General features: G+C 72.2%; 194 protein-coding genes, 1 tRNA gene and 1 riboswitch (2 of these 196 only partly in view). Of the genes, 84 read left to right on the top strand and 111 right to left on the bottom strand.

The features are described from left to right. The 9 genes from AOA12_RS05015 to AOA12_RS04975 form a co-directional block, all read left to right on the top strand. Positions 1–817, top strand: partial view of an ABC transporter substrate-binding protein gene (locus AOA12_RS05015; RefSeq protein WP_054680925.1) — the 3' portion only. The gene continues 806 nt to the left of window position 1, outside the view; 817 of the gene's 1,623 nt are visible here — the last part of the coding sequence; its start codon lies off the left edge, out of view; the stop codon is at positions 815–817. An 85-nt stretch (positions 818–902) separates the two neighbouring features. Beyond that, positions 903–2,120, top strand: coding sequence for a M20 metallopeptidase family protein (locus AOA12_RS05010; RefSeq protein ID WP_054680924.1), 1,218 nt, complete (start codon positions 903–905; stop codon positions 2,118–2,120). 62 nt (positions 2,121–2,182) lie between these two features. After that, positions 2,183–3,151: an ABC transporter permease gene (locus AOA12_RS05005; RefSeq protein ID WP_054680923.1), complete on the top strand. Its 969-nt coding sequence runs from the start codon at positions 2,183–2,185 to the stop codon at positions 3,149–3,151. Next, the gene (locus AOA12_RS05000) at positions 3,148–4,035 is read left to right on the top strand and encodes an ABC transporter permease (RefSeq protein ID WP_054680922.1); all 888 of its coding nucleotides are present in this window, start codon (positions 3,148–3,150) and stop codon (positions 4,033–4,035) included. The genes AOA12_RS05005 and AOA12_RS05000 overlap by 4 nt, the downstream gene beginning before the upstream one ends. A 1-nt stretch (position 4,036) precedes the next feature. Then, positions 4,037–5,695 carry a dipeptide ABC transporter ATP-binding protein gene (locus AOA12_RS04995; protein WP_054680921.1) on the top strand — a complete coding sequence of 553 codons (1,659 nt, stop codon included), beginning with the start codon at positions 4,037–4,039 and terminating at the stop codon, positions 5,693–5,695. 247 nt (positions 5,696–5,942) lie between these two features. Further along, positions 5,943–7,094, top strand: coding sequence for an acyl-CoA dehydrogenase family protein (locus AOA12_RS04990; protein WP_054680920.1), 1,152 nt, complete (start codon positions 5,943–5,945; stop codon positions 7,092–7,094). Positions 7,095–7,108: 14 nt separating this feature from the next. Beyond that, positions 7,109–7,570: a MaoC family dehydratase gene (locus AOA12_RS04985; protein ID WP_054680919.1), complete on the top strand. Its 462-nt coding sequence runs from the start codon at positions 7,109–7,111 to the stop codon at positions 7,568–7,570. 90 nt (positions 7,571–7,660) lie between these two features. Beyond that, entirely contained in the window at positions 7,661–8,758 is a 1,098-nt protein-coding gene (locus AOA12_RS04980) for a Zn-dependent alcohol dehydrogenase (RefSeq protein ID WP_054680918.1), read from the top strand. Positions 8,759–8,800: 42 nt separating this feature from the next. After that, the gene (locus AOA12_RS04975) at positions 8,801–10,270 is read left to right on the top strand and encodes an aldehyde dehydrogenase (protein ID WP_054680917.1); all 1,470 of its coding nucleotides are present in this window, start codon (positions 8,801–8,803) and stop codon (positions 10,268–10,270) included. Positions 10,271–10,349: 79 nt separating this feature from the next. On the opposite strand, the gene AOA12_RS04970 is transcribed toward AOA12_RS04975, so the two are convergent. The 8 genes from AOA12_RS04970 to AOA12_RS04935 all read right to left on the bottom strand — a co-directional run bounded on the left by AOA12_RS04970 (position 10,350) and on the right by AOA12_RS04935 (position 19,574). Then, positions 10,350–11,585: a CaiB/BaiF CoA transferase family protein gene (locus AOA12_RS04970; RefSeq protein WP_054686790.1), complete on the bottom strand. Its 1,236-nt coding sequence runs from the start codon at positions 11,583–11,585 to the stop codon at positions 10,350–10,352. Between the two features lie 5 nt (positions 11,586–11,590). Next, positions 11,591–13,072: an aldehyde dehydrogenase family protein gene (locus tag AOA12_RS04965; protein WP_054680916.1), complete on the bottom strand. Its 1,482-nt coding sequence runs from the start codon at positions 13,070–13,072 to the stop codon at positions 11,591–11,593. Positions 13,073–13,122: 50 nt separating this feature from the next. Next, the gene (locus AOA12_RS04960) at positions 13,123–15,054 is read right to left on the bottom strand and encodes an AMP-binding protein (RefSeq protein WP_054680915.1); all 1,932 of its coding nucleotides are present in this window, start codon (positions 15,052–15,054) and stop codon (positions 13,123–13,125) included. A gap of 56 nt (positions 15,055–15,110) precedes the next feature. Next, positions 15,111–15,587: a MaoC family dehydratase gene (locus tag AOA12_RS04955; protein ID WP_054680914.1), complete on the bottom strand. Its 477-nt coding sequence runs from the start codon at positions 15,585–15,587 to the stop codon at positions 15,111–15,113. A 33-nt stretch (positions 15,588–15,620) separates the two neighbouring features. After that, positions 15,621–16,706 (bottom strand): NAD(P)H-dependent flavin oxidoreductase, encoded by a 1,086-nt coding sequence (locus tag AOA12_RS04950; protein WP_054680913.1) that lies wholly within the window; start codon positions 16,704–16,706, stop codon positions 15,621–15,623. A gap of 275 nt (positions 16,707–16,981) precedes the next feature. Then, positions 16,982–17,968: an NAD-dependent epimerase/dehydratase family protein gene (locus AOA12_RS04945; protein WP_054680912.1), complete on the bottom strand. Its 987-nt coding sequence runs from the start codon at positions 17,966–17,968 to the stop codon at positions 16,982–16,984. Further along, positions 17,968–18,309: a DUF4286 family protein gene (locus AOA12_RS04940; protein ID WP_054680911.1), complete on the bottom strand. Its 342-nt coding sequence runs from the start codon at positions 18,307–18,309 to the stop codon at positions 17,968–17,970. The genes AOA12_RS04945 and AOA12_RS04940 overlap by 1 nt, the downstream gene beginning before the upstream one ends. Before the next feature lie 83 nt (positions 18,310–18,392). Further along, complete coding sequence (locus tag AOA12_RS04935) at positions 18,393–19,574, bottom strand: CaiB/BaiF CoA transferase family protein (RefSeq protein WP_054680910.1); 1,182 nt, start codon at positions 19,572–19,574, stop codon at positions 18,393–18,395. Between the two features lie 150 nt (positions 19,575–19,724). On the opposite strand from AOA12_RS04935, the gene AOA12_RS04930 reads away from it, so the two are divergent. Together AOA12_RS04930 and AOA12_RS04925 are read left to right on the top strand one after the other, a co-directional pair. Then, a complete protein-coding gene (locus tag AOA12_RS04930; RefSeq protein ID WP_054680909.1) occupies positions 19,725–20,363 on the top strand; it encodes a TetR/AcrR family transcriptional regulator in 639 nt (212 codons plus the stop codon). 69 nt (positions 20,364–20,432) lie between these two features. Then, positions 20,433–21,599 (top strand): acyl-CoA dehydrogenase family protein, encoded by a 1,167-nt coding sequence (locus AOA12_RS04925; RefSeq protein ID WP_054680908.1) that lies wholly within the window; start codon positions 20,433–20,435, stop codon positions 21,597–21,599. 157 nt (positions 21,600–21,756) lie between these two features. Here AOA12_RS04925 and AOA12_RS04920 read toward each other — a convergent pair whose 3' ends face one another. After that, positions 21,757–22,218 carry a MaoC family dehydratase gene (locus AOA12_RS04920; protein ID WP_231637184.1) on the bottom strand — a complete coding sequence of 154 codons (462 nt, stop codon included), beginning with the start codon at positions 22,216–22,218 and terminating at the stop codon, positions 21,757–21,759. 178 nt (positions 22,219–22,396) lie between these two features. Between AOA12_RS04920 and AOA12_RS04915 the strand changes: the two genes are divergently transcribed. The 3 genes from AOA12_RS04915 to AOA12_RS04905 are packed head-to-tail and all read left to right on the top strand — an operon-like array spanning position 22,397 to position 25,592. Further along, positions 22,397–23,092: a GntR family transcriptional regulator gene (locus AOA12_RS04915; protein ID WP_054680906.1), complete on the top strand. Its 696-nt coding sequence runs from the start codon at positions 22,397–22,399 to the stop codon at positions 23,090–23,092. Between the two features lie 46 nt (positions 23,093–23,138). After that, positions 23,139–24,353, top strand: a complete 1,215-nt coding sequence (locus tag AOA12_RS04910; RefSeq protein WP_054680903.1) for an acetyl-CoA C-acetyltransferase — start codon at positions 23,139–23,141, stop codon at positions 24,351–24,353. A gap of 42 nt (positions 24,354–24,395) precedes the next feature. Then, complete coding sequence (locus AOA12_RS04905) at positions 24,396–25,592, top strand: acyl-CoA dehydrogenase family protein (RefSeq protein WP_054680902.1); 1,197 nt, start codon at positions 24,396–24,398, stop codon at positions 25,590–25,592. 22 nt (positions 25,593–25,614) lie between these two features. On the opposite strand, the gene AOA12_RS04900 is transcribed toward AOA12_RS04905, so the two are convergent. From AOA12_RS04900 to AOA12_RS04875, 6 genes are all read right to left on the bottom strand, one after another. Then, positions 25,615–26,844 (bottom strand): CaiB/BaiF CoA transferase family protein, encoded by a 1,230-nt coding sequence (locus tag AOA12_RS04900; RefSeq protein WP_054680900.1) that lies wholly within the window; start codon positions 26,842–26,844, stop codon positions 25,615–25,617. A gap of 205 nt (positions 26,845–27,049) precedes the next feature. Then, on the bottom strand, positions 27,050–27,811 hold the full coding sequence (locus AOA12_RS04895; protein ID WP_054680898.1) for an SDR family NAD(P)-dependent oxidoreductase: 762 nt from the start codon (positions 27,809–27,811) through the stop codon (positions 27,050–27,052). Positions 27,812–27,930: 119 nt separating this feature from the next. Next, positions 27,931–28,704: an SDR family NAD(P)-dependent oxidoreductase gene (locus AOA12_RS04890; RefSeq protein ID WP_054680896.1), complete on the bottom strand. Its 774-nt coding sequence runs from the start codon at positions 28,702–28,704 to the stop codon at positions 27,931–27,933. A gap of 44 nt (positions 28,705–28,748) precedes the next feature. Continuing rightward, positions 28,749–30,698: a hydantoinase B/oxoprolinase family protein gene (locus AOA12_RS04885; RefSeq protein ID WP_054680894.1), complete on the bottom strand. Its 1,950-nt coding sequence runs from the start codon at positions 30,696–30,698 to the stop codon at positions 28,749–28,751. Further along, on the bottom strand, positions 30,698–32,746 hold the full coding sequence (locus AOA12_RS04880; protein ID WP_054680891.1) for a hydantoinase/oxoprolinase family protein: 2,049 nt from the start codon (positions 32,744–32,746) through the stop codon (positions 30,698–30,700). Before AOA12_RS04880 ends, AOA12_RS04885 begins: the two co-directional genes overlap by 1 nt. Continuing rightward, a complete protein-coding gene (locus AOA12_RS04875) occupies positions 32,743–32,976 on the bottom strand; it encodes a hypothetical protein (RefSeq protein ID WP_054680889.1) in 234 nt (77 codons plus the stop codon). The genes AOA12_RS04880 and AOA12_RS04875 overlap by 4 nt, the downstream gene beginning before the upstream one ends. Positions 32,977–33,161: 185 nt before the next feature. Here AOA12_RS04875 and AOA12_RS04870 point away from each other — a divergent pair, with 185 nt between their 5' ends. After that, positions 33,162–34,163 (top strand): AraC family transcriptional regulator, encoded by a 1,002-nt coding sequence (locus AOA12_RS04870; RefSeq protein ID WP_197281055.1) that lies wholly within the window; start codon positions 33,162–33,164, stop codon positions 34,161–34,163. 25 nt (positions 34,164–34,188) lie between these two features. Here the strand turns inward: AOA12_RS04870 and AOA12_RS04865 are convergent, their stop codons facing one another. Next, a complete protein-coding gene (locus AOA12_RS04865; RefSeq protein WP_054680888.1) occupies positions 34,189–35,664 on the bottom strand; it encodes an aldehyde dehydrogenase family protein in 1,476 nt (491 codons plus the stop codon). 102 nt (positions 35,665–35,766) lie between these two features. Here AOA12_RS04865 and AOA12_RS04860 point away from each other — a divergent pair, with 102 nt between their 5' ends. Then, the gene (locus AOA12_RS04860; protein WP_156366395.1) at positions 35,767–36,906 is read left to right on the top strand and encodes an epimerase; all 1,140 of its coding nucleotides are present in this window, start codon (positions 35,767–35,769) and stop codon (positions 36,904–36,906) included. A 93-nt stretch (positions 36,907–36,999) separates the two neighbouring features. Here the strand turns inward: AOA12_RS04860 and AOA12_RS04855 are convergent, their stop codons facing one another. From AOA12_RS04855 to dctP, 5 genes are all read right to left on the bottom strand, one after another. Continuing rightward, complete coding sequence (locus AOA12_RS04855) at positions 37,000–38,460, bottom strand: aldehyde dehydrogenase family protein (RefSeq protein WP_054680884.1); 1,461 nt, start codon at positions 38,458–38,460, stop codon at positions 37,000–37,002. Positions 38,461–38,493: 33 nt separating this feature from the next. Further along, the gene (locus tag AOA12_RS04850; protein ID WP_054680881.1) at positions 38,494–39,273 is read right to left on the bottom strand and encodes an SDR family NAD(P)-dependent oxidoreductase; all 780 of its coding nucleotides are present in this window, start codon (positions 39,271–39,273) and stop codon (positions 38,494–38,496) included. Positions 39,274–39,318: 45 nt separating this feature from the next. Further along, the gene (locus AOA12_RS04845) at positions 39,319–40,677 is read right to left on the bottom strand and encodes a TRAP transporter large permease (protein WP_054680880.1); all 1,359 of its coding nucleotides are present in this window, start codon (positions 40,675–40,677) and stop codon (positions 39,319–39,321) included. Between the two features lie 30 nt (positions 40,678–40,707). Continuing rightward, the gene (locus AOA12_RS04840; protein ID WP_054680878.1) at positions 40,708–41,238 is read right to left on the bottom strand and encodes a TRAP transporter small permease subunit; all 531 of its coding nucleotides are present in this window, start codon (positions 41,236–41,238) and stop codon (positions 40,708–40,710) included. 132 nt (positions 41,239–41,370) lie between these two features. After that, positions 41,371–42,519: a TRAP transporter substrate-binding protein DctP gene (gene dctP / locus AOA12_RS04835; RefSeq protein ID WP_082405944.1), complete on the bottom strand. Its 1,149-nt coding sequence runs from the start codon at positions 42,517–42,519 to the stop codon at positions 41,371–41,373. Positions 42,520–42,962: 443 nt separating this feature from the next. Between dctP and AOA12_RS04830 the strand changes: the two genes are divergently transcribed. Continuing rightward, the gene (locus AOA12_RS04830) at positions 42,963–43,973 is read left to right on the top strand and encodes an NADPH:quinone oxidoreductase family protein (protein WP_231637183.1); all 1,011 of its coding nucleotides are present in this window, start codon (positions 42,963–42,965) and stop codon (positions 43,971–43,973) included. Between the two features lie 25 nt (positions 43,974–43,998). On the opposite strand, the gene AOA12_RS04825 is transcribed toward AOA12_RS04830, so the two are convergent. After that, on the bottom strand, positions 43,999–44,796 hold the full coding sequence (locus AOA12_RS04825; RefSeq protein ID WP_054680874.1) for an acyl-CoA thioesterase domain-containing protein: 798 nt from the start codon (positions 44,794–44,796) through the stop codon (positions 43,999–44,001). After that, positions 44,793–45,458, bottom strand: coding sequence for a GntR family transcriptional regulator (locus AOA12_RS04820; protein WP_054680871.1), 666 nt, complete (start codon positions 45,456–45,458; stop codon positions 44,793–44,795). Before AOA12_RS04820 ends, AOA12_RS04825 begins: the two co-directional genes overlap by 4 nt. A gap of 143 nt (positions 45,459–45,601) precedes the next feature. Here AOA12_RS04820 and AOA12_RS04815 point away from each other — a divergent pair, with 143 nt between their 5' ends. Further along, positions 45,602–46,696: a Zn-dependent alcohol dehydrogenase gene (locus AOA12_RS04815; RefSeq protein WP_054680868.1), complete on the top strand. Its 1,095-nt coding sequence runs from the start codon at positions 45,602–45,604 to the stop codon at positions 46,694–46,696. A 150-nt stretch (positions 46,697–46,846) separates the two neighbouring features. Here the strand turns inward: AOA12_RS04815 and AOA12_RS04810 are convergent, their stop codons facing one another. Continuing rightward, positions 46,847–47,704: an HpcH/HpaI aldolase/citrate lyase family protein gene (locus AOA12_RS04810; protein ID WP_054680866.1), complete on the bottom strand. Its 858-nt coding sequence runs from the start codon at positions 47,702–47,704 to the stop codon at positions 46,847–46,849. Positions 47,705–47,888: 184 nt separating this feature from the next. Here AOA12_RS04810 and AOA12_RS04805 point away from each other — a divergent pair, with 184 nt between their 5' ends. The 3 genes from AOA12_RS04805 (at position 47,889) to AOA12_RS04795 (ending at position 52,812) form a co-directional block, all read left to right on the top strand. Next, complete coding sequence (locus AOA12_RS04805) at positions 47,889–49,124, top strand: ABC transporter substrate-binding protein (RefSeq protein ID WP_054680864.1); 1,236 nt, start codon at positions 47,889–47,891, stop codon at positions 49,122–49,124. Between the two features lie 119 nt (positions 49,125–49,243). Further along, positions 49,244–52,063, top strand: a complete 2,820-nt coding sequence (locus tag AOA12_RS04800) for an ABC transporter permease subunit (RefSeq protein WP_054680862.1) — start codon at positions 49,244–49,246, stop codon at positions 52,061–52,063. Continuing rightward, positions 52,060–52,812, top strand: coding sequence for an ABC transporter ATP-binding protein (locus AOA12_RS04795; RefSeq protein ID WP_054680860.1), 753 nt, complete (start codon positions 52,060–52,062; stop codon positions 52,810–52,812). The genes AOA12_RS04800 and AOA12_RS04795 overlap by 4 nt, the downstream gene beginning before the upstream one ends. A 93-nt stretch (positions 52,813–52,905) precedes the next feature. On the opposite strand, the gene AOA12_RS04790 is transcribed toward AOA12_RS04795, so the two are convergent. The 7 genes from AOA12_RS04790 to AOA12_RS04760 form a co-directional block, all read right to left on the bottom strand. Then, positions 52,906–54,288 carry an MFS transporter gene (locus AOA12_RS04790; RefSeq protein ID WP_054680859.1) on the bottom strand — a complete coding sequence of 461 codons (1,383 nt, stop codon included), beginning with the start codon at positions 54,286–54,288 and terminating at the stop codon, positions 52,906–52,908. Positions 54,289–54,472: 184 nt separating this feature from the next. Next, positions 54,473–55,939, bottom strand: coding sequence for an aldehyde dehydrogenase (locus AOA12_RS04785; protein WP_054680856.1), 1,467 nt, complete (start codon positions 55,937–55,939; stop codon positions 54,473–54,475). Next, positions 55,936–57,078, bottom strand: a complete 1,143-nt coding sequence (locus AOA12_RS04780; protein WP_054680855.1) for a CaiB/BaiF CoA transferase family protein — start codon at positions 57,076–57,078, stop codon at positions 55,936–55,938. Before AOA12_RS04780 ends, AOA12_RS04785 begins: the two co-directional genes overlap by 4 nt. Before the next feature lie 16 nt (positions 57,079–57,094). Further along, positions 57,095–58,303 (bottom strand): CaiB/BaiF CoA transferase family protein, encoded by a 1,209-nt coding sequence (locus tag AOA12_RS04775; protein WP_054680854.1) that lies wholly within the window; start codon positions 58,301–58,303, stop codon positions 57,095–57,097. Further along, the gene (locus tag AOA12_RS04770) at positions 58,300–59,517 is read right to left on the bottom strand and encodes a CaiB/BaiF CoA transferase family protein (protein ID WP_054680853.1); all 1,218 of its coding nucleotides are present in this window, start codon (positions 59,515–59,517) and stop codon (positions 58,300–58,302) included. The genes AOA12_RS04775 and AOA12_RS04770 overlap by 4 nt, the downstream gene beginning before the upstream one ends. An 88-nt stretch (positions 59,518–59,605) precedes the next feature. Next, positions 59,606–60,118 (bottom strand): MaoC family dehydratase, encoded by a 513-nt coding sequence (locus tag AOA12_RS04765; protein ID WP_054680852.1) that lies wholly within the window; start codon positions 60,116–60,118, stop codon positions 59,606–59,608. A gap of 41 nt (positions 60,119–60,159) precedes the next feature. Next, entirely contained in the window at positions 60,160–61,311 is a 1,152-nt protein-coding gene (locus AOA12_RS04760; protein ID WP_054680851.1) for an acyl-CoA dehydrogenase family protein, read from the bottom strand. A gap of 154 nt (positions 61,312–61,465) precedes the next feature. Between AOA12_RS04760 and AOA12_RS04755 the strand changes: the two genes are divergently transcribed. After that, a complete protein-coding gene (locus AOA12_RS04755; protein WP_054680849.1) occupies positions 61,466–62,167 on the top strand; it encodes a GntR family transcriptional regulator in 702 nt (233 codons plus the stop codon). 4 nt (positions 62,168–62,171) lie between these two features. Here AOA12_RS04755 and AOA12_RS04750 read toward each other — a convergent pair whose 3' ends face one another. The 5 genes from AOA12_RS04750 to AOA12_RS04730 all read right to left on the bottom strand — a co-directional run bounded on the left by AOA12_RS04750 (position 62,172) and on the right by AOA12_RS04730 (position 66,348). After that, positions 62,172–62,822 carry a GntR family transcriptional regulator gene (locus AOA12_RS04750; protein ID WP_054680847.1) on the bottom strand — a complete coding sequence of 217 codons (651 nt, stop codon included), beginning with the start codon at positions 62,820–62,822 and terminating at the stop codon, positions 62,172–62,174. 39 nt (positions 62,823–62,861) lie between these two features. Further along, on the bottom strand, positions 62,862–63,563 hold the full coding sequence (locus AOA12_RS04745) for a GntR family transcriptional regulator (RefSeq protein ID WP_054680845.1): 702 nt from the start codon (positions 63,561–63,563) through the stop codon (positions 62,862–62,864). 106 nt (positions 63,564–63,669) lie between these two features. Next, positions 63,670–64,341: a TetR/AcrR family transcriptional regulator gene (locus AOA12_RS04740; RefSeq protein WP_054680843.1), complete on the bottom strand. Its 672-nt coding sequence runs from the start codon at positions 64,339–64,341 to the stop codon at positions 63,670–63,672. Positions 64,342–64,396: 55 nt separating this feature from the next. Further along, a complete protein-coding gene (locus AOA12_RS04735; RefSeq protein WP_054680841.1) occupies positions 64,397–65,557 on the bottom strand; it encodes a CaiB/BaiF CoA transferase family protein in 1,161 nt (386 codons plus the stop codon). Continuing rightward, positions 65,554–66,348 (bottom strand): enoyl-CoA hydratase/isomerase family protein, encoded by a 795-nt coding sequence (locus AOA12_RS04730; RefSeq protein ID WP_054680839.1) that lies wholly within the window; start codon positions 66,346–66,348, stop codon positions 65,554–65,556. The genes AOA12_RS04735 and AOA12_RS04730 overlap by 4 nt, the downstream gene beginning before the upstream one ends. A 191-nt stretch (positions 66,349–66,539) precedes the next feature. On the opposite strand from AOA12_RS04730, the gene AOA12_RS04725 reads away from it, so the two are divergent. Beyond that, a complete protein-coding gene (locus AOA12_RS04725; protein ID WP_054680837.1) occupies positions 66,540–67,643 on the top strand; it encodes a lactonase family protein in 1,104 nt (367 codons plus the stop codon). Between the two features lie 74 nt (positions 67,644–67,717). On the opposite strand, the gene AOA12_RS04720 is transcribed toward AOA12_RS04725, so the two are convergent. From AOA12_RS04720 to AOA12_RS04695, 6 genes are read right to left on the bottom strand one after another with little or no spacing between them, the layout of a single operon-like run. After that, positions 67,718–68,503: an SDR family NAD(P)-dependent oxidoreductase gene (locus tag AOA12_RS04720; RefSeq protein WP_054680836.1), complete on the bottom strand. Its 786-nt coding sequence runs from the start codon at positions 68,501–68,503 to the stop codon at positions 67,718–67,720. A gap of 44 nt (positions 68,504–68,547) precedes the next feature. Continuing rightward, positions 68,548–69,414 carry a branched-chain amino acid ABC transporter permease gene (locus AOA12_RS04715; protein ID WP_054680834.1) on the bottom strand — a complete coding sequence of 289 codons (867 nt, stop codon included), beginning with the start codon at positions 69,412–69,414 and terminating at the stop codon, positions 68,548–68,550. Positions 69,415–69,416: 2 nt separating this feature from the next. Further along, positions 69,417–70,295, bottom strand: a complete 879-nt coding sequence (locus tag AOA12_RS04710; RefSeq protein ID WP_054680832.1) for a branched-chain amino acid ABC transporter permease — start codon at positions 70,293–70,295, stop codon at positions 69,417–69,419. Next, positions 70,295–71,011, bottom strand: coding sequence for an ABC transporter ATP-binding protein (locus AOA12_RS04705; RefSeq protein WP_054680830.1), 717 nt, complete (start codon positions 71,009–71,011; stop codon positions 70,295–70,297). Before AOA12_RS04705 ends, AOA12_RS04710 begins: the two co-directional genes overlap by 1 nt. Further along, positions 71,008–71,817, bottom strand: a complete 810-nt coding sequence (locus AOA12_RS04700) for an ABC transporter ATP-binding protein (RefSeq protein ID WP_054680828.1) — start codon at positions 71,815–71,817, stop codon at positions 71,008–71,010. The genes AOA12_RS04705 and AOA12_RS04700 overlap by 4 nt, the downstream gene beginning before the upstream one ends. Positions 71,818–71,824: 7 nt before the next feature. Further along, the gene (locus tag AOA12_RS04695) at positions 71,825–73,018 is read right to left on the bottom strand and encodes an ABC transporter substrate-binding protein (protein WP_231637182.1); all 1,194 of its coding nucleotides are present in this window, start codon (positions 73,016–73,018) and stop codon (positions 71,825–71,827) included. 295 nt (positions 73,019–73,313) lie between these two features. Between AOA12_RS04695 and AOA12_RS04690 the strand changes: the two genes are divergently transcribed. The 5 genes from AOA12_RS04690 to AOA12_RS04670 all read left to right on the top strand — a co-directional run bounded on the left by AOA12_RS04690 (position 73,314) and on the right by AOA12_RS04670 (position 78,181). Continuing rightward, positions 73,314–74,189 (top strand): FAS1-like dehydratase domain-containing protein, encoded by an 876-nt coding sequence (locus AOA12_RS04690; RefSeq protein WP_054680824.1) that lies wholly within the window; start codon positions 73,314–73,316, stop codon positions 74,187–74,189. A gap of 28 nt (positions 74,190–74,217) precedes the next feature. Further along, the gene (locus tag AOA12_RS04685) at positions 74,218–75,414 is read left to right on the top strand and encodes an acetyl-CoA C-acetyltransferase (RefSeq protein ID WP_054680822.1); all 1,197 of its coding nucleotides are present in this window, start codon (positions 74,218–74,220) and stop codon (positions 75,412–75,414) included. Continuing rightward, entirely contained in the window at positions 75,414–76,622 is a 1,209-nt protein-coding gene (locus AOA12_RS04680; protein WP_054680819.1) for a CoA transferase, read from the top strand. Before AOA12_RS04685 ends, AOA12_RS04680 begins: the two co-directional genes overlap by 1 nt. Positions 76,623–76,673: 51 nt before the next feature. Further along, a complete protein-coding gene (gene fabG / locus AOA12_RS04675; RefSeq protein ID WP_054680817.1) occupies positions 76,674–77,417 on the top strand; it encodes a 3-oxoacyl-ACP reductase FabG in 744 nt (247 codons plus the stop codon). Positions 77,418–77,533: 116 nt separating this feature from the next. Beyond that, complete coding sequence (locus AOA12_RS04670; RefSeq protein ID WP_054680815.1) at positions 77,534–78,181, top strand: PaaI family thioesterase; 648 nt, start codon at positions 77,534–77,536, stop codon at positions 78,179–78,181. Between the two features lie 21 nt (positions 78,182–78,202). On the opposite strand, the gene AOA12_RS04665 is transcribed toward AOA12_RS04670, so the two are convergent. Together AOA12_RS04665 and AOA12_RS04660 are read right to left on the bottom strand one after the other, a co-directional pair. After that, on the bottom strand, positions 78,203–79,030 hold the full coding sequence (locus AOA12_RS04665; protein ID WP_054680813.1) for an SDR family NAD(P)-dependent oxidoreductase: 828 nt from the start codon (positions 79,028–79,030) through the stop codon (positions 78,203–78,205). Positions 79,031–79,159: 129 nt separating this feature from the next. Next, positions 79,160–80,014, bottom strand: a complete 855-nt coding sequence (locus AOA12_RS04660) for an acyl-CoA thioesterase domain-containing protein (RefSeq protein WP_054680811.1) — start codon at positions 80,012–80,014, stop codon at positions 79,160–79,162. Positions 80,015–80,067: 53 nt separating this feature from the next. On the opposite strand from AOA12_RS04660, the gene AOA12_RS04655 reads away from it, so the two are divergent. Further along, a complete protein-coding gene (locus AOA12_RS04655) occupies positions 80,068–81,099 on the top strand; it encodes an alpha/beta hydrolase (protein ID WP_054680809.1) in 1,032 nt (343 codons plus the stop codon). A 94-nt stretch (positions 81,100–81,193) separates the two neighbouring features. On the opposite strand, the gene AOA12_RS04650 is transcribed toward AOA12_RS04655, so the two are convergent. The 3 genes from AOA12_RS04650 to AOA12_RS04640 form a co-directional block, all read right to left on the bottom strand. After that, positions 81,194–82,066, bottom strand: coding sequence for an HpcH/HpaI aldolase/citrate lyase family protein (locus AOA12_RS04650; RefSeq protein ID WP_054686787.1), 873 nt, complete (start codon positions 82,064–82,066; stop codon positions 81,194–81,196). Positions 82,067–82,169: 103 nt separating this feature from the next. Further along, a complete protein-coding gene (locus AOA12_RS04645; RefSeq protein ID WP_054680807.1) occupies positions 82,170–83,615 on the bottom strand; it encodes an aldehyde dehydrogenase in 1,446 nt (481 codons plus the stop codon). Positions 83,616–83,657: 42 nt separating this feature from the next. After that, complete coding sequence (locus AOA12_RS04640) at positions 83,658–85,085, bottom strand: MmgE/PrpD family protein (protein ID WP_054680806.1); 1,428 nt, start codon at positions 85,083–85,085, stop codon at positions 83,658–83,660. Positions 85,086–85,304: 219 nt separating this feature from the next. Between AOA12_RS04640 and AOA12_RS04635 the strand changes: the two genes are divergently transcribed. Beyond that, entirely contained in the window at positions 85,305–86,207 is a 903-nt protein-coding gene (locus AOA12_RS04635) for an SDR family NAD(P)-dependent oxidoreductase (protein WP_082406466.1), read from the top strand. A gap of 226 nt (positions 86,208–86,433) precedes the next feature. Here AOA12_RS04635 and AOA12_RS04630 read toward each other — a convergent pair whose 3' ends face one another. Genes AOA12_RS04630 through AOA12_RS04620 form a run of 3 tightly spaced genes read right to left on the bottom strand, consistent with a single transcriptional unit; the run spans position 86,434 to position 89,086 of the window. Beyond that, positions 86,434–87,279, bottom strand: coding sequence for an ABC transporter permease (locus tag AOA12_RS04630; RefSeq protein ID WP_054680802.1), 846 nt, complete (start codon positions 87,277–87,279; stop codon positions 86,434–86,436). After that, entirely contained in the window at positions 87,276–88,148 is an 873-nt protein-coding gene (locus AOA12_RS04625; RefSeq protein WP_054680801.1) for an ABC transporter permease, read from the bottom strand. Before AOA12_RS04625 ends, AOA12_RS04630 begins: the two co-directional genes overlap by 4 nt. Continuing rightward, positions 88,145–89,086, bottom strand: coding sequence for an ABC transporter ATP-binding protein (locus AOA12_RS04620; RefSeq protein ID WP_156366394.1), 942 nt, complete (start codon positions 89,084–89,086; stop codon positions 88,145–88,147). Before AOA12_RS04620 ends, AOA12_RS04625 begins: the two co-directional genes overlap by 4 nt. 352 nt (positions 89,087–89,438) lie before the next feature. On the opposite strand from AOA12_RS04620, the gene AOA12_RS04615 reads away from it, so the two are divergent. Both AOA12_RS04615 and AOA12_RS04610 read left to right on the top strand, forming a co-directional pair. Continuing rightward, the gene (locus AOA12_RS04615; RefSeq protein WP_156366393.1) at positions 89,439–89,648 is read left to right on the top strand and encodes an AsnC family protein; all 210 of its coding nucleotides are present in this window, start codon (positions 89,439–89,441) and stop codon (positions 89,646–89,648) included. Between the two features lie 27 nt (positions 89,649–89,675). Further along, positions 89,676–91,571: an ABC transporter ATP-binding protein gene (locus AOA12_RS04610; protein ID WP_054680795.1), complete on the top strand. Its 1,896-nt coding sequence runs from the start codon at positions 89,676–89,678 to the stop codon at positions 91,569–91,571. A 117-nt stretch (positions 91,572–91,688) separates the two neighbouring features. Here AOA12_RS04610 and AOA12_RS04605 read toward each other — a convergent pair whose 3' ends face one another. Then, a complete protein-coding gene (locus AOA12_RS04605; RefSeq protein WP_054680793.1) occupies positions 91,689–93,584 on the bottom strand; it encodes a phosphoenolpyruvate carboxykinase (GTP) in 1,896 nt (631 codons plus the stop codon). A gap of 144 nt (positions 93,585–93,728) precedes the next feature. Here AOA12_RS04605 and AOA12_RS04600 point away from each other — a divergent pair, with 144 nt between their 5' ends. Together AOA12_RS04600 and AOA12_RS04595 are read left to right on the top strand one after the other, a co-directional pair. Continuing rightward, positions 93,729–95,198, top strand: a complete 1,470-nt coding sequence (locus tag AOA12_RS04600; protein ID WP_054686786.1) for an XRE family transcriptional regulator — start codon at positions 93,729–93,731, stop codon at positions 95,196–95,198. 20 nt (positions 95,199–95,218) lie between these two features. After that, positions 95,219–96,643, top strand: coding sequence for a carboxylesterase/lipase family protein (locus tag AOA12_RS04595; protein ID WP_054680791.1), 1,425 nt, complete (start codon positions 95,219–95,221; stop codon positions 96,641–96,643). A gap of 164 nt (positions 96,644–96,807) precedes the next feature. On the opposite strand, the gene AOA12_RS04590 is transcribed toward AOA12_RS04595, so the two are convergent. The 8 genes from AOA12_RS04590 to AOA12_RS04555 all read right to left on the bottom strand — a co-directional run bounded on the left by AOA12_RS04590 (position 96,808) and on the right by AOA12_RS04555 (position 108,106). Then, complete coding sequence (locus tag AOA12_RS04590; protein ID WP_054680788.1) at positions 96,808–97,356, bottom strand: hypothetical protein; 549 nt, start codon at positions 97,354–97,356, stop codon at positions 96,808–96,810. Continuing rightward, positions 97,353–98,105 carry a hypothetical protein gene (locus AOA12_RS04585; RefSeq protein WP_054680786.1) on the bottom strand — a complete coding sequence of 251 codons (753 nt, stop codon included), beginning with the start codon at positions 98,103–98,105 and terminating at the stop codon, positions 97,353–97,355. The genes AOA12_RS04590 and AOA12_RS04585 overlap by 4 nt, the downstream gene beginning before the upstream one ends. Positions 98,106–99,002: 897 nt before the next feature. Next, complete coding sequence (locus AOA12_RS04580) at positions 99,003–99,662, bottom strand: response regulator transcription factor (RefSeq protein WP_054680784.1); 660 nt, start codon at positions 99,660–99,662, stop codon at positions 99,003–99,005. Further along, the gene (locus tag AOA12_RS04575; RefSeq protein WP_054680782.1) at positions 99,659–101,884 is read right to left on the bottom strand and encodes a sensor histidine kinase; all 2,226 of its coding nucleotides are present in this window, start codon (positions 101,882–101,884) and stop codon (positions 99,659–99,661) included. The genes AOA12_RS04580 and AOA12_RS04575 overlap by 4 nt, the downstream gene beginning before the upstream one ends. Then, entirely contained in the window at positions 101,881–103,926 is a 2,046-nt protein-coding gene (locus AOA12_RS04570; RefSeq protein WP_054680780.1) for a histidine kinase, read from the bottom strand. The genes AOA12_RS04575 and AOA12_RS04570 overlap by 4 nt, the downstream gene beginning before the upstream one ends. Continuing rightward, positions 103,923–104,816 carry a hypothetical protein gene (locus tag AOA12_RS04565; protein WP_054680778.1) on the bottom strand — a complete coding sequence of 298 codons (894 nt, stop codon included), beginning with the start codon at positions 104,814–104,816 and terminating at the stop codon, positions 103,923–103,925. Before AOA12_RS04565 ends, AOA12_RS04570 begins: the two co-directional genes overlap by 4 nt. Before the next feature lie 20 nt (positions 104,817–104,836). Then, on the bottom strand, positions 104,837–106,420 hold the full coding sequence (locus tag AOA12_RS04560; protein ID WP_054680777.1) for a S1C family serine protease: 1,584 nt from the start codon (positions 106,418–106,420) through the stop codon (positions 104,837–104,839). Between the two features lie 303 nt (positions 106,421–106,723). Further along, a complete protein-coding gene (locus tag AOA12_RS04555) occupies positions 106,724–108,106 on the bottom strand; it encodes an MBL fold metallo-hydrolase RNA specificity domain-containing protein (RefSeq protein WP_054680775.1) in 1,383 nt (460 codons plus the stop codon). Positions 108,107–108,257: 151 nt separating this feature from the next. Between AOA12_RS04555 and AOA12_RS04550 the strand changes: the two genes are divergently transcribed. Beyond that, the gene (locus AOA12_RS04550) at positions 108,258–109,730 is read left to right on the top strand and encodes an aldehyde dehydrogenase family protein (protein WP_054680773.1); all 1,473 of its coding nucleotides are present in this window, start codon (positions 108,258–108,260) and stop codon (positions 109,728–109,730) included. 333 nt (positions 109,731–110,063) lie between these two features. On the opposite strand, the gene AOA12_RS04545 is transcribed toward AOA12_RS04550, so the two are convergent. Both AOA12_RS04545 and AOA12_RS04540 read right to left on the bottom strand, forming a co-directional pair. Then, entirely contained in the window at positions 110,064–110,978 is a 915-nt protein-coding gene (locus AOA12_RS04545; RefSeq protein WP_054680771.1) for a hydroxymethylglutaryl-CoA lyase, read from the bottom strand. After that, on the bottom strand, positions 110,975–112,198 hold the full coding sequence (locus tag AOA12_RS04540) for a CaiB/BaiF CoA transferase family protein (RefSeq protein WP_054680770.1): 1,224 nt from the start codon (positions 112,196–112,198) through the stop codon (positions 110,975–110,977). Before AOA12_RS04540 ends, AOA12_RS04545 begins: the two co-directional genes overlap by 4 nt. Before the next feature lie 246 nt (positions 112,199–112,444). Between AOA12_RS04540 and AOA12_RS04535 the strand changes: the two genes are divergently transcribed. The 7 genes from AOA12_RS04535 (at position 112,445) to AOA12_RS04505 (ending at position 120,331) form a co-directional block, all read left to right on the top strand. After that, positions 112,445–112,906, top strand: coding sequence for a flavodoxin family protein (locus tag AOA12_RS04535; RefSeq protein ID WP_231637181.1), 462 nt, complete (start codon positions 112,445–112,447; stop codon positions 112,904–112,906). A 77-nt stretch (positions 112,907–112,983) separates the two neighbouring features. Continuing rightward, positions 112,984–113,535, top strand: a complete 552-nt coding sequence (locus tag AOA12_RS04530; protein WP_054680767.1) for an SND2/TMEM208 family protein — start codon at positions 112,984–112,986, stop codon at positions 113,533–113,535. Between the two features lie 157 nt (positions 113,536–113,692). Then, on the top strand, positions 113,693–114,568 hold the full coding sequence (locus AOA12_RS04525; RefSeq protein WP_054680764.1) for an ABC transporter substrate-binding protein: 876 nt from the start codon (positions 113,693–113,695) through the stop codon (positions 114,566–114,568). 225 nt (positions 114,569–114,793) lie between these two features. Continuing rightward, the gene (locus tag AOA12_RS04520) at positions 114,794–115,639 is read left to right on the top strand and encodes an amino acid ABC transporter permease (RefSeq protein WP_054686785.1); all 846 of its coding nucleotides are present in this window, start codon (positions 114,794–114,796) and stop codon (positions 115,637–115,639) included. Then, entirely contained in the window at positions 115,636–116,370 is a 735-nt protein-coding gene (locus AOA12_RS04515) for an amino acid ABC transporter ATP-binding protein (protein WP_054680762.1), read from the top strand. Before AOA12_RS04520 ends, AOA12_RS04515 begins: the two co-directional genes overlap by 4 nt. A gap of 275 nt (positions 116,371–116,645) precedes the next feature. Beyond that, positions 116,646–118,583 (top strand): ATP-binding cassette domain-containing protein, encoded by a 1,938-nt coding sequence (locus tag AOA12_RS04510; RefSeq protein ID WP_054680760.1) that lies wholly within the window; start codon positions 116,646–116,648, stop codon positions 118,581–118,583. Beyond that, positions 118,580–120,331: an ABC transporter ATP-binding protein gene (locus AOA12_RS04505; protein ID WP_054680756.1), complete on the top strand. Its 1,752-nt coding sequence runs from the start codon at positions 118,580–118,582 to the stop codon at positions 120,329–120,331. The genes AOA12_RS04510 and AOA12_RS04505 overlap by 4 nt, the downstream gene beginning before the upstream one ends. Before the next feature lie 12 nt (positions 120,332–120,343). On the opposite strand, the gene AOA12_RS04500 is transcribed toward AOA12_RS04505, so the two are convergent. Then, on the bottom strand, positions 120,344–120,973 hold the full coding sequence (locus tag AOA12_RS04500; RefSeq protein WP_054680751.1) for a LuxR C-terminal-related transcriptional regulator: 630 nt from the start codon (positions 120,971–120,973) through the stop codon (positions 120,344–120,346). A 224-nt stretch (positions 120,974–121,197) separates the two neighbouring features. Between AOA12_RS04500 and AOA12_RS24075 the strand changes: the two genes are divergently transcribed. Further along, the gene (locus AOA12_RS24075; protein ID WP_054680750.1) at positions 121,198–123,690 is read left to right on the top strand and encodes a helix-turn-helix transcriptional regulator; all 2,493 of its coding nucleotides are present in this window, start codon (positions 121,198–121,200) and stop codon (positions 123,688–123,690) included. A gap of 58 nt (positions 123,691–123,748) precedes the next feature. Here the strand turns inward: AOA12_RS24075 and AOA12_RS04490 are convergent, their stop codons facing one another. Continuing rightward, positions 123,749–124,435: a hypothetical protein gene (locus tag AOA12_RS04490; protein WP_156366391.1), complete on the bottom strand. Its 687-nt coding sequence runs from the start codon at positions 124,433–124,435 to the stop codon at positions 123,749–123,751. A 312-nt stretch (positions 124,436–124,747) separates the two neighbouring features. On the opposite strand from AOA12_RS04490, the gene AOA12_RS04485 reads away from it, so the two are divergent. The 3 genes from AOA12_RS04485 (at position 124,748) to trpS (ending at position 127,167) form a co-directional block, all read left to right on the top strand. Then, positions 124,748–125,419, top strand: a complete 672-nt coding sequence (locus AOA12_RS04485; protein WP_054680745.1) for a response regulator transcription factor — start codon at positions 124,748–124,750, stop codon at positions 125,417–125,419. Positions 125,420–125,563: 144 nt separating this feature from the next. After that, on the top strand, positions 125,564–125,941 hold the full coding sequence (locus tag AOA12_RS04480) for a lipocalin family protein (protein WP_054680743.1): 378 nt from the start codon (positions 125,564–125,566) through the stop codon (positions 125,939–125,941). Between the two features lie 185 nt (positions 125,942–126,126). Beyond that, positions 126,127–127,167: a tryptophan--tRNA ligase gene (gene trpS / locus AOA12_RS04475; RefSeq protein WP_054679560.1), complete on the top strand. Its 1,041-nt coding sequence runs from the start codon at positions 126,127–126,129 to the stop codon at positions 127,165–127,167. Positions 127,168–127,175: 8 nt separating this feature from the next. On the opposite strand, the gene istB is transcribed toward trpS, so the two are convergent. Both istB and istA read right to left on the bottom strand, forming a co-directional pair. Then, positions 127,176–127,988: an IS21-like element helper ATPase IstB gene (istB, locus tag AOA12_RS04470; protein WP_054679557.1), complete on the bottom strand. Its 813-nt coding sequence runs from the start codon at positions 127,986–127,988 to the stop codon at positions 127,176–127,178. Next, positions 127,985–129,664 (bottom strand): IS21 family transposase, encoded by a 1,680-nt coding sequence (gene istA, locus AOA12_RS04465; RefSeq protein WP_054679554.1) that lies wholly within the window; start codon positions 129,662–129,664, stop codon positions 127,985–127,987. The genes istB and istA overlap by 4 nt, the downstream gene beginning before the upstream one ends. A 119-nt stretch (positions 129,665–129,783) precedes the next feature. Here istA and AOA12_RS04460 point away from each other — a divergent pair, with 119 nt between their 5' ends. Continuing rightward, entirely contained in the window at positions 129,784–129,999 is a 216-nt protein-coding gene (locus AOA12_RS04460) for a lipocalin family protein (protein WP_054680739.1), read from the top strand. A gap of 141 nt (positions 130,000–130,140) precedes the next feature. Here AOA12_RS04460 and AOA12_RS04455 read toward each other — a convergent pair whose 3' ends face one another. Together AOA12_RS04455 and glyA are read right to left on the bottom strand one after the other, a co-directional pair. Continuing rightward, positions 130,141–131,022: a bifunctional methylenetetrahydrofolate dehydrogenase/methenyltetrahydrofolate cyclohydrolase gene (locus AOA12_RS04455; RefSeq protein ID WP_054680735.1), complete on the bottom strand. Its 882-nt coding sequence runs from the start codon at positions 131,020–131,022 to the stop codon at positions 130,141–130,143. Positions 131,023–131,257: 235 nt separating this feature from the next. After that, on the bottom strand, positions 131,258–132,532 hold the full coding sequence (glyA, locus tag AOA12_RS04450) for a serine hydroxymethyltransferase (protein WP_054680731.1): 1,275 nt from the start codon (positions 132,530–132,532) through the stop codon (positions 131,258–131,260). Between the two features lie 82 nt (positions 132,533–132,614). Then, positions 132,615–132,697: riboswitch (ZMP/ZTP riboswitch) on the bottom strand. Between the two features lie 109 nt (positions 132,698–132,806). Between glyA and AOA12_RS04445 the strand changes: the two genes are divergently transcribed. Continuing rightward, positions 132,807–134,483: a family 20 glycosylhydrolase gene (locus AOA12_RS04445; protein ID WP_082406465.1), complete on the top strand. Its 1,677-nt coding sequence runs from the start codon at positions 132,807–132,809 to the stop codon at positions 134,481–134,483. After that, on the top strand, positions 134,480–135,613 hold the full coding sequence (nagA, locus tag AOA12_RS04440; RefSeq protein WP_054680728.1) for an N-acetylglucosamine-6-phosphate deacetylase: 1,134 nt from the start codon (positions 134,480–134,482) through the stop codon (positions 135,611–135,613). Before AOA12_RS04445 ends, nagA begins: the two co-directional genes overlap by 4 nt. 42 nt (positions 135,614–135,655) lie before the next feature. Here nagA and AOA12_RS04435 read toward each other — a convergent pair whose 3' ends face one another. From AOA12_RS04435 to AOA12_RS04425, 3 genes are read right to left on the bottom strand one after another with little or no spacing between them, the layout of a single operon-like run. Further along, positions 135,656–137,041, bottom strand: a complete 1,386-nt coding sequence (locus AOA12_RS04435; RefSeq protein WP_054680724.1) for an amidase family protein — start codon at positions 137,039–137,041, stop codon at positions 135,656–135,658. Between the two features lies 1 nt (position 137,042). Further along, positions 137,043–138,251 (bottom strand): M20 metallopeptidase family protein, encoded by a 1,209-nt coding sequence (locus AOA12_RS04430; protein WP_231637180.1) that lies wholly within the window; start codon positions 138,249–138,251, stop codon positions 137,043–137,045. Positions 138,252–138,301: 50 nt separating this feature from the next. Beyond that, positions 138,302–139,924: an ABC transporter substrate-binding protein gene (locus AOA12_RS04425; protein ID WP_054680718.1), complete on the bottom strand. Its 1,623-nt coding sequence runs from the start codon at positions 139,922–139,924 to the stop codon at positions 138,302–138,304. 126 nt (positions 139,925–140,050) lie between these two features. Here AOA12_RS04425 and AOA12_RS04420 point away from each other — a divergent pair, with 126 nt between their 5' ends. From AOA12_RS04420 to AOA12_RS04400, 5 genes are all read left to right on the top strand, one after another. Further along, the gene (locus AOA12_RS04420) at positions 140,051–141,061 is read left to right on the top strand and encodes an Lrp/AsnC family transcriptional regulator (RefSeq protein WP_054680715.1); all 1,011 of its coding nucleotides are present in this window, start codon (positions 140,051–140,053) and stop codon (positions 141,059–141,061) included. A 343-nt stretch (positions 141,062–141,404) separates the two neighbouring features. Beyond that, entirely contained in the window at positions 141,405–143,840 is a 2,436-nt protein-coding gene (locus AOA12_RS04415; protein WP_054680712.1) for a sigma-70 family RNA polymerase sigma factor, read from the top strand. Between the two features lie 80 nt (positions 143,841–143,920). Then, complete coding sequence (locus AOA12_RS04410; protein WP_054680709.1) at positions 143,921–144,316, top strand: YrdB family protein; 396 nt, start codon at positions 143,921–143,923, stop codon at positions 144,314–144,316. Positions 144,317–144,326: 10 nt separating this feature from the next. Continuing rightward, complete coding sequence (locus AOA12_RS04405) at positions 144,327–145,718, top strand: FAD-binding oxidoreductase (RefSeq protein ID WP_054680706.1); 1,392 nt, start codon at positions 144,327–144,329, stop codon at positions 145,716–145,718. Then, entirely contained in the window at positions 145,715–146,110 is a 396-nt protein-coding gene (locus AOA12_RS04400) for an NUDIX hydrolase (RefSeq protein WP_054680703.1), read from the top strand. Before AOA12_RS04405 ends, AOA12_RS04400 begins: the two co-directional genes overlap by 4 nt. Before the next feature lie 275 nt (positions 146,111–146,385). Here the strand turns inward: AOA12_RS04400 and nagB are convergent, their stop codons facing one another. From nagB to AOA12_RS04370, 6 genes are all read right to left on the bottom strand, one after another. Continuing rightward, positions 146,386–147,165: a glucosamine-6-phosphate deaminase gene (nagB, locus tag AOA12_RS04395; protein ID WP_054680700.1), complete on the bottom strand. Its 780-nt coding sequence runs from the start codon at positions 147,163–147,165 to the stop codon at positions 146,386–146,388. Next, positions 147,158–148,186, bottom strand: coding sequence for an ROK family protein (locus tag AOA12_RS04390; protein ID WP_054680695.1), 1,029 nt, complete (start codon positions 148,184–148,186; stop codon positions 147,158–147,160). The genes nagB and AOA12_RS04390 overlap by 8 nt, the downstream gene beginning before the upstream one ends. Before the next feature lies 1 nt (position 148,187). Further along, a complete protein-coding gene (locus tag AOA12_RS04385) occupies positions 148,188–149,030 on the bottom strand; it encodes a carbohydrate ABC transporter permease (protein ID WP_054680692.1) in 843 nt (280 codons plus the stop codon). Further along, positions 149,027–149,983 (bottom strand): carbohydrate ABC transporter permease, encoded by a 957-nt coding sequence (locus tag AOA12_RS04380; RefSeq protein ID WP_054680689.1) that lies wholly within the window; start codon positions 149,981–149,983, stop codon positions 149,027–149,029. Before AOA12_RS04380 ends, AOA12_RS04385 begins: the two co-directional genes overlap by 4 nt. A 77-nt stretch (positions 149,984–150,060) precedes the next feature. After that, complete coding sequence (locus tag AOA12_RS04375) at positions 150,061–151,353, bottom strand: extracellular solute-binding protein (RefSeq protein WP_054680686.1); 1,293 nt, start codon at positions 151,351–151,353, stop codon at positions 150,061–150,063. Between the two features lie 51 nt (positions 151,354–151,404). Beyond that, a complete protein-coding gene (locus AOA12_RS04370) occupies positions 151,405–152,541 on the bottom strand; it encodes an ROK family transcriptional regulator (protein WP_054680683.1) in 1,137 nt (378 codons plus the stop codon). 183 nt (positions 152,542–152,724) lie between these two features. On the opposite strand from AOA12_RS04370, the gene AOA12_RS04365 reads away from it, so the two are divergent. Beyond that, on the top strand, positions 152,725–154,191 hold the full coding sequence (locus AOA12_RS04365; RefSeq protein ID WP_054680679.1) for a L,D-transpeptidase family protein: 1,467 nt from the start codon (positions 152,725–152,727) through the stop codon (positions 154,189–154,191). A gap of 447 nt (positions 154,192–154,638) precedes the next feature. On the opposite strand, the gene AOA12_RS04360 is transcribed toward AOA12_RS04365, so the two are convergent. Continuing rightward, a complete protein-coding gene (locus tag AOA12_RS04360; RefSeq protein ID WP_054680675.1) occupies positions 154,639–156,858 on the bottom strand; it encodes an NADP-dependent isocitrate dehydrogenase in 2,220 nt (739 codons plus the stop codon). A 147-nt stretch (positions 156,859–157,005) separates the two neighbouring features. Here AOA12_RS04360 and AOA12_RS04355 point away from each other — a divergent pair, with 147 nt between their 5' ends. After that, positions 157,006–157,458 (top strand): GNAT family N-acetyltransferase, encoded by a 453-nt coding sequence (locus tag AOA12_RS04355; protein WP_054680671.1) that lies wholly within the window; start codon positions 157,006–157,008, stop codon positions 157,456–157,458. A 113-nt stretch (positions 157,459–157,571) separates the two neighbouring features. On the opposite strand, the gene AOA12_RS04350 is transcribed toward AOA12_RS04355, so the two are convergent. The 7 genes from AOA12_RS04350 to AOA12_RS04320 all read right to left on the bottom strand — a co-directional run bounded on the left by AOA12_RS04350 (position 157,572) and on the right by AOA12_RS04320 (position 167,818). Then, complete coding sequence (locus tag AOA12_RS04350; protein WP_054680669.1) at positions 157,572–159,389, bottom strand: ABC transporter ATP-binding protein; 1,818 nt, start codon at positions 159,387–159,389, stop codon at positions 157,572–157,574. Beyond that, complete coding sequence (locus AOA12_RS04345) at positions 159,386–161,269, bottom strand: ABC transporter ATP-binding protein (protein WP_054680666.1); 1,884 nt, start codon at positions 161,267–161,269, stop codon at positions 159,386–159,388. The genes AOA12_RS04350 and AOA12_RS04345 overlap by 4 nt, the downstream gene beginning before the upstream one ends. Positions 161,270–161,728: 459 nt before the next feature. Beyond that, positions 161,729–162,220, bottom strand: a complete 492-nt coding sequence (locus AOA12_RS04340) for a methylated-DNA--[protein]-cysteine S-methyltransferase (protein WP_054680663.1) — start codon at positions 162,218–162,220, stop codon at positions 161,729–161,731. Continuing rightward, entirely contained in the window at positions 162,217–163,791 is a 1,575-nt protein-coding gene (locus AOA12_RS04335) for an AlkA N-terminal domain-containing protein (protein ID WP_082406463.1), read from the bottom strand. The genes AOA12_RS04340 and AOA12_RS04335 overlap by 4 nt, the downstream gene beginning before the upstream one ends. Positions 163,792–164,213: 422 nt before the next feature. Then, positions 164,214–165,821 carry a bifunctional phosphoribosylaminoimidazolecarboxamide formyltransferase/IMP cyclohydrolase gene (purH, locus tag AOA12_RS04330; protein WP_054680661.1) on the bottom strand — a complete coding sequence of 536 codons (1,608 nt, stop codon included), beginning with the start codon at positions 165,819–165,821 and terminating at the stop codon, positions 164,214–164,216. 30 nt (positions 165,822–165,851) lie between these two features. Beyond that, a complete protein-coding gene (gene purN, locus AOA12_RS04325; protein ID WP_054686784.1) occupies positions 165,852–166,451 on the bottom strand; it encodes a phosphoribosylglycinamide formyltransferase in 600 nt (199 codons plus the stop codon). 125 nt (positions 166,452–166,576) lie between these two features. Next, positions 166,577–167,818 carry a cell division protein PerM gene (locus tag AOA12_RS04320; protein WP_054680659.1) on the bottom strand — a complete coding sequence of 414 codons (1,242 nt, stop codon included), beginning with the start codon at positions 167,816–167,818 and terminating at the stop codon, positions 166,577–166,579. A 113-nt stretch (positions 167,819–167,931) separates the two neighbouring features. Here AOA12_RS04320 and AOA12_RS04315 point away from each other — a divergent pair, with 113 nt between their 5' ends. Together AOA12_RS04315 and AOA12_RS04310 are read left to right on the top strand one after the other, a co-directional pair. After that, a complete protein-coding gene (locus AOA12_RS04315; RefSeq protein ID WP_231637179.1) occupies positions 167,932–169,371 on the top strand; it encodes an NCS2 family permease in 1,440 nt (479 codons plus the stop codon). A 39-nt stretch (positions 169,372–169,410) separates the two neighbouring features. Continuing rightward, the gene (locus tag AOA12_RS04310) at positions 169,411–171,906 is read left to right on the top strand and encodes a hypothetical protein (protein ID WP_054680656.1); all 2,496 of its coding nucleotides are present in this window, start codon (positions 169,411–169,413) and stop codon (positions 171,904–171,906) included. Here the strand turns inward: AOA12_RS04310 and AOA12_RS04305 are convergent. After that, on the bottom strand, positions 171,870–173,378 hold the full coding sequence (locus AOA12_RS04305; RefSeq protein ID WP_054680653.1) for a helix-turn-helix domain-containing protein: 1,509 nt from the start codon (positions 173,376–173,378) through the stop codon (positions 171,870–171,872). The two genes, AOA12_RS04310 and AOA12_RS04305, sit on opposite strands and share 37 nt — an antisense overlap. A gap of 209 nt (positions 173,379–173,587) precedes the next feature. Here AOA12_RS04305 and fepB point away from each other — a divergent pair, with 209 nt between their 5' ends. From fepB to AOA12_RS04280, 5 genes are read left to right on the top strand one after another with little or no spacing between them, the layout of a single operon-like run. Further along, positions 173,588–174,610 (top strand): Fe2+-enterobactin ABC transporter substrate-binding protein, encoded by a 1,023-nt coding sequence (fepB, locus tag AOA12_RS04300; RefSeq protein ID WP_054680650.1) that lies wholly within the window; start codon positions 173,588–173,590, stop codon positions 174,608–174,610. Beyond that, positions 174,607–175,665: a FecCD family ABC transporter permease gene (locus tag AOA12_RS04295; protein ID WP_054680647.1), complete on the top strand. Its 1,059-nt coding sequence runs from the start codon at positions 174,607–174,609 to the stop codon at positions 175,663–175,665. Before fepB ends, AOA12_RS04295 begins: the two co-directional genes overlap by 4 nt. Then, positions 175,662–176,714, top strand: a complete 1,053-nt coding sequence (locus AOA12_RS04290; protein ID WP_231637178.1) for a FecCD family ABC transporter permease — start codon at positions 175,662–175,664, stop codon at positions 176,712–176,714. Before AOA12_RS04295 ends, AOA12_RS04290 begins: the two co-directional genes overlap by 4 nt. Positions 176,715–176,747: 33 nt before the next feature. Continuing rightward, entirely contained in the window at positions 176,748–177,698 is a 951-nt protein-coding gene (locus tag AOA12_RS04285) for an ABC transporter ATP-binding protein (protein WP_082405924.1), read from the top strand. After that, the gene (locus tag AOA12_RS04280) at positions 177,695–178,519 is read left to right on the top strand and encodes a siderophore-interacting protein (protein ID WP_054680645.1); all 825 of its coding nucleotides are present in this window, start codon (positions 177,695–177,697) and stop codon (positions 178,517–178,519) included. The genes AOA12_RS04285 and AOA12_RS04280 overlap by 4 nt, the downstream gene beginning before the upstream one ends. A gap of 225 nt (positions 178,520–178,744) precedes the next feature. Here the strand turns inward: AOA12_RS04280 and sucD are convergent, their stop codons facing one another. Both sucD and sucC read right to left on the bottom strand, forming a co-directional pair. Beyond that, positions 178,745–179,647, bottom strand: coding sequence for a succinate--CoA ligase subunit alpha (sucD, locus tag AOA12_RS04275; RefSeq protein WP_054680641.1), 903 nt, complete (start codon positions 179,645–179,647; stop codon positions 178,745–178,747). A 30-nt stretch (positions 179,648–179,677) separates the two neighbouring features. Further along, positions 179,678–180,844, bottom strand: a complete 1,167-nt coding sequence (gene sucC, locus AOA12_RS04270) for an ADP-forming succinate--CoA ligase subunit beta (protein ID WP_054680638.1) — start codon at positions 180,842–180,844, stop codon at positions 179,678–179,680. Between the two features lie 136 nt (positions 180,845–180,980). Between sucC and AOA12_RS04265 the strand changes: the two genes are divergently transcribed. Then, entirely contained in the window at positions 180,981–181,649 is a 669-nt protein-coding gene (locus AOA12_RS04265) for a TetR/AcrR family transcriptional regulator (protein WP_054680635.1), read from the top strand. A 258-nt stretch (positions 181,650–181,907) separates the two neighbouring features. Here the strand turns inward: AOA12_RS04265 and AOA12_RS04260 are convergent, their stop codons facing one another. Next, a complete protein-coding gene (locus AOA12_RS04260; RefSeq protein ID WP_054680632.1) occupies positions 181,908–183,614 on the bottom strand; it encodes an acyl-CoA dehydrogenase in 1,707 nt (568 codons plus the stop codon). Between the two features lie 148 nt (positions 183,615–183,762). Then, entirely contained in the window at positions 183,763–184,785 is a 1,023-nt protein-coding gene (locus tag AOA12_RS04255; protein WP_054680629.1) for an SseB family protein, read from the bottom strand. A 236-nt stretch (positions 184,786–185,021) separates the two neighbouring features. Between AOA12_RS04255 and AOA12_RS04250 the strand changes: the two genes are divergently transcribed. Further along, positions 185,022–185,726, top strand: coding sequence for a GNAT family N-acetyltransferase (locus tag AOA12_RS04250; protein ID WP_054680624.1), 705 nt, complete (start codon positions 185,022–185,024; stop codon positions 185,724–185,726). A gap of 33 nt (positions 185,727–185,759) precedes the next feature. Here the strand turns inward: AOA12_RS04250 and AOA12_RS04245 are convergent, their stop codons facing one another. Beyond that, positions 185,760–186,179, bottom strand: coding sequence for a hypothetical protein (locus AOA12_RS04245; RefSeq protein ID WP_054680622.1), 420 nt, complete (start codon positions 186,177–186,179; stop codon positions 185,760–185,762). 72 nt (positions 186,180–186,251) lie between these two features. Here AOA12_RS04245 and AOA12_RS04240 point away from each other — a divergent pair, with 72 nt between their 5' ends. Beyond that, a complete protein-coding gene (locus AOA12_RS04240; RefSeq protein WP_082405921.1) occupies positions 186,252–186,977 on the top strand; it encodes a MerR family transcriptional regulator in 726 nt (241 codons plus the stop codon). 156 nt (positions 186,978–187,133) lie between these two features. Here the strand turns inward: AOA12_RS04240 and AOA12_RS04235 are convergent, their stop codons facing one another. From AOA12_RS04235 to AOA12_RS04210, 6 genes are all read right to left on the bottom strand, one after another. Further along, positions 187,134–187,529 (bottom strand): type II toxin-antitoxin system VapC family toxin, encoded by a 396-nt coding sequence (locus tag AOA12_RS04235; RefSeq protein ID WP_054680619.1) that lies wholly within the window; start codon positions 187,527–187,529, stop codon positions 187,134–187,136. Further along, the gene (locus tag AOA12_RS04230; RefSeq protein WP_054680616.1) at positions 187,526–187,777 is read right to left on the bottom strand and encodes a type II toxin-antitoxin system VapB family antitoxin; all 252 of its coding nucleotides are present in this window, start codon (positions 187,775–187,777) and stop codon (positions 187,526–187,528) included. Before AOA12_RS04230 ends, AOA12_RS04235 begins: the two co-directional genes overlap by 4 nt. Before the next feature lie 85 nt (positions 187,778–187,862). After that, positions 187,863–190,298 (bottom strand): ATP-dependent helicase, encoded by a 2,436-nt coding sequence (locus tag AOA12_RS04225; protein WP_054680613.1) that lies wholly within the window; start codon positions 190,296–190,298, stop codon positions 187,863–187,865. A gap of 65 nt (positions 190,299–190,363) precedes the next feature. Further along, complete coding sequence (gene ligD, locus AOA12_RS04220) at positions 190,364–191,392, bottom strand: non-homologous end-joining DNA ligase (protein WP_054680610.1); 1,029 nt, start codon at positions 191,390–191,392, stop codon at positions 190,364–190,366. 373 nt (positions 191,393–191,765) lie between these two features. After that, complete coding sequence (locus AOA12_RS04215; RefSeq protein WP_054680606.1) at positions 191,766–192,428, bottom strand: LuxR C-terminal-related transcriptional regulator; 663 nt, start codon at positions 192,426–192,428, stop codon at positions 191,766–191,768. Next, positions 192,425–193,786, bottom strand: a complete 1,362-nt coding sequence (locus tag AOA12_RS04210) for an ATP-binding protein (protein WP_054680603.1) — start codon at positions 193,784–193,786, stop codon at positions 192,425–192,427. The genes AOA12_RS04215 and AOA12_RS04210 overlap by 4 nt, the downstream gene beginning before the upstream one ends. Before the next feature lie 114 nt (positions 193,787–193,900). Between AOA12_RS04210 and AOA12_RS04205 the strand changes: the two genes are divergently transcribed. The 4 genes from AOA12_RS04205 to AOA12_RS22975 all read left to right on the top strand — a co-directional run bounded on the left by AOA12_RS04205 (position 193,901) and on the right by AOA12_RS22975 (position 197,070). Continuing rightward, positions 193,901–195,592, top strand: a complete 1,692-nt coding sequence (locus AOA12_RS04205; protein ID WP_054680600.1) for a PspC domain-containing protein — start codon at positions 193,901–193,903, stop codon at positions 195,590–195,592. Further along, positions 195,589–196,182, top strand: coding sequence for a hypothetical protein (locus AOA12_RS23815; protein WP_082405919.1), 594 nt, complete (start codon positions 195,589–195,591; stop codon positions 196,180–196,182). Before AOA12_RS04205 ends, AOA12_RS23815 begins: the two co-directional genes overlap by 4 nt. A 335-nt stretch (positions 196,183–196,517) precedes the next feature. After that, on the top strand, positions 196,518–196,910 hold the full coding sequence (locus AOA12_RS04195) for a YccF domain-containing protein (RefSeq protein ID WP_054680597.1): 393 nt from the start codon (positions 196,518–196,520) through the stop codon (positions 196,908–196,910). A gap of 84 nt (positions 196,911–196,994) precedes the next feature. Beyond that, positions 196,995–197,070: transfer RNA gene (locus AOA12_RS22975), tRNA-Met, on the top strand. A 197-nt stretch (positions 197,071–197,267) separates the two neighbouring features. Here AOA12_RS22975 and AOA12_RS04190 read toward each other — a convergent pair. Both AOA12_RS04190 and AOA12_RS04185 read right to left on the bottom strand, forming a co-directional pair. Further along, positions 197,268–198,371: an LLM class flavin-dependent oxidoreductase gene (locus tag AOA12_RS04190; protein WP_054680593.1), complete on the bottom strand. Its 1,104-nt coding sequence runs from the start codon at positions 198,369–198,371 to the stop codon at positions 197,268–197,270. Beyond that, positions 198,368–198,919 (bottom strand): GNAT family N-acetyltransferase, encoded by a 552-nt coding sequence (locus AOA12_RS04185; RefSeq protein ID WP_082405917.1) that lies wholly within the window; start codon positions 198,917–198,919, stop codon positions 198,368–198,370. Before AOA12_RS04185 ends, AOA12_RS04190 begins: the two co-directional genes overlap by 4 nt. 271 nt (positions 198,920–199,190) lie before the next feature. Between AOA12_RS04185 and AOA12_RS04180 the strand changes: the two genes are divergently transcribed. Both AOA12_RS04180 and AOA12_RS04175 read left to right on the top strand, forming a co-directional pair. Continuing rightward, positions 199,191–200,252 (top strand): LLM class flavin-dependent oxidoreductase, encoded by a 1,062-nt coding sequence (locus AOA12_RS04180; RefSeq protein ID WP_054686780.1) that lies wholly within the window; start codon positions 199,191–199,193, stop codon positions 200,250–200,252. Continuing rightward, positions 200,249–201,553 carry an NtaA/DmoA family FMN-dependent monooxygenase gene (locus AOA12_RS04175; protein ID WP_054680590.1) on the top strand — a complete coding sequence of 435 codons (1,305 nt, stop codon included), beginning with the start codon at positions 200,249–200,251 and terminating at the stop codon, positions 201,551–201,553. The genes AOA12_RS04180 and AOA12_RS04175 overlap by 4 nt, the downstream gene beginning before the upstream one ends. A gap of 141 nt (positions 201,554–201,694) precedes the next feature. On the opposite strand, the gene AOA12_RS04170 is transcribed toward AOA12_RS04175, so the two are convergent. Beyond that, a complete protein-coding gene (locus tag AOA12_RS04170) occupies positions 201,695–202,687 on the bottom strand; it encodes a PLP-dependent cysteine synthase family protein (protein WP_054680587.1) in 993 nt (330 codons plus the stop codon). A 280-nt stretch (positions 202,688–202,967) separates the two neighbouring features. Here AOA12_RS04170 and AOA12_RS04165 point away from each other — a divergent pair, with 280 nt between their 5' ends. The 5 genes from AOA12_RS04165 (at position 202,968) to AOA12_RS04145 (ending at position 209,118) form a co-directional block, all read left to right on the top strand. Then, the gene (locus AOA12_RS04165) at positions 202,968–204,173 is read left to right on the top strand and encodes an ABC transporter substrate-binding protein (RefSeq protein WP_082405916.1); all 1,206 of its coding nucleotides are present in this window, start codon (positions 202,968–202,970) and stop codon (positions 204,171–204,173) included. 48 nt (positions 204,174–204,221) lie between these two features. Continuing rightward, positions 204,222–205,334: an ABC transporter permease gene (locus AOA12_RS04160; protein ID WP_054680580.1), complete on the top strand. Its 1,113-nt coding sequence runs from the start codon at positions 204,222–204,224 to the stop codon at positions 205,332–205,334. Further along, positions 205,328–206,176: an ABC transporter ATP-binding protein gene (locus AOA12_RS04155; protein WP_054680577.1), complete on the top strand. Its 849-nt coding sequence runs from the start codon at positions 205,328–205,330 to the stop codon at positions 206,174–206,176. The genes AOA12_RS04160 and AOA12_RS04155 overlap by 7 nt, the downstream gene beginning before the upstream one ends. Then, entirely contained in the window at positions 206,173–206,931 is a 759-nt protein-coding gene (locus AOA12_RS04150) for a YcnI family copper-binding membrane protein (RefSeq protein ID WP_054680574.1), read from the top strand. Before AOA12_RS04155 ends, AOA12_RS04150 begins: the two co-directional genes overlap by 4 nt. A 285-nt stretch (positions 206,932–207,216) precedes the next feature. After that, the gene (locus AOA12_RS04145) at positions 207,217–209,118 is read left to right on the top strand and encodes a copper resistance CopC/CopD family protein (RefSeq protein ID WP_054680571.1); all 1,902 of its coding nucleotides are present in this window, start codon (positions 207,217–207,219) and stop codon (positions 209,116–209,118) included. 166 nt (positions 209,119–209,284) lie between these two features. Here AOA12_RS04145 and AOA12_RS04140 read toward each other — a convergent pair whose 3' ends face one another. Beyond that, a complete protein-coding gene (locus AOA12_RS04140) occupies positions 209,285–210,295 on the bottom strand; it encodes an aldo/keto reductase (RefSeq protein WP_054680568.1) in 1,011 nt (336 codons plus the stop codon). Positions 210,296–210,641: 346 nt separating this feature from the next. On the opposite strand from AOA12_RS04140, the gene AOA12_RS04135 reads away from it, so the two are divergent. Continuing rightward, positions 210,642–211,679, top strand: a complete 1,038-nt coding sequence (locus AOA12_RS04135) for a D-cysteine desulfhydrase family protein (protein ID WP_082405914.1) — start codon at positions 210,642–210,644, stop codon at positions 211,677–211,679. 182 nt (positions 211,680–211,861) lie between these two features. Here AOA12_RS04135 and AOA12_RS04130 read toward each other — a convergent pair whose 3' ends face one another. From AOA12_RS04130 to AOA12_RS04115, 4 genes are all read right to left on the bottom strand, one after another. Further along, the gene (locus AOA12_RS04130) at positions 211,862–213,184 is read right to left on the bottom strand and encodes a M20/M25/M40 family metallo-hydrolase (RefSeq protein ID WP_054680565.1); all 1,323 of its coding nucleotides are present in this window, start codon (positions 213,182–213,184) and stop codon (positions 211,862–211,864) included. A gap of 310 nt (positions 213,185–213,494) precedes the next feature. Further along, on the bottom strand, positions 213,495–214,316 hold the full coding sequence (locus AOA12_RS04125; RefSeq protein ID WP_054680562.1) for an NADPH-dependent oxidoreductase: 822 nt from the start codon (positions 214,314–214,316) through the stop codon (positions 213,495–213,497). Next, on the bottom strand, positions 214,313–215,287 hold the full coding sequence (locus AOA12_RS04120; RefSeq protein ID WP_054680559.1) for an ATP-grasp domain-containing protein: 975 nt from the start codon (positions 215,285–215,287) through the stop codon (positions 214,313–214,315). Before AOA12_RS04120 ends, AOA12_RS04125 begins: the two co-directional genes overlap by 4 nt. Further along, the gene (locus AOA12_RS04115) at positions 215,284–216,729 is read right to left on the bottom strand and encodes a M20 family metallopeptidase (protein ID WP_231637176.1); all 1,446 of its coding nucleotides are present in this window, start codon (positions 216,727–216,729) and stop codon (positions 215,284–215,286) included. Before AOA12_RS04115 ends, AOA12_RS04120 begins: the two co-directional genes overlap by 4 nt. 155 nt (positions 216,730–216,884) lie before the next feature. Between AOA12_RS04115 and AOA12_RS04110 the strand changes: the two genes are divergently transcribed. Continuing rightward, on the top strand, positions 216,885–217,739 hold the full coding sequence (locus AOA12_RS04110) for a sulfurtransferase (protein WP_054680554.1): 855 nt from the start codon (positions 216,885–216,887) through the stop codon (positions 217,737–217,739). Positions 217,740–217,849: 110 nt separating this feature from the next. Then, complete coding sequence (locus AOA12_RS04105; protein WP_054680551.1) at positions 217,850–218,200, top strand: carboxymuconolactone decarboxylase family protein; 351 nt, start codon at positions 217,850–217,852, stop codon at positions 218,198–218,200. 417 nt (positions 218,201–218,617) lie between these two features. On the opposite strand, the gene AOA12_RS04100 is transcribed toward AOA12_RS04105, so the two are convergent. Further along, positions 218,618–219,595 carry a glycerophosphodiester phosphodiesterase family protein gene (locus AOA12_RS04100; protein ID WP_054680548.1) on the bottom strand — a complete coding sequence of 326 codons (978 nt, stop codon included), beginning with the start codon at positions 219,593–219,595 and terminating at the stop codon, positions 218,618–218,620. A 172-nt stretch (positions 219,596–219,767) separates the two neighbouring features. Between AOA12_RS04100 and AOA12_RS04095 the strand changes: the two genes are divergently transcribed. Continuing rightward, entirely contained in the window at positions 219,768–220,682 is a 915-nt protein-coding gene (locus AOA12_RS04095) for a Bax inhibitor-1/YccA family protein (RefSeq protein ID WP_054680545.1), read from the top strand. Positions 220,683–220,779: 97 nt separating this feature from the next. Here the strand turns inward: AOA12_RS04095 and AOA12_RS04090 are convergent, their stop codons facing one another. The 4 genes from AOA12_RS04090 to AOA12_RS04075 all read right to left on the bottom strand — a co-directional run bounded on the left by AOA12_RS04090 (position 220,780) and on the right by AOA12_RS04075 (position 225,167). Further along, positions 220,780–221,349, bottom strand: coding sequence for a DUF3558 domain-containing protein (locus AOA12_RS04090; protein WP_054680541.1), 570 nt, complete (start codon positions 221,347–221,349; stop codon positions 220,780–220,782). A gap of 54 nt (positions 221,350–221,403) precedes the next feature. Beyond that, positions 221,404–222,831, bottom strand: coding sequence for a hypothetical protein (locus AOA12_RS04085; RefSeq protein WP_156366390.1), 1,428 nt, complete (start codon positions 222,829–222,831; stop codon positions 221,404–221,406). A 228-nt stretch (positions 222,832–223,059) separates the two neighbouring features. Then, positions 223,060–224,643: a glutamine-hydrolyzing GMP synthase gene (gene guaA / locus AOA12_RS04080; RefSeq protein ID WP_054680534.1), complete on the bottom strand. Its 1,584-nt coding sequence runs from the start codon at positions 224,641–224,643 to the stop codon at positions 223,060–223,062. Then, positions 224,640–225,167: a DUF3817 domain-containing protein gene (locus AOA12_RS04075; protein WP_054680531.1), complete on the bottom strand. Its 528-nt coding sequence runs from the start codon at positions 225,165–225,167 to the stop codon at positions 224,640–224,642. Before AOA12_RS04075 ends, guaA begins: the two co-directional genes overlap by 4 nt. Positions 225,168–225,272: 105 nt before the next feature. On the opposite strand from AOA12_RS04075, the gene AOA12_RS04070 reads away from it, so the two are divergent. Further along, the gene (locus tag AOA12_RS04070) at positions 225,273–225,767 is read left to right on the top strand and encodes an RNA polymerase sigma factor (RefSeq protein ID WP_054680528.1); all 495 of its coding nucleotides are present in this window, start codon (positions 225,273–225,275) and stop codon (positions 225,765–225,767) included. Between the two features lie 120 nt (positions 225,768–225,887). Continuing rightward, the gene (locus AOA12_RS04065) at positions 225,888–227,219 is read left to right on the top strand and encodes a hypothetical protein (protein WP_054680525.1); all 1,332 of its coding nucleotides are present in this window, start codon (positions 225,888–225,890) and stop codon (positions 227,217–227,219) included. Between the two features lie 425 nt (positions 227,220–227,644). Here the strand turns inward: AOA12_RS04065 and AOA12_RS04060 are convergent, their stop codons facing one another. Both AOA12_RS04060 and AOA12_RS04055 read right to left on the bottom strand, forming a co-directional pair. Beyond that, a complete protein-coding gene (locus tag AOA12_RS04060; protein ID WP_231637175.1) occupies positions 227,645–228,514 on the bottom strand; it encodes an SURF1 family cytochrome oxidase biogenesis protein in 870 nt (289 codons plus the stop codon). After that, positions 228,514–229,632, bottom strand: coding sequence for a GuaB3 family IMP dehydrogenase-related protein (locus AOA12_RS04055; protein ID WP_054680522.1), 1,119 nt, complete (start codon positions 229,630–229,632; stop codon positions 228,514–228,516). Before AOA12_RS04055 ends, AOA12_RS04060 begins: the two co-directional genes overlap by 1 nt. Positions 229,633–229,870: 238 nt before the next feature. Here AOA12_RS04055 and AOA12_RS04050 point away from each other — a divergent pair, with 238 nt between their 5' ends. Beyond that, a protein-coding gene (locus tag AOA12_RS04050; RefSeq protein ID WP_156366389.1) for a hypothetical protein crosses the window boundary here: on the top strand, positions 229,871–230,686 show its 5' portion. 123 nt of this gene lie beyond the right edge of the window; the window shows 816 of its 939 coding nt (coding positions 1–816); it begins with the start codon at positions 229,871–229,873; its stop codon lies off the right edge, out of view.

The raw sequence follows: 230,686 nt of genomic DNA, 5'->3' as shown, positions 1-230,686 counted from the left end.
CGTCGTGCCCGCCACCGCGATCACCGCGCTCACGCAGCAGCCGAGCATCTCGACGATCGAGACCGAGAACGCCGGCAACTACAGCCGCCTCGTCTTCAACACGGCCGTCCCGCCGCTCGACGACCCCGAGGTGCGCCGGGCGATCTCGGGCCTCATCGACACGCAGGCGATCATCGACACGGTGCTGCAGGGCCGGGGCACGGCGCTGCGCGGACCGCTCTTCGAGCTGCTCGCGACCGATCTGCCCGACCTGCCGATCACGCCCACGACGCCCGAGGACGTCAAGAAGGTGCTCGCGGATGCCGGATACGCCGACCTGTCGCTCGACCTGTCGTGCGACCAGGGCAACGCGAACCACCTGAAGAGCGCCCAGCTCATCCACGACGACCTCGCCGCGGCCGGCATCACCGTCAACCTGACGTGCGCCGAGCGCGCGACCGCGATGGCGGCCGCGAACGAGGGCAAGTTCGACATGTACATCGCGAAGATCTCGCCGGCGCTGTCGGCGGCCACGACGCTGCAGGCGATCTTCGGCACCGACAACATCGTGCGCGTCAACTACGGCGCCGCGGGCGACGCGCAGTCGGACACGCTGATCGCCGACGCGATGGCCGCGACCGACGATGCGAGCTACATCGCCGCGCTCACCGCGGCCAGCGCCTACATCCACGACCAGGCGTGGGTCGTCCCGCTCTACACCGAGACGCTCACCAACGCCTACAACAACAGCAGGTTCGAGGGCTACGTCGCCTCGCCGTACGAGCAGTGGCGACTCGTGAACTCCTACTCGCTGTCGCAGGTCGTTCCCGCGAAGTGACCGTGCGGGGTGGCGGCGGCGCGCCGCCACCCCCACCATCCGCTCCCCGCCCCGCCCTACCCCGCTCTGCACAGGAGGCTTCGACATGACCATTCTCGATGAGGCGAAAGCCCTCGGCGACGACCTGACCGGCATCCGCGCCCGGCTGCACGCCACCCCCGAGGTCGGGCTCGTGCTGCCCGAGACCCAGCGGATCGTGCTCGAGGAGCTCGAGGGCCTGGGCCTGGAGATCACGACGGGCACCGACACGACCTCGGTCGTCGGCGTGCTCCGCGGCGGCCGCCGACGCGAGGGCGACCCCCGCTCGATCCTGCTGCGCGGTGACATGGACGCGCTCCCCGTCGTCGAGGAGACCGGCCTCCCGTACGCGTCGACCAACGGCGCGATGCACGCGTGCGGCCACGACTTCCACACCACGGCGCTCATCGGCGCCGCCCGGCTCCTCGCGGCGCACCGGGACGAGATCGCCGGCGACGTCGTCTTCATGTTCCAGCCCGGCGAGGAGGGCTTCGACGGCGCGGGCGTCATGATCCGCGAGGGCGTGCTCGACGTGCTCGGCCGCCGTCCCGACGCCGCCTACGCCCTGCACGTGATCTCGGGCATCGTCCCGCACGGCGTGTTCGAGGGCCGCGCGGGGACGATGATGTCCGCCTCGCACCGCCTCGTCGTCGAGGTCACGGGCAAGGCCGGTCACGGCTCGCTCCCCTACCTCGCGAAGGACCCCATCCTCGCCGCGGTGCAGATGATCAACGCGCTGCAGTCGATGCTGACGCGCAGCTTCGAGACGTTCGACCCCGCCGTGCTCACCGTCGGCCTGTTCCACGCCGGCAGCAAGGCGAACGTCATCCCCGACGACGCGCGGTTCGAGGCGACCGTGCGCCGGTTCAGCGAGGGCACCCGCGAGACCCTCGAGAAGCGCATCGGCGATGTCCTCGAAGGCGTCGCCCGGGCGATGGACGTCGAGGTCGACTACGAGTTCATCACCGAGTACCCGACCACGGTCAACGATCCCGCCGAGATCGCCTTCGCGGAGGAGACGCTCGCCGAGATGTTCGGGGAGGGCAGCTTCCGGCACCGCCCGCATCCCATCGCGGGCTCGGAGGACTTCTCGCGCGTGCTGGCCGAGGTGCCCGGCGTCTTCATGAACCTCGGCGCGCACCTCCCCGAGCACACGCTCGAGACCGCGCCGTTCAACCACTCCCCGCGCGCCGACTTCGACCCCGCGGTGCTGCCCGTCATGAGCGCGACGTACGCGCAGTTCGCGCTCAAGCGCCTCGACCTGCTGGCGGGGTCGCCCGCATGACGGCGGCCGCCCTGCCGGGCCGGACCATGCGCCCCGAGAAACCCACGATCTAGGAGCCGGTTATGGTGCAGTACATAGCGTCGCGGATCGGCCGCGCCGTGTTCGCGGTGTTCGTCGCCGTGACGTTGACGTTCTTCATCCTCCGGCTGCTTCCGGGCGGCCCGGTGGCGCTGATGCTGGAGGGGGTGAACGATCCGGAGATCGCGGCGAAGCTGATGTCGGACTACGGTCTCGACCGGCCGCTGATCGTGCAGTACGGGCTGTTCCTGTGGCAGCTGCTGCAGGGCAACCTCGGCACCTCGTTCTATCAGGTGTCGCCGGTGATCGACATCCTGCTGGCCCGCCTGCCGTGGACCCTGCTGCTGGCGGGGTCGGCGTTCGTGCTGACGGCGCTGATCGGCATCCCGCTCGGCGTGTACGCGGCGGTGCGGGCGGGCGGATGGCCGGATCATCTGCTGCGCTACCTCGGCCTGGGCGGGCAGGCGATGTTCGTCCCGAGCGTCGCGGTGCTGCTGCTGGTCGTCTTCGCCCTCAACCTCGGGTGGTTCCCGGTGGGCGGCGCGGTCAGCTCGTCGGCGGTGGGCACGCCGGGCGAGTTGGGCAGCATCCTGCTGCATCTCGTGCTGCCGCTGCTGTCCCTGATCATCATCCAGATGGGCCCGTACGCGCTGACGGTGCGCACGAACATGGCGCAGATCCTGGGCGCCGACTACATCCGCAGCGCGCGCAGCCACGGCATCCCGCGCCAGCGCATCATCTGGAAGCACGGCCTGCGCAACGCGATCATCCCCGCCGTCACCCTCATGGGCGTGCAGCTGGGCACCCTCGTGGGCGGCGCGGTGCTCACCGAGACGGTGTTCGCGTACCCGGGCATCGGCGCGCTGATCTACGAGTCGGTGCTGCGGCAGGACTATCCGGTGCTGCAGGGCGCGTTCATCCTCCTGGCCATCACGGTCGTGCTGGCCAATCTCCTCACGGATCTGATCTGCATCGGTCTCGATCCGAAGCTGCGAACGGGGGTCCGCTCATGAGCGACACGTCCACCTCTGCGGCGCCGGTGGTGCCGGCGGCCAAGCCGGTCTCGCCGCAGGCGCGCACCTGGCGGCGGTTCTTCTCGAAGCCGGTCGGGTGGGTCACGATGGGCATCCTCGCCCTGTTCTTCCTGCTCGGCGCGATCGGTCCCCTCTTCGTGCCGTATCCGAGCGGGTCGGGCCCGGACGTGCTGCAGCCCCCGTCGGGCGCGCACTGGTTCGGCACCGACGGACTCGGGCTGGACGTGTTCGCGCAGGTGGTCTGGGGCACGCGGATGAGCCTGCTGATCGCGGTGTGCGCGGGGCTGATCGCGACCGTGCTGGGCGCCCTCCTGGGCATCATGGCCGCGTACTTCCGCCGCCTGGACCCCCTCATCTCCGCCGTCACCGACGTCATGCTGTCGCTGCCGATCCTGCCGCTGATGATCGTGGTCGCCGCGCTCCTGGGGCCGAGCGTCCTCACCCTGACGCTGGTCATCGGGCTCTTCTCGTGGCCCGAGATCACCCGCCTGATCCGCTCGAACGCGCTCACCGTCGTGCACCAGCCGTTCGTCGACGGCGCGCGGGCGGTCGGCGCGTCGTCGCTGCGCATCATGTGGAAGGACGTGCTGCCGATGGTCAGCCCGCTGCTGATCGTCAACGGCCTGCTCACCGGGGCGCGGGCGGTGATCTCCGAGGCGGGCCTGAGCTTCCTCGGGCTGGGCGACCCGAACACGTGGTCGTGGGGCCGCATCCTGCAGAGCGCGCAGCGCGACGGCGTGCTCGTCTACGCCTGGTGGCAGACCCTGTTCCCCTCGATCATGATCCTGCTGCTGGTCCTGTCCGCCACCATCGCCGGCCTGCGCTTCAACGACTCGCGCGCCGTCAAGCTCTCGGGGGTCTGAGATGACACACACCGCCAACACCGCCGCGACGGGCGAGGTCGTCCTCACCGTCAAGGACCTCGCCGTCGACTTCGAGACCGAGATGGGCGTCGTGCACGCGATCGAGGACGTCTCGTTCGAGCTGCGGCGCGGAGAGAAGCTCGCGATCGTGGGCGAGTCGGGATCGGGCAAGTCCACGACGATGAACGCGGTGCTGGGCCTGATGGCCGGCAACGGGCGCATCGCCCAGGGCGAGATCCGCTTCAACGGGCGCGACCTGAGCCGGCTCGGCCAGCGCGAGCTGCAGAAGATCCGCGGCGCCGAGATCGGCTACATCCCCCAGGATCCGCTCTCCAGCCTCAACCCCGTGCTGTCGATCGGCGACCAGCTGGGCGAGGTCATGCTCGTGCACGGCAAGGCCACCCGGCGCAACGTCGCCGAGCGCTCGGTCGCCGCGCTGGAGGCCGCCGGCCTGTCCGACGCGCGGGCCCGCCTGAAGCAGTATCCGCACGAGTTCTCCGGCGGCATGCGCCAGCGCGTGCTCATCGGCATCGGCCTGTCGTGCGACCCGCAGCTGCTCGTCGCCGACGAGCCCACGTCGGCCCTCGACGTGACCGTGCAGCGCCAGATCCTCGACCACCTCGACCGGATGACCGAGAGCCTGGGCACGAGCATGATCCTCATCACCCACGACCTCGGCCTGGCCGCCGAGCGCTGCGAACGGGTGATCGTGATGTATCGCGGCCGCATCGTCGAGCAGGGCGACGCCCGCCAGATCCTCACGGACCCGCAGCACGAGTACACCCGCCGCCTCGTCCGGGCCGCGCCGTCGGTCGCCGCCTCCCGCGCGGAGGCGGCCGGCGAGCCCGGCGGGGCGCACGCCGATGCCGCCGCCGAGGGCGACGACGTGCTGCTGCGCGTCGAGAGCCTGTGCAAGTCGTTCGGACGCGGCGCGAAGAGGTTCGACGCCGTCAAGGACGTCTCCTTCACCCTGCCCCGCGCCCGCACGCTCGCGATCGTCGGCGAGTCGGGCTCGGGCAAGTCGACGACGGCACGCATGGTGCTGCGCCTGGACCACCCCGACACGGGGCGCATCAGCTTCAGCGGCAAGAACATCGCCTCCCTCAGCGGACGCGAGCTCAAGGCCGCGCGCCGGCGCATGCAGCCCGTCTTCCAGGACCCGTACTCGTCGATCAATCCGATGGCCTCGGTCGCCGACGTGCTCATGGAGCCCCTCAACGTGCACGGCGTCGGCACCCGCAAGCAGCGCCAGCAGCGCGCCCGAGACCTGCTCGAGATGGTGTCGCTGCCCGACGGCTACCTCAGCCGCTACTCCTCCGAGCTGTCCGGCGGCCAGCGTCAGCGCATCGCGATCGCCCGGTCGCTCGCCCTGCATCCCGAGCTCATCATCTGCGACGAGCCCGTCTCGGCCCTCGACGTCCTCGTCCAGGCGCAGATCCTCGACCTCCTCATGGAACTGCAGCGAGAGCTCGGGCTCAGCTACCTGTTCATCTCCCACGACCTCGCCGTCGTGCGCCTCATCGCCGACGACGTCATCGTCATGCGCCGCGGCGAGATCGTCGAGCAGGGTCCCACCGTCGCCCTGTTCGACGACCCGCAGCACGAGTACACTCGCAACCTCATCGACTCCATCCCCGGACTCGGCCTCGGCATCGGCTGACCGCACGCCGACGCACCAGCACCGTCCCCGGGGGCGGCGGACTCCCCCCGTCCGCCGCCCCCGGTCCTTCCCGGATGCCGCGAGGGGACGCCGGGCGCCGGCGGCATGCGGGTCGGAACGGGCTCGGAGGACGCGGCACGGAATGCGGGAAAATGGTGCACATACCTCACCTATCAATATAGAATATTGTCACCATGGATCGATTCGAGCTCCCGAGCGATCCCCGAGCTTCAGGAAGATGCCAACGATGACACACCTCAACGAAGAAGAGCAGTTCCTCGTCGAGACGGTGCGCGCGTTCGTCGACCGCGACGTCAAGCCGACGGTTCGCGACGTCGAGCACGCCAACGAATACCCCGAGCGATGGATCGAGCAGATGAAGGAGCTCGGCATCTACGGGCTCGCCGTGCCCGAGGAGTACGGGGGCATGCCGGTCTCGATGCCCTGCTACGCGCGCGTCGCCGAGGAGCTCGCCCGCGGATGGATGTCGCTCACCGGCGCCATGGGCGGCCACACCGTCGTGGCCAAGCTCCTCACCGAGTTCGGCACCGAGGAGCAGAAGCAGGCCTACCTCCCCCGCATGGCCACGGGCGAGCTGCGCGCGACGATGGCGCTCACCGAGCCCGGCGGCGGCTCCGACCTGCAGGCGATGAAGACGGTCGCCCGCGAGGACGGCGACGACCTCGTCATCAACGGCTCGAAGACCTGGATCTCGAACGCGCGCAAGTCGGACCTCATCGCCCTGCTGTGCAAGACCGACCCGAACGCCGAGCCCAAGCACCGCGGCATCTCCGTCGTGCTCGTCGAGAAGGTGCCCGGCGTCGAGGTCTCCCGCGACCTCCCCAAGCTCGGCTACAAGGGCGTCGAGAGCTGCGAGATCATCTTCACCGACGCGCGCGTCCCCAGGACGCAGATCCTCGGCGACGTCCCCGGCAAGGGCTTCGGCCAGATGATGCGCGGTCTCGAGACCGGCCGCATCAACGTCGCCGCCCGAGCGCTCGGGGTCGGCTCGGCGGCCCTCGAGGACGCGCTCAAGTACGCGCAGGAGCGCGAGAGCTTCGGCGTGCCGATCTGGAAGCACCAGGCGATCGGCCACTACCTCGCCGACATGGCGACCAAGCTCACCGCTGCGCGCCAGCTCACCCGCCTCGCCGCCGAGAAGTACGACAGCGGCGAGCGCGCCGACCTCGAGGCCGGCATGGCGAAGCTCTTCTCGTCGGAGATCGCGATGGAGATCGCCCTCAACGCCGTGCGCATCCACGGCGGCTACGGCTACTCGACCGAGTTCGACGTCGAGCGCTACTTCCGCGACGCCCCGCTCATGATCGTGGGCGAGGGCACCAACGAGATCCAGCGGAACGTCATCGCGCAGCAGCTCGTGCAGCGCGGCGGCATCTGACCCGGGGGCACGGCATGGCTGAGAAGCGGATCCTGAAGGGCGCCGAAGGACTGGCGGAGGTCGCGGGCCAGGAGCTCGGCGTCAGCGACTGGCTCACGGTCGACCAGGAGATGATCGACACGTTCGGCCGCACGACGGGCGACGAGCAGTGGATCCACATGGATCCCGAGCGCGCCGCGAGCGGACCCTTCGGGGGCACCGTCGCGCACGGCCTGCTCGCGCTCTCCCTCGTCTCGGGGCTGGCCAACCAGATCTACGAGGTCGAGGGGTTCTCGGCCCGTGTGTTCTACGGGCTGGAGAAGGTGCGCTTCCCCCAGGCGCTGCGCTCGGGCGAGCGGGTGCACAACCGGCTGAGCGTGCTGAGCGTCGAGACGATCCCCGCGGGGACGCGCGTCACGTTCGAGCACAAGATCGAGTCGGAGTCGGGCGGGCGCCCCGTGTGCGTCGCCCAGACAGTGATCGTGTTCACGCAGTGACAGACGTGCCGGCGGGGCGAGACCCGCCGGCACGTTCGTGCACGGACCGCGATCAGCACGTCATCAGGAACATTCAAAGGAGAACGATCCATGAAAGCTGCCGTCATGCGCGCCGTGGGCGCGCCGCTCGACATCATCGACGACCTCGAGCTCGGCGAGGTCGGCCCCCGCGAGGTGCGCGTCAAGGTCAAGGCCGCGGGCCTGTGCCACAGCGACCTCACCGTGCTGAACAACGACTACGGCTGGCCCTACCCCGCCGTGCTCGGCCACGAGCTCGCCGGCATCGTCGAAGAGATCGGCAGCCAGGTGACGGCCGTGAAGGTGGGCGACCACGTCGTGGGCAACCTCGTCACGAGCTGCGGCGTGTGCGTCGACTGCCGCCGCGGGCGCTACTCCACGTGCACCGACCCGGGCTCTGTGCGCCGCCCCGCCGGCTCCCCCGCACGCCTGTTCGAGAACGGTGAGCCCATCGCGCAGCTCGCCGACCTCGGCGCGTTCCTGGAAGAGACCATCCTGCACGAGCGCAATCTGGTCGTCGTCGACAAGGCGGTGCCGTTCGACCGTGCCGCGCTGCTGGGCTGCGGCGTGCTGACCGGCATCGGCGCCGTGAAGAACGTCGCCCGCGTGCAGCTCGGCGAGACGGTCGCCGTGCTCGGGTGCGGCGGTGTCGGCCTCAACGTCATCCAGGGCGCCGCCCTCGTCGGCGCCCGGCGCATCATCGCGATCGACCTGCAGCCCGGCAAGCTCGAGCTCGCGAAGAGGTTCGGCGCGACCGACACGATCAACCCCGCCGAGGTCGACGACCTCGCGGCGCGCGTGCGCGAGATCACGGGCGAGCGCGGCGTCGACCACTCGTTCGAGGTCATCGGCCTGCCCGTCACGGCTCAGCAGGCGATCGACATCACGACGGTCGGCGGCACGATGTACCAGGTCGGCATGCACAAGCCCGGCACGGTCGTGGGTCTCGGACAGTTCGACCTGCTGCGCGGGCAGAAGGCGATCCAGGGCCTGCACATGGGCAAGCCGATCCCCGAATACGACATCCCGCTCTACGCCGACCTCTACCGGCAGGGACGCCTGAACCTCGACGACCTCGTCTCGCAGACGATCCCGCTGGAGAGGATCAACGAGGCCTACGCCGACCTGGAGCGCGGCGAGATCGCGCGCAGCGTCGTCGTCTTCGACTGAGGCGACCCGCCTCGACACACCATCAGAGAGGATGCCACGAACATGACACTCGAAGACCTGTACCCGAAGCTGTTCATCGGCGGGGAGTGGGTGACCCCGGCATCCACCCGGCGCCACACCGTCATCTCCCCGCTCACCGAGGAGCCCATCGCCGAGGTCGCCCTCGCCTCGAACGAGGACATGGATGCCGCGGTCGCCGCCGCGCGCGCCGCGTTCGACGAGGGCCCCTGGCCGCGCATGCCGATCGAGGAGCGCATCGCCGTGATGGAGCGCTGGCTGGAGCTCATCACGGCACGCAAGGACGAGTTCGCGAACCTCATCACGAGCGAGATGGGCATGCCCATCACGGTCGCGACGGGCGGCCAGGCCGGCATCGGCCTCATGCTGCTGCAGGACGCCATTCGCATCGCCCGGGAGTTCACGTGGATGGAGACGCGCATCGCGCCCATCGGCAACGCGATCGTCTCGCGCGAGCCGGTCGGCGTCGTGGCATCCGTCGTGCCGTGGAACGGCCCGCTGTCGGTCGCGCTGCTCAAGCTGCCGCCCGCGCTGCTGGCCGGCTGCACGGTCGTCTACAAGACGTCGCCCGAGTCGACGCTCGACGGCTACCTGCTCATCGACCTGCTCAAGCAGGCGGGCCTGCCCGACGGCGTGCTCAACCTGGTGCCCGCCGCGCGCGAGGAGAGCGCCTACCTCGTGACGCATCCCGGCGTCGACAAGGTCTCGTTCACGGGCTCGACGGTCGCGGGCGCGACGATCGGCTCCGAGATCGCGAAGGACTTCAAGCGCCTCACGCTGGAGCTCGGCGGCAAGTCCGCCGCGATCGTGCTCGACGACGCCGACGTCGATCAGTTCGTCGCGGCGACCAAGGGCCTCTCGTTCGGCTACAGCGGGCAGCGGTGCACGAACAAGACGCGCCTCATCGTCCCCCGTTCCCGCGCCGAGGAGATCACCGCGAAGCTCGCCGAGATGATCTCGGCGCTCAAGGTCGGCGACCCGTTCGACCCCGCCACCGAGGTGGGCCCGATGACCACGTCGCAGCATCGCGACCGGGTCGAGGGGTACATCCAGGCGGGCATCGACGAGGGCGCGCGTCTCGTGGTCGGCGGACTCGGGCGCCCCGAGGGCCTGGACAAGGGCTGGTTCGTGAAGCCGACGCTGTTCGCCGACGCGACCAACGACATGAGGATCTGCCAGGAGGAGATCTTCGGTCCCGTCGTCGCGGTGATCGCCTACGACACGGTCGAGGAGGCGATCGCGATCGCCAACGACTCGAAGTACGGCCTGTCGGGCTCGGTGTTCTCCGCCGACCCGAAGCGCGCCTTCGACGTCGCCCGCCGGATCCGCACCGGCACGGTCGAGATCAACGGCTGCACGCCCGGCTTCCACGTGCCCCTCGGCGGCTTCAAGTCGTCGGGCATCGGGCGCGAGGCCGGCCCCGAGGGCTTCAGCGCCTTCACGGAGCTGAAGACCTACGGCCTCCCCGACGGCGTCGCCGAGACGCTCGTCTGACGACACGCAAACACGCGAGGGTGCCAGTTGTCTCGTCGAGATAACTGGCACCCTCGCGGTGTGTGATGGCAGGGGCGGCTCAGATGACGCCCGTGTCGCGGAGCTGCTGGATGCGGTCGGGCGAGTAGCCCAGGTCGGCGGTCAGCACGGCGTCGGTCTGCGCCCCCAGCGGCGGTGCCGGCGTGCTCAGGTCGACGCCGCTCTGCGAGAAGCGGATCGGCACGCCCGGTCCCCAGAAGTCGTCGAGCGTCCCGAACACGGGGTGCGTGATCGGCACGACCTCCTCGCGCTCGCGCACCTCGGCCGTGCGCACGGCCTCGGCGGGCGTGCGCACCGGCTCCGCGGGCGCGCCGTGCGCCTTGAGCCGGGCGAGCGCGTCGTCGAGGTCGAGCTCGGCCGCCCAGCCGGCGACGATCGCGTTGAGCCGGTCGGCGTTGCGCACGCGCGCGTCGCGCCTGCCGAAGTCGGGCGACGTGATGAGGTCGTCACGCCCCATCGCGCGGAAGAGGTTGGCCGCGAGCGGGTCGGTCGGGGCGCAGATGGTGAACCATCCGTCGCGGGTCTCGAACGAGCCGAAGGGCGCGAGCCGCTTCATGTGCAGGCCCGTGCGCGCGGGGATGCCGACGGCTGCCATCGCGTCGAGACCCTCGGCGGCCACGAGCGAGGTGAGCGAGCCGAGCATGCCGACGTCGACGTGCTGGCCCTCGGCGCCGCGATCGACCTGGCCGAGCGCCGCGAGCGTGCCGATCACGCCGAACAGCGGCGTGATGAGGTCGGCGATGGGGATGCCCAGGCGCACGGGCGGATCGCCCTCCTCCCCCGCCGTCATCATCAGGCCACTGAGGCCCTGGATGATGGCATCCATCGCCTTGCGATCGGGGTCGCCCGTCGCGCCGAACCCGCTGATCGACGTGTACACGAGCCGGGGGTTCAGGTGCCGCACCGACGCGTAGTCGACCCCCAGCCGCTTCGTCACTCCCGAGCTGAAGTTCTCGACCAGCACGTCGGCCCGCCGCACGAGGTCGAAGAGCACCGCGCGCGCCTCGGGCTTCTTGAGGTCGAGCGTGACGCTCTCCTTGCCGCGGTTGCGGATGAGGTTCGAGACCGACATGTCCTCGTCGGACTCGCGGGTCATGCTGAAGCCCTCGGCGGTGACATACGGCGAGTTGTTGCGCGCCATGTCACCGCCGTGCGGATTCTCGACCTTGATCACCCGCGCGCCCAGGCCCGCCATGATCAACGTCGCATAGGGACCGGCGAGCGCGACCGAGAGATCGAGGACGACCTTTCCGTGCAGCGGACCAGTGTTCGCCATGCCGGTCAGTTCCACATGCGGGTGACGACCGACTTCGTCTCCAGGTACTCCTCCAGGCCTTCGGGGCCGCACTCACGACCCCAGCCCGACTGCTTGTACCCGCCGATGGGCAGCTGCACGCCGCCGGCCCGGTGGATGTTGATGTTCACGCGGCCGGCCCGCAGCTGACGCGCCACGGTCAGCGCGTTGTTGATGTCGCGCGACCACACGCTCGACGCGAGGCCGAACTCGGTGTCGTTCGCGACGCGCACCGCGTCGTCGACCGACGAGAACGGCATGACGCCGAGCACGGGTCCGAAGATCTCCTCCTTGACCACGCGCATGTCAGGCGTGACGTCGGTCAGCACGGTCGGCGGGTAGTAGTACCCGTCGCCCTCCAGGCGGGCACCGCCGCTGATCACGCGCGCGCCCTCCTCCCGGCCGGCCGCGACGTAGCTCTCCACGCGATCGAGCTGACGCTTCGAGACGAGCGCGCCGAGCTCCACGCCCTCGTCGAACCCGTACCCGATCTTCATCGCACGGCCGGCCTCGGCGACGCCCTGGGCGACGTCCTCGGCGATCGAGTCGTGCACGAACAGGCGCGTGCCCGCCGTGCAGATCTGGCCGTTGTTCCAGAACATGCCCACCGCCAGCGCCGGGATCGCCGCCTCGAGATCGGCGTCGGCGAGCACGATCATCGGCGACTTGCCGCCGAGCTCGAGCGTGACCTTCTTGAGGTTGCCCGTCGCGGCCCGCGCGATCGTCTTGCCGACCGGCACCGATCCCGTGAACGAGATCATGTCGACGGCCGGGTGCTCGGTCAGGGCTGCGCCGGTGACCGTGCCCACGCCCGTCACGACGTTCACGACGCCCGCGGGGATGCCCGCCTCGACCGCCAGCCGGCCGATCGCGAGCGTCGTCAGCGACGCCTCCTCCGAAGGCTTGAGCACGGCGGTGCAGCCCGCGGCGAGCGCGGCGGGCAGCTTCATGCCCAGGCCGACGAGCGGTGCGTTCCACGACGTGATGAGGCCGACGACGCCGATCGGCTCCTTGCGCGAGAAGCCCTGGAAGCGCATGGCCGACGGGCCGATCTCGACGCTCTCGCCGTAGACCTTGTCGGCCCATCCCGCGTAGTAGCGGAACATCTTGACGGCCTCGCCGATCATGGCGCGCGCCTGCGTCACGGGCATGCCCACGTCGAGGGCCTCGAGGCGGGCGAGCTCCTCGACGTTCTGCTCGATCAGGTCGCTCAGGCGCCAGATCAGCACCGAACGGTCCTGACCCGACAGCCCCGTCCACCGTCCCTCGTCGAACGCCCGGCGCGCGGCCGCGACGGCGCGGTCGACGTCCGCCGGCGACGCGGCGCCGATCCGGCCGATCGTGACGGCACGACCCGGATCCTCGACGTCGAGGGTCGCGCCGTCGAGCGGTGCGACCCACTCGCCGTCGATGAAGAAGGAGCCCTCCTGTACGAGGCTGCTCAGTGCGGTTTCGGTTCCATCAGACATCTTCGTCTCCCTAGGTGAGGTGTTGGTTGCGAAGGCTCCGGATGCCGGGCTCAGGCGTCCAGGACGGGAATGTCCTCGATCGGCGTCGAGGGGTCGAGGGCCGAGGTGTCGCCGGTCTCCTGTCCGAGGAAGCGGGCACGGATGATGCGGCGCATGACCTTGCCGTTCTTCGTCTTCGGCAGGCTCGCGACCGCGTACACGGTCGGCGCGAAGCCCTTGCCCGCGTTCGCGGTCGCCGTCGCCTGCAGGTCGGCCGGATCGACCTCTTCGCGCAGCACCGCGAACGCGACGGCGCGCTGCCCCCGCGCGGGATCGGGAACGCCGATCACCGCGACGTCGGCGATGCGCTCGTCGCGCATGAGCGCGGCCTCGATCTCGGCGGGGCCGACGCGACGGCCCGAGAGCTTGAGGGTGTCGTCGGAGCGCCCGTGCAGGACCCACACCCCGTTCTCGTCGACGCTCGCGAGATCGCCGTGCACCCAGGTGCCGGCCCAGCGGCTCCAGTAGGTGTCGAGATAGCGTGCGTCGTCGCCCCAGAACGAGTGGGTCTGGCCGGGGAAGGTGTTGCGGATGACCAGCTCGCCGATCGAGCCGACCACCGGCTCGCCCGACTCGTCGAACACCGCGGCGTCCACGCCCGGCAGCACGCCCGTGAACGACGCCGCCGGCGCGGCGAGGAACGGGTAGCCGATGAGGATGCCGCCGCCCACCTCGGTGCCGCCGGTGAAGTTGATGATGGGGCGCGTGCCGCGTCCCACGGTCTCGAAGAGCCACCACCAGGTCGACTCGTCCCACGCCTCGCCCGTGGAGACGAACGACAGCAGCGACGGCATCTCGGGCACCTCTCCCCCGGCTGTGCGCAGGGCACGGGCTCCCGTGGGCGCGATGCCCTGCACGGTGATGCCGTTGCGCTCGATGACGCGCCACAGGCGGTTGTCCTCGGGGTGGGTGGGCAGGCCCTCGATCATGACCGACGTCGCGCCGAACTGCAGCGGTCCCGTGGCCATCATGGGCCCGACGAGCCAGCCGAGGTCGCTGATCCAGCCGACGACGTCCTTCTCGGACACGTCGAAGCCGTAGCCGAAGTCGACCGCGGTCTTGGTGAGGAAGCCGCCGTGCGAGTGCACGATGCCCTTGGGGCGGCCGGTCGTGCCCGAGGTGTAGACGATGATGTAGGGGTCGTTGGCGTCGACCTCGACGAGCTCGACCGGGGCCGGATCGGCGGGCAGCTCGTCGTAGTAGACGTCGCGGCCCTCCTGCATCGGCACGTCGGTGCCGAGGTGACGCACGACGATGACGTTCTTGACGGTGGGCGCGTCGGCGAGCGCCTCGTCGGCCGTCTTCTTGAGGTTCACGACACCACCGCGACGCGTCGTTCCGTCGGCGGTGATGAGCGCCACGGCGCCGGAGTCCTGCAGGCGCGTGGCGAGGGCGTCGGGCGCATAGCCCGAGAACGTCGGCACCGCGACGGCGCCGATGTAGGCGAGGGCGAGGAACGAGACGGTCGCCTCGGGCGTGACGGGCATGAACTGCACGACGCGGTCGCCCTTCTTCACGCCCAGCGCCGAGAGGTTCGCGGCGAAGCGCTCGACCTCGGCCGCGAGCTGGGCATAGGTGAGGGAGCGGCGCAGACCCGAGTCGCCCTCGTAGACGATCGCCTCCTTGTCGGCGAGCGGCCCGTCGGCGTGGCGCAGCGCGGTGAGCGTGGCGACGTTGATGCGCCCGTCCACGAACCAGCGCGGGTGCTCCTTGCCGGCGGAATCGTCGCGCACCTGCGTGAACGGGGCCGAGAACTCCACGCCGAGGTCTTCCAGCGCGGCGCGCCAGAACCACTCGGGGTCCTGGGCGGCGCGCTGGAGGACCTCGTTCACCGCAGCCGTGTCGTCGCCGTATCCCCAGCTCTTCATCGCCGCGAGCAGCCGCGAACGGTCGCGGACCTCCTGCGACGGCTGCCATGCGAGCGATGCTCCAGACTCAGACATGCGTATCCTCCTTGAAACGGTTGCGGTGTGCGGGTGTCGGTTCAGCGCATCGGCGCTTACTCGGCGGCCTTCTGCGCCTCGACCCAGCTCTTGCGGAGCATGAGGCCGGCACGCGTGCAGTCGCAGACGATCTCGTCGCGCTGGTTGATGCCGAGGTGGCGGAACGTCACGATGCCCGAGTCCTCGCGCTTCCTCGACTCGCGCACCTCGAGGATCTCCGTGCGCACGCGGATGGTGTCGCCGTGGAAGGTCGGCTTCGGGAACTTGACCTCGCTGAAGCCGAGGTTCCCGAGCGTGGTTCCGTACGTCGTCTGCTGCATCGAGATGCCCGCGACGAGGGCGAGCAGGAACATGCTGTTCACCAGACGCTGGCCGAACATCTGGCCCTTGCTGTACTCGGCATCGAGGTGCAGCGGCGCCATGTTGAGCGTCATCGTGCTGAAGAGCACGTTGTCGGTCTCGGTGACGGTTCGACGCACTTCGTGCTCGATGACCATCCCGACTTCGAACTCTTCGAGATACAGACCTGGCATGGGGTTTCCTTTCGTTCTTCGCTGATCGCGCGATCAGCGGGAGTAGCTGAAGCGGGCCTTGGCCTCGTCGAGCGCGGCGACGGTCTCCTCGACCAGGCGCACGAGCACCTCGCCGGCGGGCAGCACGTCCTTGATGAGACCCGAGCCCTGACCGGCGGGGAGCGCCTGCTGGTCCTTGAGATCGGCCTCCGCGGCGGCGAAGCGCACGGGGCTCTGCACGACGCGCTGCAGCGGGTAGCCGAGCATCTGGTCCTCGCGGCCCTCCCACACCTCGGTGAAGCGGTTCTGCAGCTGACGCACATACAGGCCGTCGAACAGCAGCGAGCGGATCGTGGTGTCGTGGTCGGCCTCGACGATCGACTGCTTGTAGTTCGGGCCGACGCTCGACTCGAGGGTGTTGATGAAGCGGGTGCCCACCCATGCGCCCGCGGCGCCCTGGGTCAGCACGCCGGCGATCTGGGCGCCCGTCACGAGACCGCCCGCGGCGACCACGGGGACCGTGGCGAACTCGAGCACCTCCTGCAGGAGCGTGATCAGGCCGACGTCGCCCGTGTGACCGCCGCCCTCGGTGCCCTGCACGACGATGACATCGGTGCCCTTCTGCATCGCCGACTTGGCGTGCGAGGCGCGGCCCACCATCGAGATCGTCTTGGCGCCCCAGCTGTGCGCCTGCTCGACGGCCCACTCGGCCGTGCCGAGCGCGCAGGCGATGACCTCGACGCCGTACTTCTCGCAGATGTCCATCTTGCGGTGCGCGTCCTCGATGCCCATCGCCTTGTCGTCGACGTCCTTGACCTCGACGCCGAGCGCCTCGACCTCGGCCGCGAGCTCCTTGATCGGGTCGGGCCAGTTGGCGCGGTCGACGGGCGGCGGGTTCTGCGGGGCGCGGGCCGGGAAGCCGATGTCGACGCAGAGCGGCTTGTCGGTGAGGCTGCGGACGAGCTTGATCTCCTCCTCGACACGCTCGGGGCTCGGCGAGATCGCGGCGATGGTGCCGAGACCGCCCGCGGCCGAGACCGCCGCGGCGAGCGGGCCGAAGGCGACGCCGCCCATGCCTGCCTGCAGAATCGGGTACTCGATGCCGAGGAGATCACACAGAGGTGTCTTCAGAGTGGCCATTCGCTCCTCCTTCAGGAGTTGTCAGGGTGTGGGGTGAGGTGGTCGATGTCGGGGTCGTACGCGCTCGAGGACCGCGGTCGGGCTCTGCCCGCCGCCGATGCACGGGGAGACCGCCGACCGCGACATGAGCCTTTCCCAGCCGCAGCCGGATTCACAGGATGAAACACGACCATGTATTTTCTAACAGAATATTAGAAGAAGTTCGACGCCCCCACAAGCCCTGTGATGCGGACCGCCGCGATGAGCGGGGGCCCGCATCGGCGCGGGCGCCCGCGTCAGTGCGCGTCCTCGCGGTCGAACCACTCGACCGTGCGGCGCAGCCCCTCCTCGACGGAGACCTGCGCCTCCCAGCCGATGAGGCGCTTGGCCTTCTCGCCCGTGAAGCCGATGGCCGGGACACGAGGCAGCTCCCCCTTCGTCGGGTCGATGGCGTGCTCGGCGACCAGGTCGGACCCGCACGCCTCCGTGATGATCTCGACGACGCGGTTGGTCGTCGTGTCGACGCCCGAGACGATGTTCAGCGCCTCGCCCGACGCCTCGCTCTCCATCGCGAGGATGTTCGCCCGAGCCACGTCGGACGCGTAGACGTAGTCCTGCACCTGCTCGCCGTTGCCCTGGATGACGGGCGCGGTGCCGGCGCGGATGCTGTCGTACGCCTTGGCCATGTCGGATCCCGCGAGCGAGCGGCGGTGCGCCGGGTCGCCGTACAGCTGGCCGTAGCGCAGCGCGAGGTAGTCGAGCCCGTAGGCGTCCTTGTAGAACGCGCAGAGCCCCTCGCCGATGATCTTCGAGCCCGCGTACAGCTGCACGAAGTGCGGGAGCTTCTGCCAGTGCGACGGCGCGTCCTCCTCGGGACCGCCCGCGAACGTGCCGTAGATGCCGATCGACGAGCTGAAGACGACCTTGGCCGCCTTCGCCTGGCGCGCCGCCTCCAGCACGTTCTGCGTGCCGCGCACGTTGACGTCGAGGCCCATCCAGGGGTTGGCGAGCATCGGCTCGCCCAGCACGGCCGCGACGAGGAAGACGCCGTCGGCGCCCTCGAACGGGTCGTGCAGCTCGTTGAGCCGCATCATGTCCGCGCGCACGAAGCGGGCGCGCGGGTCGGTCAGGACGTCCTGCAGGTTCGACGCGACGCCGAGCGCGAGGTTGTCCATGAGGACGACCTCGCGCGCACCGGCGTCGAGCAGCTGCCGCCCGAGGTGCGTGCCGAGCAGTCCGGCGGCACCGACGACGACGTACTTCCCGTCGGCGATCCGCGGCATCACTCGCTCCGGGAGACGATCTCGGTGATCGGCTCGAAGTAGTTCGCGTAGCGGTCCGCGTGCAGCGCGGGGCTGATCGGCATGTCGGGCGTGTTGTAGCGCTCCTGGATGCCGTTCGTGACGACGTCGGGCTCCGCCGCGTCACAGCTGTAGAGGGCGAGGTACTTGTACGGGTAGGGACCCGCGCCGCGCTGCTGCTCGGTGAGGCGGAAGCGCTGGGCGCTCTCCACGCCCGGCACGCGCAGCACGTCGGGGATGTGCTGCTCCTCGTACCAGCGGTTGTACTCGTCCTCCACCTCAGGGGAGGTGGGATTGGTCAGGACCACATAGGTGAACTTCATCGTCTTCCCTTCGCCGAGCGGGGCTTCGCTGCAACGAGGGAAACATTACTATGGAATATATGATGCTTCAACAGGTCGCGGAGTCAGCCGCGGGCGACGCCCTCCGGCAGGGTCGCGACCGCCCCGGCGTCCTGCAGCGCCGCGATCTCGGCATCCGTGAAGCCCCAGCGCGAGAGCACGTCGACCGAGTGCTCGCCCGGGAAGGCCGCGGGCCCCTGGATGCGGCCGGGCGTGCGCGCGAAGTGCGGGGCGGGTGCCGGCTGGACGATGCCGTCGTGCGGCACGAACGCGCCGCGCGCGACGTTGTGCTCGTGCTCGCGCGCCTCGGCGAGTGTCAGCACGGGCGAGAAGCACGTCTCCACGCCCGCCATGAGCGCGACCCACTCGTCGCGCGTGCGCTCCTTGAACGCCGCGGCGAACCGCTGGCGCATCTGCGGCCACGCGTCCTGGTCGTACTGCGGCGGCAGCTCGTCGAGCGACCAGCCGAGGGCCTCGACGAGCGCCCGGTAGAACTGGGGCTCGTTCGCGGCCACCGCGACGAACCCGCCGTCCGCGGTCTCGTAGACGTTGTAGTGCGGCGAGCCGCCGTCGTGGCGGTTCGCCTCCCGCTGGTCCTTCCACATGCCGATCTGGTGCATGCCGTGCAGCAGGCCGCCCAGCAGCGACGCCCCCTCGGTCATGGCGGCGTCGATGACCTGGCCCTCGCCCGTCGCACGGGCCGAGAGGACGCCCGCCAGCACGCCGAACGCGAGCAGCAGGCCGCCGCCGCCGAAGTCGCCGACGAGGTTGAGCGGCGGCACGGGACGCTCGGCGGGCCCGATCGTCGACAGGATGCCGGTGAGCGCGAGGTAGTTGAGATCGTGGCCGGGGACCTGGGCGAGGGGGCCGTCCTGGCCCCAGCCCGTCATGCGGCCGTAGACGAGCCGCGGGTTGCGCGCGAGGCAGGCGTCGGGCCCGATGCCGAGGCGCTCCGCGACGCCGGGGCGGAAGCCCTCGATGAGCGCGTCGGCCGACTCGACCAGACGCAGCAGGGCCTCGACGCCCTCGGGCCTCTTGAGGTCGAGCGCCACCGACTTGCGCCCGCGGCGGGTGACGAGCTCGATGGGCGGCGGTCCGTCGGCGCGGTGCGCCCGCGCCTCGGCCGCGCGATCGACGCGGATGACCTCCGCGCCCATGTCGCTCAGCATCATCGCGCACCACGGCCCCGGGCCGATCGCGCCGACCTCGATGACTCTCAGTCCGTTCAGGGGTCCCGTGCTCGTCATGGCTCCTCCAGTCGGCCGCGCCGTCGAGGCGGTCGGCTGCGCCGGCGTCGGCGCGAAATTAATCTAACAATACGTTCGATTTTCGTCAAGATTGCGATATCCTTCAGGGGCACGGACACCGGCAGCACGGTGAGAAGCAGAGGAGCCCCCGTGACCCCCACGACCAGCGAGAAGCCCGCGAGCCGCCGCGGCGGCTCGAAGTCGGACGCGACCCGCGCCCGCATCTTCGCCGCCGCGGGACAGGTGCTCGCCGAGCAAGGCTACGAGAACGCGAGCCTCTCGGCGATCGCCCACGCCGCGGGGCTGCAGGCCGGCAGCCTGTACTACTACGTCGACTCCAAGGACCAGCTCGTCGAGCAGACGCTCAACGGCGGCGTCGCGCGCGCGCACGCGGACGTGCGCACCGCCCTCGATGCCCTCGATCCGTCCGCGACGCCCGGCGAGCGCCTGGCCGCCGCGCTGCACGCGTTCATCCTCGTGCGGCTGGAGATCGGCGCGATCTCGACGGCGCACCACCGCAGCTACCGCCAGCTCCCCGAGGAGATCCGCGAGCGTCTGCGCCCCGAGATGGAGAGGTTCTCCCGGCTGTGGGACGAGCTCGTGCGCGCCGCCGTCGACTCGGGCGAGGTGCGCGACGACATCGACCCCTTCGTCCTCCACCTGTTCGTGGTGCACACCTCCGAGCAGATCCCCAAGTGGCCCAAGTCGGCACGGTCGTCGACGGAGCAGACCGTGCGGACGATGGTGTCGCTCATCCTCAACGGCGTCGCGACCCGCGACGAGCGATGACAGACCCGTCGCCCCGCGACGGCGAGAGATCGCACACATCCCCGCGCACATATCGAAGAAAGGTGCAGCATGTCTGAAGTAAGCCCCGACGAGTTCTCCGAGGTGCTGGCGCAGGTCCGCCAGTTCATCCGCACGCGCGTGATCCCGCGCGAGCAGGAGATCATGGACACCAACGCCATCCCGGAGGACATCCGCACCGCGGCCGCCGAGATGGGCCTCTTCGGGTATGCGATCCCGCAGGAGTGGGGCGGCCTGGGCCTCGACCTGACGCAGGACGTCGAGCTGGCGTTCGAGTTCGGCTACACGTCGCTCGCCCTGCGCTCGATGTTCGGCACCAACAACGGCATCGCGGGCCAGGTGCTCGTGAAGTTCGGCACCGACGAGCAGAAGGAGACCTGGCTGGAGCGCATCGCCTCGGGCGAGGTCGTCGCCTCGTTCGCGCTCACCGAGCCGGGTGCCGGGTCGAACCCCGCGGGCCTGCGCACCAAGGCCGTCCGCGACGGCGACGACTGGGTCATCTCGGGCCAGAAGCGCTTCATCACGAACGCGCCGTCGGCCGACCTCTTCGTGACGTTCGCGCGCACGCGCCCGAAGGACGAGAACGGCGAGGGCATCGCCGTCTTCCTGGTCCCCGCCGGCACCCCCGGCGTCACCGTGGGCCCGAAGGACCGCAAGATGGGCCAGGAGGGCGCGGCGACCGCCGAGGTCTTCTTCGAGGACGTGCGCGTGCCCGCCTCGGCCCTCGTCGGCGGCTCGGAGGACGTCGGCTACACGGCCGCGATGACCTCGCTCGCCCGCGGCCGCGTGCACATCGCCGCCCTCGCGGTCGGCCAGGCGCAGCGCGCGCTCGACGAGTCGGTCGCCTACGCCGCCTCGGCGACGCAGGGCGGCACCGCGATCGGCGACTTCCAGCTGGTGCAGGCCCACCTCGCCGACATGCAGGTCGGCGTCTCGACGGGCCGCGCGATCGTGCGCGACGCCGCACCCAAGTACGTCAGCGGCGAGGACACCCGCGTGGGCCCGTCGGTCGCGAAGCTGTACTGCACCGAGATGGCCGGACGCGTCGCCGACCTCGCCGTGCAGATCCACGGCGGCACCGGCTACATGCGCGACGTCGTCGTCGAGCGCATCTACCGCGACATCCGCCTGCTGCGCCTGTACGAAGGCACGAGCGAGATCCAGCGCCTCATCATCGGCGGCAGCCTGGTGCGCGCCGCCAAGAAGCGCCAGGGCTGAGCCCCTCCGCACGATGGCCCCTCCCGGACGGGAGGGGCCATCGTCGCATCCGGGTGACGGCGAGCGGGGTCGCGACCTCCTGCTCAGCGGGGAAGTGGGCCTGATCGGGGTCGAACGCCGCGGCTGCGCCGGTGGGGCCCCGCCCCGGCGTCCGAGCTCACGGCGTGAACAACGTGAGAGTCTGGGCGAAGCAGACCGGCCGCTCACCGTCCTCCACCTCGACACGATGCTGGAAGGCGACCCTGACGCCCGCCGGGAGCTCGTCGACGCTCAGAACCGTCACGCGATCGCGCACCCGCTCGCCGGAGAGCAGCGGCCGCGGGTATCGCACCTTGTCGACGCCGTAGTTGACGCGCGCGGAGAAGCCCGTCACCTCGTAGACGCTGTTCGCGAGCACGGGGATCAACGACAGCATGAGGAACCCGTGGGCCACGGTGGAGCCGAACGGCCCTGCCGCGGCCCGCTCGACGTCCGTGTGGATCCATTGCTCATCACCCGTCGTGCGTGCGAAGGAACCGATCATCTCCTGGTCGACCAGCAGCCAGTCGCTGACGCCGAGCTCCTCACCGACGACCGATCTCAGTCCCCGCACACCCTCGAGCACCCGTTTCGAGACCACGATGCATTCCTCGCTTCAGATTCCGCCACGCTGCAGGTGTCCGATCGACGATGATGGCCGCAGATCAGATTTTTGATAAATGATATCTTATTGCCCAGTGATGAGGTCACCGTCCCGACCTCCCACGGAGACACGTGCGCGTGACCTTGCGAGATCCGCAACCGTGCAAAGGAGACCCATGAGCCGCACCGCCGCATCCGACGGCGACGAGCGCCGCCCCCGCCGCACCTACAAGGCAGAAGCCGCCGCCCATCTCCGCAGCCAGATCCTCTCGGGCGCGCTCCCGCCCGGCAGCCGGATCGACCAGGACGCGGTCTCCGACGCCCTGGGCATCAGCAAGCTCCCCGTGCGAGAGGCGCTCATCCAGCTGGAGTCGGAGGGGCTCATCGTCAACGTCGCGCACCGCGGCGCCTTCGTCGGCCTCACCTCGCCCGAAGACATCCTCGACTCCTTCGAGGTCTACGGACTCGCCTCCGGCCTTGCCGCCTCGCGCGCCGTGGACCGCATCACCCCCGAGCAGCTCGCGAGGCTGGAATCGATATGCGATCAGATGGATGCCAGCCACGACATGGCGGAGCTGCAGGAGCTGAACCGGCAGTTCCACCGGCTGGTCAGCCAGGTCGGCGGATCGGGCCGGCTCCGCGCGATCCTGCGCTACCTCACGTCGAGCCTGCCCGCCAACTTCTACGAGTTCGCGCCGCACTGGCGCGAGACGGCGAACCGCGAGCATCGCGAGATCTTCGAGGCCATCAGAGACAGAGACAAGGAACGGGCGGACCACGCGATGGCCCAGCACACCTGGCACGGCGGCGAGCACGCCGTGGAGGTGCTGAAGCAGCGTGGTTTCTGGGCATCCGTCGAGACCCCCACCTGATCCCGGCTGCGTGCCGGCACCGGACCCCAACGAAACCGAGGTAGTCATGGAGAACATCGTCATCTGCGAACCGCTGCGCAGCCCCGTGGGCCGCTTCGGCGGGCAGTTCAAGGATCTTCGCGTGCAGCAGCTGGGGTCACAGGTGCTCGCCGAGCTCGTGCGTCGCACCGGCATCGCGGCCGAGGACGTCGATGACGTCATCCTGGGCAACTGCTACCCGACCATGGACACGCCGGCGCTGGGCCGGGTCGTCGCGCTCGACGCGGGGCTGCCGATCGAGACGCCGGGCTACCAGATCGACCGCCGCTGCGGATCGGGCCTGCAGGCCGTGCTCAACGCGGCGATGCAGATCAGCGCGGGTGCGAGCGATCTCATCATCGCGGGCGGCGCCGAGAGCATGAGCAACGCGGCGTTCTACTCCACCGACATGCGGTGGGGCGTGACGGGACTCGCGCTTCCCCTGCACGACAGCCTCGCCCGGGGTCGTGTGACGGCGGGCGGAGAGAACTTCCCCGTGCCCGGCGGCATGATCGAGACCGCTGAATGCCTGCGCTCCGACTACTCGATCCCACGCGAGGAGCAGGACCGGCTCGCCTATGAATCGCACCGCCGCGCGGTCGCGGCGCAGGAGAACGGCATCTTCGCGGAAGAGATCGTGCCGATCTCGGTACCCGGGCGCAAGGGCGCGGTGACCGTGGTCGACAAGGACGAGCACCCCCGGCCCGACATCTCGCTGGAGACCCTCGCCGGGCTGCGTCCCATCCGGCACGCGGCCGATCCGGATGCCACGGTCACGGCCGGCAACGCCAGCGGGCAGAACGACGGCGCCGCGCTCTGCATCGTCGCGACCGCGGCGGAGGCGGAGAGACTCGGCCTCCGTCCCCTCGTCCGGCTCGTCTCGTGGGCCGTCGCGGGCGTGCCCCCGAAGACGATGGGCATCGGTCCCGTGCCCTCGACGTCCGCCGCGCTCGAGCGCGCGGGCCTCACGCTGGCCGACATCGACCTCATCGAGCTCAACGAAGCGTTCGCCGCCCAGGTGCTCGCCTGCACGCGCGAATGGGGCTTCGTGGAATCCGACTTCGCGCGCATGAACGTTCACGGCTCCGGCATCTCCCTCGGTCACCCCGTCGGCGCGACCGGCGTGCGCATCCTCTCGACCCTCGCTCGCGAGATGCGGCGTCGCGATGCCCGCTACGGGCTCGAGACCATGTGCATCGGAGGCGGCCAGGGTCTCACCGCGATCTTCGAGCGCGTCGCCTGACGTCGCGCGGAACCCGACCCCGAAGCATCAACAGGAGACCACATGAACCAGCGCCTCGCGCAGACCGAAGGCCTCACCGATGTGCAGCAGGAGATCCTCGCCGCCGTCCGCGAGTTCGTCGACAAGCAGATCATCCCGAACGCCGCCGAGCTCGACCGGAAGGACGAGTACCCGACGCAGATCGTCGAAGGGCTGAAGTCCCTCGGCATCTTCGGCCTCACGATCCCGGAGGAGTTCGGAGGGCTCGGCGAATCGCTGCTGACCTACACGCTGGTCGTGGAGGAGCTCTCCCGCGGCTGGATGAGCATCTCCGGCATCGTCAACACGCACTTCATCATCGCGTACATGGTGATGCAGCACGGCACCGACGAGCAGAAGCGACGCTACCTGCCGCGCCTGGCCACCGGCGAGCTGCGCGGCGCGTTCTCGATGTCCGAGCCCGCCCTCGGCAGCGACGTCGCGGCGATCAGCACGAAGGCGACCAGGATCAGCGACGACGAGTACTCGATCACGGGCGCGAAGATGTGGCTGACCAACGGCGGATCCTCGAGCCTCGTCGCCGTCCTCGTGAAGACCGACGAGGGCCAGGACAAGCCGCATCGCAACCTCACGACGTTCCTCATCGAGAAGACCCCTGGCTTCGGCGAGGTCAAGCCCGGCATCACGATCCCGGGCAAGATCGACAAGATGGGCTACAAGGGCGTCGACACGACCGAGCTCCTCTTCGACGACCACCGCCTTCCCGCCTCCGACATCCTCGGCGGCGTGCCCGGCAAGGGCTTCTACCACATGATGGACGGCGTCGAGGTGGGCCGGGTGAACGTCGCCGCCCGTGGCGTGGGGGTCTCGGTGCGGGCCTTCGAGCTGGCGGTCGACTACGCGCAGCAGCGCACGGCCTTCGGCAAGCCGATCGCGCAGCACCAGGCGGTGCTGTTCCGTCTCGCCGAGATGGGCACCAAGATCGAGGCCGCGCACGGCCTCGTCGTCGCGGCGGCACGCAAGAAGGACTCGGGCCAGCGCAACGACATGGAGTCGGGCATGGCCAAGTACCTCGCCGCCGAGTACTGCAAAGAGGTCGTCGAGGATGCCATGCGCATCCACGGGGGGTACGGGTACGCGAAGGAGTACGAGATCGAGCGCATCTACCGGGATGCGCCGATGCTCCTCATCGGCGAGGGAACGGCCGACATCCAGCGTATGATCGTCGGTCAGCGGCTGCTGGAGCGCTACGCCCGCTGAGATCCGCGAGGACGCCCTCCGCCTACCGCGAGGACGACGGCTCGAACGCGATGCCCTCGCTCAGGTAGCGCTCGATCTCGCTCCCGTCGACGCCCGCCTCCTCGGCCAGCACCTCGCGCGTCTGCTCCCCCACCGTCGGCGCGTCCCCGAACCGCGCCGCGCCGACGCCATCGAGCCGGAAGGGCGTGTCGACGGCCGGCAGCCCGCCCTCGAGCCGGCGCACGCTGCCCGCGTGCACGACCTGGGGATCCCTGAGGAGCGCCTCGTAGTCCTGGATCGGCCCGCACACGATGCCCGCGGCGCGCAGCGCGTCGATCCACTCCGCCACGGGTCGCGTGGGGAACACCTCGTCGAGCACCTTCCAGAGCTCCGCCTGGTGGGCCAGCCGGTCGACGCCGGTCGCGAACCGCTCCTCGCGCAGGGCATCGGCGTCGAGGATCTCGACGAACGGCTGCCAGTAGTGATCGAAGACGCCGATCGTGAACCAGCCGTCGCTGCCGCGCGCGACGCCCGAGGCGCCGATGAGCGGATGCCGGTTGCCCGGCGCCTGCGGAACGGTTCCGCTCACGAGCATGTCAACGATGCCCGTGCTCTGGAACGCGAGCAGCGAGTCGAGCAGGCTGACCTCGACACGCGTGCCGACGCCCTGGCGATCGCGGCGCAGCAGCGCCAGCAGCACGCCGGAGAACGCGTTGGCGCCCGCGAGCATGTCGGAGACGACCGTGCCGACGCGCATGGGCGCGCCGCCGGGCTCGCCCACGATGCTCATGAGGCCGCCGTAGGCCTGCATCATCGAGTCGCTCGCGGGGGCGCCGGCCATCGGGCCCGTCGCGCCGAAGCCCGTCACCGAGCAGTAGATGAGCCGCGGGTCCTTCTGCGAGAGCACGTCGTAGCCGAGGCCCAGGCGGTCCATGACCCCGGGGCGGAAGCTCTCGACGACGACGTCGCTGCGGTCGACGAGCCGGTGCACGACCTCGCGCGCCTCGGGCTTGGTGAGGTCGAGGCAGAGGCTGCGCTTGTTGCGGTTGACGGCGACGAACGTGCTGCCGAGGCCCGTCGCGCCGTCCTTGTTGCCCAGGGTGCGCGCCCAGTCGCCGCGCGGCGGCTCGACCTTGACCACCTCGGCGCCCGCGTCGGCGAGCAGCTGCGCGGCGTAGGGGCCCGCGACGCCCTGTCCGAGGTCGAGCACGCGCAGTCCCGCGAGGGGGGCGTCGGCTCGCGGCGGCGTGGGCGATTGCGCTTCAGATGACATGGGTCCTCCATCGGGCCGGTCGGCGCGGCCGGGCGACCGCGGTGCCTCACGTCCAGGATATACGAACGAAATAGAATATAGAGGATGGGCGGAGTGTGGATCCGGGCATCGGGATCGCCGCCGCGATGACGTCGGAAAGCCCCTCCGGCACCGTGGAGGGGCTTTCCTCGCCCGCCCCGGGAAGGCCCGGGCGGGCGGTGCGACGTCAGACGCTGGTGTACCCGCCGTCGACGACGAGCTCCGCGCCCGTGATGTACGACGCGTCGTCGCTGGCGAGGAAGAGCACGGCCTTGGCGACCTCGGCGGCCTGGCCGACGCGGCCCATCGGGATCGCGTTGACGAACGGCGCGATGCTCTCGGGGTTCTCCATGAGCTCGCGGTTCTGCTCCGTGGCATCGATGACCCCGGGGTAGACGGAGTTGACCCGGATGCCGCTCGCGGCGAGGTCGGCCGCGGCCATCTTCGCCATCAGGCGGTTGGCACCCTTGGAGGGGCTGTAGAACGGGTTGATCCCCGGCAGGGCGACGATGCCGGCGATCGACGACATGTTGACGATCGATCCCCCACCCTGCGCCTTCATCGACGGAAGCACCGACTGGATGCCGCGGAACTGGCTGAGCGTGTTGATCTCCAGCATCTTCCGGACGTCGTCGAGCGTCGTCGTCTCCCAGCTCGTCATCTCGCCGGGAAGGCCCGTGTTGTTGACGAGGATGTCGATGCGGCCGTAGCTGTCGAGCGTCGCGGCGATCGCGTTCGCCCAGTCGTCGTCGCTCGTCACGTCGAGCTTGAGCCCGATCGCCTCGTAGCCCTGTGCGCGCAGCTCCTCCGCGATCGCCTCCACGCGCTCGGCGATGATGTCGGTCGCGACGACCTTCGCCCCCTCCGCGGCGAACAGGCGCGCATCCGCGGCTCCCATGCCGTCGCCCGCTCCCGTGATGATCGCGACCTTGTCGTCCAGACGTCCCATGTCTCTCCCTTTCTCCCGCTGTCTCGCGGCCGGTCGTCATCGACCGATAGCCACACGATACACCGAATACCTAACAGCCAATCAGCTTTGACCGTCGCCGTCCGGCCAGTCCCCCGGATTCAGACGGCGGTCATGCCGCCGTCGACTGGCAGCGTGACGCCCGTGATGAACGACGCCTCGTCGGAGACGAGGAACAGCGCCGCGGCGGCGAGCTCCGCCGGCTCCGCGAACCGCCGCATGGGCGTCATCCCCGTGACCGCCGCCGCGAACGCCTCCGTCTCGACCTCCTGGCCCGGCCGCGAGGCGAACCCGGCGATCATGGGCGTCGAGGTGGGCCCCGGGGCGATCGCGTTGACGCGGATGCCCTCCGCGGCGTATCGGGCGCCGAGGGAGCGCACGAGACCCACGAGCGCCGTCTTCGCGGCCCCGTACAGGGGGCTGCTCACCGACGCGACGACCCCGGCCGTCGACGAGGTGAACAGGATGCTGCCGCCGCCGCGCTCCTGCAGATGCGGGATGGCGTACTTGGCCGCGAAGAAGGCGCCCTTCACGTTGATGTCCATGCCGCGCTCGTAGTCGGCGTCCTCCGTCGCCTCGATGGCCCCCGCGCACGGGAACCCGGCGTTGTTGAAGAGGATGTCGAGGCCGCCGTACGCCTCGACGGCGGCCTCGATCATCCCCCTCACCTGGTCGAGGTCGGACACGTCGGCGCGCACGGCGCGCGCCCGTCCCCCCTGCGCCTCGATCTCGGCGGCCACGGCGTCGGCCGCGGCCGCGTCGAGGTCGGCCACGACGACGCACGCCCCCTCGGCGGCGAACCGGAGGGCCGAGGCCCGCCCGATCCCCGATCCGCCGCCCGTGACGATCGCGACCTTGTTCTCCAGCTGTCCCATCGTCATCCTCGCCTCTCTGCGGAGCGTGCCATCGCCCGGTGGCCTCAGCGACCGGCGCGCAGGGCGGCGGTCGCCTCCTCGTCGACGCGGAGGCCCTCGGGGTCGAAGTGCGGATCTCCGACCACGACGACGCCGTAGTCCCGCGCGGCGCCCTCGATGCTCACGTACTCGTCGCGCACGTCGGCGAGCACGTGCTGCGGGTCGCGGGCGAACGGGTCGCCCCATCCGCCGCCGCCGTTGGTGATGACGCGCAGAACGGTGCCCGCCCTCGTCGGCCACACGGGCTTCGAGGCGAAGTGGTGGTACTCGCCGTCGGGGTCGAGGAGCTTGGTCGCGGTGTCGACGACGCCCGCGATCACCTCGCTGCTCGCGTACTCCTCGTCGGAGAAGCCCACGAGGCTGTCGCGCTGCACCTTCTCCTGCGGCGGGAAGAACCACATGCCCCCGTTGGGCCCCGGCCGGCCCCCGTGCGCGGCGACGCCCGAGGGCTCCTTGTAGCGGAACGGGTTGAGGATCTGGTTGGCGTCGTAGAGCCACAGGCTGTCGCGCAGGTGCGCGGCACCCCCGCGGAACGTGCCCGGACCGCCCATGTCGATCGCGTGCTCCTTGCGCAGCAGCACGACCGGCGAGTCGTTCTCGATCGTCTCGGTCGCCGGGTCGATGTTGTTGAGGTTGTACATGACCGTGTAGCTGTCGCCGTCGCCGACGCGCGTCGCGCCCCAGGGCCCGTGCTCGCCGCCGCACTGCGTGGCGCTCGACCAGAACTGGCCCTCGCCGTTCACGCCGAACGCGTTGTGCAGGTTGACCGAGCCGTAGTCGCCGCCGGCCGCCTTCTCCCCCAGCACGGGGTTGAGGGCGTCGAAGACGGCGCCGATGAGCGCGCCCGAGCTCTCCCAGTACATCATCGTCGGCCCGTCGGGCGGCTCGGCCGACACGATCGTGCGCCGCGGCACCGCGACGTCGATGTTGCGCCACGTGCCCGAGGTGAACGGCGTGTGCGGGTCGAGCAGCATCGTCAGGGCGACGCCCACCGCGGTCTTCGCGTCGAGCGCGCCGGCGTTGATGCTGCCGCGCGCCTGCTCCGAGGTGCCCGACAGGTCGGCCTCGATGTGATCGCCGCGCTTGCGGATGTTCACGTGCAGGCGGTACTCGCGACCCCCGTCGAGACCGTCGGCGTCGAAGAGCGACGAGCCGGGGTAGTCGCCGTCGGGGATCGAGCGGATCGCCTCGCGCATGCGCTCGGCCGAGACGTCGACGGAGTAGCGCATCGTGCCCACGACCGCGTCGATGCCGTAGCGCTCGATGTCCTCGTGGATGAGCCGCTCGCCCAGCTTGAGCTGCTCGAAGGTCGCCATGAAGTCGGGCAGCAGCATGCCGCCCCAGCGCGTGTTGTCGAAGATCAGGCTGAACACGGCGTGCACCGGCTGATCCCTCTCCCACAGCAGCATCGGCGGGATGACGAGGCCGTTCTCGTAGACGTTCTGCTTCGTCGCGGTGAAGCCGCCCGGCACCGTGCCGCCCATGTCGGCCTGGTGCGCGACGAGGTTGACGAAGGCGACGATCCTGCCGTCGTGGAACACCGGACGGGTGAACAGCACGTCGTTGACGTGACGGCCGCCCCGGTACGGGTCGTTGGTGATGAGCACGTCACCGGGCTGCAGCCTGTCGACGCCGTACTCGATGATCGCGTTGCGGGGCGCGTCGGCCATCGTGCCGAGGAACGGCGTGAGGCCGTTGCTCGTGGCCACCATCGGGTAGTCGAGCTCGGGCCCGCCGCTGATCGTGCAGACGAAGTCGTACCAGTCCCGGATGATCGGCGAGAACGCCTGCCGCATGAACGCCGTCGCCATGTGCTCGACGGCGTAGCGCAGCCGGTTGAGCACGACGACCGACGTGAAGCGGTCGGCCCGGTAGGTCTGGTGGAACTCCTGCTCAGAGAGGGCGCGCACGCTCTCGGGAGCGAGATCGGCCGGGATCGGTCGGTCGTCGGTCATCATGCACCTCCGTGCTTGCGGATGATCAGTTCGGCGTGCGCACCGACGATGAGCCGGTAGTCGGCGGGCACGAAAGTGGTGGACAGCTCTTCGCGCACGATCGCGGGGCCGACGATCTCGTCGCCCGCGCGCAGGTCGTCGCGACGGTAGACGAGGGCCGCGACGTCGCCGACGTCCTCGATGTCGCCGAGGTAGCGCAGCGTGGTCGCCTTGAGCGGCCGCAGCGGCACGCCCGCGGCCTCGCGCGTCTCGAGCAGCGGGTAGTCGACCTTCTCGGTCTCCAGCACCGCCTGCAGGCGGAACGTCACGCCCTGCACGGGGTAGGCGTCGAAGCGGTTGCCGGCGCGCTGGAAGTACGTGTCGTGGAACGACGCGATCATCGCGCCCACGGCATCCGCGTCGATCGTGCCCGGCGGGACGTCGACGAACGGCGTGTCCCAGCTCTGCCCCACGAGGTGACCGTCGAAGGTGCGCTGGAAGGTCACGTTCGCGCCCTCCGGGATCTGCTCACGCAGCTCGCGCTCCAGCTCGGCGAAGACGCCGTCGATCGTGCCGGCCGCGTCGGGCGAGAGCACCGTGTAGACGCTGCGGCTCGCGGCGTAGACGCGGTCGGCCGAGAGCAGGCCGAGCGCCGAGAACAGGCCCGGGTGCGGAGGGACGATGACCTCCTTGCACTTGATGGTCTCCAGCGCGGCGGGCAGCAGCATGGGGCCCGCGGCGCCGTAGGCGATGAGGCTGTAGTCGCGCGGGTCGACGCCGTCCTTGATCGCGACGCTGAACAGGCCCTCGGCGATGTTCTCGACGGCCACCTGGAAGGCGTACCGCACGCGCTGCGCGAGCGAGAAGTCGCTGTCGAGTCCCTCGAAGGCCTGCTTGGCGAGCTCGCGGTCGAGGGTGAACTGACCGCCCGCGAAGTCGTCGCCGTCGATGATGCCGATCATGATGAACGTGTCGGTCGTGGTGGGCTGCGTGCCGCCGTTGCCGTAGCACGCGGGTCCGGGGGTCGATCCGGCGCTGCCGGGGCCGACGAGGACCTCCCCCGACTTGCCGATGCTCACGATGCTGCCGCCGCCCGCGCCGATCGCCGTGATGTCGGTGGCGAGGGCGTTGACGATGAGATCGTGCTCCAGCTCGAACGTGGTCTTGACGAAGGGCTGGCCGTCGGTCACCACGCTGATGTCGCACGAGGTGCCGCCCACGTCGGCGCACAGCAGCTTGCTCTCGCCGATGATCTCGCCGAAGTGCGCGGATGCCACGGTGCCGGCCGAGGGCCCCGAGAACACCACGCGGTACGGCGCCTCCATCGCCCGCTCGACGGGAACGAGCGTCGCGGCGCAGTCGGCGAAGTTGAGCTGGCCTTCGAAGCCGGCACCGCGCAGGCCGTCGTCGAGGCGCTTCGTGTAGTCGCGGTAGATGATCTTCATGCACACGTCGATGACGGTCGTCGAGGCGCGCGCGTACTCCTTCGCGAGCGGTGACACCTCGCTCGACACCGAGCACGGCACGTCGCCGAGCACCTCGGTGACGAGCTCGCGCAGGCGCAGCTCGTGCGCCGGCTGGTGGTAGCCGTGCAGCAGGCAGATCGCGACCCCCTCGACGCCGACGCGCTTCAGCACCTCCAGCTCGGCACGGGCCTGGGCCTCGTCGAGCTCGATGAGCACCTCGCCCGACGCCATGATGCGCTCGCGGATGCCGCGCCGCAGATAGCGCGGCACGAGCGGGCGCGCGGCGTCTCCGAAGCTGCGACGCCAGTGCGGGTCGAGCATGGCGGTCGCGGGCCGCCAGACACGGCCCATGTCGAGGATGTCGCGGTGGCCCTCGGTGGTGAGGAACCCGATCTTGGGCAGGTTGCGCGTGATGACGGCGTTGAGGCCGTGCGTCGACGCGTGGTTGAACGCCGTCGACCGACGCGGGTCGAGGGCGCGCGCGCCCTCGATGACGCTCTCGGCGACGTCGGCGTAGTTGGTGGAGACCTTGGCCGTCTCGATCCTGCCGTCGCGCAGCGCGACGACGTCGGTGAACGTGCCTCCCACATCGACCCCGATCATGCGGAGCCTCCCTTCATGACATCGATGAGCAGGACGATCGGTCCGAGCAGCGGTCCGCGCTCGCGCGACACGGAGTGCAGGCACTCCTGGCACTTGACCACGTCGAACCAGCCGCCCTCGGTGCAGACCGGGTAGGCGGCCAGCGCCTCCGCTCCGCACGCGGGACACGTGCCCTCCACTGCTCGGCGCTCCACCTGCTGGGGTGTCGCGACCTCGAAGCTCCCCTTCATCCGGTGCCTCCTCGCACTCCTGATGACCTGTGACGGCCCCGCCTCTGCACGGTGCCGGAATGAGAGTAGGCAGGGCGCACGGGCCCGCGACATCCGGTAAACGCACGTCTCCGTCCGATTCGCGCAGCCCCCTGTGCGCGCAGGGACAGGCATGCTATTTTGTGCATTATCAGGCTTGGCAGTCGGTGTCGACCGCCGCGGAGGTGATCATCGTGCGAGGGATCTTCGAGACCGTCACGCGGCTGGAGAACCACACGTCCGACCGGGACACGGCGCACGTGCGCGCCACCGAGGCGTTCGTTCCGCACGAGGTGCAGCTGAGCGACTCGCACGCCCTCGACTTCCACCTCAACGTCGCGGCGACCGACACGCTCGCCACCGGCGTGATGTCCTACGGCACCGCGGTGACGATCATGGCCGCGCCGATGGAGCGCCGCTATCACCTGAACTTCCCCGTGCGCGGCGACAGCGTCGTGTCGCAGGGCGGCGTGCGCCGCAGCTTCTCGGGGGCGAGCCGGGGCGCCGCCTTCAGCCCGCACGCGCCGCTCCTGCTGCACTGGACCGCGGAGTCGGAGCAGTATCACCTGAGCCTGTCGAAGGCGCGGCTCGAGGCGCACGCCGCCCGGCTGGTCGGTGCGCCCGTCGACGGCGACATCGGCTTCGACCTCACCTTCGATCTGAGCAGCCCGCGCGGCCAGACCGTGCTGTCGATGACGCGCTTCCTGCACGCCGAGCTGTCACGCGAGGACGGCATCGCGAGCATCCCCGTCGCCCTGCACGAGTTCGAGTCGTCCCTCATGACCCAGGTGCTCATGACCGTGCCCAACCGGCTCTCGGGCCTGCTGGAGGCCCCGGCCGGCCGCACGGCGCGGGAGCGGGTCAAGGACGCCGTCGCCTACCTCGACGAGCACGCGGGCGACGACATCGCCCTCGCCGACCTGTCGGCCGCGACGGGCATGAGCGTGCGTGCGCTGCAGGTGGGCTTCCGCCGCGAGATGGGCGTCTCGCCGACCGAGTACCTGCGCGGCGTGCGGCTCGACCGCGCGCACCGCGACCTCGTCCTGCGCGCGGGCACGGTCAGCGAGATCGCGGTGCGCTGGCACTTCTATCACCTCGGGCGCTTCGCCGCGCAGTATCGCGCGCGGTTCGGAGTGTCCCCGTCGGAGACGCTCCGAACCCGCGCGTGATCCCGCCTCGGGGTGCGCGCAGCGGCTATCGATCCAGCATCGTGACGATCGCCTTGGTCTCCAGGTAGTCCTCGACCGCCTCGACGCCGTTCTCGCGGCCCCAGCCGGAGAGCTTGTACCCGCCGGACGGCACCATCACGCCACCGCCGCGGTGCACGTTGATGCCGACCGATCCGGCGCGCAGCCGGCGCGCCACGCGGCTGCCGAGGCCGATGTCGCGGGTCCAGACCGTGGCCGCCAGCCCGTACTCGGTGTCGTTGGCCAGGGCGATGCCCTCTTCCACGTCGTCGAAGGGCACGATCCCGAGCACGGGCCCGAAGATCTCCTCCTGCATCATCGGGTCGGAGTTCTTGATCCCCGTGATCACCGTCGGGGCGAAGAAGTAGCCCTCGTCGCCGAGGCGCTGACCGCCCGCGACGATCTCGCCGCCGCTCCGGATGCCGCTCTCGACGTATCCCGTCACGCGCGTGAGCTGCTTCTGCGAGATGAGCGGGCCGATCTCGGCCACCGGATCGGTGCGATAGCCCACGTGGATGCCGTTCGCGATGTCGGCGATGCCGCTGACGACCCGGTCGTAGACCGACCGCTGCACGAAGAGCCGGGTGCCGGCGCTGCAGATCTGACCGGCGTTGCGGAAGCCCGCCTTCGCGAGCGCGGGAATGGCCTCGTCGAGGTTCGCGCTGTCCAGCACGACCTGCGGCGACTTGCCGCCGAGCTCGAGCTGCAGCTTCTTCAGGTTCGACTTCGCGGAGGCCTCCACGAGCAGGCGGCCCACCTCGGACGACCCCGTGAACCCGACCATGTCGAGGTCGGGGTGGCTCGAGATCGACGACCCGACGGGCACGCCGTAGCCGGTGACGATGTTCACGACGCCGTCCGGCACCCCGGCCTCCTGCAGGATCTCGCCGAGCAGGAGCGTGGTGAGCGGCGTCTCCTCCGAGGGCTTGAGCACGAGCGTGCATCCGGCGGCCAGGGCCGGGGCCACCTTCTGGGCGGCGGCCAGCAGCGGCGCGTTCCAGGGGACGATGAGACCGACCGCGCCGACCGGCTCCTTGACGGTGTACGCCGCGAGCCTGCCCGCGTCGGGCCCGATGTCGATCGTGCGGCCGTGGATCTTGTCGGCGATGCCGGCGATGTACTTGAACTGCGCCGCGACCTGCCCCACGAAGGCGCGGATCTCGGGGACGGGCCCGCCCTGGTTCAGGCTCTCCAGCTCTGCGAGCTCGTCGAGGTTCTCCTCGATCAGCGTGCCCACCCGCCACAGCACGTCGCGGCGGGTCGTGTTGGCGAGGCCGTACCAGCGACGCTCGTCGAACGCCCGGCGCGCGGCCTGCACCGCGGCATCCACGTCTTCGGGGGCGCCGAGGGCGGCCTGGCCCAGCACGGTGCCCTTGCCGGGGTCGTAGACGTCGAAGACCTCGCCCGATGCGGCCGGCACCCATTGGCCGTCGATGAGCAGCTTTCCGGGCTCGTTCAGCAGATTCAGTCTTGAGTGCGTCATTGCAGTCCTCACCTCGTGTTCGTCGGCGGATCGACACGAACCGTCTATTATTTAGTATAACAAATAGGCCGTTCCTCATCCCTACGACGAAGGAGTCCCCACGTGTCCCGCAACGATCGGACGACGGACATACAACGCACCGCTCTGGTGGTCGGAGGGACCGGCCCCAGCGGCCCTCACGTCATCCGGGGCCTGGTGGAGCGCGGATACCGCGTGTCGATGATGCACACCGGCCGGCACGAGGAGCCGTCCAATCCCGCGGACATCGAGCACATCCACACCGACCCCTTCGATCGCGAGCGCGTGCTCGAAGCGCTCGGCGACCGCGAGTTCGACGTCGCCGTCGTGATGTACGGCCGGCTGCGCGACCTCGCCCCGCTCCTCAAGGGCCGGGTCGGGCGGTTCGTCAGCGTGGGCGGCTTCCCCGCGCACAAGGGCTTCGGCGACCCCGGGGGCCAGCCCACCGGCGGGCTCAAGGTCCCCGGCCGCGAGTCCGGCGAGCGCTCCTCGGCCACCGAGGGCAACAGGAAGATCCAGCACATCGTGCGCAGCGAGGACGCGGTCTTCGCCGCGCATCCCGAGGCCTTCCACTTCCGCTTCCCCGTCATCTACGGGCCCCGGCAGCTCATGGCGCGGGAATGGCTTCTCGTGCGTCGCGTGCTCGACGGCCGCAAGCGCCTGATCCTGCCCGACGGCGGCGCCACGCTCCTCACCATCGCGTACTCGGGCAACGCGGCCGAGGCGCTGCTGTGCGCCGTCGACCAGCCCGACAACGCGAATCACGGCGTCTACAACGTGTGCGACGAATGGACGCCCACTCTGCGCCAGTGGGCGACGATCGTCGGAGAGGCGCTCGACCACGAGTTCGAGTTCATCGACATGCCCGCCGATCTCTCGCACGTCTCGCGCCCGCTGCTCAGCATGAACGACACGCATCACCGGCTGTTCCCGATGGACAAGGCGATCCACCGGCTCGGTTATCGCGATGCCGTGCCCGTCGAGCAGGCGCTCGCGGAGACGGCCCGCTGGCTGCTGCACAACCCGCCGGCCGACGACTCCGTCGACATGGGGGATCGCTTCGACTACGCCGGCGAGGACGCGCTCATCGACGCGTGGCTCCAGGCGAGGGCGAGCCTCGCTCCGCTGGCTGCGGCGATCGAGGCCGAGGGCGTGCTCGGGGTGCGCTACGCGCCCGGCTTCGACGAGGGCGCCGAGGGATGGGCCCTGCTCCGGCGGAGCTGATCCCCGTGCCTCCGAGGCACGGACGACGGAGGGGCTGGACCGGTCGCACCGGTCCAGCCCCTCCGCACGTGCTCAGGAGCGCACGTCAGCGCGTCAGCGCACGGGCCACTGCACGTGCTTGACCTCGAAGAACTCGCGGAAGCCCTCCTCGCCGTTCTCGCGGCCGATGCCCGAGTAGCCGGGGCCGCCCCAGGGCACGTCGGTGCGGAAGCCGCCGCCGCCGTTGATCGTGACGGTGCCCGAGCGGATGCGCCGGGCGAACGCGATCGCGTCGGGCGTGGGGCCCCACACGTTGGCGTTCAGGTGGTACTTGATGTCGTTCGCGATGCGTCCGGCCTCGTCGACGTCGTCGTAGGCGATCACGGTGCCGACGGGCGCGAACAGCTCCTCCTGCGCGATCTCGAACGAGTTGGTGAGGTTCGTCACGAGGGTCGGCTGCAGGAAGAAGCCCTCCAGGTCGGAGGGACGGCGGCCGCCGGTGGCGATCGTCGCGCCGGCCTGCACGGCACGCTCGAGGAAGCCCTCGACGCGCGTGACGTGCTCATCCGTGATGAGCGGGCCGAGCAGCGTCTTCGGGTCGAGCGGGTCGCCGATCGTCATGCCCTCCAGGAAGCGCGCGGTCTCCTCGGCGAACTGGTCGTAGTCGGCGCGCGGCACGAGCGTGCGCGTCGTCGCGCCACAGGCCTGGCCCGTGTTGCGGCAGAAGCGCAGCGCCGAGGCCTGCACCGTCGAGGCGATGTCGGTGCCGGGCAGGATGATGTTCGGCGACTTGCCGCCGAGCTCGAGCACGACCTTCTTCAGCGTGGGTGCCGCGAGCGCCATGATGTGGCTGCCGACCGCCGCCGAGCCCGTGAAGGTGACCAGGTCGACCTCGGGGGCCGAGACGACCTGCTCGGTGACCGCGGGCGGGCCGAACACGAAGTTGACGGCGCCGGCCGGGAAGCCGGCCTCCTCGATCAGGCGCACGACGGCGCGCGTCGTGAGGATCGCCTTCGGCGACGAGAGCAGCACCGCCGAGCAGCCCGAGGCGAGGGCGGGGCCGAGCTTCCATGCCGCGAGCATGACGGGCACGTTGAACGCCGTGATCGCGCCGACGACGCCGACCGGCTCGCGCAGCAGCATGCTGTCCGAGGTGATCGGGTCGTGGTGCAGGCCCATGGGCTGCTCGTAGCCGTCCTTCGGGCCGCGCTCGGCGGCCTCGGCGTACCAGCGGAAGAAGGTCGCCGGCTGGTCGACGTGCAGCGCGGCGCTCGAGATCGGCGCGCCGACCTCGGCGGCCACGAGCTGGATGAACTTCTCGCGGTCGCGCTCGATGAGGTCGGCGAGGCGGTGCAGCAGCACCGACCGCTCCTTCGGACCGAGCTTCGACCACTCGCCGCCGTCGAAGGCCTCGCGGGCGGCGGTGAGCGCGTGCTGCACCTGCGCCGCCGACGCCGAGCGGCTCGTGCCGAGCGGGCGTCCCGTCACGGGGCTGATCGAGACGATCTCCTCGCCGTCGCCCGCGACCCATCTTCCGTTGACGTACTGCTCCACGGGAGCGTACAGGTCAGTCATCCTGCTCTTCCTTTCCTGCGGCTCGGGCGCCGCTCACTTCTTGCCCAGCCCCATGTAGGCGTCCTGGCCCACGAGGTTGACCGTGGTGCTGATGCCGCCGTCGACGGCGATGATCTGACCGGTCACGTACGACGACGCGGGGCCGAGCAGGAACTCGATGACCGAGGCCATCTCGTCGGGCGTGGCCCAGCGCTTGAGCAGCGAGGTCTGCGCGAAGCCCTGCTCCGCGACCTCGTTGAGCGCGCCGACGAACGGCGTCTGGGTCGGGCCGGGGGCGATGCCGTTGACGCGGATCCTCGGCGCGAGCTCGGTCGCGAGCATCGTCGTCAGCGCGACGACCCCGCCCTTGGCCGCGCAGTAGCTCGGGTAGCCGATGCCGCGGATGCCGCTGAGCGACGACACGTTGACGATCGCGCCGCCCTCCTCGAGCACCGGCGCGGCCTCGCGGCACACGAGGAAGGTGCTGGTGAGGTTGACGTCGAGCGCGAAGCGCCAGTCCTCGAGCGTCGTGTTCGCGAGCGACTTGCGCACGTTGACACCCGCGATGTTGGCGACGCCGGTCACCGGTCCGAGGCCCTGCGCGACGGTGAAGATCTCCTTCACGACGTCCTCGTCGGCGAGGTTGCCCGCGACCGTGCGCACCTCGCCCGCGGCCCCGTCGAGCAGGCCCACGGTCTCGGCGAGTCCCTCCTCGTTGAGATCGGCCAGCACGAGGCTCGCCCCCGCCTTGGCGAGGCGCAGCGCGGTCGCTCGGCCCATGCCCGAGGCTCCGCCCGTGACGACGGCGACCCCTTGGAAGGTGTTGTCAGACATGCATTCGATCCTTTCTTGCGACGATCAGGGGCTCCGCGTCGGAGATCATCCGGCGGAGAAGGAAGGCAGCCACAGCGCCAGGTCGGGGAAGATCAGCACGAGGGCGACCATGACGAAGGCGGGGATGAGGAACGGCGTGACGCCCTTGAACACGGTGCCCAGCGGCAGCTTGGCGGCGGCCGCGACGACGAACGTGTTCATGCCCACGGGCGGTGTCACGAGGCCGATCTCGAGCAGCATCACGAACAGCACCGCGAACCACACGCCGCTGAAGCCGAGCTCGGTCACGATCGGATGCACGAGCGGCACGACGATGATGATCACCGACAGCGAGTCGAGGAACATGCCGAGCGGGATGAGGATCAGCAGGATGATGATCACCACGACGATCGGCGGCACCGAGAGCTCGCCGATCCAGCCCGCGAGCTTGTAGGGCAGCCGCGACTGCACGAGGAAGGTCGAGAAGACCCCCGCGCCGATGAGCAGCATGAGCGCCATCGCCGAGACCGACGCCGACTCCCGGGCCGCCTCGCGGGCGAGGTCCCACACCCGCTTGATGCCGTCGCGCACGTTCTCGAAGAACAGCATGACGAGGGCGACGAGCGCGCCGATGGCGGCCGACTCGGTCACGGTCACGAAGCCCGTGAACATGCCCGCGAGGATGACGGCGAAGATCGCCGCGAGCCACAGCAGCGCGCGCACGCCGCCCTTCGGCATCCGCGTGCGATCGGGCACCTCGCCCTCGCGACCCGCCGCCGCGTGCACGGCCTCGGCGAGGCCCTTCTCGGGCGGGACGATGTTGCGGCCGGCCACGAAGAAGATGTAGACCGCGTACGCGACCGCCGAGAGCACACCCGGGACGATGCCGGCGGCGAGCAGCTGGCCGATCGACTCGCGGGCGACGATGCCGTACATGACCATCGCGACGCTCGGCGGGATGAGGATGCCGAGGGTGCCGCCGATCGCGACGATGCCCGACGCGAACGACGCCTTGTAGCCGACGCGACGCATCTCGCCGATCGAGATCTTGCCGAGGCTCGCGGCCGTCGCGAGGCTGGAGCCCGAGACGGCGGCGAACCCGGTGCACGCCGCGACCGTGGCGATGCCGAGGCCGCCGGGCAGGAACCGCAGGGCGGTGGCGCCCATGCCGTAGACGCGCTCGGCGAGCTTGCCGTGCACGGCGAACATGCCGAGCAGGATGTACAGCGGGATGATCGACAGCGTGTAGTGCCCGACCGCGTTCCAGGGCGCGGACGCCAGCGTCGTGCCGGCGAGCTGCACCGAGCTCAGCAGGATGAGGCCCGCGGCGCCCGACCCCGCGAGCGCGAACGGGACGGGGACCTCGATCGCGAGCAGGACGAGGAGCAGGACGATAGCGATGCCGACGACGAGCTCGGTGCTCATGAGCGCCTCCCTCGGGGGCACAGGGGCAGGTCACAGCGCATGCGTGTGCTCCTTCTTGGGCTCGATGTCGCCCGTCGCGAGCCGGACGACCGACCGGACGAGACGGTTGTCGACGTAGACGGCCAGCACGACGAACCCCACGGCGAGCAGGATCTTGGTGGGCCACGTGGGGAAGGCGATGATGCCCTGCGTGAACTCGCCGCGCTCCGTGGCCGTGATGGCCTGGCCCACCACGCCGTACGCCATCCACGTGACGACGACGGCGACGACGAGCTCGCCGACGGTGCGCACGATCATCGCGGAACGTGCCGACAGCCTGTCGGTGAGCAGGGTGACGCGGGGGTTGACCTCGAGCTCCTCGGCGTAGACGAGGCCGAAGGCGAGGATGAGGACGACGAGCGTCTCGATGAGCTCGTACACCCCCGGGATGGAACGGTGGCTCACGAAGTTGCGCGACACGACGTCGGCCAGCATGATCACCATGATCAGCACGCCGACGACGGCGCTCAGCACCGCGAGGAATCGGCCGATCTTGCGAACGGCCACGTCGATGATCTTCATTGTTCTCCGCTCAGGAGCGTGTGCCTGGTCTGCTCACCGTAGGACGACGGCAGGCGGCGAGGGAAGGGGGCGGTGCTCCCGCCCCCAGCCGCCGCCGTGAGGCGGGGGCTGGGGGCGGGAGCACCGCGTCACTCAGCTCTCGTCGCAGATCTGCGCGATCGTCTTCGCGTCGCCCGTGACGTTCTTCTGCACCAGGCCGAAGTAGGTGTCGGCGAAGGCGTCGGGGTCGGCGATCTTGCCCTCGGCCTGCGTCTTCCAGTCTGCGACGAGGCGCTCGGTCGCGGCCGTCGCCCAGGCCTTGCCGTCGGCGTCGAGGCCGAGGCCCTGGATCGTCGCGCCCTGCTCCTTCAGGCTGGTGCACGCGTGGCCGATCGAGTCGTTCTGGTACTGCGCGTACACGCCCTCGTCGATCATCTTCGCGCTCGCGGCGTCGATGGCCTCCTTGACGTCGTCGGGCAGCGACTCGTACTTGTCGAGGTTCATGCCGAAGTTCACGACGGCGTAGGCGCCGGCGTCGTCGAGGCTGTAGATCATCGGGGCGACCTCGGCCAGGCTCAGGTCGACGTAGACGTCGATCGACTGCACGACGCCCTGGATGACGCCGCGCTCGATCGACTCGTAGACCTCGCCCGGCGCCATCGACACGGGGCTGACGCCGAGCAGCGAGAGGGCGGTGCCGATCTGGCTCGCGGCGCGCACCTGCTTGCCGTCCATGTCGTTGACGCTCGTGAGGTCGGTGCCTTCGACGAAGCCGATGACCGCCGGCGACTGGGCGCCGAAGAAGAGGATCTTCTGGTTGCGCTCCGCGTACTCGTTCGCGATCGTGTCGTCGGTCGCGACGAGCTCGTTGATCGCCGCGCCGACCGCAGCGTGGTCATAGGTCTGGAACCCGATCGAGGCGATGTTGGGGCTCACGAGCTCGGGCGAGTAGGCGGGGGTGTCGAAGGCCAGGTCGGCACGGCCGTCCTCGATGCACTCGAGCGCGTCGGCGGCGGCGCACAGGGCGGCGTCGTAGAACGCGTCGAACTGCACCTGGCCGTCGGTGAGCGCGGTGACCTCGTCCATCCAGACCTTGAACGCCTGGTTGGCCGGGCCGCTCTCGGGAAGGATCGACGTGTAGGTGAGCGTGATGGTCTCCTTGGCGTCGCCGCCGGTCGACCCGCCGTCACCGCCGGTCGAGCCCGTGTCGCCGTCGCCGCTGCAGCCCGCGAGCAGCAGGGCGGCGCCGGCGATGGTCGCCGCGGCCATGGCCATCTTCTTGGAACGGTGGATGCGTGGCATCTTTGCCTCCTCGTGTGCAGGAACTTCCTCGGTACTGCCGTCTCCGGATCCACTGCACTGCTCGGTTGTGTCTCTTGCCGTGGTGAGCAGCCTCGACCGGAGGGACGCCGTAATTCTACGATGTCATTCGAATATTCTCAATAGTGCACATTCCATAAGAATGGTACCCCCGTACAGGTCGACGTCCACGGGCGGCGATGAGCAGACGCTAGCCCCGCGCCCGGCACGCGCACTATCCCCTGCGCGCACGCGCCTGTCCGTTCGGCGCACGCGCTCGTCCGCCCGGCGCTCCCCGAGACCCGCACGAACGTGCACGATATTTTCCGCACAGCCATGCGCGATATCCTGTGTACGGTCCGACGCCGCCCGTCGACCCCGGGCGCCGCCGACGACGCCCTCACCCCGCCCGATGCGCATCGGGCCGATCACAAGGGAGCGCCACCGTGCCCGACGACGCGACGAACGAGCTGCCGACCACCATGCGCGCCGCCCAGGTGCACGCGCTCACGGGCATCGACGGCATCCGCCTCGACGACATCGCCGTTCCGTCCCCCGGCGCGGGCGAGGTGCTCATCCGCGTGGAGAACGTGGGCCTCTCGCTCGCCGACCTGATCGTCGCGCAGGGACGCTACCAGTCGATCCCCGACCTCCCGTTCACGATCGGCATGGACCTCGCCGGCGTCGTCGCCGCCGTCGGTCCCGGCGTGCGGCGCACCGCCGTCGGCGACCGCGTCGCCGCGACGCTGCACTACGGCGCCGCGGCCGAGTACGCCGTCGCACCCGAGACGATGACCTTCCCGCTCCCCGCGAGCACGGAGCTCGCCGCCGCGGCGGCCGTGCCCGTCAACTACCTCACGGCCCACTTCGCCCTGCACGTGCGCGCCCAGCTGCGCGCGGGCGAGACCGTGCTCGTGCACGGCGCCGCGGGCGGCGTCGGCAGCGCCGCGACGCAGGTCGCGCGCAGCCTCGGCGCCCGCACGATCGCCGTCGTCAGCAGCGACGAGAAGGCCCGCTTCGCCGAGGCGCACGGCGCCGACACGACCGTGCGCGTCGACGGCTTCAAGGATGCCGTGCTCGAGGCCACCGACGGGCGCGGCGTCGACGTGGTCGTCGACGTCGTGGGCGAGGCCGTGATCCTCGACTCCCTGCGCGTGCTCGCCCCCTTCGGGCGCCACCTGGTGCTCGGCTTCGCGCAGGGCGAGCCGCCCTCGGTCAAGGTCAACCGCCTGTTGCTGCGCAACATCGACGTGCGCGGCGTCGGCTGGACGGGCTACGTCGAGGCCGACCCCGAGAACGCGTGGCGGCAGTGGGACGAGCTGTATCCCATGCTCGAGTCGGGCGGCATCGCGCCCGCCGTCGGCGCACGCTATCCGCTGGAGCGGATCGCCGACGCGCTCGCCGAGATCCAGGGACGCACGTCGCTCGGCAAGATCGTGCTCGACGTGCGCGGCTGAGCCCCGCGCGCAGGGGTGCCGCGGGTCAGCTCGTGCGCGAGTGCGAGATGCCGGTGAGCGACGTCACCGCGAACGGGCCCCGCTCGTCGAACATGACGGCGCTGCCCACGCTGATGCCGTCGTTCTCCGACACGTGCGTCGCGACGATGCCCACGCCCCCGCCGACGGGCGAGCGCGAGATGTTGAGGTTCGCGTCGATGTTGATGTGCTGCAGTCCTCGCGAGCCCGCGTTGACCGCGAAGCTCGTGATGTCCGAGACGAAGCCCGCGAGCACGTCGCCCGAGACGCGCTCGCCGTCGACGAGGTCGATCGCATACTGCCAGAGGCCGCGCCGCACGCCGCCCGCCAGCGTGGTCACGTCGGTCGTCCACCCCGTCTGGGCGCTGTGGTGCACGCGCCACTGCCGGTCGTGGCCGACGCCGGCGGGCGGCGGGGCGACGTCGAGGCCGGGCAGCCACAGGTCGTTGCCGGGTGAGCCCGCGGCGACGGCGAAGAAGAAGTGGCCGCGCGCGACGTCGCGCCCCTCCTGCGACAGCACGACGTCGATGAGGGTGACCCGCGCACCGCTGCGGACGACGTCGGCGCGCACGTGCGTGGGCACGAGACGCGCGCGGGCGAACAGCTCGAAGCCGGCGCGCACGAGGCGCTGCTCGAGGCCGCGCGCCTCGGCCTCGACGATCGCCGTGCGCGTGAGCAGGCCCGTGATCGCGGGGCCGTGCAGCTGGTCGGGCTTCCATCCCGCGATGCCGATGTCCTGCGGCAGGAAGAGCCCGGGCTCGTCGGTCGAGAGGTAGTAGCCCAGGCGTTGTTCGGGGTGCGTCATGAATCGCTTTCGGGTGCGGGGTGCGGTCGGGTGGCGGCAAAGTGCTCGGCGAGCTTCTCGCCCGAGTTGCGGATGTGCGCCGCCATCGCCTCCCGCGCGGCGTCGGCGTCGGCCGCGACGAGCGCCGTCATGACCGCGCCGTGGTCGGCGACGGTCGTCTCGGGCCAGCCCTCGATCTCGGCGTAGAAGGCGCGCGGCACGTACTTCGCGAACGTGCCGAGCGCCCAGCGCAGGCGCTCCGAGCCGGCCAGGCGGTAGATCGCGCGATGGAACTCGTGGTTCTTCTGCTCGAGCAGGGCCGTGTCGCCGCCCTCGGCGGCATCCATGAGCTCGCGGTGCAGCGCCTCGAGCGCGTCGAGGTCGGCGCGCGTCGCGTTGCGCGCCGCGCGCGCCGTGAGCTCGCCGGCCAGCAGCGCGTGCGCCTCGAAGATGTCGCGGATGTCGGCGGCCGTCAGCGGCGCGACGGTGAAGCCCTTCCGCGGCACGAGCTCGAGGAACCCCTCCGCGCGGAGCGCCTGGAAGGCCTCGCGCACGGGCGTCGCAGAGACCTCCAGCGCCTCGCCGACGACCTCGGCGCGCACGGCCTCGCCGGGGGCGAACTCGCCGGCCATGATCGCCTGCCTCAGGTAGGAGACAACCTCGTCACTGAGCTGTCGTCGCATCGCCTCTTCCTCCTCGCGTGTGCCGCACGTCACAACGTTAGCCGCGCGAACGAGTCGCGCCCGACACCGCGCTGGACACACCGGGCATTCCCGATAGACTGAGCCAAAAATATAAACAATACTTTGCGTCGAAGGAGACAGCGATGAAGGCAGCCGTGATGTTCGGGGTCGGCCAGCCCCTCGAGATCCGGGACATCGAGCTCGATGACCCGCAGCCGCGCGAAGTGATCGTCAAGGTCAAGGCGAGCGGCCTGTGTCACAGCGACCTGCACACCCTCAAGGTCGACTTCGGATGGCCCGTGCCGCTCGTGCTCGGCCACGAGGTCGCGGGCATCGTGGAGGCCGTCGGCGACCAGGTGACGGCGGTCAAGGTCGGCGACCACGTCGTCGGCAACGTGATCTCCACGTGCGGCGTGTGCGACTCGTGCAGCCGCGGCGAGCCGACGCGCTGCACGAACCCGGGTGCCATCCGCCGCGGTCCCGACGAGCGGGCGCGGTACACCCTCGACGGGCAGGCCGTGACGCAGATCGGCGACATCGGCGGCTTCGCCGAGAAGATCCTCGTGCACGAGCGCAACCTCGTCGTCGTCGACAAGAGCATCCCGTTCGACCGTGCCGCCCTCCTGGGCTGCGGCGTCGTCACGGGCATCGGCGCGGTCAAGAACGCGGCGAAGGTCGGGTTCGGCGACACGGTGGCCGTGATCGGATGCGGCGGCGTGGGCCTGAACGTCGTGCAGGGCGCGGCCCTGTCGGGCGCCCGCAACGTCATCGCGCTCGACCTGCAGCCCGCCAAGCTCGAGCTCGCCAGGAAGTTCGGCGCGACCGACGTCATCAACCCCGCCGAGGAGCCCGACGTCGTCGCGCGCGTGCGCGAGATCGTCGGCAAGGGCGGCGTCGACTTCGCCTTCGAGGTGATCGGCCTCCCCCAGACGGCGCAGCAGGCGATCGACATCACCGACGTCGGCGGCACCGCCTACGTGCTCGGCAAGATCCCGCCCGGCAAGACGGTCGGCCTCGAGTCGAACGACCTGCTCCGCGGCCAGAAGAAGCTGAGCGGCCTATTCATGGGCTCGACGATCGCGAGCATCGACGTCCCGCTGTACGCCACGATGTACCAGCAGGGCCGCCTCAACCTCGACGACCTCGTCTCGGAGACCATCTCGCTCGACGAGATCAACGAGGGCTACGAGAAGCTGGAGAAGGGCGAGACCGCCCGCAGCGTCGTCGTCTTCGACTGACCCTTCTCCCCCACCTCTCCCCGCCCCCACCGTCCCACCCCACCGTCCTGCGAGACTGCACCGGTGCGACGAGACTGCCGGTCAGACGTGCAGTCTCGTCGCACCGGTGCAGTCTCGCAGGGTATGGGGGACGAGGAGAGGGAGGGCGGGTCAGCGGGTGGACTGGGCGAGGATGCGCTCGGCGCGCTCGCGCACGGGCTTGTCGACCATCTGGCCGTCGACCTGCGCGGCGCCGTCGGTCTCGGCGGCCGCGGCGACGACCCGGCGGGCCCACTCGACGCGCTCCGCGCTGGGCAGGAAGCCGGCGTGGATCGGCGCGATCTGCCCCGGGTGGATGCACAGCTGGGCCGTCGCGCCGAGCCCGCGCAACCGCACGGCCTCGCGCTCAACGGTCTCGAGGTCCTTGATCTCGAACGGCGGCGACGCGATGGGACCCGCGAGGCCCGCGAGGCGCGACTCGACGACGAGCTGCGCGTACACCCAGTCGACGGTCGACGAGACGATCTCGATGTCGAGGTCGAAGGACAGGTCGGCGGCGCCGACGGCGAAGCGCGTCAGCCCCGGCGCCGCGGCGATCTCGCGCGTGCGGGCCACGCCCGCGGCGCTCTCGATGAGGGCGATGATCGCGGTGCCGTCCGCCGCCGAGGGACCGGCCGAGAGCGCCGCGTGCACGCGGGCGATCGTCTCGGCGTCCTCCGCCTTGGGCACGAGCACGCCCGCGAGCCGCTCGCGCGCCGCCGCCGGCAGCTCCGCCAGCGCCGCGAGGTCGCGCTCGAACCACGCGGAGTCCGCCGCGTTGATGCGCACGTGCACGGGGCGCGAGAGCCCCCCGTCGAGGGCTGCCCGCAGGTGCTCGAGCGCGACGTCCTTCTCGTCGGCGGCGACGGCGTCCTCGAGGTCGACGATGACGGCGTCGGCGGCGCTCGCGAGCGCCTTCTCGAAGCGGTCGGGCCGCGAGGCCGGCACGAACAGGTAGGAGATCGCGGACGAGGGGGCGGGGGGCGTCATATCAGGCATGGTCCATTATCGATCGGTCGCGACCGGGCGCGCGGACAGGCGAGGACGGACCGTCCGCGGCCGTTCTGTAACGGTTGGGTAAACGACAGACATACTACGCAATATTTTTAATACAGTCTGCTACCTTCAGGGGGTGCCGTCCCATCACGGTTGATGGGCAAGTAAGGGGTTTTCAATGAAGAAGAACAACTGGATCAAGGTCGCCGCCGCCTCGGGCGCGGTGCTCGTGCTCGCCCTCGCGGGCTGTGCGGGGGGATCCGACGACAACGCCGGCAGCACCGGGGGCAGCGGTGACGGGGGCTCCTCCTCCGAAGGCAACAAGACGATCATCGCCGGCGTCTCGGCGCCCAAGACCGGCCCGGTCGCGTCGGCCGGCGAAGGCCAGGCGTGCGGCTTCGAGGCGTTCTTCGACGCCGCGAACAAGGCCGGCGGCATCGGCGGCTACGACGTCAAGGTCGAGACCCGTGACAACCAGTACGAGGGCCAGGCCTCGGCGACGATCGCCCAGGAACTCGTCGCGGAGGGCGCGGTCGCCATCTTCGCCGGCGGCACCGTGCCGATCGACGGCGCACGCGGCGCCACGACGGCCTCGAACGTCGTGCTCCTCGGCGCGGGCGACGGCGCCGCCTTCGCTCCCCCGCAGGCGCCCGGCGACTACAGCGTGTACCCCCGCTACCAGGACGACATGGCGAGCGCGATCGACTACGCCGCCACGGACCTCGACGCGAAGAAGGTCTCGGTCGTGCTCGCGCTCGGCGCGGGCGACGCCTCGATGGCCGCCGCCGACGGCGCCGCCGCCAAGGCGGGCGTGGAGCTCGGCACGACGGTCGAGCTGAACCTCAAGGAGCCGCAGTGGGCGGCGTGGGCGAAGCAGCTCAAGGACGCGGGCGCCGAGGCCGTCTACGTGCAGCACGTCGACACGACCCTCGCGCAGCTGCAGAAGGAGTCGGCGAACATCGGCTACACGCCGAAGTGGATCCTGGCGCCCTTCGGCTACGGCCCCGGCTACCTGGAGCTCGCGGGCGACCTCGCCGAGGGCACCGTCATCGCGCAGTGGGCGTGGCCCTCGGTCGCGACCGAGGAGGCGTCGGTGACGGAGTTCATCGCGGCCGTCGAGGGCTACAGCGACGCCTGCGCGGCGATCCTCGACAACCCCAACGTCGGCGTCGGATACAACCACGCGGCGATCCTCGCGCACGGCATCGAGCTGGCCGCCGCCGACGGCGACGTCACCGGTGAGACGATCGCCGCCGCGCTGCAGGAGGTCTCGGGCGAGCCCTTCGGCACCGTGCCCTCGGTGACCTTCACCGCCGAGTCGCACGCGGGCGGCGACCAGGTCTCGTACTGGACCGTCACCGACGGCGTCCTCGTGAACAGCGGTGACTGGCGCGACGTCGTCGTCGCCGACTGACCGCCCGACACCCGAGCAACGACCGCCGCTCCGCTCCCTGGACCCCCCGGCCAGAGAGCGGAGCGGCGGCGCATACCGCCCTCGCCGCAGCTCCCACGCCCAAGGAGGATTAGCACGAGATGCTGACCGTCATCCTTTCCGGAATCGTCACCGGATTGCTCTACGCCCTTGCGGGGCAATCCCTCGTCGTGATCTACCGCACGACGAAAGTCCTGAACTTCGCCATCGCCGGGCAGGGCGTGATCGTCGCCTACCTCGCCTACGAGATGCTCGGCGCCGGCCTCCCCTACTGGCTCGTCTTCCCCACCGTGATCCTCGCGGGCGCGGTGCTCGGCGCCATCGTCGAGCGCCTCGTCGTCTTCCCGCTGCGCCGTCAGCCGGTGCTGACGATCGCGGTCGCCACCCTCGGCGTGCTGCTCATCCTGGAGGGCCTCGCGGGCTGGATCTGGGGCCCGACGCCCAAGTCGCTCCCCCGCATCCTGGGCGAGCTGTCGCCCATCACGCTGGGCGACTTCGTCGTCGCGCCCAACCAGATCTTCGTGATCGTCGTCGCGGTCATCGCGACCGTGCTGCTGCTGTGGCTCATCGAGAAGACCAAGCTCGGCCTCGGCATGCGGGCCACGAGCTCGGGCCCGCTGACCGCCTCGATCCTCGGCGTGAACGTGTCGAACATGCGCCTGAACAGCTGGATCATCGGCGGCGCGTACGCGGCGCTCGCGGCGCTGCTGGTGACCCCGATCCGGTTCCTCTCGCCCACCGAGTTCGTCACCTTCATCCTGTCGGCGATCGCGGCGGTCGTCATCGGCGGCTTCACCAACATCGTCGGCGTCGCGATCGGCGCCGTGCTGTTCGGCGTCGGCTCGGCGCTCATGGTCATGTACCTCGACAGCGGCATCATCGCGACCTTCACCTTCGTGGTCATCGCCCTCGTGCTGCTGTTCCGTCCGCACGGCCTGTTCGGCAAACCGGAGAAACACGTCTCCGAGCCCGAGATCATCAACCGCAAGCCCCAGTCGCTGCTCACGAAGCTGCTGCCCGGCGGCGGGCGCCCCCGCGCGCACGCCCCCGCGCTCAAGCCCCGCGCGAAGCGCACCGTCGCCCTCGTGGGGTGGATCGTCGCCCTCGCGCTGTTCGTGCTCGTGCCGTTCACGCAGGGCGCGGCGACCATCTTCCTCGTCGGCATGATCCTCGCGACCTACATCGCCGTCGTCGGCGTCAACGTCGTGACCGGCTACACCGGCGAGGTGTCGCTCGCCACGAGCGGCCTCGCGCTGCTCGGCGGATACGCGATGGCGATCGCGCTCAAGGCCGGCTGGTCGCTGCCGCTCGCGCTCCTGATCGCGGTCGTCGCCGCGGTCGTCGCCGGCATCGTCATCGGCCTCATCGCGACGCGCGTGGCGGGGATCTACCTGGTGGTGCTGACGCTGCTGTTCGCGTTCGTCGTGCCCGAGCTGGTGAACGTCTTCAAGGACATCACCGGCGGGTTCTCGGGCCTCGCGGCGCGCTCCGACATGGCCCCCACGACGATCTCGCAGTACTGGCTCATCCTGGTGCTCGCGATCGTGGTCACGGCGCTCACCCTGTGGCTCACCGGCAACCGCATCGGACGCAACTGGCGCGCCGTGCGCGACAGCGCGAACGGCGCGCGAGCGCTCGGCCTCAACCCGAGCACGGTCAAGCTCGGCGCGTTCGTCTACGGCGCCGCCCTGGCCGGCCTCTCGGGCGCCCTGATCATCCTGATGTCCGCGTTCGTCGGCCCCGAGAGCTTCAGCATCTTCTGGGCGATCTACATGCTGCTGGCCGTCGTGCTCGGCGGCACGGGGTCGATCGGCGGCAGCCTGATCGGCGCGGTCTTCGTCGTGTGGGTCCCCCGCAACGTCGGCGACCTGCCCATCCCGCTGATCTTCGGCATCGCCCTCATCCTCGTGCTCCTCGTCGCCCCGGGCGGTGTCGCGGGCCTGTACGAGAAGCTCGTGCGTCGCGTGGCCGCGCGGTTCGGGCGTGGTTCGGCGGTCGTCTCCGCCGAGCCGCTCGAGCTCGCCGACGCGGGCGAGGCCGAGCTGCACCTGGCGACCGACGCGGAGGTCCCCGGCGCGGGCGCGACCGGCGTGCTGCGCGTGCCGAGCAAGAAGGATGCCAAGCGCGCGGCGGCGGCCGCGACGCGGCCCGTGCAGCCGGCCGCGTCCCCGGCGCCGGTGGCGCCGGACGCCCTGCTCTCGCTGAACGGCCTGAGCACGGGCTACGGCGCGGGCCTCGTGCTGCGCGGTCTGACGCTGCACGTGAACGCGGGCGAGATGGTGACGCTCCTGGGCGCGAACGGCGGTGGCAAGTCGACGGCGCTGCGTGCCATCTCGGGCCTGCTTCCCGTGCTCGACGGCTCCATCACGTGGCAGGGGCAGCAGATCGGCTCGCGCGGACTGCACACCGCTGCGGCGATCGCGCGCACGCGCCTGTCGCACGTGCCCGAGGGCCGCGGCATCTTCCCCGACCTGTCGGTGCTGGAGAACCTGAAGCTGGGCCGGTTCGCCGACTCGTCGCAGTCGAACGCGGAGTTCGAGACGCGCCTGGAGCGCGTGTTCGGATACTTCCCGATCCTGAAGGAGCGGCTGAAGCAGGACGGCGGCACGCTGTCGGGCGGCGAGCAGCAGATGCTCGCGATCGGACGCGCGCTCATGGGCGGCCCGAAGCTGCTCATGCTCGACGAGCCGTCGCTGGGCCTGTCGCCGCTGTACTCGCAGCAGGTGCTCGACAACCTGCGCCGCATCGTCGACGACGGCGAGACCGCGGTGCTGCTCATCGAGCAGAACGCGCGCGCGGCCCTCGAGCGCACCGATCGTGCGTATGTCCTCTCTCGCGGCACGGTCAAGCTCGAAGGCACGGCGCACGAGCTGCTGACCGAGCACGACCTCTCCGAGCTGTACCTGGCGGTGGAAGCATGAACGTGAACCTGCTCGAACTGGACGACGTCTCCAAGCACTTCGGCGGTGTCGCCGCGACACAGAACGTGTCGCTGGCGGTGCGTCCGGGGCAGCGCGTGGGACTGATCGGCCCGAACGGGGCCGGCAAGAGCACCCTGGTGAACATGATCTCCGGCGGGCTGCGCCCGTCGTCGGGCACGGTCACCTTCGACGGGCAGAGCCTGCGGGGCGTCCCGGCGCACCGGCGGTTCGCGCTCGGCATCTCGCGCACCTTCCAGAACCTGGAGATGTTCCTGTCGATGACGGTGCTGGAGAACGTCATGGTCGCCGCCGAGGGCAAGACCTCGCTGGCCCCCTCGCTGACGCCCCGGCACCAGCGCACGGCGCACGCGCAGGCCCTGGAGGCGCTGGAGCTGATGAGCATCCGCGACTACGCCGACGTGCCCGCGGGCGAGCTGCCCTACGGCATCCGCAAGCTCACCGAGCTCGCCCGCGCGTTCGTGACCCAGCCCAAGCTGCTGCTGCTCGACGAGCCCGTCGCGGGCCTGTCCGACACCGAGGAGTTCCTCGAGGTGCTCGGCCGCGCCCTCGACGAGCTGGGCTGCGGCGTGCTGCTCGTCGAGCACGACATGCCCACGGTGCAGCGGCTCACCGAGTACGTCTACGTGCTCGAGACCGGCAAGCTCATCGCGGAGGGCACCTACGCCGAGGTGTCCAAAGACCCGCACGTCATCGAGGCCTACCTCGGCAAGGAAGCAGAACCCCACTAACCCCCGGCACGTGCCCCCGCAACGCGAGGGTGCCAGTTATCTCGTCGAGATAACTGGCACCCTCGCGTGTTTGCGTGGGTCTCGGCGGCGGCGTCACGCGGCGCCGCGCGCGCGGCGCCCGCCGCCCGCGGAGGGGAGCGTGAGCCCCACGATCACCGCGAGCATCGCGAGACCGCCGAGGAACGTCGCGGCGGCCACGAAGCCGCCCGTCCCGGGCGCCCCCACGCTCGCGGCGATGATCCCGAACATGATCTGGGCCCCGATCGCGCCGCCGACCGTGCGCATCGTGTTGTAGATGCCCGCGGCGAGCCCCGAGGCGTCGGCAGGAGCGGCGAGCATGATCAGCGCCGGCAGCGACGCGTAGGCCATCCCGACCGAGACGCCGTGCAGGAAGAGCAGGACGATCAGCAGCCACAGGTGCCCGGGCATGAACAGCGACACGACCGCGATCCCGACGTTGATCGCCCCGCAGAGGATGTAGATCCGCTGGTATCCCAGGACCGGCACGATGCGTGCCGCGAGCACGCCGACCACGAGCGTGCCGGCCGAGATCGGCAGCATCACGAGGCCGCTGACGGCGGGGGGCAGCTCGAAGTCGAGCCGCGCGTCGGTGAGCACGATCGGCACGATGTTGTAGGCCGCGAAGCCGAGCGCGCCGAAGAGCAGGGTCCCGTACGACGCACGCCGCACGCCGGCGATGGTGAACAGCCGCACGTCGATGAGCGGCACGCGGGCGCGCCACTCCCCCATCGCCCAGCCGGCGAGCAGCACGAGGCCGAGGGCGAGGATGCCGAGGGTCTGCGGCGCCCACCAGCCCCACAGGTCGCCGAAGGTGATCGTCAGCAGGGCGCACGACAGGCCCGAGACGAAGAGCACGCCGCCCCACCAGTTGACGTCGGCGGCGCCCGCGCGCCGCGGCGCGTCGCCGCGCACCTGGGGCAGCATGAGCACGATCGCGGCGGTCGCCATGACGAGCGGGAGCAGGAAGACGGCGTGGAAGCCCCAGAGGCTCGTGATGGGTCCCGAGAGGCTGAGCCCCAGCGCGCTGTTGACCGCCATCGTGCTGGAGATCATCGCGATCGCGCCGCTCACCCGCTCGGGCGGATACGCGGCGCGGGCGATCGACATGCCCAGCGAGATCGTCGCGGCGCCGAACCCCTGCATCATCCGCGCGACGATGAGCATGATCATGCTGTCGGCGACCAGGGCGAGCACGATGCCGACGACGAAGACCGCCAGCAGGATGACGAGCGTGCGGCGCAGCCCGATCAGGTCGCCGATGCGCCCCGCGATGGGCGGTGTCACCGCGCCCGTCACGAGGAAGCCCGAGATGAGCCACCCGGCCTCGGCCGGGTTCGAGTCGAAGTGCCGCGTGATCTCGGGGACGACGGGGACGATGATCGCCTGCAGCGACGAGTAGGTGGCGACGGAGAAGAAGAGCGCCAGTCTCAGCGACCGGGGTGCGGCGGCGGCCATGCGCGCTCCCTTCCGAGATCATGCGCGGCACGGCGCGCCGCGCGTCATCGGTGCCGCACCGGGCCCGGGCGACGATGCCGGGCGGGGACCACCGAGATCCATACCTTATGCATCATATTGTGCGTGCGACGCGGAGTGCGTCGCAGCACGACGACGACGCGGCCGCCGTGCTGCGACGGCGCGATCAGAGCACGAGGTCGCGGGGGATGCCGATGCTCTTTACCTCGACGAACTCGTCGAAGCCCTCGAGCCCGAGCTCGTACCCGATGCCGCTCTCCTTGACGCCGCCGAACGGCGCGGCCAGGCCCGCGGGGCACCCGTTGACCTCGACCATCCCCGTCTCCATGCGCGCGGCGACGTCGGCCGCCCGCGCGGCGTCACCGCCGAAGACCGAGCCGCTCAGGCCGTACCGCGAGTCGTTGGCGATCGCGAGCGCCTCCTCGACCGTGTCGTACTCGAGCACGAGGCCGACGGGGCCGAAGACCTCGTCCTGCGCGATCGTCATCGACGACGTGACGCCCGTGAAGATCGTCGGCTCGACGAACCAGCCCGTGGGCAGCGCCGCGGGCCGGCCGCCGCCGATCGCGGCCGTCGCACCTTGCGCGACGGCGCCCCGGATCATCCCCTCGACGCGGTCGCGATGCGTCGAGGTGACGAGCGGCCCGAAGTAGGTCGCCGGGTCGAACGGGTCGCCGACCGGCAGCCGGCGCACGGTCTCGACGACGGCCTCGGTGATCTCGCCCGACAGCCGGCGCGGCACGATGAACCGCGTCTTGGCCGTGCACACCTCGCCGTTGTTGCGGAAGGCCATGTGCACGAGCGTCTCGGCGATCGAGGGCACGTCGACGTCGTCGAGCACGATGGCCGCCGACTTGCCGCCGAGCTCCAGCGTCGCGCGCCGCACGAGCCCGCCGCACAGCGACGCGATGCGCTTGCCCACGGGCGTCGAGCCCGTGAACGAGATCATGTCGACGCCCGGGTGCGTGATCAGGTGCTCGCTCGGCTCGCGATCGGCCGCGACGATGTTCAGCACGCCCGCCGGCAGGCCCGCGCGCTGGGCGAGCTCGGCGAACAGGTACTGGTCGAGCGGCGTCTCGGGCGAGGCCTTGACGACCGCCGTGCAGCCCGTCAGCAGCGCGGGCGCGAGCTTCATGAGGGTGACCAGGTGCGGGGCGTTCCAGGGCACGACGGCGCCGAGCACGCCGCGGGCGCGGCGCAGCACGCGCGCCCGGCCGGATGCGGCCTCGCGCACCTCGTCGAAGGGGTACTCCTGGGCGAGCGAGATCATCTCGTCGAGGATGAGCCGCGGCCGGGTCGCCTGGATCGGCACGGAGTGCGCGATGGGCGAGCCCATCTCGGCCGTCACGAGCCGCGCCATCGTCTCCTCGTTCGCGGCCAGCTCGGCGCTGAGGGCGCGCAGCACGTCGATGCGCTCGGCGAGCGTCATGCGCGGCCAGGGGCCCTCGTCGAAGGCCTTGCGGGCGGCGGCGACGGCGCGGTCGATGTCGGCGACGGTGCCGGCGGGGACCTGCGCGATCGGCTGCTCGGTGAAGGGCGAGATCACCGTGATCTTCTCGGACGACGACGGCGCGACCCACTCGCCGCCGATGAACAGGCTGTCGTACCGTCCCTGCCAGATGTCGTCGCTCATTGCATGCGCTCCCTGAACTCGTCGTCTGCCGCACCGATCCCGCCCGCCCCCGGCAGTGCGGGCGGGCGTTCGCCGTCGAACGACAGCGGCAGGCCGACCAGGTCGATCTCGTCGTCCTCGACGTGGCCCAGGATGCCGAGGGCCGCCGTCTGCTCGTGCGCGACCAGCTCGTCCGTGGTCTGGATGGGGGCGCACGCGATGCCGGCGGCGCCGAACGTCTCCTGCCAGTGCGCGCGCGTCCGCGTGGCGATGACGTCGCCGATGAGGCCGTCGATCACGGTGCGGTTCGCGATGCGTCCCGCGTTGGTCGCGAAGCGCTCGTCCTCGGCCCACTCCGGGTGTCCGAGGGCCGCGGCGAGCTGCGCGAAGAGCGTGTCGTTCGCGCAGCTCACGATGAGATCGCCGTCGCTCGTCGAGTAGGCGCGGTGTGGCACGATGAAGGCCGTGCCCGAGCCGAACCGGCCGCCGAGGTCGCCGTCGGCGTTGTAGTTCGCGATGCCGATGGTCATCCACGCGATCGCCGTCTCGAGCAGTGAGGCGCTGACCGCGGCGCCGACGCCGGTGCCGGCGTTGCCGCGCTGGAAGAGCGCCGAGAGGATGCCGATGACCGACCACATGCCCGTGCCGAAGTCGACGATCGACACGCCCGCGCGTGCCGGCGGGTGGTCGGGCTCGCCCGTGATGCTCATGATGCCCGAGAAGGCCTGCATGAGCGGGTCGTAGCCCGGCAGCGTGCTCAGCGGGCCCCTGCTGCCGAACGCGCCCACCTCGGCGTGCACGAGACGCGGGTTGCGCGCGCGCAGGCTCTCGGCGTCGAGCCCGTACTTGCCGGCCGAGCCCGGACGCAGGTTGTGGATGAAGACGTCGGCCTTCGTCGCGATGAACGTCCGCAGCGTCTCGAGCTGCTCCGGGTCCTTGATGTCGACGCCGATCAGCTTCTTGCCGCGGTTGAGCGCGTGGAACGAGGCGCCGGTGCCCTTCCACACGCTGGGTCCCCAGCCGCGCGACGAGTCGCCCGACGGTCGCTCGACCTTCCAGACCTCCGCGCCGAGCTCCGTGAGCACCTTGCCCGCGAAGGGCGCCGATGCGCTGTCGCCGAGCTCGACGACGATGATTCCCGCCAGTGGCAGCTCTGCCATGATGTTCTCTCCTCGGTCACTTGTGACGATGGATGGCGCCGCCGTCGCGCAGCGCGGCGATCTCCTCCGCCGCGAAGCCCCAGTCGGCCAGCACGGCGTCGGTGTCGGAGCCCGGCACGGGCGGCGCGTTGCGGATCGCGCCCGGCGTGCGGCTGAAGCGCGGCGCCGGTGCCGGCTGCGCGATGCCCTCGACCTCGACGAAGGTGCCGCGGGCCCGCAGGTGCGGATGGCCGGGCGCCTCGCTCATCGACAGCACGGGGGTGAGGCACGCGTCGCGGCCCGCCGCGAGCGCGACCCATTCGTCGCGCGTGCGCGTGCGGATGCGCTCCTCCAGCAGGCGGCGCAGCGTGGGCCACCCGCTCTGGTCGTGCTGGTCGGGCAGGTCCTCGCCGTCGAGGCCGAGCACCTGCAGCGCATTGTTCCAGAAACGCGTCTCGTTGGATCCGATGCTCAGCCAGCGGTCGTCGGCGGTGCGGTACACGCCGTACCAGGGAGCGCCCGAGTCGAGGCGGTTGACGCCGCGCTCGTCGCGCCAGTATCCCGAGGCCAGCAGGCCGTAGAACAGCGTCATGAGCGACGCGGAGCCGTCGACCATCGCGGCGTCGACGACCTGGCCGTGACCCGATCGCCGGCTCTCGATGTAGGCGGCCAGCACTCCCATCACGAGGTAGAGCGCCCCGCCTCCGAAGTCGCCGCCGAAGTTCAGCGGAGGAACGGGCGGTCCGTCCTTCGAGCCCACGGCGTGCAGCACGCCGGTCAGCGAGATGTAGTTGATGTCGTGCCCCGGCTCCGTGGCCATCGGGCCGTCCTGGCCCCATCCGGTCATGCGCCCGTAGACGACCGCCGGATTGGCCTCGAGGCAGGCGTCGGGGCCGAGGCCCAGGCGCTCGGCCACGCCGGGACGGAAGCCCTCGACGACGATGTCGGCCTCGCGCACGAGGCGGAGCACGGCCGCCGTCGCCTCGGGGCTCTTGAGGTCGAGGGCGATGCTGCGCCGGCCGCGCTGCAGCAGGTTGAAGCGCGGGTCGACGGGCGCCCCGCCGTCGTATCCGGCGGGACGGTCGATGCGCACGACCTCGGCGCCGAGGTCGGCCAGCAGCATGCAGGCGAACGGGCCGGGGCCCACGCCGCCGATCTCGAGGATGCGCACGCCCGCGAGCGGTCCGCCGCCCCGGGCGTTCACGCCGTTCGGCAGGCCGTCTGTCGCGGTGTCGCTCCCGGTCATCGTGCGTCCTCCACGGTGACGGCGGGCGTGCGCACGGCGTGCGACGCGAGAAGCTCCTGCACCTCGGCCTCGGAGAAGCCGTACTCGGCGAGCACCTCCGCCGAGTTCTCGCCGAGGCGCGGCGGGGGGAGGCGCCGATCGGGCGGCGTCGCGCTCCACTCGTGCGGGATCGCCATCTGGCGGATGAGGCCCTCGGTCGGGTGCTCCTCCTCGACGAAGAAGCCGACGTCGCGCATGTGCGGGTCCTCGATGAGCGTCTCGGGGGTGTTCATCGGCATGACCGGGATGTCGGCCTCCTCGAGCAGGCGCACCCATTCGGCGGTCGTGCGGTGCGCGAGCGTCTCGCCGACGAACCGGTAGAGGTGGTCGATGTTCCGGGTGCGTCCCGCGATCGTGCCGAAGCGCGGATCGTCCTTCATCTCGGGGCGCCCGGCGAGCTCGAAGAACCGGTGCCAGTGCTTGTCGACGTAGACCATGACGGCGATGTACCCGTCGAGCGTCTTGTAGGGGCGGCGGTCGGGGCTCATCATGCGGGCGTAGCCCGACGTGCCGATCGGCGGCTCGAAGCTGAGGCCGTAGAGGTGGTCGCCCATCGCGAACTGCGCGAACGACTCGAACATGGGCACGTCGATCTGCTGCCCCTTGCCCGTGCGCTCGCGGTGCACGAGCGCCGACGAGATCGCGACCGCGGCGTACATGCCGACGACGCGGTCGGCGATGGCGGAGGCGACGTAGGCGGGCTCGCCCACGCGCTTGCTCTGCATGACGGGCAGGCCCACCGCGGCCTGGATCAGGTCGTCGTACGCGGGCTTGTCGGCGTAGCGCCCGCGCCGGCCGAAGCCGTAGGCCGCGCAGTAGACGAGGCCCGGGTTCTCGGCCGAGAGCTCGTCGTACGACAGGCCGAGCCGTGCGATCGCGGCGGGGCGCATCGTCGAGAAGACCACGTCGGCCGACGTCGCCATGCGTCGCAGCGTCGCGGCGCCCTGCTCGGTCTTGAGGTCGATGCACATCGACCGCTTGTTGCGGTTGAGGTGCAGGAAGATCGCCCCCATCCCCGGGTTGCGTGCGGGGCCCACGCCGCGGGTCGTGTCGCCCGCCGGCGCCTCGATCTTGACGACGTCGGCGCCCATGTCGGCCAGCAGCAGCGTGCCGTAGGGGCCCATGAAGTTGGACGTCAGGTCGAGAATGCGGATTCCCTCGAGCGGGCCGGTCATCGTTGATCTCCTCGCGTGGCGGTGGCGGGTGCGCTGCGCCGCCGCCCGTGCGTCGTGCACGGACGGCGGCGCGATCCGACGGGGTCGGTCAGGCCGACTTCTCCTTCACCTTCTCCTCGGGGATCGACGCGGCCACCAGCGCCTCGACGTCCTCGCGCTTGCGCAGCATCAGCAGGCTCCACTCGCTGCGCTGCACGACGACGCCGTCCTGGTTGAGCGCCTTGATGAGGAAGGTCACGACGCCGTACTTGTCGTCCTTGTCGCGCTTGCCCAGCACCTCGGCGGTCGCGTAGAGCGTGTCGCCGATGTGCACGGGCGCGAGGTAGCGGAGGTTGTCGATGCCGTAGTTCGCCTGGATGGGCGGGCCGAACGAGATGAGGCCGGTGACGATCGAGTACGTCAGCGAACCCTGCACGAGGCGCTCGCCGAACCGCGTCTGTGCGGCGTAGTGCACGTTCGAGTGGATCTCGATCCAGTTGCCGGTCAGGGCGCAGTAGTTGACGACGTCGGTCTCGGTGACGGTGCGACCGCCCGAGCGGAAGACGTGACCGATCTCGATCTCGTCGAGGGGCATGTCGATGCGGTTGTCGATAAGAGGCATTGCTGTTCCTTGTCTCAGTCCTGTGGTGATGGCTCGGCGTCTCAGACGTTCTCGAGACGCATCGACTTGGCGATGATGGTGCGCTGGATCTGCGAGGTGCCGCCACCGATCGTGGACTGGATGCTCTCGCGCAGATAGCGCTCCATGTCGGCCTCGGGCAGGTTCGCGAAGCCGCCGAGGATCTGCATGCCGTCGAGCGCGCACTGCTTGAGCGTCTCCGAGCCGTACAGCTTGGCCATCGACGACTCGCGCGGGGCCTCCTTCCCCTGCGCCTTCAGCGCCGCGGCGCGGTAGACGAGCAGGCGGGCCGCGTCGACGCGGGTCTGGTTCTCGGCCAGCATGTGCTTGAGCACCTGGAAGTTGAAGATGGCCGTGCCGAACTGCTTGCGCTGGTGCGCGTAGCGGAGGGCGTTGTTGACCGCCTCCTGCGCGTTGCCGACGTAGGCGCCGGCGACCGAGCAGCGCTCGAGCTCGAGGTGGTTGATGATGATCTCGTGCCCCTGGCCGACCTTGCCGAGCACCGCGTCGGCGGGGACCACGACGTTGTCGAGGAAGATCTCGGTGGTGCCGGTCGCGTGACGCGACAGGGTCGGGAGCTTGTTGATGACGAGACCGGGGGTGTCGTTGGGGATGAGGAGCATCGTGAGCCCGCCGTGCTTGTCATCCTTGTCGGTGCGGACCAGCATCGCGATGACGGTGTTCTCCGCGGTGGCGCCCGAGCAGAACATCTTCGCGCCGTTGATGACCCAGTCGCCGTTCTCGTTCTGGTGCGCGTGGGTCTTGGTGGCGAACACGTCCGAGCCGGCGTCGGGCTCGGTCATCGAGACCGAGAAGCGGATGTCGCCGCTGACGAAGGGCTTGACGTAGGTGTCCTTCTGCTCCTGCGTGCCGAACTTGATGATGTTCATGGCGGTGAAGGTGGGGACCAGCACCGAGCAGGCGAAGTCGAAGCCGTACTTGCCGAGACCCTCGGCCATGAGGGTGTAGTCGAAGATGTCGCCGCCGGAGCCGCCCTCCTCCTCGGGGATCAGGATGCCGAGCCAGCCCTGCGCCGCGATCTTCGCGTAGGCCTCGTAGGGGTACTCACGGTTCATGTCGCACTTGCGCACGTACTCGACCGTGATCTCCTTGTCCATGAAGTCGTTGACGACGTCCAGCCAGTCTTGCTGCTCTTCGGTGAGGAAGTTGGCCATGTGCTTTCTCCGTACTCGTGGGATCAGGGGGCGGCTCTGTGCCTCCACCCGCGAACCTCTGTGTTGCGCGTGGGCCTACTCTATACGAAATATATTTTGCGTGGCAAGACAAGACGGGGTAATTGGCGCAAACTCTTCATGAGGAGGAGCACGCATGAAGACCGCCCCACGCACACCCGCGCCCGCCCGCCTGCCCGCGCGTGCATCCCTGCCCAACGAGGTCGCCAGCTACATCCGCGAGCTGATCCTCTCGGGAACCCTGCGCCCGGGCGAGAACGTGCGGCTGGAGACGGTCGCCGAGGCTCAGCAGGTGAGTCTCACGCCGGTGCGCGAGGCGGTCAACATCCTCGAGCGCGACGGCCTCGTCACAGCGGTCCCGCGGCGCGGATTCGTCGTCACGGCCATCTCGCGCAAGGACGTGATCGACCTGTTCTGGGCCGAGGGACGACTCGCCGGCGAGCTCGCCGCCCGCGCCGCCGTGCTGATCGACGACGAAGGGCTCGAGCGCCTCGAGGCCGCGATGCGCGCGTGCGACGACGCCGTCGCACGCGGCGACGCCGAGGCGTGCGGCGCGCACGGCACCCGCTTCCACCAGATCATCAACCGCGCCGCGCAGTCGGATCGGCTCGCGCGGCTGCTCGGCCGCATCGTGAGCCAGCTCCCCGATCACTTCTACGTCTCGATCCAGGCGAACGTGCAGACCGCCCCGAGCCAGCACCACGACCTCTTCCGCGCGATCGCCGACTCCGACCCGGAGCGCGCCCGCCACGCCGCCGAGGTGCACATGCGCTCCCACGCCGACAACGTCGTCGACCTGCTCGAGCAGCGCGGCCTGTGGGACGACGCCCCCGCCTGAGGACTCAGCCCGCGTGCCGGCGGAGCTCGAAGCGCTCCGCGAGCAGCTCGCCCGAGCTGCGGATGTGCGCCTGCATCGCCGCGCGCGCCGCCTCGACGTCGCGGCTGCGCAGCGCGTCGACGATCGCGGCGTGATCGGTGAGGGTGATCCTCGCCCACCCGTCGATCTGCGCGTGGAACGCGCTCGGCACGTACTTGGCGAAGGTGCCGAGCGCCCACCGCAGGCGCTCCGACCCCGCCAGCAGGTAGAGATCGCGGTGGAACTCGTGGATGAGCCGCTCGGTCACGACCGGATCGTCGTCGTCCGCGACCGCGACGAGCCGCTCGTGCACGTCGCGCAGCTCGTCGAGCTCGGCGTCGTCGGCGCGCACCGCGGCGCGCGCCGTGAGCTCGCCGGCGATGAGCGCGTGCGCCTCGAAGACGTCGCGGATGTCGTCGGCCACGAGGTGCGCGACCGTGAAGCCGCGTCGTGGCACGAGATCGAGGAACCCCTCGACCCGCAGCGCGTGCAGCGCCTCGCGCACGGGCGTCGCCGACACGTCGAGCGCCTCGCCGATCGCCTCGGCGCGCACCGACTCGCCGGGGGGCAGCTCGCCCGCGATGATCGACTGGCGCAGGTAGGCCGCGACCTCGTCAGTCAGCTGACGTCGACGCATGGCGGGGGCTCCACGTGATCCTCAGGGGAGAACGGCCGGTCACTCGTCGGCGGTGCTCCAGAACCCGCGCGCCTCGAGCAGCTTGATCACGCGCGTCGCCGCCTTCTGCCGGTGCTTCTCGGTGATCGAGCGCGCGCGCCGCCCGTCGTGCGCGCGCATGGCCTCGAGCAGGTCCACGTAGACGGGAGCCGTCTCGTCGGCGTGCGCCTCGAGCGAGATGTAGTAGGGCGTCGGCAGCTGCCGCACGGCGGTGAGCAGCAGCTTCTGCAGCCGGCCCGCGCGCGCGGTGATGTTGATGAACCGCAGGAACTGCTGCCGCAGCCGGCCGGCCTCGGCGACGTCGCCGCGCTCGATGGCCGCGACGCCGTCGGCGTAGAGCTGCTCGAGCTCGGCGATCTCCTCGTCGGTGATGCGCACGGCCGCACGCGCCGCGAGCTCGCCCGCGATCTGCCCCTGCGCCCAGAAGATGTCACGCACGTCGTCGCGCGTGATCTCGGTGACGACGAAGCCGCGGCGCGGAAGGGACGTGACGAAGCCCTCGCCGGCGAGCTTGACGAGCCCCTCGCGCACGGGGGTGATGCTGACGCCGAGCGTCTCGGCGATCGGCTCCATCCGCAGGAACTCCCCCGGCTTGAGGACGCCCGACAGGATCTGCTCACGCACGTGGCCGGCGACCTCGTCGGGCAGCTGCTTGCGCCCGGAGTCGGCCCGCGTCGCGGTCGAACTGTTGCTGATCGTCACGTTCTCATCCCTTCGTGCCCGACAATGGTGCACGAGCAAATCGCGTAGCAGAAATTGTATATCTTATGCAGTCATTCTGCCGCCGCAACACGAGAACGGACCGCGGTCATTCTGCCACGCCGGTCCAGTCGATGTCGACGAGGTGGTCGATCGTCTCGCGGATGAGATCGGCCATGTCGACCTCGTCGGGCGTGTGCAGCCAGCGGATCTGCACGCCGTCGACGGCGCAGCTGACCAGGTTCGCCGCGAACGCCGGATCGCACGGCAGCTTGAAGCGACCCTGCTCATGCAGCTCCGCGAAGGCACGGACCAGGATGTCCAGCCCCGCGCTGCGGTGCTGGACGAAGTACTCATAGGCGGGATGGTCGGGGTTGCTCGCCTCGATGCCGAGCTGACAGTGCAGCTCGACGATCGCGCGCTCGCCCTGCACCTCGCGCAGCAGCAGGACGAGCCCTCGCAGGATGGCCTCGGCGTCGCTGTCGCCGCGCTCGCCGAGCACGAGGTTCTGCGCACGCCGGTCACGCGTGTCGAGCACCTCCTTGAGCAGCTCGACCTTGTTCGGGAAGTGGTGCAGGATGCCTGCCTCGCTCATCCCCACCCGCACGGCGATGTCGCGCAGCGAGCCCGATCGGAACCCGTCCGCGGCGAAGACCGTCGTCGCCGCGCTCACGATCGCCGCGCGCGTCGCCCGCGTCTTGGCGTACGGGCCCCGGGGGCCGCGGCTCCCCGCGGCCGTGCCGCTCTTCCGCTTCGGATTCTCTTGCTTCTCGCCCGTCATTCCACACAGGCTAGCGACATCCTGCCCGGGAGGGCCGCATCCGCGGCGTCGCCGCTCACGGACGAACGGTCGCGTCCCCCACCTCGGCGCGGATCCGATCGGTGTCCTCGCCCAGCCTCGGCACGCGATCGGGCGAGGCGACCGACCAGTCCCCGCCCGCGAAGACGGGCTTGAGCGCCGGCACCTCGACGCCGTCCACCGTGGCCTTCTGCCAGCGGCCGCGCTCGGAGAGCTGCGGGTGCCGGGAGAGCTCGATGACGTTGTTCAGCCGCGCGTTGCCGAGCTGCACGCGGTCGGCCGTCGCCTGGATCTCGGCGAGCGTGCGCTGCGAGCTCCACGCGGCGATGTGGGCGTCGAGCTCGGCCCGGTTGGCGATGCGGTCCGCGTTGTCGGCGAAGCGGGGGTCGTTCTGGAACGCCTCGTCGCCCATCATCTCCCCCGCGAACTTGCGCCATTCCCGGTCGGAGGTCGCGCCCAGCACGACGGTCTGCCCGTCGGAGGTCGGGTAGGCGCCGTAGGGGGCGAGCATGGGCGTGCCCATGGGCACGGGATCGGGCTGGATGCCGGTGTGGATCACCTGGTTGAGCGCGAAGCCGGTCATCTCGGCCGCGACGTCGAACATCGCGAGCGGCACGTACGCGCCCTCGCCCGTGCGCTCGCGCGCGTAGAGCGCCGTGCTGATGGAGGCGAACGTGTACAGGGCGGTGCCGATGTCGATCGTCGGGACGCCGGGCTTGACCGGGAACCCGGGCGCGCCCGTGAGCGAGCACACGCCGCCCTCGGCCTGCGCGAGCAGGTCGTACGCACGGCGATGCGAGATCGGGCCGCCGGCGCCGAAGCCGGAGATGTCGACGACGATGAGCCGGGGCCGCGTGTCGCGCAGGTGCTCGGGCGCGAAGCCGAGCCGGCCGAGCGCGCCGGGCGCCATGTTGGTCACGAAGACGTCGGCGCGGTCGAGCAGCGCGGTGAAGACCTCGCGGTCGGCATCGTCCTTGAGGTTGAGGCTCACCGACTCCTTGCCGCGGTTGAGCCACACGAAGTGCGACGACATGCCGTGCACGTTCTCGTCGTAGCTGCGCGTCGAGTCGCCGCCGGCCGACTCCACCTTGATGACCCGCGCGCCGAGCTCGGCGAGGTGGCGCGTGGCGAGCGGGCCCGAGATCGCCTGCTCGATCGAGACGACCGTGAGCCCCGCGAGGGGCGCGCCCGCGCTCACAGGAACTCCGGCGCGCGCTTCTCGCGGTGCGAGGCGACGCCCTCGATGACGTCGGGGCCGCTGAACCCGGTGAACTCGTAGGCCAGCGAGGCGTCGAAGATCGCGAAGTTCTGGCGGTACCAGTTGTTGAGCGTGTGCTTGGTCGCGCCCAGCGCGGGCTTGGAGCCGGCCGAGATGCGGCCGGCGATCTCGCGCGCCGTCGTCTGCACCTGGTCGTCGTCGACGCACATCGAGACCATGCCGATGCGCTCGGCCTCCTCGCCGCGGAGCGGCTCGTTGGTCAGCAGGAAGTACTTGGCCTTCGCCATCGACATGAGCATCGGCCACGCGAGCGCCGCGTGGTCGCCCGCCGCGACGCCGAGGCGCACGTGCCCGTCGACGATCTTGGCGTTGCGGCCCACGACCGTGATGTCGGCGAAGGCGACGATCACGAGGCCGGCGCCGGCCGCCGGCCCATTGACCGCGGCGATGACGGGCACGGGGCATTCGATGAGGTTGCGCACGAGCTCGCGCGCCTCGCGCATGAGCCGCTGGCGTGCGTGCCAGTCGTGGCTGATCTCGGTGACCGTGTCGAAGCTTCCGCCCGCGGAGAAGGCCTTCTCGCCCTCGCCGCGCACGATGACCGCGCGCACTCGATCGTCACGCGCGATGTCGACCCAGATGTCGACGAGCTCGCGGTGCGCGTCGTTGCCGATGGCGTGCAGTCCGGGGCCGACCAGCTGGATCGTGAGGATCCCCTGCTCGTCGGGACCGAGGATCTCGATCGCCGAGTAGTTCTCGTAGCTCGTCATGCGACTCCCTTGTTCGCGCCTCTGTTCGCGCCTCGTACGACGCACGCGGTCTCTACCCACATATTCTATGGCCGCCGTTGACATCGCTCCGCGCCACCTGATTCAATACCAAATACTCACTCAGTATTAGCATGAGGGAGCTCCCATTCCGCCATCGAAGGAGATGCCATGGACACCCCGGAGCGCGCACGATGACCGACACGCAGACCCCCGCGCCGATCAACCGGCTGTACGTCGTCGCGCAGAGCGGCACGATCGCGGCCTACGACGCCCACGCCGACGGCTCGCTGACGCCGCTCCCCGGATCGCCGTACCCCACGGGGGCGGGCACCTTCGCGATCAAGGCGCGGCCCGACGGCCGCGTCGTCTACGTCGCCCCCGGGCACGGCCTCGGATCGCGCTTCAGCGCGCACCAGAGGAAGAGCCCGCAGCTGGTCGCCTTCCGCGTGCGCGACGACGGCACGCTGCAGCAGCTCGGCGCGCCGCTCCCGCTCCCCCTGACCCCCGTCTCGATGGACATCTCGGCCGACGGCCGCAACCTCTATCTGGGCGTCGGCTCGTGGCGGGCCGGGTTCTTCAAGGGCGGCATCGCGCACGTGCGCCTCGACGACGACGGCACGCCGCACCTCGCGGGCCCGCCCGTCCCCCTGGGCAAGCGGACCGACGGCGCGGCTCAGCCGATCATCTCGCCCGACGGCACGCACCTCTACGTCGCGAGCGTGATCGCCAAGTCGGTCGTACGGCTCGACATCCGCGACGACGGCTCCCTCACGGCGCCCGTCGAGCGCACGAAGTCGGGGGGCGTCTTCCCCATCACGCCGGCGTTCTCGGCCGACGGAGACACGCTGTACGTCGCCAACGAGCAGTCGAAGTCGATCAGCGCCTTCCGCGTGTCGCCGACCGGGTCGCTGAGCGAGCTGCCGAGCTCGCCGTATCCGACCGGCAGGATCCCGCACAACCCCGCCCTCACCCCCGACGGCCGGTACGTGTACTTCGCGAACACCCTGTCGAACACCGTGACGGGATACGAGATCCAGAGCGACGGCGCTCTCGCACCCGTGCCGGGCTCGCCCTTCGCGACGGGCGTCGGACCGGCGACCTCGACGATCTCGTCGAACGGCGAGTGGCTCTATCTCGTGTCGTCTCCCGCGTTCGGCAAGGAGCGTCCCGTCGACATCACGACGTGGCGCATCCAGCCCGACGGCGGCCTCGTCCGGTCCGCGCACGAGCCCGTCCCGACCGGCCAGCAGTTCGCCGACGGCCCGAGCGCGATCGTCCTCCCCGCCGGCGGCTGATCCCGCCGGCCGCCGCGCCCGCCCGGGGATCCCCCGTTCTCGGGACAGGGGATCCCCGGGCGTCGGCCGCGGGCTCAACGCATGACCATGCCGCCGACGTCGACCGTGAGGCCCGTGACCTGCGCCGATCCGGGCGAGGCGAGGAACAGCGCGACGTTGGCGATCTCGACCGGGTCGATGAGCGAGCGCATCGGCACCCGCGCGAGGATGCGGCCCAGGCTCTCCTCGTTGTGCACGGAGTGCAGCAGCGGCGTGTCGACGACCCCCGGGGCGATCGCGTTGGCACGGATGCCGAAGGGGCCGAGCGTCTGCGCGAGCGTCTTGGTGAAGCCGACCAGGCCGGCCTTGGCCGTCGAGTACGCCGCGTCGCCCGTGAGCGTGCCCTGCTGCGCGGCGATCGAGCTCATCTGGATGAGAGAGCCGCGCCCGCGCTCGCGCATGCCGTTCACGACGGCACGGGTGAGCAGGTAGCTGCCGTTCAGATGCACGTTGAGCCCGCGCAGCCAGTCGTCGAACGTGGTCTCCCAGAACGGCGTCTGGCTGGCGATGCCCGCGTTGTTGACGAGGATGTCGACGGGACCGAGCTCGTTCTCGACCTGCGCGACGAGCGCGTTCGCCTCGGCCTCGACGGTGATGTCGCCGTCGACGGCGACCGCCTCGAAGCCCTCCGCGCGCAGCTCGGCCGCGAGCTCGTGGTGCCGCGGGTTGCCGGCCAGGTCGGCGACGGCGACCTTCGCACCGCCCGACCGGGCGAAGACCCGGCCGATCGCGCCGCCGATCGCGCCGCCGCCGCCGGAGACGAGCAGCACCTGCCCCTCGACGGTGAACGGATTGACGAGGGCGGGGGTGGTGTCGGACATGATCACTCCTTCGTGTTGGGTGGAGGTGTTGTGCGGACGCGCGTTCATCCGCCTGCTCCGGACGCCGGCTCGACGGCGTGCCGCCTCTCGGCGCGGCGCGGACGGAAGATGCGTCGTGGGATGATGCCCTGCGGCCGCCAGACGATGATCGCGATCGCCGCGACGCCGAAGACGACCATGCGCCACTCGTCGGTCGCGCGCAGCAGCTCGGGCATCGCCGTCCAGATGGCCGCGCCGAGGATGGGGCCCCGCCAGCTGTTCGCGCCGCCGATGACGACCATGAGCAGGAACGCCAGGCTGTGGGTGAAGCTGCCGGTGTCGGCCGACACGATCGTCGTGAAGCCCGCGTACAGCACGCCGGCCATGCCCGCGATGCCGCCGCCGATCGCGAACGCGATGCCGCGTGTGCGCGCCACGTCGATGCCCATCACGACTGCGGCATCCTGATCGACGCGGGCCGCGGCGTGCGCGACGTAGAGCGGCGATCGATCGAACAGGTACACGGCGACCGCCACGACGACCAGGACGACGAGCACGACGACGAGGCTCGTATAGCGCGGGATGCCGCCGAGGCCGAAAGCGCCGCCCAGACCGGGGATGCGTTTGACGAGCTCCATCGCGACGACGCCGAAGGCGAGGGTCGCGACCGCGAAGTACAGACCGCGCACCCGTGCCAGCAGCCGTGCCAGAACGCCGCCGACGACCGCCGCCACGACGAAGCCCGCGACGAGGGCGACGGGCAGCGGCATGCCGAGCGCCGTCGAGACGTATCCGCCCGCGTATCCGCCGATGCCGAACAACGCGCCGTGCGCGAGCGAGAACTGGCCGCTGGAGAGGGTGAAGTAGAAGCCCAGGGCACCGATCGCATTGATGCCGAGCAGGATCAGGAGCAGCTCGTAGTCGAGGTTCATGGCTAGCCCGCCCTTCGGACACGCTGACGGAAGATGCCCTCCGGCAGCAGGATGACGAACAGCAGCAGCAGGCCGTAGCCGACGAGCACGACCATGTCGGCACCGAGGTATGCGGTCGTCATCGCCTCGATGATGCCGAGGCCGAACGCCGCGATGACCGCGCCGATGATCTTGCCGGTGCCGCCGATGACGGCGACGATGAGCGCCTTGAGCGTGAACTCGATGCCGAGCACGGGCGTGATGCTGCCGTACTTCATCACGAGGATGACGGCGGCGAGGCCCGCGAAGCCCGAGCCGACGATGAAGGTGAGCGATCGCATCCTGCCCACGTTGATGCCGAAGGTCGACGCGACCCTCGGGTTCTCCGCGGTGGCGCGGATCGCGACGCCCAGCCGTGTCCTGTTGATCATGAAGCTGAGGCCGGCGAAGCCGACGATCAGCACGACGACCGCGATGATGTCGATGGGCCGCAGCGTGATCACGCCGAGCGGCAGGATCGTCGCCGCCCAGCTGTTCGGCACGGGCTTGGCGTAGGGACCGAAGAAGATCAGCACGAGGTTGGTCAGCACGATGCCGACGCCGACCGTGGAGATCAGGGTCCCCATGTGGCCGCCCCCGAGCGCCGGACGCACCGCGACGCGTTCGACCACGGCCCCGAGCACGAGCGAGCCGACGATGACGGCGACGATCGCGAGCGGGATGTTGCCCGTGAGGCCGAGGATCCACACGAAGCCGATGTAGGCGGATGCCAGGAAGATCTCGCCCTGGGCGAGGCTCAGCACGTCGAGCACGGAGAAGATCAGCACGACGCCCAGCGCGACGAGCGCGTAGGTGCTGCCGATCGTGAGACCGTTGACGAGCTGCGCGAGGAAGATGTCCACTATTCGACCCCTCCCAGGTAGGCGTCTTCGATGTCGGTGCGCGCCGCGACCTCCGCGGCGGTGCCGCCCACGACGAGACGGCCGGTGCGCAGCACATAGGCGAAGTCTGCGACGTCCAGCGCGAGCCCGGCGTTCTGCTCGACGAGCAGGATCGTCGTCCCGGCGTCGCGCAGCTCGGCGATGACCCGGAAGATCTCCTCGATGAGCAACGGCGCCAGGCCGAGCGAGGGCTCGTCCATGAGCAGCACCTTGGGCTCCGTGATGAGGGCGCGGCCCACTGCGACCATCTGCTGCTCGCCGCCGCTGAGCAGCGAGGCGGACTCGTTCAGACGGCCCGCGATCGACGGGAACCGCTGCAGCACGTCGTCGAGCCTCGCCTCGGCCGAGCGGCTTCCGAGTCCGGCGCCCATGAGCAGGTTCTCACGCACGGACAGCCGGCTGAAGACCTGACGCCCCTCAGGAACCGATGACAGCCCCGCCTTTGCGCGCCGCTCGGGCCGCATGCCGGTGAGGTCCCTTCCGTCGAGCGTGACCGTGCCGCGGTGTTTCACGAGACCGAGCAGGGCGGCCATGAGCGACGACTTGCCCGCGCCGTTGGCGCCGAGGAGTGCCACAGCCGTGCCCTGCGGGACGTCGAACGACACGCCGTCGACGGCTCGGATCGCGCCGTACGACACGCTGAGGTCCTGCACCCGCAGGTAGCTGTCGGCGCTCATGGCGCATCTCCTTCCTTCGCATGCCGCGTACCGAGGTAGGCCTCGATCACGGCGGGGTCGCGACGCACCTCGTCGGCCGTGCCGTGCGCGATCCGCCGGCCGCGGTTGACGACCGTCACCCGGGTCGCCGCCCTCATGACGAAGTCGATGTTGTGCTCGATGAGCAGCGTGGCGCAGCCGGACGCGTTGATGCGGCGGACCGCCTCGAGGAACGAACGCACCTCGGCGGGGTTCATACCCGCGACGGGCTCGTCGAGCAGCAGCAGTTTCGGGCGTGTGACGAGGGCTCGCGCGATCTCGGTGAGACGCTGCATCGCGAACGGGACCTGGCCGGGCAGGCGGTCGCGGATCGTCCGGGGGACCTCCATGAGGTCGAGCGCCTCGTCGACCGTCGCGCGCGCGTCGCGCCGAGCGCCGGTGCCGAACCACGTGCGGATCTCGCCGAGGGGGCGCTTGAGATCACGGTGGGCGATGCCGACCTCGGCGTTCTCGCGCAGCGTGAGCTCGGGGATGAGCCGCACGTGCTGGAACGAGCGGGCGACGCCGTGGCTGATCAGCTCATGGCGCTTGGCCCGCGTCACGTCGACGCCGCCGATGCGGACGGTGCCGCTGTCGACGTCGACCATGCGGGTGATGACGTTCACCAGGGTGCTCTTGCCGGAGCCGTTGGGGCCGATGAGAGCAGCGGACTCGCCGTGCCCGAGCGTCAGGTCCATGCCCTGAAGCGCGCGCACTCCTCCGAAGCTCACCTCGACCCCGACGGCTTCCAGCAGCGGCGCCGGCGAACCGGGTGCCGTCTCCGTCATCTGCTCGTCAGCCGGCGTTCTCGGGGACGATCTCGCCGATCTTCTCCACGCCGCCGCCGTCGATGATGTGCACGAACGGGATCTCACCGCGCAGGACGTCGCCGCTGCCGTCGTAGCCGAGCGTGCCGGTCACTCCCTCGAAGCCGGAGAGCGTGCTCAGACCCTCGCGCAGCGAGTCGCGCGTGACGTTCTCGTCGGCGGCCTCGGCGATCAGGTAGATCGACTCGTAGCCCAGCGCGCTGAACAGCGACGGCGGGAGGTCGTACTTCTCCGTGAAGGCCTCGGTGAACGCCTTGGCCCGGTCGTTGGCGTCGGGGAGGAAGGGGCTGTAGGCGAAGGCGCCCAGCGTGGCGCCGCCCGAGTTGTCCCACACCTCGTGGCTGAGCATGGCGGTCTCACCGAGGAACTGAGCCTTGTGCCCGCTCTGACGCAGCAGCGCGGTGAGCGATGCGGTGTGCGACGGGAGGGTCGAGAAAGCGATCACGTCGCTGTCCGGAGCGATGCTCGTGGCGATGGCCGAGAAGTCGGTGGTCGCGTTGGGGAAGTCGATGCGCTGCACCTCGACGCCGGCGCCCTTGGCCCCCTCCTCCCACCAGTCGGCGATCTCCTTGTTGGTCGGGTTGTCGCTCAGGCCCAGCACCGTGACCTTCTTGGCGTCCGTCTCCTCGATCGCCTTCACGATGAGCGGCGTGGCGACGTACTGCAGAGGCTGATTGACGCGGAAGGTCCAGTCGTTGAACTCGCCGCCCTCGACGCCGGGGATCGCGCCGAGCGATGCGGGCGGGATCATCACGATGCCGGTCTCGGCGATCGAGTTGTACACGGCCGCGACCTCGGGCGTGAGCAGCGGGCCGAGAAGGGCGATCGTGTCGGCATCGCGCGACATCGACGAGACGACCTGCACGGCTTGAGCAGGGTCGCCGGCGGTGTCCTGCGCGTTGAGCACGAGCTCGCGGCCGCCGATGCCGCCCGCGGCGTTGATCTCCTCGATCGCGAGCTCGGCTCCGTTGCGCACCTCCAGCCCGACGGAGCCCGCCGAGCCGGTGAGCGCGAGAGGGGCGGCGATCGTGATCGTGCCGCCCGACGGCGCAGCGGCGTCCCCGCTCCCCGCGGGCTCGGAGGTGCCTCCGCTGCAGGCTGTGGCGACGAGCGCGGCGGCGGCCAGGCCGACGACGGCGACCGCTCTCTTCGGTGTGAACATCATCGTTCTCCTCTGTGCTGCTGTGTCGTGCGGCACCGCGACGGCGTCGTCGGGCCGCGACGTGGCTTGTGAGCGGGATGACCTCGGGCACCCCTTCGTGCAGCGCCGGTCAGCGCGAGAAATATTCTATTTATGGCTTCGAATCTACACAAGCATAAGAAACTGATATTTCACTGGCGCGGCGCGTGCCGGCTGTCGCAGAATCTAACATTCTGTTAGAATAAGCATCTCGTCCGACGCAACGCGCTATACAATATTGGCGTCGCGATCCTGCCGATCGAAGGAGACGGAGCGCATGACCGAGACCACCCCGGACTACAGCCCATGGATCGGCCGCGCCGAAGCCGTCGACGACGTCGCGTCCCGCGCCGCGGTCGTGCAGCTCGCCGCACTGCTCGACCGGCCGGTCGCCGAGGACGGCATCGACACCGCCGCCCTCACGCCCACGGGGCACTGGCTGCAGTTCACGCCCACGGCACCGCAGAGCGAGCTCGGCACCGACGGGCATCCCCGGCTCGGCGGCTTCATGCCTCCGCTCGACCTGCCCCGGCGCATGTGGGCCGGCAGCACCATCGACTTCACCGCGCCGATCCGCGTGGGACAGCGTCTGCGCAAGACGTCGACGATCGAGTCGATCACACCCAAGAGCGGCTCCAGCGGACGGCTGTGCTTCGTCGTGCTGCGCCACGACGTGGAGGCCGACGGCGTGCACGCGCTCACCGAGCGCCAGACGATCGTCTACCGCGAGGCCGTCGCGCCCGACCCCGCCGCGGGCTCGCCGCGCCGCCCTCCGCGCGAGGCCACCGACGTGCCCGAGGGCTGGGACTGGTCGCAGACCGTCGTGCCCGACGAGCGCCTGCTGTTCCGCTTCTCGGCCGTGACGTTCAACACGCACCGCATCCACTACGACCTCCCCTACGCGACCGAGGTCGAGGGCTACCCCGGCCTGGTCGTGCACGGGCCGTTGTCGGCGACGCTCATCGTGGCCGGCTTCCGCGACAACCACCCCGGCGCCGAGATCACCCGCTACGAGTTCACCGCACGCTCGCCGATCTTCGCCGGAGAGCAGCTGCACGTCGTCGGCCGCGCGGCGGAGGACGGCGCCGAGGAGCTCGCGGTCATCGCGCCCGGCGGCCAGACGGCCGTCGCGGCGCGCATCGCCTTCCGGTGAGAACCCACCACAGAGTAGAGAGAAAGCCATGACCAGAGCCGCCATCGTCTCCCCCGTCCGCACCGGCGTCGGTGCCTACGGCAAGTCCCTCCTGCCGGTCGCCGTCGAGAAGCTCGGCGCGACCGTCGTCAAGGCCGTGATCGAGCGCTCGGGCGTCGACCCCGAGCTCATCGAGGACGTCGTCTTCGCGCAGTCGTACGCGTCGAGCGAGACGCCGTGCGTCGGCCGCTGGATCGCGCTCGAGGCGGGCCTGCCCATCCACACGGCGGGCATGCAGCTCGACCGCCGCTGCGGCGGCGGCCTGCAGTCGATCGCGACCGCGGCCATGATGGTGCAGACGGGCGCCGCCGACGTCGTCATCGCGGGCGGCGTCGAGAGCATGAGCAACATCGAGTACTACTCGACCGACATGCGCTGGGGCAAGCGCGCCGGCAACGTCACCTTCTACGACCGCCTCGACCGCGGCCGCGAGCGCTCGCAGCCGGTGGAGCGGTTCGGCTACATCTCGGGCATGATCGAGACCGCCGAGAACGTCGCCAAGCAGTACGACGTGACGCGCGAGGAGGCCGACGTGTTCGCCGCGCGCAGCCAGCAGAACGCGGCCGCCGCCTGGGCGCGGGGAGCGTTCGACGACGAGATCGTTCCCGTCGAGGTGCCGCAGCGCAAGGGCGACCCGATCGTCTTCGCGAAGGACGAGGGCGTGCGCGCCGACACGACGGTCGAGTCGCTCGCCGCGCTGCGCCCGATCATGAAGGGCGGGGTGACGACCGCCGGCAACGCGAGCCAGCAGAACGACGCGGCCGCCGCGTGCCTCATCGTCGCCGAGGACAAGCTCGACGAGTACGGCCTCGAGCCCATCGCCTTCCTCGAGGGCTGGACGGCGGTCGGCTGCGACCCGGCGACGATGGGCCTCGGCCCCGTGCCGGCCGTCGAGAAGCTGTTCCGCCGCACGGGCCGCTCGTGGGGCGACATCGATCTCATCGAGCTCAACGAGGCGTTCGCGGCGCAGGCGCTCGGCGTCGTGCGCGGCTGGGGCCTGGAGTCGATCGACAACCTCAACGTCAACGGCTCCGGCATCTCGCTCGGCCACCCCGTGGGCGCCACGGGCGTGCGCATCATGACCTCGCTCGTGCACGAGCTGCACCGCCGCGGCGGCGGCCGCGGCCTGGAGACCATGTGCATCGGCGGCGGCCAGGGCATGGCCGCGATCTTCGAGGTCGTGTGATGACGGCATCCGGCCGGCCCGCACCGCTCGCGGGCGTGCGCGTCATCGAGATCTCCGCGTTCGTCGCCGCGCCCCTGGGCAGCATGACGCTCGCGCAGCTGGGCGCCGACGTGATCCGCATCGACCCCATCGGCGGCAACATCGACTACACGCGGTGGCCGATCACCGACGAGGGCCGCAGCATCTACTGGGCGAGCCTCAACAAGGGCAAGCGCTCGGTGACCCTCAACCTCAAGAGCCCGGAGGGCCAGGCGCTCGCGACGCAGCTGATCGCCGACGCGGGCACGGTCGTCACGAACCTGCCCGCGCACGGCTGGCTGAGCTACGAGAACCTCGTGCAGCACCGCCCCGACCTCGTGATGCTGCGCCTCACGGGCACGCACACGGGCGGCCCCGCCGTCGACTACACGGTCAACGCCGCGAGCGGCTTCCCCGTGATCACCGGACACGACGAGAAGCCCGTCAACCACGCCCTGCCGGCGTGGGACGTCATCGCGGGCGTCTACATCGCGAACGGCGTGCTCGCCGCCGAGCTGGAGCGCCGCACGTCGGGCACGGGCCAGGAGGTGAACCTCGCCCTCTCGGATGTCATGCTCGCCACCGTCGGCAACCTGGGCTACGTCGCCGAGATCCAGACGAAGGGGTCGACGCGCGGCCCGCTCGGCAACGGGCTCTACGGCGCCTACGGCCAGAGCTTCCGCACGGCGGACGACCGCGAGGTCATGGTCGCCGTCATCTCGAACCGGCACTGGAGCTCGCTCGGCAAGGCCACGGGCCTCGCCGAGAAGCTCGCGATGATCGGGCCGCTGCTCGACATCGACCTGTCGACCGAGGGCGGGCGCTACGAGGCGCGAGAGGCGATCGACGCCGTGCTGCGGCCGTGGTTCGCGGCGCGCACGGCGGCGGAGGCGGCCGAGAGGCTCGCCGCCGCCGGTGTGCTGCAGGGCGTGTTCCAGACGTTCGAGCAGCTCGTGAACGACGACCCGGCGTGCTCGACGGAGAACCCCCTGTTCACCGAGATCGACCAGCCCGGCGTCGGCCGGGTGCTCGCGCCGCGCGTGCCGCTCAGCTTCGCGGCGTCGCCCGTCGCAGACGCGCAGCCCGCGCCGTCTCTCGGCGAGAACACCGACGACGTGCTGCAGAGCGTGCTGGGCGTGGACGCCGACCGCATCGCGCAGCTGCGCGCCGACGGCGTGCTCGCTCCCTGAGCGTCCGCCATACTCATCGTCCATAGAAGGCCCACGAGAGGGAACAGACACATGCCACTGCTTCAGGACCGCACCGCCGTCGTCACCGGCGCCGCGCAGGGAATCGGCTACGCGATCGCCGAGGCGCTCGCGGCCGAGGGCGCGAACATCGTCATCGCCGACCTCAACGCCGACGCGGCGTCCGCCGCAGCCGAGCGCCTCGGCATCGGCGACCGCGCGATCGGCGTCGCCACCGACGTGTCGAAGGGCGAGGACGTCACCGCGCTCATCGCGGCCGCGAAGGACCGCTTCGGCTCGCTCGACGTGTTCGTCAACAACGCGGGCATCACGCGCGACGCGACGATGCGCAAGATGACCGAGGACATGTTCGACCAGGTCATCGCCGTGCACCTGCGCGGCTCGTGGCTCGGCACCCGGGCGGCCGCCGACGTCATGCGCGACCAGCCGAGCGGCGGCTCGATCATCAACATCTCGTCCATCTCGGGCAAGATCGGGAACCCCGGCCAGACCAACTACAGCGCGGCCAAGGCCGGCATCGTGGGCCTGACCAAGGCGGCCGCCAAGGAGGTCGGCTTCGCGAAGGTGCGCGTCAACGCGGTGCAGCCCGGCCTCATCCGCACGGCGATGACCGAGGCGATGCCCGAGGCGGCCCTCAAGGAGCGCCTCGCCGGCATCCCCCTCGGCCGCATGGGCGAGCCGGCCGAGATCGCCCAGGCCGTGCTCTTCCTCGCCAGCGACATGTCGAGCTACATCACGGGCATCACGATCGAGGTCGCGGGCGGCCGCGCCATCTGACGCGACCGACGGGTCGTGACGCGGAGGGGCGGGGTCTGCGGATCCCGCCCCTCCGTCTTCGCTGCGCGCGCCGCGCGCCGGGCGACGACGCGGAGGAAGCGGTGGAAGGAGACCGGATGGATGCCGACGACGCGGCCCGCCGTGCCGTGGAGACGCTCGGCGACACGGTGCGCCGGCTGGTCATGACGCTCACCGAGACGCGGGTCTCGGCCGGTGAGCTCGCCGAGGCCGACGAGCTGTGCCGCCGCGCGGAGGCCCTGCTCGCGCGCGACGCACGCAGGCCACTGGAGCCCTCGCCCTACGACGGCTCGGGGCCCGGCGAGCGCCCCTTCACGCTCGGCCGCGGCGTCGCGAACCCGCTGTCGCCGCCGCTCGCGTACGCCTGGGACGACGACGCCGTGCGGGTCGCGTTCACGCTCGGCCGGGCGCACGAGGGCCCGCCCGGCGCGGCCCACGGCGGCGTGAGCGCCCTCGTGCTCGACGACCTGCTGGCGCGGGTGCCGCAGCTGCTCGGCGTCCCGCGCGTGACGCGCGGGCTCGACATACGATATCGCCGTCCCGTGCCCCTGGGCGCCCCGCTCGTCGCCGTCGCGACGGTGACCGGTCAGGCCGGCGTCGAGGTCGACGTGGCGGGCTGGATCGCGCGCGCCGAGGAGCCCGACGTGCGGCTCGCCGAGGCGACGGCGACCTTCGTGCGCCTGCGCGACGACCAGGTGCGGCGGCTGATCCCCGACTGGACGCCCTCGAGCGAGTGGCCCGACTGACCGCTGTCGCTCAGCGGCGTCTCAGACCGTGACCATGCGGGACTTGTCCATGAGCAGGTCCATGCCGCCGTCGGCGGCGAGCGTCTGCCCCGTGACGAACGACGACTCGCTCGAGTGGAAGAAGAGGTGCACGAAGGCGACCTCACGGGGGTGCGCCATCACGCGCAGCGCGCCCTCGTTGTTCTGGTCGCTGCGGCGACGGCGGTCCTTCGCCGCCTCGAGCGCCTCGCCGGTGAGTCCGACGCCCTCGTCGAAGTTGGTGAGCATCTTGCCGGGGTGCACGACGTTCACGCGGATGTTGCTGGGCGCGACCTCGCTGGCGAGGAAGCGGGTGAGCGCGGTCGCACCGTACTTCGCGGCCGTGTAGGCGCCCAGCGTCGAGCCGCCGAGGATCGAGTACCCGGCGTTCGAGCCCGTCAGCGTCATGGTGCCGCCGCCCGCGCGGAGCAGGGCGGGGATCGCCGCCTTGAACGTGCGCCACGCGCCGACGAGGTTGATGTCGATGACGACGTTCATCTCCTCCTCGGTGACGTCGACGAGCTTCTTGCGCGAAGCGGCACCGCCGATGCCCGCGTTCGCGACGACGGCGTCGAGCTTGCCGAAGCGGGACTCGAGCTCCTCGACGGCGGCGGTGATCGTGTCGCCGTCGGTGACGTCGACGCGCAGGAACACGGCCTGCCCGCCCGCGGCGGCGATCTCGTCGACGAGCGCCTGCCCGCGCACCTCGTCGATGTCCGCGACGCCCGCGACCGCGCCCTCGCTCGCGAACAGCTTGGCCGTCTCCGCGCCGAGGCCCGATGCGGCACCGGTGATCAGGGCCACTCGGCCCTCGAGTCGATTGTCGGTCATTCGCTACTCCTTCGTGAACACGTCCTCGTCGTGCGAGGCGTTCGGCAGCGGCCCCAATGCCACTACCGTTTTCATATTATATATGAAGTGAGATCAATGGTCGAGCCCTCATTCGCCGTCACCACGACCTCACTCGCGGAGCGGAAGCGTCTCGAACCCTCCCCCCGGCACGCACGCGATGCGCACGTGCGTATGGGCGAGTCCCGTCACGGTCGCGGTGCCGAGCGCGCCCCGCTCGTCGAACAGCAGCGCCGTGCCCGTCGACATGCCCGCATGGGAGGTGTGGGCGAGCACGGCGAATCCCACGCCGTCGCCCGCGGGCATGCGGCTGACCGCCAGGTGCACATCGGCGTTGATGAACAGGAAGCCGCGCGGGCTCCAGTGCGTCGTCATGCTCGCGAAGTCGCTCACCGCGGTGAGCCAGTCGAACGGAGCGGGGGTCTCGCCCTCCACGACGTCGACGGCCGCCTGCCACACCACGACACGGGAGGGCACGGGCACCGCGCTCGCATCGGTCGTCCAGTCCGCCCCCTCCCCGCGGAAGCAGCGGCCCACGGCGTCGAGCGGCGTTCCGGGCGGCGGCGGCGCGGGCACATCGGGCGTCGACCAGATCTCGTCGTCCGGTTGATCCCCCGGCCGCACGAACGTGACATGAGCCCGGGCGACGACCCCGGCATCCTGCTCGAGGAACGCGTCGAGCGTGAGGATGCGCCCGCCGTGACGCACGGTCTCCACGCGCACGCGGCAGTGCTGCGTACGCGCCGCACGGAACATCTCGACCGACGAGCGCGACGGCAGGAACGTCGGCTCCAGCCCCTGCGCGACCCGCCGGGCCGCGCGGCCGAGCAGGCCGGCCACGGCGGGCCCGATGAGCTGCTCCTCGCTCCAGCGCGAGCGCGCGGAGCGCAAGGGCATGAAGCCGCGGTCGCCGCCCAGGTCCCGGAAGTACGCCGTCCCGACCGCTCCGCCCGCCACGATATCCATTTACGTATTATGTATCCTGGCCGCTCACCGGCCCGCGAGGAGGCGACGCCGCTATGACATCTCCCACCGGGACATCTCCCACCGAGACGTCTCCCACCGAGACGTCCTCCACCGGGTACACGACCTATCGTGCGTCCGACGGGACCACGCCGGTCTGGCCCGGGCCGCAGACGCCGCCGCACGCCGACCTCGTCCGCGTTCTCGAGGCGATGCGCCGGTATGCGCTGCCCGACTCGGCGACGATGGCCGAGCGCGACGCGCAGCTCGTCGCCGCGACGGCGAACGTGACCGTGCCGGAGGGGCACGAGGTACGGGCCGTGCGGCTCGGCGGGCTCGACGCGGAGATCGTCGGCACCCCCGCGCAGCTCGCCCGGCCGCGACGCGTGCTGCATCTGCACGGCGGCGGCTACGTGCTGGGCTCCCCCGCGACGACCCGCGCGGTCGCAGCCGGGCTGTCGCTCGCGACCGACACGGCGGTCGCGAGCCTCGACTACCGGCTGGCCCCCGCGGCCCCGTTCCCCGCGGCGCTCGACGACGCGGTGTCCGCCTTCCGCGCCCTCGCCGACGAGGCGGGAGACGCGCGCCTCGTCGCGATCTCCGGCGACTCCGCGGGCGGCGGTCTCGCGCTCGCGACCGCGATGCGCCTGCGCGACACGGGCGGCGAGCGGCCGGCGGCCGTCATCGGCCTGTCGCCGTGGCTGGACCTGGCGCTTGCCGGCGGGCCCGCCGACGCGGCGCAGCGCGTCGATCCGCAGGTCACGCCGACGCTGCTCGCGCTGTTCTCCGACGCCTACCTGGGCAGTGCCGACCCGCACGATCCGGCGGCGTCGCCGCTGTACGGCGACCTCACCGGTCTGCCGCCGGTGCTCGCACAGGCGGGCACGCACGAGTATCTGCGCGAGGATGCGCGACGGCTGCTGGAGGCCGCCCGCGCGCAGGGCGCCGACGTCACGGTCGACGTCTTCGACGGCATGATCCACGTGTGGCATGCGCTCGCGCCGCGCCTGGCCGGCGCGCGCGGAGCGCTCGAGCGCGTCGGCGCATGGCTGCGCGACGTCGCGCCCGCCTTCCGCGCCTCCGCCTGACCGCTCGACGCACCCCGCCGACGGAGCCGCACGCGACGGAGCCCCCCGCATCGCGGAGGGCTCCGTCGGTCAGCGCGACGCGCGGACGCTCAGCTCACTCGAACGAGCCGGCCAGCGCGATGATGTCGCGCGCCGTCTTGGCGTGCGCGATGTCGATGTGCTCGCCGTCGTACATGACCGACGCCCGGCCCTGCGCCATCGCGGCGTCGAGCGCGTCGATCATGCCCTGGTAGTACGCGACCTCGTCGGCATCCGGCGTGTAGGTGCGGTTGATCGTCTCGACCTGCATCGGGTGCAGGGCGAGCTCGCCGGCCATGCCGAGCTGGCGGTCGACCTTCGAGGCCGCGGCGAGGCCCTCGAGGTCCTTGATCTGCTGCCAGATGCCGCCGATCGGCTGCTTTCCGGCCGCGCGCGCCGCCATGACGACGCGCGACTTGAGGTAGTCCGACTCACGCCCCTGCGCGGTCCAGACGAAGCCGAGGGCGCGCGCCATGTCGGCGTTCTTGGCGGTCGCGCCCACGATGCCCGCCACCCGCGGGTGCTGGGCGATCTCGTAGCACAGCTGCATCGAGCGCGCCGTCTCCAGCAGCGGGATCAGCTTGACGGTGCCGATCTCGATGTTCGCACGCGCCTCGGCCTCGGCGATCATGCACGACGCCGTGTGCACGTCCTCGGGGCCCCACGGCTTCGAGATCACGAGGCCCTCGACGCCGGGCTGCACGACGGCGAGGATGTCGTCGAGGTCGTAGATGTGGGCCGTGCGGTTGATGCGCACCCACACGCGCTTGCCCTCGGCGACGAGGCCGGGGATACGGCTCGCGACGAGCGCGCGAGCGGCCTCCTTCTCGGCGTGCGGCACGGAGTCCTCGAGGTCGAGGATGATCGCGTCGGCGCCAGCGTTGGCTCCCTTGTCGATCATGGACTCCTTGTTGCCGGGCACGAACAGCAGAGAGCGGATGAGTTTCATGTGGTGGTTCTCCTTCATCGGATGCAAGCAGGCGCGCCCGGTGATCCTATTTTATACATTATAGCCGCGGTCCCCGCTCGTGCGGAGCGGGGACCGCCGCGCATCACGGAGCGCGGTAGACCGTCTGGTACTCCAGGTACGGGTCCACCGAGTGCGGCCCCAGCTCCCGGCCGATGCCGCTGTTCTTGAAGCCGCCGAACGGCGCCTCCACCGGCATCGCCGCAGTGTTGACGCCGATGCTGCCCGCCTCGATGCGGCGGGCGACCTCGGTCGCGCGCTCGCGGTCGGGCGAGAACACGCCGCCCGCCAGGCCGTACTCCGAGTCGTTCGCGATCGCGATCGCCTCCTCGACCGTCTCGTAGGGCATGACCGTCAGCACCGGCCCGAAGATCTCCTCGCGGGCGATGCGCATGTCGTTCGTGACATCGCGGAACACCGTCGGCGCCACGTAGTAGCCGCGGTCGAGCCCTTCGGGACGGTCGGGGCCGCCGATGACGAGCTTCGCGCCCTCCTCGACGCCCAGCCGGATGTACGAGGTCACGCGCTCGTGCTGCGAGGCGTTGACGATCGGGCCGAAGACCGTGGTCGGCTCCGTGGGATCGCCGACCGTCGCCGACGAGAGCGTGTCGGCGACGAAGGACACGATCTCGTCGTACCGCGACGCGGGCGCGAGGATGCGCGTGAGCGAACGGCAGACCTGGCCCGACTGGGGCAGGCACGCGCCGAAGATCCAGGGGCGGAACGTCTCCAGGTCGACGTCGTCGAGGAGGATGCCGGCCGACTTGCCGCCGAGCTCCAGCGTGACGCGCTTGAACTGCCGCGCGCCCTCCTCGCCGATCGCCGCGCCCGCCCGCGTCGATCCCGTGAAGGCGATCTTGCGCACGCCCGGGTGGGCGACGAGCGCCGCCCCGGTCTCGCGCCCGCCCGTGACGAGGTTGACGACGCCCGCGGGGATGCCGGCGGCCTCGATCGCCTCCATGAGCGGGTAGGCGTCGAGCGACGTCTCGGCGGCCGGCTTGATGACGACCGTGCAGCCGGCCACGAGCGCGGGGCCGAGCTTGCGCGCCACGAGCGGCTGCGGCCCGTTCCACGCCACGACGATCGCCGTGACGCCGACGGGCACCCGACGGATCAGCGCGTCGCCGTTCGCCGTCTCGATGTGCTCCTCGGGCACGATCCTCTCGGCCAGGGAGGCGAAGTAGCGGTACTCGCGCGGCGTCGCCGCCAGATGGCCCCGGGCGATGCTGATCGGCAGCCCGTTCTCCTTCGTGAGCAGCTGCGCGATGTCCTCCGCGCGCGCCTCGAGCTCGTCGGCGAGCCGCAGCAGGTGACCGGCCCGCTCGACCGGCGTGAGCGCCGCCCACGCGGGCGCCGCCTCCTGCGCCGCGCGCACGGCGGCGTCGACGTCCTGCGCGTCGCCGTCGACGGCGGAGCCGAACTGCTCCTCCGTGGCAGGATTGACGAGCGGGATGCGGGCGGTCGAGTGCGCGGGGCGCGCCTCGCCGCCGATGACGAGGTGCGTCGGATCGAGGTTGATGGTGTTCGTCATTGACACTCCCTTGTTGGTGTTCTCTTCGGCGCGCGGGCCGGGTCAGTCCGTCGCGGTCGGGCGCACGAGCGCGGTGAGCGCGACGGCGTCGTCGAGGTCTTCGAGGTGCCGCACGGCCTCGATGATCGCCTCGGCGTCGGCGTCGGAGACGACGCCCTCGACGTTGCGGCGGAACTTGGCGGCCAGCTCGTCGTCGGTCATGTAGCTCCACTCCTCCGGCGAGGGGCTGCCCTTCGGATAGTTGCTGTCGGCCGTCCACACCTGGCCGCGCGCCCGCACCGCGACGCGCGAGGTGCGCGCCGCAGGGTCCTTCGCGAGCGCGGCCGCGTGGTCCGGGTGAGGGCTGAACGTCGAGCGCTCCATGAGCGCGAGCACGCCCGGGTCGTGCACCGCGGCGGGCGCCTGCCACGCGGGGCCGACGGGGATGCGGCTCGCGGCCATCGCGAGCCCGTGCGTCATGGAGAACTGCGCGTCACGGGGGTTGCGGATGTGCTCGTTGACCCACACGGGCTGCTGCACGAAGCTCTCGCCCCAGGCCTCGATCGACTCGATCTCGTCGGGACGCAGGTCGTTCTCCTCGACGATGCCGATGAGCCGGTCGAAGATCGCGTGCATCACGCGGCAGTGCGGGTAGGGCTTGAACGACTGGAACGGCGTGAACGTCCAGGCCTCGCCGAGGGCGTCGGTGATGGGCGCCGGCTCCCAGCGCCGCGTGCCGATGAAGCGGGGGAAGCCGTACTCGCGGTCGTCGAGGATCTCCCGGTCGCCCGTGTGCCCGAGCTCGGCGAGGCTCGCGGCCGTCACGGCGTTCAGGGCGAGGCCCCCCGCGAGCTGGTACTTGATGGTCGTCGCGGGAGCGTGCATCATCCACGCCCGCTGCGAGTTGACCGGGGCGGTCGAGCCCACGATGCCCAGGGCGTCGGCGAGGGTGTCGGCCGAGAATCCCCGGATGACGCCGACGGCGGCCGCCGCGCCGAACTGCGTGCTGCTGTAGCCGAGCACCGCCGGGATCGTGACGACGCCGTCGACGATGTCGCGCAGGTAGTCGGTCGCCTTGCCGATGCGGAACGAGATCTCGTGCGCGACGGCGATCGACTCCAGCAGGCGACGTCCGTTCGCGCGCACGCCCTCGGCCGCGGCGAGAGCGCCGGGCAGCACATACGGGGTCACGTGACCGGGTGGCAGGACGGCATCCTGGTCGAGCGCGTTGATGAGCTCGGCGTTGGCGAAGGCGGCAGCCGGGACGCTCGTGCGCTCCCCGGTGCCGAGGATCGTGGCGTCTCCCGCCGCACCGCCCAGCGTGCGGGCGTAGGCGACGCCGCGCCGGGCGCCCTCGTCGCCGAGCGAGGCGACGGCACAGCCGATCGAGTCGAGCAGGATGCGCTTCGACTCCGACACGACGTCCGCGGGCAGGGTGTCGTACGCCGCCGACGCGGCGAACTCGGCGAGCTGGTCGACGATGGTGGGCATGGTAAGGACGCTCCCTTGCTCCTCTGCATCCGGCGCCGTAGCCGGGCATAGTATCAATATATTATCGACAATAACGAGCCCTGGGCCACCGGGAACATGGGAGGAATCTGACCCCTGTTCCCGAGCGGGCACGCGCCGTAGGCTCAGAGCACCATCCGAAATGCGACGGAGCCCTCGGATTGTGGAGCCGTCGCCTGCACTCAATGAAGGCGAGTGAACATGTTGCGTTTTGACGGAAAAGTGGCGCTGATCACGGGCGGCGGTCGCGGTCTCGGCCGGTCCCACGCTCTGCTGCTCGCGTCGCGCGGAGCGTCGATCGTGATCAACGATCTCGGTGGCGGGCTCAAGGGCGAGAACCCCGGTCACTCGGCCGCCGACGCGGTCGTCGAGGAGATCGTCGCCGCCGGCGGCCAGGCCGTCGCCAACTACGGCGACGTGACCACCGACGCCGAGGCCATCGTGCAGGCGGCGATCGACGCGTTCGGACGCCTCGACATCGTGATCAACAGCGCCGGCATGAACGTGCCGGCGTTCGCGAGCGAGGAGAACTACGTCGAGATCATCCGCCGCCACATCGACGTCAACTACAACGGCACCGTCGCCGTGACCGCCGCCGCGTGGCCGCACCTGGTCGCGAGCGGCGCCGGCCGCGTCATCAACACGGCCTCGCCCACGCTGAGCGGCTGGGAGGGCCAGACGCCCTACGTCGCGTCGAAGGGCGCGGTGTTCGCGTACACGCGCACCCTGTCGATCGAGGCGCTCAAGCAGGGCATCAAGGTCAACGCGATCGCGCCGACCGCATGGACGCGCATGGCCGAGGCGGCCGAGATCCCCGACTCGCTCAAGGAGACGCTCAAGACGACGATGCTCACCGAGATGGTCTCGCCGATGGTGGCCTACTTCGCGCACGAGGAGTGCGCCGTGACGGGCGAGACCTGGCTGACGCAGGGCGGGCTCATGCAGCGCTTCTCGCTGGCGATGAACGACGGCTACGCGAACCCCGATGCGACCCCCGAGGACATCCAGGCGCACATCGACGAGATCACCGACGACTCGACGGCCAAGCCCCTCGGCATCATCGGCACGCCCGGCGGAGCCACCCTGCTCGACCTGTTCGAGTGATTCGAGCAAGAAGAGGCGACCCGTCTCGGACATCCGCCCCGTCGTCCGAGACACCACCGGCGAACGGTCCGCACGGCCGCGACCGGTGACGGCACACGCCTCGGTCGATGCAGGGGGGAGGTGCCGCCGGCCCCGCGCTCGGCGGCACCTCGACTCCTCGTCCCGTGCGCTCACCCGACGAACCGGTCGCCGGAGGCCGTCCGGCGCACCCGCCCCGGCCACGGTCTCAATCCAGGAACAGGGCGCGCAGGCGCCGCGTCGTGAAGACGAGCCCGATCGCGATCATGACGACGTAGTAGAGCACGTGCCAGAGCATCCCGATGCCGACCGCGCCCGTGGTGAGCCCGCGCACGAGCTCGACGCCGTGCCACAGCGGCAGGGCCATGACCACGTGCTGCACCCACTCGGGGTACACGTCGATCGGATAGAACGTCGCCGAGAACAGGAACATCGGCAGCAGCACGAAGTTGATCCAGTCCATGTGCTGGAACGTCTTCATGTAGCTCGTGACGGCCATGCCGAGGCTCGCGAAGCCGAAGGCGACGAGCAGCACCGCCGGGAGGGCCAGGATCGCCGTGGGCGCGAGGTTCAGCCCGAACAGCTGCATGACGACCATGAACCCCGAGGCGTAGAGCAGCCCGCGCAGCAGCGCGTAGAGGATCTCGCCGAGGGCGACGTCGAGCGGGCCGAGCGAGGTCGCCAGCATCCCCTCGTAGAGCCTGCCGTAGTTGAGCTTGAAGAAGACGTTCCACGTCGAGTCGTAGATCGCCCCGTTCATCGCCGACACGGCCAGCAGCGCGGGCGCGATGAACGCCGCGTAGGGCACGTCGACGCCCTGCGACGTCTGCACGTCGCCGATGAGGGCGCCGAGGCCGATGCCCATGGATGCCAGGTAGAAGACGGGCTCGAAGAACCCCGACAGCACGACGACCCAGCTCGACGACCGCGCCGCGAGCAGCCCGCGCTGCACGACGGCGCCCGGGTTGCCCGCCCAGAGCGCGCGCACGCCGCCGCGGCGCGCGGTGCCGGCCGGCACGGCATCCCCTCGCACGGTCTGCGCCCGCCCGCTCATCGCGCGAGCCTCCGCACGAACACGCGGCGTCCCCACGCGTAGCCGGCGACGACGAGCGCGAGAAGGTAGGCGAGGTGCACGGCGGTCATCGCGGGGTCGACGGCGGCGCCGTAGGTCGCGACGCGGCCGAGCTCGGCGCCGTGCCACAGCGGCGAGACCCAGCCGATCCACTGCAGCCACACGGGCAGCGTGTCGAGCGGGTAGAACGTGCCCGAGAACAGGAACATCGGCATGAACACGAAGCGCTGCACGAGCGCGAACTGGCCCTTGTCGTCTTCGAGCGACCCGGCGTACGCCATGAGCGGAATGCCGAAGGCGAGCCCCGCGAGCAGGCCGCCGAGGATGGAGAGCCACCCCGTCGCGGGGTCGGGCACGGCGCCGAAGGCCCAGACGAACAGGTAGTACGCGCCGACGGCGACGAGCATGCGCGCGCTCGCGCCCGCGATGACGCCGTTCGCGATCTGCGGGCTCTGCAGCGGCGACGCGTTGAACCCGTAGAAGTAGCGGCGCCACTTGAACCCCGCCATCACGGGGTAGGTCATCTCCTCGGATGCCACCGAGATCGCGGCCGTCACGAGCAGCGCCGGCGCGACGAAGACGAGGTAGCTCACCTCGCGCCCGTGGTCGACGATCGGCGCCTGGATGAGCGCCGCGAGGCCGACCGCGAGGCCGAGCAGGTACATGACGGGCTGGCCGAGCGCGCCGACGACGATGGTCCAGCCGTACGCGCGCATCGCGCGCACCATGTGCTCGGTGACGTACCAGGTGCCGTGGCGGCGCGGCCTGCGCCCCCACTCCATCGCCTCGGCGCGCAGCTCGTCGAGCGTGGGGTGCGCGTGCGCGGCATCCGTCGTGCGCGCCTCGCTCATTCGATCAGCGACCTTCCCGTGAGCCGCAGGAAGACGTCTTCGAGGCTCGAGCGGCGCACGAGGCTCGTGATCGGCTGCAGGCCCGCGGCCGCGACGCGCTCCAGCGCGGCCTCGCCGTCGTCGGCGTAGACGAGCACGCGGTCGGGCAGCACCTCGAGGCGGTCGCCGACGCCCGCGAGCCGTTCGGCGGCCTGCGCGTTGCGGTCGGAGCCGAAGCGCACCTCGAGCACCTCGCGGCTGGAGTGCGCGCGGATGAGCGAGGCAGGCGTGCCCTCGGCCATGATGCGCCCCTTGTCGACGACGATGAGCCGGTCGCACAGCTGCTCGGCCTCGTCCATGTAGTGCGTCGTGAGCACGAGGGTCGTGCCGCGCTCCTTGAGCCGGAACAGCCGGTCCCACAGCACGTGCCGCGCCTGCGGGTCGAGGCCCGTCGTCGGCTCGTCGAGCAGCAGGATGCGGGGGTCGTTGATGAGGCCGCGCGCGATCGTGAGGCGGCGCTTCATGCCGCCCGAGAGCTGGTCGACCTTGTGCTTCGCCCGGTCCTCCAGCTGCGCGAACGCGAGCAGCTCGTCGGCCTTCTGATGGCACACGCTGCCCGGCAGGCCGAAGTAGCGGCCGTAGATGTAGAGGTTCTCGCGGGCGTTGAGCTCGCCGTCGAGGTTGTCCTGCTGCGGCACGACGCCCAGGCGCGAGCGGATCTCGGGCCCGTACCGATCGGGATCGAGGCCGAGGATGCGGAGCTCGCCGGCCGTGCGCGTCGACACGGCGCCGATCATCTTCATCGTCGTCGACTTGCCCGCGCCGTTGGGGCCGAGCAGCCCGAACGACTCCCCCGGCGCGACCTCGAAGCTCAGGTCGTCCACGGCCACGAAGTCGGGCTTCCCCTTCACCCGATACGTCTTGCGCAGGCCACGGGCGGCGATCACGGCTTCAGACACCGCACCACCCTAACCCCGGCCCCCGACACGCCGCCCCGCCCTCCCCCGCCCTTCCCTACCCTTCCCCGCCCTTCCCCGCTTCGACCGCGGCAAAGCGCGGGTCCTGGCCACTCCCACCCGCAGAATGCCGCGGTCGAACAATGGGATCGTCGCCGACACGGTGACCTCTATGCCGAGATGGTGGGTTTCTCGCCGAGATGGTGGGCACCGTTTCGGCGAGAAACCCACCATCTCGCGGACGGGAGAGGCGTGGAGGGATGACGGGGGACCAGGAGGGTCAACTCGGGTTGACGTGCGGGAGACGGTCAACTATCGTTGACGTTGTGCCAGGGCATCCATCCAGGGAGGCATCGTGAACGACACCCGCACCGCCATCGGCTCCGACGAGCACGACCCGCCGCTGCGCGCGATCCGCGACGTCGTGGAGCGCCGGCGCGCGCTCGAGCGCGAGGAGGAGACCGCCGTGCGGCGCGCGCGCAACGCCGGATACTCGTGGCTCGCGATCGCCGGCGCGCTCGGCGTGTCCAAACAGGCGGCGCACAAGAAGTACGGTCGTACATAAGCCCCCGACGTCTCGCGAGGAATCCCCATGTCTGCACCGCGCACCTCCGCCCCGTCCCGGCGACGCTTCGGCCGATCGCGGGACGACGGCCCGCGCGCCCACGTGCGCGAGCTGCTGCCCTACCTGCTCGAGCACCGCGGCGTGCTCGTCGTCGCGACCGTGCTCAGCGTGCTCGCCGCCGTCACGACGCTCGCGCAGCCGCTGCTCGTCGGCCAGGTGATCGAGCGCGTGCAGCTCGGCGACGCGCTCGGGATGCTGGTCTGGGCGATCGTCGTGCTCGTGATCGTGTCGTCGCTCATCGGCGCGCTGCAGCACTACCTGCTGCAGCGCACGGGCACCGCCGTGGTCTACTCCGCACGCCGCCGCCTCATCGCGCGCCTGCTGCGCCTGCCGATCCCCGAGTACGACGCGCGCCGCACCGGCGACCTGGTCTCGCGCGTCGGCACCGACACGACCCTGCTCTACGCCGTGCTCACGCAGGGCCTCGTCGACTCGCTCGGCAACGCCCTGCTGTTCCTCGGCGCGCTCGTCGCGATGGCGATCGTCGACCCCCTGCTGCTCGTGCTCGTGCTCGTCGTGATCGGCGGCTCGATGGCGGCCGTCGGCGGCCTCAGCACCCGCATCCGCCGCGCGACCGCCGTCCAGCAGGAGAAGGTCGGCGCCCTGGCATCCGGGGTCGAGCGGGCCGTCGGCTCGATCCGCACCATCCGTGCGTCCCGCGCCGCCGAGCGCGAGGAGACGGCGATCGCCGCGACCGCGCGCGAGGCGTACGACGCGGGCGTGCGGGTCGCGAAGGCCTCGGCGCTCGTCGTGCCGATCGCGGGCATCGCGCTGCAGCTCTCGCTGCTCGCGGTGCTGGGCGTCGGCGGGTTCCGCGTGGCGTCCGGGGCGATCACGGTCGCCGACCTCATCGTGTTCGTGATGTTCCTGTTCCTGCTCGTGCAGCCGCTCGGCACCTTCTTCGGGGCGATCACGTCGGTCGGGCAGGCGCTCGGCGCGCTCGGCCGCATCCAGGAGGTGCTGAACCTGCCGACCGAGACCGAGGGCGACGCCCCGGCCTCTCCGGCGCCCGTCGCGGACGCCCCCGCGATCGAGTTCCGCGACGTGCGCTTCGCGTACCCGGATGCCGTCGTGCAGGCCCGCCGCACCGCGGAGGCCGAGGCGGTGCGGACGCTCAGCGACGCACACGCCGACACCGCCCCGCTGCAGACGCGCGACGCGCACGATCCCGACGGGCACCGCGGCGAGGTGCTGCGCGGCGTCTCGTTCCGCGTGCCGCATGGCGCCCGCGTCGCCCTCGTCGGCCCGTCGGGCGCCGGCAAGTCGACGACGCTCGCGCTCATCGAGCGGTTCTACGAGCCGACCGACGGCGCGATCCTCGTGGACGGCGTCGACGTGCGGGACCTCGACCGCGACGCGCTGCGCGCGCGGCTCGGCTACGTGGAGCAGGACGCCCCGACGCTCGCCGGCACGATCGCCGACAACCTGCGCCTCGCCTCGCCCGAGGCGACCGACGACGACTGCCGCCGCGTGCTGGACGCCGTCAACCTCACCTCCGTGCTGGAGCGCAGCCCGCTCGGGCTCGACGCCCCCGTGGGCGAGTCGGGCGTGCTGCTGTCGGGCGGCGAGCGCCAGCGCCTCGCGATCGCCCGCGCGCTGCTGGCCGCTCCCCCGATCCTGCTGCTCGACGAGTCGACGTCGTCGCTCGACGGCCTCAACGAGCAGCGCATGCGCGAGGCGATCGACGCGGTCGCCGAGGGCCGCACGCTCGTCGTGATCGCGCACCGCCTGTCGACCGTCGTCGACAGCGACGTGATCGTCGTGCTCGACCGCGGCGAGGTCGCGGGCATCGGCACGCACTCCGAGCTGGTGGCATCCGTTCCGCTCTATCGCGACCTCGCGAAGCACCAGCTGCTCGTGTGACGGGCGGCGCGCCCCGGCGGGGCGGGGTTCGTTGCCGAGGAGGACGCGCGTTCCCGAGGGCGGATGCCGGCGGCATCCTCCTCGGGAACGATCAGGCCCTCGGGAACGAACCGCGCGTCAGGCCTGCTGCGCGCGCTTCAGGCGGTAGCGCAGGGCCTCGAGCTCCGCGTACAGGCGCGGCGGCACCTTGCCCTCGAAGGTCGAGTAGAACTGCTCGGTGAGGTCGGCCTCGTGCAGCCAGCTCTCGGGGTCGACCGCGAACAGCTCCTCGAGGTCCTGCTGCGGCACGTCGATGCCCTCGAGGTTGAGGTCCTCGATGCGGGGCAGGCGGCCGATGGGCGCGTCGACCGCGTCGACGGCACCCTCCAGGCGGCGCACGATCCACTCGATGACGCGCGAGTTGTCGCCGAACCCGGGCCACAGGAAGCGGCCGTCCGAGCCCTTGCGGAACCAGTTGACCTGGAAGACGCGGGGCCGCTTGCTCACGTGCAGCGCCTTGCCCACGCGCAGCCAGTGCGCGAAGTAGTCGGCCATGTTGTAGCCGCAGAACGGCAGCATCGCGAAGGGGTCGCGGCGCAGCTCGCCGACGGTGCCCTCGGCCGCGGCGGTGCGCTCGGACGAGATGTTCGAGCCGATGAAGACGCCGTGCGACCAGTCGGTGGCCTCGACGACGAGCGGCACGTTGGTCGCGCGACGACCGCCGAACAGGATGGCGTCGAGCGGCACGCCCTCGGGGGCCTCCCAGTCGTCCGCGATCTGCGGGCACTGGCCGGCGCTCACGGTGAACCGCGAGTTGGGGTGCGCCGCGGGGCGGCCGCTCGCGGGCGTCCAGGGGTTGCCCTCCCAGTCGGTGAGCTCGGCGGGGGTCTCGTCGGTCAGGCCCTCCCACCACACGTCGCCGTCGGGGCGCAGCGCGACGTTGGTGAAGATGGTGTTGCCCCACAGCGTCTCGACGGCCGTGACGTTCGTCGACTCGCCGGTGCCGGGCGCGACGCCGAAGAAGCCCGCCTCGGGGTTGATCGCCCAGAGCCGGCCGTCGTCGCCGGGGCGGATCCACGAGATGTCGTCGCCGAGGGTCTCGACGCGCCAGCCCGGGATGGTCGGCCGCAGCATCGCGAGGTTGGTCTTGCCGCACGCCGACGGGAACGCGGCGGCGATGTGGTACTTCTTGCCCTCGGGGCTGATGACGCGGATGAGCAGCATGTGCTCGGCGAGCCAGCCCTCGTCGCGGCCGATGACCGAGGCGATGCGCAGCGCGAAGCACTTCTTGGCGAGGATGGCGTTGCCGCCGTAGCCCGAGCCGAACGACCACACCTCGAGCGTGTCGGGGTAGTGCACGATGTACTTCTCGTCGTTGCAGGGCCACGCGACGTCCTGCTCGCCCGGGGCGAGGGGCGCGCCGACGGTGTGCACCGTCTTGACCCACGGCTTGCCCGCGGCGATCTGGTCGATCACGTCGACGCCGACGCGGGTCATGATGCCGATGGATGCCACGGCGTACGCGCTGTCGGTGATCTGCACGCCGATGTGCGAGAGCGGGCCGCCGACGGTGCCCATCGAGAACGGCACGACGTACATCGTGCGGCCGCGCATCGACCCCGCGAACAGGGGCGTGAGGGTCGCGCGCATCTCGTCGGGGGCGACCCAGTTGTTGGTCGGTCCGGCATCCTCCTCGCGCTCGCTCGCGATGTAGGTGCGCCCCTCGGTGCGGGCGACGTCGCCGGGGTGCGAGCGGGCGAGGTACGAGCCCGGCCGCCATTCGGGGTTGAGCTTGATGAGGCGGCCCTCGTCGACCATCTCGCGCAGCAGCGCCTCGTTCTCCAGTCGCGATCCGCCGACCCAGTGCACGCGGTCGGGGGTCGTGAGCGCGGCGATCTCGTCGACCCAGGCGTACAGCGCCTCGACGTGCTCGCCCTCGCGGGCGGGCCGCTCGCCGAACGCCGACAGCGGCGTGACCGCCGCCCCGGGACCGGTGGTCGTGGACGAGCGGGAGAAGACGTCGGCGATGGCCATGGATGCACTCCTTCTGAGAGATGGTGCGGCGAGATGATGCGGGTGTCGCGCAGGGGGGATCGTTATCCAGAATGCCTGAACCTTCGCTTCCTTCGCCGAATATAGTCGGATAAGAATCGCAATTCTTTCGCTATGATCAAGACCATGCCCACAGGAGCCCTCGAACTCGCCACGCTCGGCCATCGCATCCGCCACCGACGCGTCGAGTGCGGGCTCACCCTCGACGAGCTCGGCGGCCTCGTCGGCGTCGCGGGGAGCCACCTGAGCCTCATCGAGAACGGCAAGCGCGAGCCCAAGCTGTCGCTGCTGCAGGCGATCGCGAGCGCGACGGGCACCGACGTCGGCGACCTGCTCTCGCCGGAGCCGCCGCACCGGCGCGCCGCGCTCGAGCTCGAGCTGGAGAGCGCGCAGTCGAGCCCCGTGTTCCGGCGCCTCGGCGTGCCGCCCGTGCGGGTCACCAAGTCGATGAGCGACGCGACGCTCGAGGCGATCCTGGGGCTGCACCGCGAGCTGCACCGGCGCGAGCGCGAGGCCATCGCGACGCCCGAGGAGGCCCGGCGCGCCAACACCGAGCTGCGCCTGCGGCAGCGCGAGCGCAACAACTACTTCTCCGAGATCGAGAGGCTCGCCGAGAAGCAGCTCAAAGCGGCCGGCCACACGAGCGGCGCCGTCACGCACCGCACCGTGAGCATCATGGCCGAGCAGCTCGGCTTCGAGCTGCTCTACGTCAACGACCTGCCGCACTCCGCCCGGTCGGTCACCGACCTCGCCAACGGGCGCATCTACCTTCCGCCGGCGTCGATCCCCGGCGGTCACGGGCTGCGCTCGATGGCGCTGCAGGCGATGGCGCACCGGCTGCTCGGGCACGCCCCGCCCACCGACTACGCCGACTTCCTGCAGCAGCGCCTGGAGATCAACTACTACGCGGCGTGCTGCCTCATGCCCGAGACGGCGTCGGTCGCCTTCCTCGCGCAGGCCCGCAAGGACCGCGACCTCGCCGTCGAGGACTTCCGCGACGCGTTCGGCGTGACCCACGAGGCCGCGGCCATGCGCATGACCAACCTGCTCACCGAGCACCTCGGCATCACGCTGCACTTCCTGCGGGTCGACGGCGTGGGCGCGATCAACCGCGTCTACGAGAACGACGCGCTGCCCCTGCCGATGGACATCACCGGCTCGATCGAGGGCCAGGTGGTGTGCCGCCGGTTCTCGGCGCGCGCCGCGTTCTCGGAGCGCAACCGCACGACCGAGCACTACCAGTACACCGACACCCCCGCCGGCACGTACTGGTGCTCGACGCAGACGGGCTCGACGCTCGACGGCGAGTTCTCCATCACCGTCGGCGTGCCCTTCGACGACGCCCGCTGGTTCCGCGGGCGCGAGACGGCGAAGCGGGCGACGTCGACGTGCCCCGACGACTCCTGCTGCCGCCGGCCCGACGCCGCGCTCACCGAGCGCTGGGCGGGCAGGGCGTGGCCGAGCGCGCGTGTGCACATGCAGATGTTCACGCCGCTCCCCCGCGGCGCCTTCCCGGGCGTCGACGACGGCGAGGTGTACGCGTTCCTCGACCGGCACGCCCCCGGAGGCCAGATCGCGGGAGACGCACGCTCATAGGATGCCCATAGGATGCAGGCATGCGATCCGATGACGTGCGCATCTCGACAGGCCTGCTCCGCGGCACCCGTGGCGACGGGGTGCGCCGGTTCCTCGGCATCCCCTATGCCCGCCCGCCGTTCGGGGAACGCCGGTTCGCCCTGCCCGAGCCCGCGCCCGCGTGGCAGGGCGAGCGCGACGCGACCGCGTTCGGCGCGACGCCGCCGCAGCGCCCGTACGAGGGCCCGCTCGGCGAGCTGCTGCCGTCGGTGACGATCGCGGGCGACGACATCCTCACGGTCAACGTGTGGGCGCCCGAGGATGCCGCCGACGCGCCGGTCGTCGTCTGGATCCACGGCGGCGCGTTCGAGCGGGGCGCCGCCGCGCTCGGGGGCTACGACGGCACGAGCTTCGCCCGCGACGGCGTCGTGTTCGTCTCGATCGGCTACCGCCTCGGCGTCGAGGGCTTCGCCGTGCTCGACGGGGCGCCGGCGAACCTGGGCCTCGCCGACGCGGCCCTCGCCGTGGAGTGGGTGCACCGCGAGATCGCGGCGTTCGGCGGCGACCCCGGCCGCATCACGCTCATGGGCGAGTCGGCGGGCGGGTCGCTCGTCGCGGCCCTGCTCTCCCGGCCGGCCACGCGCGCCCTCGTGCGCGGCGGCATCGTGCAGTCGGGACCCCTGGAGGCGTTCACGCGCGAGCGCGCGGCGCGCCCGACGCTCGCGATCGCGAAGCGTCTCGGCATCCCCGCCACGCGCGACGCGTTCGCGGCGGTGCCGCCGGACGAGCTCGTGCGCGTGCGCGGCGACATCGCGCGCGGCTCGTCGCCGCTCGGCGGCGTGCCCGGGTTCGGCCTCACCGCCGACGGCGAGGTGCTGCCGGTCTCGCCGCACACGGCCCTCGCGGGCGTCGACCTGCCGCTGCTGATCGGCACGAACACCGACGAGTACCGGCTGTGGCTCACGCCCGCCGAGCTCGCCGCGATCGGGCCGGTCAAGGCGTGGCTCGCCCAGCGCGCCATGAAGGTGCCCCGCGCGGCGGCGACGGCGGCCCGCGCCGCGCTGCCGGGCGCGTCGCCGGGCGAGCGGCTGGGACAGATCGTGACCGACCGGCTGCTGCGCGCCCCGGCATCCGCGGTCGCCCGCGCCCGATCCGCGCCGACGTACGTGTACGAGTTCGCGTGGCCGAGCCCCGTGCGCGACCTGCGGGCGGCGCACGCCGTCGAGATCGCCTTCGTCTTCGACGGGCTCGAGACGGCCGGGGCCGTCGCCCTCTCGGGAACGACGGCCCCGGCCGCCCTGGCGAGCGAGATGCACGGCGCGTGGGTGCGCTTCGTCCGGACGGGCGATCCCGGCTGGGAGCGCTACGACCAGCGCCGCCTCACGCGCGTGCTCGATGTCTCCTCGCGCACCGAGCCCCAGCGGCGCGCGTCCCTGCTCGACTCGCTCGCCGCCTCGCACCCCTGACCCCGCCCGCGCGCGCACCCGTCCGCGCCCCGCCCGCGCCCCGCGAGAGCGCATCCGGCGGACGAGAGTGCAACGGGCGGACGAGAATGCACCGCGGCGGCGCTGTCTCGTCCGTCAGATGCACTCTCGCGGCCAGCGGGGTGGGGCGAAGTCCGGCGGTGCGGCTAGGTGCGGTCGAGGACGAGGACGAAGCCGGCGTCGTGCTCGCGCACCTGGAACATCACGCCCTCCGGGCCGATGCCGTCGAGCGCGTCGTAGCCCGTGCCGTTCTCCTCGCCGCTCGTGCGGTACACCTCGTAGGTGTCGGCGTGCACGGTCTCCGCGAGCGCGCGCTCGTAGTGGGCGGCGACGTCGGTGAACGGCAGCTCCGTGACGAAGGTGGCGGAGGCCACGTCGCCGCTCGCCGTCATGCACAGCGTCGCGTCGGCCGGCGCGTCGGGCCAGCCGGCGGGCGCGTCCATGTCGGCGAAGTCGGCGGGCCCCAGCAGGTAGGGCAGAGCCGCGAGGCACTCGGGCGGCACGTCTCCGCGATCGTCGGGCACGTCGGCATCCGCTCCGGGATCGACGTCGGGATCGGCGGGCGCGTCCAGGCCGCCGACGGGCACGCCGCCGCTGAGGCCGTCGGCGGCATCGCCCAGGTCGTCGGAGGCGGCGCAGCCCGTGCACATCCACAGCGCCGCGAGCACCGCGGCGCCGACCAGCCGGTGCCTCACCGGTCGGTCCCGCGCACGAACGCCGGGTCGAGCGCCGGCACGACCGGCTGCATGACGCGACTGCGTCCCACGGCGAGCCACACGCCGAGGATCGCGAGCCACGCCGGCATGAGCGTCCCGGGGATGCCGGGGACGCCGCTGATGAGCATGAACGCCCCGAGGCCGACCGCGAACGTCACGCTCACGCCGCCCAGGATGCGCGAGACGTGCCGCTCGGCGAACGCCATCCAGGCGACGGCGAACGCTGCCACGAGCACGCCGAGCCAGGGCAGGTAGGCGCCGAAGTCGGTGAGCATGTAGTAGATGAACAGGCCCTCCTGGTCGTAGTAGCCCGACTCGGTGCCGAGGTAGTTGGCGAGCGCGCCCTTCCAGCCGTAGCCGAGCGTGAGCGCCGCGGCCGAGGCGAGCACGCCCGCCGCGACGACGGCCGCGGCCGCGGAGTCGACGCGGCGCAGCACGTTGCGGTGCCACACGCCCACGAAGACGAGCAGCGCGACGACCGACAGCACGCCGGCCGTCCAGCCGAGCCTGCTCGTGAACGCGTCGAGGCCCAGCACGTCGGCGGAGATGACGGTGTACTCGACGCCCTTCTCGAAGGCCTCGCGCTCGGCGGCGGGGCGCGACTCGAACACGATCGTGCCGGCGAATCCGAGCAGGCCGGCGACGGTCGCCCAGAGGGGCCAGAGGTGCACGCGGCGCCGGGTGACGGATGATGCGGCGGCGCCGCGGATGTCGGGGGAAGTGGACATGACCCTTCGCTTTCATCGGGGGAATGATCACGGTCGTGACCGTCATCCACCTTCGTCGCCGGTCGTCCCGGCCGCCCAGAGCCGCGCGTCCCCTCTTGTCCTGGGACGCGCCCGGGCGGCAGGGCGCCCAGCCCCGCACGCATCCCCCGAAGCAGTGGGCGGTTGTTGCGGCATCCCCGGGCAAAAGGCGACCACAAGCGCCCACCTCCCCCGGACCCGAAACAGTGGGCAGTCGCTGCCGCATCCCGGACCCCGAGATGACCACAAGCGCCCACAACTTCCATCCCCTTCCATCCCCGCCGAGACAGTGGGCAGTCGATGCCGGATGCCGGAGTGCAAGGCGACCACAAGCGCCCACTTCCTCTGGACCCGAAACAGTGGGCAGCCGCTGCCGCATCCCCGACCCTCAGACGACCACGAGCGCCCACCTCGTCCGCCGCCGCTGAGACAGTGGGCGGTCGATGCCGGATGCCGGGGTGTGAGGCGACCACAAGCGCCCACGTCTTCTGGACCCGAAACAGTGGGCAGTCGCTGCCGCATCCCGGACCCCGAGAGGACCACAAGCGCCCACCTCCCCCGGATCCGAAACAGTGGGCAGCCGATGCCGCATCCCGGCCTCCCAGACGACCACAAGCGCCCACCTCATCCGCCGCCGCCGAGACAGTGGGCAGTCGATGCCGGATGCCGGGGTGCAAGGCGACCACAAGCGCCCACCTCCCCCGGACCCGAAACAGTGGGCAGTCGCTGCCGCATCCCGGCCTCCCAGACGACCACAACTTCCATCCCCGCCGAGACAGTGGGCAGTCGATGCCGGATGCCGGGGTGCAAGGCGACCACGAGCGCCCACCTCCTCCGGGGTGGCGTCTCCCCCGAGGTGCCGTCGTCGGGAGAGAGCGGTCAGCGGTGGCCGGAGCCGAAGCCGGCCTCGCGGGCCATGACGATGAGGGCGCTGCGGTCGGGGGCGCCGAGCTTCGTGACGATGCTGTAGACGTAGTTGCGCACCGTCTTGCTCGTGAGCACGAGGGTGCGCGCGATCGAGCCGTTGTCGAGGCCTCGGGCCACGAGGTCGAGCACCTCGACCTCGCGCTCGGTCAGCTCGGGGAACGGCGTCGCCGACGTCTCGCCGCGGCCGAGGAACGAGACGGCGCGCGCGGCGATGTCGGCGCCGAAGAGCACCTCGCCGTCGGCGACGGCGTGGATGGCGCGCTCCACCTCGCGCGGCGAGGCGACCTTGAGCAGGTATCCGCGGGCGCCGGACGACAGCGCCGACAGCAGCGACCGGTCGTCGCCGAGCATCGTGAGCACGAGCACGGCCGTGTCGGGGCGGCGGCGCAGGATCGCGCGCGTCGCGTCGATGCCCGACTGCTCGCCGAGGTCGAGGTCCATGAGCACGACGTCGGGCGCGTGCTCGTCGACGAGCGCGAGCGCCTCGTCGGCCGTCGCGGCCGAGCCGGCCACCCGCACGTCGGGCAGGGTCTCCAGCAGCGAGATGATGCCGCGGCGGAACAGCGGGTGGTCGTCGACGACCGCCACCGTGATCGCTCGTCCCTCGCTCATGCGTCCTCCGTCTCGGGCTCATCATTCCACGCGCCGCGGGCGCGAGGCGTCTCCTCCCCCACGCTGCCCGTCCCGGCGTCCCTGCCCGCCAGAGCGGATTGTCCCGCCGCGCCCGACCCGGCCGCCACCGCATCCCGCCCCCGCGCCGCCGGCCCCTCCGATGCCGGCCCCGGCGCCGCGAGCGGCAGGTCCGCGCGGATGCGCGTGCCGGAGGGCGACCCGTCGATCCGCAGCCGCCCGCCGAGCGCCGCGGCCCGCTCGCGCATCGACACGAGGCCGATGCCGGGCCGGTGCTCCACCGCGATGCCGCTCCCGTCGTCGACGACCTCGACGACGACGGCATCCCGCGCGCGCGTCACGCGCACGTCGACGCGGGTCGCGCCCGCGTGCCGGGCCGCGTTGCTCATCGCCTCGGCGACGATCAGATAGGCGGCGTCGCGCACCGCCTGCGGCAGGTCGTCGCCGGCGTCGATGTGCGGCGCGACGGTGAGCGCCGGCGTCGTGAACCGCTCGGCGAGCTCCGAGACGGCGACGCGCAGCGACGCGCCGTCGAGCGGCGACGCCGACACCTCCCCCGCGAGCGAGCGCACGGCGCGCACGCGCCGGCCGAGGTCGTCGGCGAGCTCCTGCAGCAGCTCTCCCGCCTCGTCGGGCCGGTGCGGCAGCAGGTTGCCGACGGCGGCGAGGCCGAAGCCGATGCCCGCGAGCGCGGGACCGAGGCCGTCGTGCAGCTCGCGCTGGATGCGGCGGCGCTCGGCCGCGCGACGGGCGAGCAGCTCGGTGCGGGCGGCGTCCAGCACGGCGTTCGCCTCGGCGAGCCGCACCGCGGCGCCGACGAGGCCCGACACCGCCGTGAGCACCCCGATCGTGCGGCCGTCGAGCCGCTGGCCCGCGGGCGGGCTCACGACGAGCTCGCCGAACGGCTCCCCGCCGGGATGCGAGGGGCGCAGCGGGATGACGAGGGGATGCCGCGGCGGCGGCCCCGACGACGCGGCCAGCGGCGAGCCCGCCGAGCGCACGCCCACGTGCCCCAGGCGCAGCACGCGACGCAGGGCCGCGCACAGCGACCGCAGGCCCGCCTCGCCCGGCTCGAGCTCGCCGATCTGCTCGCCGAGGCGCGCGAGCACGGCGGCGAGATCGGCGCCCTCGCCGTAGACGAGCAGGTCGATGCGGCGCTGCAGCCAGCGGCGCAGCGGCAGCACGGCGAGCGCGACCGCGAGCGGCACGAACACCCATGCGTCGCGCGCGCCGCCCGCCGTGCCGGGCAGCAGGCCGGCCACGACGACGACCACGAGGTAGACGGCGAGGCCGCCGAGGGAGAGCAGCACCCACAGCACGATGCGGTCGACGACCAGCTCGACGCCCCACAGGCGCTGGCCGAGCACGACGACGAGGAGCGCCGCGGGGTAGATCGCCTGCCCGAGCACGGGTCCGACGATGCCGAGGTCGGTGACGAGCCGCGGCACGGCGACGCCCTCGGGGATCACGAGGATGCCGTACGTCACGGTGAGCATCACGTGGCCGATGCCGAGCCACGCGAGGCCTGTGCGCCGCCGTCCCTGGGCACGGCGCCAGCGGACGAGCAGGATGACGCACGAGGTGACGGAGAGCGCGAGCGCGACGAACGTCAGCGACGTGTACAGCGGCGGCAGCACGGGCTGCACGGCGGGGATCGCGAGGGGGTTGCGGGGCAGCGCGGGCGCCCCCTGCCGCACGCCGCGGCCGTCCTGCACCAGGGCGGCCGCGAAGGCGAGGGCCGCCGCCGCGACGCCGAGCGCGACGAGGCCGCGCTGGGCCCGGGAGAGGCGGCGCGAGGTCACGAGGATCGGCAGCACGGCGGTGAGGAACGTGCCGGGCACGAACCCCCAGCCCGCCGCATACGCCCCGAGGCCCCACAGCGGCAGGCCGGGGACCTGTGCGCCGAGCAGCCCCCACTGCACGCCGAACGCGGTGATGCCCGAGCCGACGGCGTGCACCGCGAGCACGATCCCCACGGGGTGCGGCCGGCGCGAGATGACGAGGGCCGCCACGGGGCCGTAGACGAGGGCGACGACGACGCCGATCGTCGCGAAGCCGGCGCGGATCGGGTCGGGCGCGGCGGCGAGGAAGACGCCCGGCAGCGGCTCGCCCGGCAGGCCCGCGGCGACGCGCAGCCCGACCGCCGCGAGGGCGAGCGCCCACGAGGCGGCCCAGACGGCCAGCGCGGCGACACGGCGGGTCATCGCGGCAGCTCGATCTCGAAGCCCGTGGCCGCCGTGCCCGTGACGGTGCCGCCCGCGGCGGCGCAGCGACGGCGCACCATCTCGTCGATCGCGCCGAGCACGTCGGGGCCGGGGGCCTCGGCACCGGGCGCGCCCGGGGTGCCCGGCCCGCGCAGGACGCCGGGCACGCCCAGCACGCCCGGCACGCCGGTCCCGCCCGCGGCATCCCGCACGCCGGGCGCCCCCGCCGCGCCCGGCGCGTCGCGCGAGAAGCGGATGCCGACGGCGACGCGCTCGCCGACGCTGCGCACGTCGGCGACGAGCGGCCGCCGCGACGCGGCGGGGAGCATCGCGTCGAGCACGTCGACGACCACGAGGTACACGGCGATCTGCGTCTCGGCCTCGAGCACGTCGGCGCCGCGCGCCCGCACGTCGAGCCGCACGCCCGTGCCCGCGAGGCGGTGGGCGAGGTCGCGCAGGGCGCCCTCGAGGTCGCCCGCGTCGAGCGCGGCGGGCAGCATCGCGCGCGCGAGGCGGCGCACGTCCTCGGCGCGCGCCGCGAGATCGGCCCGCAGCGACTCCACGGCGCGGGCGGCGCCGGGGTCGCCCGCCGCGATCGAGCGCCGCGCCGCCGCCAGGCCGAAGCCGATGCCGGCGAGCGCGGGGGTCAGCTCGTCGTGCAGCTCGCGGTGCAGCATCCTCCGCTCCTGACGCCGGATGCCGATCGTGCGACCGCGCGCGGCCGCGACCTCCTCGTTGGCCTCGGCGAGCAGCACCGCGACCGCCAGCAGCGGTCCGACCTCGTCGAGCATCGGCGCGACGATGCGACGCAGCACGGCGGGGTCGTCGGCCGTGAGCCGCAGGCGGCACACGACGTTCCCCGAGGCGGGCAGGTCGTGCTCGAGCACCGCGGCGCCGGGCGTGCCGGCGCGCACGCCCGCGCCGCCGCTCGGCTCCAGCTCGACCGAGCGCAGGTGCCAGATGTCGCGCAGCGACGCGGCGATGCCGCGCAGGGTCTCCTCGGGCGCGGCGGTGTCGATGCGGTCGCCGACCGCGGCGAGCACGGCGCGTACGTCGGCGCCCGGCCCGAAGAAGGCGCGCACGATCTGCGTGCGCACGACGCGCAGCATCGCCGTGAAGGCCAGCGCGAGCAGCGCCGCGCCGATCGCGCCCGAGACCGCGGCGGGGATGCCGAACTCCACGCCGAGCGCGACGACGAGCAGGTACGCGCTCACCGCGACCGCGATCGACTGGGCCCAGACGAGGCCGTCGATGAGGCGCGGGCCGACGACGGCGCCCGACCCGGCGAACACGATCGCGAGGAAGCCCGTGGGCAGCACCCCCTGCGCGAGCACGAAGACCGCGTCGCTGAACGCGAGCACGAGGTCGGGCACCGGCCCGGCGAGGCGCAGGCCGTAGCTCAGCACCGTGAGGCCGGCGCCGAGCAGGAACCAGCCGAGCGCGGCCCGCTCGGCGCTGCTGCGGCGCAGGCGGTCGCGCACGAGCAGCACCGACGCCACCGCGAAGCCGCTCAGGGCGATCATCGCGGGCGTGAGCCGCACGGCCGTCGGCGCCGGCGTGCCGCCCAGCACGACGATCCACACCGTGACGTCGACGACGATCGCGACGAACCCGGCGATCACGCCCACGGGCCGCAGGCGCCGGGGCAGCAGCAGCCACGGCAGGATCGCGAGCATCGCGATCTCGGCCTGGCGCCCGAGGGTGAGCGACACCTGCACGACGGGGTCGACGCCGATGCCGTCGGGCCGTGTCACGAGCAGCAGCGACGAGACCGCGCTGGTGATCGCGAGCGCCGCCACGATGAGCGCGATCGTGCCGCGCCGCCACGCGAACAGCACGCCCGCGACGGGCGCGTAGACGAGCGCCGTCACGATGAGCCGCCCGGCGACCGACCACGTCTGCCCCGTCGCGACGATGACGACCACGGCGGCGAGCGCGGGCACCCATCCCACCGCGACGACGAGGCCCGCGAGCGACAGCGCCGAGCGGCGCGCGGGAGGCCGCGCGCTGCTCTCTGCGCCCGTCGTCACGGGCGCGGTCACGGGCCGCTCTCGTCGTGCGCCGCGGGGTCGCGGGAGGCCGTGCGAGGGGCGTGCTCCGCGTCGCCCAGGAGCTTGGCGTCGGCCAGGAGCTCGACGTTCGGCAGCGCCGAGACGAGGTCGGCGATGAGCGTGCCGCTCATCGCGTGCAGCCGCTCGTCGTCGCTCTGCACGCGCAGGGCGCCGTCGGCGGCGAGCGCGCGCACCGCCCGCTCGAGCGCGGTGCCCGAGAGCGGCACGTCGGCGAGCGTCACCGACGCCTGCGCCCGCGCGCGGCGGGCCGATCCGGCATCCGTCCGGTCCTCGGGTCTCGTGACGAGCTCCAGGCTCACGCGCAGCTCGACGTCGTACCGCGTGCCGCGGGGCGTCGCCGTGCCCGACGCGGAGGCCTGCACCTCGAGCGATCCGCCGCCCGGTCGCCGGTGCTCGTCGATGCCGGCGAGCACGATCGACGCCGCCGCGCCATGCGGCACGCGCAGCGTCGCCTCGCGGTGCCAGCGCTCGCCGTGCCCGTCGTCGAAGACCGCGATGGCCCGCTCCGCGCTGACCTCCGCGACGCCGTCGCCGACGCGCACGGCCGCGGCGCCGCTGAGCAGCGTCTCGCCGAGCGAGGTCGGGCCCGGCTCGCTGAACGCGAGCACGCCGGCATCCGCGGCGCCGGGGTCGGCGCCCCCGACGGAGGGATGCCGGGCGGCCAGCGCGAGCAGCTCGTCGACGCGGGCGTCGACGACGTCGATCTGCGTGCGCCAGTCGCCGGCCCGCTCGCCGCCGGCCACGGCATCCGTCAGCTCGCCCGCCGGCGGCACGGGCTCGCCCGGAACCGGCACGCACCCGACCAGCGCGACGACCGCGAGGGCGGCCATCGCACCGGCGCGGGTGATGCGCGAGATCATGCGGATTCCTCCGTGCGTGGTCAGTACGTGGCGATGAAGCTGCCGATCACGCGGTCGATCGCGTCGAGGTCGGCATCCGTCACCGCCTGCACCGCCACGAGCACCAGGTAGTCGCCCGCCACCGACTGCGCGCCGACCACGAGGTACTGCGCCTTCTCGGGACCGCACTCGGTCCAGTACTCGTAGACACCCACATGGTAGCCGTCGTCGTAGTCGCTGGCTCCGGTCGAGACGCAGCCGTGCTGCGGCAGCCCCGAGGCGACCTCGTCGATCAGCTCCTGCGGGCTGGTGTTGGCCACGGCCTGCTGCGAGGCGAGCACGTGCACGCCCGGCGCCGACCAGCCCGACTGGTACGCCTGCAGGTTCGGGCTCGCGACGATCGCCTGGTAGGTGTTGCCGCGATCGTCCTGGAAGGGCGTGCCGTCGATCTGGTTCCACGCGGCCGGCACCTCGACCTGCACGGCGCCCGTGTTGTCGGTGATGAGGGTGAACTCGCCGGTCGCCTGGCTTCCGCCGCCGCCCTGGCCGAGCACGGTCACCGCCTCGACGGGATCGCCGTTGAACTGGCCGCGGTAGTAGAGGCCGTCGACGGGACGGTACACCTCGACGTCGATCGTCGCGTCGGTGCCGTGCGTGCGCAGCACGTCGCAGTAGTCGGCCATCGTGCCGTCGGCGCCGACCGTGATGCCCTGCATGCGCGTGATGACGTCGCCGGGCTCGAGGCCGGCCTTGTCGGCGATGCCGCCCGCCGCGAGCGACGCGACCCACACGCCCAGGCCCGCGCCGCTCTCGTCGACGAGGCCCTGGCCGTTGACGCCGAGGCTCAGCACGTTCTCGCCCGCGATCAGCTTGTCGACGACGGCGAGCACCTCGTCGCGGTGGATCGCATAGCTCTGGTCGTAGAGGTTGCTGCCGGCGTAGTTGACGCCGATGAGGCGGCCCTCGGCGTTCACGAGCGGCCCGCCCGAGTTGCCGCCGCGGATGCGCGCGTCGTGCTCGATGATGCTGTCGACCGAGGCCCACGCGGTGTCCATCGTCGTCGAGGCCTTCGAGACGATGCCGCGCGTCATCGTGAAGACCGGGTCGCCGAGCGGGAAGCCGAGGGCGTAGACGTCGTCGGCGGTGCCGATCTCGCCCTGCTCCCAGTCGAAGTAGGGGTAGTCGCCGGGCTGCAGGCGGATCGCCGCGAGGTCGAGGCACTCCGACGAGCCGAGCACCTGCGCGTTGAGCGTCTTCGACCCGTCGCCCGCCCGCCACACCTTGAGAGTGCCGGCGCCGGTGACGACATGGTTGTTGGTGAGGGCGACGCCGTCGGAGGAGATCAGGAAGCCCGAGCCGAAGCCCGCGGCCTCGTACCCTCCGGCCTCGGGGTCGACGAACGTGCCGACCGCCTCGATCTGCAGCGTCGCCGACTGCACGTCGTCGAAGCCGACGGCGCCGCTCGCGTCGGCGGCGGGCGAGGCGGGGGTCGTGGGGTCTCCGGGACCTCCGGGGCCCCCGGGGAGGAAGGGCAGCCCGCCGCACGCGCTGAGCGCGAGCGAGGACGTGACCGCCGCGAGGGCGACGGCGAGACGGATGCCGGATCGGCGGGATCGAGGGGACATGAGTGCGCTCCAGGGGTGAGGGACGTAGCCGACGCTATGCGTCCCGCCGTCCCGCCCGGCAGAGACCGAAGTCCCGGATCCGGCCGCGACCGTCCCCGAGATCGGCGGGCGCCGCGTCCCGTGCGCGGTGCCCGGTGCGCCTTGCGCCGTGCGCCGTGCAGGAGAAATCCTGTCTGGCATCCTGGCATCCGCTCGACACGCCCGGGATCCCGAATCCGTCCTGCACGGCGCACGACCGCGGCGCACAAGACCACGAGGCATAACCGCGGCACACGACCGCAGCGCCGAGGCCGGCCGCGGCGCTCAGACGACGACGGTCTCGCCGAGCCGGGGCACGCGGGCGTCCCAGCCCAGGTCGGTGCCGATCTGCCGGCGCAGGACGTCGGCGGCATCCGGCTCGCCGTGCGTGAGGAACGTCTGGCGCGGCGGCTCGGGCGCACCGCGCATCCACTCGAGGATCTGGCTGCGGTCGGCGTGCGCCGACAGCGCGCTGATCGAGTGCACCTGCGCCTCGATCGGCACGTCCTCGCCGAAGATGCGCAGCACCCGGTCGCCGCGCTGCAGCGCGGCCCCGCGCGTGCCGCCGGCCTGGAAGCCCGTGAGCACGATCGCGTTGCGCCGGTCGCGGCCGTACACCTCGATGTGGTGCAGCGCGCGCCCGCCCTCGAGCATGCCGCTCGCCGACACGATGATGCACGGGCCGCCGCGCAGGTTCAGCAGCTTCGACTCGTCGACCGAGCGCACGAGCGTCGCGAACGAGTACATCTCGGCGAACTCGCGGTCGTCGATGCGGTGCTCCTCGCGGTAGCGGCGGTAGATCTCCGCGGCATCCACGGCCATCGGGCTGTTGAGGAAGACGGGGACGTCGGGGATGCGTCCCGCCCGGCGCAGCCGCGACAGCTGCAGCAGGATCGCCTCGGCGCGCCCGATCGCGAAGGCGGGGATGATGACGACGCCGCCGCGCCGGCACACGGGATCGATCGCCGCGGCGAGCTCCTCGGCGGGGTCGACAGGCGCGTGGTCGCGGTCGCCGTACGTCGACTCCGACACGAGCACGTCGGTGCGCTCGAGCGGGGCGGGCGGCAGCATGAGCGGGTCGTCGGGCCGGCCGAGGTCTCCCGTGAAGTGGATGCGGCGGCCCGCGTGCTCGACCTGCAGCTGCGCGGCGCCGAGGATGTGCCCCGCGGGGAGGAAGCGGAAGCGGATGCCGCCGACCTCGATGCCCGAGCCCATCGGGTGCGAGACGAACCGGGTGAGCGCCCGCTCCGCGTCGGCGCGCGTGTAGAGCGGCTGCGGCGGGTTGTGCTTCGAGCGGCGGTGCCGCGCCCGGAAGCGGGCCTCCTCCTCCTGCAGGTAGCCGCTGTCGCGCAGGATCAGCCCGCTCAGCTCGGTCGTGCCGGCGGTCGCGTGGACGGGCCCCGCGAACCCGTCGCGCACGAGCTTGGGCAGGTAGCCGGTGTGGTCGAGGTGCGCGTGCGTCAGCACGACCGCGTCGATGCTGCGCGCGCCGACCGGGAACGGCTGGCGGTTGCGATCGCGCAGCGCCTTGTAGCCCTGGAAGAGGCCGCAGTCCACGAGCACGCGCGTGCCGTCGGCCTCGACGAGGTAGCGCGACCCCGTCACGGTGTCGACGGCGCCCCAGAAGGTGAGGCGCAGGGGGTCGGCGGAAGAGGCGGGACCGGTCATGCGCCCATTCTCCCGCGCGGCGTCCGGCGGCGCACGGCCCGGCGCGGGACCGGGTGGCCCTTCCCTTTTTCCACCGATCATGTATTTTATATATGAGCTATTCGCGTCGCCGCGTCCGGCGCGACATCGAGGTCGTCGAAGGAGATCGAACGTGACAATCGCCACCCCCGCATTCGTCCAGGGCACGAAGAAGCTGCTCATCGGCGGCGAATGGGTCGAGCCGAGCTCGGGCCAGTACATCGACGCCGTCAACCCCGCCAACGGCGAGGTGCTCGCGCGCATCGCCCAGGGCGACGCCCGCGACGTCGACCTCGCGGTCGCGGCCGCACGACGCGCGTTCGAGGGCCCGTGGAGCCAGTACACGCCGCACGAGCGCCGCAAGCTGCTGCTCAGCGTGCACGACGCGATCGTCGACAACTTCGAGGAGCTCGCGGTGATCGAGACCCTCGACATGGGCGCCCCGCTCGCCCGCACGCGCGGCTACAAGGAATGGCTGTCGCAGCTGCTGCAGTTCTATGCCGGGCAGACCGGCCTCCGCGGCATCCAGCAGACGCCGCCGCTGTCGATCGCCCCCGGCTTCACGGCGATCAAGACGCTCGAGCCCGTCGGCGTCGTGGGCGGCATCATCCCCTGGAACGGTCCCCTCATGGGCCTGTGGTGGATCTACGGCCCGGCGCTCGCGACGGGCTGCACGGCCGTGCTCAAGCCGGCCGAGGACGCCTCGCTCGCGGCGCTGCGCGTGTCGGAGCTGATGATGGAGGCGGGCGTGCCCGACGGCGTGATCAACGTCGTCACCGGCTACGGCAAGGACGTCGGCCAGGCGATGTCGGAGCACATGGGGATCGATCGCATCGCGTTCACCGGCTCGCTGCCGACGGCCCAGGCGATCGTGCGCGCCTCGGCGAACAACGTCAAGCGCCTGCAGCTCGAGCTCGGCGGCAAGTCGCCCGACATCGTCTTCGACGACGCCGACCTCGACAAGGCCGTGCCCGGCGCGGGCATGGGCGTGTTCACCAACTCGGGCCAGGTGTGCGTCGCGGGCACCCGCATCTTCGTGCAGCGCTCGATCCACGACGAGTTCGTCGAGCGCCTGAGCGCGTTCGCCAAGACCGTCAAGATCGGCGACGGCCTGGCCGACGGCGTGCAGATCGGCCCGCTCATCTCGCAGCGCCAGCTCGAGCGCGTGCAGCACTACATCGAGGTCGGCAGCAGGGAGGCGCAGCTCGTCAGCGGCGGCCAGCGCCTCGCCGGCGAGTTCGAGAAGGGCTTCTACATCGAGCCCACCGTGTTCGCGAACGTGAGCAACGACATGACGATCGCGCGCGAGGAGATCTTCGGGCCGGTGGCCTCGGTCATCCCCTTCGACACCGAGGAGGAGGCGCTCGCCCTCGCGAACGACACGCCCTACGGCCTCGCCGGCGGCCTCTGGACCGAGAACCTGGGACGCGCGCACCGCGTCTCGAGCGGCATCCGGTCGGGAACCGTATGGGTCAACACCTACGGCGTGATCGATCCCGCGATCGGCTTCGGCGGCACGAAGATGAGCGGCTACGGCTGGAAGGGCGGCCGCGAGCACGTCGAGAGCTTCCTCTACCAGAAGGCGACCTACTTCAACATCGCCTGACCCCGCCGGCGCCCCGCGCGCCATCCGCCCCGCCCCGCCCCGCCCGCACCCCCGTCGCCACGCTCCGCGCCGAGACGGTGCCCTCCACCGCGAGATGGTGGGTTTGTCGCCGAGATGGTGCCCACCGTCTCGGCGACAAACCCACCATCTCGGCGGAGAAGGCACCATCTCGCCGGAGAAGGCACCATCTCGCCGGAGAAGGCACCATCTCGGCGAGAAGGGCACCATCTCGGCGAGAAGGGCACCGTCTCGGCGAGGGAGGGATGCCGGGCGGGCGGGCGGCGGGATGGATGCCGCGAGGGCGCGCGGGAGGCCGGGCGCCGCGCGCGGGGGCTACGCGGGGAGGACCCAGGGGAAGGCGTGGGCGTCGCTGCGGGCGCCGGCGCGGGTGCGCGCGCGGTTCGGCTCGTCGAGCGTGCCCGTGACGTCCTCGCCGAGGCGCACGAGGGCGGCGAACGACTCCGGCGCGACCCAGTCGGGGCGCAGCGCGAACGCAAGGTCCTCCGTCGCGGTGTTGCCCGAGGCGCCCGGGGCGAACGGGCATCCGCCGAGGCCGCCGAGCGCGCCGTCGACGACCGTCGCGCCGTTGTCGACGGCCGCCACCGCGTTCGCGACGCCCAGGCCCCAGGTGTCGTGGCCGTGGAATACGACGCCGAGGCCCGGCCGGTGCCGGGCGACGAGCGCCGTGCGGGCGCCGGCCTCGGCGGGATGGGTCTGTCCCAGCGTGTCGCCGATCACGACGTCGACCGCCCCGTCGGTGCGCTCGTCGTCGAGGATCTCGGCGAGCCGCCGGCTCGGCACGATGCCCTCGAACGGGCACGTGAACGCCGTCGCGATGCACAGCTGCACGACGCCGCCGGCCTCGCGCGCCACGGCGATCGCGTCGGGCATGGCGTCCAGCGACGTCTCGGTGGGCCGGCCGAGGTTGGCGCGGTTGTGGCTGTCGGACGCCGAGAGGCAGTACGCGAAACGGCGCAGGCCCGCCGCCGCGGCCCGCTCGACGTGGCGCGGCGTCGCGGTCCACACCCACAGCCGGTCGCGCTCCTCGGGCTCGAGCGCCGCGACGACGTCGAGCGTGTCGGCGAGCGCGGGGATCAGGTCGGGCCGTGCCATCGAGCCGACCTCGATCTGGTCGACGCCGAGGGCGAAGAGCTCGCGCACGAGCTCGACCTTGCGCGCGGTCGGCAGCCCCCGGCCGACCAGCTGCAGCCCGTCGCGCAGGGTGACGTCGCGGATCTGCACGCTCATCGCATTCTCTCCTCATAGTCGTCGATGCGGTCGTCGCCCCAGCCCAGCCCGCGCAGGATCTCGCGGGTGTGCGCGCCGAGGTCGGGGCCGAGCGAGGCGATCTCGCGCGGCTCGCCGCCCACGACGGGCACGATGCCGGGAAAGCCGACGTCCGTCAGCAGCCGCTCCCCGTCGTGCACGTCGAAGCGCTGCACCATGCGGCGCGCGGCGTACTGCTCGTCGGCGCACACGTCCTCGGCGGTGTAGATGGGCCCCGAGGGGACGCCCGCGGCATCCAGCTCGCGCAGCGCCTCCGCGCTCGGGCGGGCGCCCGCCCACGCGCCGATCGCGTCGTCGAGCAGGTCGCGGGCGTCCCAGCGCCCCTCGTTCGACTGCAGGGCGGGATCGCGGGCCAGGTCGTCGCGGCCGATCACCGCCATGAGGCGCTGGAAGATGGCATCCCCGTTGCCGGCGACGACGATGCTCCTGTCGTCGGCGCAGAGGTAGGCGTTCGACGGCGCGATGCCCTGCATGCGGCCGCCCGTGCGCTCGCGTCGCACGCCGTAGGCCTCCCACTCGGGGAGGAGCGACTCGGTGACCGAGAGCATCGCCTCGTTGAGCGCGACGTCGATCGAGCGCTCGCGCAGGGCCGACGCGAGCGGGCCGTCGCGATGCCGCTCGCGCTCGAACAGCGACATCATGACGCCGAAGGCCGCGTAGATGCCCGCGATCGAGTCGCCGATCGACACCCCCGTGCGGCTCGGCGGCCGCCCCGGCTCGCCCACGAGCTCGCGGAAGCCGCCGTAGGCCTCGGCGACGGCGGCGAAGCCGGGCCGCGGCGACAGCGGACCGGTCTGGCCGAACGCCGAGACGCGCGCGACGACGAGGCCGGGGTTGACGGCCTCCAGCGTCGCCTCGTCGAGTCCCCACGCGTCGAGGGTGCCGGGGCGGAAGTTCTCCAACAGCACGTCGGCGTCTGCGAGCAGGTCGAGCACGATCCGCCGCCCCTCGTCGCTGCGCAGGTCGAGCACCAGCGAGCGCTTGCCGCGATTGATCGTGCGGTACAGCATCGACGTGTCGCCGCCGTACAGGCGCCAGCGCCGCAGCTCGTCGCCCGTGCGCGGGCGCTCGACCTTGACGACGTCGGCGCCGAAGTCGGCGAGCAGCCGTCCGGCGGTGGGCGCGGCGATGTAGTTGCCGAGCTCGACGACCCGCACCCCGTGCAGCGGAGCGTGACGCATTCGGACCTCCTCGATCGAGACGGATGCCGTGACACCCCCAGTCTCTCGCACCGGGCCCGCACCCTCGCACCCCGCACGATCGCGCCATCGCCCCCTGCACCATCGCGCGCCGAGTCAACCCTTCCTCGCCGAGTCAATCCCGCCTCAGCGCGAACCGGGGGTTGACTCGGCGCGCGGGGATTGACTCGGCGCGCGATGGTGCGGGGGTGGGTGGGCGGGGGCGGGAGACGGGTGGGCGGGCGTAGCATGAGCGGGGTGGCTACTCTGCTCATCGTGCATCACACGCCGTCGCCGGGCATGCAGGCGCTGCTCGAGGCGGTGCGGGAGGGCGCGCGCGACGACGCGATCGAGGGCGTCGACGTGGTCGTGCGTCCCGCGCTGTCGGCGGGTGCGAGCGACGTGCTGGCCGCCGACGGCATCCTTCTGGGCACGCCCGCGAACATCGGGTACATGTCGGGCGCCCTCAAGCACTTCTTCGACCAGATCTACTACCCGGTGCTGCAGGCCACGATCGGCCTGCCGTACGCGCTGTGGGTGCACGGCGACAACGACGCCGCGGGCGCGGTGCGCAGCGTCGAGACGATCGCGACGGGCCTGCAGTGGCGGCGCACGCGCGACCCGCTGAGCGTGCTCGGACCCGTGGATGCCGCGGCCCGCGAGGCCGCCTGGGAGCTCGGCGCGGCGACGGCGGCGGGCCTCACGCTCTGACGCGGCACTCCGGCCCAGTGCCCGATGCGCCGGGCGCAGGGGGTGCCCCGCGGACGCGGCCGACGTACCCTGGATGCATGAAGAACTGGGTCGTGCGCTTCGCATCGCTGTACGTGTTCAACATCGTCGTGCTGCTCGTCATCGGCCTGTTCACTCCGGCACGGATCGGGTTCCACGCGATCTGGGCCGCGGTCATCATGACCCTCGCCGAGCTGTTCGTGAAGCCGATCGTGCACCGCGCGTTCTCGAACGCCGCGGCGAAGTCGGCCGGCCAGCGCACGCGCGCGGGCGAGGGCCTCGTGCAGGGCGGCATCGTGCTCGTCGTCGCGGCGATCGTCTGGGTCATCACGCTGCTGCTGTCGCGCGCCAGCCTCGGCGGCAGCCTGTTCTGGGCGTGGGTGCTCCCGCCGGTCATCATCGCGATCGGCTGGTTCGTCTACGCCCGCATCGACGCCCGCGTGCAGGCCGCCGCGTCGGACATCTACGACCGCGCCGAGGCCGGCATCCGCGGTCAGAGCGCGCGTCCCGGTGCCGCCGCGCCGCCGTCGCCCGCCGCCGCGGCCGGTCGCGAGGAGCTGAAGGACGGCCTCACCCCCGAGCAGCGCCGCATGCTCGACGAGCTCGGCTGAGCGGGTCGCGCCGGCGAACACGCATGCGGACGCAGCGGCGCGGACCGGCCCGGCGGATGTAACAATGCGACGCCGGATCGCCGCCCTCGGCGCGAGAGCCGCGAGGATGGAGGGGCCGTCTGTCCCGACCGGCGCCCGCCGACCCCCGGAGTCCCCCATGTCGCGATCCGTTCTGCGCACCGTGCGCCTCGCTTCCGTCGTCGCGGGAGCGGCGCTGCTGCTCACCGCCTGCGCGTCGTCGCCCGCCGGCACCGCGTCATCGGAGCCGGCATCCGGCGACACCGCGACCAGCGTCGCCGACGAGGGCTTCCTCACGCCCGGCAAGTTCACGATCGCGACCGGTGAGATCGCGTACTACCCCTACGTGATCGACGACGACCCCGCGTCGGGCGAGGGCTTCGAGGCCGCCATCGCCTACGCGATCGCCGGCGAGCTGGGCTTCGCGCCCGAGGACGTCGAGTGGGTGCGCACGAGCTTCGAGGCCGCGATCGCGCCCGGGCCCAAGAACTTCGACGTCAACATCCAGCAGTACACGATCACCGAGGAGCGCCGGCAGGCCGTTGACTTCTCGTCGCCGTACTACGCGGCCAGCCAGGCGGTCGTGGCGATCGAGGGCGGCGCCGCCGACGGCGTCGACTCGCTCGCGGGCCTGAAGGGCCTCACCCTCGGCGCGATGGCCGGCTCGACGAGCGCGACGACGATCGACGAGGCCATCGCGCCCGACGTCGCCCCGCAGCTGTACAACTCGAACGAGGATGCCGTGGCCGCGCTCATCGCGAACCAGATCGACGCGATCGTGCTCGACCTGCCCACGGCCTACTACGCGACGGGCGTGTACATCGAGAACTCGTTCATCGTCGGCGAGCTGCCCGCCGCGGGCGTTCCCGACGAGTGGGGCGTGCTGCTGCCGAAGGACTCCCCGCTGACCGAGCGCGTCACCGCCGCGGTCGACGCGCTGCGCGAGAACGGCACGCTCGACCGCATCACGGAGGAGTGGCTCGGCGAGGGCCAGGGCGTCACCCTGCTCAAGTAGGCGCCCCGCGGCCTCCGCGGACGCTCCGCCGACGTCGATGCCCGGCTCCATCGTGTTCACGACTCAGGAAATCCGCCCGCCCGGCCGAGGGCGGACCGCGGGATCGCGCGGACGGCATCCGCTCGCCCGCGCGGCCTTCCTGAATTGTGCACACCGTTCGGGAGCGCGACGGCCGCTCGCGCACGGCCCGGCGGCGCGGCCGCGCTCGTCCGCTACCGTCGACTCGTGACCACGCACGAACCCAGCGCGCTCGAACAGGGCCGGCGCGCCTACCGGCAGCGGCGCGCGCAGCAGTCGGTGCTCGTCGCGATCGCCTCCACCGTCGTGGTCGCCGTCGTCGTCTGGGTGTTCGTCATCGACACCCCCGGGTGGGCGGCCGTGCAGAAGGCGTTCTTCGACCCGGAGATCGCCGTGCGCGCGCTGCCGCGGGTGTGGGCGGGGTTCCTGCTCAACCTGCAGGTGCTCGCGCTCTCGGTCGTCACGGTCGCGATCGTGGCGCTCGTGCTCGCGATGCTGCGCACGCTCCGCGGCCCCGTGTTCTTCCCCCTGCGGCTGCTCGCGGCGGCCTACACCGACCTGTTCCGCGGACTGCCGTTCATCATCGTGCTGTTCCTGATCGGCTTCGGACTGCCCACGCTCGCCGACACCCGCATCCCGCCGATCGTGCTGGGCACGCTCGCGGTCACGCTCACCTACTCGTCCTACGTCGCCGAGGTGCTGCGCGCGGGCATCGAGGCCGTGCATCCGTCGCAGCTGCTCGCGGCCCGCGCGCTCGGGCTCGGACACGCGCAGACGCTGCGCCGCGTCGTGCTGCCGCAGGCGCTGCGCAAGGTCACGCCGCCGCTGATGAACGACTTCGTGTCGATGCAGAAGGACGTGGGCCTCATCTCGATCCTGGGGGCGGTGGATGCCGTGCGCGCGGCGCAGACGGTGGCCGCGCAGACCTACAACTTCACGCCCTACGTCGTCGCCGGCGTGCTGTTCATCCTGCTCGCGATCCCCACGATCCGGCTCACCGACTGGTACACGGCGCGGCTGCGGGCGCGCGAGCAGGCGGGGGCGATCGTATGACGACGGTGCTGCGAGCGGTCGACCTCTGGAAGGCGTTCGGCGAGCGCGAGGTGCTGCGCGGCGTGTCGCTGGAGCTCGCGGTGCACGAGGTCGTCGCGCTCATCGGCCCGAGCGGCTCGGGCAAGTCGACGCTGCTGCGCTGCCTCGGGCTGCTGGAGCCGATCGACGACGGCCAGGTGTTCCTGGGCGATCAGGACATCTCCGATCCGCGCGTGGATGCCAACCGCGTGCGCGCCCGGTTCGGTGCCGTGTTCCAGAGCTACAACCTGTTCCCGCACCTGACGGTGCTCGACAACGTGACGCTCGCCGCGCGGGTCGTGCACCGCGTGCCGCGGCGCGAGGCGGAGCAGCGCGCGATGGAGCTGCTCGCCCGCATCGGGCTCGACGGCTTCGCGCGCGTGCACCCCGATCGGCTGTCGGGCGGACAGCAGCAGCGCGCCGCGATCGTGCGCGCGATCGCGACCGACCCCGAGGTGCTGCTGCTCGACGAGATCACCTCGGCGCTCGACCCCGAGCTCGTCGGCGAGGTGCTCGAGCTCGTGCGTGAGCTCGCCCGGGACGGCGCGACGATCCTCATGGCGACGCACGAGATGGCGTTCGCCCGCGACGTCGCCGACCGCGTCGTGTTCCTCGACGGCGGCGCGATCGTCGAGCAGGGACCACCGGCGCAGCTGTTCGCCGCGCCGCGCGAGGAACGCACGCGCGCGTTCCTGTCGCGGTTCACGGCGTAGCGCCCCCGCCCGGCGAGCAGGTGGGTTTCGCGCCGAGCCGGTGGATTTCTCACCGAGCAGGTGGGTTGTCCGCCGAGCAGGTGCCTTCCTCGCCGAGATGGTGGGCACCATCTCGGCGAGGAACCCACCATCTCGGCAGAGAGCGCACCCCGCCGCGTGTCTCAGCAGCGGCGGCTTGCCGGGCGAGAAGCCACCGGTCGTGGGACACGGTGCGGGACGCCGGCAGCGGGCCGGCGGCAGGGGCCGGCGAGTCGGACAGATGAGACAGTAGGGGGATGGCCTCTTCGCGACCCGGCGCTGCAGACGCTCCCCCGCTCCACCCGATCGTGCGCGCCTCGGTGCCGCGCAGCGCGCACGTCGTCGCGATCGTGCTCGCCTGGGCGCAGGGCGCGGCGCTCGCCGGGGTGTTCGTCGCCGTCGGGTGGGCGATCGACCTGCTGATCGCGGATGCGAGCCCGCTGCCGGCCGTCGGCACCGTCGCGGGACTCGTCCTCGTCGCCGCGGCGGCGTCGGCGGCGATCGCAGCGCACAGCGCCCGCGCGCAGTCGCGCGCCGAGACGGTCGTGCGCCGCGCCGTCGTGGACCGCCTGTACGAGGGCGGGCTGCGCGCGGCGGGACCGCGGTCGGGCGCGCTCGTCGCCCTCGCGACGGGGTCGGTCGAGCGCGCCGCGCACTACCGCGCGGGGTTCCTGGGACCGATCGTCGGATCGCTCAGCACGCCGCTCGTCGTGCTCGCCGTGTACGCGCTCACGACCGACGCCGCGATCGCCGGCATCCTCGCCGCGATGCTCGTCGTCGTGCCGCTCATCATCGGTGTCACCCAGCGCGCCGTGCGGCCGACCGGGTCGGCGCACCGCCGCGAGCAGATGCGGCTCGCGGCGGCGTTCCTGCAGGCCGTGCAGGGGCTGTCGACGCTCGTCGGGGCGCGTGCCGCGCAGCGCGAGGGCGAGCGGCTCGCTGCCCAGGGCGAGCGGCACCGGCGCGGCCTCATGCGCATCCTCGCCGTCAACCAGGTGCTCATCCTGGTGATCGACGCCACGGTGTCGCTCGCGATCGTGCTCGTCGCGATCGTGCTGGCCGCCGGCCGGCTCGGCGACGGCGCGCTGACGCTCGGCGCGGCCCTCGCCACGGTGCTCGTCGCGCTGCTCGTGATCGGCCCCGTCGACCTCGTGGGGCAGTTCTTCTACATCGGCATCGGCGGCCGCGCCGCCGAGCGCGCGCTCAGTGCCCACCTCGCGGGCGGCGCCGTTCACAATTCAGGAAATCCCGCCGGCCCTCCGCACGCGAACCGCGGAAATCCGGGCGAGCAGCACACCACAGCATCCGATCTTCCTGAATTGCGCACCCCGGATGCCGCCCCCACCGGCAGCCCCCGAGGCCCGGGCCATACCCCCGCAGCCACCCCCACAACCGCCGGAACCGTTCACAATTCAGGAAATCCCGCCGGCCACCCGCACGCGAACCGCGGAAACCCGGGCGAGCAGCACACCACAGCATCCGATCTTCCTGAATTGCGCACCCCGGATGCCGGACCCCCGGATGCCGGACCCCCGGCCGCCCCGGCCCTGGCGCTCGACGGGGTGACAGCGGGCTGGACGCCCGGGCGGCCCGTGCTGCACGACGTGACCCTGCGCGTCGAGCCGGGCGAGCACGTCGCCCTCGTCGGCCCGAGCGGCGTGGGCAAGTCGACCGTGTCGGCACTGCTGCAGGGGCACCTGCGCCCCGCGCGGGGCCGGGTGACCGTCGCGGGCGACGACACGGCGGAGACTCCGGCATCCGTCATCCGCGGCCGGCTCGCCGTCGTCGAGCAGCGCACGTTCCTCTTCCACGGCAGCATCGCCGACAACCTGCGCATCGCGGCGCCCCGGGCATCCGACGACGAACTGTGGCGGGCGCTCGCGATCGCGGGCCTCGACGACGAGGTGCGCGCCATGACGCGCGGCCTCGACACCCCCGTCGGCGAGCACGGCGCGAGCCTGTCGGGCGGGCAGAGCCAGCGCCTGGCGATCGCGCGGGCGGCGCTGCGCGACGCGCCCGTGCTCATCCTCGACGAGCCGACCTCGCAGGTGGACCTCGCGGGCGAGGCCGCGTTCCTGCGCAGCCTCGCCGAGCTCGCGCGGGGCCGCACGGTGCTCACGATCGCGCACCGTCCCGGCGCGATCCTCGCCGCCGACCGCACCATCGAGCTCACCCGCGAGGGGGCCGCCCGATGAGCACGCCCTCGCATCCCGCCGGACCCGCCCCTCGCCCCGCGCCCTCCCGACCCGCCGCCCCCTCCCGGCTCGAGCTGACCCGCTGGCTCGTGGGCCACACCCGGCGGCTGCTGCCGCCGCTCGTGCTCGCCACGCTCGCCCGCATCGTCGGCCACCTGCTCGGCGTCGCCGTGATCGTGCTCGCGGCGCTGAGCCTGGTGCGCATCGCCGCGGGCGACGACGTCCCGGTCGCGGGCCTCGTCGCCGCGATCGTCGCGATGAGCCTCGTCAAGGCCCTGCTGCGCTATCTGGAGCACTACGCCGGGCACTGGGTCGCGTTCACGGCGCTGCAGCGGCTGCGCGAACTGCTGTTCGCCCGGCTCGTCCCGCAGGCGCCCGCCGCGACGACGGGGCGCGCCTCGGCGGAGCTGACCGAGCGCGCGACGCGCGACATCGACCGCATCGAGGTGTTCTTCGCGCACACGTTCCCGCCGGTCGTCGCCTCGGTCGTCGTGCCCGCGGTCGCGCTCACCTGGTTCGCGATCGTGATCGACGCGGGGCTCGCGGCGATCGTCGCGGCGTTCCTCGCGGTCGCCCTCGCCCTGCCGTTCCTCGGCGCGAGAACGGCGTGGGCGGCCGCGCGCTCGGCCGCCGCGGCACGCGGACGCCTCGCGACGCACGTCGCCGACGACGTGCAGGGCCTGCGCGAGGTGCTCGCCTTCACCGCCGAGGACGCCCGCCGCGCGGGCCTGGAGCGGCTCGGCGACGAGGTCGCGCGCGGCTCCGCCCGCGTGGGCCGCACCGTCGCGGTGCGGCTGCTGCTCGAGCGGATGCTGTGGGGCGGATGCCTCGTCGCCCTGCTGCTGAGCGGTGCCGCGCCGGGCGACGTCGTCGCGGCCGTCGCGCTGCTGGTCGCCCTCTGGCTCGGGGGCGTGAGCACCGACGACTTCGCGACGGGGCTGGATGCCGCCTTCTCTGCCTGCGAGCGCGTGCAGCGCATCGTCGAGGCCGCCCCGCTCGTGCGCGACGAGGGCCGCGCGCGGCTCGCCGACGGCATCCTCTCGGTCGAGCTCGACGATGTGACCTTCCGCTATCCGGATCGCGACGAGCCCGCGCTCTCGCACGTCTCGGTGCGGTTCGACGGCGGCGGCTGGCACCGCGTGGCGGGGGTGTCGGGCAGCGGCAAGTCGACCCTGGCATCCCTCCTCGTGCGCGGCTGGGATCCCGACGGGGGACGCATCCTGCTCGGCGGCACCGACCTGCCCGCCCTGCCCCTCGACGCGGTGCGCGGCGCCGTCGCGGTGGTCGATCAGCGTCCCGTGCTGTTCACGGGCACCGTCGCCTCCAACCTGAGGCTCGCCCGTCCCGAGGCGGATGACGAGGAGCTGCGCGCCGCGCTGCACGCGGTCGGCCTCGACGACGCGCTCGCCGACGGCCTGCGCACGACGGTCGGCGAGCGCGGCACGACGCTGTCGGGCGGGCAGCTGCAGCGCCTCGCCCTCGCCCGGGCGCTCGTCGCCCGCTCCCGCGTGCTCGTGCTCGACGAGGCCCTGAGCCAGCTCGACGCCGGCACGGCGCAGACGGTGCGCGAACGGCTCGAGCACGCGGCATCCGGCACGACGGTCATCGAGATCACGCACCGCACCGACGTCATCCCCGACGACGCCACGGTCACGGTCGTCGACCGCGGCGAGGTCGTCGAGCACGGCGCCGCCGGAGCGCTGCGCACCGGCGGCGGACCGTTCGCGCGACTGTCGCTGCGGGCGTAGGGCGGGGCCGGCTCAGCCGTCGGCGAGGGCGTGCCCGCGATCGTCGATGAGGCCGTCCTCCACGGCCCGGCGGAACAGGTCGACCTTCGTGGGGGCGGCCCGCTCCGCCGCCGCGTACTTCGCACGGATGCGGCGGATATGATCGTGCACCGTCTCGCGCGAGATGTACAGCAGCACGGCGACCTCGCCCGCGGTGCGCCCTGCCGCGTACAGCGCGAGCACCTCTGCCTCGCGCCCCGTGAGCCCCGCGCGGCGGCGCGGAGGACGGGACCGATCACGACCCGCGCGGGCCGCCTCGCGCACGACGTGCACGATGGCCGAGGGCTCGTCCCTCTTGTGCACCAGGGCGACCGCTCCGGCCGCGCGCACCTCGCGCCCCCACCCGGCGCCTGGCCGCGCGGCGACCGCGACGACCCGGGCGTCCCGTCGCGCGAGGCGGCGCACCGCCGCGCGGAGCGCGGCACCCCCTCCGGGATCGGCCTCCAGCAGCACCACGTCGAGCGGAGGGCCGGCCTCCGCCACGCGGTCGACGGTCGTCTCCGCGACGGCGACGTGCATGTCGGGCTGCGCGCCGAGAAGCGCCGCCAGCCCCATGAGGATCACGGGCGAGCCGTCGACGATGCCCACCCGGATCCGTTCCATCGCGCTCCCTGCCCCGCGGCCCGTCCGCGGCGTGCCCCACGATTCTCGGCGGGCCCTTCCGCCGCACGCGCACGGGATGCGGGATGTCCGTGCCCGCACGACGGGATCTCCGTGCCGGCGCAGCGCGATCTCCGTGCTCCCGCCGCGCGCGCCCGTGCGCGAGGCCGGCTCCCCTGCGCCCCCGCCGTGGCAGGATGTGCTCGAAGACCCTCGGAGGAGTGTCCATGAGCATCCGCCTCGATGTCGTGCTCCACGGCATCGACGTGCTGCGCAGCGGCGGCGACCTCGACATCGTCGGCGAGCCGGGATCGGGACGGTCCCACGTGCTCGGCGAGATCTGCGCGCATCTCGAGGCGCAGCGGTGGAGCGTGCTGCGCGTGCCCGGCATCGCGGCTTTCCGTGCCGTGCCCTTCGCCGCGCTCGGATGGCTGGGCGAGCATCCGAGGACCCCCGCCGTCGCGCTCGAGATGCTGCGCGCCGCGCTCGGCGACGGGCCGTCGCTCGTCGCCGTGGACGACGCCGACGACCTCGACGACGCGTCGCGGGGCGTGCTCGCCCGTCTCCGCGACGTGTCCGGCGCCTCCCTCGCCGGCACGCGACGGGTCTCGAGCCCCGGGCGGGCCGGCGCGCTGAGCGGGTTCGCCCGCACGTTCCAGCTCCGCCTCAGCCCGCTGCGCTTCGAGGAGCTGGAGCGGCTGATCGTCACGCGGTTCGGGTTCGCGCTCGACGGCCCGACGATGTCGAGCGTCTACGCGAAGTCGAACGGCAACGTCGGCATCGCACTGGCCCTCGTCGAGGCCGCCGTCCGCGACGGCCGCATCCGCGTCGACGGCGACACGGCCGGCGGCGCCGGCGAGATCTGGACCCCCGCGATGACGAGCATCGCCGAGGCGCTCATCGCTCGCCTGGACGACGAGGAGCGCGCAGGGCTCGAGACCCTGGCCATCCTCGGGCCGGCGGCGATGTCGACCGCGCTGAGGCTCGTGGATCGTCCGGTGCTGGAGCGCCTCGGCGACGCCGGCGTCATCGAGGTGTTCCCGACGGGCGACCGGCACATCGTGACGGTGCGCCATCCCATCCTGGTCGACCACTTCCGCCATCGGCCCCGGCGCGTGCGCAGCGTGCTGATGGCGGACGACATCGTGCGACGTCTCGCGAGCGGCACGACCGCGCCGGCCGCGGCCGCCGTGGGCGAAGAGCACGCCGCGCTCTTCGTGACGCTCGTGCACGAGCACGCGCGTCGGCGGCTCCTCGCGGCACAGGACGCCTGGAGCAGGGATCGGACCAAGGGGACGGCGGCCGAGCTCATCGCGACCCTCCGCGCGGGCGGCGGCACGCCCGAGACGGTGGCCGGGCTGTTCGCCGAGAGCGCCGATCTGCCGGGCTCCGAGCAGAGCGAGCTCGAGTGGGAGAACATGTACGGCCTGCATCTGACGACCGTCGAGAACAGGCCCGGCTTCGCGGTCGCCCGGCTTCGCGCCCGGGCGGAGGGCAGCGACGCGATGAGGGGTCATCTGCTCGCCTGGGCCGCGCTCATCGAGCAGTCCTTCATCGGGCCGGCCGATCCGGATGCGCTTCCCGAGGAGACCACGGGCATGGCGGCCGGCGCCCGGGGGCAGATCCTGCGCTCACGCGCGTTCGTGCAGCTCATGCGGGGCGATCTCGACGAGGCGGACCGTCTCATCTCCGAGGCGCGCCTGGAGCTGAAGGAGGACCAGTTCACCGAGGTGATGACCGCCGTGCTCCTCCTCGCCCGCGGCGAGTTCGACCACGTCGAAGACCTCGCGCGACGCGGCTACGAGGAGGCCCGGGCGGCGTTCCACGCGGCCGACATGTACGCCTACACGTACATCGCCGCCCTCGAGGCGTTCGTCGCGGGCCGCTACGACGACGCCGAGGATCTCATCACGGAGGTCGCCCACCTGCATCTGGCCGCCGGGGAGCCGCAGCTCTACCGGCTGGGGCTCGCCGCCGTCGCGACGTTGATCGCCGAGACCCGCGGAACGACGCCGCAGGGCATCCTGCGGGTCGGGCCGGAGGGCTTCTCCTTCCGGGGGCCGTTCCCGGGAATGGCGACGGACTGGATCGTCGCGTCGCGATTGCGCGCCCGGGGAAGCGCCGAGGAGGCCGCCGACGTGCTCATACGGCTCGGAGACGAGCAGTGGGCGATGGGACTCCGCCTGCCCGCCGCCTACGCGTATCTGATCGCCGCCGACGCCGACCCCGCGCCCGCGCGGTCGGCGCGGCTCTCCGAGCGCGTGAGCGTCGTGCAGGGACACGCGATCCAGGTGCACCGGGAGATCATCCGCGCGCGCGTCGAGCAGGACCTCGACGCCCTCGAGGCCGGCGCCGAGCGGCTGGAGGCGCTCGGCCAGGACATGCGCGCGGTCGTGGTCTGGCGCGAGCTCGCGAGCGCGCACGGCGCGCGCGGCGACGACGACGCAGCGGCACGCGCGAACGCGCAGGCGACGCGCATCACGTCGGCCCCGGGGCGCTTCGACTCCGCGGCACAGGTCATGCCGCCGACGCTCACGGAGCGGGAGCGGGAGGTCGCGCGCCTGGTCGCCGTCGGCATGTCGAACCGGGAGATCGCCGATCTGCTCGTCGTCACCGTGCGCACCGTCGAGTCGCACGTCTCGCACGCGATGCGCAAATGCGGCGTCGCGAGCCGCCACGAGCTGCGCGACCTCGCGCGCGGCCTGCGCCTGCGTCAGTGAGCGACGGCCGGGAGCGGGGCCGCGACGACCGCCGCTCCCGGCCTCCCGCATCCTCCGCTCACGAGCAGGTGATGAGCGGGGACGTCAGCACGATGTCGTCGTTGGCGCCGAGCGCGTCGCAGCGCGGCCGCGGCGGGATCGCGAACCGGTAGGTGAGGGTGATGCCGGTCTGGCCGGGCGAGGCCACGTAGACGAACGAGTACGACTGGATGCCGCGGTCGGGGTGGAGATTGGTACGCGTGTCGCCCGACCACATCGTGATGCCGTTGATCCGCACCTCCACCTGCTGGAAACGGGTGTTCCTGTTGTCGTTGCTGTTGCCCCAGCCGCCGACGCCCTGGAAGGTGAAGACGTAGGTCGTGCCCGGAGTGACGGGGATCGTCACGTCGGTGAGGACGTACGCGACCGGCGTGTTCGAACCCGGCGCGCACGCCGCGCTGTCGAGCATCGACACGAACCCGGTCAGGCCCCGGTGCGAACGGAACCAGCCGTTGTGCCCGTTCACGCCGCCGGCCGGGACGAGCGCCTGCCCCTGGTTCCGCCAGCTGCTCCAGTCGCCCATCGTGATGGACGGGCACGCCGGTGCCGGCGTCGTCGCGGCCGCCGTCGGGACCGTGATCGCGGCCGCGATCACGGGGAGCGACCACGCCGCGCCCCTGACGACGCTCCGCCGGGTCGGGGACTCGGGCGCGCCGGCGTCTCCCCGGTCGAACGCATCGGGCTGCACATCTGCTGTCTGGGACATTCTGCTCCAACGTCGGGTATCGCCGCCCCCGGGCAGGGGCGACGGTGTGTTCGGAAACCGCACGGGCCGAGGGAACGAGAGCATCGGGGCGACGCGCGCCCCCCAGGCGCGTTCGGCTCGTTCCAGCCTCGCAAGCGATGTGCACGTTCGTCTTTCCCCAGGACGGGGGGATCGCGCCGCGATCACGCCCCGCCGCACCCCCATCCCTGGGGGATTCCGCGCTCGGCACGGCGGAACGTGTCATCGTTCGAGCGCCCCGCGCATCTCATAGGGGGAGAGCGACAGCGAGGCGGAACGGAGGATGCCGGCGACGTGACTACGGACAGATCGGACGATTGGCGCAGACCGATTCGCCCGCGCGCGCTGCAACGCGCCTACCTGCGGATCGGCGTCGTCGACCCGCATCCGGCGCTGGCGCTCGGCGTCACGGCGATCTTGAACGCGCAGACCGACATGCACGTCGTGTCGACCGCTCCCACGGTGAGCGCGCTCGCCGCGCGACGCGAGCGCATGGACGTCGTCCTCGTGGGGTGCACGGCTGCGGAGGCGGCCGTGCCGATACCGCAGCTGTCCACCCTCTCCGCGAGCACGCAGAGCGTGCTGCTCTACGTCTCGGACGATGCCGAAGGCCTGCCGGCGTACGGCGTCGTGCGGAAGCAGGACGAGCCCGACGAGCTCGTGCGGCGCGTGCGCCAGGCCGCGCACCCCGCGTACGGACGCGGCGCCCTGGGGCGGGAGGCGCCCGCGTTCGCGAACGTGCCGGTCGTGCTCACGGAACGGGAGCGGCAGGTGCTCGCCCTCTACGCGGGCGGCCGCACGGCCGGTCAGGTGGCCTCGCGGCTGTTCATCTCCCGGGGGACCGTGCACGACCACATCCGCCGCATCCGGGCGAAGTACGAGGCCGCCGGGCGGCCCGCTCCCACGAAGGTCGACCTCTTCCGCCGCGCCGTCGAGGACGGCATCGTGCGGCCCGACGGCGCGTGACGGGCATTCCTCGCCCGGCGGCGGGGGCGGGGCACGGCGCCGCCGGAGCGCCGCGCACCGGCGGCGGGCCGTTCGCGCGGCTGTCGCTGCGGGCGCAGGGCGGGGCCCTACCGGGCCGGCCGCGGGCCGCGTAGGCTCGCGCGCATGACCGACACCGATGCCGAGCCCGCCTCGGTCGACGACCTCGAGCTCGATCGCTACCTGGGCGACTGGTTCGAGGTCGGCCGGCTGCCGCTGCGCTTCGAGGACCGGGACGCCCGCGACGTCACCGCGAGCTACACGATGAACGACGACGGCACGGTGCGGGTCGACAACCGGTGCCTCGACGAGGACGGCGAGCCGACCCAGGCGTTGGGCCAGGCGGTCGCCGACGCCGAGCATCTGGGCCGGCTGCGGGTGTCGTTCCTGCCCGCGGCGCTGCGCTGGATCCCGTTCACGCGGGCCGACTACTGGGTGCTCAAGATCGACGACGACTACCGGCTGAGAATGTCAACCTCAGCTGGGCCCAGGGCGGCAATCTAAACGGGACCCACCCTGTGGTTTCTGGTCTTGGTTCCGGGCCCCGGTAGTATCTCGTTCATGAACTTCAACCGTTCCGCTTGGTGGTGGCTGCGATAGCAGCCGGTTGAAGTATGTTCACGGGCTGCACGGCAGCTCGTGGAACGGCCCGAGTACTCCGTGTAGCTCCCAATCATCGGGAGACACAAATGGAGTCCTTCATCGCAACCGCGCAACGCTCGGCAGAGGTCGCGGTCCTCGTGGCCGAGCACCCCGAGCACTTTCGAGTCCTCACGGGTGAGCGGCCGACTGGGCCGCTGCATCTGGGCCACTACTTTGGCACCATCAGGGAACGGGTGCGTCTCCAGCAGGCTGGCGTCGAGATGTTCCTCGTGCTCGCGGACTATCAGGTCATCACCGACCGAGACACGATGGCTCACGTTCGCGAGAACGTCTATAGCGCTGTGCTCGACTATCTCGCCGCGGGCATCGACCCGGAACGGACGACCATTTTCACCCACTCGTCGGTGCCGGCGCTGAATCAGTTGATGCTGCCGTTCCTGAGCTTGGTCACCGAGGCGGAACTGCATCGTAATCCGACCGTCAAAGCGGAACTCGCGGCGTCCGGGCGCGCGTTGAGCGGGTTGCTCTTGACCTATCCGGTGCACCAGGCGGCCGACATTCTGTTCTGCAAAGGCAATCTCGTGCCCGTCGGCAAGGACAACCTCCCGCATGTGGAGATGACTCGCGTGATCGCTCGACGGTTCAACGAGCGCTATGGGGATGTCTTCCCGGTTCCGGATGCGTTGATCACGTCGACGCCGGAGGTTCCGGGCTTGGACGGTCGGAAGATGTCGAAGAGCTACGGGAACGCGATCGCGTTATCTATGACACCGGACGAGACAGTTGCGGTGATTCGTCAGACTCGGACCGATCAGGACCGGCGGATCAGTTTCGATCCCGAGGACAGGCCTGGTGTTTCGGCGCTGTTGTCGACGGCCGCGCTGTGCCGCGGTGTCGAGCCAGCCGAGTTAGCCGACGAGATCGGTGATGGCGGCAGCAGCGCCCTGAAAGCCATGACGGCGACAGCCGTGAACGACTTCTTGGAACCGTTGCGCGTGAGGCGGCAAGCCTTCGCCAAAGACGAGGATCTCGTGCGGGCGATTCTTCGCCACGGCAATGAGGCTGCGAACACTTCGGCGGAGTCAACACTGGCCCAGGTGCGCGAAGCAATGGGGACGATCTACTAGGACCTCGGTCAGACCTGGTCAGTGAGTCGGCGGGTGTGGGCGAGGCGATAGGAGTCGGTGCCGGTTTCGATGATGCTGCCACCGAACGTGAGTCGGTCGACGATCGCAGCGCAGAGCCTCGGGTCGGTGAAGGTCCTCGTCCATCCGGAGAACGATTCGTTGGAGGCTATCGCGACGGAGTTCTTCTCTTCGCGTTCGGTGAGGACCTGGAACAGGAGCTCGGCTCCGCGGCGGTCGAGTTCCATGTAGCCGAGTTCATCGATGCAGAGCAAGTCGACGCGGCCGTAGCGAGCGATGGTGCGGGCGAGCTGCTTCTCGTCGGCGGCTTCGACGAGTTCGTTGACGAGTTTCGTCGCGAGCGTGTATTTGACCCGATAGCCCTTCTCTGCAGCCGCGGTTCCCAGACCGATCAGTAGATGCGATTTCCCGGTACCGGAGTCGCCGATGAGGCAGAGCGGTTCGCCTTTGCGGATCCAGTCACCGGTAGCGAGTTGGTGGATCGTGGCCGGGTTGATGTTCGGGTTCGCGTCGAAATCGAAGTCACCGAGCCACTTGCTCCGCGGGAAGCCAGCCGCAGACACGCGCCGAATCGAGGAGCGCCGATCGCGATCATCGCACTCCGCGAGCAGTAGCTCTGCCAGGAACCCTTGGTAGGACAGCTGCTCTCGGTTCGCGGTCACCAGGGCCTCGTCAACGACGGCGCGGACAGTCGGGAGCCGGAGACGCCGGCAGGCCTGATCGACAGCCGCGATCGCTGCTTCTTCGGTGAGCCCGCGTCTCCGGCGCAGCGTCGTCGTGACGGTGGTGGGTTTCGTGGTCATGTTCCCGTGGTTCCTTCCCGATCAATCGCTTCGTCCGTGAGCGTCGGGCGTGCCCGACGTTCCAAGAGTTCGTCGTAGCCGGCGACACTCGGCAGTGGTCTCGTGTCGGCCGGGAGACCTGCGATCACCGCGGCCGGATCAGCGAGACGGCGTTGGGTGAGACTGACAACTCGTTGCTCGCGGCCAGACGCGAGTTCACGGAGATGACCATGCAGGCCAGGCCCACCCGTCGAAGTTTGTCTGCGGGCTTCGACAGCGACGACATCGGCGGTGACTGCCCCGACTTGGAGTGCTGCGTGGATGCCGGCGATCACTTCCTCTGCGGGCATGCTCCGGTGCAGAAGCAGAACATCAATGAGGGCTCGCGTGCCGACGGCATCACCATCGGTCTTGCGGGCGGCCGCCCAGAACGCATCGTGGGCAGCCGTAAACACTCCGGCCTCCCGCGCCCTCGCTAAGGCGGTGGCTCCCGGGAGCGCTCCGGGCTTCTGACGCAACACCTCGAGGTAATGGTCGAGGACGACTGATTGTCCGCCGCGCGCGACAACTCGCTCATGGCGGGCAACTTCCTGGTGCCCGTCGAAAACGACGACCACGGACGCGCGTAATGAGACGCGGACGTTCCGGCCGATCAGATGGGCGGGGACGGAGTACTTCGCCATCCGAACCGTGATCAGACTCGACCTGTCGACCCGCGGATGCAGCGTCAGGCCTGGATCGAATCGCTCATACGGCAGCGGCGACAGCAGTGCCTGTTCGACGGCGAAGTCCTGGCCGACTGTGCGAATCCGCGACGCGATCCGCCGCCTGTCATCCGCCGCGTCCCAGGCGCGGATTCTCGCGTTGAGTTCTGCGAGGGAATCGACAACCGGCATGGGTGTCAAATGTGTTCGCCGGAACCGCCCGACCTCACCCTCAACGCCGCCCTTCTCATGTGCGCCCGTGATACCGGGTTGGCAGTAGAACGAATCGAACCCGTAGTGGGAGCGGAACAGCACCCACCGCTCGTTCTCGATCCGGCCGCGCCCGTTGCCATAGAGCACCGCCTGGACTGCCGATGTCAGATTGTCGTAACGGATATGCCGGGTCGGGATGCCGCCAATCTCTTCGAACGCATCAATGTGGCCCTCGAGGAATGCTTCCTGCGACTGAGTCGAATAAACCCGGTGGATCGCCTTCCCCGAGTGAGAGAGCCGGAACACGAACATGTGGCACTTCGTCTTCACCCCAGCTAGCACCACCCACACCTCGCCGAAATCGACCTCAGCCTCCGCACCTGGCTGGTGGTCTTGAGGGATGAAGACCTCCACCCGCCGGCCCGCGACCGCGTCGATCTCGGGCCGGCGAAAGCGGACGTAGTTACGAACAGTCGAATACGACAATTCAGTCGCTCCGTGCTCCTCAATAAGACGATCCAGTACCCGGGTCGCGGTGTGGCGCTGCTTCCTTGGTGCCGTCAGATCCTCCCGCAGCATCGCGTCGATCGCGGGCTTGAACCGGTCAAGCCTCGGCGCCGACCTCACCCGCGTCTTCTTCGGCGGCGGTTCCGGCGAAGCCAACGCCTGCCGCACCGTCGCTCGCCCAACGTGATGACGGCGCGCAAGCTCTCTGATCGAGAGCTCCTCCACCCGCGCATCACGCCGAATCGCCGCGAACACATCCACCCGAGATCCCATCCCAAACCTCCACCATCAGCATCCGGAACAACAGTTCCGTCAACGGTGGAGGTGGACTCGGCTCAGGCTGCCGTGGACACCCCGTCAAGCAGCAAGTGGTCTCCGCTTAGATTGCCCTGGTGGGTCCGACTTACGCTGCCATAGTCAACCGGCACGCGCTCGTCGGCACGCCCGATCGCGCGCACCTGTGGCTGCTCAGCCGCACCCCGCGGATCCCCGATGCCGTCGAGGCCGACTACCTGGCCGAGGCCCGCCGCCAGGGCTACGCCCTCGACGACTGGATCCGCCCGGCGCAGTCCGGCGCGAAGGTCACCGACGCCCAGCTCGCCGGCTGACCGGGCGCGAGGCTCGGTCGTCCGGCGGTCGAAACTCCTCCGATTCGGAGCACGAACACGCGGAAGACCCGTCTCGCGGGCTTTCGCGACCCGGATCGGAGGAGTTCGGGCGCCCGGACCCGAAGGGCCGGATGCCGAGGCTCAGCCAGCGGCGCGCTCGGCGGCCTCGACGACGTTGGTCATGAGGAGGGCGACGGTCATCGGGCCGACGCCGCCGGGGTTGGGCGAGAGCCAGCCCGCGACGTCCGCGACGCCCGGATGCACGTCGCCGTGGACGCGATCCTTGCCCGTCTCGGGGTCGGTCTCGCGCGTGACGCCGACGTCGAGCACCGCGGCGCCGGGCTTGACGTCCTCGGCGCGCACGAGGTGCTTCACGCCGGCCGCGGCGACGATCACGTCGGCCTCACGCAGGTAGCGCGGCAGGTCGACGGTGCCCGTGTGGGTGAGGGTCACGGTCGCGTTCAGGTCGCGGCGCGTGAGCAGCAGCCCGATCGAGCGGCCGATCGTGACGCCGCGTCCCACGACGACGACGTGCCGGCCCTTGAGGTCGTAGCCGCCCCGCAGCAGCAGCTCGATCACGCCGCGCGGCGTGCAGGGCAGCGGCGTCGTGATCGGGGCGTTGACGTTGAGCACGAGGCGGCCGAGGTTCACCGGGTGCAGGCCGTCGGCATCCTTCGCCGGGTCGATCCGCTCGAGGATCGCGTCGGTGTCGAGGTGCTTCGGCAGCGGCAGCTGCACGATGTAACCGTGGCACGCGGGATCGGCGTTGAGCTCGTCGATGACGCGCTCGACGTCCTGCTGCGTCGCATCGGCGGGCAGCTCGCGCTGGATCGAGTTCATCCCGAGCGCCAGCGACTGCCGGTGCTTCATCCCGACGTACAGCTGGGATGCCGGGTCCGCACCCACCAGCACGGTCGCGATCCCCGGCACGACGCCCCGCGCCCGCAACGCAGCCACCCGCTCCGTCAGCTCCGCCCTGATCGCCGCCGACGCCGCCTTGCCGTCCAGAACCTTCGCCGTCATCTCATCACTTCCTCACTGTCATAGGAGCCCGCCACCCGCCTCTTACACCCCGCCCATTTCACCCCCGCCGAGTCAATCCTTCTTCGTCGAGTCAATCCCGCCCTAGCGCGGATCGGGGGTTGACTCGGCGCGCGGGGATTGACTCGGCGTGCAGCGGGTGCGCGGCTGCCTGCGGACGCGGGCCGGAGGCGGGCGGGCGCAGGCGGGCGGGGGCGCACACGCGCGGGCCGGGGGGTTACTGGTGCAGGTCGGGGTAGAGGGGGAAGGCGGCGGCGAGGGCGTCGACGCGGGTGCGCAGCGCGTCGAGGTCGGCGGCGGGCTGGAGCGCGAGGGCGATGACGTCGGCGACCTCGGTGAACTCGGCGTCGCCGAAGCCGCGGGTCGCGAGCGCCGGGGTGCCGATGCGCAGGCCCGAGGTGACCATCGGCGGGCGCGGGTCGTTCGGCACCGCGTTGCGGTTGACCGTGATGCGGATCTCGTGCAGCAGGTCTTCGGCCTGCTTGCCGTCGATCGCCGCATTGCGCAGGTCGACGAGCACGAGGTGCACGTCGGTGCCGCCCGAGCGCACCGAGATGCCGGCGGCGGCGACGTCGGGCTGCGACAGGCGCTCTGCGAGGATCGCCGCGCCGCGCACGACGCGCTCCTGGCGCTCCTTGAACTCCGGCGTGCCGGCGAGCTTGAACGCCGTGGCCTTCGCCGCGATCACATGCATGAGCGGGCCGCCCTGCTGGCCCGGGAACACGGCCGTGTTGATCTTCTTGGCCAGGTCGGCGTCGTTGGTGAGGATGAAGCCCGAACGCGGGCCGCCGATCGTCTTGTGCACGGTCGACGACACGACGTGCGCGTGCGGCACGGGCGACGGGTGCACGCCCGCGGCGACGAGACCGGCGAAGTGCGCCATGTCGACCCACAGGTACGCGCCGACCTCGTCGGCGATCGCGCGGAACGCGGCGAAGTCGAGCTGACGGGGGTAGGCCGACCAGCCGGCGATGATGACCTTCGGCTTGTGCTCGAGCGCGAGGCGGCGCACCTCGTCCATGTCGATGAGCGACGTCTCGGGGTTCACGCCGTAGGCGACGATGTCGTAGAGCCGGCCGGAGAAGTTGATCTTCATGCCGTGCGTGAGGTGGCCGCCCTGGTCCAGCGACAGGCCCAGCAGGGTGTCGCCGGGGCGGGCGATCGCGTGCAGCACGGCGGCGTTGGCCGTGGCGCCCGAGTGCGGCTGCACGTTGGCGAACTCGGCGCCGAACAGCTCCTTGGCGCGGGCGATCGCGAGCTCCTCGGCGACGTCGACCTCCTCGCAGCCGCCGTAGTAGCGGCGGCCGGGGTAGCCCTCGGCGTACTTGTTCGTGAGCACCGAGCCCTGCGACTGCAGCACCGAGACGGGCACGAAGTTCTCGGAGGCGATCATCTCCAGGAACGTCTGCTGGCGCTTCAGCTCGCGGTCGAGCACCTCGGCGATCTCGGGGTCGACCTCGGAGAGAGGGGCGTTGAAGGTGGGATCGGTCATGGCATTCTCCGGTGGTTGAGTGCCGCCGCAGCGGCAGTGATCTCGGTGATTGAGCACCGCTGCGCGCGCAGCGGTGTTTCGAAACCCCGACCCAGGCGTGCGGTCGATAGCCGTTGTGGTCGCTCCCCGGTGGTGACCCACCCAACGCCAGTCGCGACGGTCACGAGCATAACGGATTCCGCACTGCTAGGCTGGGGCCGCCTATTTTGTAAGGACTCCTTACATGAAGCCCGCACGCGTGAAAGACTCGCGAGATGAGAAAGCCGGTGCGCCGATGACGCTGCCCCTCGTGCCCTTCCCGGCATCCGTCGTCATGCGCGACGAGGCCCCGTTCCGCCTCACCCCCGGCACGCCCGTCACGGGCGATGCGGATGCCGCCCCGCACGCCCGCGCCCTCCTCGCCGCGCTCGCCCGCCGCCACACCCTGCTCGCCCCCCGCGAACCTCGGAGAATCCCACCGGCCTCGGAGGATTCCGCCCCGACGGTCCGAGGTCCGCGCGATTCTCCGAGCCTCGTCGCCGCTCCCGTGGCGCAGGATGCCGCGACCGCCGCCCCCGGCATCCACCTCGCCCGGGGCGAGGGCGCGCCGGAGTCGTACGTGCTCGAGGTGACGAGCGCCCGCGTCACCGTGACGGGGGCGGATGCCGCGGGCCTGTTCTACGGCATCCAGACGCTCGGCCAGCTCGCCGCCACGGGCGAGATCCCGGCGGTGCGCATCGCCGACGCCCCGCGCTTCCCGTACCGCGGCGTCATGCTCGACGTCGCGCGGCACTTCCACCCCGTCGAGACGGTGCTCGCGTACATCGACCGCGCCGCCGCGCTCAAGTTCAACCGCCTGCACCTGCACCTCACCGACGACCAGGGCTGGCGCCTCGAGATCGCCGCGCACCCCGAGCTCACCGCCCGCGGCGCGGGCAGCTCGGCGTTCGGCGACGCCGGCGGCTTCTTCACGCAGGACGACTACCGGCGCATCGTCACCTACGCCGTCGCGCGGCACCTGACGGTCGTGCCCGAGATCGACCTGCCCGGGCACACGCACGCCGTCTCGCTCTCGCATCCCGAGCTGTGCGAGCCGCCCGTCGTCACCGACCGGGTGCGCGAGGTGACGGAGCTGTTCGGCGGCGGGCTGCCCGTGCCCGGCGAGCCGTATCACGGCATCGCCGTGGGCTTCTCGTCGCTGCGGATCGACGACGAGCGCACCTACGCGCTGCTGCACGACGTGCTCGGCGAGGTCGCGCGTCTCACCCCCGGCCCCTACCTGCACATCGGCGGCGACGAGGCGCTCGGCACGCCGCCCGAGAGGTACGACGCCTTCGTCGGCCGCGTCACCGAGATGGTGCGGCGGCTCGGCAAGGTGCCGATGGCGTGGCACGAGGCGGGGGCGGCGCCGTCGCTCGCCCCGGGCACGATCGGCCAGTACTGGGGCTTCGTCACGCCGACCGACGGCATGGATGCCGAGGCGCGCGCGTTCGTGCGCGGCGGCGGCTCGCTCGTGCTCTCCCCCGCCGACGCGATCTACCTCGACATGAAGCCGCACTCCGGCAGCGCCCTCGGCCTCGCGTGGGCGAACGGACCGACGAGCCTGGAGCGCTCGTACCGCTGGGATCCCGCGACCGTCATCGAGGGCGTGGATGAGAGCGACGTCCTGGGCGTGACGGCGCCGCTGTGGACCGAGACCGTGCGCACGCTCGCCGACATCGACGCGCTCGTCTTCCCGCGCATCGGCTCGGCCGCCGAGGCGGCGTGGTCGCGCGACCCGTACGGCACCGGCGAGCGCACGTGGGAGTCGTTCCGCGAGCGCGTCGCGGCCCTCGCGCCGTGCTGGCGCGCGCAGGGATTCGCGATGCCGGCCGAGTCCGCCGCTGAACCGCCCGCCGCAGAGCCTGCCGCTGAACCGCCCGCCGCCGCAGCTCCACCGGTCACGCCGGTCGCCGAGGGGGCGCGCGCATGACGACCGTGCTGCACTCCGCGCGCCTCGTCGACGGCGCCGTGACCGACGACGCATGGATCGCCTTCGACGGCGACACGGTCACGGCGACGGGAACCGGCACGACCTGGCGAGACCTGGATCCGCGGGATGCCGTCGACCTCGCCGGCGCGCACCTCGCCCCCGGCTTCATCGATCTGCATGGGCACGGCGGCGCGGGCTCGTCGTACGACGACGGCGCCGAGGCCATCCGCGTCGCCCGTGCCGCGCACCTGCGGCACGGGACGACGCGCGCCGTGCTCTCGCTCGTGACGGCGTCGATCGACGACCTCGCCGCGCGGGTCGCCACGATCGCCGACCTCGCCGCGCAGGACGACACCGTGCTCGGCTCGCACCTGGAGGGTCCGTTCCTCGACCCGGGCCACAAGGGCGCGCACACCGAGAGCCTGCTGCGCACCGCGGACGCCGGGGCCGTCGACCGGCTCCTCGACGCCGGCCGCGGCACGATCCGCCAGATCACGATCGCGCCCGAGCGCCCGGGCGGCCTCGACGCCGTGCGCCGCTTCGCCGGCGCGGGCGTCGCCGTCGCCGTCGGCCACACGAACGCGACGGAGGACGAGGCCGCGGCCGCGTTCGACGCGGGGGCGACGCTCATCACGCACGCCTTCAACGCGATGCCCGGCATCCACCACCGCGCGCCCGGGCCCGTCGTCGCCGCGATGCGCGACGAGCGGGTCACGCTGGAGCTCATCGCCGACGGCACGCACGTGCACCCGCACGTCGTCGCGCTCGCGTTCGCGGGCGCTCCCGGTCGCATCGCGCTCATCACCGACGCGATGGCCGCCGCCGCGGCCGACGACGGCGACTACGCGCTGGGCGGCCTCGCGGTGACGGTGTCGGGCGGCGTCGCGCGCCTCGCCGACGGCACGATCGCCGGCTCGACCCTCACGCAGGACGCCGCTCTGCGCGACGCCGTCGCGTGGGGCATCGGCCTCGCCGACGCCGTCGCGGCGCTCACGGCCGTGCCCGCGCGGGCACTGGGCCTGCGCGACCGGCTCGGCGGCCTGCGCCCGGGCATGACGGCGGATGCCGTCGTGCTCGACGCCGCCCTGCACGTCACCGCCGTGTGGTGCGCCGGCCGCCGGGCGGTGTGACCCGGCGACCGCACGGCATCGGCACGGCATCCCGCCGCAGGGTCAGCCATCCAGCGCGCTCCAGTCGGGGGTCGCGGCGGCGCCGCGGCGGGCCTCGTACCAGTGCGCGGCCCGCAGCACGCGCAGGTCCTCCCAGCGCGACGCGGCGATCTGCAGGCCGATCGGCCTGCCGTCGTCGGCGAACCCGCAGTTGATCGACGCGGCGGGCGCGCCCGCGGCGCTCACGGGCCGCGAGAAGACGGCGTGCGTGGACACCTCGCGCATCTGCGTGCTCTCCGCGGCGCCCGGCAGGAAGCCCACGACGGGCGAGAGCACGATGTCGTAGGCGTCGAGCAGGGCGCACGTCTCGCGCACGAGCGGGATGATCTGGTTGATCGAGCGGATGAGGTCGATCGCCGAGGCAGACTCGATCGACGACAGCGCCGCGACGAGGTCGGGGTCGGCGCTGCCGAGATCGGTCACGTGCGGGTCGTCGTGCAGCATCGTCCAGCGGTTCGCCGACAGGAACCGGCCCTGCCCCTGCGACACGTAGTCCCGCGAGAGGTACGGCCCGACGTGCTCGACGTGCGCTCCGCCGGCGGCGAAGACCCGCCCCGCCGCGTGCACGGCCTCGACGATCCGCGGGTCGACGAGCTTGCCCTCCTGCAGATCGGTGCACACGGCCACGCGCAGCGACGCCGCGTCGAGGTCGAGATCGTGCCACGCGATCTCCTGGTAGGGCGCCGACCAGCAGTCGCGCCGGTCGGGCAGCGACAGGTACGACATCGCGATCGCGGCGTCCCGCACGGTGCGCGCGAGCGGCCCGGCCGCGCGCCCGAAGTACACGTTGCGCATCGGCACGCGCCCGAACGACGGCTTGAAGCCGAACACCCCGTTCATCGCGGCGGGCACGCGGATCGATCCGCCGATGTCGTTGCCCAGGTGCAGCGCGCCGTAGCCGAGCGCGGCGGCCACGCCCGAGCCCGACGACGATCCGCCCGAGTTCCACGCGGGGTTCCACGCGTTGCGCGTGACGCCGTACCGCGTCGAGACGCCCGACGCGGTCGCGCTGAAGTCGGGGACGCTCGTCGTCGCGACGACGACGGCGCCCGCCTCCAGCATCCGGTCGACCGTCGGATCGTTCTCTTCGGCGACGACCGGCTCATGCGCGAGGGTGCCGTTGGTCTGGGGCAGGCCGGCGACCGCCAGCCGCTCCTTGACCGTGATCGGCACGCCGTCGAGCGGGCCGATCGGCGCGCCGGCGCGCCACCGCTCGTCGCTGCGCGCGGCGCTCTCGCGCGCCCGCTCGGTGTTGCTCTCCGCGATCGCGTGATGGATGCCGTCCTTCTCGGCGATGCGCTCGAGCACCCGCTCCAGCGCCTCGCTCGGGGTGAGCGTTCCGGCGGCGAAGGCCGCCGACGCCGCCGTGATGGTCGCGATCTCCGACATGTCAGCCCTCCTCCGCGAATCTCCGCAGCCGCCGCGCCGCGAGCTCCGCGTACACGAGTGCGGCGCGCGACAGCACCGACGGGTCGAAGTCGGCGAACGGCGAATGGTTCATGGGCACCGTCTCGGGGTCGCGTCCGGGCAGCAGGCCGCCGTAGAAGAGATAGCAGCCGGGCACCTCGGCGAGCACGCGCGAGAAGTCCTCCGAGCCCGCCGAGGGGTTCGGCAGCGTCTGGAACGCGTCGTCGCCGAGCACGTCGCGCACGACGTCGGCGCTGAACGCCGCCTCGTCGGGCTCGTTGTAGCTGACGGGATAGCGCCGGTCGAAGTCGATGTCGACCTCGACCTCGTGCGCCGCGGCCGTGCCGGTGAGGCACGCGTGCACGAGCCGGTCGAGCTTGTCGAGCGCGGCCGTGCTGTGCGTGCGCACCGTCGCCTGGAAGTCGACGTGCGGCGGGATGACGTTGTCCTTCGTGCCGCCGTGGATCTGGCCGACCGTGAGCACGACGGGGTCCCAGATGTCGAAGTGCCGGGTGACGGTCGTCTGCAGCGCGACGATCATGTGCGCGGCCGCCGTGATCGGGTCCTTCGCACGGTACGGGCGCGAGCCGTGGCCGCCCTGGCCGAGCACCCGCACCGTGAGGGTGCTCGACGACGACGAGGTCGTGCCGGGACGGCACGAGAACACGCCCAGCGGCAGCTGCCACGCCATGACGTGCATCGCGTAGGCGGCGTCCGCGCGCCGGCCGGCCGCGTCGAGCACGCCCTCGCGGATCATCACGCCCGCGCCGTCGTACCCCTCCTCGCCGGGCTGGAACATGAACACGACGTCGCCGTGCAGCTCGTCGCGGCGGGCCGCCAGCAGCCGTGCGGCGCCGACGAGCGCCGCCGTGTGGATGTCGTGACCGCACGCGTGCATCGCGCCGTTGTCGGCCGCGAACGGCAGGCCCGTCTCCTCGACGATCGGCAGGGCGTCCATGTCGCCGCGCAGCAGCACCGTCCGCGGCTCCGCGGCGTCGCGCCGCCCACCGCGCAGCACGGCGGTGACCGACGTCGTCTCGACGCCCGTGCAGACCTCCAGGCCGAGGCCCTCGAGCTCGCGCAGCACGATCGCCTGCGTGAGCGGCAGGTCGAGGCCGATCTCGGGCGTGCGGTGCAGCTCCTGGCGGAGCAGCTCGAGCGCGGGCTGCAGCGCCGCCGCATCCTCTCGCATGTCCGCATCCTCTCGCACGGCGACGTCCGCGCGCGGACCGGTCGCCGCGCTCATTCCGCGCCCCCTGCCGGCACGACCTGCGCGAGCGAGTAGGGCGACAGCACGCCGTACTGCTCCGTCGGCCCCGTCAGGTAGCCCTCGAAGTGGCGGTTGTTGTAGGCGTTCGCGATCGACGAGATGAACAGCGGCACGGTGTAGGCCTTCTCGTGCGCGAGCTTCGCGGCCGCCTTCACCGCCGCGACGTACTGGTCGTGCTCGGTCGCCTCGCGCGCGGCGGCGAGCGCCGCGACGGTGTCGGCGTCGTCGTGGAACGTCTGGTTGACCGCGACGGGGTTCGACGGGTCGAACTGCATCCACAGCATCGTGCCGGGCGCGTAGTTGTGGTTGAGCAGGTGGATGTACAGGTCGAAGTCGCCCTCGCGGCCCGCCGTCTGCGACGTCGCGCGCTCCATGCACGCCACGTTCACCGTGATGCCGGCCTGCGCCAGCAGGTCTCGCACGATCTCCGCGCTGCGGGCGTGCGAGGCGTTGCCCTGGTCGCACACGAGGCGGAACGTGGGGTCGGGGTGGCCGGCCTCGGCGAGCACGGCCCTGACCTCGTCGGGCGTGCTGGTGTGGGGCTCGATGTCGGGCTGGAACTCCTCCTGCCCGGGCGGGACGGGTCCGAGCGTGATCTGCCCGTGCCCCTGCAGCACGGTGTCGACGAACTGCGCCGAGTCGATGAGCCCCGAGACGGCCTGGCGCACCTCCGGGCGGTCGAACGGCGGACGCGAGGCGTTGAACGTCAGCTTGGTCATGTTGAGGGCGTCGGAGACCTCCAGGATTGATACGTCGGGCTCGCCCGACAGCGCGGTGATCGCCGACGACGGAAGGGTCGTGGCCATCAGGTCGATGTCGTCGTTGCGCAGCGCGAGCTGGGCCGTGTTGATGTCGCGGTAGATCTGGAACTCGACGTTCTCGAGCGTGCTGTCGTCGGCGAACATCGGGTAGTGCTCGTTGCGCACGAGGCGGTAGCGCTGACCCGCGGCGATCTCGTCGAGTACGAACGCGCCGCCGCTGACCCAGGCCTCGGGGTGGCTCTCGATGCTGTACTGCGAGATGTCGTCGACGTCCTCGAAGACGTGCTTGGGCAGCACGGCGAACGTCTGCACGGCATCCTGGTACCAGGCGTACGAGCCGACCTTGCCGTGGATGACGACCTCGGTGGGGCTGATCACCTCGGCGTGGTCGTAGTTGCCGATGTAGAGGGCTCCGCGGGCGAGCTTGTCGTCGCGCAGCCGATCGAACGTGAACGCGATGTCGTCGGCCGTGATGGGCGTGCCGTCGCTCCAGGAGAAGTCGGGGTCGACCGTGATGGTGATCTGGTCGCCGGCGTCGTTGACCGAGATCGACTCGGCCACGTGCGGGATCGACCCGCCGCCGGCCTGCGGAACGACGAGCGTGGGATGCAGCTGCAGCATGACCCACAGATCGCTCGTGCTCGACGAGGTGAGCGGCACCCAGTTCACGACCTCCGTCGTCGTCGCGACGCGCAGCGTGTCACGAGCGTCGGCGGGCGGTCCCGAGGCCGACGACGTCCCGCCGCCGCCCGCGGGGCTGCAGCCGACCGTCACGAGCGCCAGGGCGCCGGCGACGGCCAGCGTGCGAAGGGTCCGGGTGAAGGGACGCGTCATTGCTCTTCCTCGTTTCGTGTGCGGGAGCATTCGGCTCCGGATTGAGACCAGAGCCTAGGCAGCACCCCATATCGAGCAGGGAAATCGTCGCAAACGTCCATTCCAGGCGGATATATGCTTCATTCTGTGAGGGATGCGTACGACGAGGTCGACCTGAGGATCATCCATGCCCTCCAGATCGCGCCCCGCGCCGCGTGGCGTCAGCTGGCCGGTCCCCTCGGCCTGAGCGCGGCGACCCTCGCGCGCCGCTGGCAGCACATCGTCGGCAACGGCGACGCGTGGGTCTCGGCGTATCCGAGCCCCCGCCGCGTCGGCGGAGCGGCCTTCGTCGAGATCACGTGCGAGGCCGGTGCGGTCGACGACGTCGCGGCGTCGATCTCGAGGCTGCCGCTCTTCCCGGCGGCGTGGGAGATGTCGGGCGGGCGCGACATCCTCGCCACCGCCCGCGCGACCTCGGTGCTCGAGCTGCACGCGTGCGTGCGCGGGCTGCGCGCGACGCCGGGCGTGCGCGGCGTGCAGTCGCACGTGGCGACCCGCACGTTCGCGAGCGCGCAGCGCTGGCGGCTCGACGCGCTCGACGCGCGGCAGAGCCGGGCCGTGCGCGCGCTCGCCCCCTCGCCGAGCCTGCAGCCGGCGGGCGAGCTCGATCGCCTCGACCAGCGCCTGATGGTCGCGCTCAGCCTCGACGGCCGCGCGCCCGCCGCCGACCTCGCGCGCGACCTGGGCGTGAGCATCAACACGGTGCGCCGGCGGATGCATCGCCTCATCGACAGCGGCGAGCTCGAGGTGCGCTGCGACGTGAGCCGCGTCATCGCCGGCCGCGAGGTGCTCGCGATGTTCTGGCTGCGCGTGCCGCCCGACGCCCTGGTCGAGACGGCCCGCGCGCTCGCGGGCGCGCCCTCGATCCGCCGCCTGTCGTCGGTCACCGGCACGCACAACCTCATGCTCATGGCGTGGCTGCGCCACACCGCCGACCTGCCCGACTACGAGGCGCTGCTCACGCGCATGGCGCCGCACACGAGCGTGGGCGAGCGCGCCATCTCGATCCGCACCATCAAGCACGCCGGCCGCGTGCTCGACGACGACGGGCGCGTGCGCGAGATCGTGCCGCTCGACTTCTGGCAGTCGGCGCCCTGACGGGCCGGCCCACGGCGCGGACAGCTCCGCCAGCGGCGCGGATAGCTCCGCCAGCGGCGCGGATAGCGGGGGGCGGAAGGTCCCCCGACCCTCCGCCCCGCGCTCGTACCCCCAGAGATCCCCCTTCGACTCCGACCGCCCCTCCCCCGAAGCGCGATCAAGGAGTCATACCTAAGAGAGGGCGCAGATCGGGTTTCATGACGCGGGTTTGAGAATTTTTTCTGAGATCTTTTCGGACGGCGCTCAGGCAGAGGGGTAAGAATGTCAGTGGCGCGTCATAAAAACCCGGCATCCGCATCTCTCAGGGAGAGGCATCGTCGTGCGACGCAGCCACAGGAGAGACATGGACAACGACAGCGACCCGACGGACGTCACCGCGCTCAGTGACGCCGACCTCGTGCTGCGCTCGCGCGCGGGCGATCGGGGCGCCTTCGGCGAGCTCTGGAGACGTCACTACCGGGCGGGCGTGACCGTCGCCTCCTCCCTGACGCAGACGTTCGACGCCGATGACCTGGTGCAGGAGGCCTACGCGCGCATCTTCGCGGCGATCCGCCGCGGCGGCGGCCCCACGGGATCGTTCCGCGCCTATCTCTTCACGAGCATCCGCAACACCGCCGCGGGCTGGGGCCGTTCGCGCCGCGAGACCGCGATCGACGAGCTCGAGCACGTCGAGGACCCGGCGGCCTCGGAGCACGCGACCGACGAGGCGCTCGACCGCAGCATCACGCACCAGGCGTTCCGCAGCCTGCCCGCGCGCTGGCAGGAGGTGCTCTGGTACACCGAGATCGAGCAGATGAAGCCCGCCGAGATCTCGCCGCTGCTCGGGATGAAGCCGGGCGCCGTGTCGCAGCTCGCCGTCCGCGCGCGCGAGGGGTTGCGCGAGGCGTGGATCCAGGCGCATCTGCGCGCGCTCGACGACGACTCGCCGTGCCAGTGGACCACCGAGCGGCTCGGCGCCTATGCGCGCCGTTCGCTCGGGATGCGCGACCGGCGCAAGGTCGACGACCATCTCGCCGACTGCGCGCGCTGCGCGATCGTCGCCTCGGAGGCGGTCGACGTCTCGCAGCGCCTCGCTCTGGTGCTGCTGCCCGCCACGATCGGCGTGGGCGCCGCGACGGCGTACCTCGCGACGATCCAGGGCGGCGGCGTCCCCCTCGTGGCCCTGGCGGCCGGAGCCGCCCCCGCACTGCCGGATGCCGTCGTGCCGCCGCTCGCCGACGTCGTCGACTCCGTGGGCGCCGCCGGCGCAGCGGCTGTCGGCGCGGTCGGGGCCGCGGGAGCGGCCGGCGGCGGACTGCTCGGCAGCGCGGGTGCGATGATCGGGCTCACCGCGGCCGGGCTCGTCGTCGCCGGGGCCGCCGTCGCCACGACCATCGCCGTCACCGCACCGGGCAACCCGCCCTCGGACAGCATCGCGAACGCGGCCGCGCCGTTCGGCGAGGGGATCGACGTCGAGGTGTCGACCCCCGCGGGCGGCTCCTCGATCACGCCCTCCGACCTGCCCGTGCTGCCCGATCCGCCGCCGCGCGACGCGCCGCCCGCGCGGCCCTCGCCCACGCCGTCACCGGGACTCTCGCCGACGCCGGTTCCGAGCCCCACGCTCACGCCGCAGCCGACGCCGGCGCCGACCGTCACGCCGCGGCCCGAGTTCGTGCCGGAGCCGACGCCCGAACCGGCCCCGGAGGCGACGCCCGAGCCCACCCCGGAGCCCACGCCCGAGCCCGAGGCGACCCCGGAGCCCACGCCGGAACCGGCGCCCGAGGAGCCGGAGACGCCGCAGGTCCGGCCCGACCCGACGCCGACGCCCGAGCCGACCCCGGAACCCACGCCAGAGCCGACGCCCGTTCCGACGCCGGAGCCCACGCCCGTTCCGACGCCGGAGCCCACGCCCGTTCCGACACCGGAGCCCACGCCCGTTCCGACACCGGAGCCCACGCCCGTTCCGACACCGGAGCCCACGCCCGTTCCGACACCGGAACCGACACCCGTCCCGACGCCGGAACCCACTCCTGTCCCGACGCTGACGCCGGAACCCACGCTCGCGCCTGAGCCGACGCCCACGCCGGAACCCACGCTCACGCCCGAGCCCACGCTCACGCCCGAGCCGACGCCCACGCCGGAACCCACGCTCACGCCCGAACCCACACTCACGCCCGAACCCACACTCACGCCCGAGCCGACGCCCACGCCCGAACCGAGCCCGGAACCCACGCTCACGCCGGAGCCCACTCCCACGCTCACACCGGAACCGACACCGACGCTCACACCGGAGCCCACGCTCACACCCGAGCCGACACCGACGCTGACGCCCGAGCCGACCCCCACCCCGACACCGGAGCCCACCCCGACGCCGGAACCGACCCCCACCCCGACACCGGAGCCCACCCCGACGCCGGAACCGACCCCCACCCCGACACCGGAGCCCACCCCGGAGCCGACGCCCGAGCCCACCCCGGAGCCGACACCGGAGCCGACCCCGACGCCTACGCCGCCCGCGACGCTTCCCGAGGGCTCGCCGACGGTCGAGTCGTCGACGGCATCCGGCATCCTGCTCTACACCGCCGATCTCGTGATCGCGGGTGAGCCGGGTGCGACGGTTGTCGTGTCGATCCAGGGCAGCGAGAAGGCGCGCGTCACGCTCGACGAGACGGGCCACGGCACCGTGACGGTCTCGTCGAACGCGCTCCAGGTCGCGCTCGGCTACGACCTCGAGCTGCGCTACGTGACCGACGACGAGGTCGGACCGGCGACGACCATCCCCCTGAAGGACGTGCTCTGAGCGACCCGTCCCGACCGGACGCCACGGCCCGGAATCCGCTCGCTTCGAGGCCGTCGGACGCGCACGCCTACACTGGCTCCATGGCCGATTCGCCCGCTGTCCGTCCCGAGGCACCCGAGCAGCCGCCCGCGGCGGGGACCCGCCCGGCGATCTCCGCCCTCGACGTCGTCGCGCTCCTGTGCGAGCTCGTCGCCTTCGGCACCCTCGCCTTCTGGGGCTTCGCCACCTGGCCGATGCCGTGGAGCCTCGTGATCGGCATCGGCGCGCCCGTCCTGGCGATCCTGCTCTGGGCCCTGTTCGTCTCGCCGCGCGCCGTCGTGCGCGTGCATCCGTTCGTGCGCGCGCTCGTCGAGCTGCTCGTCTACGCATCGGCGACGCTCGCCTGGTGGGACATGGGGCAGGCGTGGGTCGGCGTGGCCTTCGCGGTCGTCGCCGTGACCGCCGGGGTCCTCTCCGGACGTCGCCGGCTGTCGTGACCGGCACGCCATGACCGACGCGGCCGTCGCCGGCACGCCCGCGACCGACGTGCTCGCAGCGCTGCGCGCGCGGCTCGGCCCGCGCGTCGACACGTCCCCGCACGCTCTCGACGAGGCGCGGGCCGACAAGTCGGGGCACGCGTCGGCGGGCCGTCCGCTCGCCGTCGTGCACGCCGAGTCGGTCGCCGACGTGCAGATCACGCTGCGCCTCGCCCACGAGACGGGCACGCCCGTCGTCACCCGCGGCGCCGGCACCGGTCTCGCGGGCGGCGCGAACGCCGGCCCCGGCGAGATCGCCCTGTCGGTGCGGCGCATGGACCGCGTGCTCGAGGTGCGCGCCGACGACCTGCTCGCGGTCGTCGAGCCCGGCATCCTCAACGCCGACCTCGACGCGCGGCTCGCGCCGCACGGCGTGTGGTGGGCGCCCGACCCCGCGAGCCGCGCGATCTCCACGGTCGGCGGCAACATCGCGACGGACGCGGGCGGCCTGCTGTGCGCGAAGTACGGGGTCGTGCGCGATGCCGTGCTCGGCGTCGACCTCGTGCTCGCCGACGGCGAGCTGCTGCGGCTCGGCCACCGCACGGTCAAGGGCGTCACGGGCCTCGACCTGACCTCGCTCGTGATCGGCTCGGAGGGCACCCTCGGCGTCGTCGTCGGCGCGACGCTCAAGCTGCGGCGCCTCGTGCCGGGCCGCCCGCGCACGATCGCCGCGACCTTCGCCGACGTGCGCACGGCGGCGCTCGCGGCGTCCGCCGTGACGGCGGCGGGATGGCAGCCGGCGATCATGGAGCTGCTCGACGCCGCGAGCCTCGCCGCGATCCACGATCTGCTGGGGCTCGCGGCGCCCTCGCCCGGTGCGGCACAGCTCACGGTGCAGACCGACGGGCCGGGCGCCGCCGGCGAGGCCGAGGCGATCGCGGGGGTGCTGCGGGACGCGGGCGGCGTCGTGCGAGTCGCGGCCGACGAGGCCGAGAGCGAGCTGCTGCTCACGGTGCGCCGCTCGATGCACCCCGCGATGGAGCGGCTCGGCACGACGCTCATCGAGGACGTGTCGGTGCCGCGCAGCGCGATGCCCGCGATGTTCGACGAGATCGCCCGCATCGAGGCGGCCTACGGCCTGCGCATCCCGACCGTGTGCCACGCGGGCGATGGCAACCTGCATCCGAACTTCGTCTTCGACGGCCCCGACGTGCCGCCGGTCGTCTGGGATGCCGCCGACGACCTGTTCCGCTCCGCGCTGCGCCTCGGCGGGACCCTCACGGGCGAGCACGGCATCGGCGTGCTCAAGCGCCGCTGGCTGCGCGACGAGCTCGGCGACGCGCAGTGGGAGCTGCAGCGCCGCGTCAAGGCCGCGTTCGACCCGACCGGCATCCTCAATCCCGGAAAGGTGTTCGCGCCATGAGCGTCATCCGCGTCAGCGCCGCCGTCGTCACCGACGACGCGGGTCGCGCCCTCGTCGTGCGCAAGGCGGGCACGAGCGTGTTCATGCAGCCGGGCGGCAAGCCCGAGCCCGGCGAGAGCGCGGTCGAGGCGCTCGTGCGCGAGCTGTACGAGGAGCTGGGCGTCGAGGTCCCGGCATCCGCGGCGCGGCCGCTCGGCCGCTTCGAGACGGATGCCGCGAACGAGCCCGACCACCGCGTCGTCGCCGACGCCTTCGCGCTGCGCCTCGACCCCGCCGCGATCGCTCCGGCCGCGGAGATCGCCGAGGCCCGCTGGATCACCCGCGCAGACACCGCGCACCTGCCGCTCGCACCCCTCAGCCGCGACCTGCTCCTCCCCCTGATCTGGCCCTGACCCGTCCGGCGCGGCTCTGCCCCTGGTCCAGGCCCGCCTGGCCCCGCAATGACCCCCACCCACCCACCAAGTTCAACCGCGGCAAACGGCGGGTTCAGCCCCTCGCCACCCGCAGGATGCCGCGGTCGAATCTCACAGGCTTCGCTTCAACCGCGGCAGATTGCGGGTCTCAGCGTGCGCGACCCGCAATCTGCCGCGGTTGAAGCCAGGGAGCAACCAGGGGCGACCAGGCCAATCAGGGACGGCCAGAGCCAACCAGAGACAGCCAGGGCGGGCTACAGGCCCTGCCAGGCGGGCTTGTGGGCGAGGACGTAGCGGTAGTAGTCGGCGTGCTGCAGCTGCGACGCGGCGGCCTCGTCGACGACGACCGTCACGTGCGGGTGCAGCTGGATCGCGGAGCCCGGCAGCGACGCGGTGACGGGTCCCTCGACGGCGCCGGCGATCGCCGCGGCCTTGTTCTCGCCGAACGCGAGCAGGAAGAGGTGCCGCGCGTCGAGGATCGTGCCGAGACCCTGCGTGATGCAGTGCAGCGGCACGTCGTCGATCGAGTCGAAGAACCGCGCGTTGTCCTGACGGGTCTGCTCGATGAGCGTCTTCACGCGCGTGCGCGACGCGAACGACGAGCCCGGCTCGTTGAACCCGATGTGCCCCGACGTGCCGATGCCGAGGATCTGCAGGTCGACGCCCCCGGCCGCGGCGATGGCGTGCTCGTAGTCGTCGCCCGCGTGCTCGATCGTCTCCAGCGCGCCGTTCGGCGTGCGGATGAGCGCGGGGTCGAGCCCCAGCGGCTCGACGACCTCGCGGGTGATCACCGAGCGGTAGCTCTGCGGGTGCGCGGGGTCGATGCCCACGTACTCGTCGAGCGCGAAGCCCCGCACGCGCGACACGTCGACGCCCCCGACCCGCGAGCGCAGCGCCTGGTAGACGGGCAGCGGCGTCGAGCCCGTCGCGAGCCCCAGCACCGCGTCGGGCCGTGCGGCGATGAGACGCACGATCTCGTCGGCGACGAGCGCGCCGGCCTCGTCGGACGTCGGGACGATGATGACCTCAGCCATGAACGAGGACCTCCTGGTGTCGGGCGCCGATGAGCGCCGCTCCGAGCGCTGCCGCCGGCGAGCCCGGCGGCAGCAGGTGGATGCGATCGGCCAGCCGCAGCGACCGCAGGAACGGGGATGCCGCGTCCGCGGCGCTCAGCTGGTCCACCACGCGGCCCAGCATACGGTCACCGAGGGCCGTGAGTCCTCCCCCGATCACGACCTCGTCGGCGTCGAGCGTCAGCACGAGCACGCGCACGGCCGCCGCGACGCCGTAGGCGACGTCGTCGCGCAGCGCGACGGCGGCCGCGTCGCCCGCGTCGGCGGCGTCGAACACGTCGCGCACGGGCAGCGCACCGCTGCGCCCCCAGCGCCGGGCGACCGCCCCGCCGCCGGCGAACGCCTCGATGCAGCCCCGCTGGCCGCACCGGCACTCGGGACCGCCGGGGTCCACCGAGATGTGGCCGACCTCGCCCGCCGTGCCGTGCGCCCCGCGCCAGAGCGCGCCGTCACGCACGATGCCCGCCGCGATGCCCGTGCCGAGGTTGAGATACGCCATCGTCGCGCGGCCGGCCGCATGGACCGCGACATCCGCGGCATCCTCGCCGCCCGCATCGACCGCGGCATCCGCGCCGCCCGCGAAGCCCGCGGCGTCCGTGCCGCCGCCCGCGCGGCCCCGCGTCCGCAGCGCCGCGGCGCCCACCGCCGCCGCCTTCACATCGTTCTCCGCGCGCACCGGGGCCGGCACGTGCGCCGCCAGCGCGGCGGCGACGTCGAGCCGGTCGACGCCCAGGTTCACGGCGTGCGTGACGACCGCCGACCCCGGGGCGACCTGGCCGGGCATGCCGACGCCGACCGACGAGACCTCGTCCACGCGGCATCCGGCGGCCGTCGCGAGCTCCGCCGACAGCGCGACGATCGTCGCGACGACGGCATCCGCTCCCCAGCCGGTCGCCCGTCGGGCGCGGGCGACGATCTCGCCCGAGGGCAGGGCGGCCACCGCGTCGGTCTTGGTTCCGCCGACGTCGAATCCGAGGTGCATGTCAGCCCTTCACCGCTCCCGAGACGAGGCCGCCCGTCATGCGGCCCTGCACGAACAGGAAGAACACGATCACGGGGATGGCCATGAGCGTCGAGCCCGCCATCACCACGGCCCAGTCGGTCGCCTTGGTCGCCTGCACGAAGCTCTGCAGCCAGATCGGCAGCGTGCGCGCCTCGGGCCGCGTCATGATCACGAGCGCGAACACGAACTCGTTCCACGCCTGGATGAAGCCGAAGATGCCCGTCGCGACCAGCCCCGGCGCGAGCAGCGGGAACGTCACGCGCCAGAACGCGCCCGACCGGCTGCAGCCGTCGATCATCGCCGCCTCTTCGAGATCGGCGGGCACGCCGTTCACGAAGCCGCGCAGCGTCCAGATCGTGAACGGCAGCACCATCGCGATGTACACGGCGCCGAGGCCGACGATCGAGTTGAGCAGGTGCCAGCCGTCGAGAACGCGGAACGTGGAGATGATCATCGCCTCGGCGGGGATCATCTGGATCACGAGGATCGCGATGATGAACGCCTTGCGCGAGCGGAACCGGTAGCGCGAGACCGCGATGGATGCCACGAACGCGAACAGCAGCGCCGTGACGACCGTGAGCACCGTGACCGCGAGCGACATGCCGAGCGCCGGCAGGAAGCCGGGGTCGGTGATCGCGAGCTCGAAGCTGCGCAGCGTGAACTGGTCGGGCCACAGGTGCGGCGTCTCGCTGCCGATGGCCGAGCCCGGCAGCAGCGCCGTGTTGACCATCCAGTACACGGGGAAGGCCGAGCAGACGATCACGACGAGCGCCGCGACGTTCAGCAGCACCCGGCGAGGCAGCGTGCGGGGGCGCGCGTTCACTGCTCGTCCTCCTTGAGCATGGTGCGGATGTAGTACGACGCGATGAGCAGCAGGATCACGACGAGGATGACGGCGATCGCGCCGCCCGCGCCGAGATCGCCCGACGCCATCGAGACGCTGTAGATGTAGACGCCGATCGTGTTGGTCTGCTCGCGCACGCCGCCGATCGTCTGCAGCGCGTAGATCTGCGCGAACACGCGCAGGTCCCAGATGATCTGCAGGATCAGCAGCACGATCAGGATGGAGCGGATGTAGGGCATCACGACGAGCCGGAAGCGCTTGAGGCCGCCCGCGCCGTCGAGCGACGCCGCCTCCAGCACCTCGGCGGGCACCTGGCCGAGGCCCGCGTACACCGAGAACGCGACGAACGGCACGGCGCCCCACGTGATGATGACGGCGGCGACGCTGAAGAAGCTCAGCGGGTCGATGAGCCAGCTGTGGCCGATGAAGTCGACGCCGGTGATCCGGGTGAGGAAGTAGTTGACGAGGCCGTTCTGGGTGTCGAAGATCCAGCCCCAGACGATCGTTCCGGTCAGCGCGGGCATCGCCCAGGCGAGCAGCAGGCCCACCGAGACGGCGGTGCGCATGACGGCGCCGAGCTTGGTCATCATGACGGCGATGAGGATGCCGAGCAGCATCGTCGCCGCGACGCACACGACGCACAGTGCGACGCTGCGGCCGAGCACGACCCAGAACTGCGGGTCGGTGAGCACGCGCAGGTAGTTGTCGAGGAAGACGAACTCGGGCGGCGCCCCGAAGATCTGCTCGCGGCCGAACTTCTGGAACGACATGATCACGAGCTGCAGCAGCGGCCAGCCGATGAAGACGGCGAGCATGATGACCGCGGGGGCCAGCAGCGCGAAGGGCGTGCCGCTGGGGCGGCGCCGGCGCGCGGGGGCGGATGCCGGAGGGGGCGCAGCGGCCGAAGCCGGCGCGGGGACGGTCGTCGTCACGGACCGGCTCCTTTCCGAGAGGTGCGTGGGATCGGGTGACCGGGGGCGCCGTCGGGCCGGCGCCCCCGGGAGCGGGGTCAGCCGTTGAGGATCGACTCGATCTTCTCGTCGAGCTCGACGGCGAGCGCCTTCACGTCGCCGCCGTTCGCGATCTTGACGAAGAAGTCCTGCAGCAGGCCCTGCGCCTCGACGTCCGCCCACTTCGGCGACGCCGGCGTGAGCTTGGCGTTCGCCGCGGCCTCCGCGATGACGGCGGCCAGCTCGGGCGTAGCGGCGGCGACCTGGTCGCCGAGCGAGGTCTTCGCCGGCACGAGGCCGTTCTCGGCGAGGATCGTCTGGTACTCGTCGCTGAGGATGATCTCGAGCGCCTTCTTGGCGAGCTCGACGTTCTGCGACTTCGCCGCGACGCCGATGTTCGAGCCGCCCGCGAACACCTGCGCGGCGCCGCCGTCGGCGCCGGGCAGCGCGAAGTAGCCGAGGCTGTTCGTCAGCGCGGTCTCCTTCTGGTCCTCGTCGGCGACGATCGACCAGTACGCCCAGCTGGGCACCGACAGCGTCGCGGCCTTCTCGGTGCGGAAGGGCACCCACGCCTCGGTCTCGTCGCCGTCCTTGGCGGCGAGCGACGCCTTCGTCATGAGCTCCTGCACCTGCGCGAGACCGGCGAGCGACGCGTCGCTCGACAGCTGCGCGTCCCACGTGTCGCCGTCGAGCACGGCGACCTCGCCGCCGTTCTCCCAGATGAACGGGAGGGCGTTGTACCAGTCCTTGCCGGGCCAGTAGACGCCCGAGACGCCGGGGAGCTTCTCGGCCAGGGCCACGCCGTTCGCGACGTACTCGTCGAGCGTCGTGGGCACGGCGACGCCGGCCTGCTCGTACTGCGCCGTGTTGTAGAACACGACGCGCGCGCCCGAGTAGTAGGGGGCGGCGAACAGCGTGCCGTCCCACGTGCCGGCCTCGACGAAGCCGGGCAGCAGGTCGTCGCCGCCGAGGGCGTCCTGGATGTCGCTGAGGTCGGCGAGCGCGCCGGCCGAGGTGAACGCGGCGGCCTGGGTGTTGCCCATCTCGACGATGTCGGGGCTGTCGTTCGACGAGAGGCTCGTCGTGAGCTTGTCGACGAGGCCGGTCCACTGCTGCTCCTCGATGACGAGCGTCGAGCCGGGGTTCTCGTCCTCGAACGTCTTCTTGAGGTAGTCGCGGGCGTCCTGCGGCGTGTCGGTGCCGACGAGCCAGACGCGGATCTCGGCGCCGCCGGCGTCTCCCGTCGCGTCCCCGCCGTCGCCGCCCGTCGATCCGGTCGAGCCGCCGCCGCAGCCGGCGAGCGCGATCGCCGAGGCGCCGAGAAGCGCGAGGGCTCCGAGCTTCTTGTTCATGGTTTCCTCTTTCTGTTGCCTGTTGCAGGGGGTCTGGGATGCGGGGCGGCGTCAGCTGACGCCGAGGCGCCCGGAGAGCACCATGACGGCGGCGCCGCGCAGCACGATGTCGTCGCCCTGCGCGCTCATGCGCACGGGGATGCCGTCGTGGAAGGCGGCGAGGGTGCGGGTGCGCAGGGCCTCGGCGGCCTGTTCGGCGAGCACGCCGCCGAGCAGGTCGGCGGGGCCGGAGAGCACGATCTCCGACAGGTCGAGCACGCCGACGACGGGGGCCAGCACGATGCCGAGCCGCTCGCCGGCGTCGCGCAGCGCGGCCTCGGCATCCGCCCCGCTCAGGCCGCGCAGGCGCGCGCCGAGCGCGGGCACCGAGAGCCAGGCCTCCAGGCATCCGACCTTGCCGCACGCGCAGGCCGGCCCGCCGTCGGTGCCGACCGTGACGTGGCCGATCTCGCCCGCGGCGTAGCGGCTGCCGAGCATGGGCTGCCCGCTCGCGAGCAGGCCCGAGCCGACGCCGCGGCCGACGCGCACGAGCAGCACGTCGTCGTCCGCGCCGCCGAACGTGTACTCGGCGAGCACGGCGGCGTTGGCGTCGTTCGCGACGAGCACGGGCAGCCCCGTCGCCTCGCGCAGCGCCGCCTCCAGGGCGACGTCGGTCCAACCGAAGCCGGGGGCGGCGAGCACGACGCCGTCGGCGCCGACGACGCCGGGCGTGCCGACGCCGATGCCGAGCACGGGGGCGTGCGCGTCGGCGACGAGCGCCTGCGCGAGCTCGATGACGGCCGGCAGGATGCCGTCGTGCGCGGCCGGCACGGCCACGCTGTGCCGCGCGACGATCTCGCCGTCGAGGGTGAGCACGGCGCCCAGCAGGCGCTCGGAGCCGGAGAGGTCGAGGCCGACGATGCGGTGGCCCTCGCGGTCGAGGTCGACCAGGATCGCGGGCTTGCCGGGCCCCTGCGCCTCGCGGGTGCCGAGCTCGACGATGTAGCCGTCGTCGATGAGCCCCGCGACGAGGTCGGAGATCGTCACGCGCGTGAGGCCGGTCTCGCGGGCGAGGTCGGCGCGGCTCATCGCGCCGTGGTGGAAGAGCGTCTGCAGCACGAGCGAGCGGTTGTGCGAGCGCGCGAACTCGGGCAGCACCTTCGCGGCGGGGCGCAGGACGCTGGGGCGGGTCGACGGTGAGCCGGTCATGTTTGTTAGTAGACCTTACGAATTACCTGCCCGCAACCCATCCGCCCCATTTGCAAGGTGTCTTTACAAAAACGTTACCGACGGCGCATGCCTCTTCCAGGCCACTCAGCGATCACCCGGACAGGAAAAAACCCCGTCGCGTATCATGGGAACCTGTATGACCATCGGTCGGGAGTTGGGGCTATGACGGATCTCATCGCGCGCAGCGACTCGGAGCACACGGCGCCGACGCAGGTGCTCTCTGCGGCGACGGCCGGGTCGGCGCCGGAGTCCCCCGAGCCCGAGGTGCGCTGGGCGCCCGCCCCTCCCCCGCGCAAGAAGCGCCGCCTCGGCCTGTGGATCGGCATCCCCGTCGGGGTCGTCGCCCTCGGCGCGGCCGCCGCGTCGCTCGTGCTCGTCGCCCCCGGCACCACCGTGGGCGGCGTCTCGGTCGGCCTGCTCACGCAGGGCGCCGCCGCCGACGCGATCCGCGCGCAGTTCGCCGCGACCACGGCGACGATCGGCGCGGGCGGCCCGACGCTGACCGCCGCCGAGCTCGGCGCGAGCATCGACGCCGACGCCCTGGCATCCGCCGTGTTCGAGCAGCGCCCGCTGTGGAACGTCGGACAGTGGTTCGGCGACCCGCTCGACGCCCCCGTGACGATCGCCGAGGACGAGGCGAACGACGCGCTGCGCGAGGCCCTGCCCGCGCTCTACACCGACCCGACGCCGGCAGCCGTCGCGTTCGACGGCACCGCCTACGCCGTGACGCCCGCCGTCGACGGCCAGGGCATCGACCTGGCATCCGTCGTCGAGCCGCTGCACGACGCCTTCGCCGCGGGCGAGCAGTCGGTCACCGTCGAGCCCGCCACGGCGGCCATCGCGTCGCCCACGACGACCGAGATCGCGCAGCAGACCTCGGCGTCCCTCAACGAGCTGTTCGCACAGATCGGCTTCTACGTCGGCGACGAGCGCACCGTCCCCGTCGACCCCGCGACCGCCGCGAGCTGGATCACCCTGACGACCGAGCCCGACGGATCGCTCTCGTACACCGCGGACGCCACGAAGATCCAGGCCTTCGTCGACGGGCTGAAGCCCCTCGTCGACCGCGAGCCCGTCGCGGGCACCGTGATCATCAACTCCAGCAACGAGGTGATCGACACGATCACCGAGAGCGTCGACGGCCGCGTGCTCGGAGACACGACGGGCGTCGCGCAGAGGTTCGCCGACCAGCTCGCCGCGGGCACCGCGACGTACGATCTGCCGGTCGAGGTGACCCCCGCGGTCGCCGAGACGCTGCACCGCGTGCTCGAGGTCGACCTCACCAACCAGATGCTCTACATGAAGGAGAACGGCGTCGTCGTCGACTCCTTCCTCGTCTCCACCGGCCTTCCCGGCGCCGACACCCCCACGGGCGACTTCCGTGTGTGGGCGCACGTGCGCGAGCAGACCATGAGCGGCTGGCAGACCGCGCTCAACTACGCGTACGAGATCCCGAACGTGCAGTTCGCGATGTACTTCGACAACAACGACAACGCCTTCCACGGCGTGTACTGGCGCGACAACTGGGGCGAGCGCGGCAGCAACGGCTGCGTCGGCATGCCCGACTGGCGCGCGGAGCAGATCTACTACTGGTCGCCCGACGGCATCGACGTCAAGATCTACCACTGACCCGCGCCCCGCTGGTCGGCCGCACGCCCCGGCTGGTTGACGCCACACCCCCGGCCGATCGGCCGCACACCCCCGCTGGTTGAGTAGCGGCCGCAGGCCGCGTATCGAAACCCATGTAACGGACCGTGAGACGGGTTTCGATACGCGCGCTCCGCGCGCTACTCAACCAGCGGGAAGAGGGGATGCACGATGCACGCGCACCACCGCGCACTCCCCGACCAACGGAGAGAGGGATGCACCCCACTGATCGGCCACACCCCCCGCTGATCGGGCCCACACCCCCCGCTGGTTGAGTAGCGGCCGCAGGCCGCGTATCGAAACCCGCGTAACGGTCCGTTACATGGGTTTCGATACGCGCGCTCCGCGCGCTACTCAACCAGCGGGGAGAGGGACGCACGATGCACGGGCACCACCGCGCACTCCCTGACCAGCGGGGGTGGAGCCCCGTCAGCGCAGGGCGTCGATGACGGCGTTGAGGGTGGCCGAGGGGCGCATCACCTCGGAGACGCGCTCGGGATCGGCGTGGTAGTAGCCGCCGAGGTCGACCGGCGAGCCCTGCACGGCGAGCAGCTCGGCGACGATCGCGTCCTCGCCATCGGCGAGCGCCTGCGCGACCGGCGCGAAGATGGCGGCGAGCTCGGCGTCGTCGGTCTGCGCGGCGAGCTCCTGCGCCCAGTACAGGCCGAGGTAGAAGTGGCTGCCGCGGTTGTCGATGGTGCCGAGGGCACGGCCGGGCGAGCGGTCCTGCTCGAGGAAGGTGCCGGTCGCGCGGTCGATCGTGTCGGCGAGCACCTTCGCCTTGGCGTTGCCGGTGTAGCCGGCCAGGTGCTCGAACGACGCCGCGAGGGCGAAGAACTCGCCTAGCGAGTCCCAGCGCAGGTAGTTCTCCTCGACGAGCTGCTGCACGTGCTTGGGGGCCGAGCCGCCGGCACCCGTCTCGAAGAGGCCTCCGCCGGCGAGCAGCGGCACGATCGAGAGCATCTTGGCGCTCGTGCCGAGCTCCAGGATCGGGAACAGGTCGGTGAGGTAGTCGCGCAGCACGTTGCCCGTCACCGAGATGGTGTCCTTGCCCAGGCGCATGCGGCCGAGCGTGTAGCGCGTGGCCTCCTCGGGCGAGAGGATCGAGATCGTCGCGCCCTTCGTGTCGAGCGTCGCGAGCGCCTGGTGCACCTTGGCGATCAGCTGCGCGTCGTGCGCGCGGTTGAGGTCGAGCCAGAACACGGCGGGGGCGCCGGTCGCCTTCGCGCGGTTGATCGCGAGCTTGACCCAGTCCATGACGGCGACGTGCTTGGTCTGCGTGGCGCGCCAGATGTCGCCGGCCCCGACCTCGTGCTCGATGAGCACGGTGCCCTCGCTGTCGACGATCTGCACGCGGCCGGGCGCGGCGATCTCGAAGGTCTTGTCGTGGCTGCCGTACTCCTCGGCCGCCTGTGCCATGAGGCCGACGTTCGGCACGGTGCCGATCGTCGCGGGGTCGAGCGGGCCGTGCGCGATGACGTCCTCGATGACCGACTGGTAGACGCCGGCGTACGACGAGTCGGGGATGACGGCGATCGTGTCGTCCTCGCCGCCGTCGACGCCCCAGAGGCGGCCGCCGTTGCGGATGAGCGCGGGCATCGACGCGTCGACGATGACGTCGCTCGGCACGTGCAGGTTCGTGATGCCCTTGTCGCTGTTGACGTACGAGAGGCGGGGGCCCGCCTCGATCGCGCCGCGGAACGCCTCGGCGATCTCGGCGCCGCCCTCGACGTTCCCCAGCCCGGCGAGGATCGTGCCGAGGCCGTCGTTGGCGTTCAGGCCCGCGGCGTCGAGCTGCGCGCCGAAGCGGTCGAACACGTCGGCGAAGAACGCCTTGACGACGTGGCCGAAGATGATGGGGTCGCTGACCTTCATCATGGTGGCCTTGAGGTGCACCGAGTAGAGCACGTTCTCGGCCTTCGCCTGCGCGATCGTGTCGGCGAGGAAGGCGTCGAGCGCGGACGCCGAGAGGAAGGTCGCGTCGATGATCTCGCGCGGCAGCACCTTGAGCGACTTCTTGAGCACGGTCACGGCGCCGTCTTCGGCGACGTGCTGGATCGTGAGCACGTCGTCGTGCGCGGCGACCCACGACTTCTCGTTGCTCTTGAAGTCGTCGTGGCCCATCGTCGCGACGCGCGTCTTCGAGCCGTCGGCGAACGCCTTGTTGCGGTGCGGGTGCTTGCGTGCGTAGTTCTTCACCGACAGCGGCGCGCGACGGTCGCTGTTGCCCTCGCGCAGCACGGGGTTCACGGCCGATCCCTTGATGCGGTCGTAGCGGGCGCGCACGTCCTTCTCCTCGACCGTCTGCGGCTCGTCCGGGTAGTCGGGGATGTCGTAGCCCTGCGCCTGCAGCTCGGCGATCGCGGCCTTGAGCTGGGGGATGGATGCCGAGATGTTCGGCAGTTTCACGATGTTCGCCTCGGGCAGCGTCGCCAGTCCGCCGAGCGCGGCGAGCGCGTCACCCACCTGCTGCTCCGGCGCGAGGTTCTGCGGGAACGCGGCCAGCACGCGGCCGGCGAGCGAGATGTCGCGCGTCTCGATGTCGACGCCGGCCTGGCCGGCGAAAGCCTGCACGATCGGGAGGAACGAGGCCGTCGCGAGAGCCGGAGCCTCGTCGGTGTGGGTGTAGATGATGGTGGAGTCAGGCACGTGGGAGTTCTCCGTATCGGCGTTGTGGGGCTCAGCCCCAGCCTACTATGTGTATGCTCCGCATTTATCTCGACATCGAGATAACTCGACCGGCGGACCCTGCACTCATAGCATCCTCGACCCGGCCTGACCGCTACCCTAGGGAGCATGACTGAGCTGCGACTGGTGGAACTGTCCGCTGCGACGATCGTCGCGGTCAACAACATGTCTCTCAAGCCTGGCCAGGAGCAGTTCATCGCTCCCACCAGCTACGCCGTCGTCGGGGCGGTCGTCAACCCCGCCACCTCGTGGCAGCGCGTCGTGCTCGACGGCGACGAGGTCGTCGGGTACATCAGCGCCAACTTCGACCCGGAGGCGCCCCTGCCGCACCTCCGCTCGGCCCTGTGGCGCATCAACGTCGACGCCGACGACCAGGGCCGCGGCGTCGGCCGGTTCGCGATCGAGCAGCTGCTCGACGAGGCCCGCGGGCGCGGCATCGACCGCATCCACGTCATCTACGAGGCCGGCGAGGGCGGCCCCGACGCCTTCTTCCGTCGTGTCGGGTTCGTGCCCGTCGACGAGACCGAGTTCGGCGAGGTCATCGCAGAGATCGTCCTCTGACCTCGCATCCAGACCAGCGGCGGGGTTTCGAATCGCCCTCCCCCATCGAAGCCCCGCCGCTGCCACTCCCGCGGCACGCACCCGTCCCGCGCCGCGCGGCCTGAGCGCTCGCCTCACACGAGCGACGCGCGCCACGCGCTGTGCAGCTTGGCGAACGTGCCCGTGCCCCCGATGAGCTCATCGGGCGCGCCGTCCTCGACGATGCGCCCGTGCTGCATGACCAGCACGCGGTCGGCGATCGCCACGGTCGACAGCCGGTGCGCGATGATGATCGCCGTGCGGTCGGCGAGCAGGGTCTGCAGCGCGTCCTGGATCTGCCGCTCCGAGGGGATGTCGAGCGATGCCGTCGCCTCGTCGAGGATGAGCACCGCGGGGTCGGCCAGGAACGCCCGCGCGAACGAGATCAGCTGGCGCTGGCCCGCCGACACGCGTCCGCCGCGCTTGTTGACGTCGGTCGCGTAGCCGTCGGGCAGGGCGGAGATGAAGGCGTGCGCGCCGACGGCCTTCGCGGCGGCGACGATCTCGTCGAGCGTCGCGTCGGGCTTGCCGAGCGCGATGTTGTCGGCGACCGTGCCGCTGAACAGGTAGGCCTCCTGCGTCACCATGACGATCGCGCGGCGCAGATCCTTGGGATGCAGCACCCGCAGGTCGACGCCGTCGAGCGTCACGGCGCCCTGCGAGGGGTCGTAGAACCGCGCGACGAGCTTGGCGAGCGTCGACTTGCCGGCGCCCGTCGTGCCGACGAGCGCGATGGTCTGGCCCGCGGGGATGTCGAGCGAGAAGTGCGGCAGGATGACGCGGTCGTCGGAGTAGCCGAACGTGACGTCGCGGAACTCGATGTGCCCCGTCGCGTGCCACAGGTCCACGGGCTCGTCGGGATCGGGCACGGTCGGCACCTCTTCGAGCACGCCCGACACCTTCTCCAGCGCGGCGGTCGCCGACTGGTAGGAGTTGAGGAAGAAGGCGACCTCCTGCAGCGGCGAGAAGAAGTTGCGCACGTAGAGCACGGCCGACAGCAGGGTGCCGAGCAGCAGCGTGCCGTCGGCGACGCGCAGCCCGCCCCACAGCAGCACGGCCGCGACGGTGACGGCCGCGATCACCATGAGCCCCGGCTCGAACGCGCCGAACAGGCGGATCGAGCGCATGTTCACCTCGCGGTACCTCGACGACAGCTCGCCGAACTCGTCGTCATTGCGCCGCTCCTTGCGGAACGCCTTGACGGCGCGGATGCCGGTCATCGTCTCGACGAACTTGACGATCACCTGCGCGCTGATGACGCGCGACTCCCGGTAGACGAGCTGCGAGCGCAGGTAGAACCAGCGCATGAGCAGGAACAGCGGCACGCCCGCGACGAGCAGCACGACGCCCGACTGCCAGTCGAGCAGGAGCAGCGCGACAAGGGTGAACACGCCGTACAGCACGCCCGAGACGAGCTCGTTGAGCCCGCCGTCGAGCAGCTCCCGGATCGTGTCGAGATCGCTCGTCTGCCGCGAGATGATGCGGCCCGACGTGTACGACTCGTGGAACTCCAGGCTCAGTCGCTGGGTGTGCCGGAAGATGCGCTTGCGCAGCTCGAGCATGACCTCCTGCGTGAGCCGGGCCGTGACGACCGCGTACCAGCCGATGAGGGCCGCGCCGCCCACCGCGGCGACGAGGTACACCGCGACGACGCCGATCGTCGGCATCCAGTCGCTGTGGTCGATCACGGCGGGGAGGGCCTGGTTGATGCCGAACGCGATGAGCACGGGGCCGATGACGCGCAGCGCCGTCGAGACGACGAGCACGAGCGCGGCGAGCGCGAACTGCCACTTCAGCGGCCCGATGAGCGAGCCGAGCAGGCGCAGCGAGCGCCGCCGGATGGCGCGGCTCTCGTCGCGCGTGTAGTCGGAGCGGTCTTCGCCGGCGGTCCCGGCGACGGTGACGGTGCTCACAGCGCGTCCTCCTTCGTGGTCTCGTTCGTCGTGACGGTCTCGTTCGCGGCCGTCGCCTCCCGCGCGCGACGGTCCCTCTCGTCGTCTTCGAGGCTGGAGATGACGTAGCGGTAGTGGTCGTTGGCGCGGAGCAGCTCGGAGTGCGTGCCGACCGCCGTCACGCGGCCGTCCTCGAGCAGCGCGACGCGATCGGCGAGCATGACGGTCGACGGACGGTGCGCGACGACGAGCGTCGTGGTGTCGCCCATGACCTCCTTCAGCGCCTCCTCGACGAGCGCCTCGGTGTCGACGTCGAGCGCCGACAGCGGGTCGTCGAGCACGAGCACGGCCGGGCGTGCCGCGACCGCGCGCGCGAGCGCCAGCCGCTGGCGCTGACCGCCCGACAGCGAGAGCCCCTCCTCGCCGATGATCGTGTCGACGCCCTGCGGCAGCTCGTCGACGAAGCCGGCCTGCGCGACGGCGAGCGCCTCGCGCAGCACGGCCTCGGCCTGCGGGCCGCCGGGATCGAGGTCCTCCCGGCCGAGCAGCACGTTGTCGCGCACCGACTGCGAGAACAGCGTGGAGTCCTCGAACGCCATGCCGATGTGCGTGCGCAGCTGCGCGAGGGTCAGGTCGCGCACGTCGACGCCGTCGAGCAGCACGCGGCCCGCGGTCACGTCGTACAGGCGCGTCGGCAGGGTCGTGAGCGTCGTCTTGCCCGAGCCGGTGAGGCCGACGAGCGCCATCGTCTCGCCCGGGCGCAGCGCCAGGTCGATGCCGTCGACGAGGTCGCGGTCGCCGTCCGCGGCATCCGGGTAGCGGAAGTGCACGCCCTCGAAGACGAGCGCGCCGCGCGCCCGCTCCAGCGGCACGGGACGGGCGGGGTCGACGATCGTGTTCGGCTCGTCGAACACCTCGAAGAGGCGGTCGGTCGCGGTGCGCGCGTCGAGCAGGAACGAGAAGAGGAAGCCGATCGACTCCATCGGCCAGCGCAGCACCGTCGCGAGCGCGAAGAACGCGATGAGCGCGGGCACGTCGAGCTCGCCGAGTTGCGTGAGGTAGATGCCCGTGCCGAGGCACAGCGCGAACGCGATGTCGGGCAGCAGCACGAGCCAGAACCAGATCCAGCCGACCGCGCGCGCCTTGCTGAGCTCGGTCTCGCGCAGCGTCTCGGCCTGGCGGGCGAATTTCTGCAGCGCGTGCTTTCCGCGCCCGAACGCCTTGAGCACGCGGATGCCGTGCACGCTCTCCTCGACCGACGTCGCGAGGTCGCCCGCCTGGTCCTGGCTGCGGCGCGTGAGCGTGCCGTAGGTCTTCTCGAAGCGGTAGCCGGCGTACCAGAGGGGCGCCGAGCACGCCAGGAACACGACGCCGAGCAGCCAGTGCCAGCTGAACAGCAGCACGCTGCCGAACGCGATCGTGAGCACGTTGACGAGCAGCAGCACGACGCCGAAGGCGAGCCAGCGCCGCAGCATGCTGATGTCCTGCATCATGCGGCTGAGCAGCTGGCCCGACTGCCACCGGTCGTGGAAGGCGACGGGCAGCCGCTGCAGGCGCGCGTAGAAGCCCGTGCGCAGGTCGTACTCGACCTGCGTGCTGGGTGCGAGCACGAACCAGCGCCGCGCCCAGACGAGCCCGGCCTCGACGAGGCCGAGCGCGAGGATCCAGACGGCGCCCCACACGATTTGGCCGGCGTCGCCGCTGGAGATCGGGCCGCGCACGACGGCCTCGAGCACGAGCGGGATGCCGAGGGCGGCGAGGCTCGCGAGCAGCGCGCTGACGGCGCCGAGCACCAGACGGGGCAGCACGGGTCTGACGAACGGCAGCAGCCGCGCGAGCGCGCGGAGCGTGGAGAGCTCGGATTGCGGAGGGTGAGCGGTCGGCGAGACGTGGGGAGACATGTTCCTCGGGGATGAAGATCGTGGCCGTGCACGGACGGCGATGCGGGAGCGCACGAGGGAGCGCCGGCATCCGCGCGGGGCGGGATGCCGGGCGTCGGGGCACGCTCGATGATGTGAACGCTGTGCGGGGCGGCAATATGCCGCGAGAGCTAGCTCCGCGCGCGGGGTGCGGCGAAGAGGACGACCGGCTTCGTGGTGACGATGGCCTGAGACATGGCTTCCTCCTCGGGTTCGGTGAACGGGGCGCGGCAGCCGACGGCGGCAGGCCAGCCTTACAACATAGACCGGCGGCCGCAGGACGCGCAAGAGGGGGATCGCTCGGGGCGATGCGCCGGGGTCGGCGGCCGAGCGCCGGAGACGGCCGAGCCCACCCCGAGTGCGCGGTCGGCACGGGGTGGGCTCGGTCGGTCAGTGGTCGTAGTCGGTCAACGGTCGTTGTCGGTCAGTGGTCGTGGCCGCTCAGCGCCCCGCGGCCTCGCGGTCGAGGAGCGCGCGCTTGACCGGCAGGCCCCAGGCGAAGCCGCCGAGCGTGCCGTCGCCGCGCAGCACGCGGTGGCAGGGCACGAACAGCGCGGGCGCGTTGCGCGCGCAGATGGACGCGGCCGCCCGCACCGCGCTCGGGCGGCCGAGCTCGGCGGCGAACTCCGTGTAGCTCAGCGGCGCGCCCGCGGGGATGCGGCGCAGCGCGGCCCAGCCGGCCAGCTGCAGCGGCGTGCCGGTCTGGGCGACCTCGACGGCGTCGATCGCCGCGAGGTCGCCCGCGTAGTACGCGTGCACGGCGTCGGCGGCATCCGTCTCGCCCGCGGCGATGTCGGCGGGCGGGGCCGCGAGCCGGGCGCGGATGGCGCCGGCATCCGCGGTCCAGCCGCTCGCGAGCACGCGGCCGCGCTCGTCGGCGAGCAGCGTGAACGGCCCGTCGGGGGTGTCGATGGTCTGGATCGTGGCGCTCATGCGGGCTCCTTCTCGGGGTGGGTCTGGTCGGCTCCGCGCAGCGGTGTCCCGAACTCCTCCAATCCGGTGCGCGCGGGCCGCTTTCGGGGATTCTCGGCGCCCGGAGCCGCGGGATCGGAGGAGTTCGGGAGGGTCGTGACGGCACGCCAGAGGTGCGCGGAGAGGTAGCTGCGCCACGGGGCGACGCGGCGCGCCCAGGCGTCGAGCGGGGCCGCGGCGGCGGGCAGGCCGATCGCGGCGGCACCCGCGCGCAGGGCGACGTCGCCCGGCAGCAGCACGTCGGGGTCGCCGGTGACCCGCATGCGCACGTAGTCGGCGGTCCACGGGCCGATGCCGCGCCGGGCGAGCAGCGCCGCGCGCTGCTCCTGCGCGTCGTCGCCCGCCGTGAGCGTGAGCTCCCCCGACGCGAGGGCCCCGGCCGCCTCGATCACGGCGCGCACCCGCGCGGCGGGCCCGCGCAGCACCTCGTGCCCGCGCTCGGCGATCGCCGCCATCGTCGGAAAGAGCCGATCCGCGCCGCCGGACCCGTGCGCCGGCTCCCCGAGCGCATCCACGAGCCGCCCCAGCGCGGTGCGCGCGGCGGCCACGCTCACCTGCTGGCCGACCATGGCGCGGATGAGCATCTCGTGCGCGTCGGTCGCACCGGGCACGCGCATGCCGGGCGTGCGGGCGACGAGCGGTGCGAGCTCGGGATGGGCGGCGAGGGCCTCGTCGACCGCGAGCGGGTCGGCGTCGAGGTCGAACAGCCGGCGCGCCCGCGCGACGAGGCCCGGAAGATCGCCGGGATGCTGCACGCGCGCCTCGAGCCGCAGCCCCGCGCCGGCCGCGCGCACGCGGAACCAGGCGGGGCCGCCGGGCAGCAGCACCGTGCGCGCGTACGCGTCGGGCTCGGCGACCTCGACGCCGGGGAGCGCACGTGCCGCCATCCAGGCGAACAGTCCCGCCGCGTCGATCGGCCCGCGCACGGGCAGCGCCAGGTCGATCGCGCCGGGCACGGGGGCGACGCCGCCCGTCGTGCGGCGCCGCGCGCGCAGCTGCAACGGCGTCATGCCGAACACCTCGCGCACCGTGTCGTTGAACTGCCGCACGCTGGAGAATCCCGCCGAGAACGCCACGTCGGATGCCGGCAGGTCGGTGCCGACGAGCAGCATGCGCGCCGTGTGGGCGCGCTGCGCACGGGCGAGCGCGATCGGCCCGGCGCCGAGCTCCGCCGTGAGCAGCCGGGTGAGGTGCCGCGACGAGTAGCCGAGCCGCGCCGCGAGGCCCGCGACGCCCTCGCGCTCCACGACGCCCTCGGCGATGAGCCGCATCGCGCGGCCCGCGACGTCGCCGCGCAGGTTCCAGGCGGGCGATCCCGGCGCGGCCTCGGGAAGGCAGCGCTTGCATGCGCGGTAGCCGGCCTCGTGCGCCGCCGCGCTCGTCGGGTAGAACGTCACGCCCGTCGCCTTCGGCGTGCGCGCGGGGCACGACGGCCGGCAGTAGATGCCCGTCGAGTGCACCGCCGTGATGAACTGCCCGTCGAAGCGCGCATCCCGCGACGAGATCGCCCGGTAGCGTTCGTCGAACGTCATTCCGTGCGTCGCGGGGATGGTCGCCGTGGTGGTCACGGCATCCACTCTCGCACGCCCCCGGCCGGTCGGCTGGCGGAAATCGGACACGGCACCGCCGCCGCTCCCCACCCCTCCCACCGTTCACAACTCAGGAAGAGCCGCGCGGCAGGCCCGCGAACCGGCTCCCCGGGGCCGGATCTCCTGAGTTGTGAACACCAGCGGCGCCGAGGCCCCGGACGAAGCCCGCCGCGGGCCGCACGGCGGTCGGCCAGCGAATCGCCGCCTCCACCGTTCACAACTCAGGAAGAACCGCGGTGCGGGCCCGCGAACCGGGCCTCACGCACCGGATCTCCTGAATTGTGAACGGTGAGCGGAGTCGCCGCGGCGCGCCCGGCGGCGGCTTCCGCCGGGCAGGGTGCCGACGGGCGAGGCGGGGCCGGGGGTCAGTGGAAGAAGTGGCGCTCGCCGGTGAAGAACATCGTCACGTTCGCGGCGCGGGCCGCGGCGACGACCTCCTCGTCGCGCACCGAGCCGCCGGGCTGCACGATCGCGCGCACGCCCGCGTCGATGAGCACCTGCGGCCCGTCGGCGAACGGGAAGAACGCGTCGGATGCCGCGACCGAGCCCGCCGCCCGGTCGCCGGCGCGCTCGACGGCGAGCCGGCACGAGTCGACGCGGTTGACCTGCCCCATGCCGATGCCGACGGTGGCGGAGTTCTTCGCGAGCACGATGGCGTTGCTCTTGACGGCGCGGCACGCCTTCCACGCGAAGATGAGGTTCACCATCTCGTCGGGCGCGGGGCGCTCGCCCGAGACGAGCTCCCAGTTCGTCGCGACCGACTCGATGTCGGGCGGGAACCGGTCGGCGTCCTGCAGCAGCAGGCCGCCCGACACGAGCCGCACGTCCATGGGCTCCTGCCGCCAGTCGGCGGGAAGGCGCAGCACGCGCAGGTTCTTCTTGAGCCGGAACGCCTCGAGCGCCTCGGGCTCGAAGTCGGGCGCGACGATGACCTCGGTGAAGATGTCGCGCAGGTTCTCGGCCATCTTGAGCGTGACCGTGCGGTTGGCGGCGATCACGCCGCCGAAGGCCGACACGGGGTCGCACTCGTGCGCACGCAGGTGGGCGGATGCCATCGGGTCGAGGGCGTTGGGCGCCGCGATCGCGATGCCGCACGGGTTGGCGTGCTTGATGATCGCCACGGCCGGGGTCACGAGGTCGTACACGGCGCGCAGGGCGGCATCGACGTCGACGTAGTTGTTGTACGACATCTCCTTGCCCTGCAGCTGCGTCGCCTGGGCGATGCCGTGCCCGCCCGTGCGCGAGTAGATCGCGGCGCGCTGGTGCGCGTTCTCGCCGTAGCGCAGCGTCGCGAGGCGCTCGGCCTTGATCGTCAGGTGCTGCGGCAGCTCGCCCTCGTCGAGCAGCGTGCCGTCGGCGAACCACGTGGCGACGGCCCGGTCGTAGGCGGCGGTGTGCGCGAAGGCGCGCGCCGCGAGCTCCTTGCGGTGCGCGAGCGTGGTGCCGCCCTGCGCGATCGCCTCGGCGATCGCCGGGTACGAGTCGGGCGAGACGGCGATCGCGACGTTGGCGAAGTTCTTCGCCGACGCGCGCACCATCGCGGGGCCGCCGATGTCGATCTGCTCGACCACGGCGTCGCCCGCGGCGCCCGACGCGACCGTCTCGGCGAACGGGTACAGGTTCACGACGACGAGCTCGAACGGCTGGATGCCGAGCTCGTCGAGCTGCCGCTCGTGGTCGGCGAGGCGCAGGTCGGCGAGCAGGCCCGCGTGCACGCCCGGGTGCAGGGTCTTCACGCGTCCGTCGAGCGACTCGGGGAAGCCCGTGATGCTCGCGACGTCGGTGACCTCGAAGCCGTGCTCGCGCAGCAGCGCCGCCGACCCGCCCGTCGAGACGACCTCCACGCCCGCGTCGCGCAGCGCGCCCGCGAACTCGAGCAGCCCGGTCTTGTCGCTCACCGAGAGCAGCGCCCGGCGCACGGGCACGACGTCGCGCGGACGGTAGAGGGTGGGATCGATCTGGGGGCCGGCCATGCTGCTCCTGGGGTCAGGTGATTCGGGGGGTCAGGCGTCGGACGCGTCGAACGACGCGAGATCGAGGTCGCCCGTCGCGATGCGGCGCACGACGTCGATGAGCAGGCGTCGCTCGACGGGCTTGATGCGCTCGTGCAGCGTGTGCTCCGTGTCGCCGGGCAAGACGGGCACGCGCTCCTGCGCGAGGATGGGGCCCGAGTCGACGCCGCGGTCGACGACGATGACGCTCGCACCGGTCTCGGCGACGCCGGCGGCGAGCGCGTCGCGCACGCCGTGCGCGCCGGGGAACTCGGGCAGGTAGGCGGGATGCGTGTTGATCAGCCGCGGCGCCCACGCGTCGACGACGGCGGCGGGCAGCAGCCGCATGAGGCCGCTCAGCACGACGAGGTCGGGACTCCAGACCCGCAGCTGGGCGTCGAGCTCGGCGCCCCACGCATCGCGGCTCTCGAACGACGAGTAGGGCACCTCGAAGGAGGGGATGCCGAAGGCCTCGGCGTGCGCGAAGCCGTCGGCCTCGCGGTCGGCGCCGACGACGACGACACGCGCGGGAAAGCCGGGTTCGCTCGCGGCTTCCAGGAGCGCGCGGAGGTTGGATCCGGTGCCCGAGATGAGAACGGCGACCGTGAGCACCCGCACAGTCTACCGGCGGCGCCCCGCGCCCCGTGCTCTCCCCTCGGCCGCTGCCGCGGACCGGCGCCGCCGCATCGGGCCGGTGCCACCACCGTCGGCCGGCGCCGCCGCACCGGCCCGCGCCACTACGCGCGCTCGGCCGCGCGGTCGTCGTACACCGCGGGCGCCTCGTCGGGCACGCTGCGCGGCGCGAACAGCATGATCGCCGCGCCGACGCCGATCTCGCCGGCGAGGACGACCGCGAACAGCCACGGCACGGGTCCGACCTCGCTCATCGCGCCCGGTCCGATCGACCCCGACGCGGCGAACGCGGCGGCGAACGCGGCCGCCGCCGTCAGGACGATGAGCCCGGCGAGCGCGAGGGCGCGCGGCACGATGCCGTCGGCGTCCGTCCCGGCCGCCAGGGCACGGCGGGCGACGAGGCCGGCGAGGGCGCCGACCGCGACCGGCACGAGCACGAGCGCCAGCAGCCAGGGCGACCCGCCGGGCGGAAGCACGCCCAGCACGGGGATGCCGGGGACGACGCCGGCGCTCGTCCCGGCGGGCATGATCGCGGTGCCGGCGCCGAACGCGAAGCCGGGACCGGCGAGGTACGACGCCGCCCACACGATGAGCGTCGGGACGTAGGCGAGCTGGCCGGCCGCGATCGCGACGGCGCCCGTGAGATCGGCGCCGGAGGCCTCGTACAGCCCGATGATCTCGTTTCCGCGCAGGGCGAGCGCGACCGCGAACAGCACGGATGCCGTGCCCGCGACGCCCGCGAGGGCGGCTCCCGTGCCGCGGGCGATCGCGGCGGGCACGCCCGCGAAGCGCGCGGGGATCGCCGCCGACGCGCGCGCGAGCGCGCTCCCGCCGGCGCCCGGCCAGGCGACGACGAGGGCCGAGACGAGCGCCGGCACGGCGAAGACGACGGTCGGCAGCACGATCGCCCACGCGGGGTCGACCGAGGCGACGGGCCCGGGCGACGCCACGAGCAGCACGGCGGCGAGCACGGCCGCCGCGACGGTCGCGCCCGCGACGCCCGCGGCCCACTCCCCCGCCTGCGCGGCGCGGCGGCCCGATCGCGCGCCGAGCACGGCCGACAGCACGGCGAACGCGGTCGGCGCGAGCGACAGTGTGAAGGCGGCGCCCTCCGCGGGGATCGCGGCCGCGGCGAGGTACTCGTCGGGCAGCTCGAGGTGCAGGGGCACGAGGTTGCCCAGCTGCCAGAGCCGCACGGCCGCGGGCCACAGCGCGAGCCAGTCGGCGTGCGCCCCGAAGGCGAAGACCCACAGCAGGGCGAGGGGCGCGAGGGCGAGCGCGATGCCCACCACGACGGCGAGCACCGCGTCGAAGGCGGCGAGCAGGAGGACGAGCAGGCGGTTCATGCGGCTTCGACCCTATCGAGCGTGCGGCGCAAACATGCGAGCGCGTGCCGCATGCCGCTACGTTCGTCTTCGGAGGAGGGCGTGTCCGCCCCCGTTCGCCCTCGGAGGACATCGTGAACGCACAGACCCAGGCCCCTGCCGCGCGCGGCGCGATCGACCGCTACTTCGAGATCACGGCGCGCGGCTCGTCGGTCGGCGGCGAGATCCGGGGCGGCGTCGTCACCTTCGTGACGATGGCGTACATCGTCATCCTCAACCCGATCATCCTCTCGGGGACCCCCGACATCGAGGGCACGGAGCTGTCGTTCGGCGCCGTGGGCGCGGCGACGGCGCTCGCCGCGGGCGTCATGACGATCCTGTTCGGCCTCGTGTCGCGGTTGCCGTTCGCGTTCGCGACGGGCCTCGGCATCAACGCGTTCGTCGCCTTCAGCGTCGTCGGCGAGGTCACGTGGGCCGAGGCGATGGCGCTCGTCGTGATCAACGGCCTGGTCATCGTGCTGCTCGCCGCGACCGGCCTGCGCAAGCTGATCTTCGACGCCGTGCCCGTGCAGCTCAAGCTCGCGATCACGGTCGCGATCGGCCTGTTCATCGCGTTCATCGGCTTCGTCAACTCGGGGCTCGTGACGGCCACGGGCGCGGCGTCGCCGCCGGTGGGCCTCGGCCAGGGCGGCTCGATCGCGACGGTCCCCACGGTCATGTTCGTGATCACGCTGCTGCTCACGGGCGTGCTCGTGGCGCGCCGCGTGAAGGGCGGCATGCTCATCGGCCTCGTCGCGGGCACGGTGCTCTCGGTCGTCGCCGAGGCGATCTGGCACCTGGGCTCGGCGGTCGACTCCCCCGGCGGCTGGGGCCTGACGATCCCCGCCCTGTCGGGGTCGCCCGTGAGCGTTCCCGACCTGAGCCTCATCGGCGCGGTCGACTTCGGCTTCGACCTCGGCAGGGTCAGCGTCGTGACGCTCGTCATGCTCGTGTTCACCCTCGTGTTCTCGAACTTCTTCGACGCGATGGGCACGATGACGGGGCTCGCGAAGGAGGCGGGACTCGCCGACGAGAAGGGCGACTTCCCCCGCATCCGCTCCGCGCTCGTCGTCGAGGGCGTCGGCGCGGTAGTCGGCGGGGCGACCTCGTCGTCGTCGAGCACCGTGTTCATCGAGTCGGGCTCGGGCATCGGCGAGGGCGCGCGCACGGGCCTCGCGAACCTCGTGACGGGCGTGCTGTTCCTGCTCGCGATGTTCTTCACGCCGCTCACCTCGATCGTGCCGACCGAGGTGGCCGCGGCGGCGCTCGTGATCGTCGGCGCCATGATGCTCGCGCAGATCTCGCACATCGACCTCACCGACTTCCGCGTGCTGCTGCCGGTGTTCCTCACCGCGACGGTCATGCCGATGACCTACTCGATCGCGAACGGCATCGGCGCGGGCTTCATCAGCTGGGTCGTCGTGCACGCCCTCTCGGGCCGCGTCCGCGCGATCAGCCCCCTGCTCTGGATCGTCGCCGCCGGCTTCGTCGTGTACTTCGCCCGCGGTCCCATCGAGGCCCTCCTCGGCGCCTGACCGCGGCGGTAGCATGGGCGCACGGCCGCGGGAGGCGCCATGGGAGTCGAGTTCCGGTTTCGGGTCGAGCGGCGCGAGCGACCCGCCGAGGTGCTCGAGCTGCGCGTGCACGGCGTCAACAACACGACGCCCGCGCAGCTGCTCGACCTGCCCGACGACGCGGTCGAGCTCGTCGCGGGCGACAAGTACGGGTCGTTCTGGTCGCCGCGGGAGCCGCGCAGCGACGCGCCCGCGCACCGGCGCGCCCGGGTTCCCGAGGGGCTGACGCGGGAGGCGTACTCGTGGGGCGGCATGGTGCGCACGACCCCCAACTTCGGCGGGGTCGGCGCGGCGGGCGTGCTCGCGGGCGTCGTCGCGCGCATCGCGTACGCACTGCTGCTGCCGTTCAGCGTCGGCAACGCCGCGCTCTGGGCGGGCTGCGCGCCGTCGACGGATGCCGCGGTGCGCCGCCGCGCGGCCGCCTCGGCCGCGCTCGGGCGCCTGTTCGGCCTCGTGCTGACGCTGCTGTTCACGATGACCGCCGTGACCCTGTCGCTCGATCTCGTCGGCGCGCAGTGCGCCGCACAGCCCGGTCTGTGCGCGCCCGTGCGGGGACTGCTGGAGCCGTTCGCGACGTGGACGGCGGGACAGCGGCTCGCGCTGTTCGCGCTCGTGCCGGCCGTCGGGGTCGCCGGCCTGTGGCTGCTGTCCACGTTCTCGCGGCATCGCTACGACATGCTGCCGGGCATGGAGGGCGGCCGCGACGTGCGGCGGCGCGGCGCCGCGGCCGACGAGGCCCTCGCCGCGCCGTCGGCGGCCCTGTCGCAGCCCGGCTTCTGGGCGAACCGCATCACGGCGCACCTCGCCCGCGCGCACGTCGCCGGCGCCGTGGCCCTCGTGACGGCGCTCGTCGCGCAGCATGTCGCGGCGCGGGGCGCGGATGCCGGCTTCGCGGCTCTCGCCGTGGCCGCCGCGGCGCTCCTCGCGGTGACGGCGGCGGTCGTCGCGGTGCTGCCGACGATGTCGCCCGAGGAGACCGCGCCGGTGTGGCCGAAGGCCGTCTCGATCGTGCTGCTCGCGGCATCCGTCCTGCTCTTCGCGGTCGTGCTCGCGCTGCTCGCGTGGGCGCTGCCCGCGAGCGCGCTGCCGCACGCGCCGGGCGAGCGCGCGCTGTACGGCGCGGGGTTCGTTCCGCTCGCGCTGATCGCGTGCGGGGCGGTGCTCGCCCTCACCGGGGTCGCGTGGCGGCCGTTGCGCGGCCGTCGCCGCACCGCCTGGCGGGGATGCGCGCCGGCGGTCTTCATGACGATCGCCCTGGCGCTCGCGACGAGCGTGAGCGCGATCGCGATCGTCTCGGTGGGCGATCTGCTCAACGGGGCGCGGCCCGTGTGGGAGCTGATCCGCGATCACGGCCGCGCCGAGGAGGCGCTGCAGCTGCCGAGCGTGTGGGTGGGGCTCGGCACGACGGTGCTGGCCGCGCTCGTGGCGGCGGCGCTCGTCGTGGCGGTCGCGTTCGCCGTGCCGCGATCGGTCGCCGAGCGCGCGGCCGAGTGGGGCGCGCCCGTGACGCCCGCCGACGAGGTGGTGCCGACGACGCCCGGGGTCATGCCGCTGTCGCCGCGGGCGCTGCTGGCCCGGGTGACGGCGGCGCGCGTGCTCGCCGCGCGGCTGCACGTCGTCGAGCCCGCCGTGGGCGTGCTCGCGGCGCTGCTCGCCGCGGCGCTGGCCACGGGGCTGGCGTGGACGGGCGCGGCGTATCTCGCCGACGTGTCGCTGTGGCGGGTGACGCCCCGGCTCGCGAACGAGGAGGCGCTGCACGCGGTGATGGGCGGGGCGATGTGGGGCCTCGGCGCGATCGGCCTCGTGCTCGTCGCCGTGCTGGCGTCCGGGGCGACGCCGTCGACGCCGCGCCCGCTCGGCATCGTATGGGACATCGCATGCTATCTGCCGCGCACAGCGCAGCCGTTCGGGCCGCCGTGCTTCGCGCAGCGGGCCGTGCCGGAGATCGCGGGGCGCGTGTTCGCGTGGCTGCGCGGCGGCGCGTCACGCCGCGTCGTGCTCGCGGCGCACAGCATGGGCGGCGTGCTGGCCGTGTCGGCGCTGGGCCTGCTCGCGAGCTCGCCCGACACGCGCAGCGTGCTGCCGCGCGTGCGCCTGCTGACCTTCGGGGTGCAGCTGCGCGCCTACTTCGGGCGCATGTTCCCCGAGCTGCTCGGCCCCGACGTGCTCGGCACCCGCCCCGCGCTCGCGCCGGGACTGTTCGCCCGCGATCCGTGGCGGGCGGATGCCGCGGCGCAGCGCACGTCCGCGCGCGACGCGGCGGGCGACCGGCTGCGCGGCACGCTGCTCGGCGGCCGGTCGGTGCGCTGGGTGAGCCTGTGGCGCCTCACCGACGTCATCGGCTTTCCCGCGGCGAGCCCCGTCCCGGGCGGCGGCGTCGACCGTCACGCCGAGGAGATCGACACGACCGGGTACATGGTGCACATCGGCACGCACGGCGAGTACTTCCGCACGCCGGCCTACGACCGCGCGCTCCGCGAGCTCGCCGGCCTCTGACGGCCGGCCGCCTCGCCGGCGTCGCCGTCGGGCGGGCGGACGAGCTGCTCGACGACCGTGCGATGCCAGCGGCCGACCTCGCCGGCGCCGCCCGGAGCGAGCGCGATGCCCTGCGGGCTCCGGCCGTGCACCTCGCGGAAGGCGCGCGAGAACGCGGGCAGGTGCGCGTAGCCGAGCGCGCGGGAGACGACGGATGCCGCCTCGCCCCCGTGCAGCCGCGCGCGGGCGCGCGATGCCCGCAGCATCCTGCCCCACTGTGCGAAGGTCATGCCCGTGCGGTCGTTCACGATGCGGCTGAGCTCGCGCTGCGAGAGGCCGAGCCGCCCGGCGCACGCCGCGAGCGTCAGGTCGGCGGCCGCCGCGGCGAACCCGCTGGCGAGCGTCGCGAGCACGGCGTCGTCGCGCGTGGCCTCGTGCCGGGCCGAGCGCGCGTGCACGAGGTCGAAGCCCGTGTACGGCGACAGGCCCGGCGGGCGCACGTTCGTGTAGGCGGCGACCATGGCCTGCACGAGGTCGTCCTCCTCGCCGGGGGCGATGCGCGCCGCCGCGGTCGGCGTGCCGGCCGCGAGCTCGCGCCCGGAGCGGAAGCCCACGGGCAGCATGAGCGCGCCCTCCGGCATGCGGACGTCGTTGGGCACGCCGGCGGGCAGCACGACGGCGCCGCCCTCGGGCACGTCGAGCTCCTGTCCTCCGACCGTCACGATGGCGTGGCCGCGCAGCACCCACACCGCCACGTGCGACCCGTTCGCGCGCGGCCACGTGCGCTGCGCGGGCAGCGGGGGCGGCGGCGCGTCGCCGAGGCGCAGCGCCGCGGGCGCCTCGGTCGCGTGCGCGCGCCAGCGGCCGGGGCTGACGCCCGTGAGCTGACGGAAGAGCCGCGAGAAGCCGCTGACCGTCGCGAAGCCGACGGCGTGCGCGACGGGCTCGAGGTCGTGGCCGTCGGCGAGGAGCCGCGCCGCGGCGGCGATGCGCTCGCGCCGCGCCCACTCCTCCGGGGTCAGCCCCGTCTCGGCGAGGAAGCGGCGCTGCAGCGTGCGCGGGCTCCAGCCGGCGAGCCGTCGCCGCGCGAGCTCCGACACCGGCACGGCGGGGGCCGCCGCGATCGCACGGGCCAGCTCGGTGAGGTCGTCGGAGACCGGCGGCGGGGCCGCGGGGATGCCGTGCGACGCGGGCGCGACGGCGTCGAGCGCACGCTGCACGACACTCCGTCCCGCGCCGGCGTCGAGGTGGCCGAGGGCCTCGCCGAAGGCGTGCAGAAGCCACGGCCGCCACGTCGCCGGCACCTCGACGAGCACGGGCTGCGCGCACTCGCCGACCTCGAGGCCGGGCACGGGAACGACCACGTCGGCGCCGCCGAGCCGCGTCGTCACCCGCCGCCCGCCGGGGACCCACAGCGCCGTGCCCTCGGAGACCGCGAACGGGCATCCGTCGACGTCGATGCGGGCGCCGCCGCGCAGGGCCCAGTACAGCACCGGCTCCGTCAGACGGGCGTCCGGCGCGGTCGTGGGCTCTGCGGGAAGTGGTAACACGTTGACGCTCGCGGAAAACTCTCTCAAGTAAGGCTTGGCTAACTTGAGAGTCTACGTGCGGTCGCCGACCATCGGCGCCGCGTCGCCCGGGACGGATGCCGCACACACCGTCCCGACACCATCCGTCCCGCACACACACCAGGAAGTCCCTCATGCGTTCACGCCTGCTCTCCGCCGCCGCCGTCACGGTCGCGACGCTGTCCGCCCTCGCCCTCGCGGGCTGCGCCGCCGACGCCCCCGCCTCGTCCGACGCCCCCGGGGCGGCCGACGAGTCCGCCGCGGCCCCGGCCGACGGGGCCTGGCCCCGCACGATCACGCACGCCGCCGGCGAGACCGAGATCCCCGCCGAGCCCGTGCGCATCGTCTCGACCTCGCCCTCGATCACGGGCAGCCTGCTCGCGATCGAGGCGCCGCTCGCGGCGAGCGCCGCGGCGATGGTGACCCCGCTCACCGACGACGAGGGCTTCTTCACGCAGTGGGCGTCCGTCGCGCACGAGCGCGGCGTCGAGGTGCTCTACGCCGACCTGCAGCTCGATCTCGACGCGATCGACCTGTTCGAGCCCGACCTCATCATCGGCTCGGTCAACGGCGCCGACGCCACCCTGGAAGCCTACGAGCAGCTCAGCGAGATCGCCCCCACGGTGCTGCTCGACTACGGCACCGTGACGTGGCAGGAGCTGACGGCCGAGCTCGGCGGCATCACGGGCCTCGAGGAGCAGGCGGCCGCGACGATCGCCGAGTACGACGCGTGGGTCGCCGAGAAGGCCGAGTCCATCGCCCTGCCCGAGCAGCCGGTCACCGCGGGCGTCTACCTCGGTGCCGACGGCCTGTGGGCCTTCGGCGAGACGAGCCCGCAGGCGCAGCTGCTCACGGCGCTCGGCTTCGCCTACGAGCCGGCCGCGGCCGAGCTGAGCTCGCAGCAGGCGGGGGCGAACGGCGTCGACGTGATCAGCTCCGAGAACCTCGCGGGCGCGTTCGACGCGACGCAGACGATGTTCCTCGTCGCGATGGGCGGCGGCGATCCCGTCGCGGCGTTCACGGCCGACCCGCTCGTCGCCAACCTGCCGGCCGTCGCCGCGGGCCGCGTGCACTCCCTGGGCACCGAGGCGTTCCGTCTCGACTACTACAGCGCCCGCAACACCGTCGAGCTGATCGCGGAGACCTTCGCGGGATGAGCGCGACGCGCACGGCGCCCGCGGGGCGGGACGACACCGCCGCGGTGCGTCCCGCCCCCGGGCGTCGTGCCCTGCTGCTCATGGCGGCCGCCGCCGTCGTCACGGTCGTCGCGGCCGTCGTCGGCCTCGGCGTGGGATCGCATCCGGTGCCGGTCGCGACCGTCGTCGAGGCGCTCCTCGCGTTCGACCCGTCGCAGAACGACCACCTCGTGATCGTCGCGTCGCGCCTGCCGCGCATCGTGCTCGGCGTGATCGTGGGCGCGGCGCTCGGCCTCGCGGGCGCCCTCATGCAGTCGCTCACCCGCAACCCGCTCGCCGATCCCGGCATCCTCGGCGTGAACGCGGGCGCATCGCTGCTCGTCGTCATCGGCATCGCCGTGTTCGGCGTCTCGTCGGTGCACGGCTACATCTGGTTCGCGTTCGCGGGCGCCGCCCTGACCGCCGTGCTCGTGTACGCGCTCGGCTCCGCGCACCGCAGCGCCGCGACGCCCGTGCGCATCGCCCTCGCCGGCACCGCCGTGGCGATCGCGATCGGCGCCGTCACGCAGATGGTCCTGATCAGCCACGAGACGGCGTTCCAGTACTTCCGCTACTGGTCGGTGGGCTCGCTGCAGGGGCGGGGCCTCGACGTCATCCTGGCCGTGCTGCCGTTCGTCGGCGCCGGCGTGCTGGTCGCCCTGCTGCTCGCCCCCTCGCTCGACGTGATCGCGCTGGGCGACGAGGCCGCCCGCTCGCTCGGCACCCACGTGGGCGCCGTGCGGGGCGCGACCGCGGTCGCCGTCGTGCTGCTCGCCGGCGGCGCGACGGCCGCGGCGGGACCCATCGGCTTCATCGGCCTCGCCGCGGCGCACATCGTGCGGCGCGTGACCGGCAACGCGCACCGCTGGCTGCTGCCCTGCTCCGTCGTCGTCGGCGCGGGGCTCCTCGTCGCCGCCGACGCGGCCGGCCGCGCGCTCGTCGCGCCCGCCGACCTGCAGAGCGGCATCGCCGCCGCGCTGCTCGGCAGCCCGCTGTTCGTCGCGCTGGTGCGCTCCCGCAAGGTGGCGTCGCTGTGAGCGCGCCGCCGTCCGGCATCCGCGTGCTGCCCGGCGTCCGCGTGCTGCGGCTCGGGTCGTGGTCGTTCCGCGTGCCGCGGCGGCCGGCGCGCACCGCCGCGCTGCTCGCCGTCCTGATCGTCGCGGTCGTGCTCGTGTCGCTCTGCGTGGGCACGATCCTGCTGAGCCCCGCCGACCTGCTCGGCACCCTCACGGGCGACGCCTCCGCGGCGACGATACGCTCCGTGTGGGGCCGGCGGATGCCGCGGGCCCTCACCGCGCTGCTCGTGGGCGCGAGCCTGGGCATGAGCGGCGCCGTCTTCCAGTCGCTCTCGCGCAATCCGCTCGGATCCCCCGACATCATCGGCTTCACATCGGGCGCCGCGACCGGCGCCGTCGCGCACATCGTGCTGTTCGGCGGCGGGATGTGGGGGACGGCCGTGTCGGCGGTCGTCGGCGGGCTCGTGACCGCCGCCGTCGTCTACCTGCTCGCCCGGCGCGACGGCGTGAGCGGCGGCATCCGCCTCGTGCTCGTCGGCATCGGCATCGGCGCCGGGGCGAGCGCGCTCACGTCGCTGCTCATGGTGCGCGCCGCGCTCGACGACGCGACGCTCGCCCAGCTGTGGTCGTCGGGCTCGCTCACGGGCCGCGGCTGGCCGCACGTGTGGACGATGCTCGCGGCGCTCGTCGTGCTCGTGCCCCTGCTGGCGGTGCTCGTGCGCGACGTGTCGTTCCTGGAGATGGGCGACGAGGCCGCGCAGGGCATCGGCGTGCACGCCGAGCGCGTCCGCTTCCTCGCGATGTTCCTCGCCGTCGTCGCCGCGGCGGTCGCGGTGGCCGCCGCCGGGCCCATCGCGTTCGTCGCCTTCGCGGCTCCGCACATCGCGCGCCGCATCGCACCCGCCACCGGCGTGCAGCTGGGCGTCTCCGCGCTCGTCGGGGCGCTCGTCCTGCTGCTGGCCGACCTGCTCGCCGAGAACCTCGACGTGGGACTGCGCACGCCCGTCGGGCTCGTCACGAGCCTGCTCGGCGGCCTGTACCTGCTGTGGCTGCTCGCGCGCCGCATCTGAGCCCCGGCATCCGCCCTTCCGATCTGGAGACCGATGGAACCTTCCGCCCTGGAGACGCGCGACCTGCGCCTGGGATACGCCGCGCGCACGATCGTCGACGGCCTGAGCCTGACGATCCCGCCCGGCGGCTTCACCGTGATCGTCGGCCCGAACGGATGCGGCAAGTCGACCCTGCTGCGCGCCCTCGGCCGCATGATCGCGCCCCGCGCGGGATCGGTGCACCTCGACGGCACCGACCTCGCGACGATGCGCACGAAGCAGATCGCCCGCCGCATCGCATTGCTCCCCCAGTCGCCGCTGACGCCGGGCGCGATCACGGTCGGCGATCTCGTCGCCCGCGGCCGCAACCCGCATCAGAGCCTGCTGCGACAGTGGTCGCGCGAGGACGAGCGCGTCGTGGAGGAGGCGCTGCGCGAGGTGGCGCTGCACGGCGACGCCGACCGCCTGGTGGAGGAGCTCAGCGGCGGGCAGCGCCAGCGCGCCTGGATCGCGATGACCCTCGCCCAGCAGACGCCCGTGCTGCTGCTCGACGAGCCGACGACCTATCTCGACGTCGCCCACCAGGTCGACGTGCTCGACCTGTGCTCACGGCTGCACGCCGCCGGACGCACGCTCGTGGCCGTGCTGCACGACCTCAACCTCGCCGCCCGCTACGCGTCGCACGTCGTCGCGATGCGGGACGGCGCCGTCGTCGCCCAGGGCACCCCGCACGAGGTGTTCACGCGCGAGATCATCCGCCGCGTGTTCGACCTCGACGCGCTCGTGCTGAGCGACCCCGAGAACGGCCGGCCGCTGATCGTGCCGCGCGACCTGCGGGCGGCGGCGGGCGGCGCGGCCGGCGGCGCCGCGGCGTCCGGCCGTGCGACCGCGACGTCCGGAGCTGCACACCCGGTGCCCGCTGGAGCGCCCGAGGCTGCGACCACGGCATCCGCCCCTGATTTCCCGACATCCACCCCCGAGACCCCGACCGAGGAGAACCCATGACCGACAAGCCCCTGCACGAGCGCGCCGCCGTGCGTTCCGAGGACCACGACCGCGACCTGCACCGCGTGCACGGACGCGTGCGAGAGATCGTCGAGGTGAGCCCCGAGCTCGTGCGGCTCGTGCTGCAGATCCCCGGCCTCGCCGACGACCCCGCCTGGGAGCGGCCGAACGTCGCGATCCGCCTGACCGTGCCCGGCGCCGACGTCGAGGTGTCGCGCGTGTACACGGTGCGGGCGTGCGACACCGCCGCCGGCACGATCGAGGTCGACGTCGTGCGGCACGGCGTGTCGAGCCCCATGATGCGGCTGCTCGACGGCGTGCGCCTCGGCGACGGCATCCCGCTCGTCGGGCCGCGCCCGCACTTCGTCTTCCCCGAGGCGCGCGGCCGTGAGCTGGCGCTCTTCCTCGACGCGACCGCGATCCCGGCGCTCTACGCGCTGCTGCGGCAGGCGCCCGAGGGGCTGCACGGACGCGGCTGGGTCGCGACCTCCGACGAGACGGCGTTCGCCGAGCTGCCCACCGTGCCCGGCCTCGCCCTGGAGCGCGTCGAGCCGGGCAGCGGGTTCGAGACGCAGCTGCGCGGCTTCGCGAGCGCCGACGTCGTCGTGTGGGGCGCGGGCGAGCGCGACGAGATGCGCGCCGTGCGCTCGCACTTCCGCGGCACGCTCGGCTGCGCGAAGGACGACGTCGCGGTCTTCGGCTACTGGAAGCGCGGCACGAGCAACACCGACATCGACCTCGCCCGCCTCACCGCCTACGAGGCGCTGCTCGCCGACGGCGGCACCGTCACCGAGATCGACGACCTCGCCCTCCCGATCTGACCCCCGCATCCCCACCCCCGGTCAGCCCCCGGGCGCCCGCCGAGAATGCATACGGTCGCCGAGAATGCATACGGCGGCCGAGAATGCGGGCCGCACATGCAGTCTCGGCCGCCACGTGCACTCTCGCGGTTCTGCGTGGTGGACCGGCGGTGTGTGGCACGACGTGATAAGGCCGGGGGACGGATGCCACGTGGCATCCGTCCCCCGGCCTTGTGCTGAGCGGCGTCAGAGGCTCTCGACGATCTCGCGCATGAGCGCGGCGGTCTCGCTGGGGGTCTTGCCGACCTTGACGCCCGCGGCCTCGAGGGCCTCCTTCTTGGCCTGCGCCGTGCCGGCCGAGCCCGAGACGATCGCGCCGGCGTGGCCCATCGTCTTGCCCTCGGGCGCGGTGAAGCCCGCGACGTAGCCCACGACGGGCTTCGTGACGTTCGCCTTGATGAAGTCGGCGGCACGCTCCTCGGCGTCGCCGCCGATCTCGCCGATCATGACGATCGCCTTGGTCTCGGGGTCGGCCTCGAACGCGGCGAGCGCGTCGATGTGCGTCGTGCCGATGATCGGGTCGCCGCCGATGCCGATGGCGGTCGAGAAGCCCAGGTCGCGCAGCTCGAACATCATCTGGTAGGTCAGGGTGCCCGACTTCGACACGAGGCCGATCGGGCCCTTGCCCGTGATGTTCGCGGGGGTGATGCCGACGAGCGACTCGTCGGGCGTGATGATGCCGGGGCAGTTCGGCCCGATGATGCGCGTCTTGTTGCCCTTGCTCTTGGCGTAGGCCCAGGCCTCGGCCGAGTCGAGCACGGGAACGCCCTCGGTGATGACGACGAGCAGCGGGATCTCGGCGTCGATGGCCTCGATCATCGCGGCCTTCGTGAAGGCGCCCGGCACGAACGCGATCGACACGTCGGCGCCCGTCGCGGCGATCGCCTCGGCGACCGAGCCGAACACGGGGATCTCGACGGTGCTGCCGTCCTTCGCCTCGTGCGTGACGGTGGTGCCGGCCTTGCGCGCGTTCACGCCGCCGACGATCTGGGTGCCCGCCTTGAGCATGCGCGCGGTGTGCTTGGTGCCCTCGCCGCCCGTGATGCCCTGGACGATGACCTTGGAGTCCTTGTTGAGGAAGATCGACATTTCGAAAAGTCCTTGTCTTGTCGGCGCGGGTCAGGCGTGAGCCAGCTCGGCGGCCTTGTCGGCGCCCTCGTCCATCGTCGCGGCGAGCGTGACGAGCGGGTGGGCGTACTCGTTGAGGATGGCGCGGCCCTCGTCGACGTTGTTGCCGTCGAGGCGCACGACGAGGGGCTTGGATGCCGTGGCGCCGAGCGTCTCGAGGGCGCCCTTGATGCCGTTGGCGACCGCGTCGCACGCGGTGATGCCGCCGAACACGTTGACGAAGACGCTCTTGACCTGCGGGTCGCCGAGGATCACGTCGAGGCCGGCGGCCATGACCTCGGCCGACGCGCCGCCGCCGATGTCGAGGAAGTTGGCGGGCTTGACGCCGCCGTGGTTCTCGCCCGCGTAGGCGACGACGTCGAGCGTCGACATCACGAGGCCCGCGCCGTTGCCGATGATGCCGACCTCACCGTCGAGCTTGACGTAGTTGAGGCCCTGCGCCTTGGCCTTGGCCTCGAGCGGGTCGGCCGCGGCCTTGTCCTCGAGCTCCTCGTGGTCGGGGTGACGGATCTCCGACGCGTTCTCGTCGAGGCTGACCTTGCCGTCGAGGGCGATGATGTCGCCCTCCTCCGTCTGCACGAGCGGGTTGACCTCGACGAGCGTCGCGTCCTCGCCCTTGTAGACCTCGAAGAGCTTGACGAACACGTCGGCGACCTTGGGCGCCAGCTCGTCGTCGAAGTTCGCGGCCTTGGCGATCTCCAGCGCCTTGGCGGCGTCGATGCCCGTGATCGGATCGACCTCCACGCGGGCGAGCGCCTCCGGCTTCTCGACCGCGAGCTGCTCGATCTCCATGCCGCCCTCGACCGAGCACAGCGAGAGGTACGAGCGGTTGGCGCGGTCGAGCAGCACCGAGAAGTAGAACTCGCGCGCGATGCGGGCGCCCGCGGCGACCATGACGCGCTTGACGACGTGGCCCTTGATGTCGAGGCCCAGGATCGCCTTCGCGGCCTCGTAGGCCTCGTCGGCGTTCTTCGCGACCTTGACGCCGCCGGCCTTGCCGCGGCCTCCGGTCTTGACCTGGGCCTTGACGACGACAACGCCGCCGATCTTCTCGGCGGCGGCCTTTGCTTCTTCGGGGGTGTCGGCGACGATGCCGGCGAGAACCGGCACCTCGTACTTCTCGAACAGGTCTCGTGCCTGGTACTCGTACAGATCCACGGGCAATCCTTCGCTGGAGGCAGGGATGGTGAGGTGCCGGGATCGTCACTCGGTGGCGATGCCGACCGTCTTTCAGCCTACTACCGCGCGAAGTGGTCGCCTGACGCGCAGCCGGGGGCAACTAGGCTGGGAGATCATGGGTGATGAAGCTCCGCAGTCCGCCTTGCGCGCCGTCGTCTCGGCGGCGCTCGACCTGTTCGCCGCGCAGGGGTTCGAGGCGACCTCCGTCGAGCAGATCGCCCAGGCCGCGGGCGTCTCGCGGTCGACGTTCTTCCGCCAGTTCGGCGGCAAGGACGACGTCGTCTTCGCCGACCACGAGGTCGTGCTCGAGACGCTGCGCCAGCATCTCGCACAGCGGCACGCGAACCCCTGGGCCGCCGTGTGCGAGTCGTCGATGATCGTGTACCGGCACTTCGCCGCCGAGCCGGAGCTGGCCCGGCGCCGCTACGCGATCGTGCGCGCGGTGCCGGCGCTGCGCGACCGCGAGATCGTCACCGTCTTCCGCTACGAGCGGCTCTTCCACGACTATCTGCGCACGGCGCTGCCGAGCGTCGATCCCGCCCATTCGATCGCGTTCGCCGCATCGGTCACGGCGGTGCACAACCACGTGTTCCGTCAGCAGCTGCGCGGCCCCCGGCGCGTGCCGATCTCGGTGCTGAGCAACGCCCTCGACGACCTCATGCGGCGCTTCGGCGTGCACGACGACCCCACGCCGCCCGCGGACGACGACGTCGTGGTGGCGGTCTTCCCCCGCCGCATGCCCCCCGCCGAGATCGCCCGCCGCCTCACGGCCCAACTCGACTGACGCCCCGCCCCCGGGCGGCCCCCTCCCCCACACGGCGCGTTCCTCGCCGAGACGGTGGGGTCGTTGCCGAGACGGTGGCTTCCTCCCGAGCCGGCGGCTCCCTCATCGAGATGGTGGGATTGTCGCCGAGACGGTGTCTTTTCCGTCGAGACGGTGGGCACCATGTCGGCGACAATCCCACCATCTCGGCGTAGAAGGCACCATCTCGGCGAGAAGGGCACCATCTCGGCGCGACGGCGGGCGCGCGGGGTTGAAGGGCTAGGGGGTCTCGCCGGCGGCGACGGTCTCGGCGAGGGCGTGCACGCGGGGCAGGTGGTGGGTGCCGTAGAAGTCCGCGGCGGTGATGCGCGCGGCATCCGCCTCGGAGCGCTCGGCGTGGCCGAACACGGCGGCGAGCGCCAGCCCGTGCATCCAGCCGCCCGCGAGGGTGCCGAGCAGCATCAGATACGGCACGCTCACCGCGTACGCGTCGCGCGGCGCATCGGCGAAGCCGAGCAGCGCCGCGGTCGCGCGGCGCGCCGCGTCGACGGCACGCCGCAGGCGCTCGGCCGTGCGGGCCGCCTCGGGCGCGTCGATGCCGCTCAGGGTCGCGATCGTCTCGTCGATGAGCCCGAACACCTGCTCCGCCGTGGCGCCGCCGTCGCGCAGCACCTTGCGGCCGACGAGGTCGTTCGACTGGATCGCGGTCGTGCCCTCGTAGATCGTCATGATGCGGGCGTCGCGGTAGTGCTGCGCCACGCCCGTCTCCTCGACGAACCCCATGCCGCCGTGCACCTGGATCGCCTCGCTCGTGATGAGCTGCGCCTCCTCGGTCGCCCAGCCCTTGAGGATCGGCACGAAGAACTCGCCGAGCCGGCCGGTGCCGTCGGCATCCGCGCGGTCGAAGAGGTCGCCGGCGAACACGCCGAGCGCCCGCATCGCGTAGATGCGGGTCGACATCGACAGCAGCAGGCGCCGCACGTCGGGGTGCTCGCCGATCGTGGCGCCGGCGTCGCGCCCGAGCACGCGGCCCTGCACGCGCTCGGCGGCGTACCCCGCGGCCTGCTGGTAGGCGCGGTCGGCGATGCCGGTGGCCTGCAGGCCCATGCCGGTGCGCGCCGAGTTCATCATGACGAACATGCCGTCGAGGCCGCCGTGCAGCTCGCCGACGAGGTATCCGGTCGCGTTCTCGAAGGCGAGCACGCACGTGGGGCTCGCGTGGATGCCGAGCTTGTGCTCGATCGCGACGGTCGTGACGCCGTTGCGCTCGCCGGAGCCGACGTGGTGCTTCGGCACGACGAAGAGCGAGAGCCCGCGGGCGCCCGCGGGGGCGTCGGGCGTGCGCGCGAGCACGAGGTGCACGATGTTCTCGGCGATGTCGTGGTCGCCCCACGTGATGAAGATCTTCTGGCCGCTCACCGACCACGACCCGTCGCCCTGCGGCGTCGCGATCGTGCGGATGGCGCCGAGATCGCTGCCGGCCTGCGGCTCGGTGAGGTTCATGGTGCCGGTCCACTCGCCCGACACGAGCTTGGTGAGGTACGTCTCGCGGATCTCGTCGGATGCCGCGGCGTCGAGCGCGTGGATCTGGCCGGCCGACAGCAGCCAGCACAGCGCGAAGGCGGCGTTCGAGGCGTTCCAGATCTCGCCGAGCCCCGCGCGCACGACGCCCGGCAGCCCGTCGCCGCCGGCCGACTCCGGCGCCTCGGCGGTGACCCAGCCCGCCTCGACGAAGGCGCGGTACGCCTCGGCGAAGCCGTCGGGCATGTGCACCTGGCCGTTCTCCAGGCGCGCGCCGACGCGGTCGCCGACGGACTCGAGCGGCGCGAGCACGCCGGCCGCGAAGTCCCCGGCCCCCGCGACGATCTCGGTCGCGTCGTCGGCGGTGAAGGCGCCGCCCGACGCCTGCGCCGCGATGTCGCGGCCGAACGCCTCGGCGAACAGGAAGGCGTAGTCGTCGACCGGCGGGGTGTAGTCAGTGGCCACGGTGTGCTCCCTTGCAGAATCGGGCGTGATACCGAGCGTCAGTATATGTGAAACCGAGTGTCATCGCATCATCCACGCGAAAAAACCCTGCGACGCACGGCGGATCGTGCGTCGCAGGGTTCCCGCCCGCTGTGGGGCGACGTTCGGGCTACTCCCCCGCGGGCTTCACGGGGCTGTCGGCCGGGTCGGTGCCCGCGAGGGCCAGCACGGGGGCGAGCTGCTCACGGCTGACCTGCATCCACGGGCCGGCCGCGTCGATCACGACACCGGTGAGGGTCGGCTGGGCGACGAGCGCCGCCGCGAGCTGCGCGGGCTCGAACGCGACGGGGCGGTCGTCGCGGCCCATGGCGAGCACCTCGAGGGGGTGCGAGTAGAGCTCGAGCAGGCGCTCGCCCTCCGACGGGCGCATCTCGGCGAGGCCCACGCCCTCGGCGACCTGGCGCGCCGCCGCCCACACCTTGACGCGCGCGAGCGCCTGGCCGACGGCCACGGCGTTCTCGGGCGAGCGCCCGCGGGCGAGGAGCGACTTGATCGTGTGCTCGGGATCGGCCTCGTTGAGCGCGCGCTCGATGAGCGCCGCGGGCAGCACGATGCGCGAGCCCTCGGTCGCGTGGTTGAGGATGAGCCCGTCGTGACCGCCCTCCAGCACGTTCTTCAGCACGACCGTCGAGGGCTGCGAGAGGGCCGACGTGTTGGTGTCGCCGTCGGAGTTCACGCTGTCGCGCAGCGCGTCGACGCCCGTGAAGGCGAGCAGGAACTTCTTGTCCTCGACGACCGAGACGCCGAGCGTCAGCGGCTTGTTCTCGGCGCGCAGCTGGTCGATGTTGCCGGCGACGCGCAGGTACAGGTGGCCCTGCAGCGCCTGGCGCATGACCTTGATGACGTCGAGCGGCTCGGGCGGGAACGGCGCGCCCTGCAGCGCGGCGTGCAGCACGATGTTGGCCGGCATGGCCGATGCGGCGGACGGGGCCGCCTGGCCGTTGGCGGCGGGCTGGCCGTTCGCGGCGGGCGCCGCGGGCGGGGCCTGGTGCGGCTTGCCATAGGTCGACACCGAGATGTTGACGTGCGGGACGGGCTCGTCGGCCGCGACCGGCTCGACCGGCTCATCGGCCACGGCGTCGGGGGTCTCGGATGCGGAGGGGTCGTTCTTGTCACGTCTGAACAAAGCCATGCGTCGAGCCTAGCCGCGCGGGATGCCCGTTGCCTTCGGGAACCCTGCACAGAGCCTGGCGGCCGGCGGCCGCGCGGATGCCGCGGAAAGGGCTCCCGCGCGGGACGGATGCCGCACGGCGGCGCCCTCGTCATACGACGTCACCTCGGCGCCGCCCGCCCGCGGGGCGGCTCACAATCGATGCATACCTGTCCGCCGGGCCGTCGTATCGGCCCACCCGAGACGCGAGGCCGCTCATGTCCGACATCCGTTCCGCCGCGGTCGACACCGCCGTGCTCGACAACCCCGCGTGGCACGCCCTGACCGGGCCGCACGCCCGGTTCGCGATCGGCGACGACCTCGTGCGCCGCTACCCCGCCGACGTCGCGACGTTCGTGGCGGTGCGCGACTGGGACGACCCGCGCGTCTGGGACAGCATCGTCGAGATCGTCGGCCCGGGCGGCACGCTGGGCATCTCGCACGCCGACCCCGCGCTGCCCGCCGGCTGGGAGCCGGCGTGGCGCGGCGCCGGGGTGCAGCTCGTCGAGACGGAGCGGCTGGCGCCGCGGCCCGACGACGAGGCGATCGAGCTGGGAGCCGAGGACGCCGCCGACATGCTCGCGCTCGTCGAGCGCAACCAGCCCGGACCGTTCCAGCCCCGCACCCACGAGCTCGGCCGCTACATCGGCATCCGCCGTGACGGACGGCTCATCGCGATGGCGGGCGAGCGCCTGCATCCGGAGGGGTGGACCGAGATCAGCGCGGTGTCGACCGACGACGCGTACCGGCGTCAGGGGCTCGCGTCGCGGCTCGTGCTCGACATCGCGTTCGGCATTCAGCAGCGCGGCGACCGCGCCTTCCTGCACGCCGCCGCCGACAACACGGGCGCGATCGCCGCCTACGAGAAGCTCGGCTTCGCGCTGCGCAAGAGGACGACGTTCGTCGGCGTGCAGGTGCCCTGATCCGGCATCGCCGCCGGAGAGGCCGCGCGACGGTCAGGATGCCAGCGCCGACGCCCCCGCGACGATGACCGCGACGCCGGCGCTCGCGAGGGCCAGCGCGAGCACGACCACCCCGGCCCACAGCAGCACGATCGCGCGGCCGGGCCGCCGCGGGTCGTTGCCGAGCACCGAGAGGAAGAAGCCCGCCGGGATCAGCAGCGCACTCGCGAGCACGCCGACGCCGGCCCACTGCCACGCGGCGGGCGCACCGGAGACGGCGAGCACGAGCACGACGACGAGGCCGAGCGTCACGAGCACGCCGGCGTGCGCGTGACCCGCGCGGAAGAACGTCTTCTGCAGGTCGTTGAACGGCATGCCGGCCGCGTGGATCCGCAGCAGGAACGTTCCGCCCGACATGATTCCGATGACGGTGAGGATCGTCGCGCCCGCGACGATCGAGACGATGGGGTCCACGGCTCCTCCTTGGATAGTTCGACTCTCCAAGAGTAGATAGTTATACTCTCCAACACAAGGGAGGGGTGCCGGATGCTGATCTCCGAGCTCTCGCAGCGCAGCGGGGTCCCCCTCGCGACCGTGAAGTTCTACCTGCGCGAGGGGATGCTGCCGAAGGGCCGCCCGGTCTCGGCGACGCGTGCCGAGTACGACGACGACCATCTGGCGCGGCTGCGCCTCATCGGCGCCCTCGCCGAGGTGCGGGGTCTGCCGCTCGCGCGCATCCGCGACATCCTCGACCTCGTCGACCACCCCGACTCCGCCGATCCCGTCAGGACCCTCGGGCGGGCCGTCGAGGCGCTCCCGCCGTACGTCGCGACCGGCGGCGAACACCCGCTCGCGCACGCCGCGATGGAACGGCTCGGGCTGGTCTACCACCGCGACGCCGCCGCCGTGGCGCAGCTCGACCACGCGCTCCGCGCGCTCGAGGCGGCGGGTCTCGACGACTCCCCGGCGACGATCGACCGCTACAGCGACGCGATGCGCGATGTCGCGATCGGCGAGATCGCGCCGGTCGCCGACATGCCGCTGAGCGAGGCCGTCTCGTACGCCGTGCTCGGCACCGCGATGTACGAGCCGCTCATGCTCGCCCTGCGCCGGCTGTGGCACCACCACCTCGTCGCGGCCGCGACGGCGGGGGCAGGGGATGCCGAGGATGCCACGGCCGACGCCGCGGCATCCGGGGCCGGGGAGACCGGCACCGGGGAGATCGGCACCGGGGAGACCGGTACCGCAGACGCGGGGGCCGCCGGGCACTGACCCCCGTGCACCGTGCGGGACTTCTGGCCGGCACGGGACGATATACGCGGCCGGATGCCCGGCATCCGCCATCCGTCCTGCACCGCGCACGGCGGCGCCGGAACGCCGCGGCATACTCCAGCCCACCGCGCCCCACCGCGCGCGCGAGGGCGATCGTCACCTCAGTGCTGAGCGCACGTCGGTGTGCGTGAAGTCATCGCCGACGAAGAGGAGGTCGTCGCCGGTGATGGCGGCGAGCGCATAGCTGTAGCAGTCGCCGAGGTTGAGGCGAGCCGGATGGCCCGATCCCCGCCCGTAGTCGCGATAGGCCTGCCTGGCGACACGACTCTGCTCCGCGTCGAACGGCACCACCTCGACACCCCAGTCGGCGAGTCGCCGATCGACGGCAGCGTGCAGCTCAGGGCGCCGATATCGCATCAGCACGCCCGTCAGCTCGACCAGCGTCGCGGCCGAGATCGCGAGCCGGGGCGCCGACGAGATGCACCTGGCGACGGCTTCCGCGTCCGTCTCGCCGTCGATCACGGCGACGATCGCCGAGGTGTCGATGATCACTGCGGGAGGCCCCACTCGTCGTACATGTCGTCGTCGATCTGCTGCCGCGCCGGCCCGTCACCGGCCAGCTCGCGGATGTCGAGCAGGTCGCTGCGTATGCGCTGGAACCGCGTGTCGTCGCCCCGGCGCTCTCGCTCGAGCTTCTCGCGGAGCGCGACTTCGAGCGCACTCACCTGACTGGTGCCGAGCACCGCGGCCAGCTCGCGCGTCAGCTCGAGCACCGTCGGATTCTTGATGCTGAGGCTCATGGTGTCATTCTACCCATTGGCGTATGCCTTTACACCTTCCACGCGACGGCCGTCGCCGGAGAGCGGCACGGGCCGCCGACCGCGCTCAGATCTTCTGGATCGGGGCGACCTTGATCAGCAGCTTCTTGGCGCCCGCGGTGTCGAAGCGCACGTGCGCGACGCGCTTGGCGCCCTCGCCCGTGATCATGTCGACGCGCCCCTCGCCGAAGTCGTCGTGCCGGATGCGATCGCCCGCCTCGAGCTGCAGGTCGCTGTTGTCGCGCATCTTCGCCGGGATGCGGTTGGCGAAGCGCTCGAGCGACGGGGTGGGCTCGCGGCGCGGCAGGGGCACGAGGTCGTCGCCGTACCGGCGGCCTCCCGCTCCCCCGCCCGGGCCGCCGGGCCGCCGCGCGTTGAGCGCCCGCGACTGCGCGCCGCCGCGGGAGTTCACGTCGCCGGGCGACTGGCGCCACTGGATGAGCTCCGCCGGGATCTCCTGCAGGAAGCGGCTGGGCATGGCGGCCGAGACCTCTCCGAACTGCGCGCGGGTCATCGCGAGCGACAGGTACAGGCGCTTGCGGGCCCGCGTGAGCGCCACGTAGAACAGCCGGCGCTCCTCCTGCGGGCCCCCGGGCTCGCCCGCCGAGATGCGGTGCGGGATGAGGTCCTCCTCGACGCCGGTGACGAAGACGGCGTCGAACTCGAGGCCCTTGGCCGTGTGCATCGTCATGAGCGAGACGGAGCCCGACCCGTCGTCGAGGTCGTCGGCGTCGGACACGAGGGCGACCTCGGTGAGGAAGTCGAGGATCGTGCCGTCGGGGTTGTTGCGGGCGAACTCACGGGTCACGGCCACGAGCTCGTCGAGGTTCTCGACGCGTGCCTCGTCCTGCGGGTCCTTCGAGAGGCGCAGCGCGTCGAGGTACCCGCTCCCCTGCAGCAGCGTGTTCAGGCCCTCGGTCACCGACGTCGGCGGGGCGACCTCGCCCAAGGCGGGCAGCATGATCTCGGCGGCCTCCCGCAGCACGGCGTCGAGCCGGCGGATCGAGGCCTGCAGCTTGGGCCCGAGACCGATCGCGGCGGGGTCGGCGAGCGCCTCGCGGAAGGTGATGCCGTGCTCGGCCGCGTAGCGGGCGATCGCCGTCTCGGTCACATCGCCGATGCCGCGGCGCGGCTTGTTGAGGATGCGGCGCAGCGCCAGCTCGTCGGCGGGGTTGGCGACCGCGACGAGGTACGCGAGGGCGTCCTTGATCTCGGCGCGCTCGTAGAACCGCGTGCCGCCCATGATCTTGTAGGGCACGGCGGCGCGGATGAGGATCTCCTCGAGCGCGCGGGACTGCGAGTTGGTGCGGTAGAAGACCGCCATGTCGGAGTAGCCGAGACCCGCGCGGTGCAGCGCCTCGACCTCGTCGGCGACGAACTGCGCCTCGTCGTGCTGCGAGTAGCCGGTGAACCCGACGATCGGCTCGCCGGCGCCGACGTCGGTCCACAGCTTCTTGTCCTTGCGGTCGAAGTTGTGCCCGATGACGGCGTTCGCCGCGCTGAGGATGTTCTGGGTCGAGCGGTAGTTCTGCTCCAGCAGCACGACCTTCGCGCCGGGGAAGTCGCGCTCGAACTCCGTGATGTTGCGGATGTCGGCGCCGCGGAACGCGTAGATCGACTGGTCGGAGTCGCCGACGACGGTGAGGGACGCCGGCTCCGCGTCGGCGGACGGGGCGTCGAAGATCATCATGCCGCTGTCGCCCGCGCTGGTCGAGTGCGGTCCGCCGTCGGAGCCCGGGGCCCGCGTGAGCTCGCGGATGAGGGAGTACTGGGCGTGGTTGGTGTCCTGGTACTCGTCGACGAGCACGTGCCGGAAGCGGCGGCGGTACACGTCGGCGACGTGGGGGAAGGCACGGAACAGGTAGACCGTCTGCGCGATCAGGTCGTCGAAGTCGAACGCGTTCGCCCGCTGCAGCGCGCGCTGGTAGTCGGCGAAGATCTCGACGAACAGCCGCTCCGCCGGGTCGGAGAGGTTGGCCGTGCGCGCGTACGACTCGGCGTCGGCGAGCTCGTTCTTCAGCTTCGAGATGCGGCCCTGCACGGCCGCGGGCGTGAGGCCGAAGGCATCCGCCTCGTGCTCCTTGACGAGGCGCTTGACGAGCGCGCGCGAGTCGCCCGAGTCGTAGATCGTGAAGCTCTTCGTGAACCCGAACTGCTCCGCCTCGCGGCGCAGGATGCGCACGCACGCGGAGTGGAACGTCGAGATCCACATGCCGCGGGCGCTCTCGCCGACGAGGTGCCCCACGCGCTCGCGCATCTCTGCGGCGGCCTTGTTGGTGAAGGTGATCGCGAGGATCTGGCTCGGCCAGGCCTCGCGGCGCCGCAGCAGCGACGCGATGCGGTGCGTGAGCACGCGGGTCTTGCCCGACCCGGCTCCCGCGACGATCAGCAGAGCCTGGCCGCGATAGGTGACGGCGTCGCGCTGCGGCGGGTTGAGCCCGTCGAGCAGGTCGTCGTCGGCGCGGGCATCGCCGACGATCAGCGGTTGTGGAGGCTGGCTCATGACCCGTCAAGTCTAGGCCCGGGCTCCGACACGGCCTCCGCGCCTCCTCTCCGCCGTGGCCGGCGTCAGTCCCCGTCGCGACGTTCGGAGGAGCGGGCGCGGCTGGGCTGCACGCGCGGCGGCTCGCCCGGCATCTTGGGGAAGTCGGGCGGGAACGGCAGCTCGCCGAGGCCCGCGTCGAGGTCGCGCTGCCACCACTCCAGCAGGGTGTCGATGCGTCCCGGGGCGGCGGCCAGCCGCTCCCACGGGTCGCCGACCTCGGCGAGGCGCTGCGGCACGGTGCGCACCGTGAACGCGCCGGGATCCACGCCGGCATCCAGCTCGTCCCACGTGATCGGCGTCGACACGGTCGCGCCCGGCAGCGGGCGCGGGCTGTAGGCGCCGGCCATCGTGCGATCGCGACTCGCCTGGTTGAAGTCGATGAAGATGCGCGCGCCGCGCTCCTCCTTCCACCAGCTCATGGTGACGCGGTCGGGCATGCGCCGCTCGATCTCGCGCCCCGCGGCGATCAGGGCGTGTCGCACGTCGAGGAACTCGTGCGCCGGGACGATCGGGCAGAACAGATGGATGCCGCGGCTCCCGCTCGTCTTCGGGAACGCGGTCAGGCCCGCCTCGGCGAGCACCTCGCGCGCCACCGGCGCGACCGCGGCGGCCTCGGCGAAGCCCGTTCCCGGCTGCGGGTCGAGGTCGATGCGCAGCTCGACGGGATGATCGACGTCGTCGGCGAGCGAGGCCCAGGGGTGGAAGACGACGGTGTTCATCTGCACCGCCCAGACGACCGCGGCCGCGTTCTCCAGCACGACCTGCGGATGCCGGCGTCCGCTGTTGTAGGTCACCATGACCTCGCCGACGTAGTCAGGCGCGCCCCGGGGAGGGTTCTTCGAGAAGAACCGCTCGCCGTCGACGCCGGCCGGGAAGCGCTCCAGCGACACCGGCCGGCGCCCGTTCGCGCGCAGGAACGGCGACGCGACGGCGACCACGTACTCGGCCAGCTCGCGCTTGGTGATCCCGGCGTCCGGCCAGATCACGCGATCCGGGCTCGACAGCGAGACCTCGTGCTCGCCCGCGGCGACGACGATGCGCTCGGATGCCATGCCCCGACGCTACTTCGCCGTATGACGCACCACCAGTGGGGCGCCGCGCCCAGCGGCTTCGCCTCCCCGGGGTGCTGGTTATCTCCGCGAGGGTGCTGGTTATCTCCGCGAGGGTGCTGGTTATCTTCGCGAGGGTGCTGATTGTCTCGTCGAGGGTGCTGATTGTCTCGATGGGAGCGCCTTCTCAGCGCGACCGACGACAGCTCCTCGCCAAGATGCAGAGCACCCTCGCGAGAACAAGGAGCACCCTCGGGAGAACGACTGGCACCCTCGCGAGAACAACTGGCACCCTCGCGAGAACAAGGAGCACCCTCGGGAAGACAACTGGCACCCTCGCGGGGAGAGGGGCGCGCCGAGGGTGGGCCGCCGAGGGCTACAGGAGCCGGCGCTGGGAGGCCCAGACGGTGAGCTCGTGCCGCGACGAGAGCTGCAGCTTGCGCAGCACGGCGGACACGTGCGTCTCGACGGTCTTGATCGAGATGAACAGCTCCGCGGCTACCTCCTTGTACGCGTAGCCGCGGGCGATGAGCCGCATGACCTCCTGCTCGCGGGCCGAGAGACGGTCGAGCTCGTCGCCCCCGGCGGCGGTCTCGCCCGCGACGGCGCCGAACGCGTCGAGCACGAAGCCCGCGAGCCGCGGCGAGAACACGGCATCCCCCTCGGCGACGGTGTGCACGGCGCGGGCGACCTCGGCGCCGGACGAGCCCTTCGTGATGTAGCCGCGCGCACCGGCCCGGATGACGCGCACGACGTCTTCGGCGGCATCCGACACGCTCAGCGCGAGGAAGCGCGTGGGCACGCCCGCGCAGCCGCGGATCACCTCTTCGCCGCCGGCGCCGTCGCCGCCCGTGCCCGAGCCGCCGGGCAGATGCACGTCGAGCAGCACGACGTCGGGAGCCGCGCGCGTGATCGCCTCGATCGCCGAGGGCACGTCGGCCGCCTCGCCGACCACCGCGATCGACGCGTCGAGATCGTGCCGCAGGCCCGAGCGGAAGATGGAGTGGTCGTCGACGATGACGACGCGGATGCCGGTCATGCCGCGCCCCCGATCAGCCGCAACTGCACCTCGGTGCCGCTCGCCCCCGAGCGGATCTCCGCCGAGCCGCCGACGCGGCGCATGCGTCCGACGATCGACTCGCGCACGCCCAGCCGGTCGCTCGGCAGGTCGTCGGGGTCGAAGCCGCCGCCGCGGTCGCGGACGAAGACCTCGACGCCGTCGCCGCGGCCCTCGATGTACACCGACACGTCGCCGCCGGCGTGACGGGCGGCGTTGAGCATCGCCTCGCGCGCCGCCGCGGCGACCTCGCCGCTCGCCCGCTCGGTCGACAGGCCCGCCGAGACGACCTCGATGCGCACGGGGTAGTCGAGCTCCAGCGCCCCGGCGTAGTCGCGCAGGTCGGTCGCGAGGTCGCTGTCGGCCGGCGCGTCGCCGTCGTAGAGCCAGGCACGCAGCTCGCGCTCCTGCGCGCGGGCCAGGCGCGCGGCCTCGCTCGAGGCGCCCGCCCGGTTCTGGATGAGGGCGAGCGTCTGCAGCACGGAGTCGTGCAGGTGCGCCGCCATCTCGGCCCGCTGCTCCTCGCGGATGCGCTTGACGCGCTCGCCCGACAGCTCGCGCCAGCGGCGCACGAGCGACGCGGAGAGCACGACGACGACGCCGCCGAGGGGCAGCAGGGGCAGCAGCATGCCGACGATCCCGCCCCCGCCCTGCAGCAGGAGCATCAGGATCGTGAGCTGCACGGCCAGGAGCACGACCGCGACGACGCGCACGATCGCCGCATGCCTCGGGCCGCGCGCGGGATCGGCACGGTCGATCACGGCCGCCCAGAGACCGGAGGCGGTCGCGGCCAGGCACGGGAGCACGACCGCGACGACGATGCCGAGCGCCTGGCTGGGCGCGTCGTAGCCCAGCCGCCACAGCAGGTCTCCGAAGGCCGGCATCGGCAGCAGGAACGTCGCCAGCGCCACGACGAGCAGCATCCACGCGACCGGCGCGCGCCGGGTCGGCGCCGGGTCGCCCGACTCCCAGGGCATGAACGCCCAGCACCACAGGTAGAACAGCACCCCCGCGCCGCCGAACGGCGCCAGCACGACGAACAGCGCGCGCACGGCCCAGACCGGGGCGCCGAGGTGTCGCGCGAGGCCCGCGGACACGCCCGTGACGGCGCACGCGCGCGGGCGGCGCAGCGGCGGACGAGCCCGCTCGTCGGAGCGGAGGTCATCGGAGCGGAGGTCATCGGCCCGCGCCGACGTCTCGGGCGCGGCATCCCGCGCCACGGCGGGCGCCGGGTCCCGCACGGCCTCGGGCGCGGCATCCCGCGTGACGGCGGACGCAGCCCTCGGCACGGCGTGGCCGGCGGCGGGCGCAGCCCCGGCGGCGGGCGCGAAAGAGGACATGCCGCCATCCAATCACCCGCCTCCGACACGCGGCATCCCGCCCGCGCAGAATCAGGGTCGGCTCAGGGTGCCACCCCATCGCGAGATGTCGGAGCCCTCCGCGAGGATCGATGCATGACGATCGCTCGACCGACGACGGATGCCGGCTCTCCGCGGCATGGCGCGCCCCCGGCCCCCGGCCCCGCGACGTCCCCGGGCGCCCCCGCGCCCCGTCGCTCCGACGGCTTCTTCGCGTGGATCGCCGACCGCGGCATCGTGCGCGCCGACGGCTGGCTCTCGGGCGTGTGCGGCGGCATCGCCGCGCGGCTGCGCATCGACCCGCTCATCGTGCGGGGCGTCTTCGTCGTCGCGGCGCTGTTCGGCCTGCCCATGTTCTTCGTCTACGCGATCGCCTGGGCGCTCCTGCCCGACCCCGACGGCCGCATCCTCCTGCGCAGCGCCCTGCACGGCCGGTTCGAGCCCGCGCTGCTCGGCGTCGCCGGGACGATGGCCCTCGGCCTCGTCCCCGTGGGCGGGTTCTTCTTCGTCTGGCTGCCGATGCTCGGCTTCTCGCCGTCGTCGGGCACGTGGGCCGTGCTCGCGTTCCTCGCGGTCGTCGGCGGCATCGCCGCGATCGCGCTCCTGCTCTTCCTGATCGTGCGCGCCACGCGCCGCACCCCGGGCCCGTCCGATCCGCGACAGGCTTCCGCGGCCCCGGCCGGCCCGGTCCCCCCCGCCCCCGGTTCGGGTCCGGCGGCGGACGAGGTGGATGCCGGGGCGCTCGCCGCGGCATCCACCTCCCCCCTCCTCCTCGCCGACGACGCCGCCCCCGCCGCGAGCGAGCCCGACGCCCCGCCGGCCGACGCGTCGTCCGACGATCTCGCGGCGTGGCGGGCGCAGCACGCCGCGTGGAAGGAGCAGGAGCAGGAGTGGCGCCGCCGGCAGCAGGACGCCGACCGCCTCGCACGCGAGCAGGCGCGGGCCGAGCGGCGCGAGCAGTCGGCCGCGTTCTCGGCCGCCGCCGCGGAGCATCGCCGCGTGCGCCGGCTGACCAATCCGCGCACGTCGGCCGCGTACGTCGCCGTGGTCGTCGGCGTCGCGATCGTCGCGGGGGCGCTCACCGCCCTCTTCGAGCGGCTCGACCTGGCGATCGCGGTGGGGCTGTTCACCGCCGCCTTCATCGTCGCGATCGGCATGATCGCGGCCGGCATCGCGCGCCGGCGCAGCGGGTTCCTCGCGTTCATGGCCGGGCTGCTGCTCGTCGCCGGCGCCGTGGCGACCGTCGTGCCGGTCGCGCAGTCGCTCAACGTCTGGGGGTACGGCCTCTCCAACCACGCCGAGCAGGCCTATCCCGCGCACGCGCCGCTGCGACAGCCGTGGGGACCGCTGTGGATCCTGGTCGACGACACCGGCGACGACGGCTCGTGGCACATCGTCAAGCAGGACGGCTCGACCAGCGTCTCCGTCGACGCCGGCGCAGAGGTCGTGCTCGACATCACGACGCGCAACGCGTGGGTCGGCGTCGTCGTCGCGAACGTCGACGGAGAGCAGCAGCACTGGTTCGTCGGCGACCTCGACGGCATCACGACGACCCGCCTCCCCGACGGACGCGTGCGCTACACGGGAACGCTGGGGCGCGACGACGCGCCCATCACGACGACCCAGAGCATCGTGCTCGAGCAGACGTCGGGGTACATCGACATCTCGCTGTGGCCGCCGGACGACGAGGCCGCCACGTATCACGAGGGCGGCAGCGCCGGCATCCGCCCGCGGCCCGTGGCGACGCCCAGCGCCGCCGTCGACGAGAACGAGGGAGGCGTCCGATGACGACAGACCAGCCGCCGGCGACCGACGACACGGGTCCGCACACGCCCGACGACCGCGACGACGCCGAGACCCGGGAGCTCGCCGCCACCGTGCCGGACGACCGGGACCAGGCCGAGACCCTCGACCTCACCGATGCCGTCACGGCCGGTCATGACGCAGAGACCCTCGATCTCGGCACCGCCGTCGTTGTCGATCACGACATCGCCGCCGCCCCGCGCGCCACGGTCGCACCGAACGATACCCTCATGCCGAACGGCACCGTCACGTCGTATGCCGGGATCATGCCGGATGCCACGGTCACGGCCGACGGCGCCGCGCCGGCGACGGAGCTCTCGCGGCCCCGCACACGCTGGGCCGCCATCATCTGGGGCCTCGTCTTCGCGGTGCTCGCCGCCGCGGGCCTCGCGCTCGCGAACGCGCCGCGCCCCATCGACCGGCTGAGCGAATGGGTGCAGCAGGTCGAGCCCGTGAGCCTCACCGCCTACGGCCTGCTCGTGGTCGGCGGCCTCGTGCTCGTGACGGGCCTCGTCGGCCTCGCCCGCCGCGCCCAGAAGCACCTCGCCGCGCGCCGCGCCCCCGGCATCCGCTGACCCCGGCATCCGCTGACCCCAGCGCCCGGGGTGTCCGCCGCCCCGGCATGCAACGCCGTCCCGCGCCGCCTCCGCTGTTCACAATTCAGGAGATCTGCGGGACCGGCGGCGTCGGTCCGCGGAATCCCGCGGCCCGACCGGCAGCGTACGACCGGATCTCCTGAATTGTGAACGGCCGGACCCCCGAACGGCCGAACCCGAACGCCCGAGCCCGCGAACGCCCGAACCGCAGACCGCCAGAACCCGAGGACCGAGAAGAACCGAGAAGAGTCAGAAGGTGGATGCCGGCGCCGCGGCATCCACCCTTCTCGAAGCTCGGCGCGGGACAATGAGGCATGCGCACGCTGCTCAACATCATCTGGATCATCTTCGCCGGGTTCTGGCTGTTCCTCGGCTACGTCCTGGCGGGCGTGCTGCTGTGCATCCCGATCATCACGATCCCGTGGGCGGTCGCGTCGTTCCGCACCGCGAACTACGTGATCTGGCCGTTCGGCCGCACGATCGTGCCCAAGCCGACGGCCGGCGTCGGCTCGTTCCTCGGCAACGTCGTGTGGGTGATCCTCGCGGGCTGGTGGCTCGCGCTCGGGCACATCCTGTCGGGCATCGCGCTGTGCCTCACGATCATCGGCATCCCGATGGCGATCGCCGACTTCAAGATGGTTCCGATCTCGCTCATGCCCCTCGGCAAGGAGATCGTCTCGACCCGCGACGGCGCCTTCGCAGGCTGACGCGGGCGCTCCTTTCGTCACATCCCGACTTCATAGGACACACTCAGGTCGCACGTGCGCGATCCGGGCTAGCGTGGGGGACATCGCGGCGATCCGGGCGGTCCCGGGCACCGGCTCATAACCGGTTGCGTTGCGGGTTCGACTCCCGCCGTCGCGTCCACGTCAGGACGAGCACCGCCTGCAAGAGACGATCCGTCCGTGAGGCCCGGCCTTGCCTGAAAGGGCCCGGCCTTCCCGAGGCGCAGAGCGTTCCCGAGGGCCGGCGCGCCGGGCATCCCTCCTCGGGAACGCGAGATCTCCTCGGGAACGAACGGCCCCTCGGCGAGCCCGCCGACCCGCCGAAGGCCGCGACGCGGGTCAGAGCCCCCACGCCGCGGCCAGCAGCCCGTAGGAGCGCTCGCGGTCGGCGGGATCGTGCGTGATCGTCGTGACCAGCAGCTCGTCGGCGCCGGTGACCCGCTGCAGCGTCTGCAGTCGCTCGACGACGGTCTGCGGCGACCCCACGAAGCGCGTGTCGACGCGGTCGCGCACGCTCTCGCGCGTCGCCGCGTCGAGCGGGCGGGCGCGGGCCTCGTCGGGCGAGGGATAGACGATCGCGCCGGCGCCCGAGCGGATGCTGTGCACCCATCGGTCGAAGCCCGCGGCGAGCCGCTCGGCCTCGGCGTCGGTCTCGCCGACCAGCACGTCGACCGAGACGATCGTGTGCGGCGCCGCGATCCGGCCCGGCCGGAAGCTCGCGCGGTACTCGGCGAGCGCGTCGAGCACCCGTCCGGGCGACACGTGGTAGTTCGCGCCGAATGGCAGCCCGCGCTCCCCCGCGAGCCGCGCGCTCGGTCCCGCCGTCGAGCCGTGGATCCACACCTCGGGGTCGGCGGCGCCCGCGGGCGTCGCGTGCACCGGCTCGCCCTCGGCGACGAACGTGCCCGCGAAGAACGCGAGGATGTCGGCGACGTCGTCGGCGAACCGGTCGGCGTCGCCGTCGCTGCGCCGCAGCAGCCGGGAGCGCAGCGCGAACCGCTCGGGATCGATGACGAAGGGGCGCGGCGCCGGCAGCAGCAGGCCGTCGACGACGCGGTCTCCGACCTCCGGCTCGGCCTCCGCCGGCGTCGACGCCGCGCCGGGGGCGCCGGAACGGCCGATGCCGAGGTCGAGGCGGCCGGGGAAGAGCGCGGCGAGCACGCCGAACGCCTCCGCGACCTGCACCGGCGCGTAGTTGCCGATGATCGTCGCGGCCGTGCCGAGGCGGATGCCGGTGGTGGCGGCTCCGATCGCCGCGAGCAGCGTGTGCGGCGCGGCGCCCGCGACGCCGGGGTTGAAGTGGTGCTCGGCGAGCCAGAACCGCCGGTACCCCAGCCGCTCGGTCTCGACGGCGAGCGCGATCGTGGCGCGCAGGCCGTCGGCGGGCGTCGACCCGGTGCCGAACGGCGAGAGGTCGAGCACCGACAGGGGGACGCGGGTCACGAGGCGCCTCCGGCGTCGATCGCGCCCAGGTCATGCCGGAAGACCGCGAGGAACCCGCCGCGCAGGGCGGGCTGCGTCTCGCGCTCGGGCACGCGCACGAAGCCGAGCCGGTCGTAGAGCCGCTGCGAGGCATGGTTCGTCGGGCCCGTGTCGAGCACGAGCGCGGGCACGCCCCACGCGCGCGCCCGCGCGATCGCCTCGGTCATGAGCGCCCATCCGGCGCCCGAGCGGCGCGCGTGCGGCAGCACGGCGAGCAGCCGCAGCTCGGCCTCGCCGTCCCGCGCCTGGCGGTTCAGGCGGCTGCCCGGGCGCAGCAGGCTCGCGGTGCCGACGAGCGCGCCCGTGGCGCCGTCGGCCGCGACGAGCAGGTCGCCCTCGGCGGCACGCGCCGCGGCGTCGCGCAGCAGCGCCTCGCGCGCGGGATCGGGCCGGGAGGTCTCGTCGTGCCCGAACCCGCGAAAGGTCAGCTCGCCGACCCGGTCGTGCTCCTCGGGCGTCGCCGTGCGCACGACGAGCGCGACCCGACTGTCCACACCGCTCACTGGCATCCTCTTCTTCCTGGAGGTCTCTTCCTCGGGGTTTCGCTGGCTCCGCTGAACACGTTCAACCGCGGCACTGTGCGAGTCATCGCTCCGCGAAGCCGCCGTTTGCCGCGGTTGAAGCCCTGAAGCTGTGGGGGGCAAGCTGGGCGCGAGCCGGCAGGCACGACGCTAGGGATTCGCGGGGGGCGGTGCGCGCGGGGCGGTCATACCCCGTCACACCGTGGAATGCGGCGTCGCACAGGTCGCCGCCGCGCGCGAGCCGATCTACCGTGGCGGCATGTCACGTCATCCCTTCGCGATCGCGGTCGAGCTCGACGGCGCCGGATCGCACCCCGGCGCGCGCCCCGCGTCCGATCCGCTCTCGCCGCGCCGCTGGGCGGCGCTGGCCCGCATCGCCGAGGCGCTCGGGCTCACGGCGGCGACGTTCGCCGACGCGCCCGTGCTCGACGGACCGGCCCGGCTCGACGCCGTGCAGCGCGCCGCCTTCGTCGCCCCGCACACGGGCGGCCTGGGTCTCATCCCCGTCGCGCACGTCGTCCACAGCGAGCCGTTCCACGTGACGACGCAGCTCGCGAGCCTCGACTGGCTCTCGCAGGGGCGCGCCGGCTGGATCGCCGCGGCGTCCTCGTCGCCGCGCGAGGCGGCCGCGTTCGGCGCCCCCGTGCGCACGCCCGACGAGGTCGCGAACGAGCTCGTCGACGCGATCGAGGTCGCCCGCCGGCTGTGGGACTCATGGCAGGACGACGCCGTGATCCGCGACGTGCCGACCGGCCGCTACCTCGACGCCGACCGGCTGCACTACGTCGACTTCGCCGGCCGCGGATACTCCGTGAAGGGCCCGCTCATCACGCCGCGTCCGCCGCAGGGGCAGCTGCCCGTGCTCGCGCACGGCACGGATGCCGGTGCCGACGTGGCGCTCGTCTCCGGCGCCGACGAGGATGCCACGGCCTCCGCCGCGCGCGACGCCCGCGGGCGCGGCGCGGCGCTCGTGTGGGCCGAGATCGAGGTCGCGCTCGACGCGCGCGGCGTGCCGGCGGCCGAGCGCGTGCGCGCCCTCGACGCGATCCGCGCATGGGACCGCACCGGCCGGCTGCGCCACGTCGGCGACGCCGCGGGACTCGCGGCGCTCGTCACGCGCCTGTCGGCCGAGGTCGACGGCATCCGCCTGCTGCCCGCCGAGGTCGACGTCGACCTCGAGGAGCTGGGCCGCGCGCTGCTGCCCCCGCTGCGCCGCACGATCGGCTTCGCATCGCCGCGCCCCGGCGCGACCCTGCGCGAGACGCTCGGTCTCGCGCGTCCGCAGAACCGCTACACGGCACAGGAGGGGAGCGCCGCATGACCCGTCGCATCCAGTTTGGGGTGTTCTTCCAGGGCGTCAACTTCGGCACGATCTGGTCGCACGACGAGAGCGGCTCGCAGTACGACTTCGAGTCGTTCCGCCGCATCGCGCAGACGGCCGAGCGCGGCCTGTTCTCGGCGTTCTTCCTCGGCGAGGGCCTGCGCCTGCGGGAGCACTTCGGCCGCGTCCACGAGCTCGACATCGCCGGCCGGCCCGACGCGCAGACGCAGCTCGCGGCGCTCGCCGCGGTCACCGAGCGCATCGGCCTGGTCGCGACGCAGAACACGACCTACAACGATCCCTACGACCTCGCGCGGCGGCTGAGCTCGCTCGACCTGCTCAGCGAGGGGCGCGCGGGATGGAACGTCGTGACCACCGACAACGCCTGGACGGGCGAGAACTTCCGCCGCGGCGGCTACCTCGACCACGCCGACCGCTATCGCCGCGCGGCGCAGGTCGTCGCGGCGGCGCAGCGACTGTGGGATGCCGACGCCGGCACGCCCGTGACGGTCGACGGCGACCTCGTGTCGCTCTCCGGCCCCGCGCCGCTGCCCGCGAGCCCGCAGGGGCGGCCCGTGCTGTTCCAGGCGGGCGACTCCGACGAGGGGCGCGAGTTCGCGGCATCCACCGCCGACGTCATCTTCTCGGCGCACCCCGGCCTCGACGACGCGGCGTCGTTCGCGGCCGACGTGCGGGGGCGCCTCGCGCGCCACGGACGCCGCCGCGACGCGCTCAAGTTCTTCCCCGGCCAGCAGTTCATCCTGGCGCCGACCGACGCCGAGGCCGAGGAGAAGGCGGAGTGGGTGACGCACGCCCAGGTGTCGCCGCAGACCGCGCTGCGCTACCTCGAGCCGATCTGGGGCCGCGATCTGTCCGACCACGACCCCGACGGCCCGCTGCCGCGGTTCGACCCGACGGTCGCGGAGGTCGACGGCCGGCGCGGCTCGGCGTTCCAGGGCCGCCGCGCGAAGGAGACGGCCGACGAGTGGCGCGGGCTGGCGGATGCCGAGGGCCTGTCGATCCGCGAGTTCGTGATCCGCCACTCCGGTCGGCGCACGATCGTGGGCGGCTTCGGCACGGTCGCCGACCTGCTCGTGCGCTACGTCGACGCGGGCGCCGTCGACGGGTTCAACGTGTCGCCGTACCTCGTGCCGTCGGGCCTCGACGACATCGTCGACGGCCTCGTCCCCGAGCTGCAGGAGCGCGGCGTCTACCCCGACGCCTACCCCGGCACCACCCTGCGCGAGAACCTCGGCCTCCCCACGCTGTCGTCCGCGGCATCCGCCGCCAGCGCCGCCTAGCGCGCCTCACCGCCTACCGCGCCTCACCGCCTAGCGCACCTCGCCGCCGGTTCAACCGCGGCATTGTGCGGGTCGTCGCTTCCGACACCCGCACAATGCCGCGGTTGAGCTTCCGTTGCCGGGCTTCGCGCCGACGCGGCGCTACGCGCGCGGGGCGAAGACGCCGGCGGAGAGGTAGCGCTCGCCCGTGTCGGGGAGCACGGCGACGATCGTCGTGCCCGCGAGCTCGGGGCGCTCGGCGAGGCGCGTCGCGACCCACACCGCGGCGCCCGCCGACGGCCCCACGAGCAGGCCGTCCTCGCGCAGCAGCGCCCGCGAGGTCTCGTAGGCCTGCGCCGCCTCGACCTGCACGATCTCGTCGGCGATCGTCACGTCGTAGTTCGGGGGCAGCCGGTCCTCCTCGATGCCCTCGACCTTGTGCACGCCGTCGATCTCGTCGGGGTACACCTCCTCCTCCGAGGGGATCGACAGGTCGCCCGGCTCCGCGATCACGACGCGGAGGCCCGGCTTCTGCTCCTTGAGGAACCGGCCCGCGCCCGACGCGGTGCCGCCCGTGCCGACGCCCGCGACGAGCACGTCGACGGAGCCCTCGGTGTCGCGCCAGATCTCCGGCCCCGTCGTCTCGTAGTGCGCCCGCGGGTTGGCGGGGTTGCCGAGCTGGTTGGCGATGAACGCGCCCGGGTTCTCGGCCTCGACCTGCTCGAAGAGCGTCACGAGCGCGTCGGGGTCGAGGAACAGGCTGTTCGGGATCGTCACGAGCTCGGCGCCCAGCGCCTCCAGGATGCGCCGCTTGTCGGGCGACGTGTTGTCGCCGAGATAGAACTTCGTGCGGTATCCGCGGCTCGCCGCGATCGCCGCGAGGGCGATGCCGGTGTTGCCGCTCGTCACGTCGACGATGAGGTCACCGCGGCTCAGCAGCCCCTGCTCCTCGGCGTCGCGGACGATCGCCCACGCGATGCGGTCCTTCACGCTGCCGACCGGGTTGACGAACTCGGCCTTGCCGAGCAGCCGCGCGCCGAGGCCGCGGGAACGGGAGTAGTTGCCGAGCTCGATGAGCGGCGTGCCGCCGATCACGTCGGTGATGTCGCGGGCGACGGCACGGGCGACGCCCGCCTCGACGAAGGCAGTGGACATGGCGATGCTCCTTCATGGTTCGCGACCCGGGTGCGCAGAGCGGGCCGGGGATGCCGCCACCCTAGGCAGCCCGCCGGCGGCCGCGTGCAGGCCGGCATCCGTCACGGACACGCACGGACACACGTCGTCTCGCACCGTCACATGTGACGGCGGATGACGTCGTGTGTGAGCGCCTTACGGCCTGCGCCGGCGCCGCGGCCCCCGGTTCCTAGCGTGAGCACGCGGCCTCGTCAGACCGCGCAGCACCGCAACGTCATCCCGCGCACAGGAGATCCGAACCATGTCCGACACCCCCGACAACACGACACCCGAGCCCGCCGCCCCCGAGGGCACGACCCCGGCCGCCCCCGAGGGCGCCGCATCCGAGACGACCCTGCCCAGCGGCGCGCGCGTGCAGGCGCCCGTCGCGACCGACGCCGACGCGCCGAAGGGCCTGTCGCGCCGCGGCCTGCTCACGGGCATCGGCGTCGGCGCCGCCGTCGTGGCCGCGGGCGGCTTCGGCACCTGGTGGTTCCTGCAGAGCCAGAACCGAGGGACCACGACCGCGAACGGCCTCACCGTGACCAACTCGTGGGCCGATCGCGAGCTGCTGCTCACCTCGCCCAGCGGGGTGTGCGAGGCCCCGCTCGTCATCGCCTACGAGAACGGCCTCTTCGAGAAGGCCGGGCTCAACGTCGTGCTCAAGAAGACGGGCGACGGCGAGAACGTCGTCGAGGCCGTCGGCTCGGGCAAGTACGTCGCCTCGAACGGCATCTTCTTCAACTACCTCGGCCCCATCTACAACGGCACGCCCGTCAAGCTCTCGGGCGGCCTGCACTACGGCTGTCTCGACCTCTACACCCTCACCGACGGTCCCGTGAAGAAGGTCGCCGACCTCAAGGGCAAGCGCATCGGCGTGAGCAGCCTGCAGGGCTCGGCGACGAACTTCTTCTCGCTCGACCTGCTCGACGCGGGCATCAACTCCAGCCCCGAGGCCGGCGAGGTCGAGTGGGTCGTCATCGAGCAGCCGCTGCTGCCCGAGGCGCTGAAGAGCAAGAAGGTGGATGCCATCGCGACCGGCGGCGGCTACCTGCCGATCATCGAGGGCGTCACGGAGGGATGGGCCACCGAGCTCTCCAACAACAACGGCCTGAGCCCCAACTCCGACCAGCCCTGCTGCGCCGTCGTGCTCAACAACACGTTCATCAGCGAGGACCCCGTGACGGCCGCGAAGCTCGTCACCGTGTGGGCCGAGGGATCGCGCTGGGCGGGCAGCCACCTGCAGGAGACCGCCGACCTGCTCTCGGGCAAGGAGTACGTCGCCGGCACGCCCGACGAGATCATCCCGATCCTCGAGACGCTCACGTTCACGCCGTCGTCGAAGGCGCTCAACGAGGTGCTGAAGCCCGGCATCGAGAAGTACATCAAGACCGGCTTCCTGCCCGCCGAGACCGACGCGCAGGCGCTCGCCGACCAGGTGTACGTCGACCTCGGCCTGACGTTCTAGCCCGGCTCCGGCCCGCACGGAAGCCAGAGGAAGGCACCAGGAGACACCATGTCCGACACCCTCACCGTCGCGCACGCGACCGCCGCCACGGCGGCGGCGCGTGCGCCCGAGCCGGATGCCGCGGACGAGCGGCGGGAGCGCATCCGCGCGGCCCTGCAGAAGGTCACGCATCCGGTCACCGTCAACCCGCTCGTCGTGAGCCTCGGCATCCTGTCGTGGGTCGCGGTCGCCGCCGTCTCGGCGTTCGTGCCCGACCATCCGCAGCTGCCGCTGCGCGACGCCCAGTACATCGACCGCGCGAACCCCGCGTCGATCGTCATCGCCCTACTCGTCGCCGCGACCTGGGCCGTGCTGTGGGCCCTGTCGCGCACGCACGGCCGGGTCGGCGCGTGGACGTACGAGCGCGTCGCGCACGGCGCCGCCTGGCTGCTGGGCTCGGGCGTCTTCTTCCTGTTCTGGATCTTCAGCACGTCGAAGACGCTGCTCTTCTCGCCGCCGTACCTCATCGCCCCGCAGGAGATCCTGGAGCGGCTGTGGGACTCGCGCGGCATCCTCGGCCACAGCCTCGGCAACTCGCTGCTGCTGCTGTCGACCGGCTTCGTCGTGGGTCTGATCGCGGGTCTCGCGACGGGCGTCGTGATCGGCTGGTACCAGGTCGCCAACTACTGGGTGCACCCGATCCTCGTCTTCATCGGCCCCGTGCCGGCGCTCGCGTGGGTGCCGATCGTGTTCGTGCTGTCGCCGAGCTCGTTCGCCGGCGCGGTGTTCATGATCGCGCTGAGCGTGTGGTTCCCGATCACGGTGCTCACCCGTGCCGGCATCCTGAGCGCGCCGCGCTCGTACTTCGACGTCGCGCAGACGCTCGGCGCCGGCAGCTGGTTCCTCGTGTTCCGCGTGAGCCTGCCCGCGGCGCTGCCGAGCATCTTCACGGGCGCGTTCATGGCGCTCGGCTCGGCCTTCGCGACGCTCGTCGTGGCCGAGAACTTCGGCGTCAACTCGGGCCTCGGCTACTTCCTGAACTGGAAGAAGAGCTTCGGCGACTTCCCGGGGCTGTACGCGGGCATCATCGTGCTCATCGTCGTCTGCGGCCTCGCACTGACCCTGCTGTTCCGCATCCGCAACTACGTGCTGCGCTGGGAGAAGGAGCTGACCCGATGGTGACCACGACGGATGCCGCGGCGGCGGACGCCGCGACGAGCACGGGCACGTCGACCGCGACGGGCGCCGCGATCGACGTCGTCGGCGCGACGCAGGCGTTCCGCAGCGGCGGCACCGACCTGCTCGTGCTCGACGACGTGTCCATCTCGGCCCGACCCGGCGAGTTCATCGCGCTCGTCGGCCCGAGCGGCAGCGGCAAGTCGACGCTGCTGCGCCTGCTCGCGGGCCTCGACCGGCCCCTGTTCGGCGACGTGTACGTCGACGGGCAGCCCGTCACCGCGCCCGATCCGAGCCGCGCGCTCGTGTTCCAGGACCCCACGCTGCTGCCCTGGCGCACCGTGCGGCAGAACGTCGCGCTGGGGCCGCAGGCCCGCGGCATCCTGAAGCAGTCGACGGCGCGCGTCGACGAGGCGCTCGAGCTCGTCGGCCTCACGGAGTTCGCCGGCGCGTGGCCGTCGCAGCTGTCGGGCGGCATGGCGCAGCGCACCGCGCTCGCCCGCGCGCTCGTGAACGACCCGTCGGTGCTGCTGCTCGACGAGCCGCTCGGCAAGCTCGACTCGCTCACCCGTCGCATCCTCCAGGGCGAGCTGCTGTCGCTGTGGGAGAAGCGCCGGTTCACGGCGGTGCTCGTGACGCACGACGTGACCGAGGCGCTCGTGCTCGCCGATCGCATCGTCGTGTTCTCGCCGCGTCCGGCACGCGTGCGCGACGTCATCGACGTCGACCTCGAGCGCCACCGCGACCAGTCGTCGCCCGCTTTCATCCGGCTGCGCGAGCGCATCCTCGCGCAGCTGGACGCCGATCGAGAGGCGGCCGCGGGGCTGCTGAACGGAGCCACCTCATGAGACGTCTTCTCGGCCTCGCCGCCGCCGGGATCGTCGGCGCGCTCGCCCTGCTCGTCGTCGCCGCACCGGCCGCGCACGCGCACGTGACCGTCGGGGCCCCGGCAGCGGAGGCCGGCGGCTACACGGTGCTGACGTTCCGCGCGCCGACCGAGTCGGACACCGAGAGCACCGTGGGGCTGCACGTGCATCTGCCCACCGACACGCCGCTGCTGTCGGTGCGCGTGAAGCCCGTGCCGGGATGGTCGGCGCAGCTCGTGGAGACCGAGCTGCCCGAGCCCGTCGACGGACCGCACGGCGGCACGGTGACGCACGCGGTCACCGAGATCGTCTGGACCGCGACCGACGGGGGGCTGGGGCCCCAGGAGTTCGGCGAGTTCTCGGTCTCGGTGGGGCCGCTGCCCGACGTCGACGTGCTGTTCTTCCCGACGGTGCAGACCTATTCCGACGGCCGGGAGGTCGGCTGGGTCGAGCAGGCCGCGGCCGGCACCGAGGCGAAGCTGCCGGCTCCGCGACTGGAGATCGCGCCGGCGACGGGCGACGGGCACGGCGGCGCCGCGGGCGACGCGGAGGGGGATGCCGGGCACGCGGACGCCGCGGGCACGGGCTCCGCGGGCGGGGACGCCGCAGGGGCGGGCTCCGCAGGCGGGGACGCCGGCGGCGCGCCCGTGACGGGCCTCGCGATCGCGGCCCTGGTCGCCGCGGGCCTCGCGCTCGTCGTCTCGGTGGTGTCGGTGCTGCGCCGCCCGCGGGCATGAGGCGCACGGCGCCGCGGCACGCGCGTTCGACCGCGCACGCGCCTTCGACCGCGGCATTATGCGGGTCACGGCGCCAAGGACCCGCACAATGCCGCGGTTCAGCCGAAGGCACCAGGGATGCGGGGCGCACCGGGCGAGGTCGGGCGCACGTGCCCGTGCGTTCGACCGCGGCATTGTGCGGGTCGCAGCGGCGAGGACCCGCACAATGCCGCGGTTGAGCGGTGAGGAGCGGTGAGGAGGCGAGGACGGATGCCGCGGTCGAGCAGGGCGGGAAGGCGAGGGCGGATGCCCTGGTTCGCGGCGTCCGCCCTCGCCGGCGTGCTGCTGCTCGTCGGTGGCCCCGCGTCGCCCGCGTTCGCGCACGCGACGATCGTCGAGACGATCCCGGCGCACGGCACGGAGCTCGACGAGGCGCCGACCGAGGTGCGGGTGACGTTCTCGGAGGCGGTGTCGCTGATCGGCTCGCCCGACGCGATCGCCGTGATCGACGCCGACGGCGAGCGCGTCGACGCCGCGGGGGCGGAGCTCGACGAGACCGGCACGGTGCTGACGATCCCGCTCGAGGACCTGCCGGTGGGCGCCTACATCGCGAGCTGGCGCGTCGTCTCGGCCGACACCCATCCCGTGGGCGGATCGATCCAGTTCGGCTACGGCGTTCCGGCATCCGCCGTCGTCGCCCCTCCCCCGCCGACGCCGAGCGCGGCACTGGCCCTCGGCGTCGGCCTCGCGAAGGGCGTGCTGTACCTCGGCCTCGCGCTCGCCTTCGGCCTGCTGCCGGGGATGCGGGTGCTCGGCGCCGTGCCGACACGCGGTGTGCTGCGGGCGGTGCGCGCCGGTCTCGGCCTCGCCGTGATCGCGTCGCTCGCACAGGCGGTGCTGCAGTTCCTGTGGATCCGTTCGGCCAGCGGCACGTCGACGGACGGGACCGGTGAGGCCGTCGCGTTCGCGACGTCGCCGTTCGCCGTCGCCGTGGGCGCGCGCATCGCGCTGCTGGGCCTCGCGGCCCTCGTGCTCGCGAGGGTGCCTGTCGTTCCCGCGAGGGTGCCCGTTGTTCCCGCGAGGGTGCCTGATGTGTCCGCGAGGGTGCCCGTTGTCGTCGCGACGGTGCCTCTTGTCGTCACGGGGGTGCCCGATGTCCCCGCGAAGGTGCCCGTCGTCGCCGAGAGAGTGCCTCCGCCGAGCGTCCGTGGTGCGGGTTCTGCCACCGGGCTGGTCCTCTACACGGCGCTCGGGGTGGCGATCGTGATCGCCGTCGTCGCGGCGGGGCACGGCGGCTCCGGCATCCTCGGACTCGGCGGCTCCGCCGTCGCGGGTGTCGCGACGGTGCTGCACGCCCTCGCGGCGATCGCGTGGCTGGGCGGGCTCGTGCCGCTCGCGCTCGTGCTGCTGAACCGCCGGCTCAGCGCGGAACGGATGCGGCGGATGCCAGTCTGGTCGCTCTACGCGGGCATCGCGGTCACGGTGCTGGGCCTGTCGGGCCTCGTGCAGGCGGTCGCGCAGGTCGGCGGCGTCGCCGCCCTCCTCGAGACGACCTACGGCGGACTGCTGCTGGCGAAGCTCGCGCTCGTCGCCGCCGCCGTCGCGCTCGCTGCGCTGGGGTTCGCATGGACGCGGCGACGCACGGGCGCGGCGGGCGGCAGCGCGGCCGGTGCAGGGGACGGCAAGGCCACCGGTGCGGCGGGCAGGGCGGCAGGCGTGGACGGCGCGCACGACGGTCGGCCGGCGCCCGGGCAGACCGCGCGACTGCGCACGCGCACGCGGGTCGAGGCGGGACTGGTCGCGATCGTCGTCGTGATCTCCGGCGTGCTGTCATCGATCACGCCGGCGAAGGATGCCTGGGCGCCCGTCGCGACGGCCGCGTCGAGCATCGGACCGTACGAGGTCGCCGTCGAGGCCGCTCCCGCGCGTCCGGGCCCGCAGTCGCTGCGGCTGACGGTGACGCCGCCCACGGTCGAGGCACCGCTGCAGGAACTGCGCGTCGTGCTGCGCGGCGACGAGGGCGGCGAGCTGCCGGTGCAGCTGCCCTATCGCGTGCCGGCACCGCTGCGTCCCGGCGAGCCGACCCCCGTGACCTTCATCAGCGCCGCCGTCACCGTTCCCGAGACCGGCACCTGGACGCTCACGGTGACCGTCGTCGCCACCCCCCTCGAGCAGTACACCGCCGACCTCGCATACGACGTGCGCTGACCCGCCGCCTCCCTTTTCACCGAGACTGCACGGGTGCGACGAGACCGCACGTGTGGATGGCAGTCTCGTCGCGCCGATGCAGTCTCGCCATCCGGGGCGGGTGGCGCGGGGCCGGGGCGGGTGGCGCCGCGCCGCACCGCGCGCGCGGCGGCGAGCCGCGGCGGTCTCACTCCCGGCCGGCGGAGACCCAGGCGGGGTCGAATGAACGGTGGCCCGTGACGCGGGCGGCCAGGATGTCGAGGCGCGCGACGTGATCGGCGCCGAGCACGGCGTCCACGGCCGCGAGGTTCTCGTCGACGCGATCGGCGAAGCGGGTCCCGGGGATCGGCACGACCGGCAGGTCGAGCTCGCGCCCCTTCGCGTACAGCCACGCGAGCGACAGCTGCGCAGGCGAGAGTCCGGCCTCGGTCGCGACCTGGCGCACCTCGTCGAGCAGCGGCGCGTTGGCCGCCAGCACGTCCGGCGCGAAGCGCGGGAACGAGCGCCGCGTGTCGGCATCCGTCAGCACGCTCTCGTCGAAGACGCCCGTGAGCCACTGCCGGCTCAGCGGCGAGTACGGCACGAAGACGATGCCGAGCTCCCGCGCGGCCGGGACGACGTGGGCCTCGACGTCGCGGCTGACGATGCTCCACTCGCTCTGCACCGCCGCGATGCGGTGCACCGACGACGCACGGCGCAGCTCGTCGCCGGTGGCCTCCGAGAGTCCGATGTGGCGCACCTTGCCCTCGGCGACGAGCTCGGCGAGCGCGCCCACCGAGTCCTCGATGGGCACCTGGGGGTCGACGCGGTGCAGGTAGTAGAGGTCGACGGCATCCGTGCCGAGCCGGCCCAGGCTCAGGTCGATCTGCTCGCGGATGTGCGCGCGATCGCCGCGCGGCGCACGACGTCCGACGGTGCCGCGCGGGGCGATGCCGACCTTGGTCGCGAGCTGCACCTCGTCGCGGCGCGTGCGCAGCAGGCGCGAGATGATGCGCTCGCTGCGGCCCTCGCCGTAGATGTTCGCCGTGTCGATGAAGGTCACGCCCGCGTCGACCGCGTGGGTGAGGGTGGCGAGCGCATCGTCGTCGGACACCGGGCCGTAGACGTCGGTGAGCGACATGGCGCCGAATCCCTGGATCGGCACGCGCAGGCCGTCGCCGAGCTCGATGGTCGTGAGGGTCGGTGTCGTCGAAGTCATGCTCGCGACGCTACCGCGCCCCCGCGCCCCGCGACCCCACCCCCGTCACCGGATGTCACGCCCCCGGCCGGCAGCCCCGGTGCCGTTCTCGCCGAGACGGTGGGCTTCTCGCCGAGACGGTGACCTTCCCGCCGAGATGGTGGGCTTGTCACCGACATGGTGAGACACCATCTCGGCGAAGAACGCACCATTCCGGCAGGAAACGCACCATCTCGGCGAGAAGGGCACCCGGCCGGCATGGATCGGCACGACGCACGACGCGCGCGGGGCGACGCGCACCCCGCCGGCATGTCGTGGCGTGACGCGGGAGCGGATGCCAGGACCGCGGCATCCCTATGCTGGCGCGATGAGCAGCGCCGGCATCCGCGACCTCCTCCGCTCCGTCGCCCCGCGGGGCGGCCCGTCCCTCGTCGTCGCGCCGACGCCGCTGCAGCCCCTGCACCGGCTGCGGACCGAACTGGGCGACCGCGGCCCGCGGCTCTGGATCAAGCGCGACGATCTGACCGGGCTCGCGCTGGGCGGAAACAAGGCGCGCAAGCTGCGATACCTCGTCGCCGACGCACGAGCGGCGGGTGCCGACACCCTCGTCACGGTGGGCGCGGCGCAGTCGAATCACGCGCGACAGACGGCCGCGGCCGCCGCGGCGGCCGGGCTCGACGCCGTGCTCGTGCTGCGCGTGCCGCCCGGGGCGAGCGCCGCGTATCGCGCGTCGGGCAACGTGCTGCTCGACCGTCTCTTCGGCGCCCGGCTCGTGCTCGTGGACGAGACGCCCGACGATCCGCATCCCGAGCGCGCGGCCGCCGACGCGGTTGTCGCCGAGCTCACCGCGCGGGGCCGCCGTCCGTACCTGATCCCGAGCGGCGGATCGACGGCCGTCGGCGCCCTGGGCTACGTCGAGGCCTTCGCAGAGATCGCCGAGGCCGAACCGGCGTTCGACGCGATCGTGCTGGCGACGGGCAGCGGCGGCACGCAGGCGGGCCTGCTCGCGGGCGCCGCGCTCGCAGACGGCGCGGCGCGGATCGAAGCCGTGGCCGTGTCACCGGATGCCGATGAGCTCGGCGCCGACGTCGAACGCCTCGCCGTCGAGACCCTCGCCCTGCTCGGCGCACAGACGACGCCGCCGGCGGTGCGCATCGACGCGGGCTTCGTGGGGCCCGGCTACGGCGTCGTGACCGATGCCGGCATCGAGGCGATCGGCCTGTTCGCACGTACGGAGGGCATCGTGCTCGACCCCGTGTACACCGGCAAGGCCGCCGCGGCGCTGATCGACGGCATCCGTTCGGGACGCTTCGACGCCGACGACGACGTGCTCTTCCTGCACACGGGCGGAGCCCCCGCCCTGTTCGCCCACGAGCCCACGCTCACCGCCGCCTTCACCTCCTGACCCGCCCGGCCGTCCCCTTCCCGCCGAGATGGTGGGTTTCTCGGCGACGTGGTGCCCACCATCTCGCCGAGAAACCCACCATCTCGGCGAAACAGAACGGACCATCTCGGCGAAAAGGGCCCCACGTCGGCGGACGCGGCGTAGAACCCACCATCTCGACGCAGAACCCGCCGTCTCGGCGGCTAGGCCTCGCGGAGGATCTGGGCGGTGACGCGGGCGCCGAAGAGCAGGGCGTCCACCGGGACACGCTCGTCGGCGGCGTGGAACTGGGCGAACACGTCGAAATCGTGCGGCACGCGCAGCGGCACGAACCCGTATCCGGCGATGCCGAGGCGCGCGAAGTGCTTGTTGTCGGTGCTGGCGGGCAGCAGATACGGCACGACGACGCCGTCGGCGTCCTCCGCCGTGATCGCGCGCTGCAGCACGTCGACGAGCGGCGTGTCGAGCGGCGCCTCGGTCGCCGACCACCAGCGTCCCTCGCGCACCGTGACGTCGTCGCCCGCGAGCCGGTGCAGCTCGGCGCGCAGCTCATCGTCCTGTCCTGGCAGGATGCGGATGTCGAGGCGCGCGAAGGCCTCGGCCGGGATGATGTTGGTCTTCTCGCCGCCGCTCAGCACCGTCGGCGTCGCGGTGTTGCGCGTCGTCGCGCCGATGAGCGACGAGACGAAGCCGAGGCTCGCGAGGTCGTCGTCGAGCGACGCGTCGCTGAACTCGAGCCCCCGCGCCGCGCCGAACAGGTCGAGGAACCGCTGCAGCGCCGGCGTGCGCACGACGGGGAAGCGATGCGCGCCGACGCGTGCAACGGCGGATGCCAGGCGCACGACCGCGTTGTCGTCGGTCGGCCGCGAGCCGTGCGCCGCGTGGCCGCGCGCCGTGAGCGTCGACCACGCGACGCCCTTCTCGCTCGTCGCGACGAGGTAGGCGCGGCGGTCGTCGCCGTCGCGGCCGGTGAGCGGCACCGAGAACCCGCCGACCTCGCTGAGCGCCTCCGTGACGCCCGCGAACAGGTCGGGGCGGTTCTCGACGAGCCAGCCCGCGCCCCACACGCCGCCGCTCTCCTCGTCGGCGAGGAACGCGAACACGAGATCGCGGCGGGGCACGATCCCCTCGCGCACGAAATGGCGGGCGACGGCGAGCACGATGCCGGCGTAGTCCTTCATGTCGACGGCGCCGCGCCCGTAGAGGTAGCCGTCGTGGATCTCGGCGCCGAACGGCGGATGCGTCCAGTCCTTCTCCTCCACCGGCACGACGTCGAGGTGCGCGTGCACGAGCAGGGCCCCGGCGTCGGGATCGCTGCCGCGCAGCCGCGCGACGAGCGACGCACGACCGGGCCGGGGCTCGACGAGCTCGGCGTCGATGCCCGCCTCGGCGAGCCTCTGCTGCACGTAGCGCGCCGCGCGCGTCTCGCCGTCGCCGATCGTCGCCGCGATCCCCGTGTTGACCGAGTCGATGCGGATCAGGTCGCGCACGAACTCCAGCGCCTCGTCCTCCAGCGTCGCCGACATGTCCCCGCCTCACTCCCGAATGGTCTCCCCCACGCTAAGCGCGCCGCGGACCACGGCTCCCGCACCCCGTCACCTTCCGAAACAGCGGATGCCGCGACGCCGCGGGCTCACCGCGACGGTGCCAGGTGTTCCCGCGAGGGTGCCAGGCATTCCCGCGACGGTGCCAGGCATTCCCGCGAGGGTGCCAGGTGTTTTCGCGAGGGTGCCAGGTATCTCGCCGAGGGTGCTTTCATCCCCAACCGCGAAGCACCCCCGCGAAAACAACCAGCACCCTCGCGAGAACAAGCAGCACTCCCGCGGGGGCGCGGGCTCACCGCGACGGCAGGCCGCGCCGCTCCAGGGCGCCGCGCAGCGTGTGCCGCCCGTGCAGGCCGGCGATGTCGCGCACGCGCGCGACGACGGCGTCGAGCCATCCGCGCGCGGCGCCCTGCGTCGCGTAGTAGGCGCGCACAGCCTCGTCGTAGCGCGCGAGATCGGCGGCGTCGGCCGGCCGGTACGTCTCGCGGTGCCGCACGACCCGCTGCGGCAGGCGCGGCTTGACCCCGGCCGCGTCGGCCGGGTCGGGATGCCCGATGGCCAGGCCGACGACGGGGAACGCGCCCGCCGGCAGCCCGATCAGCTCGGCGACCTCCAGCGGCGCGTTGCGCACCGACCCGACGTACACGGTGCCGAGGCCGAGCGACTCCGCCGCGACGACCGCGTTCTGCGCGGCGAGCGCCGCGTCGACGAAGCCGACCAGGGTGCTCTCCACGTAGTCGACGGCCTGCGCGGCCGCGCCGCGCGTCGCGGCGACGCCGATCGCGCGCGACCAGTCGGCGACGAAGACGAGGAAGACGGCGGCATCCCTGATGAACTCCTGCTGACCGGCGAGCTCGGCGGCGCGGGCGCGGCGCTCGGGGTCGCGGATCTCGACCACCGACCACGCCTGCTGGTTCGAGCTGGTGGCCGCCGACTGCGCGGCCGCGACGATCGCGGTCACGGTGGCGTCGTCGACGGGCTCCGCCGTGAACCGGCGCACGGAGCGGTGCCGGTAGAGCAGGTCGAGCACCTCGTTGGACGGGAGCGCGCCGTCGGGAGCGTCGCCGCCGTAGCGGCGGTCGAGGGCGGTGTCTGTCGCAGTCGTGCCGGTCATGATGAGAGAAGCCCTCCGAGGTAGCGCGCGAGCGCGCGCGGCGCCGAACGCGGGGCGACCGCCTCGACGTCGGCGTTGTAGTTGGTGTTGGTGTTCACGTCGTAGGTGACGACGCGGCCATCGGCCGTCTCGATGAACTCGATGCCCGCGACCTCTATCCCGTGCGCCCGCGTGAACGCGAGGTAGTCCGCCACGATCGGATGCGCGAACCCCTCGCCGGGGCGGGACTCCCGCAGCGCGAACAGGCTCTGCCCGGCCACCGGGGCGGACGTCGCGCCCGGTGGCACGAGGAACGCGCCGGTGACGGGATCGACCGCGCAGGCGTCGGCGGGGCACAGCTGGAAGCCGCCGTGCTCGGTGTCGGCCGTGATCGCGTACACGAGCTCGCCGCCGACGATCTCGACGCGCGTGATGAACGGCTGCGCCGGCCGCACGTACTCCTGGACCAGCGTGATGCCGTCGACGGGCGGCTCGGCCGCGGCGAGCGCTGCCGGAAGGTCGGCGTGGTCGTCGATGCGCTGCACGCTGAGACCCTTGCCGCCTTGGTTGTGCTTGATCACGAACGGCGCGGGAAAGCCCGCGGCCGCCGCGATCACCCCGCCGGCGCCGACGACGGCGACGGTGCGCGGCACGTCGATGCCCGCGGCTCGCAGCGCTGCGAGCTGGGCGACCTTGCTGACCTCCAGCTCGAGCACGCGCCGCCCGTTGACGGTGCGGCGTCCGTGTGCCTCGAGCCACGACAACACGGCGCGGGCGTAGTCCTTCGAATGCCGGTGACCGCGGGTGTGACTCGACGCGCTGATGCGCGACCAGAACACGCCGGCGGGGGGTTCCGATGCGAGGTCGATCGCGCCCTCGACGAGGTCCCACTCCTCGAAGGGCACCCCCTCGGCATCGAGCGCGCGGCGGAACGGATCGAGCCATTCGGCGTTCTCGTGCAGCACGTGGACGCGCGGCTCTCCTGCGGTCACGCGCGGGCCTCCCCACGCAGCCCGGATGCCGGGGCGCCCTCCACCGGCGGGTCGAAGTAGCGCTCCACGTCGGTCACGCCGCCCGCACGCGCGAAGTCGTCGTCGACCGCCGCACGCAGCTCGGCGTCGGAGAGGTAGTCGAGTGCCGTGAGCGCCAGGCCGTAGGCCGCGTCGGCCACCGCCCGGTCGCCCCGCGGCCCTCGCGCGTGGCGACCGAACTCGGCGGTGTGCAGCGCGACGTCGGGCGGGCCGACCGCGATGACGGGATGGATGCCGGGCACGCGGTGGCTCACGTTGCCGAAGTCGGTCGAGGCGGCGAGCTCGGCCGGCACGACGGCGCGCGTGAGGGCCGTGCGGCCCCGCGCCGCCTGGTGCACGGCCCAGCGCGCCGAGAGCGGGCCGTTGAACCGCGTGGGCAGCGTGAACGGCTGCGGATCCCACGTGAGCTCGACGCCGGTGCCCGTGGCGAGGGCGGCGCCGTGCGCGATGTCCTCCATCCGGGCGCTCAGGTCGCGCAGCGTCTCGGGCAGGTGCGAGCGCAGGTAGTACTCGATCGTCGCGACCTCGGGGACGATGCTGGGCCGGTCGCCGCCGTCGAGCACGATGCCGTGCACGCGATCGCTCTGCGGCAGATGCTGGCGCAGCAGGCCGACGGCCTGGTAGTTGAGGGCGACCGCGTCGAGCGCGTTGCGGCCCAGGAACGGCGACGCCGAGGCGTGCGCCGCGACCCCGTTGTAGCGCACGCGCAGGATGCGGCGGCCGATGAACGGGTGGTCGATCGCGTCGTAGCCGAACGGATGCGCCATGATCGCGGCGTCGACGTCGTCGAACGCACCGCCGCGGGCGAGGATCTCCTTGCCGCTGTGCCCCTCCTCGGCGGGCGTCCCGAGCAGCACGACCCGGCCGGGGAGCTCGTCGGCGACCGCGGCGAGCGCGAGGAACGCGCCGACCGAGGAGGCCGCGATGACGTTGTGCCCGCAGCCGTGGCCGATGCCGGGCAGCGCGTCGTACTCGGCGAGGATCGCGATCGTCGGGACGTCCCGCGCGCCCGATCGCACGCCGCCGCCGTCCGGCTGCACGCCACCGGCATGCGACAGCACGCCGATCTCGGCCCGCAGCGCCGTGTCGAGGCCGTGCACGCCGACGCGCGTCTCGACGCCGGCCGCGCGCACGATCTCCGCGACCGCGGCGGCGCTGCGCACCTCGCGGAAGGCCTCCTCGGGGTGGTCGAAGATGTCGTGCGACAGGGCGACGAGACGCTCCTGGAGCCCGTCGAGCGCGGCGCCGACGCGGGCGGCGAGCTTCCCGGGGACTCCCGCGAACGGCGACGTGACGGGCGCGGCCGCAGCGGCCTTGCGGCGGGCCTCGCCCTCCAGCGCGTCGAGGTACGAGCGATCGGGGGTGCGCGGGTGCGGGCCCACGCGGGGCTGCGACGTCGTCACCGGCATCCCTCCTCCACTGCTGGTGGTGCCATTATGTTCGCGCCCCCGCGCCCCCGCGCCGCCGCGGCCCGTTCTGTGACGAAGTCTGAAGCCGCATTGCCTTGTATGTCACGCGACATGATCGACTTTGCCCGGACGAGCGCAGACTGTCTGCCATGTCCCACCTCATCGACGTCTCCGAGCTTCAGGCGGCGCTGGATGCCGACCGCCCCGTGCGGCTGCTCGACGTGCGGTGGCGCCTCGACGAGCCCGAGGGGCGGCTGCCGTACCTGGCCGGCCACCTGCCCGGCGCGGTCTTCGTCGACCTCGAGGGCGAGCTGTCGCAGCGCGGTCATCCCGAGCTCGGCCGGTATCCCCTGCCCGAGCTCGCCGACCTTCAGACGTCCGTGCACCACTGGGGGCTCAACCCCGGCGATCTCGTCGTCGCGTACGACGACAACGACTCGGTGGCCGCCGCGCGGGCGTGGTGGCTGCTGCGGCGCCGCGGCGTCGACATCCGCGTGCTCGACGGCGGCCTGCGCGCGTGGATCGCCGCGGGCGGGCTCGTGCAGAGCGGCGACGTCGTCGCGCGACCCGGCGCGCTCGAGCTGACGGATGCCGATCCCGGCGTGATCGACATCCACGAGGCCGCACAGTTCCCGCACCACGGGGCGCTCATCGACGTGCGGTCGCCGCAGCACTACCGCGGCTCGGTCCCCGGAACGGATCCGATCGCCGGCCACATCCCCGGCGCGATCAATCTGCCCACGCTCTCGCACATCGCACCCGACGGCCGCCTGCGGCCCGTCGAGACGATCCTCGTGAACCTCGCGGCCATCGGGGTGACGCCCGGGGTGCCCGTCGCCGTGTACTGCGGCGCGGGCATCGCGTCGGCGCACTCGGCGCTCGCGTTCGCCGTCGCGGGCATCGACGCCCTGATCTACCCGGGCTCGTGGAGCCAGTGGTCGCGCACGCGCGGCCGGCCCGTCGCGCGGGGGCGCACGCCCGATCAGCTCGTCGTCGGCTCCTGAGCGCCCGCGGCGGACGCAGCGGCGAGGACACACCGCGTCACGATCGCTCACGCGGCGTCACGGGGCGTCACGGGGTGACATCCGGGGTGCGGCCGTTCTATCGTCGGGCTATGAGCGAACTCTACGACCGCGAGACCGACCGCACGTACACGCGCGTGTACAAGGCGGAGACCCCCGACATCCTGAAGGCCTTCGTCGAGTTCGACGAGGCGGTCTTCGCGGCCGAGGGGCGGGAGATCCCGCTCAAGTACCGCGAGCTGATCGCCGTCGCGGTCGCCACGACGACGCAGTGCGCCTACTGCATCGACGCCCACGCGCAGCGGGCCGTGAAGGCCGGGGCCTCCGAGGCCGAGCTCGCCGAGGCGTCCTGGGTCGCCACGGCGCTGCGCGCGGGCGGCGGCTTCGCCCACGGCCGCCTGGCGTTCAAGTTCGGCCGCGAGGCCGCCGAGCACACCCACTGACCCACTCGCCTGCCCCCGCCCCCGCCCCGCTGGTTGAGTAGCCGCCGCAGGCGGCGTATCGAAACCCGCGTAACGGACCGCGGGAAGGGTCTCGATACACTCGCGGCTCCGCCGCGAGCACTCGACCAGCGGGAACGAGACACACCCGCAACCCGCACCCGGGCCACACACCCCCGCTGGTTGAGTAGCGCGCGCAGCGCGCGTATCGAAACCGGTGTACCGGACCGTGGGAAGGGTCTCGATACACTCGCGGCTCCGCCGCGAGCACTCGACCAGCGGGTATGGACGCACCCACAACCCACACCCGCGCCCCACTCACCCCCGCTGGTTGAGTAGCCGCCGCAGGCGGCGTATCGAAACCTGTCTAACGGTCCGTTACATCGGTTTCGATGCGCACGCAACGGGGGCTCGCGGGCGTCAGCGGAAGAGCGCCGCGCCGAGGTCGGGGTGGTCGACGAAGACGCCGTCGACCCCGGCATCCGCGATTGCGCGCCACTCCGCCTCGTAGTCGCCGAAGGCGGCCGGGTCGTCGCCGCGGCGGAACGGCGGCGAGAGGAACGCGTTCTCGGGGCGGCAGGTCCAGGTGAACACGCGCAGTCCGCGTGCGTGCGCGGCGGCGACGATTCCGGCATCCCGCAGGATCGTGGCCTTGTCGAGGCTGATGCCGTCGACCTCGCCCGCGAGCGCGTCGAGGCGCATGCGCTGGTCAGCATACGTCGGAGCGCCCTCGCCGAGCGCCGCGACCAGGTCGGCCGGCCTCCCGGCATCCTCCAGCAGATACACGAAGGATGCCCGGATGCCGTGGTCCCGCACCCGTGCCAGCACGGTCTGCTCGAACGACTCGATCACGAGCGGCAGCGCACCACCTGTCTGGGCGGCGCCCCACCCCGCCGCACGCAGCTCGGCCGCGACGGCGCCCGCGACGTCGATGCCGCGCGCCTCGAAGTACGTCGCGTGCTTGATCTCCACGACGACGCCGATCTCGCGGCGCTGCTCGCGCGCCGCGACGTGCACGAGGTCGAGCACGTCGCGCAGCCGCAGCGGGGGCTCGGTGTCGTCGAAGACCGCGCTCGCGGGTCGCAGCCGCGGGATCCGCTCACGGCAGCGCAGCGTCGCGAGCTCGTCCCACGTGAGATCGTCGGTGAACCAGCCGGTCAGCTCCTCGCCGTCGACGACGCGGGTCGTGCGGCGATCGGCGAGCCCGGGGTGCGCCGCGACGTCGGTCGTCGACCCGATCTCGTTCTCGTGGCGCACCACGGCGACGCCGTCGCGGGTGAACACGACGTCGGGCTCGACGGCGTCCACGCCCATCGACAGGGCGAGCTCGTACGACGAGCGGGTGTGCTCGGGACGGTACCCCGGGGCACCCCGGTGGCCGATCAGGAGGGGGCGCATGCCGCCACCCTATCCGCCCCGGACGACGCCCCGGACGGCGCCGGACAAAACTTGCGCCCTGTTCACTCAAGGTTCTTTCTCAGCCCCCGAGGGTCCATACGCAGAAGGCGTCGGATAACCTGGAAAAGCACCGAACTACCGTTCGTCCCCAACACTTGGAGTGAGAGAGACCATGGCCTCCGCTAACTTCGTCTTCAACAACCCGGCGTTTCAAGAGCAGCGCCCGGGTCTGACCCCGCCGCCGGCACAGCAGCCCGGCGCCGCCACCGCCCAGGCGGCCGCGTCGCACCAGGCGACGGATGCCGCCGTCAACGCCCAGCTCGAGGGCATGTTCGCCGCTCCCCCGGCGAGCTCCGTGCAGACCGGCCGCATGACGGTCGAGGACACCGTCTTCAAGACCCTCGCGCTGTTCGCCGTGCTGCTCGTCACGGCGGTCGTCGGCTGGGTGTGGACGCTGTCGCCGGTGAGCCTCGAGAACCCCTCGCCCACCATGATGCCCTGGATCGTCGGCGCGCTCGGCGGCTTCGTGCTCGCGATGGTCGTCACCTTCACGTCGCGTAAGAAGGTGCGCCCGGCGCTGATCTTCGCCTACGCGGCCTTCGAGGGCCTCTTCATCGGCGGCATCTCGGCGTTCTTCGAGTTCATCTGGCCCGGCATCGTGATGCAGGCCGCGCTCGCGACCCTCGCGGTCGTCGGCGTCACGCTCGCCCTGTTCGCGAGCGGCAAGGTGCGCGCCTCGGCGAAGGCCACGAAGGTGTTCATGGTCGCGATGATCGGCTACCTCGTGTTCTCGCTGCTCAACGTCGTGCTCATGTGGTTCGGCGCCTTCCCCGCCGGGATGATGTTCGGCATGCACAGCGCGCCCAGCCCGCTCTTCGGCCTGCCGTGGGGCGTCATCATCGGCGCGCTCGTCGTGATCATGGCCGCGTACTCGCTCGTGCTCGACTTCGACCAGGTGCAGCAGGGCGTGCGCAACGGCGCTCCCCGCCAGTACGGCTGGCTCGGCGCCTTCGGCATCATGGTCACGGTCGTCTGGCTCTACGTCGAGATCCTGCGCATCCTCGCCATCCTCCGCGGCAGCGACTGACGCGACTCGGATCAATGCCACGAGAAGGGCCGCCCCACGGGGCGGCCCTTCTCGCATGTCAGCCTGCGCCGTCACGAACCTCGGAGAATCTCACGGATCACCCCTGCAGCCCGCGCACGCGGTCGACCGCGACGGCCATCGCCGATCGCAGCGGCTCGACGAAGACCGCGGGGTCGTCGAGGCTGACGAACTGGATCGAGAGCCAGTCGTTCCCCGACCGCGCGAAGATCATCCCGTCCTGCTGCCATGCCTCGTCGCCGAGGCCCGGCACCTCGACGAAGACGTGCTCGAGGGTGTCCTTGTCGATGTCGAGCTGCTGCTTGGCGCCCGGTCCGACGAAGATCGCGACCTGCGCCGTCGGCCCGTTCGGATCGCCCGGGTACGTGCAGGCCGCGGCATCCGCCGTGGAGGCGCTGAGCGGCTCGGTCAGGGCCGTGCCGATCGCCGTCTCCGCCTCCTCCTTCGTGAGGATCGTGCACGCGTCGAGGCTCGCGACGTCGAGCGTCTTCGGCGCGGCGATCGTCGGCTCGGCGGTGACCTCGACCTCGCCCGCGTCCCCGGCATCCGCGGGCAGTTCCGGCGTCTCGGGCGCGGATGCCGCGCAGCCGCCGAGCAGCAGCGCGGCGGCGACGGCGACCGACGCCCCGATCAGACGTGCAGTGGACATGCGCTCCTCGTTTCTCGACGGGTCTCCCGACCGCCCCTGATCCCTCGCTCCCGCTCAGACGCAGAAGCCCGACTGGCTGGAATGGTCCTTCTGCGACAGGATCTTCACCCAGCCGTGCGGCAGCCCGCCCTCGCGTTCGATCGGCCGGGAGTTGAACGCCCTCAGGAAGAAGTTGACGACCTCCGCGACGACCGCGGGGATCGAGTAGCCCACGCCGTAGTCGAGCCACAGCTCGGCGTCGACGCGGCGGCAGTGCTCGATGGGGTCCTCCGCCCCCTCGGCGATGTTGAAGCCGATCGGCGCGCCGACGGCCGTGAACAGCCGCGCGGCGAGCGACAGGTAGACGCCCGCCGCGAAGTTGGCGATGCCGAAGCCGACGGTGACCCGTACGGTGTAGTCGAACTGCGCGTAGCTGATGCCCACCGAGAGCGCGTTGGTCGCCGACAGCGACGCGGCGCTGTCGAGCGTTGCGCCCGAGGTGTTGTACCAGCGCCCGTGGGTGTACCGGAACCCGAGCGTCGTGCCGAGCTTCACCTTCGCGGTGCCGTCGAACACGGCGGACCCGGCCATGTTCACGGCGACGGTGAACTTCTGCGTCACGACCATCGTGAGCGGGATGCCGAAGAACGTGCCGACGGGGATGGCGAAGCTGAAGTCCTGCCCGAGCGGCGGGCTGTAGCCGTTGGTGGGCTTGCCCTCGGCCGTCGTGGCGTGCAGCTTCGCGAAGATCCCGGCAGTCCCCGTGAGGTTCAGCCCGGCGTACTCCAGTCGCGCGCCCGAGATCTTGAGGCTGAAGTCGGCCGTGGGGCGGTCCATCTCCAGGCCGAGCTCGCCGGTCATGACGAGGCCGTTCTTGCTGTAGCGGATGCCGACGCGCGTGCCCTTGCCGCAGCAGCTGCCCTGCAGGTCGAAGCTGCCGGTGCGGGCGTTCGCGATCTCGGAGAGGATCGCGGGCGGTGCGGGCGGCCGCGGCAGCTTCGCGGTCGAGCGCAGCAGCACCGGCTCGACGGGCACGTCGGCGCCCTCGCCCTCCCCGACCCCGGCCTGCCGCTGCAGCTCGGGGTCGGCCCAGAACGCGCCCTCCTGCGAGACGACGATGGGGTCATCGAGCGGCACGCCCTCGGCGGCGAACTCGCCGTCCTCGATGACGTCGGTGATGTCGACGGGGCCCACGGTGACCTCGACACCGGCATCCGTCGTCTGGATCGCCACGACGCGGCCGACCGCACGGTCGGTGAGGAACATGACGCGCCCGGGCTCCAGGTCGGCGAGGCCGCGGGCGGTCGGCGCGAGCGTCCAGGTGAGCCCGTCGGCCGTGACGGACCGCACCGACGCGCCGCCGCCCTCGACGAGCACGACGTCGGAGCGGAAGGTCGTGCCCTGGTCGGGGGCCGGCGCGAGCCCGTAGGCGAGCGCGTCGCCGGCTCGCGGGTCCTGCGACGAGGCCGCGCTCGACCCCGTGCAGCCCACGAGGAGTGACACGCACAGGATCATGCTCAGGAGAACGGGCCGGCGACGGGTGCCCATAGCGCACAGAGTAGACCCGCGCGAACCCCCGGGGGAAGAGCGGGGATCGCCGCGGCGGGCGCGCGTCACGGACCCCGGAGGATCTCACCGGCCGCGGACGAGCTCGCCGGGGTCATCCGCGCGTCGCGTGGCTCCCCGGGGTCCGTGCCGATACGTGGATGCCACCGTCCGTGGCATCCGCGCTCACTCCCACTCGATGGTGCCCGGGGGCTTGGAGGTCACGTCGAGCACGACGCGGTTGATCTCGCGCACCTCGTTGGTGATGCGGTTCGAGATGCGGGAGAGCACGTCGTAGGGCAGGCGCGACCAGTCGGCCGTCATGGCGTCCTCGCTCGACACGGGACGCAGCACGATCGGGTGACCGTAGGTGCGGCCGTCGCCCTGCACGCCCACGGAGCGCACGTCGGCGAGCAGCACGACGGGGCACTGCCAGATCTCGCCGTCGAGGCCCGCCGCGGTCAGCTCCTCCCGCGCGATCGCGTCGGCGTCGCGCAGAATCTCGAGGCGGTCAGCGGTGACCTCACCCACGATGCGGATGCCGAGGCCGGGGCCCGGAAACGGCTGGCGCGACACGATCGGCTCGGGCAGGCCCAGCTCGCGGCCGATCGCGCGCACCTCGTCCTTGAACAGGGTGCGCAGCGGCTCGACGAGCTCGAACTGCAGGTCTTCGGGGAGTCCCCCCACGTTGTGGTGGCTCTTGATGTTGGCCGTGCCGGCGCCGCCGCCCGACTCGACGACGTCGGGGTAGAGCGTGCCCTGCACGAGGAAGCGGATGGGCTCGCCGTCGGCCGCGGCCTCGGCCACGAGCTCGGCCTGCGCCTTCTCGAACGCGCGGATGAACTCGCGGCCGATGATCTTGCGCTTCTGCTCGGGGTCGCTCACTCCGGCGAGCGCGTTCAGGAACGTCTCGCGCGCGTCGACCGTGATGAGCCGCACGCCCGTCGAGGCGACGTAGTCCTGCTCGACCTGCTCGCGCTCGCCCTTGCGCAGCAGACCGTGGTCGACGAACACGGCGACGAGCTGGTCGCCCACGGCCTCGTGCACGAGCGCGGTCGAGACGGCCGAGTCGACGCCGCCCGACAGGGCCGACAGCACGCGCCCCGTGCCGACCTGGGCGCGGATCTTGGCGACCTGCTCCGCGATGACGTTGCCGCTGTTCCAGTCGGACGCCAGGCCGACGGCCTTGTGCAGGAAGTTCTCCAGCACCTGCTGGCCGTGGTCGGAGTGCTTCACCTCGGGATGCCACTGCACGCCGTAGAGGCACTTGTCGGCGTTGCCGAAGGCGGCCACGGGCGTCGCGGCGGTCGAGGCGAGCACCTCGAAGCCCTCGGGCGCGCGCGCGACCTGGTCGCCGTGGCTCATCCACACGTTCTGCGTGGCCGGCTGGCCGCCGAGCAGCACGCCGCCGTCGCCCGTGATCGTGGCATCCGTCGCGCCGTACTCGCGCAGGCCCGTGTGCGCGACCTCGCCGCCCAGCTGGCTCGCCATCACCTGGAAGCCGTAGCAGATGCCGAGGGTCGGGATGCCGAGCTCGAGCACGCCCGGGTCGAGCGTGGGCGCGCCGGGCTCGTAGACCGACGACGGCCCGCCCGAGAGCACGAGCGCGACGGGGCTGCGCTCGGCCACCTCGGCGGCCGTGATGGTGTGCGGGACGAGCTCGCTGTAGACGCCGGCCTCGCGCACGCGACGGGCGATGAGCTGCGCGTACTGGGCGCCGAAGTCGACGACGAGCACGGGACGCTGCGCCGTATCGGTCTGGTGGGTCACCGGGTCTGCTCCGCCTCGATCGGGGTGGACTGTGTCTTGGCGGCCTCGTCGGCCTCGCGCTGGGCGAGGTACGCCTTCACCTCGCGGGCGACGCGCACCTCCATGAAGAACGACAGGAACGGCACCACACCGCCGAGGGCGAGCGTGATGAAGCGCCCGAAGCCCCAGCGCATGAGGCTCCACACGCGGAAGACGGCGAACAGGTACACGACGTAGAACCAGCCGTGGATGACGAGGATCGCGAGCGACACGTTGACGCCGTCGCCGGTCGAGGTCATCTCGCAGAAGCCGGGCGCGAACGGGATCATCGACCACGCCTGGCATCCGTCGCTGACGATGACGGGCGCGAACCAGAGGGGGCCGCCGGTGCCGCCCGCGAAGAGCTCGACGTGCAGCGGCGAGTACTTCAGGACCATCTCGGCGACCAGCAGGAGCAGGCCGACGCCTGTGATGACCGAGGCGATCTGGTAGAACTTCAGTGCCCCGCGAATCGCCGGAAAGCTGGCGAGCTTGGGTTGCGGCATGGCATCCAGTCTAGTTGCGGGCCGGGCCCGCGAGATTCGGCTCGTGCCGTGCAAGATCCGGCTCGCACGCGACATACACGTGGTGAGGGCGGGCGAGAGGACCGGATGCCACACCGAGACGACCATGCGTGGTTCACCGACGACGTCGCCGTGCATCTGGATGCCGTGTACCGCTACTTCGTGCGCCGCGCGCCGCGGACGGATGCCGACGACCTGTGCGCCGAGGTGTTCGCGACCGCATGGCGGCGGCGCGCCGACGTGCCGCGCGGCGGCGAGCTGCCCTGGCTGTACCGCACGGCGGGGTTCGTGCTCGCGAACCACCGGCGCCGGGCGCACGGGATGCCGCTGCGGGCGGTCGACGAGCCGGACGCCTCGGGCTCCGACCACGCCGACCGGGTGGCCGACCGCGACCGTCTCGCGCGGGCGCTGGCGGCGCTCGGCGAGCGCGACCGCGAGATCCTGCTGCTGCACGCGTGGGACGGTCTCGACGGCACCGAGCTGGGCGAGGCGCTCGGCGTCTCGCGCTCGGGCGCCCAGGCCGCGCTGTCGCGCGCCCGGGCGCGGCTGCGCGAGATCTGGCGGCTGCAAGACATCGGCTGATCGCGACACATACTCGGTGAGGCCTCGCCACGACAGCCGGCACTGAGGCCTCGCGGTGTCTCCGGCGGCGAGCCGCGACGGAGAGCCGCGACGCGGGAGACCTCGACCGAGGAGGATGCCATGGACACCGACGACGACCTCACGAACGCCCTGCGCGGGATCGACCCCGCCGCGGATGCGCACGCCCCCGAGGCGCTGCGCGGCCGTGTCGCCGCGCTCCCCCGCGCCCGCCGCCGGGGCTGGCTGGTGACCGCGGCGGCGGCCGCCGCGATCGCCGTGGCCGGCGCGGGTTTCGCCTTCGCACCCCGGGGCGCGGAGCGCGGTGTGGAGACCGTCGCGCTCGAGACGCCGGCACCGGGCGAGATCGCCCCGCCGATCGAGGCGAGCGGGGGCACGGGGGCGACCGCCGAGGAGACGGGAGCCGGCCTGGCGCTCATGCCGGCCGCCGGGGGCGACCTGGCGTTCCAGAGCGGCTACCGCATGGACAGCGCCTTCGGCGGAGGCTGGGGAGGCTGGTGGGGGCGCCAGCGCTTCACCGTCCCCCCGTTCGACGACAGTCGCAGCGGTGCGACCGTCTACGCGCTCGACGCGGCGAGCCGCTTCACGCCCGAGACCCTCGCCGGCATCGCCGCGGCGCTCGGTGTCGCGGGAGAGCCCGTCGCGGATCAACACGGCGGCGGCTGGTCGGTCGGCGCGAGCGACGGCAGCGGTCCCCGCGTGTCCCTCTCGCTGTGGAGCGGCGGGCAGGTCTGGTACAGCTCGGGCGGCACGAGTCCGGTGTGGCGCTGCGTCGAGCAGGCGACGACGGGCAAGGACGACGCCGACTGGGCCGCCGTGCAGGAGGAGTGCCGGCTCTCGACCCCGTCGCCGACCGAGGCGCAGGCGCGCGAGGCGATGAGCACGATCCTCCGCGCGTACGGCGTCGACGAGGACGATCTGCTGATCGAGGTGGACGGCGACCAGTGGCTCGACTACGAGAACCTCCTGACGGTGCGCGCCTACCGGGTCGCGGACGGTATGGCGGCCCCGGTGTCGATCGACGTCACGGTGTCGCACGAGGGCATCCTCTGGGCGAACGGCTCCATCGGTCCTCTCGTGTCCCTCGGCGAGTACGACATCGTGAGCCCCGCTGAGGCCGCCGCGCGGCTCAACACGTCGGCGTTCTCCCCCGATCTCACCTACGCCCCGCCGACGGGGCCCGAGTCCTGGAACGGCGAGCCGGCGACCGAGCCCGATCCGGTGCCCTCTCCCGGTTCCGCCGTGCCGTGGCCCGTCGCGGAGCACGAGATCGTGTCGGCGCGGCGCGGCCTGACGGCCGTCTACGCCTCGGAGAGCCTGATCTACATCGTTCCGGCCTACGAGTTCACCGACACCACCGGCAAGCGCTGGAGCGTTCTCGCGCTCGCCGAGAACGAGCTCGACACCGCCTCCGGCCTGACCACGCAGTGGTGACCCCCCACCCCACCGGCCGAGTACCCACCACCCCCGGCCGGCCGAGCGCCCGCCACCCCGCTGGCCGAATGCCCCCACCCCCGCTGGTCGAGTGCTCGCGGCGAAGCCGCGAGTGTATCGAGACCCATGTAACGGACCGCGGGAAGGGTTTCGATACGCGCGCTGCGCGCGCTACTCAACCAGCGGGGGTCCCCACCCACCCAGCGGGGGTTCCCGCCCACCCAGCAGGGGTCCCCACTCAACCAGCAGGGTTCCCCGCCCACCCAGCCGGGGTTGCCCGCTCCACCGGCGGAGATCCTCCACCCACCCCGCTGGTCGAGTGCTCGCGGCGCAGCCGCGAGTGTATCGAGACCCCCGCAACGACCCGCTCCCGACCTCAGCCGCGACGCCTCACACGATCTTCGCCTACGCGCAGATCCCGCCGATCAGCCCTCCTCGGCCTCTTCGAGCTCCTCGACCTCTTTCTGCCAGGCGTCCTTCGCGAGCCGGTACCACATGTAGAACGCGAAGCCGGCGAACACGGCCCACTCGATCGCGTAGAAGAGGTTGAGCACGTTGACCGGCGACTGCTCCGTGGGGGCGGGCGAGTGGATGCCGACGACGCCGGCGGGCAGGTCGAGCCCGGTCGTGTCGGCGTCGGCGACGAGGAACGGCCGGTACACCGAGAGCCCCTCGATGTCGTGCCACCGGCTGAGCAGCGCGGCCGGCGACATGCGGCTCATCGCCCACGGATCGGCGGCGGGCGGATGCGCGGGGCCCTCGTCCGAGACCAGGCGTCCCGTGAGGGTGGCGAGGGCCTCGGGGTCGGCGGCGACGGCATCCTCGAACCGCGCGGCGGCGGCGAGCGCCTGCTCGAGCGTCGGCGTCCACGCGATCGCGACGGCGAGCGAGGTGGGCTCGGCGACGAGCGTCGCCACGTCGGGCTGCACGCGCAGCTGCCCCGTGATCCAGTAGCCCTCGACGCCCTCGTTGAACCGCGACGAGACGAGGAGGAAGTCGCCGGCGACCCACCGGCCGCTCACGTCGACGCGCTGCCCGACCAGCGGCTCGGGCAGGTACGCGCCCGGCTCGACGACGTCGGCGATCGGCCGCACCTGCTCGGTCGCGCCGACGGGCGGCGGGTTGAAGTCGATCGAGCGCGACAGCTGCCACTGGCCGAGCCAGGCGAACACGCCCGCGACGACGAGCGCGAGCCCGAGCATGCCGATCCACCAGGGACGCAGCATGACCTCGCGCAGCGTCGGGGGGAACACCGGCGGCGCCGGCGCTTCGGACACGGGGCTCGGGGCGGACATCAGCGCTTGTCGTAGGGGGCGACGACGACCTCGACGCGCTGGAACTCCTTGAGGTCGGAGTAGCCCGTGATCGCCATCGACTTGCGCAGGGCGCCGATGAGGTTGGCGGTGCCGTCGGCGACCGGCGCCGGCCCGTACAGGATCTCCTCGAGCGGGGCGATCTGCGAGACCTGCACGCGGGTGCCGCGCGGGAGCTTGGCGTGGTGCGCCTCAGGACCCCAGTGGAATCCCTGGCCCGGGGCCTCGGTCGCGCGGGCGAGCGCGACGCCGAGCATGACGGCGTCCGCTCCCATCGCGAGCGCCTTGACGATGTCGCCCGAGGCGCCCACGCCGCCGTCGGCGATGACGTGCACGTAGCGGCCGCCCGACTCGTCGAGGTAGTCGCGGCGCGCGCCGGCGACGTCGGCGAGCGCCGTCGCCATCGGGGCGTGGATGCCGAGGGTCACGCGCGTCGTCGACGCCGCGCCGCCGCCGAAGCCGACGAGCACGCCCGCCGCGCCGGTGCGCATGAGGTGCAGGGCCGCGGTGTAGGTCGACGCGCCGCCGACGATGACGGGCACGTCGAGGTCGTAGATGAACTTCTTGAGGTTGAGCGGCGCCTCGACGCTGGAGACGTGCTCGGCCGACACGGTCGTGCCGCGGATGACGAACAGGTCGACGCCCGCCGCGACGACGGTCTCGTAGAGCTGCTGCGTGCGCTGCGGCGTGAGCGCGCCCGCGACGGTCACGCCCGCGGCGCGGATCTCGGCGAGGCGCGCGCCGATGAGCTCGGGCTTGATGGGCTCGGCGTAGAGCTCCTGCATCCGCCGCGTCGCGCCGTCGTGCGGCAGTGCCGCGATCTCGGCGAGCAGCGGCTCGGGGTCGTCGTAGCGGGTCCACAGCCCCTCGAGGTCGAGCACGCCGAGGCCGCCGAGCTGCCCGAGCCGGATCGCGGTCGCGGGGCTCATGACCGAGTCCATGGGGGCGCCGAGCACGGGGATGTCGAACCCGTAGGCGTCGATCGACCACGCGGTGGAGACGTCTTCGGGGTTGCGCGTGCGGCGCGAGGGCACGACAGCGATGTCGTCGAACGCGTACGCCCGGCGGGCGCGCTTCGCGCGGCCGAGCTCGATCTCCATGCTCACCCCCTCAGCCTACCCGCCCCCTCCCCCACGCCCGCCTGGCGTTCCCCGCCCCCGCGAGGGTGCCACTTCTCCCCGCGAGGGTGCCACTTGTCTTCGCGAGGGTGCCACTTGTCTCGCCGAGGGTGCCAACGGTTCCTCCATCGCCTCGTCCACAGTGCGCACATTCCGCGATCTCTCCACGGATGCGGCAACGCCACGTCCGCGGCATCCCTTCACGCGACACACTCGGAGCATGGACGAACGACCTCTCATCCTGCCTTCGCGGAACGGCGTTCCTGCCGGCTACGCACCGGTTCGTCGCGGAGCGTGCGTCGATACGGCGGAGTGGGTCGCCGGTCATGTCGAGAAGCGTCTCCTGATGCGGGCGGATGCCATCTCCCTCGCCGCTCGCATTCCGCCTGTGTTCTCGCACGCAGCGGCTGCCGCGCTGCACGGTCTCCCGCTCCTGGGGCTGGTCGACGATCGCGTGCACACGATCGAACGGGCGAAGAACCCGCAGAAGACGCGCACCGATGTCGTACGGCACAAGGTGCCCCTACCCGATGCCGACGTCGTGCGCGTCGGGCCGCACCTCGCGACGAGCCTCGACCGTACAGCCTATGACGCGGCACGCATGCTTCCGCTGGACGGCGCGGTCGCACTCGTCGACGCCGCTCTGCGCGCCGTGGCGTGGGATGACGACGAGCACGCTTACTCGTCTGCGCACGCCGAAGAGATCCGGGCGGCGCTGCAACGGCGCATCCGCGCGGGAACAGGCGCCCGGGGCATAAAGAAGCTGCGATTCGCCGTCGAGTTCGGCGACGGGCGCGCGGAGTCGCCGCGCGAAAGCCAGAGTCGCCTGCGGATGTGGGAGCTCCATCTGCCCGCGCCCGAGCTGCAGGTCGTCGTGATGACCGACCGCGGCGAGAAGCGACTCGACTTCGCGTGGCCTGCACTGAGGATGTTCGGCGAGTTCGACGGCGTCGTCAAGCGCACCGATCCGGCCATGATGAACGGACGCACGGCACCTGAGGTGCTCGCCGATCAGGCCGAGCGCCGCGCCGCCATC

The sequence above is a fragment of the Microbacterium sp. No. 7 genome (assembly GCF_001314225.1).
In the GTDB taxonomy this organism is placed as follows: Bacteria; Actinomycetota; Actinomycetes; order Actinomycetales; family Microbacteriaceae; genus Microbacterium.
This window is presented reverse-complemented; position numbering and strand designations above follow the sequence as displayed.

Coding starts and splice junctions, on each gene's coding strand:
- AOA12_RS04165 (WP_082405916.1), top strand. CDS start 202,968: ATGTCCGACACCCCCGACAACACGACACCCGAGCCCGCCGCCCCCGAG.
- AOA12_RS04625 (WP_054680801.1), bottom strand. CDS start 88,148: ATGAGCGAGGCGCGCACGACGGATGCCGCGCACGCGCACCCCACGCTC.
- AOA12_RS04170 (WP_054680587.1), bottom strand. CDS start 202,687: ATGTCCACTGCCTTCGTCGAGGCGGGCGTCGCCCGTGCCGTCGCCCGC.
- purH (WP_054680661.1), bottom strand. CDS start 165,821: ATGGCCGGCCCCCAGATCGATCCCACCCTCTACCGTCCGCGCGACGTC.
- AOA12_RS04865 (WP_054680888.1), bottom strand. CDS start 35,664: ATGACGCACTCAAGACTGAATCTGCTGAACGAGCCCGGAAAGCTGCTC.
- AOA12_RS04720 (WP_054680836.1), bottom strand. CDS start 68,503: ATGTCCGACACCACCCCCGCCCTCGTCAATCCGTTCACCGTCGAGGGG.
- AOA12_RS04575 (WP_054680782.1), bottom strand. CDS start 101,884: ATGACCCGCCGTGTCGCCGCGCTGGCCGTCTGGGCCGCCTCGTGGGCG.
- AOA12_RS04090 (WP_054680541.1), bottom strand. CDS start 221,349: ATGTCCACTGCACGTCTGATCGGGGCGTCGGTCGCCGTCGCCGCCGCG.
- AOA12_RS04455 (WP_054680735.1), bottom strand. CDS start 131,022: ATGACGGCGAAGGTTCTGGACGGCAAGGCGGCGTCGGCGGCGATCAGG.
- nagA (WP_054680728.1), top strand. CDS start 134,480: ATGACGACCGTGCTGCACTCCGCGCGCCTCGTCGACGGCGCCGTGACC.
- AOA12_RS04340 (WP_054680663.1), bottom strand. CDS start 162,220: ATGAGCGCCACGATCCAGACCATCGACACCCCCGACGGGCCGTTCACG.
- AOA12_RS04060 (WP_231637175.1), bottom strand. CDS start 228,514: ATGTCCGCCCCGAGCCCCGTGTCCGAAGCGCCGGCGCCGCCGGTGTTC.
- AOA12_RS04400 (WP_054680703.1), top strand. CDS start 145,715: ATGAGCGTCATCCGCGTCAGCGCCGCCGTCGTCACCGACGACGCGGGT.
- AOA12_RS04130 (WP_054680565.1), bottom strand. CDS start 213,184: ATGTCGGCGACGCTGGAGGACGAGGCGCTGGAGTTCGTGCGCGACCTG.
- AOA12_RS04335 (WP_082406463.1), bottom strand. CDS start 163,791: ATGACGTTCGACGAACGCTACCGGGCGATCTCGTCGCGGGATGCGCGC.
- AOA12_RS04660 (WP_054680811.1), bottom strand. CDS start 80,014: ATGGATATCGTGGCGGGCGGAGCGGTCGGGACGGCGTACTTCCGGGAC.
- AOA12_RS04880 (WP_054680891.1), bottom strand. CDS start 32,746: ATGATCGGGGTCGATGTGGGAGGCACGTTCACCGACGTCGTCGCGCTG.
- AOA12_RS04510 (WP_054680760.1), top strand. CDS start 116,646: ATGGCCTCTTCGCGACCCGGCGCTGCAGACGCTCCCCCGCTCCACCCG.
- AOA12_RS04095 (WP_054680545.1), top strand. CDS start 219,768: ATGGCCTCCGCTAACTTCGTCTTCAACAACCCGGCGTTTCAAGAGCAG.
- AOA12_RS04740 (WP_054680843.1), bottom strand. CDS start 64,341: ATGACGGGCGAGAAGCAAGAGAATCCGAAGCGGAAGAGCGGCACGGCC.
- AOA12_RS04175 (WP_054680590.1), top strand. CDS start 200,249: ATGACCCGTCGCATCCAGTTTGGGGTGTTCTTCCAGGGCGTCAACTTC.
- fabG (WP_054680817.1), top strand. CDS start 76,674: ATGCCACTGCTTCAGGACCGCACCGCCGTCGTCACCGGCGCCGCGCAG.
- AOA12_RS04940 (WP_054680911.1), bottom strand. CDS start 18,309: ATGAAGTTCACCTATGTGGTCCTGACCAATCCCACCTCCCCTGAGGTG.
- AOA12_RS04075 (WP_054680531.1), bottom strand. CDS start 225,167: ATGCCGCAACCCAAGCTCGCCAGCTTTCCGGCGATTCGCGGGGCACTG.
- AOA12_RS04185 (WP_082405917.1), bottom strand. CDS start 198,919: ATGCCAGTGAGCGGTGTGGACAGTCGGGTCGCGCTCGTCGTGCGCACG.
- AOA12_RS04845 (WP_054680880.1), bottom strand. CDS start 40,677: ATGAGCACCGAGCTCGTCGTCGGCATCGCTATCGTCCTGCTCCTCGTC.
- AOA12_RS05000 (WP_054680922.1), top strand. CDS start 3,148: ATGAGCGACACGTCCACCTCTGCGGCGCCGGTGGTGCCGGCGGCCAAG.
- AOA12_RS04890 (WP_054680896.1), bottom strand. CDS start 28,704: ATGGGACAGCTGGAGAACAAGGTCGCGATCGTCACGGGCGGCGGATCG.
- AOA12_RS04355 (WP_054680671.1), top strand. CDS start 157,006: ATGACTGAGCTGCGACTGGTGGAACTGTCCGCTGCGACGATCGTCGCG.
- AOA12_RS04945 (WP_054680912.1), bottom strand. CDS start 17,968: ATGCCGCGGATCGCCGACGGGAAGTACGTCGTCGTCGGTGCCGCCGGA.
- AOA12_RS04635 (WP_082406466.1), top strand. CDS start 85,305: ATGTTGCGTTTTGACGGAAAAGTGGCGCTGATCACGGGCGGCGGTCGC.
- AOA12_RS04965 (WP_054680916.1), bottom strand. CDS start 13,072: ATGTCTGATGGAACCGAAACCGCACTGAGCAGCCTCGTACAGGAGGGC.
- AOA12_RS04240 (WP_082405921.1), top strand. CDS start 186,252: ATGCTGATCTCCGAGCTCTCGCAGCGCAGCGGGGTCCCCCTCGCGACC.
- AOA12_RS04365 (WP_054680679.1), top strand. CDS start 152,725: ATGACGGATCTCATCGCGCGCAGCGACTCGGAGCACACGGCGCCGACG.
- AOA12_RS04770 (WP_054680853.1), bottom strand. CDS start 59,517: ATGACCGGCCCGCTCGAGGGAATCCGCATTCTCGACCTGACGTCCAAC.
- AOA12_RS04255 (WP_054680629.1), bottom strand. CDS start 184,785: ATGGCTTTGTTCAGACGTGACAAGAACGACCCCTCCGCATCCGAGACC.
- AOA12_RS04310 (WP_054680656.1), top strand. CDS start 169,411: ATGGGAGTCGAGTTCCGGTTTCGGGTCGAGCGGCGCGAGCGACCCGCC.
- AOA12_RS04650 (WP_054686787.1), bottom strand. CDS start 82,066: ATGAAACTCATCCGCTCTCTGCTGTTCGTGCCCGGCAACAAGGAGTCC.
- AOA12_RS04775 (WP_054680854.1), bottom strand. CDS start 58,303: ATGACCGGGAGCGACACCGCGACAGACGGCCTGCCGAACGGCGTGAAC.
- AOA12_RS04925 (WP_054680908.1), top strand. CDS start 20,433: ATGTCTGAAGTAAGCCCCGACGAGTTCTCCGAGGTGCTGGCGCAGGTC.
- AOA12_RS04990 (WP_054680920.1), top strand. CDS start 5,943: ATGACACACCTCAACGAAGAAGAGCAGTTCCTCGTCGAGACGGTGCGC.
- AOA12_RS04370 (WP_054680683.1), bottom strand. CDS start 152,541: ATGACCGGCTCACCGTCGACCCGCCCCAGCGTCCTGCGCCCCGCCGCG.
- AOA12_RS04140 (WP_054680568.1), bottom strand. CDS start 210,295: ATGACTTCGACGACACCGACCCTCACGACCATCGAGCTCGGCGACGGC.
- istB (WP_054679557.1), bottom strand. CDS start 127,988: ATGACCACGAAACCCACCACCGTCACGACGACGCTGCGCCGGAGACGC.
- AOA12_RS04605 (WP_054680793.1), bottom strand. CDS start 93,584: ATGGCCATCGCCGACGTCTTCTCCCGCTCGTCCACGACCACCGGTCCC.
- AOA12_RS04825 (WP_054680874.1), bottom strand. CDS start 44,796: ATGACGCACCCCGAACAACGCCTGGGCTACTACCTCTCGACCGACGAG.
- AOA12_RS04975 (WP_054680917.1), top strand. CDS start 8,801: ATGACACTCGAAGACCTGTACCCGAAGCTGTTCATCGGCGGGGAGTGG.
- AOA12_RS04790 (WP_054680859.1), bottom strand. CDS start 54,288: ATGGCCGCCGCCGCACCCCGGTCGCTGAGACTGGCGCTCTTCTTCTCC.
- AOA12_RS04685 (WP_054680822.1), top strand. CDS start 74,218: ATGACCAGAGCCGCCATCGTCTCCCCCGTCCGCACCGGCGTCGGTGCC.
- AOA12_RS04540 (WP_054680770.1), bottom strand. CDS start 112,198: ATGCGTCACGCTCCGCTGCACGGGGTGCGGGTCGTCGAGCTCGGCAAC.
- AOA12_RS04715 (WP_054680834.1), bottom strand. CDS start 69,414: ATGAACCTCGACTACGAGCTGCTCCTGATCCTGCTCGGCATCAATGCG.
- sucD (WP_054680641.1), bottom strand. CDS start 179,647: ATGTCGATCTTCCTCAACAAGGACTCCAAGGTCATCGTCCAGGGCATC.
- AOA12_RS04515 (WP_054680762.1), top strand. CDS start 115,636: ATGACGACGGTGCTGCGAGCGGTCGACCTCTGGAAGGCGTTCGGCGAG.
- AOA12_RS04630 (WP_054680802.1), bottom strand. CDS start 87,279: ATGAGCGGGCGGGCGCAGACCGTGCGAGGGGATGCCGTGCCGGCCGGC.
- AOA12_RS04935 (WP_054680910.1), bottom strand. CDS start 19,574: ATGACGAGCACGGGACCCCTGAACGGACTGAGAGTCATCGAGGTCGGC.
- AOA12_RS04390 (WP_054680695.1), bottom strand. CDS start 148,186: ATGCACCTCGGATTCGACGTCGGCGGAACCAAGACCGACGCGGTGGCC.
- AOA12_RS04205 (WP_054680600.1), top strand. CDS start 193,901: ATGACGATCGCTCGACCGACGACGGATGCCGGCTCTCCGCGGCATGGC.
- AOA12_RS04795 (WP_054680860.1), top strand. CDS start 52,060: ATGAACGTGAACCTGCTCGAACTGGACGACGTCTCCAAGCACTTCGGC.
- AOA12_RS04640 (WP_054680806.1), bottom strand. CDS start 85,085: ATGCCCACCATCGTCGACCAGCTCGCCGAGTTCGCCGCGTCGGCGGCG.
- AOA12_RS04750 (WP_054680847.1), bottom strand. CDS start 62,822: ATGCGTCGACGTCAGCTGACTGACGAGGTCGCGGCCTACCTGCGCCAG.
- AOA12_RS04760 (WP_054680851.1), bottom strand. CDS start 61,311: ATGGCCAACTTCCTCACCGAAGAGCAGCAAGACTGGCTGGACGTCGTC.
- AOA12_RS04910 (WP_054680903.1), top strand. CDS start 23,139: ATGGAGAACATCGTCATCTGCGAACCGCTGCGCAGCCCCGTGGGCCGC.
- fepB (WP_054680650.1), top strand. CDS start 173,588: ATGCGTTCACGCCTGCTCTCCGCCGCCGCCGTCACGGTCGCGACGCTG.
- AOA12_RS04445 (WP_082406465.1), top strand. CDS start 132,807: ATGACGCTGCCCCTCGTGCCCTTCCCGGCATCCGTCGTCATGCGCGAC.
- AOA12_RS23815 (WP_082405919.1), top strand. CDS start 195,589: ATGACGACAGACCAGCCGCCGGCGACCGACGACACGGGTCCGCACACG.
- AOA12_RS04875 (WP_054680889.1), bottom strand. CDS start 32,976: ATGAAGGGGAGCTTCGAGGTCGCGACACCCCAGCAGGTGGAGCGCCGA.
- AOA12_RS04410 (WP_054680709.1), top strand. CDS start 143,921: ATGGCCGATTCGCCCGCTGTCCGTCCCGAGGCACCCGAGCAGCCGCCC.
- AOA12_RS04970 (WP_054686790.1), bottom strand. CDS start 11,585: ATGGCGAACACTGGTCCGCTGCACGGAAAGGTCGTCCTCGATCTCTCG.
- AOA12_RS04525 (WP_054680764.1), top strand. CDS start 113,693: ATGTCGCGATCCGTTCTGCGCACCGTGCGCCTCGCTTCCGTCGTCGCG.
- ligD (WP_054680610.1), bottom strand. CDS start 191,392: ATGGCATCCGAGCGCATCGTCGTCGCCGCGGGCGAGCACGAGGTCTCG.
- AOA12_RS04730 (WP_054680839.1), bottom strand. CDS start 66,348: ATGACGAGCTACGAGAACTACTCGGCGATCGAGATCCTCGGTCCCGAC.
- AOA12_RS04070 (WP_054680528.1), top strand. CDS start 225,273: ATGCCACACCGAGACGACCATGCGTGGTTCACCGACGACGTCGCCGTG.
- AOA12_RS04530 (WP_054680767.1), top strand. CDS start 112,984: ATGAAGAACTGGGTCGTGCGCTTCGCATCGCTGTACGTGTTCAACATC.
- AOA12_RS04405 (WP_054680706.1), top strand. CDS start 144,327: ATGACCGACGCGGCCGTCGCCGGCACGCCCGCGACCGACGTGCTCGCA.
- AOA12_RS04855 (WP_054680884.1), bottom strand. CDS start 38,460: ATGACTGACCTGTACGCTCCCGTGGAGCAGTACGTCAACGGAAGATGG.
- AOA12_RS04655 (WP_054680809.1), top strand. CDS start 80,068: ATGACATCTCCCACCGGGACATCTCCCACCGAGACGTCTCCCACCGAG.
- AOA12_RS04950 (WP_054680913.1), bottom strand. CDS start 16,706: ATGGCCACTCTGAAGACACCTCTGTGTGATCTCCTCGGCATCGAGTAC.
- AOA12_RS04545 (WP_054680771.1), bottom strand. CDS start 110,978: ATGAGCGTGCAGATCCGCGACGTCACCCTGCGCGACGGGCTGCAGCTG.
- AOA12_RS04285 (WP_082405924.1), top strand. CDS start 176,748: ATGGAACCTTCCGCCCTGGAGACGCGCGACCTGCGCCTGGGATACGCC.
- AOA12_RS04725 (WP_054680837.1), top strand. CDS start 66,540: ATGACCGACACGCAGACCCCCGCGCCGATCAACCGGCTGTACGTCGTC.
- AOA12_RS04900 (WP_054680900.1), bottom strand. CDS start 26,844: ATGTCATCTGAAGCGCAATCGCCCACGCCGCCGCGAGCCGACGCCCCC.
- AOA12_RS04960 (WP_054680915.1), bottom strand. CDS start 15,054: ATGTCTGAGTCTGGAGCATCGCTCGCATGGCAGCCGTCGCAGGAGGTC.
- AOA12_RS04065 (WP_054680525.1), top strand. CDS start 225,888: ATGGACACCGACGACGACCTCACGAACGCCCTGCGCGGGATCGACCCC.
- AOA12_RS04800 (WP_054680862.1), top strand. CDS start 49,244: ATGCTGACCGTCATCCTTTCCGGAATCGTCACCGGATTGCTCTACGCC.
- AOA12_RS04230 (WP_054680616.1), bottom strand. CDS start 187,777: ATGAGCCTCAGCATCAAGAATCCGACGGTGCTCGAGCTGACGCGCGAG.
- AOA12_RS04125 (WP_054680562.1), bottom strand. CDS start 214,316: ATGACCGGCACGACTGCGACAGACACCGCCCTCGACCGCCGCTACGGC.
- AOA12_RS04155 (WP_054680577.1), top strand. CDS start 205,328: ATGGTGACCACGACGGATGCCGCGGCGGCGGACGCCGCGACGAGCACG.
- dctP (WP_082405944.1), bottom strand. CDS start 42,519: ATGCCACGCATCCACCGTTCCAAGAAGATGGCCATGGCCGCGGCGACC.
- AOA12_RS04505 (WP_054680756.1), top strand. CDS start 118,580: ATGAGCACGCCCTCGCATCCCGCCGGACCCGCCCCTCGCCCCGCGCCC.
- AOA12_RS04375 (WP_054680686.1), bottom strand. CDS start 151,353: ATGAACAAGAAGCTCGGAGCCCTCGCGCTTCTCGGCGCCTCGGCGATC.
- nagB (WP_054680700.1), bottom strand. CDS start 147,165: ATGGCTGAGGTCATCATCGTCCCGACGTCCGACGAGGCCGGCGCGCTC.
- trpS (WP_054679560.1), top strand. CDS start 126,127: ATGGAGTCCTTCATCGCAACCGCGCAACGCTCGGCAGAGGTCGCGGTC.
- AOA12_RS04915 (WP_054680906.1), top strand. CDS start 22,397: ATGAGCCGCACCGCCGCATCCGACGGCGACGAGCGCCGCCCCCGCCGC.
- AOA12_RS04810 (WP_054680866.1), bottom strand. CDS start 47,704: ATGACGCCCCCCGCCCCCTCGTCCGCGATCTCCTACCTGTTCGTGCCG.
- AOA12_RS04560 (WP_054680777.1), bottom strand. CDS start 106,420: ATGTCCCCTCGATCCCGCCGATCCGGCATCCGTCTCGCCGTCGCCCTC.
- AOA12_RS04955 (WP_054680914.1), bottom strand. CDS start 15,587: ATGCCAGGTCTGTATCTCGAAGAGTTCGAAGTCGGGATGGTCATCGAG.
- AOA12_RS04555 (WP_054680775.1), bottom strand. CDS start 108,106: ATGACCGGTCCCGCCTCTTCCGCCGACCCCCTGCGCCTCACCTTCTGG.
- AOA12_RS04105 (WP_054680551.1), top strand. CDS start 217,850: ATGAGCGAACTCTACGACCGCGAGACCGACCGCACGTACACGCGCGTG.
- AOA12_RS04895 (WP_054680898.1), bottom strand. CDS start 27,811: ATGGGACGTCTGGACGACAAGGTCGCGATCATCACGGGAGCGGGCGAC.
- AOA12_RS04100 (WP_054680548.1), bottom strand. CDS start 219,595: ATGCGCCCCCTCCTGATCGGCCACCGGGGTGCCCCGGGGTACCGTCCC.
- AOA12_RS04345 (WP_054680666.1), bottom strand. CDS start 161,269: ATGTCTCCCCACGTCTCGCCGACCGCTCACCCTCCGCAATCCGAGCTC.
- istA (WP_054679554.1), bottom strand. CDS start 129,664: ATGGGATCTCGGGTGGATGTGTTCGCGGCGATTCGGCGTGATGCGCGG.
- AOA12_RS04565 (WP_054680778.1), bottom strand. CDS start 104,816: ATGATCTCGCGCATCACCCGCGCCGGTGCGATGGCCGCCCTCGCGGTC.
- AOA12_RS04670 (WP_054680815.1), top strand. CDS start 77,534: ATGGATGCCGACGACGCGGCCCGCCGTGCCGTGGAGACGCTCGGCGAC.
- AOA12_RS04995 (WP_054680921.1), top strand. CDS start 4,037: ATGACACACACCGCCAACACCGCCGCGACGGGCGAGGTCGTCCTCACC.
- AOA12_RS04135 (WP_082405914.1), top strand. CDS start 210,642: ATGAGCAGCGCCGGCATCCGCGACCTCCTCCGCTCCGTCGCCCCGCGG.
- AOA12_RS04250 (WP_054680624.1), top strand. CDS start 185,022: ATGTCCGACATCCGTTCCGCCGCGGTCGACACCGCCGTGCTCGACAAC.
- AOA12_RS04980 (WP_054680918.1), top strand. CDS start 7,661: ATGAAAGCTGCCGTCATGCGCGCCGTGGGCGCGCCGCTCGACATCATC.
- AOA12_RS04110 (WP_054680554.1), top strand. CDS start 216,885: ATGTCCCACCTCATCGACGTCTCCGAGCTTCAGGCGGCGCTGGATGCC.
- AOA12_RS04425 (WP_054680718.1), bottom strand. CDS start 139,924: ATGACGCGTCCCTTCACCCGGACCCTTCGCACGCTGGCCGTCGCCGGC.
- AOA12_RS04145 (WP_054680571.1), top strand. CDS start 207,217: ATGCCCTGGTTCGCGGCGTCCGCCCTCGCCGGCGTGCTGCTGCTCGTC.
- AOA12_RS04225 (WP_054680613.1), bottom strand. CDS start 190,298: ATGAGCCAGCCTCCACAACCGCTGATCGTCGGCGATGCCCGCGCCGAC.
- AOA12_RS04700 (WP_054680828.1), bottom strand. CDS start 71,817: ATGACGGAGACGGCACCCGGTTCGCCGGCGCCGCTGCTGGAAGCCGTC.
- AOA12_RS04580 (WP_054680784.1), bottom strand. CDS start 99,662: ATGAGCGAGGGACGAGCGATCACGGTGGCGGTCGTCGACGACCACCCG.
- AOA12_RS04480 (WP_054680743.1), top strand. CDS start 125,564: ATGACCGACACCGATGCCGAGCCCGCCTCGGTCGACGACCTCGAGCTC.
- AOA12_RS04765 (WP_054680852.1), bottom strand. CDS start 60,118: ATGCCTCTTATCGACAACCGCATCGACATGCCCCTCGACGAGATCGAG.
- AOA12_RS04195 (WP_054680597.1), top strand. CDS start 196,518: ATGCGCACGCTGCTCAACATCATCTGGATCATCTTCGCCGGGTTCTGG.
- AOA12_RS04320 (WP_054680659.1), bottom strand. CDS start 167,818: ATGAACCGCCTGCTCGTCCTCCTGCTCGCCGCCTTCGACGCGGTGCTC.
- AOA12_RS04665 (WP_054680813.1), bottom strand. CDS start 79,030: ATGACCGACAATCGACTCGAGGGCCGAGTGGCCCTGATCACCGGTGCC.
- AOA12_RS04435 (WP_054680724.1), bottom strand. CDS start 137,041: ATGTCGGAGATCGCGACCATCACGGCGGCGTCGGCGGCCTTCGCCGCC.
- AOA12_RS04850 (WP_054680881.1), bottom strand. CDS start 39,273: ATGTCTGACAACACCTTCCAAGGGGTCGCCGTCGTCACGGGCGGAGCC.
- AOA12_RS04585 (WP_054680786.1), bottom strand. CDS start 98,105: ATGTCCACTTCCCCCGACATCCGCGGCGCCGCCGCATCATCCGTCACC.
- AOA12_RS24075 (WP_054680750.1), top strand. CDS start 121,198: ATGAGCATCCGCCTCGATGTCGTGCTCCACGGCATCGACGTGCTGCGC.
- AOA12_RS04885 (WP_054680894.1), bottom strand. CDS start 30,698: ATGACCGACGACCGACCGATCCCGGCCGATCTCGCTCCCGAGAGCGTG.
- AOA12_RS04180 (WP_054686780.1), top strand. CDS start 199,191: ATGTCACGTCATCCCTTCGCGATCGCGGTCGAGCTCGACGGCGCCGGA.
- AOA12_RS04500 (WP_054680751.1), bottom strand. CDS start 120,973: ATGGAACGGATCCGGGTGGGCATCGTCGACGGCTCGCCCGTGATCCTC.
- AOA12_RS04805 (WP_054680864.1), top strand. CDS start 47,889: ATGAAGAAGAACAACTGGATCAAGGTCGCCGCCGCCTCGGGCGCGGTG.
- AOA12_RS04755 (WP_054680849.1), top strand. CDS start 61,466: ATGAAGACCGCCCCACGCACACCCGCGCCCGCCCGCCTGCCCGCGCGT.
- AOA12_RS04490 (WP_156366391.1), bottom strand. CDS start 124,435: ATGTCCCAGACAGCAGATGTGCAGCCCGATGCGTTCGACCGGGGAGAC.
- AOA12_RS04295 (WP_054680647.1), top strand. CDS start 174,607: ATGAGCGCGACGCGCACGGCGCCCGCGGGGCGGGACGACACCGCCGCG.
- AOA12_RS04680 (WP_054680819.1), top strand. CDS start 75,414: ATGACGGCATCCGGCCGGCCCGCACCGCTCGCGGGCGTGCGCGTCATC.
- AOA12_RS04150 (WP_054680574.1), top strand. CDS start 206,173: ATGAGACGTCTTCTCGGCCTCGCCGCCGCCGGGATCGTCGGCGCGCTC.
- AOA12_RS04415 (WP_054680712.1), top strand. CDS start 141,405: ATGGACAACGACAGCGACCCGACGGACGTCACCGCGCTCAGTGACGCC.
- AOA12_RS04840 (WP_054680878.1), bottom strand. CDS start 41,238: ATGAAGATCATCGACGTGGCCGTTCGCAAGATCGGCCGATTCCTCGCG.
- AOA12_RS04160 (WP_054680580.1), top strand. CDS start 204,222: ATGTCCGACACCCTCACCGTCGCGCACGCGACCGCCGCCACGGCGGCG.
- AOA12_RS04215 (WP_054680606.1), bottom strand. CDS start 192,428: ATGACCGGCATCCGCGTCGTCATCGTCGACGACCACTCCATCTTCCGC.
- AOA12_RS04280 (WP_054680645.1), top strand. CDS start 177,695: ATGACCGACAAGCCCCTGCACGAGCGCGCCGCCGTGCGTTCCGAGGAC.
- AOA12_RS04815 (WP_054680868.1), top strand. CDS start 45,602: ATGAAGGCAGCCGTGATGTTCGGGGTCGGCCAGCCCCTCGAGATCCGG.
- AOA12_RS04695 (WP_231637182.1), bottom strand. CDS start 73,018: ATGTTCACACCGAAGAGAGCGGTCGCCGTCGTCGGCCTGGCCGCCGCC.
- AOA12_RS04600 (WP_054686786.1), top strand. CDS start 93,729: ATGCCCACAGGAGCCCTCGAACTCGCCACGCTCGGCCATCGCATCCGC.
- AOA12_RS04210 (WP_054680603.1), bottom strand. CDS start 193,786: ATGTCCTCTTTCGCGCCCGCCGCCGGGGCTGCGCCCGCCGCCGGCCAC.
- AOA12_RS04985 (WP_054680919.1), top strand. CDS start 7,109: ATGGCTGAGAAGCGGATCCTGAAGGGCGCCGAAGGACTGGCGGAGGTC.
- AOA12_RS04265 (WP_054680635.1), top strand. CDS start 180,981: ATGGGTGATGAAGCTCCGCAGTCCGCCTTGCGCGCCGTCGTCTCGGCG.
- AOA12_RS04055 (WP_054680522.1), bottom strand. CDS start 229,632: ATGGAGATCGAGCTCGGCCGCGCGAAGCGCGCCCGCCGGGCGTACGCG.
- AOA12_RS04430 (WP_231637180.1), bottom strand. CDS start 138,251: ATGCGAGAGGATGCGGCGGCGCTGCAGCCCGCGCTCGAGCTGCTCCGC.
- AOA12_RS05005 (WP_054680923.1), top strand. CDS start 2,183: ATGGTGCAGTACATAGCGTCGCGGATCGGCCGCGCCGTGTTCGCGGTG.
- AOA12_RS04705 (WP_054680830.1), bottom strand. CDS start 71,011: ATGAGCGCCGACAGCTACCTGCGGGTGCAGGACCTCAGCGTGTCGTAC.
- AOA12_RS04905 (WP_054680902.1), top strand. CDS start 24,396: ATGAACCAGCGCCTCGCGCAGACCGAAGGCCTCACCGATGTGCAGCAG.
- AOA12_RS04535 (WP_231637181.1), top strand. CDS start 112,445: ATGAGCGGGGTGGCTACTCTGCTCATCGTGCATCACACGCCGTCGCCG.
- AOA12_RS04820 (WP_054680871.1), bottom strand. CDS start 45,458: ATGCGACGACAGCTCAGTGACGAGGTTGTCTCCTACCTGAGGCAGGCG.
- AOA12_RS05010 (WP_054680924.1), top strand. CDS start 903: ATGACCATTCTCGATGAGGCGAAAGCCCTCGGCGACGACCTGACCGGC.
- AOA12_RS04595 (WP_054680791.1), top strand. CDS start 95,219: ATGCGATCCGATGACGTGCGCATCTCGACAGGCCTGCTCCGCGGCACC.
- glyA (WP_054680731.1), bottom strand. CDS start 132,532: ATGACCGATCCCACCTTCAACGCCCCTCTCTCCGAGGTCGACCCCGAG.
- AOA12_RS04785 (WP_054680856.1), bottom strand. CDS start 55,939: ATGAGCGACGACATCTGGCAGGGACGGTACGACAGCCTGTTCATCGGC.
- AOA12_RS04690 (WP_054680824.1), top strand. CDS start 73,314: ATGACCGAGACCACCCCGGACTACAGCCCATGGATCGGCCGCGCCGAA.
- AOA12_RS04780 (WP_054680855.1), bottom strand. CDS start 57,078: ATGGCAGAGCTGCCACTGGCGGGAATCATCGTCGTCGAGCTCGGCGAC.
- AOA12_RS04610 (WP_054680795.1), top strand. CDS start 89,676: ATGTCTGCACCGCGCACCTCCGCCCCGTCCCGGCGACGCTTCGGCCGA.
- AOA12_RS04645 (WP_054680807.1), bottom strand. CDS start 83,615: ATGACGAACACCATCAACCTCGATCCGACGCACCTCGTCATCGGCGGC.